We start from the raw sequence: 183,103 nt of genomic DNA, 5'->3' as shown, positions 1-183,103 counted from the left end.
GATCCGTATGCTGCCCCAACCCCGCGCCAATATGCCGGGGCGCCGGCAAGCGCTCGGAAAACTTCAGCGGACACGCCATCTGCGCCTGGCTCGTGCCATCGCCCCGAGGCACTTGCGTCACCACTTCCCGCGCCTGCAATTGCGGATGCCCCACCGCCTCGTCCAGGCTCAACACCGGTTCGACACAGGCATCCACTCCGGCGAACAGCTCGCACAACTGCGCAAAGTCATGTTTTTCGAATTCGGTCTTTAACGCATCCTTGAGTGCCCGCTGCGTTGCCGGATTAGGCGATAGCCCTTGCGCCGCCAAATCCGGTCGGCCCAACGTTTCGCACAACGGCTGCATAAACCCCGGCTCCAGACTTCCGACCGCAAACCAGCGCCCGTCCCGCGAGCGATAGTGATCGTAAAAGCTGCCGCCATTGAGCATCTGGTTTTCCCAACCCGGCGTTTCACCACAAGCCAGGTAGCCGGCGCCGGCCATGGCATTCAGGCTGAACGCGCAATCGGTCATGCTCACATCCAGATGCGTGCCCTGCCCGGTCTGTTGACGGGCAATCACCGCCGCCAGCAAACCAATCACCCCGTGCAGCGAACCACCGGCAACGTCCGCCACCTGCATGCCCAGCGGCAACGGTCCACTGTCAGCGCGGCCCGTGTAACTCGCCAGCCCGGACAGGGCCAGATAGTTGATGTCGTGGCCGGCGCGATCCCTGTATGGCCCGGTCTGGCCATAACCGGTGATCGAGACGTAAATCAGCTTCGGATTGATCGCCTTCAACGCCTCATAACCCAGGCCCAACCGTTCCATCACGCCGGGGCGAAACTGCTCCAGGACGATGTCGTGATCTGCCACCAGTTGCTTGACGATGTCCAGCGCAGCCGGTTGTTTGAGATCCAGCGCCAGGCTGCGCTTGTTGCGATTCAGATAAGCATGACTGGCGGACACGCCGCCATCGTGAGGTGGCAGCACACGAAGCAGATCGGGGCGGGTCGGCGATTCGATGCGCAGCACCTCGGCCCCCATGTCCGCGAGCAACAGTGAGGCGAACGGCCCCGGTAACAGGGTCGAGAAATCCAGGATTTTCAGCGAGGCAAGAGGTCCGGGCATGGGGCGATCTCCTTAAGCGATGGATTCAAGACTAGGCAGAGCCGGCCCGCCCGGCAATCACCGAAAGCGTCAGTCACCGTGACGGTAATGCTCAAATCCCGAGCAACAAAAAACCCGCCGAAGCGGGTTTTTCGTTTTGCAGCGCCGTTTATCTAACGTTGCTAGGGGTTGGGCCTTCAGCCACGCCCAGGTCATCTTCATGACGCTGCTCGACGATGCTGCGACCGCCCGAAGCCAGTTCGGCGTCCAGAGTGTCGGTGTCCAGTTCCTTGACCCACTTGGCCACAACGATGGTGGCCACGGCGTTACCGACCAGGTTGGTCAGCGCACGGGCTTCGGACATGAAGCGGTCGATGCCGAGAATCAGCGCCAGACCGGCAACCGGCAAGTGGCCAACAGCCGACAAAGTGGCGGCCAAAACGATGAAGCCCGAACCGGTCACACCGGCGGCGCCTTTGGAAGACAGCAGCAACACCACCAGCAGGGTGATCTGATGGGAGATGTCCATGTGAGTGTCGGTTGCCTGAGCAATGAACACGGCCGCCATGGTCAGGTAGATCGCCGTACCGTCGAGGTTGAACGAGTAACCGGTCGGGATTACCAGACCCACGACCGACTTCTTCGCGCCCAGACGCTCCATCTTGATCAGCATGCGCGGCAGTACCGACTCCGACGAGGACGTACCCAGTACGATCAGCAGCTCTTCACGGATGTAGCGAATCATCTTCAGAACGCTGAAGCCGTGAGCACGAGCAATACCGCCCAGCACGATCAGGACAAACAGCAGGCAGGTGATGTAGAAGCAGGCCATCAACTGACCCAACTGCACCAGCGAGCCGACACCGTAAGCACCGATGGTGAACGCCATCGCACCGAAGGCACCGATCGGCGCGAGCTTCATGATCATGTTGATGATGTTAAACATCACGTGGGCGAAGCGATCGATGAAGTCCAGGATCGGCTTGCCGTAGGAACCCAGGCGATGCAGGGCGAAACCGAAGATCACCGAGAACATCAGCACTTGCAGGATGTCACCGGTGGCGAACGCGCCGACGATGGTGGTCGGAATCACGTTGAGCAGGAAGCCGACAACGCTCTGGTCAGCACCGGCTGCGACGTAGTTGGCCACCTTGGAGGCGTCCAGCGTGCTCACGTCGATGTGCATGCCGTTGCCCGGTTGCACGATGTTGACCACGATCAGGCCGACCAGCAAGGCAATGGTCGAAACGATTTCGAAGTACAGGAGTGCGTAACCGCCGGTCCTGCCGACCGACTTCATGCTTTGCATGCCAGCGATGCCGCTGACGACGGTGCAGAAAATGATCGGGGCGATGATCATCTTGATCAGCTTGATGAATCCGTCACCCAACGGCTTTACGGCTACACCGAACTGCGGGTAATAGTGGCCGAGCGCAATACCGATGATGATTGCGACGATCACCTGGAAATACAGGGATTTGTACAGTGGCTGACGAGTCGTCATTGCAGAGTTCCTCAAGCGTTTCGCGGTTCAACATCCATCTGTTGCTCACGAAACCTGAATTGCGAACCCTCCTGCACTGGAGGGATTTGTTGTGTCGAGCTGCACCAAGGCAGGCATCTTCCACCCCTATCGCAAACGTCATGCCACTTTAAGTTTTTTCCCTGCAAGCCTTTTGACATCAGGGGTTGCGGGGTTTTTCTTCATGCTCGGTGGCCAGCCGCACTTGGCGGATTTCCGCCAACTCGGCCGACCTCGTGCTGCTATTTGGCGGAAATCCGCCTTGTTGGCGGTTGCCGGTCGCGGCTACCATCCGCCGCCAGAGGAAGGATTGATGCTTATGCGCGAACGCACCATCGCCAGTCACTTCGCCCGTGCAGCCCTCGGCGGCGCGCGACGCTTGGGTTACGACCCGTCGGCCCTGCTGCAACAATTGGGCATCAGCGATGAACTGCTCGAAGAGCCTCGCGCCCGGATCACGCCTGAGCAGTTCACCCAACTGATCCAGGGCTTATGGCAGGCGCTGGACGACGAGTACCTGGGATTCGGCAACGCGGCGAGCAAACCCGGCAGCTTCGCCATGATGTGCCACGCCATCATTCACTGCCGCAGCCTGGAAAAGGCACTCAACCGCGGCTTGTTGTTTTACAGCCTATTCCCCGAAGCCCCACGCCTGAGCCTCAGCCGCGAAGACGAATGGGTGCGTTTGAGCCTGGACGATTCACGGTTATGGGATCCGGATCACTTCCTCACCGAAAGCCTGCTGGTGATCTGGCACCGCCTCGGCAGTTGGTTGATCGGCCAGCGCATCCGCCTGGAACAAGCGACCTTCAGCTACTCGCGCCCCGATCACGGCGCGGAATACGACCTGCTGTTCCCCTGCCCGCTCGAATTTTCCACGTCACAAAGCAGCCTGTTGTTCCACAGCCGCTACCTGAACATGCCGCTGCTGCAAGACGACCGCACCCTCAAACACTTCCTCGAACGCTCCCCCGCCGACCTGCTCTCACGTCCCGACGACGGCGACAGCCTTAGCAGCCGCCTGCGCCGCCTGCTCAGCCGCGACAGTGACCGCTGGCCGGACCTGGAAGCCGTCGCCGCGCATCTACACATCAGCCCGCAAACTCTGCGTCGGCACCTGCGCGAAGAAGGCACCAGTTTCCAGGAGTTGAAAGATCAATTGCGGCGGGATATCGCCATCTACCACCTGGGACGGGCAGATCTGTCGTTGCAACAGATTGCCGAACAGCTGGGGTTCTCGGAACCGTCGGCGTTTCATCGGGCGTTTAAGAAATGGACGGGGGTGACACCAGGGGCCTATCGGGCTCAAGAGCTCTAGGAGCCTACAAAAACTCAATCTCAAGGCATTCATCGCTCCTACAAGGGCCAAGCGAAACCGGAGGGAATTGATTTTCATCAAGCCGCTGGAAAATAAATCCGAAACACAGCCCCGCCCATCAGCGAATCCCCCAACGCCAACCGCGCCCCATAACTCTCAATAATGTCCTTGACCACCGCCAACCCGATCCCCTGCCCGGGATGCTGACGATCCAGCCTTTCCCCCCGCTCAAGAATCCGTACCCGCTGATCCAGCGGCACACCCGGCCCGTCATCCTCAATACACAACTCAATCCCCCCCAGACTTTCACGCACACTCACCCGCACTTCCCCCAGGCACAGCCGATAAGCGTTCTCCAGCAAGTTGCCCATCATCTCCAACAAGGCACCTTGCTCAATCGGCACGTAACACGGCTGCGGCAAATCAAAAGCCACCCGCACGCCCTTGTCGCGATAAACCTTGTCCAGCGTGTCGCACAGACTTTGAAGCACCGGCTGCAAGCGAACCTGATGCCGCACCAGCCCACTCTTGCGCAAACTGGCACGCTGCAATTGATAGCCAATCTGCTGACTCATCCGTTCAATCTGCGTCTGCAGCACCCAGGCCTGATCGAGATCCTCTGGCCGCTGCGCCATGTCTTCGCTGACCCCTTGCAACACTGCCAGCGGCGTTTTCAGACTGTGTGCCAGATCGTCCAGAGAATCGCGATATCGAGTGCGTTGCTGGCGTTCGCTTTGCAGCAAACGGTTGAGCGAGCCGGTCAGGCGCAGCAGTTCACGCGGGTGCTGTTCACTGAGGCTTTCGCGGGAGCCACTTTCGATTTCGTCCAGCTCCTGGCTGAGCCGGCGCAAGGCTTTCAGGCCCCAGGTCAAACCGAACCACAGCAGCGCCAACAGCACGAGCAACGCCGCGCCGAAGCCCAGATAGAGGTTCTCGCGCAGTCCATCAAGGGTGACTTCATACTCGCGCACCGGTTGCAGCGCGACGACGCTGAACGCCGCGCTCTTGCCGCCGAGCAGTTTGATTTCAACGTCGTAGACGAAAAACTCTTGCCCGTTGGCTTCGCGAATACGCGCGAATTCATTGCCACGCCCGTCGTAACGCGGCGTGTAATTGATCTTCTCTTCCTGCGTTGCTTTCGAGCGCCAGACCAGCCGCCCGTCACGGTCGTAGATGTAACCGAGCAGGCGAAAGTCAGTGAGGTTGAAACGCTCGTCCGGTAACTGCGTGGGCATTACCAGGCGATTGTTTTCGATGCGCGCGGCAGAAATCAGCGTGGTGGCGTCCGAGGCCAGGCGCTGCTCGATCGACTCCTGCAATGCCAGGCTGAACGCGCCCTGCATCGCCGGCAACAGCGCGAGCATGAACAGCACCGCCAACGTGGTGGCGGCGAGCATCAAGCGAACGCGCAGGGAACGGATCAAGTGCAGCGCTCATTGAACAGATAACCGAGGCCGCGCACGGTGTCGATCGGCTTGAACCCGGCCGGACCTTCGAGCTTGCGACGCAGGCGGCCGACCAGCACTTCGATCACGTTCGGATCGCGCTCGTCGTCGTCCGGGTACAGCTGTTCCATCAAGCGATCCTTGGGTACCACTTGCTGGTGATGACGCATCAGGTATTCGAGGATGCGGTATTCGTAGGCGGTCAACGCCAACGGCAGTTCATCAAGGGACGCCTGTTTACGATTCAGATCCAGCAACAGCGGACCGGCAACAATCGTCGATTGAGTGAAACCGCTGGAGCGGCGCAGCAAGGCATTGAGTCGCGCCTCCAGCTCTTCGAACTGGAACGGTTTGACCACGTAATCGTCGGCACCGGCGGCCAGGCCTTCGACCTTGTCCTGCCAGTTGCCGCGCGCGGTGAGGATCAGGATCGGGAACGTCTTGCCGCTGGAGCGCAACTGGCGGATCAGGTCGAGCCCGCCCATACCCGGCAAGCCGAGGTCGACAACCGCCAGGTCAAAGTTGAACTGCGCGGTCTGGTACAACGCCTCTTCGGCGTTGGCCACGGACTCGACCACATGGCCGCTTTCCGTAAGGCGGGTTTTCAGGTGATGGCGCAACAGCGCTTCATCTTCGACGACCAACAGTTTCATGAGGCTCTCCCGGGCAAAACAAATTCTCCTGACACGCATTTGTAGGAGCGAGCCTGCTCGCGAAGGCGGCGGCACAGTCAACAGTGATGTTGTCTGGGGCATCGCTTCGCGAGCAGGCTCGCGCCTACAGGGTCTTCACTCAACTGGCTTAGAAAGCATAGTTGGCCGACACGTACGTCTGGGCGCTGCTGGTCAAATCCAGCGAGCCCTGTTTGCTGCCTCCGCTTTCGCTCATTTCAGTGCTCGCGTTGCTGCGAAGGTAACGGTAACCGAGTTCCACCGACGCGTTTTGCGCCACTTGCTGCAACACGCCGAACTGACCACCGACGGCATAACCGATGTCGCTGTCGCGGCTGAAGCCTGGCGAGTCCTGAGTCAGTTTGGTCAGACCGGCCGTGGCGCCGCCGAACAACTTTGTACTGCCACCCACCGGGTAAAACAGATCGTAGCTGCCCAGCAGGTTTTCCTGGCGCAGTTTAATGCCATTGTGCGAGCCGGACACATTGTCATACGTGGCGTAGTAGCGGCCCTGGCTGTTTTGCTGACCGAGGCGCACGCCCCAAGTGTTGTCCTTGCCGATCACACCGTCGGCGTCCGGGTGGCCGAGGTTGTCGTTCAGCGCGTTGGATTTTTTCACCTTGTCGCTGGTCTGGCCAAAAGTCAGGCTGGCGAAGTTGCTGGTGGTGTCGGCGTGGGCCGCGATGCTTGCGCTCATCATGGTGAAAGCCAGCAGCAGTTTGTTCAATCGGGTCATGGGTTGTTCCTCTTGCTCAGTGCTGTTTGGGTATGGCGCAAGATTACGGAGCCGCCCCTGTACCGCCCCTGAACACTCTCTGAACCTGAGCTGAATCAAATCGGCTAGGCTGTTTTGATCACTCACTGTCAGGAGACCCCACCATGCGCATGTTCCTCGCCCTCGCCCTGCTCGCCGTGAGCAGCCTCAGCCAGGCTGCCATCCAGACCCAGGAAATCCCTTACGAAAGCGCCGACGGCAGCAAGCTGATCGGCTATTACGCCTTTGACGACGCGATCAAAGGCCCGCGCCCGGGAATTGTCGTGGTGCATGAGTGGTGGGGACTGAACGACTACGCCAAACGCCGCGCGCGGGATCTCGCCGGGCTCGGCTACAGCGCACTGGCCATCGACATGTACGGCGAAGGCAAGAACACCGAGCACCCGAAAGATGCGATGGCGTTCATGCAGGCCGCCACGAAGGATGCAGACGCGGCGAGTAAACGCTTTCAGGCCGGGCTCGACCTGCTGAAGAAACAGCCGCAGACCGATCCGCAAAAAATCGCGGCCATCGGTTACTGCTTCGGCGGTGCCGTGGTGCTGAACGCTGCACGTCAGGGCGTGCCACTGGCCGGCGTGGTGAGTTTCCATGGCGCGCTGGCGACCCAGACACCGGCCACGCCGGGTAGCGTTAAAGCGAAAATCCTCGTCGAGCATGGGGCGCTGGACAGCATGGTCACGGCCGACAATGTCACGGCGTTCAAGTCCGAAATGGACAAGGCCGGCGCCGACTATAAGTTCGTCAGCCTCGACGGCGCCAAGCACGGCTTCAGCAATCCGGATGCCGATCGCCTGAGCCATGGCGAGCACGGTGGGCCGGACATCGGCTACAACAAGGCAGCGGATGAAAAGTCCTGGGCGGACATGCAGGCATTCCTGAAAAAAATCTTCAGCTAAGCGAATTGCCCCGTGTAGGCGCTGCCGCAGGCTGCGGCGGCGCTGTACGGGGTTGCTTCGCCTCTGGGCCAACCGGCAAAATGCTCGCCATGAATTCAAGCCCCACCCTGCCCGCCTGTTGTTCCCCGCTCGATGCCCATTGGCCGCTGCCGACGGTGTTGCCGAACACGGTTTTTCTGGGCACTCATTTTGATCCCTCGCAATTGCTGGGCGATGATTTCCAGCGCAGCGCCGTCGAGGTGCCGCCGAGCATTCAACGCTCGGTGGCCAAACGACAGGCCGAGTTTCTCGCCGGGCGGATTTGCGCCCGGGCGGCGCTACAGCAACTGGACGGTCATGGCCTGATTCCGGCCATCGGCGAAGATCGCGCACCGGTGTGGCCGGCGCATATTTGCGGCTCGATCACCCACAGCACCGGCCGAGCGGCGGCCATCGTCGCCCATAAACAGCATTGGCGCGGCCTCGGCATGGATCTCGAAAACCTGCTCAACGCCGAACGTGCCGAACGCCTGGCCGGGGAAATCCTCATTCCGGCGGAAATGCAGCGCATGGCAGCGGGCTCCCGGGATTTGTTGGCGCTGTGCGTGACGTTGACCTTTTCGGTAAAAGAAAGCCTGTTCAAGGCGCTGTACCCGATCGTGCAGAAACGCTTCTACTTCGAACATGCCGAAGTGTTGCAGTGGACTGAACAAGGTGAGGTGCGTTTGCGCTTGCTGACGGATTTGTCGACCGAGTGGTGCCACGGCACCGAACTGCAGGCTCAGTTCGGCGTGAAGGATGCGCAGTTGTTGAGTCTGGTCAGCATTCCAGCCTGAAAGATCTATCTCCCGTCAGGGCCCCATCGCTGGCAAGCCAGCTCCCACAGTGATCCGTGGCGCACATAAAACCTGGGCTGTACACAAACCCTGTGGGAGCTGGCTTGCCAGCGATGAGGCCGGTAAAGCCGAGACACATCTCACCTGCGTTCCTGATGCCTCGGCCAGCTCAGACTAAAACACGCCCCGCCCAGGCTCTTGCTCTTGCCGATGATTGCCCGACCGTCATGCCAGTGGATGATCCGCCGCACAATCGACAACCCCAATCCATGCCCACCCGACGCCCGGGTGCGGCTGTCATCGAGGCGCAAAAACGGTGTGAAGATTTTCTCCCACGCGGTTTCCGGCACGCCCGGCCCGTCGTCCTCGACATCGACCCGGCAACGTAATTGCCCGACCTGGTAGCTCACCGTTACCTTCGAACGCGCATGGCGCATGGCGTTGCCCACCAGGTTCTGCAAGGCCCGATGCAGGTAACGCGGCTCGGCCTCGACCCAGGCATCATCACAATCAGCCGCTGACAGGCACAAACCACGCTGCACCGTGACTTCGGCGCGCAGTGGCGCCAACTCAGCGATCACCTGATTGACCAAGGCATCGAGGTCGATGCGCTGGAACGTCAACGCCGGTGAACCCTGCTCCAGTCGCGCGTACGTGAGCATTTCGTCGACCAGTTTGTCGAGATCCTCGATGTCGTGATCCATGCCCTCGCGGTACTTCTCCAAAGCTTGCGGGGTGGTGGCTGAGCCGATCATTTCCAGACCGAAACGCAGGCGCGCCACTGGTGTGCGCAGCTCGTGGGACACGGCGCGTACGAGTTCACGCTGAATCGCCAGCAATTGTTGCAAATGCTCGGCCATGCCGTTGAACGCCGCCGCCAGCCGCCCCACCGAGTCGGCGCCGCGCGCCGGCACGCGGGTTTCCAGGCTGCCCTTGGCGATGCGCGTGGCGGCGGCTTCGAGCCCGCGCAAACGCCGCTCCAGCTGCCGCACCAGCAAATAAACGATCAGGCCGATCAGGCTCAGGCCCAACGCTGCAATCAGCACCAGCCACTGCGGCGGATACGGGTTCATCTGGTACAGCGGCCCGATTTCCAGTACCCACGGCGTGCCGACCATGCCGGCGAACACGCGGATCGAATCGCCGCCCTTGCCCAGCGCCATCACCGTGTCGCCCTCGGCCACGCGCCGGCTCTGGTCTTCGTCCATGTCGGCGTCTTCGACCTTGATCAGACGCAAGTCGAAGCCAAAACCCTTTTCTTCCTTTATCTGCGCAAGACGTTTGGGTTGATCGATAACCGGCACCCGTACCAACTCGTCGGCAAGCAAATAGATAGTCGCACGGGCCAGTTGCTCGCTGATCTGCTGAACCTCCCCCGTCAGGACGAGTTGTTCCTTGTCGCTGACCAGTCGATAGACCTTGGCCGCGTGCGGGCCGGTCTGTTCGACCAATGCCTGCCCGCGCAGTACGCGGGTGCGCTGGCCGAGGTCAAGGCCGGTGTCGGTGAATGTCTTGAGCGCCAGCGGAATCCCCAGCAATCGCTCCCACACCAGCAGCGCACGACGCCGTTCGGTGGCGTTCATCGGCTGCAAGTTGTCGGCCATCAGCGAAAACGTGCCGTGGGCCAGCCGCTCGCGGTATTGCTCGCCGCGCACCTGGTTGAGCAGGTTCAGCGCCAGCACGCCGAGCACCGCGACCAGAATCAGCGCGGCGCACATGCCGCCGTAGATGCGCAGGAAGATTGAATTCACAGGGTCAGGTCTGCGCAGGCTTCAGGGACGAACAGATAGCCTTTGCTGCGGATGGTCTTGATCAGTCGCGGATGATCCGGGTCGTCGCCGATCTTCGGGCGGATGCGCGAGATGCGCACGTCGATGGAGCGATCCTGACCGTCGTAGCCGATGCCGCGCAGTGCGGTGAAGATTTCTTCGCGGGACAGGATGCGCCCGGCATTGGCTACCAGCAGCCACAGCAGATCGAATTCGGCGCTGGTCAGCTCGATACCGTTATCGTTCAGCCATGCCTCGCGCAAGGCATTGTCGACCACCAGCGGGCCGAATTGCAGTCGGCGGCATTTTTCCGCGATCGGCTCCGGCGTATCGCTGCGGCGCAGCAAGGCCTGGATGCGCGCCAGCAACAGCCGTGGGCGCACCGGTTTGCACACGTAATCGTCAGCGCCCAGATCCAGGCCCTGAATCTGGTCGGCGTCGTCGGTGCGTGCCGTGAGCATCAGGATCGGCCCGTCATAGTGATCGCGCACTTTGCGGCAGATGCTCAAGCCGTCTTCGCCGGGAAGCATCAGGTCGAGAATCACCAGATCCGGCTGCTCCTTGATGATCCGTGCCGCCGCCAGCGCGCCGTTGCCTTCGATGTTTACGTTCAGTCCATTGGCTTGCAGATAATCGCGAGTCAGCTCGGCCAGACGCTGGTCGTCCTCGACAATCAATACCTGCCAGGCTTCTTGCTCCACGGTGAACCTCTGTCTTGTCATTGTTATTAATGTGGGATCGCCCATCACGCCACGTGCGCATGGGCCGATTGTATAAACGGCGCACAGCCAGAAAACAAGTCGGCAAATGCGTTCGGACGTGGCGGTTTTCTGTGGTAGGGTTCGCGCCCTTAAAATTCCCGACGGCTGTTTTCAGCCCTCGAAAACCAGTGAAAAATCACGCGATCCAGCAGGGTCGCGGCCTACACGGCCGTTCCACCTTTCACGCACAATTTACGCACAGGTTTATCCACAAGCAGTACGTTGCAACACGCTACAAAACGCACTATCTTGTAGCCCGGCAACAAAAAGAACCCTACATGTAGGGTTTCTTGTTAAAAGCCCACCATATTTCCGACCTGAAACTCAAGTGCTTTATTGCCTGTTTGCGGTTGAACCAGCGTTGTTTTTCAAAGCCCAAACCGCACTGGCGGATGGCACCGTTTTTTCTGGCCCGAGCGGTCGTAACGGTACGGGTGTTGCAGTCATTTCTGTCACCCGAAAGGAATGCGGCTGCGAACTCAGGTTCGCGGCCAAAAACTTCGGCATGGATGCGGCGTCATTAGCCTTTTTCCTACTGTTCGAAGTGGTTATGCCGACATCTTGTCGGTTGTAGTGCTTCAGAACAGAACGGCGGGCACCCTCGTGGTGCCAAACAAACATAGAGAATGCGGAGACAATCCCCCATGCAAACCGACACAACTCGCGAGAACCCGCAGGGTACCTTGCCGCAGGCCGCCGATTCGACTTCGGATCTGTCCGCCACCGCGCCGGGTCAACTGCGCGTGATCAAGCGTAATGGCACTGTCGTTCCTTACACCGATGACAAGATCACCGTCGCTATCACCAAAGCGTTCCTCGCAGTTGAGGGCGGCAATGCTGCCGCTTCGTCGCGAATCCACGACACCGTTGCCCGCCTGACCGAACAAGTCACCGCAACCTTCAAGCGTCGCATGCCTTCGGGCGGCACCATCCACATCGAAGAGATCCAGGATCAGGTCGAACTGGCCCTGATGCGTGCCGGCGAGCAGAAAGTGGCGCGCGACTATGTGATCTACCGTGACGCCCGTTCCAAGGAGCGCGCCGTTCGCAGCACCGACGAGCCAGTGCAAGCGCACCCGTCGATCCGCATCACCCGCGCCGACGGCAGCCTCGCGCCGCTCGACATGGGCCGCCTGAACACCATCGTCACCGAGGCCTGCGAAGGTCTGGAAGAAGTCGATGGCGACCTGATCCAGCGCGAAACCCTGAAAAACCTGTACGACGGCGTGGCCCTGACCGACGTCAACACCGCCCTGGTGATGACCGCCCGTACTCTGGTTGAACGCGAGCCGAACTACTCGTTCGTGACCGCCCGCCTGCTGATGGACACCTTGCGTGCCGAAGGCCTGGGCTTCCTGGGCGTGGCCGACAGCGCCACTCACCACGAAATGGTCGACCTGTACGCCAAGGCACTGCCGGCCTACATCGCCAAAGGTATCGAGTTCGAGCTGCTGAACCCTGTGCTGGCCACCTTCGACCTGGAAAAACTGGGCAAGGCGATCAACCACGAGCGCGATCAGCAATTCACCTACCTGGGCCTGCAAACCCTGTACGACCGTTACTTCATCCACAAGGATGGCGTGCGTTTCGAACTGCCGCAGATCTTCTTCATGCGCGTGGCCATGGGCCTGGCGATCGAAGAGAAGCAGAAAGAAGACCGTGCGATCGAGTTCTACAACCTGCTGTCGTCCTTCGACTACATGTCGTCGACGCCGACCCTGTTCAACGCCGGTACTCTGCGTCCTCAGCTGTCCAGCTGCTACCTGACCACCGTGCCGGATGACCTGTCGGGCATTTACCACGCGATCCACGACAACGCCATGTTGTCGAAATTCGCCGGTGGCCTGGGCAACGACTGGACGCCGGTGCGTGCGCTGGGTTCGTACATCAAGGGCACCAACGGCAAGTCCCAGGGCGTCGTGCCGTTCCTGAAAGTGGTGAACGACACCGCCGTCGCCGTCAACCAGGGTGGCAAGCGCAAAGGCGCGGTCTGCGCTTACCTGGAAACCTGGCACATGGACATCGAGGAGTTCATCGAGCTGCGCAAGAACACCGGTGATGACCGTCGTCGTACCCACGACATGAACACCGCCAACTGGATCCCTGACCTGTTCATGAAGCGCGTCTTCGATGACGGCAAATGGACCCTGTTCTCGCCGTCCGAAGTTCCGGATCTGCACGACCTGACCGGCAAGGCCTTCGAAGAGCGCTACGAGTACTACGAAGCCCTGACCGAGTATCCGGGCAAGGTCAAGCTGTTCAAGACCATCCAGGCCAAAGACCTGTGGCGCAAAATGCTGTCGATGCTCTTCGAAACCGGCCACCCGTGGCTGACCTTCAAAGACCCGTGCAACCTGCGCAGCCCGCAGCAGCACGTCGGCGTGGTTCACAGTTCGAACCTGTGCACCGAGATCACCTTGAACACCAACAAGGACGAAATCGCTGTCTGCAACCTGGGCTCGATCAACCTGCCGAACCACATCGTCAACGGCAAGCTCGACACCGCCAAGCTGGAACGCACCGTCAACACCGCCGTACGCATGCTCGATAACGTTATCGACATCAACTACTACTCGGTGCCACAGGCGCAGAATTCCAACTTCAAGCACCGTCCGGTCGGTCTGGGCATCATGGGCTTCCAGGATGCGCTGTACCTGCAGCACATTCCTTACGGTTCGGATGCTGCGGTCGAGTTCGCCGACAAGTCGATGGAAGCGGTCAGCTACTACGCCATCCAGGCGTCCTGCGACCTGGCCGACGAGCGCGGCGCCTACGAGACATTCCAGGGTTCGCTGTGGTCCAAAGGCATCCTGCCGCTGGATTCGCAACAGATCCTGATCGAAGCTCGTGGCCAGAAGTACATCGATGTCGACCTGAACGAAACCCTCGACTGGGCACCGGTTCGCGCCCGTGTACAGAAAGGCATTCGTAACTCCAACATCATGGCCATCGCACCGACCGCGACCATCGCCAACATTACCGGCGTGTCGCAGTCGATCGAACCGACCTACCAGAACCTGTATGTGAAGTCGAACCTGTCGGGCGAATTCACCGTGATCAACCCGTACCTGGTTCGCGACCTCAAGGCTCGCGGTCTGTGGGACTCGGTCATGATCAACGACCTGAAGTACTACGACGGTTCGGTTCAGCAGATCGAGCGCATCCCGCAAGAACTCAAAGAGCTCTACGCGACCGCGTTCGAAGTGGACACCAAGTGGATCGTTGACGCCGCCAGCCGTCGTCAGAAGTGGATCGACCAGGCTCAGTCGCTGAACCTGTACATCGCCGGCGCCTCGGGCAAGAAACTCGACGTGACCTACCGCATGGCCTGGTACCGTGGCCTGAAAACCACCTACTACCTCCGTGCACTGGCCGCGACCAGCACCGAGAAGTCGACCATCAGCACCGGCAAGCTGAACGCTGTTTCCAGCGGCGGCAACCATGGCGACGATTCGGTACTGGCTGCTCCGGCAGGTCCGGCACCTGTGCCAAAAGCCTGTGCAATCGACGAGCCGGATTGCGAAGCTTGCCAATAAGCTGAGCGCATTCAGGCGCTGCAAAACGCCTGAATGAACCCCCCCCGACAGACCTCTGGTGTGTCGGGGGTTTTCTTTTGGGTGAAGGAAAGTGCCGGCTCGTTACTGCGAAGGAACGCAGAGCATCCCGGGCGGCATTCCCACGCAGAGCGTGGGAATGATCTTTGCGCAACAGTCAGGTCGCCTTCAAGCCGCGGCACCCGAAGCAACGGATATACACCCAAAAAACCAAAAAAAACCCCTCAAAAAGAGGGGTTCCGATTCAAACCAAACCCGACATCAAGTCATCTGGATAATGGTCTGCATAATCGTGCTCTGCGTCGAAATGGTCTTGGCGTTCGCCTGATAGTTGCTCTGCGCCTTGATCAAATCCACCAGCTCATTCGTCAGGTTAACGTTCGACTCCTCCAGCGAGTTCGACACGATCGAACCCAGCGTACCGGTCTTCGGCGCATCAACACCGGCCACACCCGACGAGAACGTCTCCTTCCAGCCAGTACCGCCGATAGGCTGCAACCCTTGCTCGTTGGCAAAACTGGCCACCGCAACCTGACCGATCGCTTTGGTCTGCTGGTTACTGAAGTTGGCCGTCATGACACCGCTGGCATCAATGGTCAGGCTCGAAATCTGGCCAGTCGCGTAACCGTCCTGGTATTGCGCAGTCCGCGCGGTCGGCGAGGCGTACGAAGTGGTCAGCGACATGTTGAAAGCGATGCCATTACCGTTCGCCACGGAACCGTTCGGTGCCCAGGTGACCGGCGTGGTGTTTGCATCGGTGACTGCTCCGGGAACCCAGCCAGTCATGGTCAGGGTGTTACCGGTCTGCGTCCAGCCAGCACCCGCCGTCAGCGTGTTGATGGTGCCGTCAGAGTTGAAGGAAATGTCGGCCGTCAGCGGCGTCAAGGTGTTATTGGCCGGATCGGACGGCGTACGGCCATCCATGTAGGTGTAGACACGCCAGTCATTGGTACCCGTTTTCACGTAGTACTGATCCATGGTGTGCTCGTTGCCCTGGCTATCGTAGACCTTGGTGGAGATGGTCTTGTTGTAGCTGTTTGTGTCGGTCGGGGTGAACGGCGTCACGGTCGGCACGGTTTCCGACGAGTTCAAGTTCATCGTCTGGTCGACTTTCGACGTTGGGTTCGGCTTCAGCGCCGAAGTGTCGATCTTAAGGTCGGTCAAGACGCCGTTGATGATCTTGCCGTTGGCATCGACACCGAAACCTTGCAGGCGGTTGCCGTTGTTGTCGACGACGTAGTTTTCAGCGTCAGTCTTAAACGCACCGGCACGGGTGTAGCTCAAGGAACCGTTGTCGCTGAGGATGAAGAAACCGTTGCCCTGGATACCCATGTCGAGCACATTGCCGGTGTTGTTCACGTCGCCCTGGGAAAACTGCTGGGACACGTTGGCCAGGCGCACGCCGTTACCGACAGTCTTGCTGCCGGTACCCAGGCGGGTGGCCGAGTACACGTCTTCGAATTCCGCACGGGACGATTTGAAGCCGGTGGTCGCCACGTTGGCGATGTTGTTGCCGGTCACGTCCAATTGCTTGTTGGCAGCATAGAGACCGCTAAGGCCGATATTGAAAGACATATTCCACTCCTTTGTGCCGGTTAGTCGGCTCTATATACCAATGGTTTGAACTTCGGACAGGGCAACGCTGCCCAGGCCTGCCAGGTTCAACATCAATTCACCGCCAGTCTGGCTGATGGTGACGCTGTTGACGGTCGCCGGCAGGTAGGTGACAAGCGAAGTCGCCTGGCCGTCGTAAGTTGCGTTGGCGGCAAAGTTGTAAGTGCCATTCGCCACGGTTTCGCCTGCGTCGTTCTTGCCGTCCCAGATGAAATCGGCTTGACCGGCGTTTTGCGTGCCCATGTCGATGGTGCGCACGGCTTTGCCTTCCGAATCGGTGATCTTGAGCGTGACCGCCGCCGATGACGGCACCACGACCAGACCGTTGAAACTTTTGCTGCTGTCGACCACGGCCTTGTTGGTCTGCGCGATGACCGAACGGCCCACCAGCGACGAGGCTTGCAGCGCTTGCGACGAGTTGTAGTTGCCGGCGATGCCAGTAACGGTGTCGTTCAGCGTGGTGATGCCTTCCAGGCTGCTGAACTGCGCCAACTGGGCGACGAACTCGCTGTTGTCCTGCGGATCGAGCGGGTTCTGGTTCTTCAGCTGGGTGACCAGCAATTGCAGAAACGCATCTTTGCCCAAGGCCTGATTGCCCGTGGCGCTGCCGGCGGCCGATGCCAGTCCGTCCTTGGTGGTGTTGGTCTTGACGGATGAATTGGCCAAGATGTCGTTCATGCTCAAACCGCTGGTGGAATCGGTAACGCTCATGGCAGTCGCCCCTTATTACTGACCGAGGGTCAGCACCTTCTGCATCATGGTCTTGGCGGTGTTCATCATTTCGGCGTTGGTCTGGAACGAACGGCTCGCGGAGATCATGTCGGCCATCTCTTCCACCACGTTGACGTTCGGGTAGTAGACGTAACCCTTGGCGTCGGCTGCCGGATGGTTCGGTTCATAGCGCGCTTCGAGGTTGCTTTGGTCTTCGACCACGCCCATGACTTGCACGCCTTGACCGGCGGCGTCCTGGCTCTGGAACAGCGAGTCGCTGCCGCCGCTCTGGCCGCCCTGGAACATGGTGGCGAATACCGGATGGCGCGCGCGGTAAGTCTGGTCGATGCTCGACGAAACGGTTTCGGCGTTAGCGATGTTCGAAGCCACGGTGTTCAGGCGCGTGGTTTGTGCACTCATGCCGCTACCGGCAATGTTGAAAACACTGGACAGGGACATGGATTACTCTCCGCGCAGGGCTGACACCAGCCCTTTGAATTTGCTGTTGAGCAGGGTGAAGCTGGCCTGGAAGCCGACCGCGTTTTCCGCGTAGCTCGACTGTTCCAGTTGGGCGTCCACGGTGTTCTGGTCGATCGAAGGCTGCATCGGCGTGCGATACATCAGCGACTCGTCGCCATTGCCCAGCCCTTCAGCTTCGATGTGACGGCTGTTGGTCATGTTCAGGGCAAAGTGGCCGCCGGTTTTGGTTTTCTCGGTCTGTGCTTCAAGCACTTTGGAGAACTCAAGATCCCGCGCCTTATAGTTCGGGGTATCGGCGTTGGCGATGTTGTTGGCCAGCACTTCGGCGCGCTGGGCGCGGAAGCCCAATGCCTTTTCGTGAATGCCGAGCGCTTTATCGAAGCTGATGCTCATGTCGGGAACCTTCAGGTGACCGGATTTTTCGTAACTGAGCTTTAGCAAGCCCCGTGCCAATTCGAAAAAGCCCGGAAACCGGGGCTTTGCGGCCGACGGCAACGCGGCAATGCCAGAAAAGCGGCAACCGGTTTCCGCCAGATGCCGCTTTTCTGCCGCTTCACCCTCCTCCCGTGGACACCTCATGGATCAACAATCAGGCATAAAAAAACGGGAGGCCCTGAGGACTCCCGTTTTTTTTTGTACTGCGATCAAACCATTACTTTGCCTGGTAAATGATTCCCGGGCTGCACTGCACCATCTGGTAATGATCCGGCAAACCGTTCAACGCTTCCGAGGCGCCAAGGAACAGATAGCCCCCCGGCTTCAACGTGCTATGGATGCGCAGCAGGATGTCTTTCTTCACTTCGGCAGAAAAGTAGATCAACACGTTGCGGCAAAACACGATGTCGAACTTGCCCAGGCTCGCGTAACTGTCGAGCAGGTTGAACGAGCGGAACTCCACGCGGCTCTTGATCGGCGCCTTGACTGCCCAGCGTCCCGGCCCTTTCGGGTCGAAATAACGTTGCAGGCGATCGGGCGACAAACCGCGGCCGATCGCCAGGCTGTCGTACTCGCCGGTTTTGCAGTTATTGAGCATCAGGCCGGACAGATCGGTGGCAACGATCTGCGCCCCCATTTTCAACTGGCCGAGATTGCTACGTTCGAACTCGTCGATCGACATCGACAGCGAGTACGGTTCCTGCCCCGACGAACAGGCCGCCGACCAGATCCGCAGACGCTGGTTGGGGCTGGCCTTGATCGCTTCGGGCAACACTTTGTTCTTGAGTACCTCGAACGGATAGGTATCACGAAACCACAGGGTTTCGTTGGTCGTCATGGCATCGACCACCTGTTCACGCAAACCACTGCGCGGCTGGGTCTGGATGCGCTGCACCAGCTCACCCAACGACTTGATACCCTGCTGCTCCATCAACTTGTTGAGGCGGCTCGAGACCAGGTACTGCTTGTTTTCACCCAGCAAGATGCCACAGGCTTTTTCCAGGAAGACCCGGAACTGTTCAAAATCCAAATTACCCGTAGACAATGCTGCCGCCTCTTAAATCGTGTTGATCACCAGGGACAAAACGCCCCTAGCTGATATCTGCTGCTTTGATCCGGTCGACTACCCGGGATGCCAGGTCATCAGGACGGAATTTGGCCAGGAAGTCATCGGCGCCGACTTTCTTGACCATCGCCTGGTTGAAAACACCGGACAACGAAGTATGCAGGATGATATGAAGCTTTTGCATGCGCGGGTCGTTGCGGATCGCCGCCGTCAGGGTGTACCCGTCCATTTCCGGCATCTCGATGTCGGAAATCATCATCAGGAACTCTTCTTCCGGCTTTTTGCCTTCGTCGACCAGTTTGCGCAGGTATTCCAGCGCTTGCCGACCGTCGTTCAATGCCACCACTTCGACGCCAACGGTTTGTAGACAACGCGTGACCTGCTTACGTGCCACGGACGAGTCATCGACCGTCAGTACGCGCAACGACAGCGCCTTGGTCTGCGTCTCGACGTCGACCACGCCCACCGAAATCGCTTCCGGTGTCGGCGCGACTTCCGCCAGCACTTTCTCGACGTCGATGATTTCGACTAACTGATTGTCCACCCGGGTCACAGCGGTCAAGTAATGATCGCGCCCCGTGCCCTTGGGCGGTGGATGAATCTCTTCCCAGTTCATGTTGACGATACGTTCCACCGAGCGCACCAGGAAACCCTGGGTCTTGGTGTTGTATTCCGTGATGATCACGAACGGGTTTTTCTTCTCTTTCAAAGCGCCGGAGCCGGTCGCCATTGCCAGATCAAGGATCGGAATGGTCGCCCCCCGGATATTTGCCACCCCGCACACGACAGGACTGGACTTGGGCATCACCGTCAAGGAAGGGCACTGCAGCACCTCCCGCACCTTGAACACGTTGATCCCGTAGAGCTGCTGGCCGTCGAGACGGAACAACAACAGCTCCAGGCGATTCTGCCCCACCAGTTGCGTGCGCTGGTTCACCGAATCCATTACACCAGCCATGCCAAGACTCCTACATCAACGCCAAGTGTGTTGCGACGCACATTCTGAAAAAAACGGCACGGCGCTTGCTATTTAACCCGTATGAACGCTCAAACGACATTTTCCCGACGCCTGACACCCCGTTTCCGCAGATGGTTTTGCGCGGTGCTCGCCGTTTGCCTTTTTAACGCTGGCAGCCCTGCCCTTGCCGACGCGGTTACCTTGCCTGACATGCTTATCGGCGTGACTCAGGGCTTTCTTGAATTCACCGTAGAAGACTATCTCGCCACCAGTCAAACCGAAGGTCGCTACGAAATCGAGGTCAACCAGCTCGATCCACGCATGCACATGCCCATGTGCGACAAGGAATTGACAGCTTCTTTGGAGAGCCCGGCACGCCCATTAGGCCGTGTGACCGTCAAGGTTCGCTGTGAAGGCGCTTCCCCATGGACAGTGTTCGTACCCGCTCAAGTCCGCCTGTTTCGCGAGATTGTGACGACCACTCGTCCATTGAAACGCGCCAGCATTATCGAGCCTCAGGACGTGACTCTTCGCGAGCGTGATGTCAGCTCGGTCAATCAAGGCTTTTTGACGTCGGTGGATGAAGCGATCGGGCAAAAATTGACCCGACCAACGGTCGCCGATCAAGTCATCACGCTGGTGCATCTCGAACAGGCCGAAGTCGTGCGCAAAGGCGACCAGGTCGTCATCACAGCCCGCAGCGGCTCAATGGCCGTGCGCATGCCCGGCGAGGCGCTGTCCAACGGTGGTTTGAAAGAACAGATTCGTGTGAAGAACCTCAACTCCCGACGGGTCATCAAGGCGCAAGTCATCGCGCCGGGCCAGGTGGAAGTGGCTATGTAGAAAACTGGCGCCGACCACGGCTGTTCCCTAAACTGTGCCCCAATCAGGGCAAGCGCTGACGCGCGCAGGTTCTTTGAAAAAAGCGCCTAAAGTTTTATTGGGTATGGCCGAAAACATGGCAAGCGTCCAAATACTCAGAGGTTTTCATCATGGTCATCGATTTCAACCGTTTGAACAGTTCCTCGACACTTACGGGCACAACGCGTACCAGCGCCGCCAAGGAAACCGCCGAAACCGGCACCTCCGCGCCGCTGACTACCCCGGCCGAACAGGCCAGTAACGTAAAGAGCGGGGAATCGGTACACCTCAGCAATGAGGCTCAACAGTTGCAGAAGGTCACTGACAAGCTGCGCGATCAACCTGTCGTCAACAACGCCCGTGTGGCCGAGTTGAAAGCAGCGATTGCCGATGGCAGCTATAAAGTCGACAGCAACCGTGTAGCCAGCAAACTGCTCAACTTCGAAGCCCAGCGCTAAGGCTTTCGCCGGCGCAGGCTTTTGGACGCTTAAAACCCAAGGCCAGCCATGCACGACACTAATTTATTGCAACTGATCACCGACGACTTTGCTCCAGCTCAACAATTGCTGGAGTTATTGCAAACCGAGTCCCTCGCCTTGCACGGCCGCGACATGCCGTTGCTGGAAGAAATTCTGGCGCGCAAGCAGGCGCTGATCATTCTGCTTGAACAGCATGGCCGCAAACGCAGCGAAATCCTCGCCAGCCTCAACCTGCCGACCAATCGTCAGGGCCTTGAGCAACTGGCTAGCGCATCGTGCATCGGCGAGCAACTGCTCGCCGAGAGTGACGTGCTCAACCATCTCATTGCCCAATGCCAGGCGGCCAACGTCGGCAACGGTCAATCGATTCTTGTGCAGCAAGCCGCCACAGCCAATCAGCTGAAGATCCTGACCGGCGGCGAACCACCGCAGCTTTACGACGCCAGCGGCACCTTTTCCAAACTGGCGAAACCGCGCGCGCTCAGCCAGGCATGAGCCGTTCGACGTTTAAATCCTATGAACACGGGAAACATGCTGGCAAAATACTGGCCAGCCGTAGTCAAATTTTGTCTGGAGATTGATAAAACGTGTCCAATGCCCTCAGCGCGGAAGATGCTCCGCAGCCACCAAAGGTGCTTACCACGCCCCTGGAGATCTCCAGCAACCTGCGCCAGCTACAAGACAGCCATGATCCGCTGATCATCACGTTTCACGAGCGCAGCCAACGCTTTCAGAGCTACCTGATCAAGGTCGACCGGGAAACCAACTCGATTGCCCTGGACGAAATGATCCCCCGCGATGGCGAGCGTTTTTTGAGCGCTGGCGAGCCGTTCAAGGTTGAAGGTTTCCACGATGGCGTACGCATCGCCTGGGAAAGCAACGGCACGCTCAATATCGAAGAATCCGATGGCGACCGCTTCTACACCGGTGAGCTGCCGAGCGAAGTGGTCTATCACCAGCGCCGCAACGCTTTTCGCGCCGCACTGAAACTGGCCGACCTGGTCAGCGTCGAACTGGGTGGCGAGAAGCTCAAGGCACCGATTGCCGGCAAGCTGCTGGATATTTCCGCCACCGGCTGCAAATTGCGCTTCGAAGGCGACATCACTGAGCGCCTGCAACTGGGCCAGGTCTACGATCGCATGATCGCCGCCCCACTATTCGGCAATCAGTCGGCTTCGGTCGAACTGCGCTACCTGCACTTCGAAGAAAAACTCAACATCACCTTCGCCGGCCTGCGCTTTCACAACATCAGTGGCCAGGCGGCGCGCAATGTCGAGCGCTTCGTTTATCAGCTGCAACGCGAAGCACGGCGCTTCGACAAAGACGATCTCTGATCGATTTGTCCTGACGGCGATGCAAAAAAGGGCAGTCCCTTGCGGTGACTGCCCTTTTTTCATGCCTGCTTTTTAAGGCTTGAGCTCGTCGTTGTCCGGCTCGGAAGTTTCTGCAGCGGCTGGGGTCGCGGCTTCGGCGCTGGTAGACAGTTCGGATTCCGGTTCGGGTTCCGGGTCTGTCTCCGGCACCGGGTTTTGCATTTGCTCCTGCACCACCTGCTCGTCGACCCGAGGGTCAAGCGCCGCCACCAGCGGCGAACTGGCCGCCGGCATTGCGATGTGATGCAGTGGCGCATCGTCGACCTGGTGCAGATTGGTCACGGCTTTCGGACGGATCCGCCACACCAGCACCAACGCAAAAAAACTGAAAAACGCATACAGACTCTGGCTGCCGAACAATTTCATCAGCACACCCGCCGCCAGCGGCCCGATGCTCGCGCCCACGCCATAGGTCACCAGCAGCATCGCCGTCAGCGACACCCGTCGATCTCCCTCGACGTGGTCGTTGGAAAACGCCACCGCCAGCGGATACAGGCAGAACTGCACCAGCGAACAGAAGAAACCGGCGATAAACAATACTTCCAGCGGCACACTCGGCATGATCGCCAGCGGCAACGCCGCAACAGCGAGAAACCCCGCGAAGCAGCGGATCAGCAGCGCCCGGTCATAGCGGTCGGACAGCCAGCCCAATGGCCATTGCACCAGCAGTCCGGCAAAAATGCAGCTACCCATGAACAGACCGACCTGTTCGGTGGACAGCCCTTGCTGCGAGGCATACAGCGGCGCCAGACCGTAAAACGAGCCAATGATCAGCCCTGCGCCGAGCACCGTACTCAACGACTGCGGCACTCGCTTGATAAAGAAGCGCGGTTCCATTGGCGCGGGATGCAAGGGCGCCGGGTGAATCCGTCGAGTCAGCGTCACCGGCACCAGGCACAGGGCGAAACACAGGGCGACCAACATCAGCAATTCCGGGCCAAGACTGGGGTGCATGACCAGAATCAACTGACCGAGCACCAGCCCCAGATAGGAGGCGATCATGTAGCCGCTGAACACGATCCCGCGTTGTTTGGCCTCGGCCTGTTCGTTCAGCCAGCTCTCGATGACCATGTATTGGCACATCATGCCCAGACCGACAATCGTCCTTAGCACCAGCCACGCCGGCAGCCAGTCCACCAGACCATGGCCGAGCACCGCCGCACCGACGATCCCCGCACATGCGGAATACGCGCGGATATGCCCGACCCGGGCAATCAGGCGATGGCCGATCTTGCCGCCCAGTACCAGACCGAAATAGTTGGCCGCCATCAACGCACCGACCCACAGTCCGTCGACGTTATCCGCCGCCAGACGCAAGGCCAGGTAGGTGCTTAACAGGCCCGAGCCGATCAACATCATCAGCGAGGAAAAATACAGCGCTCGAAAGGGTTTCCAGATTTGGCGCATCGGCGTTCCGAGCGGCTCCTTGCAGTAAGTACCGGACTATCAAAACGATAGCCCGGCGGCGGCGATACGTCAGGCCTGGGCTGCTAGAACTCGGCGTTCCCAGGGCGTGATCTCATTAAAGAAACTGGTCAATTCCAGGGTCTTCGAAGCGATGTAACCTTCGATGAACTCGTCGCTGAACAGTTCCTTCGCCAATTGGCTGCGTTTCAGACGTTCGAGCGCGGCATGCAAGGTACATGGCAGCGAAAGATTATCCGGCACGTCGAACTCACCCTGAATGGCGGCGCTCGGTTCCAGTTCGTGCTCGATGCCATACAAACCGGCCGCCAGGCTGGCGGCAATCGCCAGATACGGATTGGCGTCAGCGCCCGGCAAACGGTTCTCGACCCGACGAGCGACCGGCGAACTGGCCGGAATGCGCAGGCCGGCGGAGCGATTGTCGTGGGACCAGCAAGCGTTGTTCGGCGACGCAAACGGATGGCACAGACGTTGATAGGAGTTCACGTTCGGCGCAAACAGCGCGGTGAAATCGGCCATGCCTGCCTGCTGTCCGCCGATGAAGTGGCGGAACATTGCGGTCGGCTCGCCGCGCTCATCGCTAAACACGTTCTGGCCGCTGTCGATGTCGACGATGCTCTGGTGAATATGCATCGAACTGCCCGGCGTGTGCGCCAGCGGTTTGGCCATGCAGACCACGGTCAAACCGTGCTTGAGCGCGACTTCCTTGAGCAGGTGCTTGAACAGGAACGTCTGGTCGGCCAGCAACAGCGGATCACCGTGCAGCAGGTTGATCTCGAACTGGCTGACGCCCATTTCGTGCATAAAGGTATCGCGTGGCAACCCCAGCGCAGCCATGCATTTATAGACTTCGCTGAAGAACGGGCGCAGGCCGTTGTTGGAGCTGACGCTGAACGCCGAGGCGCCGTCTTCGCGGCGACCGTCCAGGCCCACCGGCGGCTGGAAGGGTTGAGTCGGATCGGTGTTCGGGGCAAACACGAAGAATTCGAGTTCAGTCGCCACCACTGGCGCCAGGCCGCGCGCAGCGTAACGGGCGATCACAGCCTTGAGCTGGCCGCGCGTCGACAGATTGGAGCTTTCGCCGGTCAATTCGTCCGCATCGCAAATGGCGAGGGCCCGTGGCTCATCGCTCCAGGGCAATGCATGGATCTGCGCAGGATCGGCCACCAGTGCCAGATCGCCGTCCTCGCTGCCGTAAAATCTGGCTGGCGGATAACCGCCCATGATGCATTGCAGCAGCACTCCCCGAGCCAACTGCAAACGCCGGCCTTCGAGGAAGCCCTCGGCGGTCATTACCTTGCCCCGTGGCACGCCGTTCAAATCCGGCGTAACACATTCAATCTCATCAATGCCCGTCAATCGCTGTGCGAGTGAACGCTGGCCATCGGTTGTCATGACGCAATCCTTGTTATTGTGCGAGCCGCGAACGGCGACCCGGACAAAATAGGCTTCGGCTGTTCGGAATATCAAGCAGCGTCACCGAAAAACCGTGGAGCTGCCGAAGGGGTCGGGTTCTGTCAGGGGAGGTAGAGGTTGAACAGGCCGCCGCCCAGCGGCCCGCCGTTGCGGATTTCCGTGCGCCCTTCCACGCCGTTGCGCTGATGCAGCGCCGCGATGCGCCCGGCGAAATACAGGCCCAGGCCGGTGCTGCCGCTGCTGTGGTTGATGCCTTGCACGTAGTCGGCCTGACGTTCGAGCATCTGCGCCGGGTAGCCGTCGCCGTCGTCATTGATGGTCAGCACCAATTGCCCGGCCTCGTCGCTGACGCTGATCAGCACCGAACTTCGCGCATGACGGATCGCGTTGTTGATGCAGTTGCCGAGCACCGAGGCGATCAATTCACGATCAAAGAACCCTAACGGACTCAACGGATCGACTTCATAGGTCGCGATGATGCCACGGCTGGCGAACACTTCCTGATGCGTAGCCAGTTGCGCTTCGATGAAGTCGTCGAGTTCGTGATAGGCCGGCTGCAAGGGCAACTGATTGACGCCCAGTTTGTACAGCCCGAGCAACTGCACGAGCATGCCGTTGAGGTGAGCGAATTCGAAATCGATCACGCCCTGCTCCGGGCTCTCGCGCTGTTCCTGCGGCAAACGAGCGAGCCACTGGCTCTGGGCCTGCATCAGCATCGCCAGGGAGTTCTTCATGTCGTGGACGGTGGAGGCAATCACCGTGGAAAAATCCAGTGCCTGGTTGTCGTCACTCATTCGCCAAACGCCTTGCTTTTCAGCTTTTGATAGCGCGAATAACGCGCGTCAGTGTCGGGCATCAGGCCGACCATTTTCAGGCACGCCCGACATTCTTCCAGCACCGCCGACGGCGCGCTGGTGTCCGTGCCGTGCAGCAGCGCCTGGGCCATGTTCAACGCGATGCTGATGTTTTTCGGTTGCAGCTTCAGCGCTTTGCGGAACACTTCGCGAGCCTCCAGCAGGTTGCCGGTCTTGTACACCCGCACACCCTGGCGGTTGAGGTCGGCAGCGGCGTTGCTCGAATTGAGGATGTTGGGGTCATCGGTAAGCTTGGCGATGTCTTTCATCACCGTCGGATCGTCGCCGTAGATTTCCGCGCAGCTCTTGAGCATCGACGTGCCCGCCTCGGCCTGGCCGAGCATCTGCAACTGCTTGGCGACCAGCAGCGCGGCTTCCGGACTCATGAATTGCTCCATGCCGTCCAGACGCATCATCGCTTGCTCGGTGAGTTTCTCGGCGGTTTCGGCGTCGTTGAGCAACAGGCTGGTGGCTTTCATCAGGCGCGCACGAATTTGCAGGCCCGGGTCGCTCGGGTTTTCCTTGGCCACGGCGCTGAGGGTCGTGTTGATCTCCAGACGCGTGCGCGTATCGAGGCCGCGATCGCTGCCCTTGCTGATCAGCGCGTGCGCTAGGCCGAGGTTGCTTTCCGGATCCTTGAAACGCGACTGCGCGCCCTGGCTCACGGCTTGGCGATAGGCGCGCGAGGCGGTGTCGAAATCTTCGTTGACCATCGCCAGTTTGCCCAGCAACGCCTGCCGGCGAACCGCCAGCGGCGACAGACGAATCGCTTCTTCGAGCACCTGTTGCGCGCCTTTATTGTCCCCCTCCGAAACCAGTACATCGGCCATGCCGTCGTACAGCGCCGGCATCATCGGGAACACCTTCAAGGCTTTCTCGTAAACGCCTTTGGCCTGGCTGACCTGGCCGCGCTTGAACAACAACTTGCCCAACCCGGCGAATGCCCAAGGCAACGGCCGGTCGGCGATGATGCTGTCGTAAAGGCGTTCCAGCGCTTCGTTCTGATTCAGGTCGCGCAACGCATCGGCGCGGTAACGCAGGCACAGCGGCGAATAGCGGATGTCTTGCTTGCACAGGGCGATGCAGGCATTGAGCACCTCGACCGGCTTGCCACGATCGAGGGCTTGCAGAATCGGCTTGAGCAGGGTTTTGCGCTGCTCCAGACGCTCCAGCCGTTGAGCCAGGCCAGAACGGTTGAACGGCTTGGTCAGGTAGGCATCCGGCTCGTGCTCCAGGGCACTGAGCACCATGGCCTGACTGGTTTCGGCGGTGACCATCACGAAGACGGCTTCGTGGCTGATCAGTTTTTCGAGCATCAGGTCTTCCAGCACCTGCTGACCGTTTTTCTTGCCGTCGCCGAGGTGGAAATCCTGAAGGATGAAATCATAGGACTTCTGCGAACACATTTTCAGCGCCTGCTCGCCGCTGTCGGCCGTGTCCACGTCCTTGACGCCCAACTCGCGCAGCATCGAACGGACGGAACTGCGGAAATCCGAGAAATCATCGACGATCAGAAAACGCTTTTGGTGATACGACAGCATCGAGGATTTCCAGGCAATTGAAGAAGACAAACCGAGGGCGCGCAGATGGTAGCTGCGGGCCATGTGCTATCAAGCAAAATCGTGTACACCCGGGTGAGTCCAGGGTGACCGTACGGTTTATCGGCCGACCTTGGGGTTCTCTTGAAGCGAGGTTGCGGGAAATACACGATCGGACTTTTCGCTTACTGCATTCACTGAAATAAACGTGATTTGTCACGGGCGTTTAAAGACACGACGAGAGTGCCCACCTGACGAACGACCTTGCAGCGGCTGAAACGCGGTTCTCGCCGCTTCAAGGCTACACTCAATGGATCAAGCACCGGATCCACCGCATTTACGCGTGCAAACCGAAAACGCCCGCAAAGAAATTGGTGCACTTGATCCCCCCGCAAGGTCGAAACAAAACAACTTCTGCCGCACCCGACCACACTGCGGAAGGAAAAAAGTCATAAACCGGATTATCCTGCGCAGCTGACCGCGCGTTTTCTGATCCCCAGCGACCTGGCATGTCGCTACCAAAGGCCGAATTCATGACCTCCAAATCCTCGGAACCCAACGCGCCTCAGCGCAAGCATCTGAGCCCTAGCCATCTGGATTTTCCAGTGGTGGGCATCGGCGCGTCCGCGGGAGGTTTGCAGGCGATCAAGCAGTTTTTCGAGCACATGCCGCAGGACACCGGCATGGCCTTTGTGATCATTCTGCACTTGTCGCCGGATCATCAAAGCATTGCCGACAAGATCATCCAGGAATCGACGCGGATGCCGGTGATGCAGGTCACCGAGCCAGTGCCGATTGAAAAAAACCGCGTGTATGTCATCTCGCCTGCGCAGCGCCTGTCGATGAATGACGGTTATCTGAACGTCAGCGACGCCGGTGCGCCACTGGCGCGGCACACCGCCATTGATCTGTTTTTCCGCGACCTCGCCGATGTGCATCGCGAACGTGCTTTTTGCGTAGTGTTATCCGGCAGTGGTTCCGACGGTGCCGTCGGGCTGTCGCGAATCAAGGAACAGGGTGGCGTGACGTTCGCGCAAGTACCGGAAGACGCCGAATTCGACAGCATGCCCCGTGCTGCCATCGAAACGCGCAATGTCGATCTGGTGCTGCCGGTCGCGGAAATTCCGCAAAAGCTGCTGGAACTGTGGCGCAACTCGAAAAAGATCATCCTGCCCAGCGCCAACGACCCGGACCTGAAGACCCACACGCCTTCGACCGCCCATGAAGCCGCCGTCGCCGAACAGCGCTTGCATGACATCCTCATCCACCTGCGCACCAGCACCGGTCACGATTTCAAGCATTACAAACGCGCCACGGTGTTGCGCCGGATCGAACGACGTATGCAGGTCACGGCACAGCCTGACTTGGCGGCTTATTACGATTATTTGCAGAACACCCCGGATGAAGCCAAATCCCTGCTCGGCGACATGCTGATCGGCGTGACCAACTTCTTCCGTGACCGTGACGCGTTTGAAGCCCTGGAACGCGATGTACTGCCGCAACTGGTGCAGGCTGTGTCGACTTCCCGTGACAAGGAAGAACTGCGCGTCTGGTCTGCCGGTTGCTCCACCGGCGAAGAGGCCTATAGCCTGGCGATGCTGGTGGACGATCAATTGCAGCTGGAAAGCAGCAAGGCAACGTTGCAAGTGTTCGCCACTGACATAGACGAGCGCGCGATCACCATCGGCCGCGCAGGGACCTACCCGCAAGCGATCGTCACCGACGTACCGCCCGCCCGGTTGCGCCACTATTTCATGAAGGACAACGACCATTACCGGATCCGCAAGGAAATCCGTGAAAAAGTGCTGTTCGCCAAGCACAGCCTGTTGTCCGACCCGCCGTTCTCGCAGATCGATCTGATCGTCTGCCGCAACTTGCTGATCTATCTGGATCGCGAGGTGCAGCGCGAAATCCTGCAAATGTTCCATTTCGCTTTGCGACCGGGCGGCTTCCTGTTCCTCGGCTCGTCAGAAAGCGCCGATGCCTGCCAGGAACTCTTCGCGCCAGTCGACAAGCGCAACCGGATCTTCCGCGCCAAGACCGGCACGCCTAACAGCCGCCGCACCCCGACCATGCCTCGTGGTGGCTATGTGCGCAGCAACATCCTGCCGCCGGAAATGAAGATCCGTAAGCCGCTCAAGCTGTCCTTCGCCGATATTCACCGCAACGCCATCGAGCGTTCGGCGCCGCCAAGCATGATCGTCGATGCCAATGCCGACATTTTGCACATGAGCGAAAGCGCCGGTCGCTTTCTGCGCCATGTCGGCGGAGAGCTGTCACGCAATCTGTTGACGCTGATCCTGCCGGAGCTGCGGCTGGAGATCCGTACCACGCTGTTCCAGGTGCAACAAAGCGGATTGACCGTGCAGTCGCGCGAAGTGCCGATCAAGCGCGGTGACCGCCATTACCGAGTCGACTTGATCGCGCAGCCTTACAAAGACGATGAATCCGACAGCGATTACGTGTTGGTGATTTTCGAAGAAGCGGAGATCGACCCGGCCGAAGCCGCCCAGACCACCGTGCTGCAAACCGAAAATCAGGTGCTGTCCAACCTCGAACGCGAATTGCAACGCACCAAATTGCATTTGCAGGACATCATCGAACAGTCGGAAGTCTCCAGCGAAGAGCTGAAAGCCTCCAACGAAGAAATGCAGGCGATCAACGAAGAACTGCGCTCGGCCACCGAAGAGCTGGAAACCAGCAAGGAAGAGTTGCAGTCGATCAACGAAGAGCTGTTGACGGTCAATTACGAGCTGAAAACCAAGGTTGAAGAAACCGACAAGATCAACGATTACCTGACCAACCTGATCGCCTCCACCGACATCGCCACGGTGTTTGTCGACCGCAGCTTGCGCATCCGCTGGTTTACCCCGCGCGCCACGGAAATTTTCAGCATGTTGCCAGTGGACACCGGGCGCTCGCTGCTCGACATCACCCATCGCCTGAATTACGCCGGCATGCCGGAAGATGCGGCGCAGGTGTTCGAATCGCTGAACATGATCGAACGGGAAGTCAGCAGCAGTGATGGCCGCTGGTACATCGCCCGCCTGCTGCCGTATCGCTCCAGCGAAGACCACATCGACGGCACCGTGTTGACATTCATCGACATCACCAAGCGCCGCGCCGCCGAAGAAGAGTTGCGTCTGGGCGAGGAACGTATGCGCCTGGTGGCGGAAAGCACCCGCGACTACGCGATCATCATCCTCGATGAAGAAGGCCTGATCACCAGTTGGAACAAAGGTGCCGAACTGATCTTCGGCTACACCAAGACTGAGGCCGAAGGCAGCTATTACGACTTCATTTTCTCTCCGGAAGACCGCGCCATCGGCGCCCCGGAGACCGAACTGACCACCGCCCGAACCAACGGTCGCGCCGAAGACGAGCGCTGGCATCTGCGTAAGGACGGCAGCCGCTTCTTCTGCAGTGGCGAAGTGACCTTGCTCTGCGGCGATCATTTGCAGGGCTACGTGAAAATTGCCCGCGACTTGACCGGACACAAGCGCCAGCACGAAGAACAGAGCCAGGAACTGGAGCAGACGCGCAACACCATTTCCTTGAAGGACGAGTTCTTCGCGATCATGTCCCACGAACTCAAGCATCCGCTGAATCTGATCCAGCTCAACGCCGAACTGCTACGCCGCTTGCCAGTGACACGCACCTCCGGCCCGGCGACCAAAGCCGTGGGCACCATCTGCGATGCGGTCAACAGCCAGGCTCGGATCATCGATGACCTTCTCGACGTTGCACGGGTGCGCACCGGCAAACTCAAGCTGCAACCGACCCGGGTGGATTTCTCCAGCGTGCTGCGCGACATCCATAACGTGGTGCTCAACGAGCAGCATCAGACTCAAGTCGACCTGCAACTGCCGGACGAGCCGCTTATCGTCCATGCCGACCCGACCCGCGTCGAACAAATCATTTGGAATCTGGTCAACAACGCATTGAAATTCACCCCGCCTACCGGGCGTATTCAGCTAATCGCCGGCCACAATGGCGTCACCGCTCAACTGGATGTGAAGGATAACGGTGCCGGCATCGCCTCGGAAAATCTCGAACACGTCTTCGACCTGTTCGGTCAGGCTGAGAAACAGCACACCAGCAATCAGCGCCAAGGCCTGGGCATCGGCCTGTCGCTGGTGCGGCAACTGGCCGAAGCCCAGCACGGTAGCGTACGCGTGACCTCTCCGGGCCTGGGCGCCGGTTGCACCTTCACGGTGTGCCTGCCACTGGCCACCGTTGAGAACGACGCTGTACCCGAACCGCAGGCGGAGATGGAGTCAGGCAAACTCAACGGCCTGCAAATCCTGCTGGTGGACGACTCACCGGAAGTGCTGGAAACCTTGAAAATGCTGCTGGAAATGGAAGATGCCGAGGTCATGGCGTTCGACCATCCAGTGGCAGCACTGAAAGCGGCGGAACACAAGCGCTTCGACCTGATCATCTCTGACCTGGGCATGCCGGTCATGACCGGCCACGAGCTGATGAGCGCACTGCGTCAATTACCATTGGTGAAAAACGTCCCGGCCATCGCCCTCACCGGTTACGGCACCAACAGCGACGTTCATAAATCCCACACGGCAGGGTTCGATCAGCACATCGGTAAGCCGGTGTCTTATGACGACCTGATTGAAACCATCGAAACGTTGCGGCGTTCGCAGTTGCTGTAACGACCACGCATTCGTGCGTTGAAACGCAAAAAAGCCGCGCCGCAATAAACATTGCGGCGCGGCTTTTTGTTTACTTTCGCGCTACACCTTGAAGCGACGTACCACAGCAATCAGTTTGTCATTGGACGCCGCCAGTGCAGCGGTGCTCTGTTCACTTTCAGCGCCCCCGGCCACCAATTCTTCGACGATATGCCGAACCGCGACCATATTGCGGTTGATCTCCTCGCTGACCGCGCTTTGCTCCTGCGCCGCAGTCGCGATCTGAGTGCTCAAGTCGTTGATGCGAACGACCGAGTCAGCCATCACGTCCAGTCCTTCGTTGACCTTGAACGTTTTGGTGACCGTCGCCTGGCAGCTTTGCTTGGTTTTTTCCATGGCCACCACGGCAGCGCCCACGCCTTGCTGCAACCGGGCGAGCATCTCGTTGATCTCGGAGGTGCTTGCCTGGGTGCGCCCGGCAAGCGCCCGAACTTCATCGGCCACCACCGCAAAACCTCGGCCCTGCTCACCGGCACGCGCGGCTTCGATAGCGGCGTTGAGCGCCAGCAAGTTAGTCTGGCCCGCGATCTCGCCAATAACGCCGAGCACCTTATTGATACGTCCGGCATCCTCTTCCATGGAGCGCACCGAATTAGTGGCCAGCTCCACTTCGTTGATCAGTTCGCGAACGCTGCTGGATGCGTCTTCCACCACAACTTTGGAGTGGCGAGCGTTTTCATCAGCGGTCTGAGTCATGCTCGCCGTTTGAGCGGCGCTTCGTGCAACCTCGTCTGCCGTGGAGCTCATTTCGGTGATGGCGGTGACAGCCTGATCGGTCTCACTGGCATGGCGAACCAGAATCCCGTTAGTGCTGCGCGATTGCCCACGCAGTTGCTCGATACCTTGAGCGATCACTGAGGACGCCTCAGACACTTCGCCCACCATCTTCTGCAAATAAATGATGAAGCGGTTCACAGAGTCGCCCACCGCGCCCACTTCGTCGTCAGCGACAATCACAATGCGTCGGGTCAGATCTGCGTCACCGGCCGAGAGCTTATCGATATTGGCTTTGAGCACAGTGAGGCGCTTCATCAATCGGCTCAGGGCAAACACGGTGAGCAACAGCAGAACGATCACCAGGGGAATTTGAATCGCGGCGAGCGTCGTCAACACTTTGTTGCTTTGTGCGGTCAACAGACTGGTCTGCTGGGCGACAGCGAGCGTCCAGGGAGTGCCCTCGATCGCTTGCAAAAACAGGTGGTACTGTTCGCCGCTGCTGTCTTCATAAGTGCCGGGCGCCAGATCGCCCGCCGTACGCTTTTCCAGCGCCTGCTGCACGGCAGCGGCAAACGGGTATTGGGCCGCCAGGTCTTTCACATTCTTCAGGATATTGTTGCCGGATATCTCCGGCTGGTTACTGAGCACCTTGCCGTCGCTCTCGACAATCATAAGCAGCGCCCGGATTTCCCGTTCTTTCTGCGCAACCAGATCGTTGAAGAAGCCCAAAGTTACGTCGATGGTCGAAACACCAAAGGCCGCTCCATCCTTGCTGATGGCCATCGCGCAGTTAGTGCGCGGCTCAGGGCTGGCGTCATCGCGATAGGCGTTAGCCCAATTGCATTGACCCGCCGGCGCCTTCAAGCCACCGAGGAACCAGGGCTGTTCGAAATAATTCAGCGACTCCGCTGAGTTCCAATGGGTATTGACGATCAGCTTGCCGCTGCTGTCGCGGTGATAAAACGTACTGTACTTCGCCCGTCCGGCTTCACGTTTTTCGGGCAAAGGCCAGATTCCGCCGCCGAACACTTTAGCCTCGCCGTATTGGTTGACCAGTGCTGGCAACAGTCGGTCAATGCTGGCGTTATCCAATTGCGGCACCGTCTCGGTGATCACCCTCTGCTGAGCCTGCACACGGGCCAACTCAGTCTTTATCACATCGCCAATCTCCGAGGCCTGAGCGATCAGGTGGCGTTGATCGGCGGACGTCAGACTCGGCGTGATCCACAGATGAATGCCTACCGCAGTCAATGCGCCAATCAGCAAAACAAACAAGACGAGCGTGGCGGTGTAACGTGCCTGGATAGTTTTCAACATTGCCGTTTCCGGTGAATTAGCGGGTCTTCTGTTATCGGCCTGGCAGGCAATTGCTGAATGGATGTTGGGCCGCTTTACAGGCGGCGCCGATGAAAGGTCGGAAGGCGAACGGGGAAAGTTGATCGTCGAGCTTCGTCGCGAAAATATTTGAAAAAAAGCCCCGCCAGAGCATCGCCTGGCAGGGCCTTTTTTGCCTGTTGATGACATCTTGCTGGCTGATCAGAACGATCTGTCAGGAAATGTCATGAGGCATGAATCATGTGGTGTCCCAGGCGGGGTTCGAACCTGCAACCTTCCCCTTAGGAGGGGGATGCTCTATCCAATTGAGCTACTGAGACACGGAGTTGTTACGGCCTGCGCTGCGCGACAGACGGCGTGCATGTTAACGGCCATGCCCTGATTTGTCATGTCGTCCTTAGGGCTTTTTAAGTGTAGGCAAGCTGCTCGCGGTTGTGCGGGAGGCCTTACCGTGCATTTTGCATCCTCGCAAAACGCCATCATTGCAAATTGCACTGAGAGCCGTCTGAAAAACCCTTTTAAATGCTTGTTTTTAAAGGACTTAACAGCAGTTAGACTGTTGGCACGACGGCTGCTTCTCTGTTCCGAAAAGAACATTTGGAGAACCGTCCCATGAACAGCGCTCTCTTGCTTGCGAATGCCATCGCTCTAGCGGCTGTGCTGGGCTTTCATTTTGCGCCTGAGCACACCGATGCGGTGGCGCAGCGCACGCCCCACTACTTGCGGATGCAGAAAGCGCCGCAGTGGGCTGTTTCAGACGATCAACGCGATGTGATTGTCCAGGACGTCAGTCAGTCGACATTGACGTCGCCGAGCGAATCGTCCGAACGTCTGGTTTTTTGAATCACCATCAGGAGTCATCCATGTCCAAATCAGCCGCAGGTTTGCTGATCCTTGCCGTACTGAGCGGCATTTTGCATTTGTCGTTGTTCGAGGAAGCGCAAATCACCTTGCCGCTGATTGCCTCTGGCGTCTTCGGAGCGCTGTTCGTTCTGGCCCTGATTGCCGGGCGCAAGATCAAGTTCGATCCGGTTCTACGTTGACTTTCATCCAGTCAAGCAAATGGGCGACCGTATCCGCTAGATTGCCCGAGTTGTCGAGCTGCATGATCGAAGCATCGCTCGACTCAAACAGCGTATTTCGCGCAAGCCGTGCATCGATGTCCGCCACAGCCTCGCGCCCGCGCTTCAGCAGGCGCTGACGCAGCACTTTATCGTCGACTGTCAGCATGATCGGCAGAAGCGTTGGATACCGCGCCAGCGCCTGCGGCAGGTAGGCCCGCGAGCCATTGACGAGTACGTGGCGGCCTTCTTTGAGCCATTGATCCATTTGAACTGGAATGCCATAGCTGAGCCCATTGGCCTGCCAGCACAATGCGAACTCGCCCGCCAAGCGCAACCGCTCGAACTGAGCCATCGACACGCCATGGGCATCTTCACCGACCGATTCCGCTGAACGAGTGATCACCCTTCGTGCGACTTCGCAATTGAGGCTTAGCAATGGTTTTCGAGCGGCATCAATCAGGCTGTCCTTACCCGACCCGGATGGCCCCATCAGATAAATCAGCCTGCCGCCCATCCTGAAAACCCCCCGGAAGCTTGTTTGCCCTAGTAAATCGGCCATTTGCCACTATCCTGTACAAGGTAAGGGTAAAAGGACTTGAGCCGCAAAGAATGCGCGTCTCAGCGCCTGTGGGCACCCTCGGCATGAAACAAAATGCACTCAGGCAACGGCGCCGAGTCAATATTTTCAAACCAGCGCACATTTCTGACCATGGGTACTGGCATTTCGCCTTTACCCGGATCAATATTTGTCACAGAATTGACGCCAATGATCTGGCTTACTTGAGGCATGATGCGGGCCTCTTAACAATTCAGGTTGAACCATTTGGCGCGGATGCTTGTCCTATCACACATCCTGCGGCAAATCCCGAGAACCGCTCCCCTGAACTAACCGGTTAACTATATGCGCCCATTGAAACAGGCAATTTATTCCAGCCGTACGGCTGACAAGTTCGTCGTACGCCTGCCAGACGGAATGCGGGAACGCATCGCCGAGGTGGCTCGCAATCATCATCGCAGCATGAACTCCGAAATCATTGCGCGCCTTGAACAAAGCCTTATTCAGGAAGGTGCGTTGGGCGAAGAGCTGAGCATGCGCCTGGACAGCCCGGAGCTGTCGCTGCACGAACGCGAGCTGTTGCAGCGCTTCCGTCAGCTTTCTCACCGTCAGCAAAATGCACTGGTCTCCCTGATCGCGCATGATGCAGAAATGGCCGCCGACGCGTCCTGATCACACCGAACACCTCAAGCCAGCATGATTGCTGGCTTTTTTTTGCCTGTGATTTGGCTTTCGCCAGACAAAAAAAGCCCGCCATTTCGGCGGGCTGTTTTGGATGGCCTGTCAGAGCAGGAAGATGGTCGCCAACCCCAGAAAGATAAAGAAACCACCGCTGTCGGTCATCGCGGTAATCATCACGCTGGCACCCATCGCCGGGTCGCGCCCCATCTTTGCCAGGGTCATCGGAATCAGGACGCCCATCAATGCGGCGAGCAGCAGATTGAGCGTCATTGCCGTTGTCATTACCACACCCAGCGACCAACTGCCGTACAGCAGATACGCGACTACGCCGATGACCCCACCCCACACCAGACCGTTGATCAAACCAACCGCCAGTTCTTTACGCATCAAGCGCGACGTATTGCCGGTGCTGACTTGGTCGAGCGCCATGGCCCGCACGATCATGGTGATCGTCTGGTTGCCGGAGTTGCCGCCGATGCCCGCCACGATCGGCATCAAAGCCGCCAACGCCACCAGTTTCTCGATGGAGCCTTCAAACAGACCGATCACCCGGGAAGCGACGAACGCAGTGATCAGGTTCACCGCCAGCCAGGCCCAACGGTTACGCAGGGATTTCCAGACCGAGGCAAAGATGTCTTCCTCTTCACGCAGACCGGCCATGTTGAGAACTTCGTTTTCGCTCTCTTCACGAATCAGGTCGACCATTTCATCGATGGTCAGACGGCCGATCAGCTTGCCGTTCTTGTCGACCACCGGGGCGGAGATCAAGTCGTAACGCTCGAAGGCCTGAGCGGCGTCGTAAGCGTCTTCATCCGGATGGAAACTCACCGGGTCGCTGGCCATGACCTCGGCGACCTGTTTATCCGGATCATTGACCAGCAAACGCTTGATCGGCAACACGCCCTTGAGCACGCCGTCGTAATCGACCACAAACAGTTTGTCGGTATGGCTCGGCAGCTCTTTGAGACGGCGCAGGTAACGCAGAACCACTTCCAGGCTGACATCCTCACGGATCGTCACCATCTCGAAGTCCATCAGCGCACCGACTTGCTCGTCCTCATAGGACAAAGCCGAACGCACGCGCTCACGCTGCTGGTTATCGAGGGTCTCCATCAGCTCATGGACGACGTCTCGCGGCAGCTCTGAAGCCAGGTCAGCAAGTTCGTCGGCGTCCATGTCCTTGGCCGCAGCCAGGAGCTCGTGATCGTCCATGTCGGCGATCAGCGTTTCACGAACCGAATCGGATACTTCAAGCAGAATGTCGCCGTCGCGATCAGCCTTGACCAGTTGCCACAGCGTCAGACGGTCGTCCAGCGGCAGGGCTTCAAGAATGTAGGCGACGTCGGCGGAGTGCAGATCATCGAGCTTGCGCTGCAACTCGACGAGGTTTTGCCGGTGAACCAGGTTCTCGACCCGGTCATGATGCGGGCCTTCCTGGCGATGAGTCAGGTCTTCAACGACCTTTTGGCGCTGCAGCAGCTCAACGACCTGAGCCAGGCGATCCTGCAGGCTTTCCTGTGTTTTCTTTACTTCAACTTCGGACATAGGCGAACTCCACTCCCAGCAGCGGGGCACGCCGGAAGGATCAATCAGTCAATTCATGATTGGTGAAACGGGGTACTGAGTAACTACTGGGTAAGTCCATGGAGATATTCCACAAGCCCCGGCGGGGCTGACGGGCGCAATGATACACCGCCTGACGGTTTTAAACGTTAAAAAATCATGGCTGAAACAAGCGCTTGCGAGACAAACCTGAGCAGCGCACTGATCCATGAAATTGCGACGACTCATCCTGAAAAGAAAACACACCGGCGACTGAAAATATAGCGACTACCCTTGAGCGTGGATCGTCATGGAGGACGTCATATGTCAGCAAGATTCGCTCGACTTCTACTGCCCACCCTGCTCTGCCTGCCGCTAGTCGCACTCGCTACTACGGTTCATCGCTGCGAGGCACCCGACGGCAACGTTACGTTCACGACGATGAGCTGTGCGAGCGATGAGCAATTGTCCCGCCAGGAAATTCATCCCTACCTGCCCGGATCGATCATAGCGATTATTCCACCCGCCAATGTGACAGACACAACTCGCATCAAACCTACCAGGCGCGATCCTGCCGTCGTGGGTCAGTCGGAAGACAAGTGCGGCAACCTGATCAGTGCGAGACAGCGTCGAGAAGCAATCCTCAACCAGCGAATCATCGCCGGCATGAGCCAGCAAGACGTCGAAAGCGCGCTGGGCAAACCCAACAAGGTGAATATTCGCAATTCGGTCACGACCTATCGCTACGACCTCAAGCGAGGACGAAGTGCACAAGTGGATTTCGACGAGAAGGGATGCGTTGCAGGAAAAGCCAAATCCCGGACAGCAAAAAGCCCGCGTTGAACGCGGGCTTTTTGGTATATGGTGCACTCGACAGGATTCGAACCTGTGACCGCTCGGTTCGTAGCCGAGTACTCTATCCAGCTGAGCTACGAGTGCATTTTGTGTTTTTAGACCAGACCACAACTGGCTGACGCCAAGTTGCTTATATTGCTATAAACAACTCTTAAATGGTGCACTCGACAGGATTCGAACCTGTGACCGCTCGGTTCGTAGCCGAGTACTCTATCCAGCTGAGCTACGAGTGCATTTGTTGCCGCGCATTATAGGCCGTCGAATCTTTTTGTAAAGCGCTTTTTTCTAGTAATTTCAACAACTTACCGAAGAAGCCAGATTACAACGTACCACGCAAATAATGGCGGAGAACGGGGGATTCGAACCCCCGACACCCTTTTGAGGTGTACTCCCTTAGCAGGGGAGCGCCTTCGGCCACTCGGCCAGCTCTCCGCAACACGGGGCGTATATTAACCAGCTTCTTCCCCGTTTGCAAACATAAAAAACGATAAAAATTAATGGCTTGGTTCTTCGTCCTTCTCTTTCTTTATACGCAGGTAAATTTCCTCACGGTGCACGGCCACCTCTTTCGGGGCATTGACGCCGATACGCACTTGATTTCCTTTAACGCCGAGCACAGTTACCGTGATTTCGCCATCGCCGATAATCAGGCTTTCTGCACACCGACGGGTCAGAATCAGCATACCTTTCTCCTCACGCATTTCAGTTCGGGAACAACAGTCTGCAAAAAAAAGGCATCCAACCTACAACCGTAAAGGTCGCAGCCCTGTATGCCTGAGTATTGTCCAGCGCGAGCAAAAGAACAGATCCCGGGCTCGCGCCGTTCAAAAAATAAAGGGCGCGGTCAGACCGCGCCCCCTAGAGCCAAACGCATCACTCGCCTTGGCGAGCCGCAGCGTCCAGTTCAAACGCCGTATGCAGGGCACGCACGGCCAGTTCCAGGTACTTCTCTTCGATCACCACGGAAACCTTGATTTCCGACGTCGAGATCATCTGGATGTTGATGCTTTCTTTCGCCAGGGATTCGAACATGCGACTGGCAACGCCCGCGTGGGAGCGCATGCCGACGCCGACGATCGACACCTTGGCAATCTTGGTGTCGCCGACGACTTCACGGGCACCGATCTCGCGAGCGGTGTTTTCCAGCACGGTCTGTGCGGCCTGGTAGTCGTTGCGGTGCACGGTGAAGGTGAAGTCGGTGGTGTTATCGTGCGCGACGTTCTGCACGATCATGTCGACTTCGATGTTCGCGGCACTGATCGGGCCGAGAATCTTGAACGCCACGCCCGGGGTGTCTGGCACGCCACGGATGGTCAGCTTGGCTTCATCGCGATTGAAAGCGATGCCGGAAATGATCGGCTGTTCCATGGTTTCCTCTTCATCAATAGTAATGAGGGTGCCCGGACCCTCCTTGAAGCTGTGCAGTACGCGCAGCGGAACGTTGTACTTGCCGGCGAATTCCACCGCACGGATCTGCAACACCTTGGAACCGAGGCTGGCCATTTCCAGCATCTCTTCGAAGGTGATCTTGTCCAGCCGCTGGGCCACGGACACCACACGCGGATCAGTGGTGTAAACGCCGTCGACGTCGGTGTAGATCTGGCATTCGTCAGCCTTCAAAGCTGCCGCCAGCGCTACGCCGGTGGTGTCGGAACCGCCACGACCGAGCGTGGTGATGTTGCCGTGCTCGTCGACGCCCTGGAAACCGGCGACAACCACCACGCGACCCGCCTTCAGATCACCGCGAATCTTCTGATCGTCGATCTGCAAGATACGCGCTTTATTGTGCGCGCTGTCCGTGAGAATCCGCACCTGATTGCCGGTGTAGGAAACCGCCGGCACACCGCGTTTGATCAACGCCATCGCCAGCAGGGCAATCGTCACCTGCTCACCGGTGGAAACGATCACGTCAAGTTCACGCGGAACCGGTTGCTCGTCGCCACTGATTTGCTTGGCCAGATCGATCAGACGGTTGGTTTCGCCGCTCATTGCAGACAGCACAACCACCAGGTCATCGCCAGCTTCGCGGAATTTCTTAACCTTGTCGGCGACCTGCTCGATTCTCTCGACAGTACCGACCGAGGTGCCTCCAAATTTCTGTACGATCAAAGCCATTTCAAAGCCGCCTCTGCCCATGAAGGGCGCCCAAATAATCACTCAAACAGTCGCCGGGCCCGCCACTGGACTGCGAACCCGGCGACTGCCTTATAGACCCTGCTCTACAAATGGCACGGTCAGCGCCAGTGCGTTGTCCAGAGCGCCAGCGTCGATACCGCCGCCTTGCGCCATGTCCGGACGACCACCGCCCTTCCCGCCCACTGCCGCAGCGGCTTGCTTCATCAAATCACCGGCTTTGAGTTGGCCAGTCAGGTCTTTGGTCACGCCTGCAACCAGGACGACCTTTTCCTCATGGACACTGCCGAGCAGGATCACTGCGCGGCCGAGTTTGTTTTTCAGCTGATCGACCAGCGCCAGCAGCGCCTTGCCGTCCTGACCATCCAGACGTGCGGCCAGAACCTTCACGCCTTTGACGTCCAGCGCCGAAGACGACAGATCGTCGCCGGCGGCGCTGGCAGCCTTGGCCTGCAACTGCTCGAGTTGCTTCTCCAGCAGACGGTTGCGCTCCAGCACAGCCGACAGCTTGTCGATCAGGTTGTCACGGCTGCCCTTGACCAGGCTGGCCGCTTCCTTGAGTTGTTCTTCCGCCGCATTCAAGTAGGCCAGCGCCGCAGCGCCGGTGACCGCTTCGATACGACGCACACCCGATGCCACACCGCCTTCGCTGATGATTTTCAGCAGGCCGATGTCGCCGGTACGGTTGGCGTGGATGCCGCCACACAGTTCCACCGAGAAGTCGCCCATGCTCAGCACGCGCACGTTGTCGCCGTACTTCTCGCCGAACAGCGCCATCGCGCCTTTCTGCTTGGCGGTCTCGATGTCGGTTTCTTCAGTTTCAACGGCGGAGTTCTTGCGGATCTCGGCGTTGACGATGTCTTCCAGCGCTTTCAGTTGCTCAGGCTTGATCGCCTCGAAGTGGCTGAAGTCAAAACGCAGGCGCTGGCTGTCCACCAACGAGCCTTTCTGCTGAACGTGATCGCCCAGCACTTTGCGCAATGCGGCGTGCAGCAAGTGAGTGGCCGAGTGGTTCAGCGCAGTGGCATGACGCACATCGGCTTCGACGTGGGTTTCCACCGGCGCGCCAATGGTCAGGCTGCCCGACGCCAGCACACCGTGGTGCAGGAATGCGCCGCCGGTCTTCGTGGTGTCGCGCACATCAAAGCGGCTGTCGCCGGCCTGGATGAAGCCGCAGTCGCCGATCTGTCCACCGGATTCGGCGTAGAACGGCGTGCTGCTCAGGACAACCACACCTTCCTGGCCTTCGCTCAGGATGTCTACGGATTGACCATCCTTATACAGCGCGACGACTTTCGCCGAACCGCTGGTGGCCTTGTAACCGGTGAACTCGGTGTCGACATCAACCTTGACCAGGCTGTTGTAGTCCATGCCGAACGAACTGGCGGAACGCGCACGGACGCGCTGGGCTTCCATTTCGCGTTCGAAGCCGGCTTCGTCGATGGTCAGGCTGCGCTCGCGGGCGATGTCCGCGGTCAGGTCCATCGGGAAACCGTAGGTGTCATAGAGCTTGAAGACGACGTCGCCGGGGACAATTTCGCCTTTGAGGTCGGCCAGATCCTGTTCGAGGATTTTCAGGCCCTGCTCCAGGGTTTTGGCGAACTGCTCTTCTTCAGCTTTCAGCACGCGCTCGATGTGCGCCTGCTGGGATTTCAGTTCCGGGAAAGCTTCGCCCATTTCGGCCACGAGCGCGGCAACGATCTGATAGAAGAAGCTGCCTTTGGCGCCGAGTTTGTTGCCGTGACGGCAAGCGCGACGAATGATCCGGCGCAGCACGTAGCCACGGCCTTCGTTCGAAGGCAGCACGCCGTCGGCAATCAGGAAGCCGCACGAACGGATGTGGTCGGCGACGACTTTCAGCGATGCCTGAGCGTCGTTGCTGCAACCGATCGCTTTGGCCGATGCGTCCAGCAGGCTTTGGAACAAGTCGATTTCATAGTTCGAGTGAACGTGCTGCAGCACGGCACTGATCCGCTCCAAGCCCATGCCAGTATCGACCGACGGCGCTGGCAGCGGGTGCAACACGCCATCGGCGGTGCGGTTGAACTGCATGAACACGTTGTTCCAGATTTCGATGTAACGGTCGCCGTCTTCTTCCGGCGAGCCCGGTGGGCCGCCCCAGATATCGGCGCCGTGGTCGAAGAAAATCTCGGTGCACGGACCGCACGGGCCGGTATCGCCCATGGTCCAGAAGTTGTCGGAGGCGTAAGGTGCGCCTTTGTTGTCGCCGATGCGCACCATGCGCTCCGCCGGCACGCCGACTTCCTTGGTCCAGATGTCGTAGGCCTCGTCATCGCTGGCGTAGACCGTGACCCACAGCTTTTCCTTTGGCAGGTTCAGCCACTTTTCGGAGGTCAGGAAATTCCACGCGTAGGTGATGGCGTCGCGCTTGAAGTAATCGCCAAAGCTGAAGTTACCCAGCATTTCGAAGAAGGTGTGGTGACGAGCGGTATAACCGACGTTTTCCAAGTCGTTGTGCTTGCCGCCGGCACGCACGCATTTCTGGCTGCTGACGGCCCGGGTGTACGCACGTTTTTCCTGGCCCAGGAAACAGTCCTTGAACTGGTTCATCCCCGCGTTAGTGAACAGCAGGGTCGGGTCGTTGCCCGGAATCAAAGAGCTGGAGGCTACTCGGGTGTGGCCTTGCTCTTCGAAGAAGCGAAGGAAGGCTTCACGGATTTCTGCGCTTTTCATTAGGTTCTTCCACGGAGGCTGCGGCCAAAGGCCTGTGCGAAACGTCAACAGACGAAGCAACGGCAAAGGGCCGCATTATATCGGCCCTGCGCGTGGGGTACAGCGTGTTTATACGATAGAAGCTGTCAATTGGACGGCTAACCCTGTCAGTGGCGTGAAAACTCGACGAATGCCGCGATCACTTGCTCGATTTGTGAGCGATTGACGTCCATGTGCGTGACCATGCGCAAACGGCCGGCAGCACTCAACTTGATCCCGCGTTCGGCAGCAAAGGCCTTGATGGCTTCGGCCTGATCGCCCATCTGCACGTACACCATGTTGGTTTGCACTGGCTCCACCGTGAAACCGGCGTCACGCAGGCCATCCGCCAAGCACTGCGCGTTGGCATGATCATCAGCCAGTCGCTCGACGTTGTGATTCAGCGCATACAGCCCCGCCGCCGCCAGCAACCCCGCCTGACGCATGCCGCCACCGACCATTTTGCGTAAACGCCGCGCCTTGCCGATCAACTCCAGCGAACCGCACAGCACCGAACCGACCGGCGCCCCCAGGCCTTTGGACAGGCACACCGACACCGAATCGAAATGCTGAGTGATTTCCCGTGCATCAACTCCCAGCTTGACTGCCGCGTTGTACAGGCGCGCGCCGTCCAGGTGCAGTTGCAAGCCATGCTCGCGGGTAAACGTGCGCGCTCGCGCCAGATATTCCAGTGGCAGCACCTTGCCCTGCATGGTGTTTTCCAGCGCCAGCAACCGGGTGCGGGCGAAGTGAAAGTCATCGGGCTTGATCGCGGCGGCCACTTGATCGAGATCCAGCGAACCGTCGGCCTGCACGTCCAATGGTTGCGGCTGGATCGAACCGAGCACCGCCGCGCCCCCGCCTTCGTATTTGTAGGTGTGGGCCTGCTGACCGACGACGTATTCGTCACCCCGCTCACAGTGGGCCATCAAGCCGAGCAGGTTGCTCATGGTGCCCGTCGGCACGAACAGCGCGGCCGCGAAGCCCAGGCGCCGGGCCAGTTCTGCTTCGAGCTGATTGACCGTCGGATCCTCGCCATACACGTCGTCTCCAGTCGCCGCGCGAGTCATCACGTCGAGCATGGCGGGGGACGGTTGGGTAACGGTGTCGCTGCGAAGATCGATAACGCTCATGAACCTGGCCTCAAGTCAGCAGGGGAAATCCCTTTACGAAGTGGGATTACTGCGGTCAAGACGCCGATTAATCAACCCTTGCGCAAGGAAAAGTCTTTTCGAACCGTCGAAAAATCCGATGGCAATCATCTGAAAGGCGCAATGCACGACGTAACAATCTGTGTTAAAAACGCTGCGCCGCCCGATAAAGGGCGGCGAAAACGTTCTCAGGGCGGGGTGCAACTCCCCACCGGCGGTAATTGCGCGCAACGCGCATAGCCCGCGAGCGCTTGGCGACGGACACGGCTTCGGCGGTGGATGGCGGCAAGGTCAGCAGACCCGGTGTGATCCCGGGGCCGACGGTCATAGTCCGGATGAAGAGAGAACGGGATTGACGCCAAAGGATCGTTCGCGGCATGCGTGCCGACGTTCGTCCCCTTGAATCCCCTTCGATTCATAACGCCCTGTTTTTCACACAAACAGGAGTCAGAACATGCAACCCACCGCAATCGACAGCAAAAACAAACACCCCCATGGCGAGCGCGTCGCGTTCATCCAGGCCTGCTGGCACAAGGAAATCGTCGATCAGAGCCGAATCGGTTTTGTCGCCGAAATGATTGCCCAGGGTTATCAGGAATCCGATATCGACTTCTTCGAAGTCGGCGGTGCCTTTGAAATGCCCCTGCACGCCAAGCTGCTGGCAAAGACCGGTCGTTATGCCGGCATCGTCGCGGCAGCCCTCGTAGTGGACGGCGGCATCTATCGTCACGAGTTCGTCGCCCAGTCGGTGGTGAGCGGCCTGATGCAGGTTCAACTGGAAACCGAAGTGCCGGTGTTCTCGGTGTCCCTGACCCCGCATCACTTCCATTCCGGTGAAGAACATCAGAAATTCTTCTTCGAGCACTTTGTGCACAAGGGTCAGGAAGCGGCAAAAACCTGCGCAGACACCCTGAAGAAAATCCGCGCGCTGCGCCGTACCGAGCCGCGTGCTGTAGCGGTCTGATACCTGATTGATTGTTGATTGATCGTTCCCACGCTCCGCGTGGGGGCGATCATCACAGGGGATCGGTCAGGCGAGGTTTTCGTCGGTAGCGGGCACGATCAGGATGCCCGCCCGCAAGCCGTTCTTGACCTTGGGATTGGGGAAGATGATTCGCGCGCCCTGCTCTTCAATGATCCAGCGGGTATTGGCCAGGTCTTCGGCCAGTACATAACCCATCTCCAACTCCGAAAAGTTCTCGATGTCCTGCGGCAGGTTCAGGCGGAAAGCATCGCTGTGCTTGATGATCTCCCGCGCCACGCTGAACAGTTGCAAGCCGTCCAATCCGTCATCCGCCAGCTCCGGCTCGTTGCCTTCGATGATTTGCTGCAAGCGGGTTTCCAGCAGCGACACGTTGACGCCGTCGTTGTGGCCGAACGGTCGTGCCTTGCCCAGTTCCAGCGTGAAAGACTCCGCGCCGAGCTTGTCGTAGGTGTAGGAGCTGAAGACGATGGACGGTTTGTTCTGCAGCAGCACCGCTTCCATACCCGCCCCGCGCAAACGCGCCAGTTGCTGACGGGAATGCTGGCGACCTTCCTTCCACGGGTACAGGGCAAACTGCTCGATCTTCGAACCACGGATCGCCGTATGCAAGTCGTAGTGCAGGCGCTGGCGATCCGGCAGGCTGAAGAAGCTCGCCGCCAAACGTTCCAGCTCACAGGCGCGCAGCGCTTCGCTGCCACTGCTTTGTTCATGCCGGCCGTTGAACAGCCGATTGACGTCCTGCTCGACAAAGCGCTCGCCCTTGCGAATCGCTTCGGGATTGCCGAACAAAAACAGAATGCGTGCTCGCGGCTTCAAATCACCACGGGCAATGTCGTGCAGCAACCGGTCGAGCAACTCGATCGGCGCTGTTTCGTTGCCATGGATTCCCGCCGAGAGCAGCAGATCCAGGCCATTGTCGCGCGCTTCGGGCGGCCGGACTTCCAGCGCACCTTCGCTCAACCAGCGCATGCGCACGCCTTCGACAGTCAGTTGAGTCTTCTCCGCCGGTTCGCGACCAGCGAGGGTCAGTTCAAGCAGTTTGCCGAGGGCGAGCATAGAGCCGTTTCCTTAGTGGTCGTGGTTGCAGTCCGGGCCGTGGACGTGTTCTTCGTCGCCGCCCACGTCGGCCGGTTCCATTTCCAGTTGCAGACTTACCAGATTAGTCGCCAATGGGCGCAACAGCAGGTTGGCGTATTCGGCATCGCCTTCCTCGACGTCAACGCCGATCAACAGTTGGCCACGGCCGTCCTGCTGGATCCACAGCTCCTTGCCCTGCCACATGACCGCGACGCGGGTGCAGGACGTTTGCAGTTGCGTGCCGTCGGTGTCTTCAAGGATCAGCTGCAGGGAATCACTCATGTTTTTTACGCTCTTTTGGGGAGATAAGACCGCACGCCGGTTTCAGGCGGCGCGCCGGCCATCAATTGATCTGGAATGGATAAACCGCGCCCAGTTTAAGGATTTGCGTCAGTTCATCCAGTGCCGTCCGGCATTCAAGCAGCAACTGCGGATCCGCCAGATCGGTTTCGGTCATGCGGTCGCGGTAGTGCTTTTCAACCCATGCGGTCAACGAACCGTACAACGGTGCGGTCATGATAACGCCTGGATTGACGGCCGCCAGTTCGGTTTCGTTGAGTGCGACGCGAAGTCTCAGGCAAGCAGGACCACCGCCGTTCTGCATGCTTTGCTTGAGATCGAAGACTTTCACTTCGCGGATCAGCCCGCCGGAGCTGGTCAAACCCTGCAGGTAGTTCCAGACGCGCTCGTTGCCACGACATTCTTCCGGCACGATCAAGAGCATTGAGCCGTCAGGACGCGACAGAAGCTGGCTATTGAACAGGTAGGAACGAACCGCGTCGTCCACGGTGACCGCAGAACGCGGAACACACACAGACTGAAATTTCCCACCGACCTTGGCGAGTTTGCCTTGCAGTTCGGCCAGCATCCGCTCGGTGTCGAGGAATGCGTCCTCGTGGTAGAACAACACCTCACCGTTGCCCACGGCAATCACGTCGTTATGGAAAACGCCCTGATCGATGACCGCCGGATTCTGCTGGCCATAGACCACGCCGTCGTCGCGCAAGCCGTGCAGACGGGCAACAGCCTGAGATGCTTCGAGCGTCTGGCGCGCCGGGTATTTTTGCGGCGACGGGTAACGCATATCGAAAGCACTGCGCCCGAACACGAAAAACTCGACACCCGCTTCGCCGTACTCACGGCAGAAACGCGTGTGGTTGGCCGCCCCCTCGTCACCGAATTGCGCCACCGCCGGCAACGCGGCGTGATGGGCGAAATGCTGCTGATCGGCAAACATCGCCCCCAATACGCGGCTGGTGGTCGGGTGCTCGATGCTGCGGTGATATTTGCAGTTGAGGTTGGCGGCGGTGAAATGCACACGACCATCGGCCGTGTCGGCGCTCGGGCTGACGGTGGCAGCGTTGGCCACCCACATGCTCGACGCCGAGCAACTGGCGACCAGCAATGGCATGGCTTCTTTGGCGGCGCGTTCGATGACCTGAGCGTCGGTGCCGCTGAAACCCAAACGGCGCAACGCGGCCACGTCCGGCCGCTCCTGCGGTGCCAGCACACCTTGTTGAAAGCCCATGTCCATCAGCGCTTTCATTTTCGACAAGCCTTGCAGCGCCGCTTCCTTCGGGTTCGAAGACTGCTGGCTGTTGCTTTGCGAGGCGACGTTGCCGTACGACAGACCGCCGTAGTTATGGGTCGGCCCCACTAGACCGTCAAAATTGACTTCATAGGATTTCATCGGTGAGGCTCCACGAGAATCTGTTGTTTTAGGCTTCAGTAACTGGATTTGAGACCGAGGCGCGGCCATCGCTGGCAAGCCAGCTCACACAGGTTTAGCGGTGGACGCGATCCCTGTGGGAGCTGGCTTGCCAGCGATTGGGCATCACGCCATTTTCACGCCTGGCGTCAGGGCGGCCGGCATCACCAGGGTCGGTGTTTCCAGCGAGGCCACCGGGTACGCGCAGTAATCCGCTGCGTAATAGGCACTGGCGCGATGGTTGCCCGAGGCGCCAACGCCACCGAATGGCGCGCTGCTCGCAGCACCCGTCAATTGTTTGTTCCAGTTAACGATGCCTGCACGGCTTTCCAGCCAGAACTGCTGATAACGCGCTTCGGAATCCGACAACAAACCAGCCGCCAGGCCGAAAGAAGTGTCGTTGGCTTCAGCGATGGCCGCTTCGAAATCGGCGTAGCGAATCACTTGCAGCAAAGGCCCGAAGAACTCTTCGTCCGGACGCTCGGCAACCGCCGTCACATCAATGATGCCCGGGGTCAGCAGCGCGGCCTGAGCTTGTGGCTGAGTCATTTGCAGCAAGGCCATCGCGCCATTGGCGAGTAGATGCGCCTGGGCGTCCATCAACGCTTTTGCAGCGCCGAGGGAAATCACCGAGCCCATGAACGGTGCCGGCTGCTGATCGAACGCACCAACCTCGATGGTCGAGCTGACCGCGACCAGACGTTTCAACAGGCTGTCGCCCCAGGCGCCTTGCGGCACCAGCAAACGACGGGCGCAGGTGCAACGCTGACCGGCGGAAATGAACGCCGACTGAATGATCGTGTAGACCGCCGCGTCCAGATCGGCGACCTGATCGACCACGAGCGGATTGTTGCCGCCCATCTCCAGCGCCAGAATCTTGTCCGGGTGTCCGGCAAATTGCTGGTGCAGATGATTGCCGGTGCGGCTCGAGCCGGTGAAGAACAGACCGTCGATACCCGGATTCGCCGCCAGCGCGATTCCCGTTTCGCGAGCGCCTTGTAGCAGGTTCAATACACCGGCCGGCAAACCGGCCTCGATCCAGCACTTGACCGTCAGTTCGGCGACTTTCGGGGTCAGCTCGCTCGGCTTGAACAGCACGGTGTTACCGGCCAGCAGGGCTGGAACGATATGGCCGTTCGGCAAATGACCGGGGAAATTGTAAGGGCCAAACACCGCGACAACACCGTGAGGTTTGTGGCGCAGCACGGCGGTGGCGTCGCCCAGCGGGCCGCTCTTCTCGCCGGTACGCTCGCGGTAGCTCTGCACCGAAATGGCGATCTTGTTGACCATGCTGGTGACTTCGGTCGCCGATTCCCACAACGGCTTGCCGGTTTCCTCGCCAATGGCGCGAGCGAGTTCGTCGGCATGGCTCTTCAGCGCAGCGGCGAACGCTTCCAGCACGCTGACGCGATCTTCCAGCGAACGCCGGGCCCAGGCCGGAAACGCCTGACGCGCAGCCTGCACCGCCGATTCGACCTGAGCAGCCGTTGCGCCCTGCCCCGTCCACAGCACTTGCTGGGTCACCGGGTTCAGCGATTGAAAGGCTTCACCCTGACCGGCCAGCCACTCACCTGCGATGTATAGCGAATTCATTGTTTCGACTCCCGGGCAGCGGACAACGCCACGGCGCGCACTTGATCGCCGGCGTTGAGTTGAAGACGTTTGGCGGTCAGCGGATCGACCACCAGGGTGCCAGCGGCGAGGCGGGCCGGCGCGGCGGTGATGCGGCAGTCTTCGCATTTGCGGTTATGAATGATGAACGGCGTGGCGTCATCGCCCGGCGTGCCGATGGCCAGCACCAGCGCTTCGCTGTCACGCACGGCGCGGATCTTGGTGGTCTCGCATTCGATGGCGGGACCGGCGTCGAAGATGTCGACGTAACCCTGATAGCTGAAACCTTCGCTTTTGAGCATCGACAGCGCCGGCTCGGTGTCCGGGTGGACCTGACCGATCACCTGACGCGCGCCTTCGGACAGGAAGCAGGTGTACAGCGGAAACTTCGGCATCAGTTCGGCAATGAATGCCTTGTTGCCGACACCGGTCAGGTAATCGGCCTGGCTGAATTCCATCTTGAAGAAGTGCCGGCCCAGGCTTTCCCAGAAAGGCGAGCGGCCAGCGTCATCAGACACACCGCGCATCTCGGCAATGATCTTGTTACCGAACAGTTTCGGAAACTCAGCGATGAACAGCATGCGCGCCTTGGACAACATCCGGCCGTTAAGGCCATTGCGATAATCGGCATGCAGGAACAACGAGCACAGCTCGGAATTGCCGGTCAGGTCGTTGGCCAGAAACAGCGTCGGAATCTCGCGATAGATGTTCAGCTCTTGCGAGGCGCTGACGGTCAGGCCGACGCGGAAGTTGTACCAGGGTTCACGCAGGCCGACTGCGCCGGCGATGGCGGAAATGCCCACCACACGGCCGTCGTCATCTTCGAGGACGAACAGGTAATCCGCGTCGCCACGGCCGGCTTCGCCGCGAAAGGTCTTCTCGGCCCAGCCGACCCGATGCGTCAGGCGCTCTTCATTGGCCGGCAATGTGGTCAGGCCGGTGCCGGTACTGCGGGCCAGGTCGATCAGAGCGGATAAGTCGCTGCTGCGTACGGGACGAACGATCATGCTATCTCCTCAAACGGGCCGCTTGCGCCACCCGTGAAACTTCGCTGCTTACTGAGCAATGCGGCTGAGCGGTCAGACCGCTACCAGACGCACGCTGGCACCTTCACCGACGCCCAGGGCTTCGGCGGCTTCCAGATCCAGGGTCACCGGTTTGCCGGGCGCGTAATCGAGTTCGAGCAACACCGCGCGGTAATCCTGCAACTGGGCGTTGGCCACCAGATACTGACGCCCGACACCTTTGACCGGCTCGCCGATCTTCACCGGCACCACACGGCTCTGGGCAATCGAACGGATCCCCGAGACACGGGCATGCAAGGTCGGGCCGCCGTCGAAAATATCGATGTAGTGATCGGTCTCGAAGCCTTCGCGCATCAGGATGTCGAAGGTGATCTGTGCGCGAGGATGCACCTGACCCATCGCCTCCTGCGCGGTATCCGGCAGTAGCGGCACATAAATCGGGTAATGCGGCATCAGTTCGGCGAGGAACGTGCGGCTCTTCAAACCGCACAGACGCTCGGCTTCAGCGTAGTTGAGGTCGAAGAAGTTGCGGCCGATGGCATCCCAGAATGGTGAGTCGCCATTTTCGTCGCTGTAGCCGACGATCTCGGTCACCACCGAATCGGCGAAGCGCTCGGGATGGCTGGCGACGAACAGCAGACGGCCACGGGAATTGAGCTCGGCCCACGGCGACCCCACCAACTCTCGCTGCACGTAGAAACTGGTCAGCAAACTGTTGCCGGTCAGGTCGTGGCATTGCGAAAGCACGTGGATCTTGTTGTGGATCTTCAGCTCACGAGAAGCGTGCACGAAGGTTTCGTTGCGAAAGCTGTAGAACGGCTCGGAATAACCCGCCGAGGCGACGATGGCCGAGCAGCCGACCAATTTGCCGGTGGTGGAATCCTCGAGAACGAAGAAGTAGCTCTCCTCACCGTTGAAGCTCACTTCGGCAGAGAACGACGCTTCGCTCGCGGCGATCTTGTCGCTCAGACGTTCCACGTCATCCGGCAAGGAAGTGACACCAATCGGGCTGTCCGCAGCCAGACGCTGTACCTCGCCCAGATCAGCCATTTGCGCGGGGCGCATCACCAGCATGGTGTCACTCCTTAATCTCAGAACTTACAGAAAAAAACACCGGACATTGCAGGAGTGAGCCTGCTCGCGAAAGCGGTCTATCCGCCAGTCTTGTCGGCGACTGACGCTGCCTCTTCGCGAGCAGGCTCGCTGCTACAGTTGATTTGTCTGGCATCAAAATTGGGTTCGACGCCTGGAACACCAGGCGCCGAAGGGTCTATCAGGCTTGCGTCAACTTGGCGACGGCGCGCTCGAAACGATCCAGGCCGGCATCGATATCGGCATCTTCCACCACCAGACTCGGGGCGAAACGGATCACGTCCGGCCCGGCCTGCAGAATCATCAGGTTTTCACGCTCGGCGGCATTGAACACGTCCTTGGCCTTGCCTTTCCAGGCATCGCTCAGCACGCAACCGATCAACAGACCAAGGCCGCGCACTTCGGTGAACAGGCCGTATTTCTCGCCTATCTGTTCCAGGCGCGCCTTGAACTTGTCGTGCTTGGCATTGACGCCGGCCAGCACTTCAGGAGTGTTGATCACATCGATGACCGCTTCAGCCACTGCGCACGCCAGCGGGTTACCGCCGTAAGTGGTGCCGTGGGTGCCGACGACCAAATGTTTGGCCAGCGCTTCAGTGGTCAGCATCGCCGCGATCGGGAAACCGCCGCCCAGGCTCTTGGCGCTGGTCAGGATGTCCGGGGTCACGCCGTAATGCTGATAAGCGAACAGCTTGCCGCTGCGGCCCATGCCGGTCTGCACTTCGTCGAACACCAGCAGCGCGTTGTTCGCGTCACACAGGTCGCGGGCACCTTGCAGGTAAGCCAGCTCGGCCGGCAACACGCCGCCCTCGCCTTGAATCGGTTCCAGCACCACGGCGCAGGTCTTGTCGGTCACGACGGCTTTCAGCGCCGCGAGATCGTTGTATGGCACGTGGGTGATGCCGGTGATTTTCGGGCCGAAACCGTCGGAATATTTCGACTGGCCACCGACATTAACGGTGAACAACGTGCGGCCGTGGAAGCTGTTGAGCGCGGCGATGATTTCGTACTTCTCGCTGCCGTAACGGTCGAACGCAACGCGACGGGCCAGCTTGAAGGCGGCCTCGTTGGCTTCAGCGCCGGAGTTGCAGAAGAACACGCGCTCGGCGAACGTGGCATCGATCAGCTTGTGCGCCAGACGAAGGGCCGGTTCGTTGGTGAAAACGTTGGAGACATGCCACAGCTTATTGGCCTGCTCGGTCAGCGCACCGACCAGCGCCGGATGCGCGTGGCCCAATACGTTGACGGCAATGCCGCCGGCAAAGTCGATCAGCTCGCGGCCGGCCTGATCCCAGACACGGGAACCGGCGCCACGCACTGGAATGAAAGCGGCAGGCGCGTAGTTGGGAACCATAACCTGGTCGAAATCGGCGCGTTGTACCGCAGCGTGCTCAACGGACATCGGAGTCTCCTGAAGACGAACACTCGCCGGAAACTGGCGAGCGATGGGGGGGATTGTAAGGACAGTTTTCAGCCCGGCCTTGTCGCCAAGCGACAACTTCTTATAGCGCAAACCCCGGATTTGCACGGGTTTACGGCAATGCGACAAATACCGTCGCAAAGGCGCAGTTTAAACCGGTACGGCGAATTTGCGGCGGCGCGCAGCATATCAATTCCCGAGTCCCTAGCTGTCATACATATGTACCGCACAGGGACGATCGGTTTCTGTTTTGCTTGGCGTTTCCCGACGCGAAAGGATTCGCCCGATGCCCGCTTCACCCCACTCACCGCCCATCCGCGCGATGGAGGCGACCGAAACCACTGCTTTTCATGCACCGTCTCACTATGAGCATCTGAGTAATGCCATGCCGCAATGGCTGGGCGACGCCTCGCTTTCACGTCGCGTTGCACTGAAAAACATTCGCACGCTGCCGTCAGATACGCTGAAAAACGCTCGCGCGGCGCATCACATCGAGCTCAAAAGCCTGATTGCCAAACACATGGCCGCGCAGAACGAGGTCGATAGACGCCTCGCGCACCTGCAGGACGCTGAAGCCTTTGCCGCGCCCCTGCTCAAGCAAGCCATTGAGCAGCGCTTCGGTCTGGATCTGGACGTGCGGGCCACGTACCTGCGCCTCTATATTCCGGTAAAGCCCACCCTGCTTCCGTTCCCGACCGGTTCGCGAACCTGGACGGTGTCGCTGCTCGCCGCTGCACTGCATAACTTCGAACGAGACGAGGTCGAAGATGGCGCCTACGAGACCGACTCGACGTTCATCAGCCAGCCTTCGCTGTCAGGGCAGTTCGAGCCCTTGCCGCTTGTCGCCGCGAGCATGACCATCAAGGGATTTGCATCGCTATGCCGTGAACTGGATATCGGCGCCCGCTACAAAACTTATCTCGAAGCCAATCTCGGCATCGCCAATCCGGTTACCGCCGCCGCACTGCGCCCCAAGGTGCTGGCCAGTCAGCAGACTGCGCTGCGCGCCGCCCTGCAATTGGGACGAATGAATGGCGACCTGAGCGAAGATTTTTTGCGGATGATCAACGGCACACTCGATGGCATCCAGGGTATTCGTGCCGATGGCCAGCACGTGCTGTGTCATGACCTCGCGATGATGTCCACGACCCTGACCGGCATCATCATCTTTGCAGCCGATCCGATGCGCGCGAATGCGCCGGTCAGGGTCGTCGCTTACGTGCCTGACGATCCCGAGCATCCGATCAAGGAATACGCATCGGCCATCGACATGCTCAAGGAACTGACGCGTCAATTGCGTTCAAGCGATTACCAGCGTTTCTTCAGCCGTTTCGTGGCGCATGAACAACGAGGGCAGTTCTTTTCCGGCCTCAATCGTCGACTCGGCGTCATCACCTGGCACCAGACCGAGGCACCAAGCCAACTGCCGGCGTGGCGAGACACGCCGATCAACAGCCCCAACCTGCAATTCTCGGTCGCCCCGATTACCGCTGATCTTTGGCAACACCTCTACATTGAAAAATTGAACAAGATTTTGAATGACGGCCAAGCCATCGCCGTCGCAACGGCAATCGTCGACCGCAACGCGCGCTGGGCTGCCTGGGATTCATTCGTCCACACGGTCACATCGATTTTCGAAACGGCGCTGTTCGTTGTGGCGCCGTTCGTGCCCGGGCTCGGCGAGCTGATGATGGCCTACATGGCGTGGCAACTGCTGGACGCGACCTTCGAAGGCATCATCGACTGGGCTCAGGGACGGGCACTTGAGGCGTTCGGACATTTCATGGACGCACTCGAGTCGCTGATCCAGGCGGGTATTTTCGCTGCCGGCAGCAGCATCGGTGCCGGTGAATTCCGTCAGCTCCTGCCTGCTGAAGTGGTGGCCTTCATTGATCGGCTCACGGTGATCAAGACGCCCGGCGGAGAGACTCGGTACTGGGAACCGAACCTGACACCGTATCAGCGCAAAATCCCGTTGCCGAAACATTCGCGACCCGATCCCACCGGCCTGCATGTCCACGACGGCACGCCTGTCTTGCCGCTAGAAGGTGCGCATTATGCCGTGGACAAGGATCCACGAACCGGGCGTCATCGCATTCAGCATCCCACCCGCGCCGATGCCTACCAGCCGCTACTCTATACCAACGACCAGGGCGCTTGGCATACGGAACTGGAGCGCCCGCTGACATGGGATCGCGCCACCGTGCTCATGCGTCTCGGGCCTTCGTTCGAACCGCTGGGTCTGGCGCGACGTGCAGACTTGCTCGAAGTCAGCGGTTGTCCGGAAGACGCATTGCGCAAAATGCACGTGGATGAAGAACCCCTTCCGCCGCTGCTCGCCGACAGCGCCAAGCGCTTCATCATCGACCAGGATTTACAGACGTTTATCGAGCAGATCAGCAGTGACCGGCCTGATCAATTTCTCAGGGCCGACCCGATGACCCAACTGCAATTGTTAGCCAGAGAAAACCGTCTGCCCGAAAGCACGAGGTGGAACTGGGTGAACGATCAGGGAGACATTGCCTGGACGTCTTCGCCACAGACGAACCTGCCGCTGCGCCAGCTTGAGCAAGCAACGCTGAAGGACGGCGATGTACTCAAGACCCTGCTGATCAACCTCAGCGAACCGCAAATCAAGACCCTGCTCGGTGAGCCGCCCGATGGCGCGATCATCAACTTGAATGTGCGGGCCGGCAACTTGCGCAAGATCACCGCACAGGCCGCTCGCAAACATCGCGCGACGCTGTTTGAAGAGCGCTACAAAAACGCCGACACAAGCGACGAGCCGCTGATCAACCGGCTGATCGAACTCGAGCCGAACTTGCCGACGAGCATGGCAGGCGCCGTGGTCGACAATGCAACCGGCAACGAACTGCTGCAACTGGACAAAGGCGTCATGCCCGAGCGAATCAAAACGCTCACCGCGATAGGCCGCCAAGAGGTGCGCCTGACCCGCGCGTATGAAGGACTGGAGCTCGCCTCCGTCAGTAATCCGGACACCGACCGACTGGCGCTGCACAGCCTGGCAAGGCTGGACGGTTGGTCCGATCAGGTTCGCCTCGACATTCGCGAAGCCTCGTATGCACAGCCGCCGCTGGACAGCACCGGTCAGGCGGACGCGCCTGTACACAAAACCCTCGTGCGCGTGACTGACAACACTTTTCAAGCCTATGACGAACAGGGGCAGGCGCTCAGCGGCACAACGGATTTTTATTCCAGCGTGTTGCAAGCCCTGCCCGACACCGAGCGGGATGCGCTGAACATTCACATCGGGGAAGGTGAAACGCTCAGGCAAGCCGTGCGCAAAAGGCCTCTGGCGCGCGATGAATTCAGAACCGTACTGACCGGAGCGCCCCAGACAGAACCCTCGATTGAAACGACGCGGTTGCTTGGCACGTCGGGATATACCCGCCGAGTCGGCGAAGTCGCTATGACGCTAAATGAGCGCATATCGGAGGTTTACCCCAATCTGGGAGCAGACGAACTTCAACGGATGGCCGAAGAATTACGTGCCCATCCACAAGGCGCACGGATGGAACTGGCGCGCCGAGCCATTGAAATCGCGCAGCTGCGAACCGACTTGCGCGCCTGGGTGAACGAGACGCCGCGCTTTCACCCGGTCACCGGCCAACGGCTGACCCCCGACCAATTCAGTGCTGCGCGACAGAACCGGCGGATGTTCAAAAAAGCGCTCAAACGCTGCTGGTTCAGGGACGAAGGCAGCGACGCCGGCCTCAGTTTCATTATTTCCGAACCGATACTCGGTGACCTGCCCGTGCTCGCTGCCGATTTCAGCCATGTAAAAACATTGTCCTTGGAGGGCAACAGTGGCAGCGGTGCCATCGACCCGTTTCTGGAGCGGTTCACCGACCTGCGTCGACTGGATCTGCGTGACTTCCCCCTTGACGCGCTTCCGCCAGTGATCGCCCGCCAGACCATGCTGGAAGCGCTGATTCTCAGTGATTGCGGCATTCGACTGTCGATAGAAACACGAGAAGCGCTGGGCTCCCTGACGCGCCTCAAGACCCTGGATCTCTACAACAATCCGTTGGGTTTCAACCTCGACTTCCAGCGCATGCCTGATTTGGAGTACGCCGACCTGGGCAGCACCGGCATCACGGAGCCTCCCCAGGGATGGCTGACGCGCGAGCACCTGAACACGATCATCATGAGCAACAACCAGATCACCGATCTGCCCGCCCATGTGTTTCAGCTATCTGAAGTCATGCAGGACGCCATTGATGTCGCGGGCAATCCTTTGTCGGACTTATGCCTGGAGCGGATAAAAACCCTGTTCGCCAACAGCGGACGAGACTTCGGCGTCCTGGCGCCCGCCGACGACATTCGACGAGTGCGCTTGCTGTATCCGACGAACGATATCGAAGAGGCCAGCAACTTTGTCTATCGACTGGCGGGAACACTGGAACAGGGTCGAATGGAGATCACGCGTCTTGAGGCCGAGTACGCCCAGCTGTCCAATGACTTGTCAGTCTGGACGGCAGCCGTACCGCAGGTGCACCCGTTGACCGGCGCTGCGCTGGATCCTGCGGAAGCTTTTATCCAGCAGGACTTGCGCGATGACTTCAAGGCTCAGCTCGAGGCGTGCTGGAGAAGGGAAACGGAGCTGGACGATTTCAACGAAAATTTCGAACCCATGCATGAGTTTTATTTCGCCGCATCAATGTTTGGCGAACTGCCGACGATCACCGCCGACTTCAGTCATGTGTCCGTCCTTTACCTGGAAAGCCGACATGGCCTGACGACTCTTGGCAATTTTCTGCACGCCTTTCCCAAACTTCAGGGACTGACCATCAGACGCTACGCGCTGGGCGGAATCCCCGCCGAGGTGTTCAACATGGGTGAACTCAAGTCGCTGGCGTTGCCAGAGAACCATATCCAGCTTGATGACGCATCCGCTACAGCGCTGGCAGGCATGGATCACCTGGACATACTCGACCTCACCGACAATCCGTTGGGAAGGTCACCCGATGTCAGTCAAATGCATGCACTGTCGACGTTATCCCTGAGCCACACCCACATCAGCGAAGTCCCGAATGGCCTGTTCACTCTGACCCAGATCGATGACGCCAACCTGAGCCATAACAGCATCACCGAGCTGCCCCCCGACTACTTCGAATTGCCGCCTTCGATTACTGAAAGCTACAACTTCCAAAACAATCCGCTTTCCGAGGCAAGCTTGCAGCTGCTCATCAGTTACTTCCAGCGTACCGGCGCCGACTTTGGCGTTGACGCTGTCAGCCAGAGAGCGGAACTGGAGCCCGGCGAGTCAACCGATTCGGCGCATGAGGACTGAGGCTTAGCCGCGTTCGGACGGCACTGACGACAACTCGAACGGACTGCTGCTGCGCCGCTGGTTGCGATCTTCGCGCGGCGTGGCACCGAAGAAGTTGCGATAGGCGCTGGAGAAATGCGGCCCCGACGAGAAACCGCAGGACAGGCCGATCTGGATGATCGACTTGCTGGTCTGCATCAACATCTGCCGGGCCTTGTTCAAGCGCAGCTCCAGGTAGTACTGGCTCGGCACGCGGTTGAGGTATTGCTTGAAGATGCGCTCCAGCTGGCGACGGGACACGCACACGTGCTGGGCGATTTCGTCGGTGGTCAGCGGCTCTTCGATGTTGGCTTCCATCAGCAACACCGCCTGGGTGAGCTTCGGATGGCTGGAGCCCAAACGGTTCTGCAACGGAATGCGCTGACGCTCGCCACCCTCGCGGATGCGCTCGACCACCAGCTCTTCGGAGACCGCACCGGCCAGTTCCGCGCCGTGATCGCGCGCCAGCACCGCCAGCAACAAGTCGAGCACCGACATCCCGCCGCACGCGGTCAGGCGATCACGATCCCAATCGAACAGATGACTGGTGGCGATGACTTTCGGGAAACGCTCGGCGAAATCGTCCTGCCAGCGCCAGTGCACGGCGGCGCGGTAACCGTCGAGCAACCCGAGCTGCGCCAGCGGATACACGCCGGCGGACAAACCGCCAATGACGCAGCCGGCGCGCACCAGCTGCTTCAACGCGCTGCTGAGCGGTGGCGCCAAAGCGGTTGGTGGCTCGTCGGCGAGCAGGAACAGTTTCTGGAAGTTTTCCAGCTTGCCGGCCCACGGCTCGCCGGGCAGTTGCCAGGCGCCTTCGGTTGGCGGTTCGGCTTGCAGGAACGACAGTTCGTAAACCACGTCCGGATGCACACGCTGAGCAACACGCAAGGCTTCCTCCGCCAGCGCCAGCGTCAAGGCTTTAGTGCTGGGCCAAATCAGGAAACCAATTCGATGGGCAGTCATGGGCGGGCAATCCGAAACGAAAAACAGTGATGAAGACGTGGGCCAATGCTAGCCCGTAAACACACACAAAACCTCAAAACCAACAAACATCCCATGTAGGGGCTGGCTTGCCAGCGATGGCGGTGTGTCTATGCCATGGATGCAATCTGACCAGACGCCATCGCTGGCAAGCCAGCTCCCACAAGGATTTAGGCCAGCCTCTAGGTCGCGAAGCATGCCCTAATCTGGTGCATAACGGCAGCGTTTACTTGAGGCTGCCCGAGAGGAATTGTTGCAAACGCTCCGATTGCGGATTAACCAGCACTTCGCGCGGGTCGCCGCTCTCTTCGACAATACCTTTGTGCAGGAACACCAACTGGTTCGACACTTCACGGGCGAAGCCCATTTCGTGGGTTACCACAACCATGGTGCGGCCTTCCTGCGCCAGCGCCTGCATGACTTTCAGCACGTCGCCGACCAGTTCCGGGTCGAGGGCCGAGGTTGGTTCGTCAAACAGCATGACTTCCGGTTCCATCGCCAGCGCCCGGGCAATGGCCACACGCTGCTGCTCGCCACCGGACATGTGCCCCGGATAAGCATCCTTGCGATGCGCCACACCCACCTTGTTCAGGTAATGCTCGGCTTTCTCGCGGGCTTCAGGCTTGGACATGCCCAGCACATGAACCGGCGCTTCCATGATGTTTTCAATCGCGGTCATGTGCGACCACAGGTTGAAATGCTGGAACACCATCGACAGGCGTGAACGCATGCGCTGCAGCTGTTTCGGATCAGCAGCTTTCAGCGCGCCGTCCTTGTTGGCCACCAGTTTCAGCTCTTCGTTGTTCAGCAGAATCTTGCCCGCGTGCGGCTGCTCCAGCAGGTTGATGCAGCGCAGAAAGGTACTTTTGCCGGAGCCACTGGAGCCGATGATGCTGATCACATCGCCGGCTGCCGCTTTCAGGGACACGCCCTTGAGCACTTCGTGACTGCCATAGCGTTTATGCAGGTCTTGGACTTCAAGTTTGTACATGCGGTCGGTTCTCACAAAAACAGTCAGTCAGTCGTTGAGCAAGCGCCCGTGACGCAGCGCTTCGCGCCCCGCCACCTTGGCCAGCCAGAAACCGGGTTGGGCATAGCGCAGCCGTTCAATGGCAAACAGCACCCCGGATGTACCAGCACATACCGTGCTGACCCGATCGGACACAGGATCAATCACTTCGAAAATCTCGTCGCCCGCCTCGACCCATTCGCCGGGCTTGCGCAGGAAACTCACCACACCCGGGTGCGGCGCCAACAACAACTCAGTGCCTTCGAACGGCATGCCTTCGCACGGTTCGTGCGCCGGGTTCGGCCACTCGCCGGTGATCAGGCCTTGCTCGGCGAGGAACGCGAGAATGCCTTCAGCGTAAGCCTCGGCTTCAACGCGACCGGTGTCAGCCTGACCGCCCAGCTCGATGGTGGTCGCCAGACACGCCAGTGGAATCTGCGCGTCCGGAAACAGCCGTGACAGTCGCAGCCACGGCAGCGAGCACGCTTCGTCAAACGAACTGCCGCCGGAATCTTCCGCCAGCAGACCGACACGCACGTTCAAATGCGCCGCCAGCGAACGCCACTGCGGCCAGTGTTGCGGCAGGGCATACATGTGCAGCGCGGCTTCGGCGTCGCAGTGCAGATCGAGCACCACATCGGCAGTGCAGGCATGGCTAAGCAAGACGCGCTGCATGCCCTGCAACTGGCTGCTCGCTTCTGGCAAAGCTGCGAGATGATCAGCCATCGCCTGACGAATCAGGCGAATGTTGGCGTGGGGATCGTCGCCCAGACTGTCGGCCAGCGCAGCCGCGACCGGCGCGCTCAGCTCGACGAAATCGCGGTTGAAATTCTTGCCGCTGCCGGCCTCGAAACGACCTTGGTGATTGCCTTGCAGCAGCTGACCCAGACCCAGCGGATTGGCCACCGGCACCAGTTCAATCACACCATTGAGCAGGCCTTTGGCTTCGAGCTCGCCGAGGCGTTTCTTCAGTTCCCAAGCGGTGCGCATGCCCGGCAACTCGTCGGCGTGCAGGCTGGACTGGATGTAGGCTTTGCGCTCGCCGCTGCCGAAGCGGAACACTGAAATACGGCGTTCGCTGCCCAGATGACTCCACGGCAATACGTGATCGATGCGTTCCATATCAATGCTTCCGTGGGGCCAGGTAGCCCAGCCAGCGACGCTCGGCCAGTTTGAACAGGCGCACCAGAATGAAGGTCAGGCACAGGTAAAACACGCCGGCGGTGATGTACGCCTCGAACGGCAGATAGTACTGCGCATTGACGGTACGGGCGGCGCCGGTGATGTCGATCAGGGTCACGATGGATGCCAGACTGGTGGTCTGCAGCATCATGATCACTTCGTTGCTGTACTGCGGCAGTGCCCGGCGCAGGGCTGAGGGCAGCAGGATGCGTTTGTACATCTTGAAGCGCGACATGCCCACGGCCTTGGCGGCTTCGATCTCGCCGTTCGGCGTGGCCCGCAGGCTACCGGCAATGATCTCGGCGGTGTAGGCGCTGGTGTTGATCGCAAAGGCAAAACACGCACAGAACGTCGCGCTCGACAGCCATGGCCAGAAAACACTCTCGCGCACGGCTTCGAACTGGGCCAGACCGTAGTAGATCAAAAACAGCTGCACCAGCATCGGTGTGCCGCGAATCACGTAGGTGTAGAGCCAGGCTGAGCCATTGACAACCTTGTTCTTCGAGACGCGCATCAGCCCCAAAGGCAACGCCAGCATCAGACCGAAAAACAGCGACAGCGCGAGCAGTTTGAGCGTGGTCAGCAAGCCGCCGTAGTACAGCGGCAAAGCCTCATAAATGACGTTGTAGTCGAAGATCATAGATCAGCCGCCCTTACGCCTACCGAGTAGCGCTTCTCAAGGTGACGCAATGCCAGCAACGAGACACTGGTAATCACCAGGTACATCGCCGCCACAGCGAGGAAAAAGGTGAAAGGTTCGCGGGTGGCGTCGGCCGCCTGCTTGGCCTTGAACATCATGTCTTGCAGACCGACCACGGAAATCAGCGCGGTGGCCTTGGTCAGTACGAGCCAGTTGTTGGTAAAACCGGGAATCGCCAGGCGAATCATCTGCGGCACCATCACCCGGAAGAACACCTGAAAACTGCTCATGCCATACGCCATGCCCGCTTCGGCCTGACCTTTAGGGATCGCCATAAACGCGCCACGAAAGGTTTCGGACAGGTACGCACCGAAGATGAAACCCAGGGTGCCGATACCGGCGGCCAGCGGATTCAGGTCGATGTAGTCGTCATAACCGAGCATCGGCGCAACGCGATTGAGCAAGTCCTGACCGCCGTAGAAGATCAGCAGAATCAGCACCAGGTCGGGAATGCCACGGATCACCGTGGAATACAGGTCGCCCAGCCAGGCGAGCCAGCGCACCGGCGACAGACGCAGCGCGACACCGATCAGCCCGAGAACGATGGCCAGGGCCATGGACGACAAGGCGAGCTGAAGCGTCAGCCATGCGCCATCGAGGATGACAGCCCCGTAGCCTTTCAACATGATTCAGGTCCTCGAATGTTGGGATGAAAAAATGGCGCAAACCGCAGAGATCCTGTTGCTTGCGCCATTTTGGACGTGTCGTTGCGACGTGTTTACTTGCCGTAAATGTCGAAGTCGAAGTACTTGTCCTGGATTTGCTTGTACTTGCCGTTCTCGCGAATGGCCGCGATGGCGGTGTTGATCTTGTCTTTCAGTGCGTCGCCCTTGCGGGTGGCGATGCCGACGCCGTCGCCGAAGTATTTGACGTCGGTGAATGCTGGACCGACGAACGCGAAGCCTTTGCCGGCGTCGGTTTTCAGGAAGCCGTCATTCAACAGGGTAGCGTCTGCCACGGTACCGTCGAGACGACCGGCAGCCACGTCGAGGTAGATTTCGTTCTGCGAGCCGTATGGTTTGACTTCGGCACCCAGCGGCGCGAGGACTTCGCGGGCGAAACGCTCGTGGATCGAGCCACGCTGCACGCCGATGTTCTTGCCCTTCAACTCGGTCAGGCCTTCGCTGACCTGGGTGCCTTCCTTCATGACCAGGCGAGCCGGGGTGTTGTAGTACTTATTGGTGAAGTCCACGGACTTCTTGCGGTCTTCAGTAATCGACATGGACGACAGGATCGCGTCGATCTTACGCACTTTCAGCGCCGGGATCAGGCCGTCGAACTCTTGCTCGACCCACACGCACTTGACTTTCATTTCTTCGCAGAGGGCATTGCCGATGTCGTAATCGAAACCAACGATGCTGCCGTCCGGCGCTTTGGAAGCGAACGGAGGGTAGGCCGCTTCGATACCAATTTTTACAGGCTTCTCATCGGCGAAGGTCGGCAGGGACAGCACGGACAGTGCCAGGGCGCCAAGCAGCACAAGTTTCTTCATCTTGGGACTCCATCGGTAAAAGGGCAAAAACGGCAGAGTGAGCGAGAGCCCAATATGCGAATGGGTGGTACTGGAAATCGTTGCTGCGTCGCCAGGAAATTTCCCGTTGAAACCGGTGTGAATTTCAACATCAGCCACGACGAGCGAGTGATCGGCATTCTAACGACAGGCCCGAGGCCGATATTTCTTCAATGCGACAACTAATTACAGATGCACCGAGAAACCCGCCCGAGCACATTGACAGCCCTGCAAAATCATGCAAGAGCAAAAGACAGTAAACCGATCAATGTTGCAAATTGCGGGCCTATTATTGGCAAAGCCTTCTAATCCGGCAAGCGCGGGGTTATGTCTTATTTTTTAGCGCAAGGTTTGCAGACCTGAAATGGGGCGTTACGTTTCCCTTCGCCCCGTTGCGGGGCGGCGAGGTTACACATTGTGTTGTTTGAAGATCGGGCGGTAACAGTGGGAATGGACTGTCGGATGAAGTCGATAAATATTGGCTGAATTGCTGTGCCACCTGACAGATCGCCATCGCTGGCAAGCCAGCTCCCACAGTGTTCGGCGGTGAGTCGAGATTTCTCGGGTTCGACACAAAATCGCTGTAGGAGTGAGCCTGCTCGCGATGCGCAAGCGAATCCAACATTTGATTTGGGTGATACACCGCTATCGCGAGCAGGTTCACTCCTACCAATGCCGGCGCCGAATCCAGATTTCAGACCCCGACACAAATCAGTGTGGGAGCTGGCTTGCCAGCGATGGGGCCAGCCCAAGCACCGCAAAACCCTCAGGCACAAAAAAGCCCCGCCCGGCATTACCGGACGAGGCTTCTGATTCACTCAACCCCGCCGCTTACGCGACGTTCATGGTCTTGTGGGTGTCAATCAAATGCTGCACCACACCCGGATCAGCCAAGGTTGAGATATCCCCCAACCCGTCATATTCAGCCGTGGCAATTTTGCGCAGGATCCGTCGCATAATCTTGCCCGACCGCGTCTTCGGCAGCCCCGGCGCCCACTGGATCACGTCCGGCGAAGCAATCGGCCCGATCTCCTTGCGCACCCAGTTCTTCAGCTCAAGACGCAATTGCTCGCTCGGCTCCTCGCCATTTTTCAACGTGACGTAGACATAAATGCCCTGCCCCTTGATGTCGTGCGGCACACCGACCACCGCCGCCTCGGCGACTTTCGGGTGGGCCACCATCGCGCTTTCGATTTCGGCCGTGCCCATGCGGTGGCCGGACACATTGAGCACGTCATCAACGCGACCGGTGATCCAGTAGTAACCATCGGCATCACGACGGGCGCCGTCACCGGTGAAGTACATGCCACGGAAGGTTTTGAAATAGGTGTCGACGAAACGGTCGTGATCGCCATACAGCGTGCGGGCCTGACCTGGCCACGAATCGAGGATCACCAGATTGCCCTCGGCCTCGCCCTCGATGATGTTGCCGAGGTTGTCGACCAGCGCCGGTACCACACCAAAGAACGGACGCGCCGCCGAACCCGGCTTGAGGGCATGAGCACCCGGCAATGGGCTCATCATGTTGCCGCCGGTTTCGGTCTGCCACCAGGTATCGACGATCGGGCAACGGGACTTGCCGACATTCTTGTAGTACCAGTCCCAGGCTTCCGGGTTGATCGGCTCGCCGACCGAACCGAGCAGGCGCAGACTGCTGCCATCGGCGCCTTCAACTGCTGCGTTGCCCGACGCCATCATCGCGCGGATTGCGGTCGGCGCGGTGTAGAGGATGTTGACCTTGTGCTTGTCGACGATCTTCGCCACCCGCGTGATATCAGGGTAGTTCGGCACGCCCTCGAACAGCAGAGTGGTCGCGCCGTTGGCCAGCGGGCCGTAGACGATGTACGAGTGACCAGTGACCCAGCCGACGTCGGCGGTGCACCAGTAGATTTCGCCCGGACGGTAGTCGAACACGCGCTCGTGGGTCATCGCCGCGTACAACAGATAACCGCCGGTGGTGTGCTGCACGCCCTTCGGCTTGCCGGTCGAACCGGAGGTGTACAGGATGAACAGCGCTTCTTCGGCGCCCATCTCTTTCGGCGCGCAAACGGTGCCGGCCACTTTCATCAGGTCTTCGTACCAGATGTCGCGATGCTGGTTCCACTTGATGCCGCCACCGGTGCGCTTGCACACGATGACTTTCTGGATGCTGCTGGTTTCCGGGTTGGTCAGCGCGTCGTCGACGTTGGCCTTGAGCGGGATTTTCTTGCCGGCGCGGATGCCTTCGTCGGCCGTAATCACCACTTTGGAGCGGCAATCGATGATGCGACCGGCCAGGGCTTCCGGCGAGAAACCGCCGAACACCACCGAGTGAATCGCGCCGATCCGGGTGCAGGCCAGCATGGCGACCACGGCTTCGGGGATCATCGGCATATAGATAGTCACCACGTCGCCACGGTGAACGTCCTGGCCGCGCAAGGCGTTGGCGAACTTGCAGACTTCTTCATGCAATTCGCGGTAAGTGATGTTGCGGCTCTCGGAAGGGTCGTCACCTTCCCAGATGATTGCGATCTGATCGCCACGCTCGGCCAGATGACGGTCGAGGCAGTTGTAGGAAACGTTCAGCGTGCCATCGGCGAACCATTTGATGTCGACATGATGATCGTCGAAGGAAGTCTGCTTCACCGTGGTGGCGGGCTTGATCCAGTCGAGACGCTTGGCCTGCTCGCGCCAGAAGCCGTCAGGGTTGACGACCGACTGCTGGTACATGGCTTTGTAGGTCGCCTCGTCAGTCAGCGTATTGGCCAGAACCTCGGGACGAACGGGATACAGAGAAGCCGCACTCATCTTTCTTACCTCGGTGAAATAGTTGTTTTTGTATGACCCCGTTGTAGCCGGGCCGGGCCCATAGAACCATTCGACGATGGTAGTAACAACCCCTGCGCGCGCCCCCGCAGCCCGGGTCTGCCGCAGCTCCTACACGGGATTGTTACCGAATATGCCAAAAGTGTTTATCAAAACTCTGGCTGTTTACCCTCGCCTCACCTCCCTAAAATCTGCCTCGCCGACAAGGCAAGCCGATTAACAACGTTACAGCCCCCACGAAGGCCGTTAATCAAATTCCCAAGCGTTGAAGTTCCACACGCAACCCCAAAAAGGTTGCGTGACCCCACTCGACCTTAAAAAGGTGACTTTGAAATGAAAGCTTTATTAGTTCTGGCCCTCAGCAGCTTGTGCGCAACCGCCATGGCAGACGAGGCGCAGACTGATGTCGCGCAGCAACAACCCGTTGTAGAGGAATACACTTACTCCACCCACCTGGACGTTGCCAAAGTGGTTTCCATGAGCGAAATTCCGAATGTTTGCGAAGTTGTTCCCGCGAAAATGGAATATGACGACTCCAAAGGTCAGCGGCATATTCTGCGGTACAGCGTGATGGGCAACGGCTGCACCAACTGATGATTCCAGACTGCACCGAATTGGACCTTTCAGCGCGTCATTGAAGGTCGATTCCAGCCCGACTTCGGTCGGGCTAAGTTGTGTTTGAAGCCGGCAAAAATGCTTGCAAAACACTAGATGTAGTGAAAAACCGGTTTTTTTGTTCGTTTTTTGAGCAAAATCACATTGGCGAGATTTTTACGAAAAAAAATCTTTCACCGGCAAAGCCCTGTAAACCCTCACTCTCGTCGAAAAACCACCCGCCTCGACCGCTCCATGCGCGGATTCGCCTCAGCACAGCCGTGTTTTTTTCCCTATAATGCCGCCCCATACGGGTCAGCAATATTCCCTTACAGGGATCAAAAGCCATTCTGAAGCCCCGCAACAGCGTTCAACGCTGATTGCGCCCATCAGAGGCTCTCGGAACCCGTCAAAATTTCTGTTTATTTGCCTGCGTGCATCGCTGCAAAAAACGACATCCAACGCGGTCTGTACGACCGTGTGAAAAACCAATCCACCAGGTTTCACACGGGCACAGGCCCTCACGCAGGAGACGACACGTCATGCTGAGCTGGGACGAATTCGACAAAGAAGACAGTGAAGCAGCAGCACCGAAAGGCGCCAACGCCGGCCACGCTGCTGAAGCCAACATGGATCGCCTCGACAACGCCGGCGGCATCGCCGCGCTCGAAGCCCGCGCCGTGACCGCCGACGACTCGGCTGCCGTAGCCCGCGCCAAGGCTGCACTGAATTCCCTCGACGTCGCCGAAGGCCTCGCCGAACTCGAAGGCGCCTCCGCCCGTGTCGCCGTTGACGAAAAGCGCATGATCAACTGCCGCGCCGACCTCAACCAACTCGTGCCATTCAAGTACGACTGGGCCTGGCAGAAATACCTCGACGGCTGCGCAAACCACTGGATGCCGCAAGAAGTCAACATGACCGCCGACATCGCCCTGTGGCGTAACCCGGAAGGCCTGACCGACGACGAGCGCCGCATCGTCATGCGCAACCTCGGCTTCTTCTCCACCGCCGACTCCCTGGTTGCCAACAACCTGGTGCTGGCCGTGTACCGCCTGATCACCAACCCGGAATGCCGCCAGTACATCCTGCGCCAGGCGTTCGAAGAGGCGATCCACACCCACGCCTACCAGTACTGCATCGAATCCCTGGCCATGGATGAAGGCGAAATCTTCAACATGTACCACGAGATCCCATCGGTCGCGAAAAAAGCCGCCTGGGGCCTCAAATACACCCGCTCGATCTCCGATCCGAAATTCGAAACCGGCACCCCGGACACCGACAAAGAGCTGCTGCGCAACCTGATCGCCTACTACTGCGTTCTGGAAGGCATCTTCTTCTACTGCGGCTTCACCCAAATCCTCTCCATGGGCCGCCGCAACAAAATGACCGGCGTCGCCGAGCAGTTCCAATACATCCTGCGCGACGAATCCATGCACCTGAACTTCGGCATCGACGTGATCAACCAGATCAAAATCGAAAACCCGCACCTGTGGGATGCCGAGATGAAGGAAGAAGCGACCCAGATGATCCTGCAAGGCACTCAACTGGAAATCGAATACGCACGGGATACCATGCCTCGCGGCGTATTGGGCATGAACGCGGCGATGATGGAGGACTACCTGAAGTTCATCGCTAACCGTCGTTTGTCGCAGATCGGTTTGAAGGAAGAGTACCCAGGGACGACTAACCCGTTCCCTTGGATGAGCGAGATTATGGACTTGAAGAAAGAGAAGAATTTCTTTGAGACGCGGGTTATTGAGTATCAGACTGGTGGTGCTCTGAGCTGGGACTAATGGTCTCGCTTGGCACGATTTGACGATTGCTGCCTGAGTCGGTGAATCGAGAAAGCAAAAAAGCCCCGATATGATCGGGGCTTTTTTTATGGGCGAGCGGTAATCTTTTTTACGCCTACGTCACAGCGTTCAATCTCCTACAGCACTTACAGTCGCTTCCCATTGAAGCCTGCTACGAGCACTACTAAGCTCCATCACAGGTGCCTAAGAAACGCCCAACGTAGAAAGCTTGGTCAGTGACACAGACGTGTAATTCGTCGGTGGCAACTGCTCTGCTCGTTGGGATTTATTAAGTCCACTCTACGTTGGGGTCAGGCCTCCCAAAATCTAAAACGTAGAGGTCATAGATATGTCTGATCCGCTCCCGGTAATAGTGTTCTCTCGCCACAATCTTTCTCTACATGCCCTTTTACTCGAAAACCAGCCATGGTTCTCCGCCCGCGATGTCGGCCGCTTGATGGGTTTCCATCTGAATGAGCGGGTGGTCAACAAGCTAGATAGCGATCAACGCCGCGTCTTGTGGATTGAGTACTTTCGAGAACCAGAACAGCAGTTGATGCTCAGTGAATCTGGGGTGTACGCGCTGTTGGTCTATCACTATGTTCCGGGGAATCGGTTGTTGCGTGAGTGGCTGACTAATGAGGTAGTGCCGACCTTGCGCGACGCATCAGATTCGGGAGATTCAAATCGGCCAATGCTGAGCTTGTTGGATTGGCCAGAGATGTCGTTGAGTCTGCTGCATTGGCAGGATGAGGGCTGGATTCGGCTGCGGGATATGCCTTATCTGTTGCGGGATCAGACTCAGCGAAGAATCACTATAATTCGACCTTGGTGGCGACGAGTTGCTCAGGCGTTCCAATCTTCGAAGCGCTCAATGAGTTAGGTGACGTGTTTATAGGAGCACTTGCGAGTCCCATACCGACTCTTCGTAAGGAGTTCATGGCAACCAATCAATATCGACCGAGGGTTTGCCCCCTCGGCGTACATATGTGTACGAAAAAGAAAACCCGTGATGGGCATACTCAACCTTCAATTGCTTCCAAGCGAAGCTTCAATCTCTGATTCACCAATGCGCCATGCACTCCAGAGTGAATTTCCCGGTGACAACTTGGACATACAGCTGCCACAAACCGTGGGTGGTCTAAACCGCCATCGGAGAGCCTATTCACATGATGCGGCTCTAAATAGGGTGTGCCATCTTTTTTCAAGAACGGAGCTGGCATCTCACAGCTTTCACATATTCCCTGAGCACGCATCAATACGTAGTACGAGACCTTCCGACTACGCTCATAAATTTTACGCGGGGCGGATTGCACGATTCCATCACTGGCAAGCTTACATGCAGCCAACGCTACCAGCCGCGCAGCAGCCAGAGACTCAGGAAGGTCAGCCTTATCCTCGTCCTCTTTACCAACCTCAATCGTTCCGCCAGAAATACCAACAGGGACTAGTCGAAAAACAATAGCCGCACGATCCTGGCCAGTTACATCCGGTTGAGTCCGCGTGAACATATCAGCACAAGAAAACTCACCCACATAAGCGCAGCCTTTTCCTTTGCCGAGTGACTTAAACAAATGCAGTGCTCGGCCATTCACGGCATGCTCAGCAATAGCGCGGTTGCCACGAGTCAAAGTCATCGTACCTCGCTGCCCTTCGCCCGTGTAAAGGTAGGCGCCGCCGTCCCAACGATCTGCATAACCGTATTGTTCACCGCTATCGCCAGTGAACAAAAAAATCACTGGATAGATAGCTGATGCTGCAATGCCGCTCTGCCGACTACCGCCGAACGGACCATTGATTTCAGTTTTTCGATCGTAAATAGCCTCCGGCGTGAACTGCAACACTAGCTCACCCTCTCCGCGCGGCAACTCCACAACAGTGAAACCTCGCTTCTTAAGGTAACTGTTGGCAGGATGCCCGCCCGAAAACTCGCCTACGGAAATACCAGTCGCCAGAGAGATGATTTTCTTTACTGGATACAGCTCACCTCCAGCGTTAATTGCATAACGATGAGCTTGGTTGTTTTCCCAGTCCCGCCACTCAGGCCTACTCCGAAATTTATGATCAAACTCCAGCATCGCGCTGCCTATTCGTTCCTTCGAGACCGCCTTGATCACCACGAGTACCGCCTTTTGTAGTTAATGGCTGTAGGAAAATTCCTATAGTCTCCAAACTCCAAAAGGGTTTCAATACATGACAGAGCAAAGAGCCACTATTTATAGGTGTTAAAGCGACGTGCTCCCCTAACTCGTTAACACTCCATCTTCTCCTCAAGGATCCGAGCCCCACCATGAAATTCGATCTCGCTTACTGCCTCAGCCTCGATGACAAGTTGTCGATTTATGACGTTCGCGATCTGAATTTTGATGAGACGGTGGCTTTCGATTCCGCCAAGGAACATTTCCAGTGCCCGAACGATGCCTGCCGTTCTGCATTTGATGCCGCGAACGAGTTGGGTACGTTCAACGCGAAAAATGTGAATTACGTGCGCACGCCGCATTTCAAGAATTTGCCGAGCACTCAGCATGTAGCGGGTTGTCCGTATGTGAGTTTGCGAGCTCTGGCGTCGGGCGTTGAGGCGGAAGATGATGGGCGCGAGGAGCATTTTCCTTCGGAGTTGTTGCTGACGCGGCGTGAGTATGTGCGCAAGCCTGCGGTTCCGGCGGGGGCGGCGGATGTGCTGCGCGATGGCGCGGGGCCGGTTAAAGCGGTAACCGCGAAAGCATCATCGCCCCACGAATCGGCGCCCGACAAGACCAGTGTTTTCGCCCATCCCGTGGAGTGTTTTGTTTCGAACTTCGAAGACAAAGAGCTGCTCAAGCGTGTGCCGTTGAAGATCGGCGAGCACACGGCGCCTTACGGGTCGTTCTTCAAGAAGATTGAATATTTGACGGACAACAAAGGGCTGATTTACTGGGGCAAGATCAAGGAGATCAAGGATTACACTCAGAGCTTTCGCATCGATTTCGAGCAAAAGGTCTGGTTCAAGCAGACGGATGAGGCGAAGAAGAAGCCTTACTCGGTGAACGTGTACTTGAGCAAGAAACTGATCGACAACTACCGCAAGCGCAAGGCTTTTCTGGAAGAGATCAAACATGCGATCGACAGTGAGAAAGAGTTGTTCTGCTTCTTCTACGGAGTGACGCCGGAGTTGAAGCAGGTGCCGAGCAAGAAGAACCCCGAGCAAACGTTCGGGGTGTTCAGTGCCAACATCGAGAGTCTGGATCACTTTATTGTGCGGGAAGCACCGGGGTTGGCGTAAAGCGCTTAGTACCTTTCTGCCTGCTGCTTGAACGCGCGGATTTCCAGGTCGGCTTGCTTGCGGCGCGCCAGCGTATTTTGCATACCCGTGTCATCGTGACCACTGTATTGGCGCAGCCAGTGCGCAACCCTTTCTTCATTCGGGTAGAAATGATCTTTTTGCTCTTTCGAACCTTTCACCATGTTATTCGCGCTCAAACATCACGCTGCCGTCGACCCATTGCATGAAGGCGTGTTTGATCGCATCTGCCCTAAGATTCGTGCTTTTTCCAGTCACTTTCACTGATCGACAGACACCCTCCTTTTTCAATGATCGTGTTATCGAGATGCCCGCATCTTAAACACAAGGTTTGCCGTTTCATCCAGTCGCCCGCACGCAGGGAATCGCGCTCGCGGCGCGACTGGCTGTCATCTGAAGGAAAGATTCTTCAAGGCGCGTAAGACCTTTCTGCAAACGCCCGATAGCCGCCAATCTTTTGCTGCGACGTCTGAGTGTGCGCCTCTAAGCTCGCATATCTTCAGCCTTGTGGTTTCAGTTGCAGTCCGGCGCTATCCCAACCTGTGCCGGATAGCCGTCTGTCTGGTTCGGCCGGGCAAACCCGAAAAAATCAAAAATTGCATTTGCTCCAAATCAAAAACAACTGTACAAAAACACAGTACATTTTCAATCAGCACTCTTGAGCCCGGAGCACACCATGGCCTCTCTTGCGATGAACCTCATCCTCGAACGTATTGCCCTCTTCCAGTTCACCCCGACCCACTGCGCCCAGGCGCGGATCATGTTGGGCTGGAGCATTGAACAACTGTCGCGTGAAGCCGGCGTTTCGGTGGAAGACATCCAGCGATTTGAAGCGCAACGCGAGGTGGCGGATGCGACGCGTCTGGCGCTGGCGTATCGGTTTGAGGCGCAGGGATTGGTTTTCTTCCCGGGGTTTGCGCCGGGGCGTAGTGCGAGTGGAAAGGATACGGGGCAGGCGTTGGTGGGGCACAGCGACTATGCAATGGCCGAATGAGGAATCAAAACCTGATTGAAATCAACGTAAGCCCAAGGAAGCGTTTATCAGGATTTAGAGTTTGCGAATGTTCACGATATGCAAACCAAATCCGGGCTCGTGATCAAACTGGCTTCATCGATAGAAACCAGAAAAATCAGTGAAGCGGAAGCAGCACAAAGCCTCGAAGTCTCTCTTGAAACTGGACGATATTCTTCGAGGAAGATTTTGTGACGTGCCGGCCTCATCGTTGATGAGAAAGAAACTCTGAATCAATCTGTTCGCCTCAACAGTGAACAGATTCAGAGCTTTCAGGCTTCTTGGGCAACCACCTCCCCCTCTGCTTCCAACCCCAGCCACCAAGCCTCGCCGCGCTGCGGTTGCGCCAGATGAAACGCCTCGCCCATTTGCGGCGTGGTGATCGCAACATTGCGCTCCCAGGCCAGGGCGAGGATGCGGTCGAAGGGTTCATGCCAGGCGTGCATGGCCAGGTCGAAAGTGCCGTTGTGGATCGGGAGCAGCCAGCGGCCCTTGAGGTCGAGGTGGGCTTGCAGGGTTTCTTCGGGTTGCATGTGCACGTGGGGCCATTCGACGTTATAGGCGCCGGTTTCCATCAGGGTCAGGTCGAATGGGCCGTATTGTTCGCCGATGCGCTTGAAGCCGTCGAAGTAACCGGTGTCACCGCTGAAGAAGATTCGCGTGTCGCCATTGATCATCACCCACGATGCCCAGAGGGTGCTGTTACCGTCAAACAGGCCTCGGCCGGAAAAGTGTTGTGACGGTGTAGCGATAAAGCGGATACCTTCAACTTCAGTACCTTGCCACCAGTCGAACTGGCGAACTTTGACAGCATCGATGCCCCACTTGATCAGCGTGTCGCCGACGCCCAGCGGGGTCAGGAAGTAGTTCGTTTTATCGGCCAGTTTAAGCACAGCCCCGTAATCGAGGTGATCGTAGTGGTTGTGCGACAAGATCACCGCTTCGATCGGCGGTAATTCGTCGATACTGATTGGCGGCTGGTGGAATCGTTTCGGACCGGCCCATTGCACTGGCGAGGCGCGTTCGGCAAAGACCGGGTCGGTGATCCAGAATTTGTCCTGCATCTTCAATAGCAGGGTCGAATGGCCGAGGCGATAAACACTGTGGTTAGGCGCAGCCATCAGGTCAGCCAACGTCAGCTTTTGTACTGGAATCGCTGCGGTCGGCCGGGTGCTTTGCGGTTTGTGGAAGATCATGTTCCACATGATGCGCAAGGTCTTGCGAAAACCTTCACGCTTCACGGGTGCATGGTTGCGAAACAGCCCCTGAGCCTGGCGGGATGCTTCAGGCGTAGTGTTGTTGTCCGCAGAAGAAATTGAATTGGCCATAACTGAGAAACTCCAGAAAACCGCGCAATTCACGGCTTCCATGGTTGGACGATAAAGGGCCAAGGCACGCACGCATCAGCCGGACATTCTGCTTTTAAGCTTCCCCGGTTAAGGAAAGATTACACTCGACGGTGTAGTTTCGTAGGTTGCATCAAAGCCGATGACAAGTAAACTGCCAAGTGTAATTCCTATCCTCTTCTGCCGAAGTTCATTTATGACAGCTCCACAGCGCCTCACCGACCGCAAACGCGAAGCCATTATTCAGGCGGCGATTGCCGAATTCCGGGTCAACGGGTTCGAGGTCACCAGCATGGACAAGATCGCGGCCAAGGCCTGCGTGTCGAAGCGCACTGTGTACAACCACTTTCCGAGCAAGGAAGAATTGTTCGCCGAAATTCTTAATCAGCTATGGACGCGAATCACTGCCGAGCAAGCGGCGCCCTATGAGCCAGAACAACCGCTGCGCGAACAACTGCGACGAATCCTGCTGGCGAAGCTGCAAATGATGTCCGACGACAACTTTCTGGTGCTGGCAAGAGTGGCGATTGCCGCCACAATCCATTCCCCGGAACGTGCTCAAAATATGGTCGAGCGCATGAGCGAGCGCGAAGAAGGCCTGACCGTCTGGATTCGCGCGGCACAAGCGGACAAGCGCCTCAAAGCCGTGGATCCGGCGTTCGCCGCACATCAGTTGCAAGGCTTGCTCAAGTCGTTCGGGTTCTGGCCACAGATCTCCATGGGCCAGGCGCCGCTTGATGCTGACAGGCAAATCTCGGTCGCAGAGTCCGCCATGGACATGTTTTTGACGTGCTATCAGCTCTAATCCGCCAGCTCTGGCGTGCCAGCCCACGGTAAATGGCTCAGAAGGACACTGATCATTCCCGCTGGAATAAATGACAATGTCCGCCAATGACCGACGACCGGTCAGTCTGATTAGAACACTGCAAAGTGTTTCAGAATGAATCTGGCGCAAAAACCTTATGGATAACCAACGGGGCAAAGGCTTGTCATTCGCCCGGCGCATTTACTTGCCCCGGACCATTGGGCTGGCTATCGGCTTCTTCAGCGTTGCCGCCGCGCTGGACCCGTTAAATCCGCCGCCGTGGATCTGGGTGTTGCTGCTGTTCAACGGGTTTCTCTGGCCGCACCTGGCGTTTCAATGGTCGATTCGTTCGGCATTTCCCTATCGCGCCGAGCGTCGTAACTTGCTGTACGACTCGGTGTTAGGCGGTTTCTGGGCGGCATGTTTTCAGTTCAATCCGCTAACCACCGTGACCATTTTGTCGATGATGACCATGAACAATGTCTCGGCCGGTGGTCAACGGTTGTTCTTGTTCGGTGCCCTCGCGCAATTGATCGGCATACTGCTGGGCTGGTCGATATTCGGCGTGCATTTCACCGCCACCACCTCGCAACTGCAGATTTGGGCCTGCTTGCCCATGCTCACGCTGTATCCACTGGCACTGGGTCTGGTGTGTTATCGGCTGGCGATCAAACTCGCCGAACACAAACGCGCGCTCAGCGCCTTGAGTCGCACCGACAGCCTGACCGGGCTGCTCAACCACGGCGCCTGGAAAGATCTGCTGCATCTGAAATTCAAGCAATGCCGCGAACACAACATCCAGTCCACGCTGGCCCTGATTGACATCGACCACTTCAAAATCATCAATGACAGTTACGGGCACATTGTCGGTGACACGGTGCTGCGCGAAATGAGCCACGAGCTCAAACACCTGCTTGATGACGGCGAACTCGCCGGACGTTATGGCGGTGACGAATTCTGCGTGGTGCTACAAAATCTGCCATTGCACGAAGCCGAGGCGCGAATGGAACAACTGCGCCAAACGTTGCTTCAATATCGCCACCCTGCAATACCGAACCTGCGGGTCAGCTTGAGCATCGGCATTGCGCGCTATCAAATTTCTTATACCGACGCGCTGGCTTGGCTGGACGACGCCGACAAGGCGCTCTACACCGCCAAACACACGGGGCGCAACACTGTCAGCGTCGCGGTGACTCGTCCAATGCTGAAAAATGCCAACCCGTCCAACGCCTGAAAACTTATACAACACAATGAAAAAATCGATTTCTTGTACAAGTTTGTAGAGTTTTGTATAAGTAGCGTACTGCCAGCAACCGGACTGATGGCTTTGAGCATGTCTATGCCGAACGCCATCCGTGCATTCGGTCGGCCGGCGCGGGAATAGGGACAGACATCCTCGGTTTTCCCTATTTTCCAGAGACTTCATGCATGTTTTTCAACCGTCACAAATCCGCCCTCGCCGATCTCCAGCAGTCCCTTTTTCAACAAACCGGCCTGCTGGATGCCATTGACCGCTCCATGGCCGTGATCGAATTTGATCTCGAAGGCGTGGTGTTACGTGCCAATGACAACTTCCTGAAGACCTTGGGTCACTCGCCGGAACAGGTGATCGGCCAGCCCCATCGCCGTTTTTGCACGCCGGAGTTTGCTCGCAGCACTCAGTACACCGACTTGTGGTCACGCTTGAAAAGCGGCCAGTTCCAGTCCGGTACTTTCGAACGCGTCGACAGCGAAGGCCGGCCGATCTGGCTTCAGGCCAGTTACAACCCGATCAAGGATGCATCGGGACGCGTGGTGAAAGTGGTCAAGTACGCCATGGACGTCACGGTGAAGATGCAGCAGGAAAGCGAGGCCAACGCCAAGTTGCACGCGATCGATCGGGCGATGGCGGTGATTGAATTCGATCTCGACGGCAAAGTTCTTACAGCAAACCAGAATTTCCTGACGCGGATGGGTTACACGCTGGCCGAACTTAAAGGTAAACATCACCGTTTGTTCTGCACCGGCGAACTGGTCAACAGCGCCGCTTACCAGGACTTCTGGCGCCGACTCAATCAGGGCGAGTTTTTTCACGGTCAGTTCGAGCGTGTCGACAAACACGGCCGCACGGTGTGGCTCGAAGCCAACTACAACCCGGTGTATGACGCCGCCGGGCGCTTGTGCAAAGTGGTGAAATTCGCCTCGGACGTCACCGCCCGAGTCGAGCAACATGAGCAAGATGCCCGAAGCGCCAGTGCGGCCTATCACATCTCGGTGGAAACCCGGAAAGTCGCCGAACACGGCACGCAGGTGATCCAGCAAGCCGCCCGCGAGATGCGCGAAATTGCCCACGACATCGCCGACTCGTCCAACCTGATCGCGCAACTGGGCGAGCGCTCCGAGCAAATCACTGCCATCGTCAATACCATCCGTGCGATTGCCGATCAGACCAATCTGCTCGCGCTCAACGCCGCCATTGAAGCCGCCCGCGCCGGTGAACAAGGACGCGGTTTTGCCGTGGTGGCTGACGAAGTGCGGCAACTGGCGGCGCGCACCAGCGGCTCGACTGCGGAGATTTCCAACATGATCGGGCTGATCCAGAGCGAAACCCGCCAGGCGATCAAGAGCATGGACGGCACTCGTGGCCGTGCGGCCGAAGGTGTTCAACTGGCGGATCAAGCGGGAACGGTTATTTTGCAGATTCGCGACGGCGCCAGTGAGGCGGTACAAGCGGTGAGCATGTTCGCCAATGAGCGAGCGCCGGGCTGAGGTTTGATGTCACTTGGGAACCGAGTTGTTGCCTTCGCGGGCAAGCAAACTGCGAATCGCCACAATTTCCGGCACTTCGCGCTTGTGCATATACGCCCGCAGCGGTTCGGTGATGTTGATCCGGTCGTCGATGTTTTGATCCAGCAGCAACTGGATCAGCTCGCGTTTGAGCGTCATCGTGTGTTCCGTCGCCGGTGCCCAGACGAATTCGCTGGCAGGGATGATGCCGTCATCCGCAACGTCCATGCCGAAAGAGTCTTCGCTGAAACGCACGATGAATTGGCCGGTCTTGCGGTTGAGGCCGACGAAGCCTTTGAGTGCGTCGGCCGCCTGGCAAATGAGTTCGGATGTGATGCGCATGGTAACCCTCACGAAAGTAATCGATGGTCTACACGCGAAGGCCGGTGAATGGCACGCCCTCTGCCGGAGCGGTTGCCGTGGCGCAGCGGACTGCAAACGAGAGCACAAACGCGTGGGAAATTTCGCTTTCAATACGTTTATGTCGGTCTCGCGATAGCACGCAATCGCTGCAGTTGTTAAAAGGGATGTCTTTGAAAATGTCAGCGAAAGGATCTCGATCATGCCCGCCACCTTCACCCGCAGTGTTCTGTTGCTCAGCATGGCGCTCGGCCTCGGCCAGGCACATGCCGCCAGCGCGATCAGCCCCGACAACTTGTCTGCGGCCAATGGCATCCCGCACCCGGCGGTGATCGCCCACCGTGGTGCTTCCTTTGACGCGCCCGAATCCACGGCCGCGTCTTACAAACTGGCCCGTGATCTGGGCGCCGATTACCTGGAAATGGATCTGCAACGCAGCAAGGACGGCGTACTGTTCGCCCTGCATGACGACACCCTGCTGCGCACCACTGATGTGGCGAGCAAATTCCCCGAGCGTAAAGACAGTCCGGCCAATGAGTTCACCATGGCCGAACTGAAAACGCTGGACGCCGGGAGCTGGTTCAATGCCGCGTATCCCGAGCGTGCGCGGCCATCCTATGTCGGGCTGAAAATCCTGACCCTGACCGAGATCATGGACATCGCTCAGGCAAATCCCCTGCACAAGCCCGGTCTGTACATCGAAACCAAAGAGCCGAAACAGTTTCCCGGGATCGAACGAGACCTCAAGGAGAAACTCCAGGATCACGGCTGGCTGAGCCCGGCGGGTCCAAAGCTGGCAAAAAGTGAACTCGCTGTCGGTCAGGGCAAAGGCCGGGTGATCCTGCAAACCTTTGAGAAGAGCAGCCTCGAGTTGCTGCAAAAAGAAATGCCGCAGGTGCCGAAAATTCTTCTGCTGTGGGTTGGCGAGGGCAGCATCGAGCCAAAATCGAAGGTGAAATTCGCCGACTCTGGCGAGAAGGACAAAGCCACCTTCTATGCGAAGCAAGAACCGAAATCCAAAGCTGAATTCCAGCAATGGGTCGAATACGCCAAAGCCCAAGGCGCCATCGGCACCGGCCCTTCGGCGGCGCTGACCCACGGCGGCGACCAGAGTTACTCGGATCTGGTGCAGCCGTGGATGAACCAGTTCACCCACGATCAGGGTTTGCTGGTGCACGTCTACACCATCGATGAGCCAGTGGATTATCAAAAGGTCATGGACGCCGGTGTCGACGGGATTTTCACCAACCGCGCCAGCGAGTTGTTGAAATTCTTTAAACGTCCGGCGGCGGCGAGTGTGGATCAGGTGTTGCGCAATAACGGGTTCTGAATGCTTGTGTAGGAGCAGCCTTCGGCAACGCCTACACATAAATCGATCACACCCAGTCACAGGGTACGCAGCGTTTTGCGAGGCAGGGATTTTTAAGGGTGAATTAAGTTGCGCTGGTTAATCTGGCCCCACTTAAACGAAACAAACCAAGGAAAGCCACCCATGAAAACATTGACTGCCCTGTTCACCGCCGCTGCTCTTACCCTCACCGCCGGTCTGGCCCAGGCTGACGTGCGGGTCGACCAGATTCCTCAATTGGTCAAGGAAGGCAAGATCAAGCCACTGGAAGAAATGAACCAGGCTGCCCTGAAGTTGCACCCGGGCGCGACCATCACTGACACTGACCTGGACAACCATTTCGACGGCTACGAATACGAAGTTGAATTGCGCGCCGCCGACGGCAAAGAGTTCGACGTGGACTTCGACGCCGCCACCGGCAAAGTGTTGAGCAACAAGCAAGACACCTGACACCGACCTTTTAAAAGCCGTACGATCTTCGGATCGTGCGGCTTTTTTGCGTTTTGGCGTGGGGAAATCGTTTCAGTCCCGCATGCAGACGCGCCAAATCCGCGTCGGCCCGCTAGTATTGCCGGGGTTCAATCAACGAGTGCAGAGAAACCAGCGATGGGCGCAGATCAAGCAGTAGTAGCAGATATCGCCACCATCGGTCGCATCAGTGCCGTTCCGGCCATGCTTCAGGTGGTTCAGGAATTGACCGGTTTGCGCTTCGCCGCCGTGGCACGGGTCACCGAAGACTCCTGGACAGCCTGCGCGGTGCTTGACCGACTGAATATCGGTCTGCAGGTCGGCGGCGAACTGGAGGTCTCCAGCACGCTGTGTCATGAAGTTCGCGCCCATCATGTCTCGGTGCTGATCGACAAGGCCAGTGACGACCCGCTCTATCGCGATCACCACACACCGCGCCTTTACCAGTTCGAAAGCTATATTTCGGTGCCAGTGTTCCGCACCGACGGGCGTTTTTTCGGCACGATTTGCGCGCTCGATCCGACACCCGCCGAACTCAAGTCCAGCAGCATCCGGGTCACGCTGGAATCTTTTGCACGACTGCTTGCCCTGCAGATCGAAGCAGAAGAAAACCAGCAGCGTGCCGAATCCGAGTTGCAGGCCGAACTGGATACCAGTGTGCTGCGCGAACAGTTCATCGCCGTCCTCGGGCATGATTTGCGCAACCCGTTGTTCGCCATCAGCGCCGGCGCCGAAATGCTGTTGCGCAAAAACCCCGAACCGCCCATTGCGGCGCGTCTTACGCAGATTCTCGGCAGCGCCCGCCGCGCGACCCGACTGGTGGACGACGTGCTGGATTTCGCTCGCGGCCGTCAGGGCAAGGGCATTCCGCTGCGTCTGCAAACCTGCACCGATGTGCGCTCCGTGCTCGAACAGGTGGTGGGCGAAATCCAGAGTGTGCATCCCGGCGTGATTATCGACACGCGCCTGGATGATTTGCCTGAACTGCATTGCGACCGTGAGCGACTGGGGCAATTGTTGTCCAACCTGCTGGCCAACGCCGTGGCTCATGGAGAGCCGGGCGGCACGGTCGAAGTGCGCGCCACCATCGACCACGAGCAATTCGTGCTGACCGTCAAGAACGAGGGACAGATCGCCGACAGCGCCCTGCCCTTTCTGTTTCAGCCGTACTCGCGACCGGCACAGGGCGAAACACCCAGGGCCGGCCTAGGACTGGGGTTGTACATTGCCAGCCAGATCGCCAAATCCCACGGCGGCACGCTCGAAGCCACCTCGGATGCGCAGAACGGCACAGTCTTCATCTTCCACCTGCCGATTGCCTGAGCACCTACAGAGGTCTGTGTACGCACTCGGTATCCGAATCGGTACACCGTCCGCGCGTCAGGCGCCCAAGCGCGCAGTGACTTCGTTCAACGCACCCGACAGGCCATGCAGATTCTGGCTGGCGGTTTCGGTTCGTTGCACGTTGTCGAGGTTGGTGCTCGCAATCGCGGTGATCTCGGTGAGGTTGCGCGAGATGTCTTCGGCCACAGACGTTTGTTCTTCAGCGGCGGTGGCGATCTGACGATTCATGTCGCGAATCGCTTCGACTGCATGGGTAATACGTTCGAGCATGGCGCCCGCCTGAGTCACTTGCTTGACGCTTTCATCGCTACGCGATTGACCGCTTTCGATGGCCTGCGCCGCGTCTATCGCACCGGTCTGCACGGTCTGGATGATCTGATTGATTTCGATAATCGAGGCCGCCGTGCGCTGCGCCAGGCTGCGCACTTCATCGGCGACCACGGCAAAACCGCGGCCGGCCTCACCGGCACGCGCCGCTTCGATGGCAGCGTTGAGCGCGAGCAAGTTAGTCTGTTCGGCGATGCCGCGAATCACTTCGAGCACTTTGCCGATGCGGCCACTGTCAGCTTCGAGACGACGAATCACGCTGGCGGTATTGGCGATTTCGCCGCGCATTTGGGTGATGGTGTGGATAGTGCCCTGCATGACTTTTTCGCCTTGCTGAGCGGACTGATCGGCATCGTCGGCCGCCCGCGCGGCATCAGCGGCATGGCGCGCGACTTCCTGGGCAGTAGCGGACATTTCGTTCATTGCGGTAGCCACCTGATCGGTGCGGCTGAATTGCTCGGTGGTGCCACCGGCCATCAGGCTGGCAATCGATTGCAATTCGCCGCTGGCGCTATCAAGGTCTGAGGCGCTGCGCTGCAAGCGGTTAAACGTTTCAGAGAGAAAATCGCGCAGGGTATTGGCCGCGGCGGCCAGATTGCCCAGCTCGTCACGACGATGGCTGACCACGCGATCGGCGAAGCGGCCACGGCTCAGTTGCGTGACGTAGTCGATCAGCTTGTGGATCGGGTCGACCAGATTGCGGTTGACCAGCCACAGGCTCAGCAGACCGATCAGCAGGCCCGACGCGAGCATGACCAGCAACCCCAGCAACACCGTGCGGTCGGCGTCGGCACTGATGACGGCCGATTGTTCGGTGCCTAGCTTGCGCAGTTCGACGACCAGTTCGCTCATTTGGTCGCTGGCGGCACGATCCATGCCCTTGACCGCCGCGTCGCCGGCCGCCGCATCACCACCGGCCGCCACAAAGGCGTCGCGCCCTTTCTGGTAAGCGGCACCGAGCAAACGGTGTTCTTCGCGCAAGCGTTCGATGCGTGTCTTGAGCCCCGCGTCGATGCCTTTCTGGCTCGCCAGTTCGCTCAAAATTCCCTGCACATCGCGCTGACGATCTTCGAACAGGCCCCAGTATTTGGCCAGGTCGGACGGTAGCTTGCCACGCAGCAGGACGTTCTTCCATTCCTGAACCTGCACTTTGAATTGCAGGTTCGCTTCATCGATCAATTGCGACGTGTGCAGAGGGCCGGCGATCAATTGACTGTAGTTTTGCACGCCGTTGGAGAGGAAGTGAAAACAGGCCAGCGCGATCAACAGCATCGCCAGCAGGCTACCGCTGAGCAGGGCCAGTATTTGGGCTCTCAAGGATTTTTGCAGAGACATCGCAAGGTACTCGTAACAGGGATGAGACACGCCGTACTGGGGCGTGAAATAGGCCGGACTTCCCTGTCGACGAACCGCGGCCATCGGCCAACGGCGCGCAACGTAACTTAAGGGTGATCGGCCTTACGGAGCGGTTCTTGAAGATAATCCGACCACCGGTAAGTTATTGATTTGAGGTCATTTTGCCGTCACAAAAAGTTCATTCTTCTTTTTACAAGGCGAACGCGGCTGCCGAGGTGGATTCGGCGTTGCTGGAGGTGGTCAATGACGTGGTGTTTAACCTCAGCAGCAGGGCGTCTGCGGACGTGTCGATACTGTGGGTGTGCGTGCGCCGCGAACTGATTGTGGGCTCGGCACCATGGTCGGCTGGAAGCGCGTGCCCGGTGTAGCTCCTACAACGGAATCATCAGGGGCTGGAGCGGATGACGTCGGTCAGCCAGTCCATGAACGCCCGCACCCGTAGCGGCAGGTGGCGCTGCCGGGCGTACAACAAGGAAACCTCCAGGGCCGGCGCGTTGAATTGCGGCAAGACCTTCACAAGGTCGCCGCGATCCAGATGCACTTGCATCCCCCGGCGTGGCGCCTGGATCAGGCCGAATCCGCCCAGGCACGCCGCTTCGTAGGCGTCGGTATTGTTCACCGTTACGCTGCCGGCCATCGGCACCCGATGTACTCGTCCGTCGTGCTCATAGACAAAACCTTCCGAACGCGCGCCCAGCACACCGACGTAATGCACGAGCCGATGCTGCGTCAGGTCTTCGAGGCTGTGTGGCACGCCATAGCGTTCGAGATACGCCGGGCTCGCGCAGTTGACCATCACGAAGTCGCACAGATGCCGCGCCACCACCGTCTGATCCGGCTGCGCGCCGACCCGCAACACGCAATCGAAACCCTCGCCGAGCAAATCAACACGGCGATCCGTACTGCTGATTTCCAATTCAAGGTTTGGATGCCGAGCCATGAACGTCGGCAGACGCGGCATCACCACTTGCCGCGCCAGGATGTTGGGCAAGTCGATGCGGATGCGCCCGGTCAACGAGGCTTCGTCCTGATGAAACAAACCCTCGATCTCGTCCATGTGCGACAGCAAATTCTTGCTGCGCTCGTACAGCACCAGACCGTCCTGAGTCGCCTGAACCTTGCGCGTGGTGCGCTGCAACAGGCGCGTGCCAAGCAGCGCTTCGAGTGCCTGCACATGCTCGGACACAGTGGAACGCGGCAAGCCGAGGTCTTCCCCGGCGAGGGTGAAACTCGACAATTCGCTGACCCTCACGAACGTGCGCAGCAGTTCCAGTTTGTTCATGGCTGACCTTCTGATTGTTCGGACTGACCGACAAGTGATTCCGATCCAGGCCTGTTTATCACCCTGTAGCGGATAAATAGACTTTGCTCCATCGACATTCATCGCTCAAGAGGGAACACCATGAACCGCAAAATCGCACTGATCACCGGCGCCAGCCGTGGCCTCGGCAAAAACGCTGCCCTGCACCTCGCGGCACAAGGCGTGGACATCGTCGGCACCTACAACAGTCGCGCTGATGAAGCGCAGGCGCTGGTCAGCGAACTTGAAAAACTCGGCGCCCGGGCCGTGATGCTGCAATTGGATGTGGGCCGCAGCGAAACCTTCGATGATTTCGGCAGGCAGGTCGAACACGCGTTGCAGACGTCTTTTGGCCAGTCGCGTTTTGATTTCTTGATCAACAATGCCGGAGTCGGACTGCATGTGCCGTTCGCCGAAACCACGGTGGAGCAATTCGACATGCTGGTGAACGTGCATTTCAAAGGGCCGTTTTTCCTCACTCAACAACTGTTGCCGCTGCTCAATGACGGTGGGCGCATCGTCAACGTCTCCAGCGGCCTCGCCCGTTTCAGTCTGCCGGGCGCGAGCGCCTATGCGGCGATGAAAGGCGCGATGGAAGTGCTGACGCGTTATCAGGCCAAGGAGTTGGGTGCGCGGCAGATCACCGTGAATATTCTTGCGCCGGGGGCGATCGAAACGGATTTTGGTGGCGGCAGCGTGCGGGACAATGCGGCGGTGAATGCGATGGTTGCCGACAACACGGCGCTGGGACGTGCCGGGCAGCCGGATGATATTGGCGGGGCGCTGGCATTGCTGCTGAGCCCCGGGGCGAACTGGATTAACGGTCAGCGCATTGAGGCTTCGGGCGGGATGTTCCTCTAAAGCAACAGGTCAAAAGATCGCAGCCTGCGGCAGCGCCTACAGGGGGGATGTGGGGGCTGCGGTGATGCGCTCGCGAATGACGTCGTAGCCCCAGTGATACGCGTAGGTGTACGGCAGGAAAAACAGCAAGATGCCGATATCCAGCAAAAACGCCTGCCACAGACTGATCGACAACCACCACGCCACCAACGGCACGCCGAGAACGATCAGTCCGCCTTCGAACAGCAGCGCATGCACACCACGAATCCAGGCGTTACGCTCGATGTTCCAGTGTTTGAGTAATCGGTCGAACGCGCTGTTGAACACCACGTTCCAGGCCAGCGCCAACACAGCAATGGCGACGGTCGCCACGCCCATGTCGAGAAGCGGCTTGTCCATGATCCACGCCAGCAGCGGCGTACAGATAACCACGGCCAACAGTTCGAAACCGATGGCCTGGAGAACACGTTCAGTGATGGTCTTGTGAGCGGTCATGGCCGATCTCCTGAGTAACGATGGTTGCCATCATCCGGCCTCGCACCGATACTTCAAAACCAATAACCATCGATCAGGGCGATAGTTCATGGCCTCTCACGAAGTGTTGCTGGCGTTTGTTCAGGCGGCGACTCAAGGCTCATTTTCGGCGGCGGCGCGCAAGCTAGGGCGCAGTCAGTCGACCATCAGCGCGGCGGTGGCGAGCCTTGAGATCGATCTGGATCTGATCCTGTTCGACCGCAGCAGCCGCAAACCGAGCCTCACCCCGGCCGGTCACGTCATGCTGCAACGGGCCGAGGCGATCCTCGCGGCGACCAGTCGTCTGGACATGACCGCCCGGCAACTGGCCCAAGGTGTCGAACCGAAGCTGACCGTGGCGATTTCCGACACGTATCAGTCCGACCGTTTCGAAGCGGCGCTGGTGGGTTTCGAGCAGCGTTACCCGGATCTCGAACTTGAATGCCTGATCGCCGAATGCGATGACCTGGTGTCCCTGGTACAACGCGGTCGGGCCCATCTGGCGTTCGCTGAACTGCGAAGCAGCTACCCGCCGGATCTCGCCACGTCGACCGTCGACGAACGCACCGAGATCGCGCTGTTTGTGTCCAAAGATCATCCACTGACGACCTTGCGATTCATCGATCAACAGGTGCTGGAGCAACATCGGGAGTTGCGTCTGGCGACTATCGTCAATCCTTATGACAGTCGGGCCAAGGGTCGCGTGTGGTCGGCGCCGAGTTATCTGATGCTGTTGGAAATGGCCGAAAAGGGATTCGGCTGGGCGCCTTTGCCGCGTTGGCTGGTGGGACGTTTCGGCACCGGTACACTGGTCGAAATCAAAGTCCGTGGCTGGCCAAAACCGGTGTTCGTCGATGCATTGTGGTCACGGCTGTATCCGCCGGGGCCGGCGGGAAGTTGGCTACTCAGCAAAATGCTTGAATGAAAAACCCTGTAGGTGCTGCCGAAGGCTGCGCCTACAGTTGTTGCAATCGCGCTTCAATAAAGCGCCGCTCCGGCGTTTGTCGGGTCAATGACAATGCCCGTTCATATGCCGCGCGCGCCTCTTCTACTCGGCCCAACTGCCGACAGAATTCCGCCCGCGCCGAGTGCGCCAGGTGATAGTCCTGCAATTCGCCGCGATCCAGAATCGCATCAACCAGTGTCAGCCCCGCCGACACACCATCGCGCTTGGAAACCGCCACTGCGCGATTCAACTCGATGACTGGCGACGGCATTGCCCGCTGCAAAACGTCGTACAGACCGACGATCTGCTGCCAATCCGTGTCCGCCGCAGTCACCGCCTCGGCATGCACGGCGGCGATGGCCGCTTGCAGGCAATACGGCCCGAAGCGTCGAGTCGTCAGCGCCCGTTCCACCAGCGCACAACCTTCAGCAATCAATTCGGCGTCCCACAGTGAGCGATCCTGGTCATCCAGCAAAATCAGTTCACCCTCTTCAGAGGTGCGCGCCGGACGCCGCGATTCATGCAGCAACATCAGCGCGAGCAACCCCATGACCTCCGGCTCCGGCAGCAACTCCATTAACAACCGTCCAAGGCGGATCGCTTCATGCGTCAGGTCATCGCGGGTCAATTCAGGGCCCACGGACGCCGAATAGCCTTCGTTGAATACCAGATAGATCACGCGCAAGACGCTGTCGAGACGCTCGGGCAATTCGCTCAGGCCCGGCACTTGATAAGGGATTTTCGCGTCGCGGATTTTCGCCTTGGCGCGCACGATGCGCTGGGCAATGGCGGCCGGTGCCGACAGGAACGCCCGGGCGATTTCTTCCGTGGTCAGGTCGCAGACTTCGCGCAGGGTCAGCGGCACTTGCGCATCCGCCGCCAGCGCCGGATGACAACAGGTGAAGATCAGCCGCAAGCGATCGTCTTCCACATCCTCAACACTCCAGTCGGCCTGCTCCAGTTCATCCAGTTGTGCCAATAACAGCGGACGCGACGCCTTGAACCTTGCACGACGGCGCAACACATCAATGGCTTTGAAACGCCCGGTGGAGACGAGCCAGGCGCGAGGGTTATCCGGCACGCCGTCGCGCTGCCAGCGTTCGACCGCGACGAAGAACGCCTCGTGCAAGGCTTCTTCGGCGAGGTCGAAATCGCCGAGCAGGCGAATCAACGTCGCCAGAATCCGTCGCGAGTCTTTGCGATAGACCTGCTCGACCCGCGCCTGAACCGCCGTCATTCAGGGATTCAACTGGCGTACGGGACGCACTTCGACACAGCCCACCCGGGCCGCCGGAATGTCGCCGGCCACCTGAATGGCCTCGTTCAGATCCCGCGCCTCGATCAGGTAGAAACCGGCCAGTTGCTCTTTGGTTTCGGCGAACGGCCCATCGGTGATCGACAGCTTGCCGCCGCGCATGCGCACCGTCGTCGCCGTCTGCACCGACTCCAGCGCCTCGGCGGCAACCATGCGGCCGCTGCCTTGCACCGACTCGGCGTAGGCCATGCACTCGGCGTCTTCAGGGCTTTCCGGCAGCGAATGCAACAGGTGCTCATCGCTGTAGACCAGGCATAAATACTTCATGGCTTTCTCCTGAATCGAACGGATCAACTATGGACGAGGATCAGGGCTGCACGTCGAACAAAGTCGCGCCGCTCATCGGGTCGAACGGTGCCGACCAGTGCTCGTGCACGATTCGCCACGCCCCGCCGACTTGCCGGTAGCACGCGGTGGCGCGCATCCAGCAGCTCTGGGTTTCGCCCTTCTCATTGGTGCCGCCGCAGTTGGCGACCCAGTGAGCGAAAGCGATGTTGTCGCTGACTTCGATAGTGATGTCCTGGAATTCGAAAACATGCGGGCCGGGGCACATTTCCATGCACGCCAGCCAATGCTCGCGGTAAGCAGGTTTGCCCTTGAATTGCAGGGCTTTGATGGCATCGAACGAGAGGATGTCATCGGCGTACAGCGCCATGACTTTGTCCACGTCTTTGGCCATGACAGCCTGACGGTAGGTGTCGATCAACGTCTGGATTTGCGCTTGTGCGTTCATGGGTGTTCTCCGCTGTTTTTGTTTGAAGACACTTTTAGTCGTTCCAGGCGTGTGCGGATCGACAGACGAAATAAAAGATTTTCGCCATGGGCGGAATCGCTAGAATCGCTGGCTCATTGGTGATGCGAAAAGGATAGCCCCGTGACAACCCGACTTGTGCCCTACGACAGCCTGAATGCCCTGCAACAGCGACAGGTCGAGGCGATTGAGATCCATGCCGAACAGATCAGATTCTCGGGTGACATTCACGGTGCGTTGCACACCTTGTTGTCGAAACCCGGCCCGGGCGTGAAGGGTTTTGCGCTGCTGGCGGACGACGTGCCGGTAGCGTTCCTGCTGCTCAAACGCCCGCCAGTGCTGCCGGCCTGGGCTAATGAACACAGCGCGACGCTGCATGCGTTGCAGGTTGACCGGCGGGCGCAAGGCAGGGGTTATGGCAAGGCGTGCCTGCAGGGTTTGCCGCAAGTTGCGCTTGCGGCGTGGCCGGGGATCAAGGGGCTGGAATTATCGGTGGACGCCGACAATGAAGCCGCCATCGCGTTGTACGTCAAACACGGTTATGTCGACAGCGGCGAGGCATACAAAGGCCGGATCGGCTACGAACGCCGGATGTCCCTGACCTTCTGACAGCCGCCCCCGTTTAATAGCGTTCCCACGCTCTGCGTGGGAACACAGCACGGGACGCTCCGCGTTTCCAGCCTCGTGACGCGGAGCACAGCAGGCATTCCCACTCGGAGCACGGCAACGATCATTCACTCAGGGTCAGGATCATCTCGTGCCACGCCATGCCGCCGTGATCGGACTCGGACGGTTTGATGTAGGCGAATCCGAATCCGGCATATAACGGAATGTGCTGCTCCTTGCACATCAGGTGAATCGTCGCTTTGTTCAATCCGCGCATTCGCTCAATGAATTCGCCCAGCAAGCGCTTCGCCAGGCCTTGGCCCTGAAAATCCGGGTGTACGACCACCGACATGATCACCACGTTAGGCCCGGCCGGATCGTGGCCGATCAGTTCCTTGAAGGCTTCATCGGACATTTGCACGTCGAACGCCGCGCCGGAATTGATGAACCCGGCGACCACGCCGTCCACTTCGGCCACGATGAAACCGTCCGGCCAGGTGGCAATGCGCGTGGCGATTTTTTCGCGGGTGGCGGCTTCGTCGCCTTCATAGGCAACGGTTTCGATGGCGTAGCAACGATCCAGGTCGTTGGCGGTGACGGGACGGATGACGGTGGTCATGGCAGCTCGAAATCAGCAGGAGAAAGGCTGCCAATCATAAAGGAGAATCGGCACACCGCCTCGCCAATGCTCATTCAGGTTTGAGCGGCAGCCAGATCTCCAGCTTGCCGGTGTTGAGCTTCGGGTTGAAATCTTCGCTGTAACGCTCGAATTCCGGCGCATCCGCCGCTTCGCGCCCGGACTGAGGCAGCCAGGTTTTCCAGATGTGCTGAAAGGTTGCGGGCAACAAATCCAGCGAGCCCTTGTGCTCGAAGACCGCGTATTGCTGCGGCTGAATCTCGACCCAACGGTATTTTTCCGGCAGGTCATCGAGTTTGCTGATGGCCACGCCGGCGATGTATTCGAAGCCGCCCTTCCCGTCTGCATTGCAGCAGACACCGTAGGTCACTTCGTCTTTTTGGCCGGGAATCTTGCCCAGGTGCGGGATGAATTGTTCCCACAATTCGGGAATGCCGTCGGTGGTGTCCTGAGTAAATCGTCCACCAAGCCCTGCAATTAGCAGAAAATGCCCATGTTCGAAGCGAGGTTCAGTCACTTCGACGCGTGTTTGCTCATCCATGACTCGACTCCTGAAACGAAAAATGTGGGTTCGGCTGGGAGTATAGAAGCCAAACCCGATTCGTCTTGTTACAACGTGTGCAACGGCTCGACGGCACCCGAACCGACAAACTCGTTATAGCCTGAAAGGATCACGTAGACGGCGAAATAGCAGAAAATCGCCGCAGATGCCATGTAGGAGTAACGCAGCAGTTTGTCGCCGAGCAGCTTGCCGCCGTGACTCGCGGCGAAGCACAGGCCGGCCGACCAGAGCAATCCGGCGCACAGGAAACCACCGAGGAACAATGCCGAACTGGCCGGGCCACCGCCGCCTGAACGGGCAATCAGGGTGCCGCCCACCGCCGCGAACCACAAAATCGCGCTCGGCGATGACATGGCGAGGAAGATGCCACGGAAAAACTCTTTGCGATGGGAGTTGTTGCCCACTTCAGCAGACTCCGCCAGCAGCGCTTCGTGATGGATCGCCGAGTAAATCATCTTCGCCGCAAAATAGATCAGCAGCGCCGAACCGCCGATCCACAGCACCCAGCGCACGGTTTCGTATTGCAGCAGCACGGTCATCCCGGCCAGCGCCAGCACCGCGTAGATCAAGTCGCCAACGCAGGTGCCGAGCCCCAGGGCGAAGCCCTGAAAGTAACCGCGCTGCATCGCCAGGGTGATCATCGCAATGTTGGCGACGCCGATATCCAGGCACAACGAAAGGCTCAGCAAAAAGCCGCTGGTGAACTCCATTAAGCGTTTTCCTTGGGAAAAAATTGTTTACTCGGGCGCTGGACAGTATGCCATTACTGCCCTTATCTTCCGCCACAGGTCACCGCAGTGACCAGCGTCGCTCGGACGGTTCCGGGCGCTTACGTTATCCGAGGCAACAATGGCCGAACAAGGTTCGCCGCGCCGCTTTGCGCGCATTGATCGACTCCCCCCTTACGTTTTCAACATCACCGCCGAGCTGAAGATGGCCGCGCGACGTCGTGGCGAAGACATCATCGACTTGAGCATGGGCAACCCCGACGGGGCCACGCCGCCGCACATTGTCGAAAAACTCGTGCAAGTCGCCCAGCGTGACGACACCCACGGTTATTCCACGTCCAAAGGCATTCCGCGCCTGCGCCGGGCGATTTCCAATTGGTACAAGCAACGCTACGAGGTCGACATCGACCCGGAAAGCGAAGCCATCGTCACCATCGGTTCCAAGGAAGGTCTGGCGCATCTGATGCTGGCGACCCTGGATCAGGGCGACACGGTGCTGGTGCCGAATCCGAGCTATCCGATTCACATCTACGGCGCGGTGATTGCCGGCGCACAGGTGCGTTCGGTGCCGCTGATTCCCGGTGTGGATTTCTTTGATGAACTGGAGCGAGCGATTCGCGGCTCGATCCCGAAACCGAAAATGATGATTCTCGGTTTCCCGTCGAACCCGACCGCGCAGTGCGTGGAACTGGATTTCTTCGAGCGGGTGATCGCCCTCGCCAAGCAGTACGACGTGCTGGTCGTGCACGATCTGGCTTACGCCGACATCGTTTATGACGGCTGGAAAGCCCCGTCGATCATGCAGGTGCCGGGCGCCAAGGACATAGCGGTGGAATTTTTCACCTTGTCCAAGAGCTACAACATGGCGGGCTGGCGCATCGGGTTCATGGTCGGCAACCCGGAACTGGTCAACGCCCTGGCGCGGATCAAGAGTTACCACGACTACGGCACCTTCACCCCGCTGCAAGTGGCGGCGATTGCTGCGTTGGAAGGCGATCAGCAATGCGTGCGCGACATCGCCGAGCAATACCGGCAACGGCGCAATGTGCTGGTCAAAGGCTTGCATGAACTGGGCTGGATGGTCGAAAACCCGAAGGCGTCGATGTACGTCTGGGCGAAAATTCCCGAGGCTTACGCGCATCTGGGGTCGCTGGAATTCGCCAAGAAACTGCTGGCCGAGGCCAAGGTCTGCGTTTCGCCGGGCGTCGGGTTTGGTGAGTATGGAGACGATCACGTGCGCTTCGCCCTGATCGAAAACCAGGATCGCATTCGCCAGGCCGTACGCGGGATTCGCGGGATGTTCCGGGCCGATGGCCTGGTCGCAAAATCCACTACCTGACACCTATCCCCTGTGGGAGCGGGCTTGCTCGCGAATACGTCGTGTCAGTCGACACCGTTGCTGACTGAACCACCGCTTTCGCGAGCAAGCCCGCTCCCACATGGGGCTCCCGGTAATATTCGAAGGCACAAAAAAACCGCATCGCTGCGGTTTTTTTGTGGCCGCCAATCGCTTAGACGAACAGCGACAGCAACAGGATGAAGCCCAGGCCAACCACAGACAGGATGGTTTCCATCGCCGTCCAGGTCTTGAACGTCTCGGCCACGGTCATGTTGAAATACTGCTTCACCAGCCAGAAACCGGCGTCGTTAACGTGAGACAGGATCAACGAACCTGCGCCAGTGGCCAGCACCAGCAGCTCACGGTTGACGCCCGGAATCATCCCGACCACCGGCACTACGATGCCCGCGCCCGTGATGGTTGCCACGGTGGCCGAACCGGTTGCGATACGGATCACCGCCGCCACCAGCCATGCCAGCAGGATCGGCGAGATCTGCGCGCTGACCGCCATGTGGCCGATCACATCGCCCACACCGCTGGTCACCAGCATCTGCTTGAAGCCACCGCCAGCGCCGATGATCAGGATGATCGCGGCGGTCGGGGCCAGACTCGCGTCAAGCCATTTCAGCATCTGACTTGAACCGATGCCTTGCTTGTGGCCGAAGGTGTACAGCGACAGCAGCAATGCCAGCAACAGGGCGGAGATCGGGTGGCCGATCATGTCCATCCAGGTGCGGAAGAAGTTACCGTCCGGCAGCGCCACGTCAGCAAAGGTTTTCAACAGCATCAGGAACACCGGCAACAGCACGGTGATCAGGGTGATGCTGAAGCTCGGCAGATTAGCCGAATCGTTTTCACGGGCCAGTTGATCGACCAGTTCCTGATTCGGATGACCCGGGATGTGCTTGGCGATGAACGTACCGAAGATGGGACCGGCAATGATTGCAGTCGGTAGCGCAACGATCAGACCGTAAAGAATGGTCTTGCCGATGTCGGCACCGAACACGCCGATGGCCAGCAACGGGCCGGGATGCGGCGGCACCAGGCCATGCACGGCGGACAGGCCGGCGAGCAGCGGGATACCGATCTTGATGATCGACACACCGGTACGACGGGCAACAATGAACACCAGCGGAATCAGCAGCACGAAGCCGATTTCAAAGAACAACGGAATGCCCACCAGGAACGCGGCGAACATCATTGCCCACTGGACTTTGTCCTTGCCGAATGCGCGAATCAGGGTCTGGGCGATCTGATCCGCCCCGCCGGATTCGGCCATCATTTTGCCGAGCATGGTGCCCAGCGCGAGGATGATGCCGACGAAACCGAGCACGCCACCAAAGCCGTCCTGGAACGCTTTGATGATCGTGTTGATCGGCATGCCGGAGGTCAGGCCGAGGAACGCCGCGGCGATAGTCAGGGCAATGAACGGGTGAATCTTGAACTTGGTGATGAGGACGATAAGCCCGATCACCGTGACCACTGCATCAAGCAGCAGAAACGAGTCGTGGGACATGCCAAGCATGGGGGGTGTCTCCTGGTTGTTGTTGTTATTGAAGCGGGTTAATCAGAAGTCGCGAGGACAGCGCTGTCTGTTTCGACACACTCATCACGCCTGTTCCAGGCCATTGGCCTGCCACCAGACGTGGGCTTGCAGGGCAAGTTCTTCAACGCTGTGCACTGAGGCATTGAGCGGCAAGGTCAACGGCTCGCCCTTCGGTGACTCGAGGGTCGCGAACTGGCTTTCGATCAACGTGGCCGGCATGAAATGGCCCGGGCGGTGGGACACACGCTCGGCGGCTACTTCTGGCGTCAGTTCCAGGAACACAAAACCCAGGCCCGGCAAGGCGCTGCGCAGACGTTCGCGATAACTGTGTTTGAGAGCCGAACAGGTCAGCACCGGACGCTGGCCCGTGGCGTCGACGCGACGCAGCTCATCGCACAGGCTGTCGAGCCAGCCGGCACGGTCGTCGTCGTTCAGGGGAATCCCCGCGCTCATCTTTTCGATGTTGGCGGCTGGATGGAAAGTATCGCCTTCAATGGCAGTGGCGCCGCTTAAATGGCACAGGGCCTGGCTGACGCACGTTTTGCCGCAACCGGCAACGCCCATGATGACCAGGGCGGTGATGGAGTGATTCATGTAACACCTCAGCGCGCAGACAGCGCTACCTTTGCTAGCTATGACTCTAGTGCACAGGCAGAAGTTGCCGACGCCTTCTTGTGATTTTTTTGGGTTGCAGCAGGTTTGCGCCCAATGCCAAAAAGCGATTATCAGGCAGGACTTCGCTTACGCATTTGCAGCTGCATCAGGACAGCGCTACCTTAGTGCCTTGATTTTTGTTTGGCAAGCCGCCCGATGACCTCCCCTAAAAACGATAAAAACACTCGCACCACCGGCCGTCCCACCCTCAACGAAGTCGCGCGACTGGCCGGTGTCAGCCCGATCACCGCTTCGCGCGCCCTGCGCGGGGTCAGTACGGTCGCCACCGAACTGGTGGAAAAAGTCCGCAAAGCCGCTCTCGAACTCAACTACGTGGTCAATCCTGCGGCCCGTGCCCTGGCCTCGGCGCAGAGCCATTCGGTGGTGGTGCTCGTGCCGTCGCTGTCGAACCTGCTGTTCATTGACACCCTTGAAGCCATTCATCGCGTCTTGACGCCAAAAGGCTTCGAAGTGCTGATCGGCAATTTTCACTACTCCCGCGATGAAGAAGAAAAGCTGCTGCGCAACTACATGGCGTATCAACCGCGCGGCTTGCTGCTGACCGGGTTTGATCGCACCGAAAGCTCGCGACGGATGATCGAAGCCAGCCAGATTCCCTGCGTGTACATGATGGAGCTGGACAGCGCCGCCGGCCTCAATTGCGTCGGGTTCTCCCAGCTCAGTGCCGGCGAAACCGCTGCCGAACATTTATTGTCCCGTGGTCGCAAGCGCCTGGCTTACATCGGTGCGCAGCTCGACCAACGCACCTTGTTGCGCGGTGAAGGGTTCCGCAAAGCCTTGCAGAAGGCCGGACGCTACGATCCCGATCTCGAAGTGCTGACGCCACGCGCTTCTTCGGTGGGCCTGGGCGGCGAGTTGTTTTTGCAACTGCTGGCCGCACATCCGGACGTCGACGCAATCTTCTTCGGCAACGACGACCTGGCGCAGGGTGCGCTGCTCGAAGCCCTGCGTCACGGCATCAAGATTCCCGAACAGGTGGCGATCCTCGGCTTCAACGACCTGCCGATGTCGGAACACATGGTGCCGCGCCTGAGCAGCATCAACACCCCGCGCGAAGCCATTGGCCGCCGGGCTGCAGAGCAAATGCTGACGCTCATGGCCGGCAACACCGTGGCGCGCCCGGTGGAAGACATGGGCTTCGAACTGAAAATCCGCGAAAGCACGTAACGCCCGCTACCGATCGTTCCCATGCCGCGTGGGAACGAGCATCCCACGTAACAGGCATAATTCGTTAATTTGTAAGGGGTTGTTGCGATAATCTAGCGTTTTTTGCGTCTTCGTCGCCGATATTCACAATCCATGGATTCCGATAGCAAGCTAAGCTTCTCCATCAATAAAAAATGGATCAGCCTATGTCTGCTCAACCTTACGCCGCTGCGCAACGCGACGGCATCGACCCGATACGCGCCGCCCAGATTTCCGCCCGCATCGACCGACTCCCCGCTGTCGCGACAATTTGGCGTCTGGTCGCGCTGCTGTCTATCGGTGGTTTCTTCGAACTCTATGATTTGTTCCAGACCGCCTACATCAGCCCTGGACTGATCCGCGCCGGGATCTTTTTCACCGGTGATCAGGGCGTGTTCGGTTTCTCCGATCAGGCCGCGTTTGCCTCGGCGACGTTTCTCGGCCTGTTCCTCGGTGCCAGCCTGCTCAGCCCGTTGGCGGATCGCTTCGGACGCCGGGCGATCTTCACCTTCGCGCTGGTCTGGTACACGGTCGCCACGGTGCTGATGGGCATTCAAAGCGATGCGCTGGGTATCATCTGCATGCGTTTTCTGGTGGGCATCGGCCTCGGTATCGAGTTGGTGACCATCGACGCCTATCTCTCGGAACTGGTACCCAAGCGCATGCGCAGCTCGGCGTTTGCGTTCGCTTTTTTCGTGCAGTTCCTGTCGGTGCCAGCGGTGGCGCTGATGTCGTGGTGGCTGGTGCCGCAAGATCCGTTCGGCGTCGCCGGCTGGCGCTTTGTGGTGCTGGCCAGCGCGGTGTTTGCGCTGTTCATCTGGTGGCTGCGCAAACGGCTGCCGGAATCGCCGCGATGGCTGGCCCAGCAAGGTCGCTTCGATGAGGCGAGCCGGATTCTCGATGGCATCGAGGCGCGCTGCGAGAAAGACCACGGCCAACCCCTGGATGCGCCGGAACCGGTGGCCGTGGACGTTGAGGGCAAGGGCCGCTTCGCCGATATCTGGCAGCCGCCCTATCGCCGTCGCGCGTTGATGCTCATCGTTTTCCACGTCTTTCAGGCGATCGGCTTCTTTGGCTTCGGCAACTGGTTGCCGGCGCTGCTTTCAGGCCAGGGTGTCAGCGTTACTCACAGCCTGATGTACGCGTTCATCATCACCCTCGCCTACCCGTTGGGGCCACTGCTGTTCGTGAAATTCGCCAACCGCTTCGAGAACAAATGGCAGATCGTCGGCTCGGCGCTGGGCGCCGTGACCTTCGGCACATTGTTCGCGTTGCAGACAAGCGCGTTCGGCCTGATCTTTTGCGGCGTGATGATCACGTTCTGCAATGCGTGGCTGAGCTTCAGTTATCACTCGTACCAAAGTGAATTGTTCCCCACCAACATCCGCGCTCGAGCGGTGGGCTTCTGTTATTCGTTCAGTCGTTTGTCGACGGTGTTCAGTAGCCTGCTGATCGGTCTGTTCCTCGAACACCTCGGCACGCCGGGCGTGTTGGCGTTCATCGCCAGCAGCATGTTAATCGTGATGATCACCATCGGCTGGTTCGGCCCGCGCACGCGGAATCTGGCATTGGAGAACATTGCCCATCGTTGAACGGCGACGGTCATCCCCTGCCGCTCGTCGGCAAGGGATGGCCGCCCCACGGGCAACACTCGGATGCAACTCATTGATTTAAAAACATTTTACAGAGAGGCACGGTAATTGCTGTTATTGCACGGTCAGCCATTACCTACAGGTTCAATCATCATGTTGGTCAGCACAAAACAGCTGCAGATGATTCCATTGTCCAAGCGTGTCACCGAAGACCCGACAGCGACCGCCGCCGCCGGCCTGCAAGGTGGCCTGCACGGCGCCATGCTGCAAAGCCTGCAAAACGGTGTACAGACCCAGACCGCCGAAACCACCGCCAGGGTTCAACAATCGGCCACCGGCATCGCCACCCAGCAAGTCAACGAAGCCAAGCGCATCAGTGACAACGTTGATGAAGCGTTTGCCAAGACGCGGGTGGGCCTGCAGACCGCCGACGCCGCTGGCACCACCGGAACCTCGGCCACCGAGGCGTTCAAGGAATACATGAGCAAGACGCCGGAACAGCGTCTTCGCGACTCGATTCTGGACGAGATGGGTATTACCCAAGAAGAAATCGACGCCATGCCGCCGGAAAAACAACTGGCCATCGGCGAAGAAATCGCCCAGCGCATGCAGGACAAGATGCAATTGGCGCAGGCGGATAAGGAAGAATCCGGCAACAGCGTCAACAAGGACAACGAAGCCCTGGCGGACAAATTTCTCGCTTCACTGTAATTACCTGGCCGTATGAAACCTGCAGGAGCCGGGCTTGCCCCCGATAGCGATGGCTCAGTCGACTCGATGTTGAATGGGTTGGCGATTTCGCGAGCAGGCTCGCTCCTACAGGGATCCGCAATGGTTCACCGCATCCCCCTGTAGGAGTGATCAGTTCAGTTGCAACGTTTCGTTGAACTGGCTGATCGCATCCACCACATGCCGCGAGCCCTGCTGGATTTCCAGAATCACCTCCCCCGCTTCATTTGCCAGTTCCACACCCAATCCCGTTCGGCTCAGGCTTGATTGCATGCTCGACACCGCGCTCAAGGACAAGTCATGGTTCTTGCGCACCACGTCGACGATCTCCAGCGTCGCCTGACTGGTGCGTGCCGCGAGGCTGCGCACTTCGTCGGCGACCACGGCGAAACCACGTCCGTGCTCGCCCGCCCTCGCCGCTTCGATGGCGGCGTTGAGTGCCAGCAAATTGGTCTGGTCGGCAATACCGCGAATGGTCTGGACGATGGTGCCGATGATGTCCGACTGTTTGCTGACCGCATCGATGCTCACCGCCGCTTCGTTGAGGTCGCGAGAAATTTCCTGAATGATCTGCACCGTTTGCTGAACAACCTGTGAGCCTTTTTGCGCACAGGCGTCGTTTTGTACCGAGGTGCTGTGGGCCGATTCCGCAGCGGTCTGCAACGTGGTCATTTGATGGGTGATGTTGCTGGCGAATTTCACCACTTTGTACAGACGGCCCTTGGCGTCGAACAACGGGTTGTAGGACGCTTCGAGGTACACCGTCTCTCCGGCCTTGTTGCGCCGTTCGAAACGATGGGAGTGATACTCGCCGCGATTAAGCGACGCCCAGAACGCGCGGTATTGCGCTGACTCGGCTTCGGCCCGGTGGAGAAACAGGCTGTGGTGCTGGCCGACAATTTCACTGTGCGAATACTGCATGGTGCGCAGGAAGTTGTCGTTGGCCTTGATCACATTGCCTTCAGGGGTGAATTCGATCATCGCCATGGAACGACCAATGGCGGCGAGCATGCTTTCCTCTTCGTGCTCCTTGTTGATGCGCGCAGTAATGTCCGAGGCGACCTTGATCACACTTTTGACTTGGCGATCCGGGCCGAGCACCGGCATGTAACTGGCTTCGAGCCAGATTTCCTTGCCGCTTTTGTCCAGGCGCAGAAAAGTGCCGCTGACCGGTTCGCCGCGACTCAGATCGCGCCACAATCTGGCGTATTCCTCGCTGCGGTAAAACGCTTCTTCACAAAACATCCGGTGGTGTTTGCCCCGTACATCCCCGGCGCTGTAACCCATGGTCTTGCAGAAATTTTCGTTGGCATCCAACACGATGCCATCCGGGGAGAACTCGATCATTGCCATTGAGCGGCTGATCGCCGCGAGTCTGGCATTGGCTTCGTTCAAGTCAGCGTTGCAACGTTGAACTTCCAGCCGGTCAGCCTTGCTGTGCAGGTTGAACATGGTTGTATCACCTTTAGCGCGATCTTTTGATTGAGGAAAGTTTCGGTTCTTTCAAGATCCACCACAACGTTCCATGGAACAGGCACACGCATTCCTCCACGGGAGGAAGTTGTCAGGTGATAAATGATGTTTAATCCAGGCGTCGCGATCGCGCCGCCCTAATCAAGACATCCCTATCTTGATAGCCCGTGGACGGGCCAGCCCATGACGAATAACTTCCCTATTAAGACAGCTCCTTGTCGGTACAGTGTCTTGGTGCCTTTAGTTGCGCACTCTGGCAGCGTTAGTTCTGTTGGCTAACCGATACGGTCGACTTGGTTAGTTACGTCTGAGCATAGACAGCACAACCCGGCGCGCAAGGCCTAGTCGGCCAGTAATGAGCATTTTTGGCAGAAGAATCGTTTCAGCGGAACAAAAAAGCCGCGTAGGAGCTGCCGAAGGCTGTGATCTTTTGATTTTGAAGATCAAAAGATCACAGCCTTCGGCAGCTCCTACAGGGGTGTGAATTCGGGTTCCTGATAGACCGGGATCAGTGACCGAACACGTCGAGTTTTTTGGCTTTTTTCTCCGCGCGTTTTTCAATCGCAGTCTTGGCGGGTTTCTTCTTCGCGGCTTTCTTTGAATCCATACCTTTTGACATGATCGCGACTCCACTCAGGGGGATGTCAGATCAGGTATACACCTATCCGCGCGCGTGAGTTCTTTTATAATCGCCAACCTTGCCCAACCATAGCCATGCCCATGTCCGATACCCGATTCAATCAACTCGACGCCTTGTCCTGGCCGTTGATGAACAAGTTCTACCGGGCCCATCAGTCATCGATGAAAGCGGTGCGCGAGGCGCAATTGTGGGTGGCCCGCCGCGAGGGGATCGTCGCGGCATTATGCCTGCGGCCGGTGGCGGGCGGGCATTGGCTGACCGGGCTGTTTGTCGACCCGGCCTGTCGCAACAAAGGCATTGCTGCGCAACTGATCGCGGCGGCGGTCAAGGATGTGCAAGCGCCGGTGTGGTTGTATTGCCATCCCGATCTGCGCAGTTTTTACGAGCGCCAGGGTTTTACCGCCGACCCCGACATGCCCTACGCAATGGCCGAGCGCCTGAGCCGCTACGCACGCAGCAAACCCATGATCGCAATGGGGCGGGAGCGAACCGTCCCCTGTGGGAGCGGGCTTGCCCGGGAAGAGGCTGGTACAGCCAAAATTGATGTCGACTGATCTGACGCGTTCGCGGGCAAGCCCTGCTCCTACAGGGTTCTGCAGGAAATGGAAAAAATCGGTTAATCATCCGCTGCCGGATCAAGATCCGGAAACATCACCTCGGTAAACCCGAACTTGCTGAAATCGCTGATGCGCGAAGGGTACAGCCGCCCGATCAAGTGATCGCACTCATGCTGCACCACCCGGGCATGAAAGCCTGAAGCGACCCGCACGATCGGCTGGCCCTTGGGGTCGAAACCTTCGTAGCGAATCTGCTGATAACGCTCCACCGCACCGCGCAATCCTGGCACCGACAGGCAACCTTCGAAGCCCTCTTCCATCAGCGGATTCAGTGGCGTGATCAACGGATTGATCAGGATCGTCTGTGGCACCGCTTCGGCGTCCGGATAACGTTCGCTGTGCTCGAAACCGAAGATCACCAGTTGCAGGTCGACGCCGATCTGCGGCGCCGCGAGCCCAACCCCGCCGACACTTTCCATGGTCTGGAACATGTCGTCGATCAGTTGCCACAGTTCAGGGCTGTCGAACATTTCCGGTGGTACGGGCGGAGCGATGCGCAGCAAGCGCTCATCGCCCATTTTCAGGATTTCACGGATCATGGTCGGGCTTCGTCAGTATCCGGTGCCAGCGAGTGATCGCGTCCAAGGCCGGAAACGTGTTGTTTGGGATGCTCGCCGAGTTCACCGGGGACTTTCTCGCCCGAATCCTTGCCCTCGTTGGACATGTGCTCGATCACCGCATTCATCTCAGCCCCGAGTAGCAGCACGGCGGCGGAAATGTAGAAATACAGCAACAGCACGATGATTGCCCCGATGCTGCCATACATCGCGTTGTAGTTGGCAAACGTCTTCACGTAAAACGCAAATCCCAACGAAGCGATGATCCACACCATCACCGCCAACACTGAACCCGGCGTGATGAAGCGAAACTCCTGTTTGACATCGGGCATCACGTAGTAGATCAGTGCGACCGCGATCATCATCAAAATCACGATGGCCGGCCAGCGCGCAATCGTCCACACGGTGACAATGAAGTTTTCCAGCCCCACCTGCGCGGCGATCCAGCCCATGACCTGCGGCCCGAGCACCATCAGTGCGGCGGCGATCAGCAACATGCCGGCAATGCCGACGGTGTACACGATCGACAGCGGAAAACGCTTCCACAGCGGGCGGCCTTCAACCACGTCATACGCGGCGTTCATCGCGCTCATCATCAACCGTACACCGGCGGAAGCCGTGTACAGAGCGATAACAATACCGACCGAGAGCAAGCCACCCTTCGATTGCTGCAACTGGTCGATCACCGGATTGACCTGCTCCAGTGCCTGAGGCGGCAAGACCAGCTCCGATTGCAGGCGCAACCAGGAAAAAAAATCAGGCAAGTGCAGGAAACCGATCAGGGCGATCAGGAACAGAATGAAGGGGAACAGCGAGAACAGCATCTGGTAGGCCAGTGCCGAGGCGTAGGTCGACATCTCGTCGTCAACGAATTCGGTGACCGTGCGCACCATTACCCGGTGCAGGGGCAGACCTTTCATGTTCGGGAAAATCATTCGCGTCTCCTTTCGCCGCAGAACAGGTTCGAAGTCGTGGCGACTCAGGGGCCGTTTTCTCTCATCAAAGTAGCCCAACCTGGCGACTTTGAAACACTTTCATCAATGAATGCCAGTCAATGACACAAAAACGGCCATCCTTGGATGGCCGCTGCAGTCATTCGTTCAAGGCTGGATCAAGCCTTGTCGACGCCTTTTTTCACTGCGTCCTTGGCTTTACCCACCGCTTGCTGGGCTTCACCTTTTTTCTCTTGCACCACGCCTTCAGCGCGCATTTTATCGTTGTCGACAGCCTTGCCCACGCCTTGCTTGACGTTGCCGGCAGCTTCGTTGGCCATGCCTTTCACTTTATCGCTGGTGCTACCCATGGTGTTTCTCCTGGATCGTTTAGCGGACAGGAAAGTCTGTACGAAACGGTTGACTGGCCGCCTGCAACGCAAGTTTCATTTATTTCGCCGCTCATTTCGTCGCTGCGCGCAGGTTGCGCTTTATGTTTGCAGGCTTAGCCTTGAGAATGCGCAACCTATTGGCGCGAGGCGCCGAAGACCCGATCCCCGCAGGAATGTTATGAAACTCGATAAAAAGCTCGCCATCGCCCGCAGAAACCAGGAACTGGGCGGCGCCGTGCTCGGCGTCAACAACTGCCACTTCGCCGAGCTGAACCGCAACCGCAACATTTGGTGGTTCGACCTTCCGGTAACGCGGCTGGCGGTGGGCCAATACGAGTGGATTCACCTGTTGATGCACACGCCGGCCACGGATGAACTGATCCACCTGAAAGTGCCGACCGTGTTTCTGCGCGAGAAGCTCGAAGGGCTAGTGATTCGCAATGAAGGCAAGCGCAAGGCGGCGTTGAGCCTGGAATTGAGCGCGGACAAGGATTCGTACCTGCAGGACATGCGTCCGGCGGGCACCAACGTGAATTTCGCGCCGTTTCGTCAATAAAGCAAAAGATCGTCCGAACGCAGGCTCGGGCCACGTTCGGACGATCTTCTGACCTTCTTGTTATGCGGCGCTCTTCGCCTTGATCTTTTTCAATTCTTCATCGCGCAATTCTCGTCGCAGAATCTTGCCAACGTTGGTCGTCGGCAACGCATCGCGGAATTCCACCGAACGCGGCACCTTGTAGCCAGTGACGTTGGCGCGCATGTGCTCCATCACGGTTTCCTTGGTCAGCGTGACGCCCGGTTTGGCGACGATGAAAATCTTGATCGCCTCCCCCGACTTCTCGTCCGGCACACCAATCGCCGCGCACTGCAACACGCCCGGCAGGGTTGCCAGCACGTCTTCCAGTTCGTTCGGGTAGACGTTGAAACCGGAGACCAGAATCATGTCTTTCTTGCGGTCGACGATGCGCATGAAGCCATCCGGCTGGATCAGCGCGATGTCACCGGTCTTGAGCCAGCCTTCGCTGTCGAGCATTTCGTCGGTGGCTTCCTGACGCTGCCAGTAGCCCTTCATGACTTGCGGCCCCTTCACGCACAATTCGCCGATCTCGCCCAACGGCTGTTCAACGCCGGCATCGTCGATGATTTTGCACAGGGTCGACGGCACCGGGATGCCGATGGTGCCGATCTGGATGTGCTGGATCGGATTGACCGTGGCCACCGGACTGGTTTCGGTCATGCCGTAACCTTCGCAGATGGCGCAACCAGTGACCGCTTTCCAGCGTTCGGCCGCTGCCAGTTGCAGGGCCATGCCGCCGGACAGGGTGACTTTCAATGCAGAGAAGTCCAGTTTGCGGAAGGCTTCGTTGTTGCACAGCGCCACGAACAGCGTGTTCAAGCCAACGAACCCGCTGAACTTCCACTTCGACAGTTCCTTGACCATCGCCGGCAGATCACGCGGGTTGCTGATCAGGACGTTGTGGTTGCCGATCAGCATCATCGCCATGCAATGAAAGGTGAACGCATAGATGTGGTAGAGCGGCAGCGGCGTGATGAGGATTTCGCAACCTTCATTGAGGTTGGAACCCATCAGCGCCTTGCACTGCAACATGTTGGCGACGAGGTTGCGGTGGGTCAGCATCGCGCCTTTGGCAACGCCTGTGGTGCCGCCGGTGTATTGCAGCACCGCGACATCACCGCTGTGCGGATTGGCTTCGGCGACAGGCTGGCCCTGGCCTTTATTCAGCACGTCGTTGAACTTGACGGCTTTGGGCAGGTGATAAGCCGGCACCATTTTTTTCACGTATTTGATGACGCTGTTGATCAGCAGGCGCTTGATCGGCGGCAGCAGGTCGGCAACTTCGGTGACGATGATGTGCTTGACGCCGGTTTTCGGCACCACGGCTTCAGCCAAGTGCGCCATGTTCGCCAGGCACACCAGCGCTTTCGCACCGGAGTCGTTGAATTGATGTTCCATTTCCCGCGCGGTGTACAGCGGGTTAGTGTTGACCACGATCAGGCCGGCGCGGATCGCACCGAACACGGCAACCGGGTACTGCAACACGTTGGGCAACTGCACGGCGATTCGATCACCGGGCTGCAAATCGGTATGCTGCTGCAGATATGCGGCAAAGGCACCCGACAACTCGTACAGTTCACCGTACGTGATTGTCTTGCCCAGGTTGCTGAACGCCGGTTTATCGGCGAAGCGTTGGCAGGATTGCTTCAACACAGCCTGAATATTCGGATACTCGTCTGGATTGATGTCGGCAGCAATTCCAGCAGGGTACTTATCCTTCCAAAAGTCTTCGTTCATGGAAGCCCACTCCTCAGCAACGCGAATTCAGCACCGCATTTGATGCGATTATTATTGGTGTTTGTTTTAGGGTGAATCTGGCTTCGATTCAAGGCCGAGAAGTCCCAAAGCGCGCCGAGAGTAGCAGCTTTGGAATGGGTCGACCAGAGCCAAAAACGATCCAATCGGTCATTTTGGTGACTCAAGACTTTCTAGCAGTCATTTTAGAGCAAAGATCCTAGATGTCGCTGAAAGGCCTGAAATATCGGGGTGAAAACAAAAGACCGCAGCCTCCGGCAGCGCCTACAGGGGTCATGTGTTCCCTTGTAGAAGCTGCCGAAGGCTGCGGTCTCTTCGCTTTCAACGGTCAGGCGGTGTCGCGCAACTCACGCCGTAGAATTTTCCCTACAGGGGTCATCGGCAACGACTCACGCAAGACAATGTGCTTCGGCACTTTGTAGGCCGTGAAGTTTTCTTTGCAGTAGGCCTTGAGCTCTTCCAGGCTGACACCGGTTTCCCGGGCGACCACAAACAGCTTCACCGCCTCCCCCGAACGTTCGTCCGGCACGCCGATCACTGCGCAGTTGGCAACTTTCGGGTGAGCCATCACCACGTCTTCGATCTCGTTCGGGTACACGTTGAAACCGGAGACGATGATCATGTCTTTCTTGCGATCGACAATGCGCACGAAACCGTCGGGGTCAATCACTGCGATGTCGCCGGACTTGAACCAGCCTTCGGCATCCAGCACTTCGGCGGTGGCTTCGGGTTTCTGCCAGTAACCCTTCATGATCTGCGGGCCCTTGATGCACAACTCGCCCCGCTCGCCCATCGGCAGCTCGGAGCCATCGTCGTTGATGACTTTCAGCAGCGTGCCAGGCACCGGCAGGCCGACCGTGCCGAGTCGTGACAGCTCACCGTAGGGATTGGTGCAGGCCACCGGCGAGGTCTCGGTCAGGCCGTAACCTTCAGTGATGCGACAACCGGTGAGCTGCTCCCAGCGTTCGGCGGTGGCTTTGACCAGCGCGGTGCCGCCGGAGTTGGTGAGTTTCAGCGTGGAGAAATCCAGGGTCTTGAAGTCCGGATGCTCCATCAGCGCGACAAACAGCGTATTCAGCCCCAGCAACGCCGAGAACCGCCAGTTTTTCAGCTCCTTGATGAAGGCTCCGATGTCCCGGGGATTGCTGATCAGTACGTTGTGGTTGCCGGAAACCATCATGCACATGCAGTTCGCCGTGAACGCATAGATGTGGTACAGCGGCAGCGGCGCGATCATCACTTCCTGGCCTTCACGAATCAGCGGCTGGCCGTCGCTGCTGGTCTGCGCCATGCAGGCGCGTACTTGCTGCATATTGGCGACCAGATTGCCGTGGGTCAGCATCGCGCCCTTGGCCAGCCCGGTAGTGCCGCCGGTGTATTGCAGGACAGCGATGTCATCGAGGCCGACCTTCAACGGCTTGATGCCAAGCCCCCGGCCCATGCGCAAAGCGCTCTTGAAACAAATCGCCTGGGGCAGCGAATACGCCGGCACCAGTTTCTTGACCTTGCTGACCACGGTGTTGACCAGCCAGCCCTTGGCGGCGGGCATCAAGTCGCCCATCTTCGCTTCGATCAGATATTGGATATCAGTGTCCGCAAGCACTTCCTGAACCTTCTGCCCGAACAGGTTCAAGTACACCAATGCACGGGCACCGGAATCCTTGAACTGATGGCGCATCTCGCGCGCGGTGTACAGCGGATTGGTGTTGACCACGATCAGCCCGGCGCGCAAGGCACCGAATACGGCAATCGGGTAATGCAGCACGTTGGGCAACTGCACCGCGATGCGATCCCCGGGCACCAGGTCGGTGTGGGCTTGCAGATAACCGGCGAACGCAGCGCTCTGGCGTTCAAGTTCAGCGTAGGTCAGGGTCACGCCCATGTTGCTGAAGGCCGGGCGATCGGCGAATTTCTTGCAGGAACGCTCGAACACCTCGATCACCGACTTGAATTCAGCCATGTCGATGTCCAGGGGTACGCCCGCAGGGCGTTTGTCATTCCAGAAATCAGGTTGCATTGTTCTTGTCCTCTTTACCTGAGCCGATCCGGGCCGCTTTCTGTCATTTCTGTTTTATCCCTAAAAGCAGAAAGCGGAGCTTCACGGACACTAGCAGCTATGGCCAAACAGGCAAATATGGGCAATGGCGTCATTGATCGTGTGAATCTTCCTGCCGTGGTGTGGCCTGATCGGACGTTCGTCCGTGGATGCGCTATACATGCAGCGTCTACCTGCAAAGGAACCGTCATGGTCCACGATACTTTCTGGCTGGCGGCGAGTGATCGCAGCCGCCTCTTCGTCAATCAGTGGCTGCCGACAGCGCCGTTGAAAGCGGTGATCCTGCTGGCCCATGGCATGGCAGAGCACAGCGCGCGCTATGGCCGGCTGGCCGAGAAACTTTGCGAAAAGTCCTACGGCATTTATGCCCCTGACTTGCGTGGCCATGGCAAAACCGGCGAAAACGCTACGCTTGGGCATTTCGCCGATAACGACGGTTGGTGCAAGGTGGTGGGCGATCTGGCCACCCTCAATCAGCACATCGGTCAACAGCATCCCGGCGTGCCGATCATTCTTCTCGGCCACAGCATGGGCAGCTACCTTGCTCAGGCCTATCTGCTGCACCACAGCGCGAGTCTTCACGGGGCGATTCTCAGTGGCTCCAACTTTCAGCCCGTCGCGCTGTATGGCGCGGCGCGGCAGATTGCCCGACTGGAGAAATTGCGTCAGGGCGGCAAGGGGCGCAGTGCATTGATCGAGTGGCTGTCGTTCGGCTCGTTCAATAACAAATTCAAACCGGTGCGTACGCCGTTCGACTGGCTCAGCCGCGACCCGGCCGAGGTCGACAAATACGCCGCCGACCCGCTGTGCGGCTTCCGTTGCACCAATCAACTGTGGATCGACCTGCTCGGCGGGTTGCAGCAAATCAGCAAAGCGTCCAATCTCGCGCAGATCGATCCGGGCCTGCCGCTGCTGGTGATTGGCGGCGAATGTGATCCGGTCAGCGATGGCAAGCGTCTGACTGATCTGGCCAACGCTTTGCGCGCCGCCGGTAGCCAGAACCTGCATTTGAAGATCTACCCGCAGGCCCGGCACGAATTATTCAACGAGACCAACCGCGACGAAGTGATCGCCGACGTGCTGGCCTGGATCGACCAGGCCTTGAGCCGCCCACGGCCGCACCGCAGCGAATGATTATTTTTGTGGATTCATTCAGGAACCCAGACCGATGACTCAGGTTACCAACACCCCTTACGAAGCCCTCGAAGTCGGCCAGACCGCCAGCTACAGCAAGACCGTCGAAGAGCGTGACATTCAACTGTTTGCCGCCATGTCCGGCGACCACAACCCGGTGCACCTTGACGCCGAATTCGCCGCTGCCAGCATGTTCAAGGAACGCATTGCCCACGGTATGTTCAGTGGCGCGCTGATCAGCGCGGCCGTTGCGTGCGAACTGCCTGGGCCGGGGACCATTTATATCGGTCAGCAGATGAGCTTTCAGAAGCCGGTGAAAATCGGCGACACACTGACCGTGCGCCTGGAAATTCTCGAGAAGCTGCCGAAGTTTCGCGTGCGCATTGCGACTCGCGTGTTCAACCAGCGTGACGAGTTGGTGGTGGATGGCGAGGCCGAGATTCTGGCGCCGCGCAAGCAGCAGACCGTGACATTGCCGGTGTTGCCGGCGATCAGCATCGGCTGACATTCGCAACGGCAGTTCCCACACGGTTTACACCTGTTGGAGCTGCCGCAGGCTGCAATCTTTTGATCTCAGTCCCCCTTCCCCACCTGCACACTCGCCGTCATCCCCGAGCTCAAATTGATCCCCTCCGGCAAGTGATCAAAACGGATTTTCACCGGAATCCGCTGCGCCAGTCGTACCCAGTTGAACGTCGGTTCAACCTCGGCCAACAACTGCCCATCCGGCGTAGTGTTACGGTCGGTGATGCCACGACTGATGCTTTCGACATGTCCTTCCAACGGTTCACCCGCACTCATCAGCCAGACTTTCACCGGATCGCCGACGCGTATGCTCGGCAACTTGGTTTCCTCGAAATACGCCTGCACGTAGAACGTTGAATCATCGATCAACGCCATCACCGACTCCCCGGCGTTCACGTAATTGCCTTCAGCCAGACGCAGATTGGTGATGTGGCCGCTACGCGGCGCATGTACCTGGCTACGATCCAGGTTGATCTGTGCAACTTTCGCCTCCGCCTGCGCCTCGCGCAGTTCGCCACGGGCAATGCCGGCGTTGATCTGTGCGTTTTCGCGCAACTCGGCGCTGATTGCCTGCGGCCCAAGGGCGGCGCGGCGGCTGGCTTCGCGTTCACGCAACGTGAGCTGCTGCTGACGGGTCTGCACCACCGCTTGCGCCTTATCCAGGGCGGCTTCGAAACGGTCGCGATCGATACTCATCAACAAATCGCCGGCCTTCACCTGCTGGTTATCAGCAGCGTTCAAATGCTGCACCCAACCTGCCACGTCCGGGGCGATGACGACCACATCGGCGCGGATCCGCGCATCGCGCGTCCAGGGCGTGAGCATGTAGTACTGCCACAGCTTGAGGCCGGCAAAAATCGCCACCGCCACCAGGCACAGGGTTACCGCGACACGTACGGAAGTACGCATGAATTCACTCCTTATAAAGGCCCGAGTACGAACGTGACCACAGTCAGGACACATACGTACAAGGCGCAATCGAACAATGCTTCGTGCCAGATCCAGCGACTGACCGGAGTCAGGCGCAACAGCAGGCGCAGCCCACCGGTGATCAGCAACGCCAGCAACACATAAATCAGAAACGGACTGAGCAGCACGCCACCCAGCGACCATTCACGCAAACCCATGGCTGTGCTCCTGTTGACGACACCAGGCGCGCCAGCTGTTCTGCAATTGCAACACCGCGCCCTGGGCCAGTTTCAACGCGTCGCTGGGCGGCAACGCAGATAGTCTTTCGAGCAACTCTTCGCTGGGCTCGGCCAGCGCATCAGCGCGTTCGCCTGCCGGTCCCTGAGCCAATACTTGTTCAAGCGCTTCGAAATAACGTCGTTCCGGGATCTGCGCCACCGCCAGACTCATGCGCAGATGCAGTAACTCGTCGCCGATGTCGAGGCTGAGCAATCCGTCGTCCCAGCGACTGCGCGCCGGTTCCGGCAGCTCCGGAGAGTGCCGCGCCAATTGCAGCAGACGATCGGCCATGCGTCCGCCGAACCAGCTCTCGGCACCGCTGAGGTTGCGTCGGGTCAGGCGCACCAGATCTTCAAGCGTCGCGGCCAGCAAGCGGCGGCCGTGCCATGCGGGGTTGCGCAGGATCAGCAGATGGAACGCCAGCACTGCCGCGCCGACGCCGATGATCATGGCTTGGGCGCTGTTGAAGAAGTTGGCGACGTCGAACGTCATGGCGTTCTGTGGAGAAATCAGCACGATGAAATGCAGACAGAATGAAGTCGCGGTGGCGCCGATCTGTGGCCGGGCCATGCCCAGCGCACCGAAGAACAACGGCACGCCCATGCCCATGCCCAGCAGCGCGAAACTGCTCCATTGCGGCAGCAGAATCTGCCCGACCAAAAACGCCGACGGTATTGCCAGAAAAATTCCGCGCAAGAAACTCATGCCAATCTGCGCGCCGTTTTCACGGCTGGCAAACAGGCTGCAGACCACGCAGGTCAGCAACAATGCGCCGGACGCTGCCGGCCACGCGGTCGCCAGCCAGAAACTCGCCACCACCAGAAAGGCCAGGGCACTGCGCGCACCAAACACCAGGGCCAATGACAAGTCGCGATGTGGCGTGAGTGCGCGCGGCGGGTCCACCGTCGTCCTGCCCTCGCGCACCGCTTGCAGCGCCAGACCGGCGGCCATGGCGGTGTCGAGCAAGAGACTGAAACGCGCCAGGCAATAACTTTGCGCCGAACTGAGGTGCGGGTCGTGAGTTGCGTCGAGCAATCTCGGCCGCAATGCTTGCAGCGTTGGCGAGTCAGCGCTGTCGAGGGCTTGTTGCACCTCGTCCATCCACGGCTGGAGTTGTTCGGCTTCCGTCGGCGTGAGTTGCTTCCACTGCCGGCGCGCCGACCGGGCGATACGCAGCAACATCAAGAGTTTCTGGCTCAAGCCGCCGATGGCTCTGGCGCGCTGACGACCGAGACCACCCTCGAACCAGGCGTGCTCACGCTGGGCATCCACCGCGACAATCTTGCCGAGAATTTCCAGCAAGCCTTTGCGCGCCTTGCCATCACCGGCGAGCGTTGCCCGCGCCGCGTTGATGCCGCTTTGCCAGGCAGCCAGGGCCTGATCCGCCAATTGCCGCTCAACCCGCATCGGCCAGAGCAACGCACTGCTCGCGGTGGCGCAAAGAATGCCGAGGCAAATCTCCGTACAGCGCGCCACGGCCTGATCAAATACGTTGAGCGGATGACTGATCGCCGGCAATGCGATGATCGCCACGGTGTAACCGGCCAGCACGAAGGAATACGACCAGGCGCTGCGCAACAACGTCGAACTCGCCGTGCAGAGACCGAGCCACAGCGCCAGTGCCAACAGAAACAACCATGGCGTTTGCGCAAACAAACCCATGAACACCACGGACATGATCGTCCCGACCAAGGTGCCGAGCAGGCGCGCCAATCCTTTCTGCACCACCATACCCGACAACGGCTGAGCAACGATAAAAGCCGTCATCAACGCCCAGGCCGGTTGTTCCAGGCCCCAACGCATCGCCAGCCACAACGCGAGCCCGCCGCCGAGCACAGTCTTGATTGCAAACTGCACAGCGCGAAGGTCGGGGGCAAATAAGGCCTGAAAAGTGATCGGCACGAAGAGGACTCTGTGGATGATGATTTAACGATAGTCGGGTGACTGTAAGTCACTTGAAAACTAATTATTAGCTAGCTATCCAACTATCGTCCAGCACTAAATCCCGGGCACAAAAAAACGCCAGACAGGCTGGCGTTTTTGACAGGCTTTAGACGCTTAAGAGCGTGCGCGAGCCTGGTTACGCAGGGATTTCACCTGATCGTGATTGCGTTGTACGCCGTGGTATTGGCGTTCAACCAGATCACGAATACCCACCAGGTTGTGCTTGTTGATTTTCTCGATGGCTTCTCTGTAAGCCTTCAGCGCATGGTCTTCGCCACGCTCGGCTTCATTCAGCACGGCCTCTTCGTCTTTGCCGGTGAACATGGCTTTGACATCGACCCAGCGGCGGTGCAAATCAGCGCTGACGCTGGTAGAAGTTTCCGGATCGCCGCCCAGTTTACGCACTTCTGCCTGCAACTCGGCTGCCGCGGTCGCGCAATCGGCGGAGCGCGTGACGAACAGTTGCTTCAGTTCAGGGTGCTTGATGTCTTCGGCGCAAGTCTTGAACCCTTCCTGACCGTCCTTGCTGGTTTCAATCAGGTCGTTGAGTACAGAAATGGCTTCTTTATTCATATCAGTCATTTTTCAGTTCCTTGCGATCAGTGGAAGATACAAGGAATATTGCAGCGTGCATGCCAGCTTTTCAGAGTAAAAATAAACTATATAAATCAATAAGATAACGATTAACCGTAAATCTGTATGCCTGTTATTTGCATGATCTGTCATTTGGCCTCCATGCAGAATGCCTGTATTTTTCGAACTGTTCTGAAACCAGATGACCGATTGATGAATCCTGAAAAGCTCGAACTGTTGATTACCCGCGAAATGCCATTCGGCAAATACAAAGGCCGGATCATCGCCGACTTGCCGGGGCCGTACCTGAACTGGTTCGCCCGGGAAGGTTTTCCCCACGGTGAACTCGGCGGCCTATTGGCTTTGATGCAGGAAATCGACCACAACGGACTGTCGGATTTGCTTGAACCGCTGCGTGCCAAACACGGCAAACCCGCCCCGCGCCATTGACGGCCCCCCCCTGACTGAGCCTCTTATGCCCGATAACACTCGCCGTGCCCGTGATGAAGCTTTCTGGCAAACCTTTGCTGACCGCTACGACAGCCTGCCAGGCCCGATTAACCTGGAAAACGGTTACTTCGGGCGTATGTCGCGCACCGTGATCGAGGAATATCAACGCAACATCGAGCTGATCAACAGCAGCAACTCGCTGTACGCGCGTCAGCGCTTTGAAACCACCGATATCCTCGATATTCGCGCGCAACTGGCCGAATTGATCGGCGCGCGCTCCCACAGCGTCGCTTTCACAAGCAACGCCACCGATGGCCTGCAATCGCTGATCCGAAACTACAACCGCCTGCAACCCGGCGATCAGGTGCTGGTGTGCGACCTCGATTACGGCACCGTCAAAGGTGCCATGCAGTGGCTCGGCCGCAATCGCGGTGTTGAAGTGATCGAGATCGAACACGCACACCCGGCCAGTTTTGAAAGCCTGGTAGAGGCCTATGAAGAGGCGTTCATTCGCCATCCGAAGATCAAGCTGATGGTGCTGACTCACGTCACTCACCGCACTGGCCTGGTCATGCCGGTGAAGGCGATCGCCGCGCTGGCCAAGGAGCATGGCGTCGACGTGATTCTCGACGGTGCCCACGCCCTGGGCCAGATCGAATTCGATCTGGAAGACCTGGGCATCGCTTTCGCCGGCTACAACCTGCACAAATGGATCGGGGGGCCACTGACCCTCGGCTTTCTCTATATTGCGCCGCAACGCTTGGCCGACATTGATCCGGACATGGGTGAAACTCACTTCCCGATCAGCGATATCCGTTCGCGCACGGCTCACAGCACGCCGAACATTCCCGCGCTGATGACGCTGCCGCTGGTGTTCGAGGAACACCGTTCGCTCGGTGGTGCGGCAGCCAAGGGCGCGCGGGTCAGTTATTTGCGCAATTTGTGGGTGAGTGCCGTGCGCGACCTGCCGGGCATTGAAGTCATGACCCCGGATGATCCGCGCCTTTACTGCGGCATCACGTCGATGCGCTTTACCCATCACGACCAGCCGGCCATGGTCGAACGCCTACTGAATGACTACAACCTGTTCACCGTGGCGCGCGACGGCTCGGCGTGCGGGTCGTGTATCCGCATTACCGCAGGGCTGACCACAACGGCGGCAGACATGAACTTGTTGATCCGCGCCATTGACGAGTTGCGCCACCCCGCCTAAACCGTGTACTTGTCAAAGTCCTCGGGCTTGATCTGCGTCGACACCGCAAAGGTGTCGATGCCGATGGTGAGATGGCCGAAGTAGCCGTCTTCATGGGAAGCGCGCCCGACCGGCCAGACCGTCAGGGTCGATGCTTCACCGTTCATCCCGGAGTAGATAGCGTCCTCGGCATTGTTCAGCGCGACAGCAGAGCGCCCGCGATAGCCCTTGGCATTGAGCACGGCGCGGGACGTGACTTCGGGAAAGTACATCTGTCCGACCCAGGCAACCTGACGCTCATCCAGGCAATCGCCGCCCCCGACGATCCGCACTGCCACATGAATATGCAGCGTGCGACCGGCATAGAAACCTGGATAGATCGTGGTGAAACGTACCGTACCCTTTTTGTCGGTCAGTTGGCTGCCGCGCAGGTAGGTGTCGTCGTCGGTGCGCGGGATCGAGCCGATTGCCTCGACGTCGACTTCTTTATCGGGATCGATCCGGCTCCAGCCCGAATAAGCACCACGGGCGTTGCAGTGCCAGATGTCCACCAGGGCGCCCGTCACCGGATTGCCGGTCATGGCGTCGACAATGCTCAGGCGCAACAGCAAGGGCAAGCCTTCGGCGCCCTCGCTGATGTTGCGACGCAGCAATTTGGGATTTCGAAAATACGGCCCGGCGACTTGCTCGGGGGCCAATTGGTAAACATCGGTGCATGCAGCATTCGAGGCCTGATCCATGACGCGTTCTCTCTTCCATAAGATGAACGCAGATTAGCGCCCCGAAAAAATCGCCGGGTGGTAACTATGTATCGCGGCGTAACAGATCAGGTGCAGGAGCTGCCGCAGGCTGCGATCTTTTAATCTGGTCGTTTCAATACTCTGTGGGGGAACGCGGAGCGTCCCGGGCTGCATTCCCACGCGTGGCTTGGGAATGATCAACGAACAGGATCAAAAGGTTGCGGCCTGCGTCAGCTTCTGGATGGGGGGAATACGTTCGTGAGGCGAATCAGTTTATTTCGGGCATAAAAAAACGGTGCGCCGACCAAGCGCACCGTAAAACCGTAGAACACACAACGACGTGTCGGGTAACAATCAGTCCAGCAGCGCCAGAGCCTCGGCGGTGCATTCCTGAATGCGGGCCCAGTCGCCGTGCTTGATCCATTCCGGATCAAGCATCCAGCTACCGCCCACGCACATGACGTTTTTCAGCGCCATGTAGTTTTTGATATTGGCCGGGCTCACGCCGCCGGTCGGGCAGAACTTCACTTCGCCGAACGGGCCGCCCAATGCCTTGATTGCCGCCACGCCGCCACTGACTTCAGCGGGGAACAGTTTGAAGCGGCGATAACCCAGACCGTAGCCTTCCATGATGCCGGAGGCATTGCTGATACCCGGCAACAGCGGAATCGGGCTGGCGACACTGGCTTCGAGCAGATCGCGGGTGATGCCCGGCGTAACGATGAATTGCGAGCCGGCCGCTTCAGCCGCCGCGAGCATGTTGCGATCGAGCACGGTGCCGGCACCGGTCACCAGTTCCGGACGCTGTTCGCGCAGGATCTGAATCGCCTTGAGGCCGAACTGCGAACGCAACGTCACTTCCAGCGCGGTCAGGCCACCGGCGGCCAGAGCATCGGCCAATGGCAGCACGTCCTGTTCGCGCGCGATGGTGATCACCGGCAGGATCCGCGCCTTGGCGCAGAGGCTGTCGATCAACGCAACTTTGTCCGCCATGGAAACGGTCGGGGATGGGGTTGTCATAGCGGCTGTTCCTTGGCTCATGGGCACCAGTAAATCTCTAACGTAGGTTGCAGAAATGCACGAACCGGCATGACAGCGACATCGTCACCGGCCAGCGCGGCATTCAGGGTGGTCAGTTTCGACTGACCGGAAATCGACAGAATCTTGTGCCGGGCCGAAGCCAGCAACGCGCGGCTCATGGTCAGGCGTTGACGCGGCACACTCGGCGCCATCATCGGCCAGCAACGACGTGTGCCGTCGGCTCGCAGCGCCTCGGAAAGGTTAGGGCTGTCGGGAAACAATGACGCGGTGTGGCCGTCATCGCCCATGCCCAGCACCAGCACATCAATCGTCGGCAACTCACCGAGCAGACGATCCGCCTGCTCCGCCGCTTGCTCCAGATTGGCTGCCGCGCTGTAAAGACTCAAAAACTGCGCCTTGGCCGCCGGGCCCTTGAGCAGATATTGCTTGAGCAGACCGGCGTTGCTGTCGGCGTGCTCCACCGGCACCCAGCGCTCGTCCGCCAGGGTCACGATGACCTTCGACCAGTCCAGCGCCTGCTTGGCCAGGTGCTGGAAGAACGCTACCGGGCTGCGACCGCCGGAGACCACCAGCACAGCCTTGCCGCGCGCGGAGATCGCGTCGCTCAACTGCTTCGCCACCGCCAGCGCCTGACCTTCGGCCAGCAGCACCGGGCTCTTGAATTCGTGGGCGCGGACGCCCGTCGGCAGTTTCACATCAGATATCGCCATACCACGACCTCCCATCCCGCGTGATCAGTGCAATGGAGCTCATCGGCCCCCATGACCCGGCCGCGTACGGCTTGGGCGCATCACCGGATTTTTTCCAACCGGCAATCAACTGGTCACACCACTTCCACGCGGCTTCGATTTCATCTTTACGGACAAACAGGTTCTGATTGCCGTTCATCACTTCCAGCAACAACCGTTCGTAGGCGTCGGGGATCCGCGCGCTGCGCCAGGTATCGGAAAAATTCAGCTGCAACGGGCCGCTACGCAGCTGCATGCCTTTGTCCAGGCCTTGTTCCTTGGTCATCACGCGCAAGGAAATGCCTTCATCCGGTTGCAGGCGAATGATCAGTTTGTTGCTGATCTGCAAGCGCTGCTCAGGGGCGAAGATATAGTGCGACGGCTCCTTGAAGTGAATGACAATCTGCGACAGTTTTTGCGGCATACGCTTGCCGGTTCGCAGGTAAAACGGCACGCCGGCCCAACGCCAGTTGCGGATGTCGGCACGCAGGGCGACGAAGGTTTCGGTGTCGCTCTGGGTGTTGGAATTCGGCTCTTCAAGGTAACCCGGCACCGGCTTGCCTTCGCTGTAGCCGGCGATGTATTGGCCACGCACCACTTGGGTGGTCAGGCCTTCCGGGCTGATTGGCGCCAGGGCCTTGAGCACTTTGACTTTCTCGTCGCGGATGCTGTCGGCGGACAGGTCGGCCGGTGGGTCCATGGCGATGAGGCAGAGCAACTGCAACAGGTGATTCTGGATCATGTCGCGCAGTTGGCCGGCCTTGTCGAAATAGCCCCAACGGCCTTCGATGCCGACCTTCTCGGCCACGGTGATTTCCACGTGGGAGATGTAATTCTGGTTCCACTGGGTTTCGAACAGGCTGTTGGCGAAACGCAAGGCGATCAGGTTCTGGACGGTTTCTTTGCCCAGATAGTGGTCGATGCGATAAGTGCGGTTCTCCGGGAAGAACTGCGCCACGGCGTCGTTCACTTTGCGCGACGATTCGAGGTCCGAGCCGATCGGTTTTTCCAGTACCACGCGGGTGTTTTCCGCCAGACCGACTTTGGCCAGGTTTTCACAAATCGCGCCGTACACCGCCGCCGGGGTGGCGAAGTAGGCAATCATGCAATGTTCGCTGCCGGCGGTTTCGGCCAGGGCGACGTAATCTTCGGATTTGAGGAAGTCGACGTGCAGATAGCTCAGGCGCGCCAGAAATCGCTCGAGTACGGCGGCATCGAGATCTTTTTCACCAACGTAACGCCGCAGTTCGGCGGTGATGAACGCCAGGTGCTCTTGTTCGCTGCCGGCCTCACGGGCCAGGGCGATGACGCGCGTGTCCTCGTGCAGAAGGCCGGCGCCGTCGAGTTGATAAAGGGCAGGAAACAGCTTGCGCAGGGCGAGATCGCCAAGAGCGCCGAACAAGGCAAAGGTGCACGGTTCAACCGTAATCGAAGGCATGATGTTTGTTCTTTTATCAAGTTAAGCTACAAATACCTTTTTTCAAGGCATCACTCAAGGGAAAATGTAGTAATAACCACAACATTTTCCCGAAATGCAGATTCCGTGTGGTGGTCGGCCGGAGCCATCAGTAGGATAGGCCACCGTCACGGGTCTCATCAAAGGCCCAATTTGCATAGCCGCGCGCTTATCGGCGCAGGTGAAACCAGGAAACCCATATGGATCGCGTGCGCAATTTACTGGAACAGATCCAGAGTCGCCTTGAAGACCTGAACAAGGCTGAACGCAAAGTCGCCGAGGTGATCCTGCTCAATCCACAGCAGGCCACCCGCTTCAGTATCGCCGCCCTCGCCCAGGCCGCTTCGGTCAGCGAGCCGACGGTCAACCGCTTCTGCCGTTCGTTCGGCGTCAGCGGCTACCCCGAACTCAAACTGCAACTGGCCCAAAGTCTGGCCAGCGGCGCGGCCTACGTCAGCCGGGCGGTAGAAGCGGACGACAATCCCGAGGCTTACACCCAGAAGATTTTCGGCAGCGCCATTGCCTCGTTGGACAGCGCTTGCCAGGCACTTGATCCGAATTTGATCAGCCGAGCCGTTGACCTGTTGATTCAGGCGCGGCAGATCCACTTTTTCGGCCTCGGCGCTTCGGCTCCGGTGGCGCTGGATGCGCAGCACAAGTTCTTCCGTTTCAACCTCGCCGTCACCGCTCACGCCGACGTATTGATGCAGCGAATGATTGCCTCGGTGGCGCATACCGGTGAGTTGTTCGTGATCATTTCCTACACCGGGCGCACCCGCGAACTGGTGGAAGTGGCGCGCATTGCCCGGGAGAACGGTGCTTCGGTGCTGGGCCTGACCGCCGAAAACTCGCCGCTGGCCAAGGCCAGTACATTGAGCCTGAATATTCCGTTGCCGGAAGACACCGACATCTATATGCCGATGACTTCGCGGATCATTCAGTTGACCGTGCTGGATGTGCTGGCGACGGGGATGACCTTGCGTCGCGGGGTGGATTTCCAGCCGCATCTGCGCAAGATCAAAGAGAGCCTGAATGCCAGCCGGTATCCGGTGGGAGACGAGTTCAACTGATCCGGAATTTCCGCTACCTGAACCAACCTCATCGCTGGCAAGCCATCTCCCACAGTGTCCGCGTCGAACATGGAATTTGCGAACGCGAATGAAACCTGTGGGAGCTGGCTTGCCAGCGATGGGGCCAGTCGCAACACCGCATATTTAAGCCGCAGATCGTGCCTGCAAACTGATGTGCGCCTTTTCCCCCGGCGCCAGATGCAGACTGTCCGTCCCCCCCGCCGCCGCTTCCACGCAGACGAATTCCGAAATTTCATCCCAGCTCACACCGAGCAGCGGCCGCGCGCCCGGATGCCAGACTACCGTGTCTGCCGTCTCGCCCGTGTCGATGCACAATTCCCGCTGCCAGGCGTGATCCTTGAGCTGTAATTCGCCGTCATGCTGAAACACTCGCTGACAGGCGCCCTCTACCCGCAATTCGCCTTCCTGCTGACACGCCTGACGACTCAACTGGTCATAACCCTGTGCGCCCTCCAGCCCAGACAGCGCTATCTCACTCACATCGCCAATACGCCAGTAAGCGTGCAACGCCTGGCTCAACTGGCACGGCATGTCGTCCTGATGCTCGGTGCTCAGGCGCAATTCCATGCGTTCGCCCAGGTGCGCATGCAAGTCCACCTGCCAGTCGCACAACTGCAACTGCCAGTGCAAACGCACGCCGTCTTCGGCACTGCTGCTGTCGAGCAGTTTCCAGTCGAGCAACCGCGCCCAGCCATGGGACGGCCACGCGTTTTCGCTCGGATGCCGCCCATACCACGGCCAGTACACCGGCACGCCGCCGCGAATGGCACCAACATGCGGCCACTTCGCCGCGCACCACAACCACGGCTTTTGCTCGCGCGGCTGGAAGTGCAGCAATTGCGCCCCCTGGCGACTGAACACCGCCTGACACAGCGGATGATCGATCACCAACACGTCGCGCATCTGATAGCGATCCCAGGCGAACACCGGTCGTTCACGCAAGGATTTGAAGAAGCGTTGCAGCGGATGCTCATGCATGTGTCGCAATCCTGAAAACATCTGTTCCTGGGCAGCGCCTTCCCCAAAAAAAAGCGGACAGCCTTGGCTGTCCGCAAATATGCGCACATAGAGAGGAGCTTATCGCAACAGCGTTAGAACACCGACTGAATTTTCAGACCGGCCACCAGCGCGTTGTCCACCTCGTCAACACCGCCCGGGTGGGTGATGTATTGCAGGTTCGGACGCACGGTGAGCCAGTTGGTCACGTGGAACCCGTAGTTCAACTCGTAGTTGTATTCGGTGTCACGCAGCGGCGAGAACAGCGGATCGGCGTAGTCGGCCACACCGTTGGCGGCGTTGGTCAGCTCGGCGTTTTTCTTCACGTCATCGTTGACGTGGATCCGCGAGAAACCGATGCCGACGTCGTCTTTCGGACGCGCATCGAACGGGCCTTTATAGACGAACATCAGCGACTGGTAGTTGTCGACGACGTTGGTGTCCTTGTCGTGGAACGTCGCGTTGGCGGCGATGTTCAGGCCACGGCTCTTGTCACCGTTGTGGTCGGTCAGCTGTTGCTGCGCGACGAACCAGTAACCGCTCTTGCTGCTGTGGCTGCGATAGGCGTTGCCGCTGGTCGCTGCATCGGCGCCGTTGTCGTCCTCGCGAACGTCATCAGCCTTGGCGGTGCTTTTGTAGTAACCGACACGGTACTCGCCCGGCAGGTTGTTCGGGTTAGGCAACCAGACCAGTTCGACCGGGATCACCGTACCTTTGGTGCCGCTGCCGCTGAGCTTGAAGCCGTTGCCGTGTTCGAGCTGCGACGGGTTCTGGTTGTAGGCGCCGATCTGCGCATACCACTCGTCGTTGAAGTTGTACTTCAGGCGAATGGCCGCCTGGCTGACCGGCCAGTTGTACCAGATGTTGGTGGCCCAGTTACCCACTTGGGATCCGCAGAACGCCAGGTTCTGGAACTCGCACGGGAAGGTGTTGAAGTCTTCGCCTTCACCGAAGTAACCGGCCTTGACGTCGAGCTTGTTGTCGAAGAACTGGTGCTTGATCCACAACTGGGTCAAACGAACCATGTGGCCACGGCCGTAGACTTCTTGAGACGAGCTCAAGGTGCCGGCACGCGGATCGCCCACGCGGTCGTTGGAGATGTTTTGACCGTTACGGTTGGTCAACTGGATCTTCGCCTGGGTGTTGTCCCAGCCGAGCAGCTTTTGCAGGTCCAGTGCCGCGCCCAGACCGAACTGATCGCTGTAGCGTGCCGTCTTGTCGTTGTTGTAACCACCGTGCAGGTTGCCGCCCACTTCACCGACGTAGTCCATTTTGATGTCGATGCCTTGCTCGATCAGCTTGGTCCGTTCGCCACCCCAGTCACCCGTCATCCACTGCGAGTCGGCACTGAACGCATCATCGGCCATCGCATTGCCCGCCATGACCAGCGCAGCCGCAACTGTCACCTGGCAGATCAACCGGGCATTGATGTGTTTCTTTTTCATCCCTACATCCTCGTTTTATTGTTATTAACTGTTTTTATCTAACGCGGTTTACATCAGTTGCGACGAATGACAGGCCATTCGTTGCGGATCCCCACTGTGGCCGGGCATTTGTGGGAGCTGGCTTGCCAGCTCCCACCTGACCGCATTCCCACATTTGTGTCTCAGCGCCCTTTGAACTGCGCCACATTCGGCGCTCGGGTTTCTGCCTGTTCATGACTGGCAACACCCAGGCGTTCACCGGTCTTGGCATCGAACAGCAGCACTTTGGCCGGATCGAATTGCAGGGTCAGGGTTTCGCCCACCTGCGGTGCTACGTCCGGTGCCAGACGGCAGCAGACTTTGGTGTCGTTGAGGTTGACGAAGATCAGCGTGTCGGGACCGGTCGGTTCGGTGACCTGTACTTCGGCGCGAATGCTGGGCTGGCTTTCGCCGTTGGCCAGCAGGATTTGCTCCGGGCGCAGGCCGAGGATGACTTCGCGATCCTCAAGACCGGCGTCCTGCATGGCCAGCGGCAACTCGCAACGGGCCTGGCCGCTGTCTAGCAAGGCAACCAGTCGGCCGTCCTTGCGTTGCAGGCGCAGCGGGATGAAGTTCATCGGCGGCGAACCGATGAAGCTCGCCACGAACAGGTTGGCCGGATCGTTGTAGATCTCTTTCGGCGTACCGAATTGCTGAATGATGCCGTCCTTCATCACCGCCACTTTGTCGCCCAGGGTCATCGCTTCGATCTGGTCGTGAGTCACGTAGACCGTGGTGGTTTTCAGGCGCTGGTGCATCAGTTTCATTTCGGTACGCATCTCGACGCGCAGCTTGGCATCGAGGTTGGACAGCGGTTCGTCGAACAGATAAATCTTCGGCCGACGCGCCAGGGCACGGCCCATCGCCACGCGCTGTTGCTGACCACCGGAGAGCTGTCCCGGCTTGCGATTGAGCAGGTGTTCGATCTGCAAAAGCTTGGCGACGCGGGTGACTTCTTCGTCGATATCGGCCTGTTTCATCTTGCGGATTTTCAAGCCGAATTCGATGTTCTCGCGCACGCTCATGGTCGGGTACAGCGCGTAGGACTGGAACACCATGGCGATGTCACGATCCTTCGGGCTCATGCCGCTGACGTCCTGGTCACCGATCATGATCGCGCCGCCGGTGATGGTCTCCAGGCCGGCGATGCAGTTCATCAGGGTCGATTTGCCGCAACCCGAAGGGCCGACGAGGATCAGGAATTCGCCTTCCTTGATCGACAGTTCGATGTTCTTCAGGGTGTCCGGCAGGCCGGCGCCGTAAGTCTTGTTTACATTGCGAAGTTCAAGCGTTGCCATGATTACCCCTTGACCGCGCCGGCCGTCAGGCCGCGCACGAAATACTTGCCTGCGATCACATAGACCAGCAGGGTCGGCAGCCCGGCGATCATCGCCGCCGCCATATCAACGTTATATTCCTTGGCCCCGGTACTGGTGTTGACCAGGTTGTTCAGCGCCACCGTGATCGGTTGCGAATCACCGCTGGAGAACACCACGCCGAACAGGAAGTCGTTCCAGATCTGGGTGAATTGCCAGATCAGGCACACCATGATGATCGGGGTCGACATTGGCAGAATGATCCGCCGGAAAATCGTGAAGAAACCCGCGCCGTCCAGCCGTGCCGCTTTCACCAGTGCATCGGGAATGCTCACGTAATAGTTGCGGAAGAACAGTGTGGTGAACGCCAGGCCGTAGACGACGTGGATGAACACCAGACCTGTGGTGGTGCTGGCCAGGCCCATTTTGCCGAGGGTGAACGAGGCTGGCAGCAGCACGGTCTGGAACGGCAGGAAGCAGCCGAACAGCAACAGACCGAAGAACAACTGCGAACCGCGAAAGCGCCACATCGACAGCACGTAGCCGTTCAACGCGCCGATGGCGGTGGAGATCAGCACCGCCGGAACGGTGATCTTGATCGAGTTCCAGAAGTAACCGTCAACCGTGGCCCAGGCCTTGATCCAGCCAATGCCGCTGACCACGGTCGGCCAGCTCAGCAGGTTGCCGGTGCTGATGTCTTCCGGGGTCTTGAAGCTGGTCAACAACATGACCACCAACGGCACCAGATAAAGCAGAACCGCGAGGATCAGCACTGCGTAGATCGCGATGCGACTCAGGCTGATGGGCGATTTGGCAGCGAGACTAGTCATGACGCTTGGTCCTCAGCTCGGAGTACAGGTAAGGCACGATGATCGCGAGGATCGCACCGAGCATCAGAATCGCACTGGCCGAGCCCATGCCCATCTGGCCGCGACTGAAGGTGAAGGAGTACATGAACATCGCCGGCAGGTCGGAGGAATAACCCGGACCACCCGCTGTCATTGCCGCCACCAGGTCGAAACTCTTGATCGCGATGTGCGCCAGGATCATCACAGCACTGAAAAATACCGGACGCAGACTTGGCAGCACGACTTTCCAGTAAATGCGCGGCATGCTTGCGCCATCGATCTGGGCGGCACGGATGATCGACTGATCGACGCCACGCAGGCCGGCGAGGAACATCGCCATGATAAAACCCGAGGCTTGCCAGACAGCCGCGATCACCAGGCAATAGACCACGCGATCCGGGTCGATCAGCCAGTCCAGACGGAAGCCTTCCCAGCCCCAGTCACGCAGCAGTTTGTCCAGGCCCATGCCGGGGTTGAGCAGCCATTTCCAGGCCGTACCGGTGACGATCATCGAGAGCGCCATCGGGTAGAGGTAAATGGTGCGGATGAACCCTTCACGTCGGATGCGCTGATCGAGAAAAACCGCCAGCAACACGCCGATCACCAGCGTGATGCCGATGAACATGCCGCCGAAGACCGCGAGATTTTTGCTCGCCACCCACCAGCGGTCGTTGTTGAACAGGCGCTCGTATTGCGCCAGACCGGCCCACTTGTAAGTCGGCAGGAAGGTGGACGTAGTGAACGACAGAACGAACGTCCACAGGATGTAGCCATAGAAGCCCACCAGAACGATGAACATGCTTGGCGCCAGCACCAGTTTCGGTAGCCAGCGCTGCAGTGCATCGAACGGCGAGGCTTTGCTGAACACAGCAACAGAACTCATGGGGAAATCCATAAAAAAGAGGAGGAGCAGCTACAAGCTGCAAGCTGCAAGATCAACAGTGCACAGCTTTTAACTTGTAGCTCGCAGCTTGCCGCTTACGCCTACTTGGACGACTTGATCGCAGCGCCGAGTTTCTTGGCGGTGTCGGCCGGGTCGGCTTTCGGGTCGTTGATGTAGTTGGTCACGACGTCGAAGAACGCGCCCTGCACAGCCAACGTGGTCGCCATGTTGTGCGCCATGCTTGGTTGCAGGCCGCCGGACTTGGCGTCAGCCAGGAAGTCCTTGGCCGCCGTCTGGGCGCAGGAGTCGAAACCGAGCTTTTCCATGTTGTTCAACATGTCGTTGCGAACCGGAATCGAGCCTTTGTTGATGCTGAAAACTTTCTGGAAGTTTTCACCCAACACGACTTTGGCGATGTCTTTCTGACCGGCCGCAGTGCCCGCGTCTTTCTGCTTGAACACGGCCAGGGAGTCGATGTTGTAAGTGAACGCCTTGTCGGTGCCCGGGAACGCTACGCACTCGTAGTCCTTGCCGGCGACTTTCTTGGCGGCGGTCCATTCGGACTTGGCCCAGTCACCCATGATCTGCATGCCGGCCTTGCCGTTGATGACCTTGGCCGCTTCGAGGTTCCAGTCCTGGCCTTTGCCGTCGACGTCCATGTAGGTCGCGACTTTTTTCAGCTCGGTCAGGGCCTTGACCATGTCCGGGCCGGTCAGCGCGCCGTTGTCCAGATCAACCAGGGCTTTCTTGTAACCATCGACACCCATGACCGAGAGCACGACGGCTTCGAACACGGTGCTGTCCTGCCAAGGCTGGCCACCGTGGGCGAGCGGAATGAAGCCGGCAGCCTTGAGCTTGTCGCCTGCCGCGTAGAATTCTTCGAGGGTGGTCGGGTTCTTGGTGATGCCGGCTTTCTTGAAGACTTCCGGGTTGATCCACAGCCAGTTGACGCGGTGAATGTTCACCGGCACAGCCACGTAATCACCTTCGTACTTCACGGTGTCGGAGACTTTCTTGTCGAGCAGGCTGTCCCACTTCTCTTCTTTGGCGACGTCTTTCAGTACGTCGGTGTCGAGCAGGCCGGTTGAGGCCCATTCCTGGATGTCCGGCCCCTTGATCTGGGCCACGCCTGGCGGGTTGCCGGCAACGGCGCGGCTTTTCAGCACGGTCATGGCAGTCGAACCGCCACCGCCGGCTACGGCGCCGTCCTTCCAGGTGAAACCGTCTTTTTCAACTTGAGCCTTGAGCACATCGACAGCGGCTTTTTCGCCACCGGATGTCCACCAATGCACGACTTCTACCGAACCTTTGGAATCGGCAGCAGAAACGCTGAGCGGCAGAATGGCGAGCGGGAACAGGGAGGCGACAGAAATGACAGTAGCGAGGCGAGAAATCGCATTCATCTGAGATGTACCTTTCTTGTTGTTATGCATGCAAGTCTGAAGCTTGCGCTGCACAGGAGTTTAAACAGGGCATTTCCCTTCGCAGGTAACGAAGGGATGCGCAAATGTCACCGCATGGTTACACAGCAACGCTTTGGGATGACTGCGCCAGCGCAGTGGCCATGCTTGGCGCCAGTGGCAAACGCGGAATCAACACCGCTTGCCAGGCGTGATACAGATCCGGTTTTCCCGGCCAGATATCGGCGCTCGGGCGGTTTTGCGGATCGAGTTCGTGGTGCCAACTGCCGTCACAGCGGTCGATGAAATGTGTTTCGCAAAACTCCCAGAATCGTCGGTACCAGGTTTCGTATTGCTCGTCGCCGGTGCGTTTGAGCAGGGCGCTGGCGGCGGCGCTGGCTTCGGCGTGCGTCCAGTGCAGGCGATGGCGAACCACGGCTTTGTTATCCCAGTCGAGGGTGTAGACAATGCCTGGCGCGCCGTCGACGTCCCAGCCGTGGCGACAATTGTGTTCGAAGAGTTTTTGCGCATCGGTCGCCAGCCAGCCCGGCGTCAACATGCCGGCCTGCACGCGAGCCGCTTCGAGGTGCAGCAACAGCCGCGCCCATTCGAAACCGTGGCCCGGCGTGGTGCCGTAAGGACGAAAGCCGTCGGCGGGGTTGTCACGGTTGTAGTCGCGCAGCGGTTGCCAGTTGCGGTCGAAATGCTCGACCACCAGGTAGTCATTGGCGGCGGCATGACCGTGGATCACCCGTTCGACGATGCGCTGGGCTCGCACCAGCCAGCGCGGATCTTCAGTGACATCAGCCAGGGCGAGGAACGCTTCGGTGGCGTGCATGTTGCTGTTGGCGCCGCGATAGGCCTCTTCTTCGCGCCAGTCGCGACTGAAGAATTCGCGCATGGCGCCCTCTTCTTCGCTCCAGAAATACGTGTCGATGATGTCGACGGCGTCATCGAGCAGCGCCTGGGCGCCGGGCCGTTGCGCAACCACGGCGGAACTGGCGGCCAGCGCGACGAAGGCATGCAGGTAGGCATTTTTGCCGGTGTTGCCATCGCGGTGTTCAGCCGTGGCGAACCAGCCACCGTGCAACGCATCGCGCAGCGGCCCGCGCAGGGCTGCGATGCCGTGATCGACCAGTTCGGCGAACCCCGGCAAGCCCTGAATATGGGCCATGGCGAAGCTGTGGGTCATGCGCGCGGTGTTCATGGTTTCGGCTTGCGCATCGGCCGTCAGTTGGCCGCGTTCGTCGAGGTTGCCGAAACCTTCGGGAAGTCGTGAGGCCTTGGCGAAGTCGAGCAGACGCAGGCCTTCGGCGGCGAGCCAATGCTGGTGCGCCGGGGCGTTCAGCCAGGTGCTGAAGCCGGGGTTGAAGGTGTCCATGGATGACCCTTTTTTTTGTTATGACTGCGGGCAGTCTAAACAACGGGTCGGGTGTGGCTTGTAACGAAAGGGGCGGGTTTTGTCACCGTGTCGTGACAAAGCAGGCTGCGATCTTTTGATCTTCAATCCATGGAACGCGGTAACTGCAGGGTCACGCGCAATCCGCCGTCGCGCAAATTCTGCAGTGTGACTTCGCCGCCATGGCTGTGCGCAATATTGCGCGCAATCCCCAGCCCCAGCCCATACCCTTGTTTCTGCCCGGCCAGTCGAAAATGCGGCTCAAATACCTGCTCCAGCCGCTGCTCCGGCACGCCCGGCCCTTCGTCATCAACGTGCAGGACAAACGCACTCTCATCATCGTCAACATGCAAATGGGCGTTCTGACCATATTTCAAAGCGTTGTCGATCAGGTTGCCAATACACCGCTTCAGCGCCAACGGCTTGCCCGGATACGCCGCCAGTGCTCTGCCCTGCTGGGTCACGCGCCCATTACCGACCGGCGCCAGATACGGCTCCACCAGGCATTCGAGCACATGGTTGAGATCGACCGGCTCGATGTTTTCGTGGATGTCGGTGTCTTTCACGCATTGCAGCGCGCCCTTGACCAGCAGTTCCAGCTCATCCAGATCACGACCGAATTTGGTTTGCATCTGCTCGTCTTCGAGCAGCTCAACCCGCAGGCGCAAGCGAGTGATCGGCGTGCGCAAGTCATGGGAAATCGCGCTGAACAACTGGCTGCGCTCGGTCAGGTAACGGCTGATGCGTTCGCGCATGGCGTTGAACGCGCGGCCCACTTCGACCACTTCACTACCACCGCCCTCGGCCACCGGCTCGACGTCGGCACCCAACGACAGATCCCGGGCCGCCCGCGCCAGACGCTTGAGCGGGCGACTTTGCCAGTGCACCAGCAGGCCGATGAACAGCAACAGAAACCCGCTGGTGAGCACGATGAACCAGACTTGCTGCGCCGGCAGGCCTTGTTCTTCCAGACTGGTGTAAGGCTCGGGCAGCAGCGAGGCGATGTACAGCCATTCGCCCGGCGCCATTTGAATTTGGGTGACCAGCACCGGCGGATTCACCGGTTCGAGGGTCAGTGCGTAATGCGCCCAGGAACGCGGCAACTCATCGAGCTTAAGGCCAGCGTTGAAAATCCGCAGGTCTTCAGGGCTGACGAAGGTCACGGAAATATCGGTGTCGTGGCCAAGGGATTGACGCAACACCTCGTCCACCGCTTGCATCACCGCCGCTTTGCGTGGCGTGACGGGCAACACGTCCATGCCCAGGGGTCTGTCGTTGAGCGTCACGACGAAGCGCGTGCCGCCCATGCTGCGCAACTGGTCGAGCACCAGCGGCCGATAGGCCACCGGCAACGAGCGGAAATAGCTGACGCTGGCGGTCATCGAATGGGCGAGGCTGCGGGCGCTGGTAACCAGGCCTTCAAGTTGCGTGGCGCGCAGTTGCGAAACCCAGATCACGCTCGACAACGTCTGCGCGAACAACACCGCGAGCAAGGTCAGCAGCAGCATGCGCCCGAGCAGCGAGCGCGGCATCGGCACCTTGGCGGCGAGGTTGCGCAGAAACTCAGTGGCCATTGCCGGCAACCACATTGGCTGCCAATTGATAACCGCTGCCGCGCACCGTGCGGATCAGACGCGGTGGTTTTTCCGTGTCGCGCAGGCGTTGGCGCAAACGGCTGACGGCCATGTCGACGATCCGGTCGAGCGGCATCAGGTCGCGGCCACGGGTGGCGTTGCCGATGGTGTCGCGGTCGAGGATTTCCTGGGGATGATCGAGGAACAGTTTCAGCAACGCAAAGTCGGCGCCGGACAAAATCACTTCTTCGCCATCGGTGTGGAACAGACGATGGCTGACCATGTCCAGCCGCCAATCGTCGAACGTCAGCACATCACTGCTGCTGCGCTCCTGGGCGAATTGCGCACGCCGCAGCAATGCCTTGATGCGTGCCTGAAGTTCGCGGGGGCTGAAGGGTTTGCCGAGGTAATCGTCGGCGCCCAGTTCCAGACCGATGACCCGGTCGGCCTCGTCGGAACTGGCGGTGAGCATGATGATCGGCACCTGCGCCTGACGCGGATGCTGGCGCACCCAGCGGCACAGGCTGAAGCCGTCTTCGTCGGGAAGCATCACGTCGAGGATCACCAGATCGCTGGGCGCCTCGTTGAGTGCCTGACGAAACCCGGCACCATCGGCCGTGGCCCGTACCTGAAACCCGGCGCGGGTCAGGTAGGTTTCCAGCAACTCGCGTATCTCCTGGTCATCATCGACCAACAAAATCGACTTGTTGATTGAATTCACTTCGAAGGCGTCCTTGTTGTTGGAATTGGGGCGGATTATGCCTGATGAAGCTTGAAGATTTGTTGCCTGTTCTGGCCTCATCGCTGGCAAGCCAGCTCCCACAAGGTCATGTACACATCTAGAAAATGTCTTCAATCCTGTGGGAGCCTGGCTTGCCAGCGATGCAGGCGACTCGGTCTCATGCTTGGTCGAGGGCCACACCGGCGCCGACGAGCCCGGAATACGGGGCTGTCACCAACCACACCGGAATGCCCTTGAAGTAATCGCTCATGCAGCCCTTGTCGGCGAAGCAACGGGCGAAACCGCTTTGCAAAAAGAAATCGGCAAATCGCGGAATCACCCCGCCGACGATGTACACACCGCCGCGCGCGCCCGTGGTCAACACGTTGTTGCCCGCTACACGGCCAAGCCAGCAGCAGAACTGCTCAAGCACTTCCAGCGCGATCGGGTCGCCCGCAAGCCCTGCCGCCGTGATCGCTTCCGGGGTATCGAGTACCGGTTCATGCCCGTCCACCGCGCAGATCGCCCGGTAGACGCGCGGCAAACCCGCGCCGCTCAACGCAGTTTCAGCGCTGACATGACCGATCTCGCTGTGGATGTGTTGCCAGAGCTGGGTTTCACGCGGACTGCCCAGCGGCAGATCGACGTGACCGCCCTCGCCCGGCAACGCGGCGAAAAGGCCTTCGCCCAGACTGAGCAGAGTACCGACGCCAAGCCCTGTGCCCGGGCCGATGACGACGGCTGGGCGCAACGGTTCCGGCGCGCCTTGGCAGACCACGCGGAACTCATCGGGCTGCAATCGGGTCATGCCCAGCGCCATCGCCGAGAAGTCGTTAATCAGCAACAGTTGCTCGACCTGCAAGGTGTCGCAAAACGCCTTGATGCTCAGACGCCAGTGATTGTTGGTGAACTTGAATTCGTCACCGCTGACGGGGCCGGCCACCGACAGGCACACCGAACCGATCGAACCCAGCGCCAGACCGAGCCCGGCCATGTAGACGCTGATCGCCTCTTCCGGACTGGCATGGTCGGCGGTCGCCAACACCTCCACGGAGGTCAGTTGTTGATTTTTCCACAACGCAAACCGCGCGTTGGTGCCTCCGATGTCACCGACCAAAGCCAGTTTCAATTAAGCGTCTCCAGGGCAGAAGTGAACGCGCTGGCGCCCTGCTCCGCCGAGCTGAAGGCCATACGCATAAAGCCAAACAGTTCGCGACCACTGCCGATGTTATTGCCCAACAGGCCTTTGGCAGGTTCGCGCGCTGCGAATTCTTCGGCGTCCACCTTAAGCTCTAGAATGCCTTGGACGCCATCCACGCGGATGATATCGCCCTCTTGCACCCGCGCCAAAGCGCCGCCTACGTAGGCTTCGGGGCTGACGTGAATCGCCGCCGGAATTTTCCCCGACGCGCCGGACATACGACCGTCAGTCACCAAGGCGACTTTGAAACCGCGATCCTGCAGCACACCGAGGAACGGCGTCATCTTGTGCAGTTCCGGCATGCCGTTGGAACGCGGCCCCTGGAAGCGCATCACCGCGACAAAGTCTTTTTCCAGCAAGCCGGCCTTGAACGCGTCGGCCAGATCCTGTTGATCCTGGAACACCATCGCCGGTGCTTCGACAACCTGATTTTCCAGCGCCACGGCAGACACTTTCATCACACCGCGACCGAGATTGCCCTCCATGACCCGCAAGCCACCTTCTGGCGAGAACGCACGGGCCACCGGGCGCAGGATGGTTTCGTCGAGGCTATCGATCGGGCCTTCGCGCCACACCAGTTCGCCGTTTTCGAGGAACGGTTCCTTGGTGTACCGGCTCAAGCCATGGCCGAGCACGGTGTTGACGTCTTCGTGCAGCAGGCCGGCGCCGAGCAGTTCACGAATCAGGAACGACATGCCACCCGCCGCCTGGAAGTGATTGATGTCAGCTTTGCCGTTCGGGTAGACGTGGCTGAGCGTCGGGACGACTTCGGAGAGGTCGGCCATGTCTTGCCAGGTCAGTTGAATGCCTGCAGCCATGGCGATGGCCGGCATGTGCAAGGTGTGGTTGGTCGAGCCGCCCGTGGCGTGCAGGGCGACGATGGAGTTGACCAGCGATTTTTCGTCGACGATTTCGCCGATCGGCATGAAGTTGCCGTTCTGCTTGGTCAGGCGCGTGACTTGATGCGCGGCTTCGCGGGTCAGGGCATCGCGCAGCGGCGTGTTCGGGTTGACGAAAGAGGCGCCCGGCAAGTGCAGGCCCATGACTTCCATCAGCAGTTGATTGGTGTTGGCGGTGCCGTAAAAGGTGCAAGTGCCCGGGCTGTGGTAGGACTTCATCTCCGATTCCAGCAGCTCCTCGCGGGTGGCTTTGCCTTCGGCGTACTTCTGGCGGACGTCGGCTTTTTCCTTGTTGGAAATCCCCGAAACCATCGGCCCGCCCGGCACGAAGATGGTCGGCAGATGACCGAAACGCAGCGAACCCATCATCAGTCCCGGGACGATCTTGTCGCAGATACCGAGCATCAGCGCGCCGTCGAACATGTTGTGCGACAACGCCACTGCGGTGGACAGCGCGATCACTTCGCGGCTTGGCAGGCTCAGCTCCATGCCCGGCTCGCCCTGGGTCACGCCATCGCACATGGCCGGGGTGCCGCCAGCAAACTGGCCGACCGAGCCGATTTCACGCAGGGCATTCTTGATCTGTTGAGGAAAGACTTCGTACGGCTGATGCGCCGAGAGCATGTCGTTATAGGAGGACACAATGGCGATGTTCGCCGAGTTCATCATCCGCAGGCTGTGCTTGTCTTCGCTGCCGCACCCGGCCACGCCGTGGGCAAAGTTGGCGCATTGCAGCTTGCCGCGCATCGGGCCGTCAGTGGCGGCGCCGCGAATCAATGCAAGATAAGCCTCGCGTGTGGCGCGGCTGCGGGCGATAAGCCGTTCGGTGACCTCAAGGACGCGGGGATGCATGTGTAGAACTCCAGGCTAACGGATGTGGCGACCTGATTGTCTATGCTGATCAAAAGCCGCTGTCGATGGGATGACGGACGGTTTTTTTGATCATTCGGACCAGTTGATTCAGGTCACTCGTTGTAGATAAAACAAAATATTGCCATTAAAAAGGCTTGTTTTCTATTTTTATGCGAATAATCTTGTAATTCCAACAACAAAACGACGGCGGCGCTGTTCCATGACTCTTCGAATCGCAATCAATGGTTTTGGCCGCATCGGCCGTAATGTCCTTCGCGCACTGTATACCCAAGGCTATCGTCAGGACTTGCAGATCGTCGCCATCAACGATCTGGGCGACAGCTCGATCAACGCGCATTTGCTCAAGTACGACACCGTTCATGGCACTTTCGATGCCGACGTTCAGCATGATAACGAGAGCCTGACGGTCAACGGTGACCGTATCGCTGTCAGCGCCATTCGCAACCCGGCCGAACTGCCGTGGGCTGCGGAAAAAATCGACGTAGTGTTCGAATGCACCGGTCTGTTCACCGACCGCGCCAAAGCCGCCGCGCATATTACGGCCGGCGCTCGCAAAGTGATTATCTCGGCCCCGGCCAAAGGCGCCGATGCCACCGTGGTGTATGGCGTGAACCACGACATTTTGCGTCAATCGCACCAGATCATTTCCAACGCATCGTGCACCACCAATTGCCTGGCGCCGGTGGCGCAAGTGCTGCACCGCGAACTGGGCATCGAAAGCGGTCTGATGACCACGATTCATGCCTACACCAACGACCAGAACCTGACCGACGTCTACCACACCGACCCGTACCGCGCCCGTTCGGCCACGCAGAACATGATCCCGAGCAAAACCGGCGCCGCCGAAGCCGTTGGTCTGGTGTTGCCGGAACTGGCCGGCAAGCTGACCGGCATGGCCGTGCGTGTGCCGGTGATCAATGTGTCGCTGGTGGATTTGACTGTGCAGTTGAAACGCGAAGCGTCGGCCGATGAAGTCAACGCGCTGCTCAAAGCCGCGAGCCAACATTCGAAAATCCTCGGCTACAACACGCTGCCGCTGGTCTCCAGCGACTTCAATCACAACCCGCTGTCGTCGATCTTCGACGCCAACCACACCAAATCCAGCGGCAAATTGCTGAAGGTGCTGGCCTGGTATGACAACGAGTGGGGCTTCTCCAACCGCATGCTCGATAACTGCCTGGCGCTGTGCAACGCCGAGTAAGCAACGCTTACATGCAGGAGCTGCCGCAGGCTGCGATCTTTTGATCTTAAGATCGAGGATCGCAGCCTGCGGCAGTTCCTACAGGCGTTATGTGATTGCGCGCGACTATGGGAGCGAGCCTGCTCGCGAAGACGGCAGCACATTCCACATTAATGTGATTGACCCGCCGTTATCGTGAGCCTGCTCAGTCCTACAGGGAGCGGAATAAGTCTGTAAGATCCCCGTTTCGCTCCCTCTTTGCCGAGTCCATGCCGAAACCCGCCTCCTCCAGACTTGCCCGTGCGCTGTTCGGCCTTTTGGCCTACGTCAGCCTCGGCGTCGGCTTGATCGCCATCGTCATTCCTGGCCTGCCGACCACCGAGTTCATCCTCCTCGCCGCGTGGGCTGCGACGCGCAGTTCGCCGCGGCTGAGCGCCTGGCTGGAAAACCACCGCGTGTTAGGGCCAGTCCTCGTCAACTGGCACAACGGCAAGATCATCGCGCGACGGGCCAAGGTCAGCGCGACCGTGAGCATGTTGCTGTGCGCCGCGCTCATGTTGCTCACGCTTGATCACGGCTGGCCGATTTACCTCGCGCTTGGCGGCATGCTGATGGTCAATCTGTGGATCTGGTCACGCCCGGAGGCGTCGCAAAACCCTGCCTGACTACCGCGTTATTCCCCTGTTTTTATTCACCTTTCGGCAGTTTTCTCCGCGCAAACGTTTTGCAGTGACCGTTCGTCGGCATCGCCCTCATGCCGATGCTCCGTGCGCCGATGGCAATTCATGGCGCTGAATGGATTTGGCAAAGCGGGTCGTTCCTGGCCCACACCACCGGCAAATCCCTTCGCGAGATCACCTGCATGTTCGACTCCCTCTCCATCCGCCTGAAAATCGTCCTGCTGTCCGGTCTGTGCCTGATCGGCGTGGTTGCGCTGATTGTCGGCCTGAACATCTACCAGACCAATCAAAACGACGCCCTGGTCAGCGACTCCAGCAGCAAAATGCTCACCGCCAGCGTGCAAAACCTGTTGCAGGCCAAGGCGGCCGAGCAAGCGGTGCGCGTGCAGAAAACCTTCGGCGAGAGCCTCTTGGTGATTACTGCGCTGGCGGATCAGATCAAGGACATGCGCGTCATGGCCGCCAAACGCTCGCTAGAGTCGGGCGCTTTGCGTGAGGAGTTGAACCAGAGCCTGAAAACCGCGTTCGAGCGCAACAGCGGCGTGCTCGGTATCTGGCTCGCTTTCGAGCCCAACGGCCTCGACGGCAAGGACAGTGAGTTCGCCAACGACGCTGCGCGTCAGTCCAACGAAGCCGGGCGTTTTGCGAGCTACTGGAGCCGCGCCGCCGGTTCGTCGCTGAACACAATCATGGTCGAAGAGGACATGACCAAAACCACCCTGAGTGTCAGCGGCACGCCGTACAACAGTTGGTACACCTGCCCTCGCGACAACAAACGCACTTGCCTGCTCGACCCTTACGCCGACACCGTCGGCGGCAAGGAAATGCTCATGACCACGATTTCCGTGCCATTGCTGGTGGACGGCAAGGCCATCGGCGTGGTCGGCATCGACATCGCCCTCGACGCACTGCAAGCGGCGGCGGTGGGTTCCCAACGTGAACTGTTCAACAACGCCGGGCACATGCTGATCGTCTCCGCTAGCGGCGTACTCGGTGCCGACAGTGCCGACGCAACCAAGGTCGGCAAAAACATTGGCGACACCCTTGGCGCCGACGGCAAGGACATCCTGCAACTGCTCGGCAGTGGCACGCCGAAAATTCTTGAACAGGGCGACCTGATCCGCGCGGTGTACCCGGTCGACCCGATTGGCAACTCCCGGGCCTGGGGCGTGGTCATCGATCTGCCGAAACAAGTCCTGCTGGCCGACTCGGTCAAGCTGCAAGCGGTGCTCGACGATACGCAAGCAACCGGCACACTCACTGCGTTGCTGGTGGCCGTCGTCGCCGGGCTCGTCGGCCTGCTGCTGATCTGGCTCACCGCTTCGGGCGTTACCCGGCCGATCAACAGCGTTGCCGCCATGCTGAAAAATATCGCCAGCGGTGAAGGTGACCTCACCCAGCGTCTGGACTACAGCAAAAAGGATGAGCTGGGCGAACTGGTGAACTGGTTCAACCGCTTCCTCGACAAACTGCAACCGACCATCGCCCAGATCAAACAGAGCATCACCGAAGCGCGTGGCACGGCGGATCAGTCCAATGCGATCGCCCGTCAGACCAGCGAAGGCATGCAGGTGCAGTTCCGCGAAATCGACCAAGTCGCCACGGCCTCCAACGAAATGAGCGCTACCGCCCACGACGTCGCCGCCAGCGCCTCCAATGCGGCCAATGCGGCCAAGGGCGCCGATCAGTCGGCCAAAGACGGCATGTCGATCATCGAGCGCAGTACCCGCGACATCAATCAATTGGCCGATGAAGTCAGCAAAGCGGTGACCGAAGTCGAAGCGCTGGCGGTCAATAGCGAGCAGATCGGTTCGGTGCTGGAAGTGATCCGCAGCATCGCCGAACAGACCAACCTGCTGGCGCTCAACGCCGCCATTGAAGCAGCCCGCGCCGGTGAGAGCGGTCGCGGTTTCGCCGTGGTCGCCGACGAGGTACGCAACCTGGCCAAGCGCACGCAGGATTCGGTGGAGGAAATTCGGCTGGTCATCGAGCGCATCCAGAGCGGCACCCGAGGCGTGGTCGCGACCATGCATTCAAGCCAGACTCAGGCGCACAACAATGCCGGACAGATCCGCCATGCCGTGGACGCATTGAGCAAGATCAGCGATGCGGTGACCGTCATCAGCGACATGAACCTGCAGATCGCCAGCGCCGCCGAACAACAGAGCGCGGTGGCCGAAGAGGTCAACCGCAACGTCTCGGCGATCCGCACCGTCACCGAAACCCTGACCGAGCAAGCCACCGAATCGGCGGCGATCAGCAGCCAGCTCAATGCCCTGGCAAGCCAGCAGATGAAATTGATGGATCAGTTCCGCGTATAAGACGACACCGCAAATCCCTTGTAAGAGTGAGCCCGCTCGCGATGGCAATAGATCAGTCAAATTTATGTTGCCTGACACACCGCAATCGCGAGCAGGCTCACCCCTACAAGGGCAGATCAAAAGGTTGATCCCTGCGGCCCTCCGATGATCGTTCCCACGCTCCACATGGGAACGATCTCGTGACGGTTTTTTGATTTATGCTCGGCCTCTCGTCCCGGAGGGCCTTCGATGTCTGATCTGCTCACGTCCATGCAAGCCGCGCTCGGCTTGTCCCTTACGCCAATCCCGTTCACCGGCACGGGCGCCCTGCCCTCGGCCTTTGCCGTCACGGATCTGGCTTGCGCCAGCATGGCGGCTGCCGGTCAGGCTGTCGGCGAGCTGATCCATCAGCAGACTGGAAGCTTGCCCGCACTGGAAGTCGACCGCCGACTGGCCTCCTTCTGGTTCGCCACCTCGCTCCGTCCCATCGGCTGGAGCGTGCCGCCCTTGTGGGATCCGGTCGCCGGTGACTACGCGACGCAGGACGGCTGGATTCGCCTGCACACCAACGCCCCGCATCACCGCACCGCCGCCGAAAGCGTACTGGGGGCCTGCGCCGATCGCGCCGCAATGGCAGAGAAAGTCGCGCAATGGGCCAGCGCTGATTTGGAGCAAGCCGTGGTCGACGCCAAGGGTTGCGCCGCCCACATGCGCAGTTGGGCGCAATGGCAGCAGCATCCGCAGGGTATGGCAGTGAATGCCGAGCCGCTGGTTGATTTCAGTGCGGATCCGGTTGCCAACAACCGGTCGTGGCGCTGTTCGGCGGCACAACCGCTGGCTGGCATCAAAGTGCTCGACCTCACTCGCGTCCTCGCCGGCCCAACCGCCAGCCGTTTTCTCGCTGGCCTTGGGGCCGATGTGTTACGCATCGATCCGCCGACCTGGAACGAACCGGGCGTAGTGCCGGAAGTCACCCTCGGCAAACGCTGCGCGCGGCTCAATCTGCATGATTCGACCGATCGCGCGGTGCTCGAAAATTTGCTCCAGAATGCCGACATCCTACTCCACGGCTACCGCGCCGATGCCCTGGAAAACCTTGGTTTCGGCGCTGAGCGACGCCGGCAACTCGCGCCCGGATTGATTGATGTCTGCCTCAACGCCTACGGCTGGAGCGGCCCTTGGCAAAACCGTCGCGGCTTCGACAGCCTGGTGCAGATGAGCAGCGGCATCGCCGAGGCGGGCCAGCGCTGGAAACAGGCCGACAAGCCGACGCCGCTGCCGGTGCAGGCGCTGGATCATGCGACCGGGTATTTGATGGCGGCCAGTGCGATTCGGTTGTTGAGTCGGGGTGGCGGATCGGCGCGGCTATCATTGGCGCGCACGGCGAAGTTGCTGATTGAGCAAGGGCCGGGAACACGTGAAACATTGCGAGATGAGGATGAGCGCGATCAAAGCGCGTGGGTGGAACAGACGCCATGGGGGCCGGCGCACAGGTTGCATGTGCCGCTGAAAATTGTCGGGACGCCATTGAAATGGACATTGCCGGCGACGGAATTGGGTTCGCATCGCCCGATGTGGCAGTGACTGTCCTGGCCCTTTTGCTGGCAAGCCAGCTCCCACAGGATTCTAGGCTGGCATCCGATTTTGCGTCCCCTGAAGATCCACTGTGGGAGCTGGCTTGCCAGCGAAAGCGTCGGCTCAGGCGACATTGATGTTGGCGGGTTCCTCTGCAACAGAGAATCTCCTACAGCTTTCGCGGCGTACACAGCCCCCCGTAGGAGCCGGGCTGCCCGCGAAGAGGCCGGCACTGCCAATAAAGATCTTGATCAATGGCAATTTCATAGACTCAACACCCCGCTATACAACCCATACGCCGCCAGCCCCGCACCGACGATCACGCAGGCGAAAATGCCCTTCTCAATCGTGGTAAACAGCGGCTCGCCCTGCTCCCGCTTGGCCTTGGCAAACAGAAGCACCCCCGGTGCATAAAGCAGCGCCGACAGCAGCAAATATTTCATCCCGCCGGCATACAACAACCACACGGCGTAAACCAGGGCGATGACACCGATCAGCAGATCCTTGCGTCGCTCGGCCGCGAATCCTTCATAGGTCTCTCCCCGCCCGCTCAACAGCACCGCATACGCCGCCGACCACAAATACGGCACCAGAATCATTGACGAGGCGAGGTAGATCAGGCTGGTGTAGGTGCCGGCGGAAAACAACGTGATCAGCAGGAAAATCTGGATCATCACGTTGGTCAGCCACAATGCGTTGACTGGCACATGGTTGGCGTTTTCCTTTTTCAGGAACGCCGGCATGGTGTTGTCCCTGGCCGTGGCGAAGAGAATTTCAGCGCAGAGCAGCGCCCACGACAGCAGCGCCCCCAGCAAGGAAATCGCCAGACCAATGCTGATCAACAACGCGCCCCATGGCCCGACGATGTGTTCCAACACCGCCGCCAGCGACGGATTTTGCAAACCGGCCAGATGCGGTTGGGACATGATCCCCAGCGACAGCACATTCACCAGCACCAGCAGCGCCAGCACACCGACGAACCCGATCACCGTGGCGCGGCCGACATCGCTGCGTTTCTGCGCGCGTGCCGAATACACACTGGCGCCTTCGATGCCGATGAACACAAACACGGTGACCAGCATCATGTTGCGCACCTGATCCATCACCCCGCCAAAGCTCGGATTGCTGCGGCCCCAAATGTCCCGGGTAAAGATGTCAGCCTTGAACGCCACGGCCGCGATAACGATGAACATGATCAGCGGCACGATCTTGGCGACCGTGGTCACCTGATTGATGAATGTCGCCTCCTTGATCCCGCGCATTACCAGAAAATGCACGGCCCACAGCAGCACCGACGCGCAGCCGATGGCAATGGGCGTATTGCCTTGGCCGAACACCGGAAAGAAGTAGCCAAGCGTGCTGAACAGCAGCACAAAGTAACCGACGTTGCCCAGCCACGCGCTGATCCAGTAACCCCACGCCGACGAGAATCCCATGTAGTCGCCGAACCCGGCCTTGGCGTAGGCGTATACCCCCGAGTCGAGTTCCGGTTTGCGGTTGGCCAAGGTCTGGAACACGAACGCCAGGGTCAGCATGCCGATGGCGGTGATGCCCCAGCCGATCAGAATCGCTCCGGCATCGGCGCGGGCCGCCATGTTCTGCGGCAGAGAGAAAATCCCGCCGCCAATCATCGAGCCCACCACGAGGGCGATCAGCGCGCCAAGGCGCAGTTTTTCCGTCGGTTGCGACATTCCAGCGTCTCCAGATTCCTGCGCGGCATCGCCGAATACAAGCAACATTAACTAAACGGATAAAGAGTAAGTACGTTTATTGAATAACGCCAATTAACGCCCGCCTTATATATAACCGATCACTCTACGGCTTATGACGAAAATCGTTTCGTGTGCGCATATCGTAATAATTGAATACCACCCGAAACACATTTGAAAAATTTGCCAAATCAAAAATAGGAACTAGCTTCAAAGTGCCGGGCAATACGGGTTATTCCCGTTTATTTTCCCAACGGCTCTGTTACGGGCTTACAGGCCGGCTCCGCGTTGCCTTCGGTGGATTCAAAAGTCATTCATTCAACAATGGAATGTCACCATGCACTGATCTAAATCAGATGATTGAACGATCAACAGTTTTAACCTGTTGTCTCTCTTCTCCTGCAATGGAGTCATGCAATGTCTGAATCCCCCGGAAAACTTAAACTCGGTGCGCTGGTGGCGTTGGTAGTTGGCTCGATGATTGGTGGAGGGATCTTTTCCTTGCCGCAAAACATGGCGGCCAGTGCAGATGTCGGCGCGGTGCTGATCGGCTGGGCGATCACGGCCGTCGGCATGCTCACCCTCGCCTTCGTGTTCCAGACCCTCGCCAATCGCAAGCCGGATCTGGACGGCGGCGTGTACGTCTACGCGAAGGCCGGATTTGGCGACTACATGGGGTTTTCATCCGCGTGGGGCTACTGGATCAGTGCCTGGCTGGGCAACGTCGGCTACTTCGTTTTGCTGTTTAGCACCCTTGGCTATTTCTTCCCGATATTTGGTGAAGGCAATACCGTTGCCGCCGTGATCGGCGCGTCGCTGCTGTTGTGGGGCGTGCACTTTCTGGTGCTGCGCGGCATCAAGGAAGCCGCTTTCATCAACCTGGGGACTACGGTCGCCAAGGTCGTGCCGCTGATTCTGTTTGTGCTGATTGCGATCTTCGCTTTCAAGCTCGATATCTTCACCGCTGACATCTGGGGCCTGAAAAACCCCGATCTGGGCAGCGTGATGAACCAGGTGCGCAACATGATGCTGGTCACCGTCTGGGTGTTCATCGGCATCGAAGGCGCGAGCATCTTTTCGGCGCGGGCGGAGAAACGTTCAGACGTGGGCAAGGCCACCGTCATCGGCTTCATCACGGTGCTGTTGTTTCTGGTGCTGGTGAATGTGCTGTCGCTGGGGATCATGACGCAACCGGAACTGGCCAAACTGCAAAACCCGTCGATGGCCGCCGTGCTCAAACACGTGGTCGGCGAATGGGGCGCGATCTTGATCAGCGTCGGCCTGATCATCTCGCTGCTCGGGGCGCTGCTGTCGTGGGTGTTGCTGTGCGCCGAGATCATGTTCGCCGCCGCCAAGGATCACACCATGCCGGCGTTCCTGCGCAAGGAAAACGCCAACAATGTACCGGTCAATGCCCTGTGGCTGACCAATGCGATGGTGCAGCTGTTTCTGGTCATCACCCTGTTTTCCGCCAGCACTTACCTGTCGCTGATCTACCTCGCCACTTCGATGATTCTGGTGCCTTATCTGTGGTCGGCGGCCTATGCGCTGCTGCTCGCGGTGCGTGGCGAAACCTACGAAGGATTCGCGGCCGAGCGGCGCAAGGATCTGCTCATTGGCGCTGTCGCTTTCATCTATGCGGTCTGGCTGCTCTACGCCGGCGGCACCAAGTATTTGCTGCTCTCAGCCTTGCTCTATGCACCGGGCGCGATCCTGTTCGCCAAGGCCAAGCTTGAAGTCGACAAACCGGTTTTTACAAACCTTGAAAAGTTGATTTTCGCCGCAGTCGTCGTGGGCGCCATCGCCGCTGCCTACGGTCTCTACGACGGATTCCTGACGCTGTAGTTTTCAACGCAGAATCTGATCGTTTTACCTCTGGAGGATCACTGTAATGACCACGGAAAAAGTTAAGTACGGCGTCCATTCCGAAGCCGGCAAACTGCGCAAAGTCATGGTTTGCTCCCCAGGCCTGGCCCACCAGCGGCTGACCCCGAACAACTGCGATGAACTCCTGTTCGACGACGTGCTGTGGGTGGCTCAGGCCAAGCGCGACCATTTCGACTTTGTTACCAAGATGCGCGAGCGTGGCATCGATGTGCTGGAAATGCACAACCTGCTGACCGACATCGTCGCCATCCCCGAAGCGCTGGACTGGATTCTGGAGCGCAAGGTCACCGCCGACTCGGTCGGTCTGGGCCTGATACACGAAGTGAAGTCCTGGCTGAAAAGCCTTGAGCCGCGACACATCGCTGAATTCCTGATTGGCGGCGTCTCTGCTGATGATCTGCCTGACAGTTTCGGCGGCAAGACCATCCAGATGTTCCGCGATTTCCTTGGCCATTCGAGCTTCATTCTGCCGCCGCTGCCGAACACCCAGTTCACCCGCGACACCACCTGCTGGATCTACGGTGGTGTGACGCTGAACCCGATGTACTGGCCGGCGCGTCGACAGGAAACCCTGTTGACCACCGCCATCTACAAGTTCCACCCACAGTTCACCAACGCCGAGTTTGAAATCTGGTACGGCGACCCGGACAAGGATCACGGCAGCTCCACCCTTGAGGGCGGCGACGTGATGCCGATCGGCAACGGCGTGGTGTTGATCGGTATGGGCGAGCGCTCATCACGTCAGGCAATCGGCCAACTGGCGCTGAACCTGTTCAAGCACAAAGCCGTGGAAAAAGTCATCGTCGCTGGCCTGCCGAAGTCCCGCGCGGCGATGCACCTGGACACCGTGTTCAGCTTCTGCGACCGCGACCTGGTCACGATTTTCCCGGAAGTGGTCAGTCAGATCGTCGCCTTCACCCTGCGCCCTGATGAAAGCAAACAGGGTGGCATCGACATCCGCCGCGAAGAAGGCACCTTCCTCGACACCGTGGCCAAAGCCCTCAACCTGCCGAAGCTGCGCGTCGTTGAAACAGGCGGCAACAGCTTTGCCGCCGAACGCGAGCAATGGGACGACGGCAACAACGTGGTGGCGGTGGAACCGGGCGTGGTCATCGGTTACGACCGCAACACCTACACCAACACCCTGCTGCGCAAGGCCGGGATCGAGGTCATCACCATCAGCGCCGGCGAACTCGGCCGGGGCCGTGGCGGCGGCCACTGCATGACCTGCCCGATCATTCGCGACCCGATCGATTACTAATCTTTGCGCCCTGGCCAGCGCTTATCCAGCGCGGCCAGGGGGATAACCGATACCGAAGGAGACCCATCATGGCTTTTAACATTCACAACCGTAATTTGCTGAGCCTGGAACACCACACCCCTCGCGAACTGCGCTATCTGCTCGATCTTTCCCGCGACCTCAAACGCGCAAAATACACCGGCACCGAACAGCAACATTTGAAGGGCAACAACATCGCCCTGATCTTCGAAAAAACTTCGACCCGCACCCGTTGCGCCTTTGAAGTGGCGGCTTATGACCAGGGCGCCAACGTCACTTACATCGACCCGAACTCCTCGCAAATCGGCCACAAGGAAAGCATGAAAGACACAGCCCGAGTGCTGGGTCGCATGTACGACGCCATCGAGTACCGTGGCTTCAAACAGGAAATCGTCGAGGAGCTGGCGAAGTTCGCCGGGGTGCCGGTGTTCAACGGCCTGACCGATGAATATCACCCGACCCAGATGATCGCCGACGTGCTGACCATGCGTGAGCACGCCGACAAACCGATCCACGAGATCAGCTACGCGTACCTGGGCGATGCGCGCAACAACATGGGCAACTCGCTGCTGCTGATCGGCGCCAAACTGGGCATGGACGTGCGCATCTGTGCGCCGAAGGCGCTGTGGCCGCTGGATGACCTGGTCGCTCGCTGCAAACAATACGGCGAAGAAAGTGGCGCGCGCATCACCCTCACTGAAGACCCGAAAGAAGCGGTTAAAGGCGTGGACTTCATCCACACCGACGTCTGGGTATCGATGGGCGAGCCGGTGGAAGCCTGGGCCGAGCGTATTCAGCAACTGCTGCCGTATCAGGTCAACGCCGACCTGATGAAAGCCAGCGGCAACCCGCGCACCAAGTTCATGCATTGCCTGCCGGCGTTCCACAACAGCGACACCAAGATCGGCAAACAGATCGCCGAGCAGTATCCGCATCTGAAAAACGGCATCGAAGTCACCGACGACGTGTTCGAGTCGCCGGCCTGCATCGCTTTCGAGCAAGCGGAAAACCGCATGCACACCATCAAGGCGATCCTGGTTTCGACCTTGGCTGATTTGTAACTGATAAAGCTCCCCTGACACGACTCGGTTACTGTGGGAGCTGGCTTGCCAGCGATAGCAATGTGTCAGATACCAACAATGTTGACTGACCCACCGCCATCGCGGGCAAGCCCGGCTCCCACAATGACCGCATTCGTCCTGCGAGATATCACTGTTTTTAAAAGGACATGCACCATGCGTATCGTCGTAGCTCTGGGCGGTAACGCCCTGCTCCGCCGTGGCGAACCGATGACCGCTGACAATCAGCGCGCCAACATCCGCATCGCCACCGAGCAAATCGCCAAGATCCACCCCGGCAACCAACTGGTCATCGCCCACGGCAATGGCCCGCAAGTCGGTCTGTTGTCGCTGCAAGCGGCGGCCTACACCTCGGTCAGCCCTTATCCGCTGGACGTGCTCGGCGCTGAAACCGAAGGCATGATCGGCTACATCATCGAACAGGAGCTGGGCAACCTGCTCGACTTCGAAGTGCCGTTCGCCACGCTGCTCACCCAAGTTGAAGTCGACGCCAACGACCCGGCGTTCAAGAACCCGACCAAACCCATCGGCCCGGTCTATGACAAGGCCGAAGCGGAAAAACTCGCCGCCGAAAAAGGCTGGGCGATTGCCCCGGATGGTGACAAATACCGTCGCGTAGTCGCCAGTCCCCGGCCGAAACGCATCTTCGAAATCCGCCCGATCAAATGGCTGCTCGATAAGGGCAGCATCGTGATCTGCGCTGGCGGTGGCGGCATCCCGACAATGTACGAAGCCGACCGAAAGCTCAAAGGCGTGGAAGCGGTGATCGACAAGGACTTGTGCTCGGCGTTGCTGGCCGAACAGCTGGAAAGCGATTTGCTGGTGATTGCCACCGACGTCAACGCGGCGTTCATCGACTTCGGCAAACCGACCCAGAAAGCTATCGCCCAGGCTCACCCGGACGAACTTGAACGCCTCGGCTTTGCGGCGGGTTCCATGGGGCCGAAGGTGCAGGCGGCCTGCGAGTTCGCACGGCACACTGGCAAAGTCGCCGTGATCGGCTCACTCTCGGACATCGAAGCGATCGTCCAGGGCACCGCCGGTACTCGCGTCAGCACCGCCGAGCCGGGCATTACTTATCGGTAATCGGAAACTCCGGTGGCAGATCGACGGTCTGCCCTTTGCCCCTGTCTTGAAAGGAGAAACCCATGGCCCAGTTTGAACCCGGTCATCTGCACATCGAGCGACATGCGCTGACGCCGGATGATGTCAGTTACGACGTGAACCTCGATTACGAAGTGTTTACCGATCCCAAAGAAGGCAAAGGGATGCAGTTCACGATGCATGGCAGCATTCAGGGCAAAGAGATGAAGGAGGCTTTTTTCCTGCCCAAGGACATGGCCTACAACTTCGCCAGCAATGTGACAAAAATTGCCGAGAAATACGGGATACCCAAGACTCACAGCAGCATCGGTTCGGTGCATAAACATTACGACCTGATGTTTGAAGATGTGCGGCAACAATTGAATGTGAAATCCGGGGAGCCGGTCAAACCCGAGCATCTGGAATAACGGAACACCCCATATCCTTGTAGGAGTGAGCCTGCTCGCGATAGCGATTGTTCAGTCGACACCGTCATCACTGACATACCGCTATCGCGAGCAGGCCCACTCCTACAGGATCCTCGTCTGGCCTGGAAACCTGCGCCAGATTTCACCATTGCCCCCGCGCCAAGGCATACTTGCCACCCTCCGTAGCCCAGAACACCGAACCGCCCCATGCGCATTCACGTCAGTTTCATCGACCGAGTCGGCATCACCCAGGAAGTCCTGGCTCTGCTCGGTGGGCGCAACCTCAATCTTGATGCCGTGGAAATGGTGCCGCCGAACGTCTACATCGACGCCCCGACCCTGAGCCCGGATGTGCTCGAAGAGCTGCGCGATGCGCTTTTCAGTGTGCACGGCGTGCAAGCGGTGACGGTGGTCGACATCCTGCCGGGCCAGCGCCGGCACTTGCAGCTCGACGCGTTGCTCGCCGCCATGACCGACCCGGTGCTGGCCCTCGACAGCGCCGGTAAGGTGTTACTGGCCAACCCGGCGTTGATCGCGTTGTACGGACGCGAACCGGCGGGTGAAACCGTCGATCAACTGTTCGCCGATCCAGGCCTGCTCGACACTTTGCTCGAACACGGCTTCCGTCTGCCGCTGCGGGAAATCACCGTCAATGGCCAGACCTTGCTGCTGGACGCCACGCCGATCACCGACGCCGGCGCTCTGTTGACGCTGTATCAACCCAATCGTATCGGCGAACAGCTCTCGGCGCTGCACCACGATCACGCTGAAGGTTTCGATGCGTTGCTCGGCGAATCCCCGGCGATTCGCACGCTCAAGGCGCGCGCGCAACGTGTGGCGGCGCTTGATGCACCGCTGCTGATCCAGGGCGAAACCGGTACGGGTAAAGAACTGGTCGCCCGCGCCTGCCATGCGATCAGCGCGCGGCACAGTGCGCCGTTTCTCGCACTGAACTGCGCGGCGCTTCCGGAAAACCTCGCCGAGAGCGAACTGTTCGGCTACGCCCCCGGCGCCTTTACCGGCGCGCAACGGGGCGGTAAACCGGGGCTGATGGAGCTGGCAAACCAAGGCACGGTATTCCTCGACGAAATCGGCGAGATGTCACCGTACTTGCAGGCCAAGCTGTTGCGTTTTCTCAATGACGGCAGCTTCCGCCGCGTCGGCGGGGATCGTGAGGTGAAGGTCAACGTGCGGATCCTCAGCGCCACTCACCGCGACCTGGAAAACATGGTCAGCGAAGGCTTGTTTCGCGAAGATTTGTTCTACCGCCTCAATGTGCTCAACGTCGAAGTGCCGCCGCTGCGTGAACGCGGTCAGGACATTTTGCTGCTGGCGCGCTATTTCATGCAGCAGGCCTGCGCGCAAATTCAGCGTCCGGTCTGCCGCCTGGCACCGGGCACGTACCCGGCGCTGCTCGGCAATCGCTGGCCGGGCAACGTGCGGCAATTGCAGAACGTGATCTTCCGCGCCGCCGCGATTTGCGAAAGCTCGCTGGTGGACATCGGCGACCTCGATATCGCTGGCACTTCCGTCGCGCGGCAGAGCGACAACGACGTCGACAGCCTCGAACAAGCGGTCGAAGCTTTCGAGAGATCCCTGCTGGAAAAGCTCTACGTCAGCTATCCCTCGACCCGCCAGCTCGCCAACCGCCTGCAAACCTCACACACCGCCATCGCCCATCGCTTGCGCAAATACGGCATTCCCAACAAACCCTGACGCCCCACAAATCCCTGTCGGAGCTGGCTGGAGTCCTGACGTCACCGCAGCTCCCACAGGGTTTGGTACAGGTCCGGCATTTATTCAAGCAAACCAGCTCTTCCACAGGGTTTGGCAGGCTCGGTATTTGTGTTGAAAACGACCCTCACCTGTACTGAAAGCGCTACAGCGGAACGATATCGATACACACCCTCCCAGCCGCCGCCACGCAAGGCTTTGATCCCGTTCAGCTTTTATCTCGCCTCTGAGCTGTAGCGATTTCGCTACAGCGGCCATAAACCCTCTCGCTACGAAATACGCTAATCAATTGATTTATAACGATAAATTCAATGATGGCCGCGTTCTTGCTAAGTAACCGCTCATAAACCAGGGCTTTGCAGCCCCAGCTTTCCATCGCGTCCACCAGACACGTCTGGCCCCTTAGGAGTTTCCATGAGCGAGTTGCGTTTTACTGAAGATCACGAATGGCTGCGCACCGAAGCTGACGGCAGCGTTACAGTCGGCATCACCGCTTTCGCGCAGAACGCTTTGGGCGACGTGGTGTTCGTGCAACTGCCTGAATTGCAGGCTTACGACAAAGGCGCGGAAGCTGCGACCGTGGAATCGGTAAAAGCCGCCAGCGGCGTGTACATGCCTCTCGACGGTGAAGTGCTGCAAGTGAACCCGGCACTGGAAGACAGCCCGGAACTGGTCAACGAAGATCCATTGGGCGAAGGCTGGTTCTTCCGCTTCCAGCCAACTGACGCCACCGCCGTCGGCAAATTGCTCGACCAGGACGCTTACGACCGCCTGATCAAAGCCCAAGCCGAAGCCTGAGGAACACCGACATGACCACCACTCTCGGCACTGCCAACGAATTCATCGCCCGTCACATCGGCCCGCGCGCTGGTGACGAGCAAGCCATGCTCAACAGCCTCGGCTTCGACTCCCTCGAAGCCCTGAGCGCCAGCGTCATCCCGGAAAGCATCAAGGGCACCAGCGTGCTTGGCCTGGAAGACGGCTTGAGCGAAGCCGATGCACTGGCATTGATCAAAGCCATCGCCAGCAAGAACCAACTGTTCAAGACCTACATCGGCCAGGGCTACTACGGCACCCATACGCCGTCGCCGATCCTGCGCAACTTGCTGGAAAACCCGGCCTGGTACACCGCTTACACGCCGTACCAGCCGGAGATTTCCCAGGGCCGTCTCGAAGCGCTGCTGAACTTCCAGACCCTGATCAGCGACCTCACCGGCCTGCCGATCGCCAACGCCTCCCTGCTCGACGAAGCAACCGCCGCTGCCGAAGCCATGACCTTCTGCAAACGCCTGAGCAAGAACAAGGGCAGCCACGCCTTCTTCGCTTCGATCCATAGCCACCCGCAAACCCTCGACGTGCTGCGCACCCGTGCCGAGCCGCTGGGCATCGACGTCGTAGTGGGCGATGAGCGCGAACTGACCGACGTGACGCCGTTCTTTGGCGCGCTGCTGCAATACCCGGCCAGCAACGGTGATGTTTTCGATTATCGCGAACTGACCGAACGCTTCCACGCCGCCAACGCGCTGGTCGCCGTGGCCGCTGACTTGCTGGCCTTGACCTTGCTGACGCCGCCGGGCGAGTTCGGTGCCGACGTGGCCATCGGCAGCGCGCAACGCTTTGGCGTGCCGCTGGGCTTCGGTGGCCCGCATGCGGCTTACTTCTCCACCAAAGATGCGTTCAAGCGCGACATGCCGGGCCGTCTGGTCGGCGTCTCCGTTGACCGTTTCGGCAAACCGGCGCTGCGTCTGGCGATGCAAACCCGCGAGCAACATATCCGCCGCGAGAAAGCCACGTCGAACATCTGCACCGCACAAGTGCTGCTGGCTAACATTGCCAGCATGTACGCCGTCTACCACGGCCCGAAAGGCCTGACCCAGATCGCCAACCGCGTGCACCACCTGACCGCGATTCTCGCCAAGGGCCTGACCGCACTGGGCCTGAACGTTGAACAAGAAAACTTCTTCGACACCCTGACCCTGGCAACCGGCGCACACACCGCCGCGCTGCATGACAAGGCTCGCGCCCAGCAGATCAACCTGCGTGTGGTCGACGGCGAGCGCCTGGGTTTGTCGGTGGACGAAACCACGTCGCAAGCCGACATCGAAACCCTGTGGGCCGTGTTCGCCGACGGCAAAACCCTGCCGGACTTCACAGCCCTCGCAGCCACAGTGCAGAGCACCATCCCGACTGCGCTGGTACGTCAGTCGCCGATCCTCAGCCACCCGGTATTCAACCGTTATCACTCGGAAACCGAGCTGATGCGCTACCTGCGCAAACTGGCGGACAAGGATCTGGCGCTGGATCGCACCATGATCCCGCTGGGCTCGTGCACCATGAAACTCAACGCCGCCAGCGAAATGATCCCGGTGACCTGGGCCGAATTCGGTGCCCTGCACCCGTTCGCCCCAGCCGAGCAAAGCGCCGGTTATCAGCAACTGACCGACGAGCTGGAAGCGATGCTCTGCGCCGCCACCGGCTACGACTCGATCTCGCTGCAACCGAACGCCGGCTCGCAGGGTGAATACGCGGGCCTGTTGGCGATTCGCGCCTATCACCAGAGCCGTGGCGAAGACCGTCGCGACATCTGCCTGATCCCGTCGTCCGCCCACGGTACCAACCCGGCGACCGCCAACATGGCCGGCATGCGTGTGGTCGTGACCGCGTGCGATGCCCGTGGCAACGTTGACATCGAAGACTTGCGTGCCAAGGCCATCGAGCACCGCGAACACCTCGCCGCGCTGATGATCACTTACCCGTCGACCCACGGCGTATTCGAAGAAGGCATTCGCGAAATCTGCGACATCATTCATGACAACGGCGGTCAGGTGTACATCGACGGCGCCAACATGAACGCGATGGTCGGCCTCTGCGCACCGGGCAAGTTCGGCGGCGACGTGTCCCACCTGAACCTGCACAAAACCTTCTGCATCCCGCACGGCGGTGGCGGCCCGGGCGTCGGCCCGATTGGCGTGAAATCGCACCTGACCCCGTTCCTGCCGGGCCACGCCCAGATGGAACGCAAGGAAGGCGCGGTGTGCGCGGCACCGTTCGGCAGTGCAAGCATTCTGCCGATCACCTGGATGTACATTCGTATGATGGGCGGCGCCGGTCTGAAACGCGCTTCGCAACTGGCGATCCTCAACGCCAACTACATCTCCCGTCGCCTCGAAGAGCACTACCCGGTGCTGTACACCGGCAGCAACGGCCTGGTGGCGCACGAATGCATCCTCGACCTGCGTCCGCTGAAAGACAGCAGCGGCATCAGCGTCGATGACGTTGCCAAGCGCCTGATCGACTTCGGCTTCCACGCCCCAACCATGTCGTTCCCGGTCGCCGGCACGCTGATGATCGAGCCGACCGAAAGTGAATCCAAGGAAGAACTGGATCGCTTCTGCGACGCCATGATCCGCATCCGCGAGGAAATCCGCGCAGTGGAAAACGGCACGCTGGACAAGGACGACAACCCGCTCAAGAACGCGCCGCACACCGCTGCGGAACTGGTCGGCGAGTGGACTCACCCGTACAGCCGCGAGCAAGCCGTTTACCCGGTGGCCTCGTTGATCGAAGGCAAATACTGGCCGCCGGTCGGTCGCGTCGACAACGTGTTCGGCGACCGCAACCTGGTCTGCGCTTGCCCGTCGATCGAAAGCTATGCTTAAAGGAAGCAGCTGCGAGCTTTGAGCTACAAGCTGCAAGTAAGGGCTGATCTGCTTTTTACTGGCGGCTTGTATCTTTCTGCATGCACTGCGGCGTGAACACGAGCTGCAAGGAAAAGCCGATCCGTCTTTAACTTGCAGCTTGCCGCTTGAAGCTCACCTCTGCTCCGCAGGAGCCCTCATGTCGTTAAGCGTATTCGACCTGTTCAAGATTGGCATCGGCCCCTCCAGCTCTCACACCGTCGGCCCGATGCGCGCGGCTGCGCGCTTCGCTGAAGGCTTGCGCCGGGAAAACCTGCTGGGCGCGACCGCCAGTGTCCGGGTCGAGCTGTACGGCTCGCTCGGCGCCACCGGCAAGGGGCACGGCAGCGACAAGGCCGTGCTGCTTGGCCTTGAAGGCGAACACCCGGACACCGTCGACACCGAAACCGTCGCCGCCCGCCTGCAAGCCATTCGTGGCAGCGGGCGTTTGAACCTGCTCGGCGAACACAGCATCGCGTTCAACGAAAAAGAACATCTGGCGATGATCCGTAAACCGCTGGCCTATCACCCCAACGGCATGATCTTTCGCGCGTTTGACGCAGCGGGGATTCAGATCCGCAGCCGCGAATACTATTCGGTCGGCGGCGGTTTCGTCGTCGATGAAGACGCGGCCGGCGCCGACCGTATCGTCGAAGACGCCACGCCGCTGACGTTCCCGTTCAAAAGCGCCAAGGACTTATTGAGCCATTGCAGCACGTACGGCCTGTCGATCAGCCAGGTCATGCTGACCAACGAAAGCGCCTGGCGTCCGGAAGCGGAAACCCGTGCCGGCCTGCTGAAAATCTGGCAAGTGATGCAGGACTGTGTCGCAGCCGGGTGTCGCAACGAAGGCATTTTGCCGGGCGGCTTGAAGGTCAAACGGCGGGCGGCAGCGTTGCATCGGCAACTGTGCAAAAACCCGGAATCAGCGCTGCGTGACCCGCTGTCGGTACTCGACTGGGTCAATCTCTATGCACTGGCGGTCAACGAAGAAAACGCCAACGGCGGGCGCGTGGTGACAGCCCCCACCAACGGCGCGGCCGGAATCATTCCGGCGGTGTTGCATTACTACATGCGCTTCATTCCCGGCGCGAACGATGACGGCGTCGTGCGCTTTCTGTTGACGGCAGCGGCCATCGGCATTCTGTACAAGGAAAACGCCTCGATCTCCGGCGCCGAAGTCGGTTGCCAGGGCGAGGTTGGCGTTGCCTGCTCGATGGCGGCCGGCGCCTTGTGCGAAGTGCTCGGCGGCAGCGTGCAGCAGGTGGAAAACGCTGCGGAGATCGGCATGGAACACAACCTCGGCCTGACCTGCGACCCGATTGGCGGGCTGGTGCAAGTGCCGTGCATCGAGCGCAACGCCATGGGCTCGGTGAAAGCGATCAACGCGGTACGCATGGCCATGCGCGGTGACGGGCAACACTTCGTCTCCCTCGACAAAGTCATCCGCACCATGCGCCAGACCGGCGCCGACATGAAAAGCAAATACAAAGAGACCGCTCGCGGCGGTCTGGCGGTCAACATTATTGAATGCTGATCACGCTTATAGCCCCCTTTCCTCCGGGAGAGGGCTGGAATGAGGGGCTTTTGATCCTTATTCCTTAACCATTTTCAAAGGAGCTCCGCATGTCCACCGAACAACTTTCGAAAACCCCGCTGCACGCTCTGCACATCGAACTTGGCGCGCGCATGGTGCCGTTCGCCGGCTACGACATGCCCGTGCAATACCCGCTCGGCGTGATGAAAGAACACCAGCACACCCGCGAGCAGGCCGGGTTGTTCGATGTTTCGCATATGGGCCAGATCCGCCTCACCGGCGCCAATGCCGCCAAGGCTCTTGAAACCCTGGTGCCGGTGGACATCATCGACCTGCCGGTGGGCATGCAGCGCTACGCGATGTTCACCAACGACAAGGGCGGCATCCTTGATGACCTGATGGTTGCCAATCTGGGTAACGACGAACTGTTCCTGGTGGTCAACGCCGCGTGCAAGGATCAGGATCTGGCGCACCTGCAAAAACACATCGGTGATCAGTGCAGCATTGAGGAGCTGTTCCAAGAACGTGCCCTGCTCGCCCTGCAAGGCCCGGCTGCCGTCACTGCGCTGGCACGCCTGGCGCCGGAAGTCGCGCAGATGACGTTCATGCAGTTCAACCGTGTGACGCTGTTGGGCGTGGACTGCTTTGTCAGCCGTTCGGGCTACACCGGTGAAGACGGTTTCGAAATCTCCGTGCCCGCCGCCGACGCAGAAAAAATCGCCCGCGCCCTGCTGGCCGAACCGGAAGTCCAGGCCATCGGCCTTGGTGCGCGAGATTCGCTGCGTCTGGAGGCCGGCCTGTGCCTGTACGGCCACGACATGAACACCGAAACCACGCCAATCGAAGCCAGCCTGCTGTGGGCAATCTCCAAGCCACGCCGTGCCGATGGCGCGCGGGCCGGTGGCTTCCCCGGCGCCGAGCAGGTCTTCGCACAACAACAGGGCGGCGTGCAGCGCAAACGCGTCGGTCTGCTGCCACAAGAACGCACGCCCGTGCGTGAAGGCGCCGAGATCGTCAACGAAGCCGGCGAGATGATCGGCAGCGTCTGCAGCGGCGGTTTCGGCCCGACGCTGGGTGGCCCGCTGGCGATGGGTTACCTGGACACCGCTTACGTCGCACTTGATACGCCGGTATGGGCCATCGTTCGTGGGAAAAAGGTGCAAATGCTTGTAAGCAAAATGCCATTTGTTCCGCAACGCTACTATCGCGGTTGATTGACTGTTTCTATAAGTAACGCGATTGCGTTAAACGTGCACTAATGTGTAACGCAATCGCCATAAAACAGTGCACTACTGGTCATTCGATTCGAATATGAACTTGCCTTATAACGTTCGAAAACAATGGAACAAGGCAATCGCATAAGCCCCCACTAATGAACTGACATATAGCCACAATGCCCCGAGAAACCGGGGGCTTCGCGGGGCTTGTTTTTTCTCCCGTAGTTGGCGTAGAGTTTGTCTACTGTGTTTGCATGGGTCAGCTTTGAATCGTGACCTGGGCAGTAGCCTACAAAGTTAGCTACATCCCGTTCGACGTCTTCTTACTCTCCTGCAACCAGCCCCAGTACTCTTTCACGAGAAGGAGACTGTCATTAATTATTGCGTCAAAGGAAATAAGAAATGTCCACACGTCAGAGCGGCACCGTCAAGTGGTTTAACGACGAGAAAGGTTTTGGTTTTATCACTCCAGAAAGCGGTCCGGATCTGTTCGTGCATTTCCGCGCCATTCAGGGCAACGGCTTCAAGAGCCTGAAAGAAGGCCAGAAAGTGACCTTCGTTGCTGTGCAAGGCCAAAAAGGCATGCAGGCTGACGAAGTACAAGCCGAAGCCTGATCCGCAGTTACAAAAAAGCCCCTGATATTGATATCAGGGGCTTTTTTGTGGGCGCAAATCCGTAAGATGGCGCTTTATTTAGCATCCAGAGGCTGCCATGTCGAAAAACCTGCTCACCCCTCAGGGCGACTTCCCGGCCGTTGGGCTGGGTCGTCGTCTGGCGGCGATGTTCTATGATTTTCTGCTATGCACTGCCCTGCTGATTGTCACGGGCGGCATCTACAAAATGATCCAGGCTGCAATCATCGGTGAGGAGCGCCTGCGCGTGATGACTGACGCCGGGAAACTGGATGGTGACCCGCTCTACTCCACCGTTTTGTTATTGGTGCTGTTTGGCTTCTTCGCCAAATTCTGGACACACGGCGGGCAGACGTTGGGCATGCAAGTCTGGGGTGTTCGCGTGCAGAACGCAGATGGCACGGCGATCAGCCTGTGGCAGGCGTTGCTGCGGTTTATGGTGTCGATTGCATCATGGCTGTGCGTGGGGCTCGGGTTCTTCTGGTCATTGTTCGACAAGCAGAAACGTACGTGGCATGACATGTATTCCGGCACCCGCCTGGTGCGCATTCCAAAGAAAACAAAATAATCCCCATACAGCAAATACCAATGTAGGAGTGAGCCTGCTCGCGATAGCGGTTTATCAGTCGACATTAACTGACACACCGCTATCGCGAGCAGGCTCACTCCTACACGTCTCAGGCGTTACCGGCCAGCTTCATCCGTGCCGCCTGCGTGAAGTCCAGCATGCGCTTGAGCGGGCGAATCGCCTGTGGGATCAACGCCGGGTCAACAAAGATCTCGTTCGTCCCCTCCTTCAAGCTCTTCAGCGTGCGCTCAAGGGTGTTCATGGCCATCCACGGGCAATGTGCGCAACTGCGGCATGCCGCGCCGTTACCGGCCGTGGGCGCCTCGATGAAGACCTTGTCCGGGCACAGCTGCTGCATCTTGTAGAAGATGCCGCGATCAGTGGCTACGATCAGCGTCTTGTTCGGCAAGGTTTGCGCTGCTGCAATCAGCTGACTGGTGGAGCCCACGGCGTCCGCCAACTCGATCACCGACGTCGGCGATTCCGGATGCACCAGAATCGCGGCATCCGGGTACAGCGCCTTCATGTCTTCGAGCTGCTTGGATTTGAACTCTTCGTGAACGATGCAGGCACCGTCCCACAGCAGCATATCGGCGCCGGTCTTGCGCTGGATGTAGGTGCCAAGGTGCTTGTCCGGGCCCCAGATGATGGTTTCGCCGTTATCCATCAGGCTTTCGACGATTTCCAGCGCACAGCTTGAAGTGACCACCCAATCCGCCCGGGCTTTCACCGCTGCCGAGGTGTTGGCATACACCACCACGGTGCGTTCCGGATGCTGATCGCAGAAAGCCGAAAACTCGTCTACCGGGCATCCCAGATCCAGCGAGCAGGTCGCTTCCAGGGTCGGCATCAGTACACGTTTTTCCGGGTTGAGAATTTTCGCAGTCTCGCCCATGAACTTCACACCGGCGACGACGACAGTCTTGGCCGGATGGGCATTGCCGAAGCGAGCCATTTCCAGGGAATCGGAAACACAACCGCCGGTTTCTTCGGCCAGGGCCTGGATCACCGGATCGCAATAAAAGTGGGCAACCAGCACCGCGTCCTGAGCTTTGAGCTCGGCGGCGATGGCGGCACGGTAAAAAGCCTCTTGCTCGGTCGTCAGCGGTTTGGGCTGCTTGGCATCGAGGTGGGCTTGAACCAGAAGGCGTTCGGAAATTTGCGTCATGTTCGCAAGACCTGCAGGCGCATTCGCGCGAAAGTCGAGTATACACCCGGCTCCGGACCGCTAAGGGTACCGCCGGGAGGATGAGTTTTATCAGGCACGGACAGCGTTGAGGCTGCGCAAGGCTACAGAATATCCGGTGGATGCAAAAGATGATTCTGACCTGCATCACCGAGGCGTTGCCGCACAACGGCACGAGGCCAAATCGCAGGCAAAAAAAAACCCGGAAATCCTCACTTTCGTGGGCCTTCCGGATTTTCTAAACCGCCAAAATATGGTGGGTCGTGTGGGATTCGAACCTACGACCAATTGGTTAAAAGCCAACTGCTCTACCAACTGAGCTAACGACCCGCTTCGTGGTGGCGCGTATAATACTGATTTTTAACGACTATTCAACCCTTTATTTGAAAATAATCAAAAATAAGGTGTCGGGTCGCTAACGCCGGCCGCTGCGAAGCCTTCTGCACGCAGGCGGCAGCTGTCGCATTTACCGCATGCACGGCCTTCATCGTCAGCCTGATAGCAGGAAACCGTCAGCCCATAATCGACGCCCAGCTTCACGCCCGCCTCGACGATTTGCGCCTTGCTCAGGTTCTGCAACGGCGCCTGAATACGGAAACCGTTGCCTTCCACGCCAGCCTTGGTCGCCAGGTTGGCCATGCGTTCGAACGATTCGATGAACTCGGGACGGCAATCGGGGTAACCCGAATAATCCACTGCGTTGACGCCGATGAAGATGTCACGCGCGCCCAGCACTTCCGCCCAACCCAACGCCAGCGACAGGAATACGGTATTGCGCGCCGGCACGTAAGTCACCGGAATGCCTTCGCCCAGTTCTTCCGGGATGTCGATGCGGGTGTCGGTCAGGGCCGACCCGCCCATGCCGTTCAGGTTCAGACCGATCACCTTGTGCTCGATCACGCCCAGGTCACGGGCGACGCGGGCGGCGGCGTGCAGTTCGGCATGGGAGCGCTGCCCGTAGTCGAAGCTCATCGTATAGCAGCTGTAGCCTTCGGCACGGGCCATGGCCACGACCGTTGCCGAGTCCAGACCTCCGGACAACAAAATGACCGCGCGTTTTTCGGTAGTGTTCAGTGGTTCAGTCATCTCAGCGCCCCGGCTCGTCATTCCAAAGATATTTGTGCAGCTGCAATTGCAGGCGTACAGGCAAGTTATCCGCCACGACCCAGTCCGCCAGATCCCGCGCATTGAGATCGTGATGGCTCGGCGAAAACAGCACTTCGCCGGCGCGGCGGTCAAGACCGTACTGGATCAGCTTGGACACCGCCCAGTCATAGTCTTCCCGCGAGCAGATGACAAACTTCACCTGATCGTTGGGCGTCAGCAGTTCGATATTTTCGTAACGGTTACGATGCGCTTCTTTCGAGCCCGGGGTTTTAAGGTCGACGACGCGACTGACCCGTGGATCGACAGCCGAAACGTCCAAAGCACCGCTGGTTTCCAGCGAGACCTCGTAACCGGCGTCACACAACTGCTTGAGCAGGGGAATGGCGTTCGGTTGCGCCAACGGCTCACCGCCGGTGACGCAGACATAACGCGGGCGAAACCCGGCCACTTGTTCGAGGATGTCGTCGAGGGTGCGGATCGTGCCGCCGCTGAAGGCGTAGGCGCTGTCGCAATACTGGCAACGCAACGGACAACCGGTCAGGCGCACAAAAACCGTGGGCAGCCCGGCAGTCCGTGTTTCCCCCTGCAACGAGTAGAAAACTTCGGTGATTCTCAATGTGTCTTGCATAGTCGCCACGGGCGTAACAGCTAAACAGGCTGTCCGCCTCCGTCAGGCACTTCAAGCAATCCCGCCAACGCGTGGACCCCAGGAAGCGTGTTCAGAAAAAGGGCGTGAATTCTAACGAAAAAACCCGCATCAAGTGCGGGTTTCTTCAAAACGATTCAAACAGCTTTACATGCGTTGCAGATCGCGTTGGGCCAACTGAGCAGCGGACGTGCCCGGATATTGGGCAACCACCTGTTGCAGAATGCCTTTGACCTTATCGGTATGACCGAGGCGGCGCTCTACATCAGCGAGCTTGTACAACGAGTCAGGCACTTTGGCGTGCTTAGGGTACAGCTGCGAAACCTTGGCAAACGCTTGACCCGCACCTTGCAGATCGCCTTTGGCCAGATTGACTTCGCCCAACCAGTACTGGGCATTGCCCGCGTATTGGCTGTTTGGATACTTGCGCAGGAAGGCGGCAAATGCCTGGCTGGCCTTGTCGAAATCCTTGGCTTTGATCAGGTCGAAAGCGGCATCGTAATACAGCTTTTCCTTGGCCGGATCAGCCGGTTCGCTACTCGCGGCAGGTGCCTGGGCGGCAGCAGCCCCAGCTCCTGCAGCAGCAGCTGCGGGGGCATTGAGATCGCCACCGGTTGAAGAATTCTCGGGAGTCGCGGCAGGTGCAACGCCGGATCCGATGCGCCGATCAAGATCCTGGTATCGCTCCAGAGACTCTTGTTTCATGCGCGAAACCTGATTTTGCAGTTCTTCGATCACGCCTTGCTGGCGCGAAATCTGATCCTGCATTTGTTGCAGTTGATTGAACAGCATGCCCTGCGCAGAGGCAGGGGCCGAAACCCCTCCCCCGGCATAGGCGCCGTTCGTACCGTAACCCGCAGGCGGACTACTGCTCCCGCTATTGTTATAACCGGAGTTGTCATCCACTACAGGAACCGCAGCCCACGCCGCAAGCGGCGCGAGGCTGAGAGCCAGAACAGTTACAGCACGACGGCACGTTCGCATATCGAATTACTTACGCAGTTCGACGCGACGGTTTTGAGCCCAGGACTGCTCGTCGTTGCCGGTAGCAACTGGACGCTCTTCGCCGTAGGAAACCAGTTCCAGCTGAGCTGGGGAAACACCTTGCAGTACCAGGTAGCGCTGAACGGCTTTCGCACGACGCTCGCCCAGTGCCATGTTGTACTCACGAGTACCACGTTCGTCGGTGTTGCCTTCCAGAACAACGCGAGCGCCGTTTGCTTTCAGGTCTTTGGCGTGAACGTCCAGAGCGCGCATGGCTTCTGGCTTCAGGTCCGAGCTGTCGTATTCGAAGTAGAAGGTGGTGATTGCGCGCAGAGCAGCTTCTTCGCTCAGGGAACCGTCAACGGCACCAGTGTTTGCGCCGTAACCAGCGTTTGGATCAACAGCGCCTTCACCGGCGTTGTCGCCGCCTTTGGACGAGCAACCTACAGCTACAGCCATGGCCAGAGCCAGCGCAGCAAATTTACCAAACTTCAGCATTTCCATCGTGAAACTCCTAATGAACCCCAGTGTGTTAAGTAAAACGTGTAGCGCCGCGTCAGTTCAGGTAAGGGGACCAGGACGGTTCTCTGACTTCGCCTTGTGCGGTAGGAAGCGGGAGCCTAACGCGCCCATTAATGGACACGAGCATCAAGACTCCCCGGCCCTGCTGGCGGGTGGCGTAGATTACCATGGTGCCGTTGGGCGCAACAGTAGGCGACTCGTCCAGAGTGCTATCAGTGAGGATCTTTACACTACCTCGCTGCAAATCCTGGGCTGCCACCTTGAAATTGGTGAAGCCATCCTGACGATGGATCATCACCAAGGTCTTTTCATCAGCCGAAAGTTTCGGGTTGGCGTTGTAGTTGCCAACGAACGTTACACGCTCGGCACCACCGCCGCTGGCGCTGGTTTTGTAGATCTGCGGCTTGCCACCACGGTCGGAGGTGAAGTAGATGGTCGAGCCATCCTTGCCCCAGAACGGTTCGGTGTTGATACCTGGACCAGAAGTTACGCGGCTGATCTGACGCGAACCCAGGTTCATCACGTAGATATCCGGGTTGCCATCCTTCGACAGCACGAACGCCAGGCGATTGCCATCCGGCGACCAGGCTGGTGCACCATTCAGGCCTTCGAAGTTGGTGATCTGTTCGCGACGACCCGTGTCGATGTTCTGCATGAAGATGCGCGGACGCTTCTGCTCGAACGATACATAAGCGATACGCTTGCCATCCGGAGCGAAACGCGGCGACAGAATTGGCTCGCGCGATTGCAGCAGGGTTACGGCGCGCGCACCGTCATAGTCCGAACGCTGCAGGGTGTAGCGCGTGTTTTTCTCGGAAAAACGCTCGGCCGTCACGTACAGCAGACGGGTCGAAAACGCACCTTTGATGCCGGTGAGTTTTTCAAACGACTGGTCGGAGATGTAGTGCGCCATGTCGCGCAGCTGATCAACGCTGCCCGACACCGAACCGCTCATCACGTTCTGTTCGGTGGCGACGTTGAACAGTGCGTATTGCACCTGCAGCTTGCCGCCGGCCGGCGTGATGCTGCCGACCATCATGTATTGAGCACCCACCGCCTTCCAGTCACGGAAGATGATTTCGCTCGGCTGGCTTGGCTGGCTGATCATGTTTTGCTTTGGAATCGGCGAGTAATAGCCCGAGTTGCGCAAATCGTTACCAATGATTTCAGCCATGTCGTCCGGCAGTACCGAACCGCCCTGCAAGCCGAACGGTACAACGGCGATCGGGGTAGCCCGATCGCTGCCGCTAGTGACCAGAATGTTCTTTTCATCTGCCGCCGCGATCCCTGCCATGCAGCAGATCACAACCAGCATTCCTCGAAGAAGGTTTCTCACAAGGCTAAATCCTCAGGTGTGAATGTCATCTTGAATGAACGATACGGAGCGAAATCGCTCGGCTTCATTCCCTGCATTTCTGTCAAACGTCCAATATTCTTGACTGCTGCCACTGCCGAAGCATCGAACGGACCGTCACCACTGGACTTGGACACGCTGACCGTAGTCACCGTACCGTCCGGCAACATGCCGATCTGCAGCACAACCGTCATGCCTTTGCGCGCCGAAGGTGGGCGTGCCCAGCCTTCCGCTGCCCGCGAACGAATCAGGTCATCGAAACTGCCCGCGACTTCGTCACCCTGCTCATCGGCCAAGGCCTGCTGACGCTCCGGCGTGTCGGAAAGCAAGTCTGCCAAGGCCTGAGCCTTTTTGTCTTCGGCGGATTTACGTGCCGCATCCTGCGATTTCTTCTTCGCAGCATCGGCAGCAGCTTTCTTCTTCGCTTCTTCGGCGACTTTCTTCTTCGCCTCTTCAGCTTCAGTTTTCTTCTTGGCGTCTTCGGCGGCTTTCTTTTTCGCGTCTTCGACGATTTTCTTCTTGGCTTCTTCAGCGGCGGCTTTCTTGGCCTCTTCTTCAGCTGCCTTTTTTGCTTCTTCTTCGGATTTCTTTTTGGCTATATCAGCCAATTGTTTCTCTTCTGCCTTCTTGGCTTCGGCGGTTTTCTTCGCGTCGTCGGCCTTCTTGGCTTCATCAGCCTTTTTCGCCTCGTCCGCTTTCTTCGCCTCATCGGCCTTCTTTGCATCCTCGGCCTTTTGAGCCGCTTCTTCTTTCTTTTGTTCCGCAGCCTTGATCGCTTCCTGCTCGACCTTTTTCTGCTCCATCTGCTCGACTTCAGTCTGACGCGCGGCGGATTTCTTCGCCTCACCCGCAATCTTCTGATTGGTCTGGGTGGTTGCCTGACTTTTCGATTTCAGTTGGTACAAGGTCGCCTGGACGATCGGCTTGGCCGGCGGCAGTTCCGGTGTGAAGGCAAAACTGACGAACAGCATGCCGAACACCAGCACGTGCAGGACAATTGCCAGAACACTAGGCCAGAAGTAGCTTTCCGAGGCGGACGGCTCTCGCTGTTGCTGCATCAGGGGGCCTCGGTAATCAAGCCAACATTACCGACCCCGGCTTTCTGCAAACCGCCCATGGCGCCCATGACGGAACCATAGTCGACGGTCTTGTCACCGCGGATGAAGACCTGGGTACGCTTGCCGCCTTCAGTACCGGCGCGAATGATCTTGGTCACCGCATCGGTCATCTGTGGCAGGGTCATTGCCCGATCCTGCTGTTTCTCGGTATCGACTTCGCTGCCAAGGTTCCAGTAATAGGTCTTGTCAGCCTTGATCGAAATGGTCAGAACCTGAGTGTTGTTGTCCTGCGGCAAGGCTTCGCTGGAAACCTTGGGCAGATCAACTTTCACGCCCTGATTGAGCATCGGCGCGGTCACCATGAAGATGACCAGCAGCACCAGCATCACGTCGATGTAGGGCACCACGTTCATCTCGGCGACCGGCTTGCGCTTTTTGCGCGCTCGAGCGATTAAAGCCATTGGGATATACCTGCTTATTCTTCGCTGGTGTGCACTTTGCGGTGCAGGATCGCCTGGAATTCATCGGCGAAGGTGTAGTAACGGCCCAGCAAGGTTTCGCTGCGGGCAGCGAATCGGTTGTAAGCGATGACCGCCGGAATCGCGGCGAACAGACCGATCGCGGTAGCGATCAGGGCTTCGGCAATGCCCGGAGCGACGGTGGCCAGGGTTGCCTGCTGGGCACTGGCCAGACCGCGGAAGGAGTTCATGATGCCCCAGACCGTACCGAACAGACCGATGTACGGGCTGACGGAACCGACCGTGGCGAGGAATGGCAGGCTTTGCTCGAGCTTCTCTTCCTCACGGGAAATGGCCACGCGCATGGCTCGGGCCACACCTTCCATCACCGCTTCAGGATCGACGCCCGGTTGCTGACGCAGACGGGAGAATTCCTTGAAGCCGGCACGGAAGATCTGCTCCACGCCCGAATCCGGATCCGGATTGCTGCCTGCCTGACGGTACAGCTTGGACAGATCGATACCCGACCAGAAGCGCTCCTCGAAGCTCTCCAGGGCACGTCGACCGGCGCGCAGCAGATTGCTGCGCTGAAAGATCATGATCCATGAAGTGACCGATGCGGCCACCAGGGTCAACATTACCAACTGCACCACGATGCTGGCATTGCTGACTAGGCTCCACATGGAGGAATGGTCGACGACGTTAGCTTCCACGCTTTATCTCCTGCTTTGAGTGTGTACCCGGGCTGCCCGCGTCGGCGAAGGCCGCACGCAGGGCGTCTGGAATGGCCCGGGGTTTCAAGCTGTTGGTGCGCACACAGGCCACCAGAAACTGCCCTTCGCAGAGCAGCACATTATCCGTTGCCCGCCTGACCTGCTGTTTGAAACGCAGGCTGGCACGGTTCAATTCGATGACATCAGCACTTACCAGAAGCTCGTCGTCCAGTCGCGCCGGCGCGTGGTAGCGCGCTTCGCTGGAATGCACGACAAACAACAGATCCTCCCCGGCCAGTTCCGATTGGGCAAAGCCCAGATGTCGGAGCCGCTCGGTTCGAGCCCGTTCCATAAACTTGAGGTAATTAACGTAATACACGATGCCGCCCGCGTCGGTGTCCTCGTAATAAACGCGACAACGATGTGCGAACGGCTCAAGCCCGTTTTGCGCGCGCATACTCTAGTGCTTACTCCTCAGGTTGCCAATCCGGCCAGGCAACTGTTTTTTCATTGGGTGAAGGCTTTACAGGAAAAGTACCGACGTCGGACAGCACATTCCCAGAATAAATCGGCACATCATGTGTATTAATCGTCGACGGCGTCGAGAAACTCGTCTGCCACGGGCATTTCGCCCATTCGTGTCGGAATATTTAAACCAAAGTGCAGGTACGCATGACGTGTCACAACGCGGCCACGGGGCGTGCGCATGATGTAACCCTGCTGAATCAGGTACGGCTCAAGCACATCTTCAATGGTATGGCGCTCTTCGCTGATCGCCGCCGCCAGACTGTCGATGCCGACCGGACCGCCATCGAACTTCTCGATCATGGTCAACAACAGGCGCCGATCCTGATGATCGAAGCCATGCTCATCGACATCCAGCAGGTTCAACGCCAGATCGGCGACGGGTTTGGTGATGTGACCCTTGGCGCGAACTTCGGCAAAATCCCGTACTCGGCGCAGCAAACGGTTGGCGATACGCGGAGTGCCTCGGGCACGGCGGGCGATTTCGAACGCCCCTTCCGGATCCAGCGGCAGACCGAGAATACTCGCCGAACGACTGACAATCGTCGCCAGATCCGCCGTGCTGTAGAACTCCAGACGCTGGACGATGCCGAAACGGTCGCGCAGGGGATTGGTCAGCATGCCCGCGCGCGTGGTGGCGCCTACCAACGTGAACGGAGGCAGATCAAGCTTGATCGAGCGCGCCGCCGGCCCTTCGCCGATCATGATATCGAGCTGAAAATCTTCCATCGCCGGGTACAGCACTTCTTCGACGATCGGCGACAACCGATGGATTTCGTCGATGAACAACACGTCATGCGGTTCTAGATTGGTCAGCAGCGCCGCCAGATCGCCGGGACGTTCAAGCACCGGGCCAGAGGTACTCTTGATCGAAACGCCCATTTCCTGGGCGATGATGTTGGCCAGCGTGGTTTTACCCAAGCCAGGCGGGCCGAAAATCAAGGTGTGGTCGAGTGATTCATTACGCCCGCGAGCTGCCTGGATGAACAATTCCATCTGCTCGCGCACGGTCGGCTGACCAATGTATTCGGCCAGGCTGACAGGACGAATCGCCCGATCCTGGACTTCTTCGCGCTCACGGGGACTGTGCGTGGCGGCGATCAGACGATCAGCTTCAATCACTTAAATCATTCCCTTCAGCGCGCGGCGGATCATGTCTTCACTGCTCAAATCTTTATCCTTGATGGCGGAAATCGCCTTGCTCGCTTCCTGCGGCTTGTAGCCCAGGGAAATCAACGCGCTGACCGCATCGGTTTCCGCCGTGTTGACCGGCGCCGGGCCGTCCGGCTGGTTTGGCACCAGCGCAAACATCGCCGGCACGGTTTCCCAGGCCTTGAAGCGATCTTTCAGCTCGACCAGCAAACGCTCGGCGGTCTTCTTGCCCACGCCTGGCACTTTGGTCAGGGCCGACGTGTCCTGAGATTGCACGCAACGAACCAGCTCGTCGACTTCCAGGCTCGACATCAGCGCCAGCGCCAGTTTTGGCCCGACGCCATTGAGACGAATCAGCTCGCGGAAGAAGTCTCGCTCCCGCTTGCCGGCGAAGCCATAGAGTAACTGCGCATCTTCACGTACGACCAAATGGGTGTGCAGCGTCAGCGGTTCACCGACCGACGGCAAGCGGTAAAGCGTGGTCATGGGCACTTCCAGCTCATACCCGAGGCCGTTTACATCCAGAATCAGGTGCGGCGGCTGTTTCTCAGCCAGGGTGCCGCGCAAGCGTCCAATCACGTTGAGATCCTTGAGCGTTGGCCAGCCCGGGGCTGGCGACGGTTGGAATGGGAATTTCGGGCCGACAGTTCAGGCGCAAAACCCGCATCGCGCACATTTGACTGCAGATGCTATCAGAGACGCAGGCGCCCGCCACGACTGCGTGCGGTTCCCAGACCATGAGGAAGCAGGCTGGAACGGGTATGTGCATGACAAATGGCGATGGCCAAGGCGTCGGACGCATCGATTTGCGGCTTGCTGGTCAGTTTGAGCATGTGCATGACCATCATCTGCACCTGTTCTTTGTTGGCCGCGCCGGTGCCGACCACGGCCTGTTTCACCTGGGTCGCGGTGTATTCGGCGATTTCCAGGCTTTCTTCGGCGCCAGCGACAATCGCAGCACCCCGCGCCTGCCCCAGCTTCAGCGCCGAATCGGCGTTTTTCGCCATGAACACTTTTTCGATGCCCATCGTGATAGGGCCATAGGTCTGAATGATTTCCCGCACGCCGCGATAAACGATTTGCAGACGCTCATGCAATTCGCCGCTACCGGTACGGATACAGCCCGAAGCCACGTAGACACAACCACGCCCGGTATCGCGAACAATGCCATAACCGGTGATGCGCGAACCGGGGTCGATACCAAGAATTAGAGTCATAACGCCTGCAAATCAGGTAAGAGCAAAAAATCGATACAACAAAAAACAAATGTGGGAGCTGGCTTGCCAGCGATGACGGTGTGTCAGGCGCCATCATCGTTTGATGCGCCGACGCCATCGCTGGCAAGCCAGCTCCCACACTGGAGACTAGCCCCTTTCAACCCAGCTGGGCGGCCACGTCTTCGGGGATGTCCGCGTTGGAATAGACGTTCTGCACGTCGTCCAGATCTTCAAGCATGTCGATCAGCTTGAGCACTTTCTCCGCGCCTTCCAGATCCAGTTCGGCACTGGTGGTCGGTTGCATGACGATTTCCGCGTCGTCACCCTTGAACCCGGCAGCTTCCAGCGCGGTACGCACGGCGTAGAAACTGGAGAACGAGGTGAACACGTCGATCGAGCCGTCTTCGTGAACGACCACGTCATCGGCATCGGCTTCCAGCGCCGCTTCGGTCAGCGCATCTTCATCGACGCCCGGTGCGAAGCTGATCTGACCCTTGCGCTCGAACAGATACGCGACTGAACCGTCGGTGCCCAAATTGCCACCGCACTTGCTGAACGCATGGCGCACGGCCGCCGCGGTGCGGTTGCGGTTGTCGGTCATGCACTCGACCATCACCGCCACGCCGCCCGGGCCGTAGCCTTCATAGGTCAGCTCTTCAACGTTGTCGGCTTCGGTGGCACCGGCGCCGCGAGCGACCGCGCGATCAATGATGTCGCGACTCATGTTCGCACCCAGCGCCTTGTCCAGGGCCAGACGCAAACGCGGGTTGGAACCCGGATCGCCGCCGCCGGCACGGGCCGCAACGGTCAGTTCACGGATCCACTTGGTGAAGATCTTGCCTCTCTTGGCATCCTGACGTTCTTTGCGGTGCTTGATGTTCGCCCACTTGGAATGACCTGCCATAACTCGCTCCGTATTCTCTTGAAACATTGCCCGCCCTGCTTTTGCAGCGGCCGGCAAACAAAAAAATCGCGACCTGCTTTCTACCTTTCAGATAGAAAAAAGGCGCATCCGAAGATGCGCCTTCAGGCCCGTCTTACTCAGCCTTTGGCGTTTCGCGCAAACGAATGTGCAGCTCGCGCAAGGCCTTGGCGTCCACGACACCCGGCGCCTGCGTCATCACGTCGGCAGCACTCTGGGTTTTCGGGAAGGCGATTACTTCACGGATCGACTGGGCGCCAGTCATGAGCATCACCAGACGGTCAAGACCGAACGCCAGACCACCGTGCGGCGGTGCGCCGTACTTCAGGGCGTCGAGCAGGAAGCCGAATTTCTCTTCCTGTTCCGCTTCGTTGATGCCCAGCAGACGGAAGACCGCTTGCTGCATTTCCTTGCGGTGGATACGGATCGAACCGCCACCCAGCTCAGTGCCGTTGAGCACCATGTCGTAGGCACGGGACAGAGCGCCGGCCGGGTTGGCTTCCAGCTCTTCTGGCGAGCACTTCGGCGCGGTGAACGGGTGGTGCAGCGCAGAGAAGCTGCCGTCGTCATTTTCTTCGAACATCGGGAAGTCAACGACCCACATTGGCGCCCACTTGCAGGTCAGCAGGTTCAGGTCATGACCCAGCTTGATGCGCAGCGCGCCCAGGGCTTCGCTGACGATCTTGGCCTTGTCGGCGCCGAAGAACACGATGTCGCCATCCACTGCGCCAACGCGATCAAGGATGGCATTGAGGTTGTCCAGCGGGATGTTCTTGACGATCGGCGACTGCAGACCTTCAACACCGGCAGCGCGCTCGTTGACCTTGATGTACGCCAGGCCCTTGGCACCGTAGATGCCGACGAACTTGGTGTAGTCGTCGATCTGCTTGCGCGGCATGCTCGCCCCGCCTGGAACGCGCAGTGCGGCGATACGGCATTTCGGGTCGTTGGCCGGGCCGCTGAATACCTTGAAGTCGACTTCCTTGAGCTGGTCGGCAACATCAACCAGTTCCAGCGGAATACGCAGATCCGGCTTGTCGGAACCGTAGCGGCGCATGGCTTCTTCAAAAGTCATGTGCGGGAATTCGCCGAATTCCAGATCCAGCACTTCCTTGAACAGGTTGCGGATCATTTGCTCGGTCAGGCCCATGATCTCTTTTTCATCGAGGAAACTGGTCTCGATGTCGATCTGGGTGAATTCCGGCTGACGGTCGGCCCGCAGGTCTTCGTCACGGAAGCACTTTGCGATTTGGTAGTAACGGTCGAAACCGGCCACCATCAGCAGTTGTTTGAACAGTTGTGGCGACTGCGGCAAGGCAAAGAACGAGCCTGCGTGAGTGCGGCTAGGCACCAGATAGTCACGCGCACCTTCAGGGGTGGCACGGGTCAGGATTGGCGTTTCGACGTCGAGGAAGCCGTTCTCGTCGAGGAAGCGACGGATGCTGGTGGTCATGCGCGAACGCAGACGCAGCTTTTCGGCCATTTCCGGACGACGCAGATCCAGGAAGCGGTAGCGCAGACGGGTTTCTTCGCCGACGTCGGAGAACTCGTTCAGCGGGAACGGCGGGGTTTCCGACTCGTTCAACACTTCCAGTTCGTAGCCCAGCACTTCGATCATGCCCGACGCCATATTGGCGTTGGTGGCACCGGCCGGACGCAGGCGAACCTTGCCAGTGATTTTCACGACGTATTCGCTACGCACGCGATCGGCGGCTGCAAAGCTTTCGGCGCGATCCGGATCGAACACGACCTGAGCCAGACCATCACGATCACGGATATCGAGGAAAATCACCCCGCCGTGGTCGCGGCGACGGTGAACCCATCCGCAAAGGGTAATTTCCTGGCCTTCCAGGCTTTCGTTCAACTGGCCGCAATAATGGCTGCGCATCATGGTCGTGTATTCACTTCTCGTAATTCGAAAATTCGGTGGAGATCCCGTCGCATTCAAGCAGATATGCGGCAACCGGAAACTCGCGCGTGTCGTGCGACTTGGGCCTGAACCCTAGTCAGATTTGTCGCCACCGGCCAGATTCTTCTTCGCGCCGGTCTTGAAATCGGTTTCGTACCAGCCGCTGCCGCTGAGGCGGAAGCCAGGCATGGACAACATCTTTTTCAGCGCCGGCGCCTGACAGGCCGGGCAATCGACCAGCGGTGCATCGCTGATCCTTTGAATGGCTTCCAGTTGATGACTGCAGGAAGCACATTGGTAATCGTACATCGGCATGGGGCGATCTCGGCGTTCGGATTGCTACCGCGTGCAGGGCTGTGCGGCGAAAGAGCGGGATTATATCCATTAAATGCGGCCTGTGCAGCCGGAAGACAGCACAGGCCGCATCCTTACTCACCGAGGAGCGGCACCGTCGTCGGCGATTTCCTGAGGCCGTGCGTCACGCAGACCACACGCACCAGCCCGCTGAAATTCTTAACCCCGCCGTGGCGCAAGTGCACTTCGCGATCCACGTGGGACAAAAGCGTCCCGATGGAACAACAATTGTCCTCGGCGATGTTGCCGAGAATGTCCCAGTAAACCTGCTCCAGCCGCATGCACGTTGCAAAACCGTTCAACCGGATCGACCGCGACAGCGGCCGAATCAAGGCCATGTCGAACCGGCCAAGAACCGGATCGACGGTTTTGTCCTGATGCGAGCCGACAATCCTGTCGTTTCGCCTGTCTTCACCCACCATATCGTTGACACTCCTTTGTCATCTCTGCTCGTTATGAAGGCCACATCCTGTGTCCCCATAAAAGCGCAGGCGCAAAGTTATATCCAGACGACTTATTGACCGTCGGCGTAGGATAAGCCAACGATGCAGGTAAGAGTCCGCGCAACGCAGTCAGGCTGCGAGGTGCGGACTCTGGAGAAAACAAACGCACGAATGCAGCCCGGACTGGGCTTCAAGCTTCCAGCAAGGCCCGCAGCATCCAGGCCGTTTTCTCGTGTACCTGCATGCGCTGGGTCAGCAAGTCTGCGGTGGGTTCGTCGCTGACTTTATCCAACAGAGGAAAGATCCCGCGCGCGGTTCGGGTGACGGCTTCCTGGCCGGCGACCAGTTGGCGGATCATGTCCTCGGCACTCGGCACGCCCTCCTCTTCTTTTATAGAGGAAAGCCGCGCGTAGGTTGCATAGGCGCCCGGCGCCGGGAATCCCAGAGCGCGAATACGCTCGGCAATCGAGTCCACGGCCAGGGCCAGTTCGTTGTATTGCTCTTCAAACATCAGGTGCAACGTACGGAACATCGGCCCCGTCACGTTCCAGTGGAAGTTGTGGGTTTTCAGATACAGCACGTAGGTGTCCGATAGCAGACGCGACAAACCGTCGACGATGGACTTGCGATCTTCTTCACTGATACCGATATCGATTGCCATGTGTCCCCCTAAAGGCGATTGGATTCATCCAACAGGTGCAGACCCACTCTAGCAAGGCTGCCGGGATGCCGCAGCCCCGGATAGGAACAAGAACTGCGACAAATCGACCGATACGGCGCCGTTGGCCGTCCTGATTTGAGTACCCGCAGGCTTTGCTGTTAAATAGGCAGTGTGTCGCTATGCCCCATTTTTCGGGCGTTGCGCATAGGCTGATGTCTGTGTACGTGTCCAACGCCTCTTTTTATTTCGAAGCGAACCGTGCGCCTTCAGCTCTTCCTTGTGAGCCGTCATAACGTGAGCCAATCAAAATGTTGAAAATCGTCCACCTGCTAATGGGCGCAGCAGCTTTGCTGCTGTCCTTCATACCTAGCCTGCAATCCGAAGCCGTTCCTTACCTGCAACAACCCGATGCTCTGTACCTGGCCTTTTTCGGCCTGCTGAACCTGCTGATCGCTCCGGTCATTCCGTACTGGAACAAAGGCACCCGTCAGCATCTGCAAAATCTGGTGAGCGCCCTGCTGGTGCTGACCGTCGTCCTGCAAACCTTGACCCTGATCGCACCGATGCCGGAAATTGCCGGCCAGCCAGCGGTGCTGTTCAGCCTGGCAATCGCTCTGGTTGCCGTCGCCCTTCATCTGGCCATCTGCTTCTATAAGTCGTCACCCGCTGCCGCCGCCACCAACTACGACATGACCAATCGCGATACTGGCACGGTGAAGTGGTTTAACACCTCCAAAGGCTTCGGTTTTATCTCCCGGGATTCCGGCGATGATATCTTCGTGCACTTTCGCGCCATTCGTGGCGAAGGCCATCGCGTTCTGGTCGAAGGCCAGCGCGTCGAGTTCTCGGTGATGAACCGTGACAAAGGCCTGCAAGCCGAGGACGTCATCGCCGCTTTGCCGCGTCGCTGATCCAAAGCAAAAAAACCGCGACCAGCCTGGCTGGTCGCGGTTTTTTTATGTCCGTCGTTACAGAGCAGCATGGGCCATCAATAGTGTGGCGGCGGCGCTTCCTCTTCGAACGACTCGAACTGGCCGACCATTTCTTCCTGGCGCTTTAGCAGCGCGGCCATCTGCAACTGTAACCGCTCGACGACCCGTTGCTGCGCGACCAGCACGTCGTTCAACGCCTGAATGGTGTCATCCTGAAATGCCAGTCGGCTTTCCAGATCGGTGACGCGATCTTCCAGATTCATGACTTAGTCCTCCAGAAAAGTGAAGTGATCAATCATCACCGGGCGCAGGCGCTCACGAATCGCCGTCACCTGTTCCGCCGTGTAAGGGCGCGCCGGGTGCTTACCCCAGACTGGCGCGGGCCATGCGGCGTCATCGCGCTTACGAACGATGACATGCATGTGTAACTGACTGACAACGTTGCCCAACGTGGCGACGTTCATTTTGTCCGCCTCGAACAAATCCTTGAGCAACTCGGCCAGCGCCGTGGTTTCGTTCCACAGTTGCTGCTGATCGGTGACATCCAACTGAAACAACTCGCTGATAGCCTCACGACGAGGTACCAGGATGAACCACGGGTAGTTGGCGTCGTTGGACAGCAACAACCGACTGAGCGGGAAGTCACCGATCGTCAATGTGTCCTTTTCAAGCTGTGGATCTAAAGCAAACACGGCGCGTACCCCCGGCAGATCTTTAACATTCAGCTTAGCGGCCTCCCTTGAGGCAGGCGCGCCAAGCGACAGGACGGCAGCATACCTGCGATTGCAGCAGCGTTCACATCGAACAGCGCACCGCACCCTGCCCGCGCACCGTTATGTGACATTTTTGAAAAAAACGCACCGTCGCGACACCCGACGCTCACGGGAACGCGTGCAAAGTGACCAAAAAGCCCTTTTCCGCCCGAGGTTTGCGCGTAAGCGAGCGCTACGGATTCAGCAAATCCGGATTTTTTTTTGCACCAAAACCGCCCAGTGCGTCTACGCTCACTGCGTCAGCATCCGCCGAATACTCACTCTTGGGGTGAACCGGTAACGTTTTGTGTTGTCGCGCGGAGTAACCCAGTGGGGCAACACCATAGGAAGAAAGGCGTCAACCCCGGTGTGGGGAGTGCCTGAGCCCCAACGTTTATAAGCTTTTTACGGAAGAACTCAGGCCTTCGACAAAATTTTCACAAACGCTTTACGATTTGAGCACGCTTGTTGCATTGATACCCATATGGGCTGTAAGCGCACCACTGGATGTGGATGCCTTAAGCCCCATAATAACAGTGGCAGGATTGCCCGACGGAGATTCAAGTGTTTTGCCAGGGACTCTTTTTTACTGATGCATAAAGCCTGGAAAACAGCGTTGAAGTTGTCAAACCGGCTGCATCGGAACTGTGAGTTTGCGACATTCACCGAGCCATTTGCGACAGGGTCGTAAAGAAGCTGAAAGGTTGTATGTGCAAGTATCGCCAACATGGTCAGCGTGATATAAGTTTGCGCCGACACAAAAAGAAAGAGCCGCCCAGATAAAAAAACAGGTGGGACGGCAGTACTCTTCTAAAAACCAAAGGAGCAAATCACGATGCGCGTGATGAAGTGGAGCATGATCGCCCTGGCTGTTGCAGCAGGCACCTCGCAGTTCGCAATCGCGTCCTCTCAGGACGACGCTAAAGGTTTCGTGGAAGATCAGAGTCTGACTCTGAAAACCCGTCTGCAATACATGAACCGCGACTTCCGTAACGGCGCCGGCAACATTGAACGCGATGACGGCAGTTTCAAAAGCGGCTATCGCCAGGATACCGGCATCAGCCAACTGCTGACTTACGAGTCGGGCTTCACTCAAGGCACTATCGGTGTCGGCCTCGATGCCATGGTAATGGGCAGTGCCAAACTCGATGGCGGCGAAGGTCGTTCCGGCAACGGCTTGTTCGCACGCAACGGCGATAATGAGCCAGAAGACGCTCAGGGCAAAAGCGGCGCAGCCATCAAGTTCCGTCTTTCCGACACCACTCTGAAATACGGTCGTCAATTCGTTGCCAGCCCTGTATTCGCTACCGATGACAGCCGTCTGCTGCCAGAAGTCGCTGAAGGCACCGTGATCACCAGCAAGGAAATCAAAGGCCTGGAACTGAGCGCCGGTCGCTTCACCGCGCTGAGCTCGCAAACCGGCATGGGCAAGGACAGCATCAACGGCAAGTCGACGCCAGGCCTGACCAGCGCCAACATCGCTGGCGCGACCTATCAGTTCACTGACAACTTCGTTGCCGGTGTCGCTGCGTCCGACGTTGATGACTACTTCAAGAAGCAGTACATCAATGCCAACTACACCTTCCCGATCAATGACGATCAGTCGCTGAACATCGACTTCAACGGCTATCGCACCAAGGATCAGGGCCAGGCGCTTTACGGCAACCTTGACAACAAACTGTGGAGCCTTGCAGCCGCTTACAGCATTGGCGCTCACAAATTCACGATCGCCCACCAGCGTTCGACCGGCGACACCAACTACCTGTACGGCGTGGACGGCAACGGCACGATTTTCGTAGCCAACTCCATCCAGATCTCCGACTTCATCGGTCAAGACGAACGCTCGTGGCAGGCTCGCTACGACCTGAACATGAAAAACTATGGCGTTCCTGGCCTGAGCTTCATGACGCGTTACGTGTACGGTGACAACATCACCACCTCCGCCGATACCGAAGGCAAGGAGCACGAGTTCAACTTCGAAACCAAGTACGTTCTGCAAGAAGGTCCAGCCAAGGATCTGTCTTTCCGTCTGCGTAGCGCGATCTATCGTGCGAACAATGCTTACAACGCCGACTACACTGCAGACAACAACGACGTACGTATCATCGTTGAGTATCCGCTGAGCATCCTGTAATCCAGGATGTAAAACGGTCGAAGTCTGGAGCATTGCTCTAATAAAAAACCGCTCACCTGATTCAGGTGAGCGGTTTTTTTATGGACATGTTTTGATCTTCAACATTCCAATGAAAACGAACAACATTAGTTGACTATCTATTAGCTAGCAAACATTTCCAGAGGCCGTAAAAAACCCAAGAGTGCGAACAGCTCTTGGGTTAATACATCAACTTATCTGACTTCGAAGCCAGCAATCACAGCGAAGTTACTGCGCCGCCGGCTCCTGAACTACACGAATAACCCGTTGCGGAAACGGAATATCAATGCCGGCTGCTTTTAAACGATCACGGGATTGCTCGTTAAACATGAACATCAAGTCCCAGTAGTCAGCAGTTTTGACCCATACACGCAGGGAAACGGTGATCGAACTGTCGCCCAGCGTAGAAATGACCGCTTGTGGCGCCGGATCCTGCAGAACACGCTCATCCTTGGCCAGATCCAGCAGCACCTCACGGGCCTTTTGCAGATCGGCTTCGTAATCCACACCGACATCAAACACTACCTTGCGGGTTGGCTGACGGTTGGTGTTGGTGATGATGCCGTTCGACAGATTGCCGTTAGGCACGATGATGGTCTTGTTGTCGCCGGTACGCAGCACGGTGTGGAAAATCTGGATGCTGTCGACAGTACCCGATACACCTTGCGCTTCGATCCAGTCACCGATGCGGAACGGACGGAACAGCAAAATCAGCACACCACCGGCGAAGTTCGCCAGACTGCCTTGCAATGCCAGACCGATCGCCAGACCGGCCGCACCGATTGCCGCAACAAACGAAGTCGTTTCGACGCCGATCATCGATGCCACGCTGACGATCAGCAGCACCTTGAGAATGATGTTCGCCAGGCTGCTGATGAAACCTTGCAGCGCCAGGTCGGCATTGCGCAGCGCCAGCAGGCCACCAAGCTTTTGCGTGACCTTGTTGATCAACCACCAGCCGATGGCGAGAGTGATGACGGCCAGCAACACGCGGCTGCCGTATTCCATGATCATCGGGATCCACGCCTGGGACGCCTTGACCAGGTGATCCACTTCAGCATTCAAGTCCATTGTTCATCTCCTGATGTCCGGCGAACCGGGCCTGTAAAAAATTCAGCGGCAAAAATTCGCCCGGTAAACAAAATCGAAGGGTGGAAGCGAGCCTGCTCGCGAAGGCGGTATGTCATTGAACAGTGATGCCATTGACACGCCTTCTTCGCGAGCAGGCTCGCCCCCACAGGGTTCCCGCAGGGAATCTCAGTCGCGGAAGTTGTTGAACTGCAATGGCATGCCGAATTCCTTGGCACGCAGGGCCGCAATGGCTTCTTGCAGGTCGTCACGCTTCTTGCCGGTCACCCGCACCTGCTCGCCCTGAATGGCGGCCTGCACCTTGAGCTTGGCATCCTTGATGTGAGCGACGATTTTCTTCGCCAGCTCCTTGTCGATGCCTTCCTTGAGGATGGCGTCCTGCTTCATCAGCTTGCCTGAGGCGTAGGCGTCTTTGACTTCCAGGCATTGCACATCAATCTTGCGCTTGACCAGGGCCAGCTTGAGGATCTCGATCATCGCTTCCAGCTGGAATCCAGCTTCAGCGGTCAGACTTACGGTCAGGTCTTTTTCCTTGAACTCGAAGCTGCCCTTGCCTTTCAGGTCATAGCGACGATCGAGTTCCTTCACGGCGTTCTCGACCGCGTTGGTGAGTTCGTGTTTGTCCAGTTCGGATACCACGTCGAACGACGGCATGTCATGTCTCCAATAAAAAGGCGCGCTCATTGAGGAAGGCGCGCGCTTGGCTTGCGGTTAAAATCGGGCTCATTATAACGGGTCTTTTCCTGACGACACGGCGAGCCTTGCATGGCTGCATCCTATCGAGAGAAAAACTGATGTCCACCCCTTGGCATATTCTCGGCGCCGGCAGCCTCGGCACGTTGTGGGCCACCCGGCTGGCCCGCGCCGGATTACCGGTGCGGCTGATCCTGCGTGACACTGAGCGCTTGCACAGCTACCAAGCCGCTGGCGGTTTGACCCTGGTGGAACACGGCGTGGCCAGCACCTACGCTGTGGCAGCGCAAACGCCGGAAAGTTGCGAGCCGATCCAGCGCCTGCTGGTCGCCTGCAAAGCCTACGACGCCGAAAACGCGGTCGCCCGTCTCGCCCCGCGCCTGACGCCGGATGCCGAATTGATCCTTCTACAAAACGGCCTCGGCAGTCAGGACGCCGTCGCCGCCCGAGTGCCACAGGCCCGTTGCATCAGCGCTTCGAGCACTGAAGGCGCATTCCGTGATGGCGACTGGCGCGTGGTGTTCGCCGGCCATGGCTACACGTGGCTGGGCGATGTGGGTCACCCGGTTGCGCCGATCTGGCTGGACGATCTTGACGCCGCGAAAATCCCCTACGAATGGAGCACCGACATCCTCACGCGGCTATGGCGCAAACTCGCACTCAACTGCGCGATCAATCCGCTAACGGTGCTGCACGACTGCCGCAACGGCGGCTTGCAGCAACACCATTGCGAAGTCGCGACCCTGTGCGGTGAACTCACGCAACTGCTTGAGCGTTGCGGGCAACCAGCGGCAGCGCAAAACCTGCATCAGGAAGTCGAGCGGGTAATCCAGGCCACCGCCGCCAACTACTCATCTATGTACCAGGACGTGAACAACGGTCGTCGCACGGAAATCAGCTACCTGCTGGGCCACGCCTGCACAGTCGCTGCGCGGCATCAATTGATCCTGCCGCATCTCCATCAATTGCAGCAGCGCCTGATCGCCCGCCTGCACAGCCTTGGATTGCCCAGCGACTGAGCAGCGGCTACGCTGGCGACTTGTTCCTTTGCTGCGATAAACCTGATGCCATTGCGCCAGCGCCTCGAAAACCTGCCAGTCGGTCAGAAATTGCTGGCCGCCCTGCTGGTGTTGTTGACCACCGTATTGCTGGTGGCCAACCTGACCTTTATCAGCGCCGCCTATTACATTTCCCAGGAAAGCATGGCTCCCCAGGCCTTGCAGACCATCGGCCGGCTGGTGTCCAACCCAAGCCTGGTCACCGAAGCCTTGCAGTCGCCACAAAGCGCCGAACGCCTGCTTAAGGAACTCAACAGTTATTCCCCGCTGCGTGCCGCCGCGCTTTATGACGGCAAGGGCGAACGGCTCGCCCAGTTGCAGCACGGCGACAAACTGAAGCTGCCGGAGCATTACCGTCATATCGAAGCCTGGCAATTGACTGAATTTCGCAGTAACCAGTTGATCACCCTGCCCCGCCCCGGCAGCCCCGCCGGGCATCTGCTATTGGTCGCCAGCAGCGAATTGCCGATGGCGTTCTACACCGGCACGCTCACCGCCAGTCTGGGCATCCTGATTTTCAGTGTGCTGCTATGGCTGGTGATTGCCCGGCAGATCAAACGCCTGATCACCCGGCCGATCCATCAACTCGAAGAACTGTCGCGTCAGGTCACCCGCGAAGAGAACTACGCCTTGCGCGCCTCTCGCGGCAACCACGACGAAATCGGCAGCCTCGCCGAAGCGTTCAATACCATGCTGTCGCGTATCGAAGCCCGAGAGCAGCAGCTCAAACGCGCTCGTGACGATTCGCAGTCGGCTTACGATCAGGCGCAAGGGCTCGCGGAAGAAACCCGCCACACCAACCGGAAACTGGAACTTGAAGTTCAGGTGCGCAGCAAGATCGAGAAGAAGCTCACCGGCTTTCAGAACTACCTCAACAGCATCATCGACTCGATGCCGTCGGCGCTGATCGCTCTCGACGAGCAACTCTACGTCACCCAATGGAACCAGGAGGCCAGCGCGCTTTCCGGCACGCGCCTGGATGAAGCGCTGAACCAGCCGATCTTCCTCGCCTTCGAACCGTTGAAGCCGTTCCTGCCGCAGATCAAGAACACCGTCGAGCAGCACACCGTCGCTAAAGTAGAGCGCGTGACGTGGTTCAAGGACGAAGAGCCCAGGCACTACGCCCTGACGTTTTACCCGCTGACGGGCGGCGCCGGGCGTGGCGTGGTGATCCGCATCGATGACATCACCCAGCGCCTGTCGCTGGAGGAAATGATGGTGCAGTCGGAAAAAATGCTCTCGGTCGGCGGCCTCGCGGCGGGCATGGCGCACGAGATCAACAACCCGTTGGGGGCAATCCTGCACAACGTGCAGAACATCCGCCGCCGCTTGTCACCCGACTTGCCGAAAAACCTCGAACAGGCCGAGCAACTGGGTATCGGGCTGGACACCGTCAATCGATACCTGACCTCACGAGAAGTGCCGCAACTGCTCGACGGCATTCAGCAGGCCGGTGCGCGGGCGGCGAAAATCGTCACCCATATGCTCAGTTTCAGCCGCCGCAGCACCCGGCAAATGGCGCCGTGCGACCTGCCGGCGCTGATCGATCAAGCCGTGGAGATCGCAAGCAACGACTTTGACCTGACCATCGGTTTCGACTTCAAGGGGCAGGCCATCATTCGCCAGTTCGACCCGGCGCTCGGTCCGGTACCGGGCACTGCCAACGAACTCGAACAAGTGCTGCTCAACCTGTTGAAAAACGCCGCGCAGGCGATTCATCAGCGTGAGGACGACCGTGAACCGGGGCGCATCATTCTCCGTACCCGGCTCAACCCGCCATGGGCCGAAATTCAGGTGGAGGACAACGGCATCGGCATGAGCGAGAGCGTGCGCAAGCGCACTTTCGAGCCGTTCTTCACCACCAAGGAAATCGGCCAGGGCACCGGGCTCGGGTTATCGGTGTCGTATTTCATCATCACCAACAACCACAAAGGGCAAATGGAGGTGCAGTCGGCGCCGGGGCAAGGCACGTGCTTCACCCTGCGCCTGCCACTGACGGCCGCGCCATCCGTTGCTTTTGAAACCAATCAACTGCCGAGGTAACCCATGGGCTTTCGCCTGTCGAAGATTTACACCCGCACCGGTGACAAGGGCGAAACCGGCCTGGGCGATGGCCGCCGCGTGCCCAAGGATCACCCGCGCATCGAGGCCATCGGCGAGGTCGATACGCTGAACAGTCAGGTCGGTGTATTGCTGGCCGGGTTGATGGCCGAGCAAGAAATCTTTCCGGGATTGAATGAGCTGATTGAAGTGTTGGCGCCCTGTCAGCACCGGCTGTTCGATCTGGGCGGTGAATTGGCAATGCCGGAATATCGGGCGCTGAACGACGCTGAAATCGAACGACTCGAAGCGGCGATTGATGTGTGGAACGAAGAGTTGGGGCCGCTGGAGAATTTCATCTTGCCGGGCGGCTCGATGTTGATTGCCCAGGCTCATGTTTGCCGCAGTCTGGCGCGCAGCGCGGAGCGGCGCTGCCAGCATTTGAATGCGCTTGAGCCACTGGCCGGAGTTGGCCTGGCGTACATCAATCGGTTGTCGGATTTGCTGTTTGTGGCGGCGCGGTTGATTGCGCGGCGGCAAGGGATTGCGGAGATTTTGTGGCAGCCCGCAGCGAAACCGTAGATGTGTATTGATTGATCTGCCGCCATCGCTGGCAAGCCAGCTCCCACCGCTTTAAGGGTGTACATGTCATCTTCGAACGACGAAAACCCTGTGGGAGCTGGCTTGCCAGCGATAGGGCCGGCAGCATCTATGCAAATCAAGCCTCAGGCCAGAACGCCCGAATCCCCGCCACACCCTGAGCCCCGGCCGCCCAGGCCTTTTCCCGCTCCGCGGGGCCAACACCGCCCAGCAGAAACACCGGTTTGCTGAACCCTTCAATCAACGTCGAAGCCTGTTCCCAACCCAACGGCACCGCATCCGGATGCGTCAGCGTCGTCTGCACCGGCGACAGCGTCACAAAATCCACGCCCATCTGCTCAGCCAGCGCCAGCTCTTCGGCGTTATGGCAGGACGCAGCCAGCCAGCGCTCGGCCGGTAATGGACGACCCTTGGCCGCGTATTTGCGCAGCTGCGCGGACGTGATGTGCCAACCGGCGGACGGGAAATCCCCCAGCCATTCGAACGGTCCCTTGAGCATCAACTGCGCCTTGCCGGCGCACAACCCGGCCGCATCCACCGCGAGGTCACGGTATTTGGGGTCATAGCCGTTGGGCGCACGCAGCTGGATCAGTCGGGTGCCATTGGCGATCGACTTCTGGATACCGCGCAGCAAGGCCGGGGTTTCCAGGTCTTCCGGAGTAATCAGGTACTCGGCGGGCAAACGCGCCGCCGCCACAATCGGCTGATTGGCCGCCGGAAACTCATAGCTCGCCAGATCCCGCTCGCTCACCCAGGCCAAAGGCTGACCTTCGGCGCCGTGAGGTTCGCCGGTGAAGCTCGAAACCTCCCAAACGTCGAGCAACACCTGCTTGTCCGGGTAATCGTGGTGAACCTTGATCAGCGGTCGCGCAGCACCGACGACGATGCCCAGTTCTTCGTGCAGCTCACGGGCGAGCGCGGTTTGCACCGACTCGTCGGCCTCGACCTTGCCACCGGGAAATTCCCACAAGCCGCCCTGATGCTGACTGTCGGCACGGCGAGCGATCAGGATCTTGCCGCTGGGATCACGGATGACGGCAGCGGCGACGTGTACGCGTTTCACTTTTGCAACTCCTCCAGTCCAGCCTTCTGCCAGGCCTTGAAGGCCGGCCATTGGTAGACGGTTTCAACATAAGCTTCATCGGCGGGCGGCAGCGATACCTGATAGGTACGCAAACGCACGGCAATCGGTGCGAAAAAAGCATCCGCCAAGGACACGCTGCCAAACAGGTAGGGCCCTTGCTCTTTTGCCGCGGCACGACATTCGGCCCACAGCGCGAGCATGCGCTCGATGTCGACTTTCACTTCCGGCGGCACCGGGTTGAGCGGCGCGTTGCGGCCCAGGTCGAACGGCATGTGGTTGCGCATGGCGAAGAAACCGGCGTGCATTTGCGCACACGCGGAACGTGCCTGGGCGCGGGCCGCCGGGTCTTTGGGCCACAGCGCGGCTGAAGGGAATTGTTCGGCGAGGTATTCGGCAATGGCCAGGGAATCAGCGATAGTGCCGTGCTCAGTCTTCAACAACGGCACTTTGCCGGTCGCCGAATGCTTGAGCATTCGCTCGCGGGTATCAGGCTTGCCGAGTTTGATCAGTT

Annotated in this window: 164 protein-coding genes, 5 tRNA genes, 7 pseudogenes and 1 riboswitch (1 of these 177 running past the window's edge); of the genes and pseudogenes, 64 read left to right on the top strand and 112 right to left on the bottom strand. The window is 58.9% G+C overall.

What is annotated here, in order from left to right:
- Together GIW69_RS02715 and GIW69_RS02710 are read right to left on the bottom strand one after the other, a co-directional pair.
- Nucleotides 1-1,111, bottom strand: a 1,111-nt coding sequence (locus tag GIW69_RS02715) for a CaiB/BaiF CoA transferase family protein (protein WP_236480593.1), incomplete at its 3' end; no start/stop codon positions are given.
- A gap of 148 nt (nt 1,112-1,259) precedes the next feature.
- On the bottom strand, nt 1,260-2,594 hold the full coding sequence (locus GIW69_RS02710; protein ID WP_236480592.1) for a dicarboxylate/amino acid:cation symporter: 1,335 nt from the start codon (nt 2,592-2,594) through the stop codon (nt 1,260-1,262).
- Nucleotides 2,595-2,931: 337 nt separating this feature from the next.
- Between GIW69_RS02710 and GIW69_RS02705 the strand changes: the two genes are divergently transcribed.
- Nucleotides 2,932-3,930 (top strand): AraC family transcriptional regulator, encoded by a 999-nt coding sequence (locus GIW69_RS02705; RefSeq protein WP_236480591.1) that lies wholly within the window; start codon nt 2,932-2,934, stop codon nt 3,928-3,930.
- Nucleotides 3,931-4,007: 77 nt separating this feature from the next.
- Here GIW69_RS02705 and GIW69_RS02700 read toward each other — a convergent pair whose 3' ends face one another.
- From GIW69_RS02700 to GIW69_RS02690, 3 genes are all read right to left on the bottom strand, one after another.
- A complete protein-coding gene (locus GIW69_RS02700) occupies nt 4,008-5,354 on the bottom strand; it encodes an ATP-binding protein (protein WP_236480590.1) in 1,347 nt (448 codons plus the stop codon).
- Nucleotides 5,351-6,028 (bottom strand): response regulator transcription factor, encoded by a 678-nt coding sequence (locus GIW69_RS02695; protein WP_236480589.1) that lies wholly within the window; start codon nt 6,026-6,028, stop codon nt 5,351-5,353. The genes GIW69_RS02700 and GIW69_RS02695 overlap by 4 nt, the downstream gene beginning before the upstream one ends.
- Before the next feature lie 148 nt (nt 6,029-6,176).
- On the bottom strand, nt 6,177-6,782 hold the full coding sequence (locus tag GIW69_RS02690) for a porin family protein (RefSeq protein ID WP_236480588.1): 606 nt from the start codon (nt 6,780-6,782) through the stop codon (nt 6,177-6,179).
- Nucleotides 6,783-6,925: 143 nt separating this feature from the next.
- Here GIW69_RS02690 and GIW69_RS02685 point away from each other — a divergent pair, with 143 nt between their 5' ends.
- Together GIW69_RS02685 and GIW69_RS02680 are read left to right on the top strand one after the other, a co-directional pair.
- Nucleotides 6,926-7,717 carry a dienelactone hydrolase family protein gene (locus GIW69_RS02685; RefSeq protein ID WP_236480587.1) on the top strand — a complete coding sequence of 264 codons (792 nt, stop codon included), beginning with the start codon at nt 6,926-6,928 and terminating at the stop codon, nt 7,715-7,717.
- Nucleotides 7,718-7,806: 89 nt separating this feature from the next.
- The gene (locus GIW69_RS02680; RefSeq protein WP_236480586.1) at nt 7,807-8,532 is read left to right on the top strand and encodes a 4'-phosphopantetheinyl transferase superfamily protein; all 726 of its coding nucleotides are present in this window, start codon (nt 7,807-7,809) and stop codon (nt 8,530-8,532) included.
- 140 nt (nt 8,533-8,672) lie between these two features.
- Here GIW69_RS02680 and GIW69_RS02675 read toward each other — a convergent pair whose 3' ends face one another.
- Complete coding sequence (locus tag GIW69_RS02675) at nt 8,673-10,283, bottom strand: ATP-binding protein (RefSeq protein ID WP_236480585.1); 1,611 nt, start codon at nt 10,281-10,283, stop codon at nt 8,673-8,675.
- Nucleotides 10,280-11,002 carry a response regulator gene (locus GIW69_RS02670; RefSeq protein ID WP_236480584.1) on the bottom strand — a complete coding sequence of 241 codons (723 nt, stop codon included), beginning with the start codon at nt 11,000-11,002 and terminating at the stop codon, nt 10,280-10,282. The genes GIW69_RS02675 and GIW69_RS02670 overlap by 4 nt, the downstream gene beginning before the upstream one ends.
- Before the next feature lie 704 nt (nt 11,003-11,706).
- On the opposite strand from GIW69_RS02670, the gene GIW69_RS02665 reads away from it, so the two are divergent.
- Complete coding sequence (locus GIW69_RS02665) at nt 11,707-14,598, top strand: ribonucleoside-diphosphate reductase subunit alpha (RefSeq protein WP_236480583.1); 2,892 nt, start codon at nt 11,707-11,709, stop codon at nt 14,596-14,598.
- A gap of 279 nt (nt 14,599-14,877) precedes the next feature.
- Here the strand turns inward: GIW69_RS02665 and flgE are convergent, their stop codons facing one another.
- The 6 genes from flgE to GIW69_RS02635 form a co-directional block, all read right to left on the bottom strand.
- Nucleotides 14,878-16,191, bottom strand: a complete 1,314-nt coding sequence (gene flgE / locus GIW69_RS02660; RefSeq protein WP_236480582.1) for a flagellar hook protein FlgE — start codon at nt 16,189-16,191, stop codon at nt 14,878-14,880.
- Between the two features lie 30 nt (nt 16,192-16,221).
- A complete protein-coding gene (gene flgD, locus GIW69_RS02655) occupies nt 16,222-16,941 on the bottom strand; it encodes a flagellar hook assembly protein FlgD (protein WP_236480581.1) in 720 nt (239 codons plus the stop codon).
- A 15-nt stretch (nt 16,942-16,956) separates the two neighbouring features.
- A complete protein-coding gene (gene flgC / locus GIW69_RS02650; RefSeq protein WP_236480580.1) occupies nt 16,957-17,400 on the bottom strand; it encodes a flagellar basal body rod protein FlgC in 444 nt (147 codons plus the stop codon).
- Between the two features lie 3 nt (nt 17,401-17,403).
- On the bottom strand, nt 17,404-17,814 hold the full coding sequence (flgB, locus tag GIW69_RS02645) for a flagellar basal body rod protein FlgB (RefSeq protein ID WP_236480579.1): 411 nt from the start codon (nt 17,812-17,814) through the stop codon (nt 17,404-17,406).
- A 259-nt stretch (nt 17,815-18,073) separates the two neighbouring features.
- The gene (cheR, locus tag GIW69_RS02640; protein ID WP_236480578.1) at nt 18,074-18,901 is read right to left on the bottom strand and encodes a protein-glutamate O-methyltransferase CheR; all 828 of its coding nucleotides are present in this window, start codon (nt 18,899-18,901) and stop codon (nt 18,074-18,076) included.
- Nucleotides 18,902-18,947: 46 nt separating this feature from the next.
- The gene (locus GIW69_RS02635) at nt 18,948-19,880 is read right to left on the bottom strand and encodes a chemotaxis protein CheV (RefSeq protein ID WP_236480577.1); all 933 of its coding nucleotides are present in this window, start codon (nt 19,878-19,880) and stop codon (nt 18,948-18,950) included.
- Nucleotides 19,881-19,961: 81 nt separating this feature from the next.
- Here GIW69_RS02635 and flgA point away from each other — a divergent pair, with 81 nt between their 5' ends.
- The 4 genes from flgA (at nt 19,962) to GIW69_RS02615 (ending at nt 22,554) form a co-directional block, all read left to right on the top strand.
- Nucleotides 19,962-20,723 carry a flagellar basal body P-ring formation chaperone FlgA gene (gene flgA / locus GIW69_RS02630; RefSeq protein ID WP_236480576.1) on the top strand — a complete coding sequence of 254 codons (762 nt, stop codon included), beginning with the start codon at nt 19,962-19,964 and terminating at the stop codon, nt 20,721-20,723.
- A gap of 149 nt (nt 20,724-20,872) precedes the next feature.
- Complete coding sequence (gene flgM / locus GIW69_RS02625) at nt 20,873-21,199, top strand: flagellar biosynthesis anti-sigma factor FlgM (protein WP_236480575.1); 327 nt, start codon at nt 20,873-20,875, stop codon at nt 21,197-21,199.
- Nucleotides 21,200-21,247: 48 nt separating this feature from the next.
- Nucleotides 21,248-21,715, top strand: coding sequence for a flagellar protein FlgN (locus GIW69_RS02620; protein WP_236480574.1), 468 nt, complete (start codon nt 21,248-21,250; stop codon nt 21,713-21,715).
- Between the two features lie 92 nt (nt 21,716-21,807).
- Nucleotides 21,808-22,554: a flagellar regulator YcgR PilZN domain-containing protein gene (locus GIW69_RS02615; protein WP_236480573.1), complete on the top strand. Its 747-nt coding sequence runs from the start codon at nt 21,808-21,810 to the stop codon at nt 22,552-22,554.
- A gap of 72 nt (nt 22,555-22,626) precedes the next feature.
- Here the strand turns inward: GIW69_RS02615 and GIW69_RS02610 are convergent, their stop codons facing one another.
- The 4 genes from GIW69_RS02610 to GIW69_RS02595 all read right to left on the bottom strand — a co-directional run bounded on the left by GIW69_RS02610 (nt 22,627) and on the right by GIW69_RS02595 (nt 27,829).
- A complete protein-coding gene (locus tag GIW69_RS02610) occupies nt 22,627-24,000 on the bottom strand; it encodes an MFS transporter (protein WP_236480572.1) in 1,374 nt (457 codons plus the stop codon).
- Between the two features lie 69 nt (nt 24,001-24,069).
- A complete protein-coding gene (locus tag GIW69_RS02605; RefSeq protein WP_236480600.1) occupies nt 24,070-25,311 on the bottom strand; it encodes a glutamine synthetase family protein in 1,242 nt (413 codons plus the stop codon).
- Between the two features lie 224 nt (nt 25,312-25,535).
- The gene (locus GIW69_RS02600) at nt 25,536-26,228 is read right to left on the bottom strand and encodes a sensor histidine kinase (RefSeq protein ID WP_236480571.1); all 693 of its coding nucleotides are present in this window, start codon (nt 26,226-26,228) and stop codon (nt 25,536-25,538) included.
- Nucleotides 26,225-27,829, bottom strand: coding sequence for a tetratricopeptide repeat-containing response regulator (locus tag GIW69_RS02595; protein WP_236480599.1), 1,605 nt, complete (start codon nt 27,827-27,829; stop codon nt 26,225-26,227). Before GIW69_RS02595 ends, GIW69_RS02600 begins: the two co-directional genes overlap by 4 nt.
- Nucleotides 27,830-28,359: 530 nt before the next feature.
- On the opposite strand from GIW69_RS02595, the gene GIW69_RS02590 reads away from it, so the two are divergent.
- Nucleotides 28,360-32,493 (top strand): CheR family methyltransferase, encoded by a 4,134-nt coding sequence (locus GIW69_RS02590; protein ID WP_236480570.1) that lies wholly within the window; start codon nt 28,360-28,362, stop codon nt 32,491-32,493.
- 81 nt (nt 32,494-32,574) lie between these two features.
- Here the strand turns inward: GIW69_RS02590 and GIW69_RS02585 are convergent, their stop codons facing one another.
- From GIW69_RS02585 to GIW69_RS02580, 3 genes and pseudogenes are all read right to left on the bottom strand, one after another.
- Complete coding sequence (locus tag GIW69_RS02585; protein ID WP_496570890.1) at nt 32,575-33,921, bottom strand: methyl-accepting chemotaxis protein; 1,347 nt, start codon at nt 33,919-33,921, stop codon at nt 32,575-32,577.
- 63 nt (nt 33,922-33,984) lie between these two features.
- Nucleotides 33,985-34,566: pseudogene (locus GIW69_RS26325) on the bottom strand (PDC sensor domain-containing protein); the annotation flags it as partial.
- A gap of 261 nt (nt 34,567-34,827) precedes the next feature.
- Nucleotides 34,828-34,904, bottom strand: a tRNA-Arg gene (locus tag GIW69_RS02580).
- A gap of 292 nt (nt 34,905-35,196) precedes the next feature.
- Here GIW69_RS02580 and GIW69_RS02575 point away from each other — a divergent pair.
- Both GIW69_RS02575 and GIW69_RS02570 read left to right on the top strand, forming a co-directional pair.
- On the top strand, nt 35,197-35,427 hold the full coding sequence (locus tag GIW69_RS02575) for a hypothetical protein (RefSeq protein WP_236480568.1): 231 nt from the start codon (nt 35,197-35,199) through the stop codon (nt 35,425-35,427).
- A gap of 20 nt (nt 35,428-35,447) precedes the next feature.
- Nucleotides 35,448-35,627, top strand: a complete 180-nt coding sequence (locus GIW69_RS02570; protein WP_236480567.1) for a PA3371 family protein — start codon at nt 35,448-35,450, stop codon at nt 35,625-35,627.
- Here GIW69_RS02570 and phnN read toward each other — a convergent pair.
- On the bottom strand, nt 35,602-36,162 hold the full coding sequence (phnN, locus tag GIW69_RS02565; RefSeq protein ID WP_236480566.1) for a phosphonate metabolism protein/1,5-bisphosphokinase (PRPP-forming) PhnN: 561 nt from the start codon (nt 36,160-36,162) through the stop codon (nt 35,602-35,604). The two genes, GIW69_RS02570 and phnN, sit on opposite strands and share 26 nt — an antisense overlap.
- A gap of 104 nt (nt 36,163-36,266) precedes the next feature.
- Nucleotides 36,267-36,437: a hypothetical protein gene (locus GIW69_RS02560; RefSeq protein ID WP_236480565.1), complete on the bottom strand. Its 171-nt coding sequence runs from the start codon at nt 36,435-36,437 to the stop codon at nt 36,267-36,269.
- Between the two features lie 112 nt (nt 36,438-36,549).
- Between GIW69_RS02560 and GIW69_RS02555 the strand changes: the two genes are divergently transcribed.
- On the top strand, nt 36,550-36,876 hold the full coding sequence (locus GIW69_RS02555) for an Arc family DNA-binding protein (RefSeq protein WP_003178899.1): 327 nt from the start codon (nt 36,550-36,552) through the stop codon (nt 36,874-36,876).
- A 111-nt stretch (nt 36,877-36,987) separates the two neighbouring features.
- Here GIW69_RS02555 and mgtE read toward each other — a convergent pair whose 3' ends face one another.
- A complete protein-coding gene (gene mgtE / locus GIW69_RS02550) occupies nt 36,988-38,430 on the bottom strand; it encodes a magnesium transporter (RefSeq protein ID WP_236480564.1) in 1,443 nt (480 codons plus the stop codon).
- 321 nt (nt 38,431-38,751) lie between these two features.
- Between mgtE and GIW69_RS02545 the strand changes: the two genes are divergently transcribed.
- On the top strand, nt 38,752-39,270 hold the full coding sequence (locus GIW69_RS02545) for a cell envelope protein SmpA (protein WP_236480563.1): 519 nt from the start codon (nt 38,752-38,754) through the stop codon (nt 39,268-39,270).
- Between the two features lie 19 nt (nt 39,271-39,289).
- Here the strand turns inward: GIW69_RS02545 and GIW69_RS02540 are convergent.
- The 7 genes from GIW69_RS02540 to ltaE form a co-directional block, all read right to left on the bottom strand.
- Nucleotides 39,290-39,366 (bottom strand) — tRNA-Arg (locus tag GIW69_RS02540).
- A 72-nt stretch (nt 39,367-39,438) separates the two neighbouring features.
- Nucleotides 39,439-39,515, bottom strand: a tRNA-Arg gene (locus tag GIW69_RS02535).
- 108 nt (nt 39,516-39,623) lie between these two features.
- A tRNA-Ser gene (locus GIW69_RS02530) sits at nt 39,624-39,714 on the bottom strand.
- 62 nt (nt 39,715-39,776) lie between these two features.
- On the bottom strand, nt 39,777-39,965 hold the full coding sequence (csrA, locus tag GIW69_RS02525; protein WP_002554426.1) for a carbon storage regulator CsrA: 189 nt from the start codon (nt 39,963-39,965) through the stop codon (nt 39,777-39,779).
- 190 nt (nt 39,966-40,155) lie between these two features.
- Nucleotides 40,156-41,397, bottom strand: a complete 1,242-nt coding sequence (locus GIW69_RS02520) for an aspartate kinase (protein ID WP_236480562.1) — start codon at nt 41,395-41,397, stop codon at nt 40,156-40,158.
- Nucleotides 41,398-41,487: 90 nt separating this feature from the next.
- Nucleotides 41,488-44,109, bottom strand: a complete 2,622-nt coding sequence (gene alaS / locus GIW69_RS02515; protein WP_236480561.1) for an alanine--tRNA ligase — start codon at nt 44,107-44,109, stop codon at nt 41,488-41,490.
- Nucleotides 44,110-44,255: 146 nt separating this feature from the next.
- Nucleotides 44,256-45,260 (bottom strand): low-specificity L-threonine aldolase, encoded by a 1,005-nt coding sequence (gene ltaE, locus GIW69_RS02510; protein ID WP_236480560.1) that lies wholly within the window; start codon nt 45,258-45,260, stop codon nt 44,256-44,258.
- Nucleotides 45,261-45,458: 198 nt separating this feature from the next.
- Nucleotides 45,459-45,630, top strand: a riboswitch (FMN riboswitch).
- A gap of 102 nt (nt 45,631-45,732) precedes the next feature.
- Between ltaE and GIW69_RS02505 the strand changes: the two genes are divergently transcribed.
- On the top strand, nt 45,733-46,242 hold the full coding sequence (locus tag GIW69_RS02505) for a 6,7-dimethyl-8-ribityllumazine synthase (RefSeq protein WP_236480559.1): 510 nt from the start codon (nt 45,733-45,735) through the stop codon (nt 46,240-46,242).
- 66 nt (nt 46,243-46,308) lie between these two features.
- On the opposite strand, the gene astE is transcribed toward GIW69_RS02505, so the two are convergent.
- The 7 genes from astE to GIW69_RS02470 form a co-directional block, all read right to left on the bottom strand.
- Nucleotides 46,309-47,319, bottom strand: coding sequence for a succinylglutamate desuccinylase (astE, locus tag GIW69_RS02500; protein ID WP_236480558.1), 1,011 nt, complete (start codon nt 47,317-47,319; stop codon nt 46,309-46,311).
- 12 nt (nt 47,320-47,331) lie between these two features.
- The gene (locus tag GIW69_RS02495) at nt 47,332-47,622 is read right to left on the bottom strand and encodes an urease accessory protein UreE (RefSeq protein WP_236480557.1); all 291 of its coding nucleotides are present in this window, start codon (nt 47,620-47,622) and stop codon (nt 47,332-47,334) included.
- A 61-nt stretch (nt 47,623-47,683) separates the two neighbouring features.
- Entirely contained in the window at nt 47,684-49,030 is a 1,347-nt protein-coding gene (gene astB, locus GIW69_RS02490; RefSeq protein WP_236480556.1) for an N-succinylarginine dihydrolase, read from the bottom strand.
- 144 nt (nt 49,031-49,174) lie between these two features.
- The gene (gene astD / locus GIW69_RS02485; protein WP_236480555.1) at nt 49,175-50,641 is read right to left on the bottom strand and encodes a succinylglutamate-semialdehyde dehydrogenase; all 1,467 of its coding nucleotides are present in this window, start codon (nt 50,639-50,641) and stop codon (nt 49,175-49,177) included.
- Complete coding sequence (gene astA / locus GIW69_RS02480; protein WP_236480554.1) at nt 50,638-51,666, bottom strand: arginine N-succinyltransferase; 1,029 nt, start codon at nt 51,664-51,666, stop codon at nt 50,638-50,640. Before astA ends, astD begins: the two co-directional genes overlap by 4 nt.
- 72 nt (nt 51,667-51,738) lie before the next feature.
- Nucleotides 51,739-52,758 (bottom strand): arginine/ornithine succinyltransferase subunit alpha, encoded by a 1,020-nt coding sequence (aruF, locus tag GIW69_RS02475; RefSeq protein ID WP_236480553.1) that lies wholly within the window; start codon nt 52,756-52,758, stop codon nt 51,739-51,741.
- Nucleotides 52,759-52,957: 199 nt separating this feature from the next.
- A complete protein-coding gene (locus GIW69_RS02470) occupies nt 52,958-54,178 on the bottom strand; it encodes an aspartate aminotransferase family protein (protein ID WP_236480552.1) in 1,221 nt (406 codons plus the stop codon).
- A gap of 304 nt (nt 54,179-54,482) precedes the next feature.
- Here GIW69_RS02470 and GIW69_RS02465 point away from each other — a divergent pair, with 304 nt between their 5' ends.
- Nucleotides 54,483-59,510, top strand: coding sequence for a dermonecrotic toxin domain-containing protein (locus GIW69_RS02465; protein WP_236480551.1), 5,028 nt, complete (start codon nt 54,483-54,485; stop codon nt 59,508-59,510).
- A gap of 3 nt (nt 59,511-59,513) precedes the next feature.
- On the opposite strand, the gene argR is transcribed toward GIW69_RS02465, so the two are convergent.
- From argR to acs, 7 genes are all read right to left on the bottom strand, one after another.
- The gene (gene argR, locus GIW69_RS02460; RefSeq protein WP_236480550.1) at nt 59,514-60,494 is read right to left on the bottom strand and encodes a transcriptional regulator ArgR; all 981 of its coding nucleotides are present in this window, start codon (nt 60,492-60,494) and stop codon (nt 59,514-59,516) included.
- A gap of 244 nt (nt 60,495-60,738) precedes the next feature.
- Complete coding sequence (locus tag GIW69_RS02455) at nt 60,739-61,503, bottom strand: ATP-binding cassette domain-containing protein (RefSeq protein WP_236480549.1); 765 nt, start codon at nt 61,501-61,503, stop codon at nt 60,739-60,741.
- 27 nt (nt 61,504-61,530) lie between these two features.
- Nucleotides 61,531-62,643: a M14 family metallopeptidase gene (locus tag GIW69_RS02450; protein WP_236480548.1), complete on the bottom strand. Its 1,113-nt coding sequence runs from the start codon at nt 62,641-62,643 to the stop codon at nt 61,531-61,533.
- Between the two features lies 1 nt (nt 62,644).
- The gene (locus GIW69_RS02445) at nt 62,645-63,343 is read right to left on the bottom strand and encodes an ABC transporter permease (RefSeq protein WP_236480547.1); all 699 of its coding nucleotides are present in this window, start codon (nt 63,341-63,343) and stop codon (nt 62,645-62,647) included.
- On the bottom strand, nt 63,340-64,029 hold the full coding sequence (locus GIW69_RS02440; protein ID WP_016773583.1) for an ABC transporter permease: 690 nt from the start codon (nt 64,027-64,029) through the stop codon (nt 63,340-63,342). The genes GIW69_RS02445 and GIW69_RS02440 overlap by 4 nt, the downstream gene beginning before the upstream one ends.
- A 92-nt stretch (nt 64,030-64,121) precedes the next feature.
- On the bottom strand, nt 64,122-64,895 hold the full coding sequence (locus tag GIW69_RS02435; protein ID WP_236480546.1) for an ABC transporter substrate-binding protein: 774 nt from the start codon (nt 64,893-64,895) through the stop codon (nt 64,122-64,124).
- Nucleotides 64,896-65,744: 849 nt separating this feature from the next.
- Nucleotides 65,745-67,700, bottom strand: a complete 1,956-nt coding sequence (acs, locus tag GIW69_RS02430) for an acetate--CoA ligase (RefSeq protein ID WP_236480545.1) — start codon at nt 67,698-67,700, stop codon at nt 65,745-65,747.
- A 351-nt stretch (nt 67,701-68,051) separates the two neighbouring features.
- Between acs and GIW69_RS02425 the strand changes: the two genes are divergently transcribed.
- From GIW69_RS02425 to GIW69_RS02415, 3 genes are all read left to right on the top strand, one after another.
- Nucleotides 68,052-68,312 carry a DUF2790 domain-containing protein gene (locus GIW69_RS02425; protein ID WP_236480544.1) on the top strand — a complete coding sequence of 87 codons (261 nt, stop codon included), beginning with the start codon at nt 68,052-68,054 and terminating at the stop codon, nt 68,310-68,312.
- 542 nt (nt 68,313-68,854) lie between these two features.
- The gene (locus GIW69_RS02420; RefSeq protein WP_236480543.1) at nt 68,855-70,105 is read left to right on the top strand and encodes a ribonucleotide-diphosphate reductase subunit beta; all 1,251 of its coding nucleotides are present in this window, start codon (nt 68,855-68,857) and stop codon (nt 70,103-70,105) included.
- Nucleotides 70,106-70,454: 349 nt separating this feature from the next.
- Nucleotides 70,455-70,988, top strand: coding sequence for a BRO-N domain-containing protein (locus GIW69_RS02415; RefSeq protein ID WP_236480542.1), 534 nt, complete (start codon nt 70,455-70,457; stop codon nt 70,986-70,988).
- A 139-nt stretch (nt 70,989-71,127) separates the two neighbouring features.
- On the opposite strand, the gene GIW69_RS02410 is transcribed toward GIW69_RS02415, so the two are convergent.
- The gene (locus GIW69_RS02410; RefSeq protein ID WP_236480541.1) at nt 71,128-72,225 is read right to left on the bottom strand and encodes an HNH endonuclease signature motif containing protein; all 1,098 of its coding nucleotides are present in this window, start codon (nt 72,223-72,225) and stop codon (nt 71,128-71,130) included.
- A gap of 170 nt (nt 72,226-72,395) precedes the next feature.
- Here GIW69_RS02410 and GIW69_RS02405 point away from each other — a divergent pair, with 170 nt between their 5' ends.
- Entirely contained in the window at nt 72,396-73,367 is a 972-nt protein-coding gene (locus tag GIW69_RS02405; RefSeq protein ID WP_236480540.1) for a hypothetical protein, read from the top strand.
- A 5-nt stretch (nt 73,368-73,372) separates the two neighbouring features.
- Here GIW69_RS02405 and GIW69_RS02400 read toward each other — a convergent pair whose 3' ends face one another.
- On the bottom strand, nt 73,373-73,549 hold the full coding sequence (locus tag GIW69_RS02400) for a hypothetical protein (protein ID WP_236480539.1): 177 nt from the start codon (nt 73,547-73,549) through the stop codon (nt 73,373-73,375).
- A gap of 512 nt (nt 73,550-74,061) precedes the next feature.
- Here GIW69_RS02400 and GIW69_RS02395 point away from each other — a divergent pair.
- Complete coding sequence (locus GIW69_RS02395) at nt 74,062-74,379, top strand: DUF3071 domain-containing protein (RefSeq protein ID WP_236480538.1); 318 nt, start codon at nt 74,062-74,064, stop codon at nt 74,377-74,379.
- A gap of 290 nt (nt 74,380-74,669) precedes the next feature.
- Here GIW69_RS02395 and GIW69_RS02390 read toward each other — a convergent pair whose 3' ends face one another.
- Entirely contained in the window at nt 74,670-75,725 is a 1,056-nt protein-coding gene (locus tag GIW69_RS02390; protein ID WP_236480537.1) for an MBL fold metallo-hydrolase, read from the bottom strand.
- 214 nt (nt 75,726-75,939) lie between these two features.
- Here GIW69_RS02390 and GIW69_RS02385 point away from each other — a divergent pair, with 214 nt between their 5' ends.
- The 4 genes and pseudogenes from GIW69_RS02385 to GIW69_RS26315 all read left to right on the top strand — a co-directional run bounded on the left by GIW69_RS02385 (nt 75,940) and on the right by GIW69_RS26315 (nt 79,296).
- Nucleotides 75,940-76,548 (top strand): TetR/AcrR family transcriptional regulator, encoded by a 609-nt coding sequence (locus GIW69_RS02385; protein ID WP_236480536.1) that lies wholly within the window; start codon nt 75,940-75,942, stop codon nt 76,546-76,548.
- Nucleotides 76,549-76,705: 157 nt separating this feature from the next.
- Nucleotides 76,706-77,782 carry a diguanylate cyclase gene (locus tag GIW69_RS02380; RefSeq protein WP_236480535.1) on the top strand — a complete coding sequence of 359 codons (1,077 nt, stop codon included), beginning with the start codon at nt 76,706-76,708 and terminating at the stop codon, nt 77,780-77,782.
- 194 nt (nt 77,783-77,976) lie between these two features.
- Nucleotides 77,977-78,750: pseudogene (locus GIW69_RS26320) on the top strand (PAS domain-containing protein); the annotation flags it as partial.
- 51 nt (nt 78,751-78,801) lie between these two features.
- Nucleotides 78,802-79,296: a methyl-accepting chemotaxis protein gene (locus GIW69_RS26315; RefSeq protein WP_496570889.1), complete on the top strand. Its 495-nt coding sequence runs from the start codon at nt 78,802-78,804 to the stop codon at nt 79,294-79,296.
- Nucleotides 79,297-79,305: 9 nt separating this feature from the next.
- Here the strand turns inward: GIW69_RS26315 and GIW69_RS02370 are convergent, their stop codons facing one another.
- On the bottom strand, nt 79,306-79,656 hold the full coding sequence (locus GIW69_RS02370) for a DUF2025 family protein (protein ID WP_236480533.1): 351 nt from the start codon (nt 79,654-79,656) through the stop codon (nt 79,306-79,308).
- 220 nt (nt 79,657-79,876) lie between these two features.
- Between GIW69_RS02370 and GIW69_RS02365 the strand changes: the two genes are divergently transcribed.
- The 3 genes from GIW69_RS02365 to GIW69_RS02355 all read left to right on the top strand — a co-directional run bounded on the left by GIW69_RS02365 (nt 79,877) and on the right by GIW69_RS02355 (nt 82,813).
- Nucleotides 79,877-81,004 (top strand): glycerophosphodiester phosphodiesterase, encoded by a 1,128-nt coding sequence (locus tag GIW69_RS02365; RefSeq protein WP_236480532.1) that lies wholly within the window; start codon nt 79,877-79,879, stop codon nt 81,002-81,004.
- Nucleotides 81,005-81,166: 162 nt separating this feature from the next.
- The gene (locus GIW69_RS02360) at nt 81,167-81,472 is read left to right on the top strand and encodes a PepSY domain-containing protein (protein WP_236480531.1); all 306 of its coding nucleotides are present in this window, start codon (nt 81,167-81,169) and stop codon (nt 81,470-81,472) included.
- 156 nt (nt 81,473-81,628) lie between these two features.
- The gene (locus tag GIW69_RS02355; RefSeq protein WP_236480530.1) at nt 81,629-82,813 is read left to right on the top strand and encodes a GAF domain-containing sensor histidine kinase; all 1,185 of its coding nucleotides are present in this window, start codon (nt 81,629-81,631) and stop codon (nt 82,811-82,813) included.
- 57 nt (nt 82,814-82,870) lie between these two features.
- Here the strand turns inward: GIW69_RS02355 and GIW69_RS26310 are convergent, their stop codons facing one another.
- The gene (locus GIW69_RS26310) at nt 82,871-83,575 is read right to left on the bottom strand and encodes a methyl-accepting chemotaxis protein (RefSeq protein ID WP_496570888.1); all 705 of its coding nucleotides are present in this window, start codon (nt 83,573-83,575) and stop codon (nt 82,871-82,873) included.
- A gap of 228 nt (nt 83,576-83,803) precedes the next feature.
- A pseudogene (locus tag GIW69_RS26305) lies at nt 83,804-83,914 on the bottom strand (hypothetical protein); the annotation flags it as partial.
- A gap of 818 nt (nt 83,915-84,732) precedes the next feature.
- Here GIW69_RS26305 and GIW69_RS02345 point away from each other — a divergent pair.
- Nucleotides 84,733-84,849 (top strand): annotated as a pseudogene (locus GIW69_RS02345) (magnesium transporter CorA); the annotation flags it as partial.
- 53 nt (nt 84,850-84,902) lie between these two features.
- On the opposite strand, the gene GIW69_RS02340 reads toward GIW69_RS02345, so the two are convergent.
- The gene (locus GIW69_RS02340) at nt 84,903-85,799 is read right to left on the bottom strand and encodes a LysR family transcriptional regulator (protein WP_236480528.1); all 897 of its coding nucleotides are present in this window, start codon (nt 85,797-85,799) and stop codon (nt 84,903-84,905) included.
- A 120-nt stretch (nt 85,800-85,919) separates the two neighbouring features.
- Here GIW69_RS02340 and GIW69_RS02335 point away from each other — a divergent pair, with 120 nt between their 5' ends.
- Complete coding sequence (locus GIW69_RS02335; protein ID WP_236480527.1) at nt 85,920-86,678, top strand: SDR family oxidoreductase; 759 nt, start codon at nt 85,920-85,922, stop codon at nt 86,676-86,678.
- 36 nt (nt 86,679-86,714) lie between these two features.
- Here GIW69_RS02335 and GIW69_RS02330 read toward each other — a convergent pair whose 3' ends face one another.
- Nucleotides 86,715-87,152, bottom strand: a complete 438-nt coding sequence (locus tag GIW69_RS02330; protein WP_236480526.1) for a multidrug/biocide efflux PACE transporter — start codon at nt 87,150-87,152, stop codon at nt 86,715-86,717.
- Between the two features lie 88 nt (nt 87,153-87,240).
- Between GIW69_RS02330 and GIW69_RS02325 the strand changes: the two genes are divergently transcribed.
- Complete coding sequence (locus GIW69_RS02325; protein ID WP_236480525.1) at nt 87,241-88,095, top strand: LysR family transcriptional regulator; 855 nt, start codon at nt 87,241-87,243, stop codon at nt 88,093-88,095.
- Between the two features lie 31 nt (nt 88,096-88,126).
- Here the strand turns inward: GIW69_RS02325 and GIW69_RS02320 are convergent, their stop codons facing one another.
- From GIW69_RS02320 to GIW69_RS02310, 3 genes are read right to left on the bottom strand one after another with little or no spacing between them, the layout of a single operon-like run.
- Nucleotides 88,127-89,353 carry an RNA polymerase sigma factor gene (locus GIW69_RS02320; protein WP_236480524.1) on the bottom strand — a complete coding sequence of 409 codons (1,227 nt, stop codon included), beginning with the start codon at nt 89,351-89,353 and terminating at the stop codon, nt 88,127-88,129.
- Nucleotides 89,354-89,698 carry a YciI family protein gene (locus tag GIW69_RS02315; protein ID WP_236480523.1) on the bottom strand — a complete coding sequence of 115 codons (345 nt, stop codon included), beginning with the start codon at nt 89,696-89,698 and terminating at the stop codon, nt 89,354-89,356.
- A gap of 40 nt (nt 89,699-89,738) precedes the next feature.
- On the bottom strand, nt 89,739-90,164 hold the full coding sequence (locus tag GIW69_RS02310; protein WP_236480522.1) for a nuclear transport factor 2 family protein: 426 nt from the start codon (nt 90,162-90,164) through the stop codon (nt 89,739-89,741).
- A 141-nt stretch (nt 90,165-90,305) separates the two neighbouring features.
- On the opposite strand from GIW69_RS02310, the gene GIW69_RS02305 reads away from it, so the two are divergent.
- Entirely contained in the window at nt 90,306-90,791 is a 486-nt protein-coding gene (locus tag GIW69_RS02305) for a GNAT family N-acetyltransferase (protein WP_236480521.1), read from the top strand.
- A 121-nt stretch (nt 90,792-90,912) separates the two neighbouring features.
- Here the strand turns inward: GIW69_RS02305 and GIW69_RS02300 are convergent, their stop codons facing one another.
- The 3 genes from GIW69_RS02300 to GIW69_RS02290 form a co-directional block, all read right to left on the bottom strand.
- A complete protein-coding gene (locus GIW69_RS02300) occupies nt 90,913-91,407 on the bottom strand; it encodes a GNAT family N-acetyltransferase (RefSeq protein WP_236480520.1) in 495 nt (164 codons plus the stop codon).
- A 70-nt stretch (nt 91,408-91,477) separates the two neighbouring features.
- Nucleotides 91,478-91,966 (bottom strand): GyrI-like domain-containing protein, encoded by a 489-nt coding sequence (locus tag GIW69_RS02295; protein WP_236480519.1) that lies wholly within the window; start codon nt 91,964-91,966, stop codon nt 91,478-91,480.
- 68 nt (nt 91,967-92,034) lie between these two features.
- Entirely contained in the window at nt 92,035-92,697 is a 663-nt protein-coding gene (locus GIW69_RS02290; RefSeq protein ID WP_236480518.1) for a LysE family translocator, read from the bottom strand.
- A 139-nt stretch (nt 92,698-92,836) separates the two neighbouring features.
- Here GIW69_RS02290 and alaC point away from each other — a divergent pair, with 139 nt between their 5' ends.
- Nucleotides 92,837-94,054: an alanine transaminase gene (gene alaC / locus GIW69_RS02285; protein WP_236480517.1), complete on the top strand. Its 1,218-nt coding sequence runs from the start codon at nt 92,837-92,839 to the stop codon at nt 94,052-94,054.
- A gap of 172 nt (nt 94,055-94,226) precedes the next feature.
- On the opposite strand, the gene GIW69_RS02280 is transcribed toward alaC, so the two are convergent.
- Both GIW69_RS02280 and GIW69_RS02275 read right to left on the bottom strand, forming a co-directional pair.
- Complete coding sequence (locus tag GIW69_RS02280) at nt 94,227-95,579, bottom strand: GntP family permease (RefSeq protein WP_236480516.1); 1,353 nt, start codon at nt 95,577-95,579, stop codon at nt 94,227-94,229.
- Nucleotides 95,580-95,663: 84 nt separating this feature from the next.
- The gene (locus tag GIW69_RS02275; RefSeq protein WP_236480515.1) at nt 95,664-96,194 is read right to left on the bottom strand and encodes a gluconokinase; all 531 of its coding nucleotides are present in this window, start codon (nt 96,192-96,194) and stop codon (nt 95,664-95,666) included.
- Between the two features lie 216 nt (nt 96,195-96,410).
- Here GIW69_RS02275 and gntR point away from each other — a divergent pair, with 216 nt between their 5' ends.
- The 3 genes from gntR to GIW69_RS02260 all read left to right on the top strand — a co-directional run bounded on the left by gntR (nt 96,411) and on the right by GIW69_RS02260 (nt 99,763).
- Nucleotides 96,411-97,442 (top strand): HTH-type transcriptional regulator GntR, encoded by a 1,032-nt coding sequence (gene gntR / locus GIW69_RS02270; RefSeq protein WP_236480514.1) that lies wholly within the window; start codon nt 96,411-96,413, stop codon nt 97,440-97,442.
- Nucleotides 97,443-97,627: 185 nt separating this feature from the next.
- Nucleotides 97,628-99,052: an MFS transporter gene (locus tag GIW69_RS02265; protein ID WP_236480513.1), complete on the top strand. Its 1,425-nt coding sequence runs from the start codon at nt 97,628-97,630 to the stop codon at nt 99,050-99,052.
- A 153-nt stretch (nt 99,053-99,205) separates the two neighbouring features.
- On the top strand, nt 99,206-99,763 hold the full coding sequence (locus tag GIW69_RS02260) for a hypothetical protein (protein ID WP_236480512.1): 558 nt from the start codon (nt 99,206-99,208) through the stop codon (nt 99,761-99,763).
- Nucleotides 99,764-99,913: 150 nt separating this feature from the next.
- Here the strand turns inward: GIW69_RS02260 and GIW69_RS02255 are convergent.
- Both GIW69_RS02255 and GIW69_RS02250 read right to left on the bottom strand, forming a co-directional pair.
- Nucleotides 99,914-100,345: pseudogene (locus GIW69_RS02255) on the bottom strand (methyl-accepting chemotaxis protein); the annotation flags it as partial.
- Between the two features lie 117 nt (nt 100,346-100,462).
- Nucleotides 100,463-101,233 (bottom strand): annotated as a pseudogene (locus GIW69_RS02250) (PAS domain-containing protein); the annotation flags it as partial.
- Nucleotides 101,234-101,974: 741 nt separating this feature from the next.
- On the opposite strand from GIW69_RS02250, the gene GIW69_RS02245 reads away from it, so the two are divergent.
- Nucleotides 101,975-102,448: a GNAT family N-acetyltransferase gene (locus GIW69_RS02245; protein WP_236480511.1), complete on the top strand. Its 474-nt coding sequence runs from the start codon at nt 101,975-101,977 to the stop codon at nt 102,446-102,448.
- Between the two features lie 62 nt (nt 102,449-102,510).
- Here GIW69_RS02245 and def read toward each other — a convergent pair whose 3' ends face one another.
- The 3 genes from def to GIW69_RS02230 all read right to left on the bottom strand — a co-directional run bounded on the left by def (nt 102,511) and on the right by GIW69_RS02230 (nt 104,371).
- The gene (gene def / locus GIW69_RS02240; RefSeq protein WP_236480510.1) at nt 102,511-103,050 is read right to left on the bottom strand and encodes a peptide deformylase; all 540 of its coding nucleotides are present in this window, start codon (nt 103,048-103,050) and stop codon (nt 102,511-102,513) included.
- The gene (locus tag GIW69_RS02235) at nt 103,047-104,003 is read right to left on the bottom strand and encodes a YihY/virulence factor BrkB family protein (protein ID WP_236480509.1); all 957 of its coding nucleotides are present in this window, start codon (nt 104,001-104,003) and stop codon (nt 103,047-103,049) included. Before GIW69_RS02235 ends, def begins: the two co-directional genes overlap by 4 nt.
- Nucleotides 104,004-104,179: 176 nt before the next feature.
- A complete protein-coding gene (locus tag GIW69_RS02230) occupies nt 104,180-104,371 on the bottom strand; it encodes a CsbD family protein (protein ID WP_236480508.1) in 192 nt (63 codons plus the stop codon).
- 199 nt (nt 104,372-104,570) lie between these two features.
- Between GIW69_RS02230 and GIW69_RS02225 the strand changes: the two genes are divergently transcribed.
- Entirely contained in the window at nt 104,571-104,948 is a 378-nt protein-coding gene (locus GIW69_RS02225; RefSeq protein WP_236480507.1) for a hypothetical protein, read from the top strand.
- Nucleotides 104,949-105,008: 60 nt separating this feature from the next.
- Here GIW69_RS02225 and fadD1 read toward each other — a convergent pair whose 3' ends face one another.
- Together fadD1 and fadD2 are read right to left on the bottom strand one after the other, a co-directional pair.
- Nucleotides 105,009-106,706, bottom strand: a complete 1,698-nt coding sequence (gene fadD1, locus GIW69_RS02220; RefSeq protein WP_236480506.1) for a long-chain-fatty-acid--CoA ligase FadD1 — start codon at nt 106,704-106,706, stop codon at nt 105,009-105,011.
- 346 nt (nt 106,707-107,052) lie between these two features.
- The gene (fadD2, locus tag GIW69_RS02215; RefSeq protein WP_236480505.1) at nt 107,053-108,741 is read right to left on the bottom strand and encodes a long-chain-fatty-acid--CoA ligase FadD2; all 1,689 of its coding nucleotides are present in this window, start codon (nt 108,739-108,741) and stop codon (nt 107,053-107,055) included.
- Nucleotides 108,742-108,969: 228 nt separating this feature from the next.
- On the opposite strand from fadD2, the gene GIW69_RS02210 reads away from it, so the two are divergent.
- The gene (locus GIW69_RS02210) at nt 108,970-109,914 is read left to right on the top strand and encodes an alpha/beta hydrolase (RefSeq protein WP_236480504.1); all 945 of its coding nucleotides are present in this window, start codon (nt 108,970-108,972) and stop codon (nt 109,912-109,914) included.
- A 34-nt stretch (nt 109,915-109,948) separates the two neighbouring features.
- Nucleotides 109,949-110,419: a MaoC family dehydratase gene (locus GIW69_RS02205; protein WP_236480503.1), complete on the top strand. Its 471-nt coding sequence runs from the start codon at nt 109,949-109,951 to the stop codon at nt 110,417-110,419.
- Between the two features lie 68 nt (nt 110,420-110,487).
- Here the strand turns inward: GIW69_RS02205 and GIW69_RS02200 are convergent, their stop codons facing one another.
- The 4 genes from GIW69_RS02200 to GIW69_RS02185 form a co-directional block, all read right to left on the bottom strand.
- Nucleotides 110,488-111,348, bottom strand: coding sequence for an HlyD family secretion protein (locus tag GIW69_RS02200; RefSeq protein WP_236480502.1), 861 nt, complete (start codon nt 111,346-111,348; stop codon nt 110,488-110,490).
- Nucleotides 111,349-111,359: 11 nt separating this feature from the next.
- The gene (locus tag GIW69_RS02195) at nt 111,360-111,566 is read right to left on the bottom strand and encodes a DUF1656 domain-containing protein (RefSeq protein ID WP_236480501.1); all 207 of its coding nucleotides are present in this window, start codon (nt 111,564-111,566) and stop codon (nt 111,360-111,362) included.
- Nucleotides 111,553-113,529 carry an FUSC family protein gene (locus tag GIW69_RS02190; RefSeq protein WP_236480500.1) on the bottom strand — a complete coding sequence of 659 codons (1,977 nt, stop codon included), beginning with the start codon at nt 113,527-113,529 and terminating at the stop codon, nt 111,553-111,555. Before GIW69_RS02190 ends, GIW69_RS02195 begins: the two co-directional genes overlap by 14 nt.
- Before the next feature lie 156 nt (nt 113,530-113,685).
- Complete coding sequence (locus tag GIW69_RS02185; RefSeq protein ID WP_236480499.1) at nt 113,686-114,153, bottom strand: ferritin-like domain-containing protein; 468 nt, start codon at nt 114,151-114,153, stop codon at nt 113,686-113,688.
- A 204-nt stretch (nt 114,154-114,357) separates the two neighbouring features.
- Between GIW69_RS02185 and GIW69_RS02180 the strand changes: the two genes are divergently transcribed.
- The gene (locus GIW69_RS02180; RefSeq protein ID WP_003227425.1) at nt 114,358-114,594 is read left to right on the top strand and encodes a DUF3820 family protein; all 237 of its coding nucleotides are present in this window, start codon (nt 114,358-114,360) and stop codon (nt 114,592-114,594) included.
- A gap of 25 nt (nt 114,595-114,619) precedes the next feature.
- Nucleotides 114,620-115,807, top strand: a complete 1,188-nt coding sequence (locus GIW69_RS02175) for an aminotransferase class V-fold PLP-dependent enzyme (protein ID WP_236480498.1) — start codon at nt 114,620-114,622, stop codon at nt 115,805-115,807.
- Here GIW69_RS02175 and GIW69_RS02170 read toward each other — a convergent pair.
- The 4 genes from GIW69_RS02170 to zwf all read right to left on the bottom strand — a co-directional run bounded on the left by GIW69_RS02170 (nt 115,804) and on the right by zwf (nt 119,733).
- Nucleotides 115,804-116,526, bottom strand: a complete 723-nt coding sequence (locus GIW69_RS02170; RefSeq protein WP_236480497.1) for a dioxygenase family protein — start codon at nt 116,524-116,526, stop codon at nt 115,804-115,806. The genes GIW69_RS02175 and GIW69_RS02170 overlap by 4 nt on opposite strands.
- Before the next feature lie 354 nt (nt 116,527-116,880).
- A complete protein-coding gene (locus tag GIW69_RS02165) occupies nt 116,881-117,546 on the bottom strand; it encodes a bifunctional 4-hydroxy-2-oxoglutarate aldolase/2-dehydro-3-deoxy-phosphogluconate aldolase (protein ID WP_236480496.1) in 666 nt (221 codons plus the stop codon).
- A gap of 17 nt (nt 117,547-117,563) precedes the next feature.
- The gene (gene pgl / locus GIW69_RS02160) at nt 117,564-118,277 is read right to left on the bottom strand and encodes a 6-phosphogluconolactonase (RefSeq protein ID WP_236480495.1); all 714 of its coding nucleotides are present in this window, start codon (nt 118,275-118,277) and stop codon (nt 117,564-117,566) included.
- A complete protein-coding gene (zwf, locus tag GIW69_RS02155) occupies nt 118,264-119,733 on the bottom strand; it encodes a glucose-6-phosphate dehydrogenase (protein WP_236480494.1) in 1,470 nt (489 codons plus the stop codon). Before zwf ends, pgl begins: the two co-directional genes overlap by 14 nt.
- A gap of 227 nt (nt 119,734-119,960) precedes the next feature.
- Between zwf and GIW69_RS02150 the strand changes: the two genes are divergently transcribed.
- Nucleotides 119,961-120,821, top strand: coding sequence for a MurR/RpiR family transcriptional regulator (locus tag GIW69_RS02150; protein WP_171057240.1), 861 nt, complete (start codon nt 119,961-119,963; stop codon nt 120,819-120,821).
- A gap of 144 nt (nt 120,822-120,965) precedes the next feature.
- Here the strand turns inward: GIW69_RS02150 and GIW69_RS02145 are convergent, their stop codons facing one another.
- The 11 genes from GIW69_RS02145 to edd all read right to left on the bottom strand — a co-directional run bounded on the left by GIW69_RS02145 (nt 120,966) and on the right by edd (nt 134,394).
- Nucleotides 120,966-121,820: a D-hexose-6-phosphate mutarotase gene (locus tag GIW69_RS02145; RefSeq protein WP_236480493.1), complete on the bottom strand. Its 855-nt coding sequence runs from the start codon at nt 121,818-121,820 to the stop codon at nt 120,966-120,968.
- Nucleotides 121,821-121,933: 113 nt separating this feature from the next.
- Nucleotides 121,934-123,283 (bottom strand): carbohydrate porin, encoded by a 1,350-nt coding sequence (locus tag GIW69_RS02140; protein ID WP_236480492.1) that lies wholly within the window; start codon nt 123,281-123,283, stop codon nt 121,934-121,936.
- 161 nt (nt 123,284-123,444) lie between these two features.
- Nucleotides 123,445-124,599 carry a sn-glycerol-3-phosphate ABC transporter ATP-binding protein UgpC gene (locus tag GIW69_RS02135; protein WP_236480491.1) on the bottom strand — a complete coding sequence of 385 codons (1,155 nt, stop codon included), beginning with the start codon at nt 124,597-124,599 and terminating at the stop codon, nt 123,445-123,447.
- A gap of 2 nt (nt 124,600-124,601) precedes the next feature.
- Nucleotides 124,602-125,447 (bottom strand): carbohydrate ABC transporter permease, encoded by an 846-nt coding sequence (locus GIW69_RS02130; RefSeq protein ID WP_236480490.1) that lies wholly within the window; start codon nt 125,445-125,447, stop codon nt 124,602-124,604.
- The gene (locus tag GIW69_RS02125; protein ID WP_236480489.1) at nt 125,440-126,348 is read right to left on the bottom strand and encodes a carbohydrate ABC transporter permease; all 909 of its coding nucleotides are present in this window, start codon (nt 126,346-126,348) and stop codon (nt 125,440-125,442) included. The genes GIW69_RS02130 and GIW69_RS02125 overlap by 8 nt, the downstream gene beginning before the upstream one ends.
- 101 nt (nt 126,349-126,449) lie before the next feature.
- Nucleotides 126,450-127,751: an ABC transporter substrate-binding protein gene (locus GIW69_RS02120; RefSeq protein ID WP_236480488.1), complete on the bottom strand. Its 1,302-nt coding sequence runs from the start codon at nt 127,749-127,751 to the stop codon at nt 126,450-126,452.
- 118 nt (nt 127,752-127,869) lie between these two features.
- Nucleotides 127,870-129,129: a D-mannose isomerase gene (locus GIW69_RS02115; protein ID WP_236480487.1), complete on the bottom strand. Its 1,260-nt coding sequence runs from the start codon at nt 129,127-129,129 to the stop codon at nt 127,870-127,872.
- Between the two features lie 122 nt (nt 129,130-129,251).
- Nucleotides 129,252-130,721, bottom strand: a complete 1,470-nt coding sequence (locus GIW69_RS02110; protein ID WP_496570885.1) for an ATP-binding protein — start codon at nt 130,719-130,721, stop codon at nt 129,252-129,254.
- Nucleotides 130,711-131,442: a response regulator transcription factor gene (locus GIW69_RS02105; protein WP_236480486.1), complete on the bottom strand. Its 732-nt coding sequence runs from the start codon at nt 131,440-131,442 to the stop codon at nt 130,711-130,713. The genes GIW69_RS02110 and GIW69_RS02105 overlap by 11 nt, the downstream gene beginning before the upstream one ends.
- Nucleotides 131,443-131,620: 178 nt before the next feature.
- Nucleotides 131,621-132,571 carry a glucokinase gene (locus GIW69_RS02100; RefSeq protein WP_236480485.1) on the bottom strand — a complete coding sequence of 317 codons (951 nt, stop codon included), beginning with the start codon at nt 132,569-132,571 and terminating at the stop codon, nt 131,621-131,623.
- Nucleotides 132,568-134,394, bottom strand: a complete 1,827-nt coding sequence (gene edd / locus GIW69_RS02095; protein WP_236480484.1) for a phosphogluconate dehydratase — start codon at nt 134,392-134,394, stop codon at nt 132,568-132,570. Before edd ends, GIW69_RS02100 begins: the two co-directional genes overlap by 4 nt.
- 220 nt (nt 134,395-134,614) lie before the next feature.
- Here edd and gap point away from each other — a divergent pair, with 220 nt between their 5' ends.
- From gap to GIW69_RS02075, 5 genes and pseudogenes are all read left to right on the top strand, one after another.
- Nucleotides 134,615-135,616: a type I glyceraldehyde-3-phosphate dehydrogenase gene (gene gap / locus GIW69_RS02090; RefSeq protein ID WP_236480483.1), complete on the top strand. Its 1,002-nt coding sequence runs from the start codon at nt 134,615-134,617 to the stop codon at nt 135,614-135,616.
- A 248-nt stretch (nt 135,617-135,864) separates the two neighbouring features.
- Entirely contained in the window at nt 135,865-136,260 is a 396-nt protein-coding gene (locus GIW69_RS02085; RefSeq protein WP_236480482.1) for a YbaN family protein, read from the top strand.
- Nucleotides 136,261-136,349: 89 nt separating this feature from the next.
- Nucleotides 136,350-137,738 (top strand): annotated as a pseudogene (locus tag GIW69_RS26300) (methyl-accepting chemotaxis protein); the annotation flags it as partial.
- A gap of 102 nt (nt 137,739-137,840) precedes the next feature.
- Nucleotides 137,841-138,596, top strand: coding sequence for a methyl-accepting chemotaxis protein (locus GIW69_RS26295; protein WP_496570887.1), 756 nt, complete (start codon nt 137,841-137,843; stop codon nt 138,594-138,596).
- 228 nt (nt 138,597-138,824) lie between these two features.
- Nucleotides 138,825-140,159, top strand: coding sequence for a CoA transferase (locus GIW69_RS02075; protein ID WP_236480481.1), 1,335 nt, complete (start codon nt 138,825-138,827; stop codon nt 140,157-140,159).
- Nucleotides 140,160-140,413: 254 nt separating this feature from the next.
- On the opposite strand, the gene arcD (GIW69_RS02070) is transcribed toward GIW69_RS02075, so the two are convergent.
- The gene (arcD, locus tag GIW69_RS02070; protein WP_236480480.1) at nt 140,414-141,841 is read right to left on the bottom strand and encodes an arginine-ornithine antiporter; all 1,428 of its coding nucleotides are present in this window, start codon (nt 141,839-141,841) and stop codon (nt 140,414-140,416) included.
- Between the two features lie 435 nt (nt 141,842-142,276).
- Between arcD (GIW69_RS02070) and arcD (GIW69_RS02065) the strand changes: the two genes are divergently transcribed.
- The 12 genes from arcD (GIW69_RS02065) to GIW69_RS02010 all read left to right on the top strand — a co-directional run bounded on the left by arcD (GIW69_RS02065) (nt 142,277) and on the right by GIW69_RS02010 (nt 156,981).
- Nucleotides 142,277-143,704, top strand: coding sequence for an arginine-ornithine antiporter (gene arcD, locus GIW69_RS02065; RefSeq protein ID WP_236480479.1), 1,428 nt, complete (start codon nt 142,277-142,279; stop codon nt 143,702-143,704).
- A 46-nt stretch (nt 143,705-143,750) separates the two neighbouring features.
- Nucleotides 143,751-145,007, top strand: a complete 1,257-nt coding sequence (arcA, locus tag GIW69_RS02060; protein ID WP_236480478.1) for an arginine deiminase — start codon at nt 143,751-143,753, stop codon at nt 145,005-145,007.
- A gap of 68 nt (nt 145,008-145,075) precedes the next feature.
- A complete protein-coding gene (locus GIW69_RS02055; RefSeq protein WP_236480477.1) occupies nt 145,076-146,086 on the top strand; it encodes an ornithine carbamoyltransferase in 1,011 nt (336 codons plus the stop codon).
- Nucleotides 146,087-146,260: 174 nt separating this feature from the next.
- A complete protein-coding gene (gene arcC / locus GIW69_RS02050) occupies nt 146,261-147,190 on the top strand; it encodes a carbamate kinase (protein ID WP_236480476.1) in 930 nt (309 codons plus the stop codon).
- A gap of 62 nt (nt 147,191-147,252) precedes the next feature.
- Nucleotides 147,253-147,615 (top strand): DUF5064 family protein, encoded by a 363-nt coding sequence (locus GIW69_RS02045; protein WP_236480475.1) that lies wholly within the window; start codon nt 147,253-147,255, stop codon nt 147,613-147,615.
- A 207-nt stretch (nt 147,616-147,822) separates the two neighbouring features.
- Nucleotides 147,823-149,331 carry a transcriptional regulator GcsR gene (gene gcsR / locus GIW69_RS02040; RefSeq protein WP_236480474.1) on the top strand — a complete coding sequence of 503 codons (1,509 nt, stop codon included), beginning with the start codon at nt 147,823-147,825 and terminating at the stop codon, nt 149,329-149,331.
- Between the two features lie 432 nt (nt 149,332-149,763).
- The gene (gcvH, locus tag GIW69_RS02035; protein ID WP_236480473.1) at nt 149,764-150,147 is read left to right on the top strand and encodes a glycine cleavage system protein GcvH; all 384 of its coding nucleotides are present in this window, start codon (nt 149,764-149,766) and stop codon (nt 150,145-150,147) included.
- Nucleotides 150,148-150,158: 11 nt separating this feature from the next.
- Nucleotides 150,159-153,008, top strand: a complete 2,850-nt coding sequence (gcvP, locus tag GIW69_RS02030; RefSeq protein WP_236480472.1) for an aminomethyl-transferring glycine dehydrogenase — start codon at nt 150,159-150,161, stop codon at nt 153,006-153,008.
- Between the two features lie 178 nt (nt 153,009-153,186).
- A complete protein-coding gene (locus GIW69_RS02025) occupies nt 153,187-154,563 on the top strand; it encodes an L-serine ammonia-lyase (protein WP_236480471.1) in 1,377 nt (458 codons plus the stop codon).
- An 89-nt stretch (nt 154,564-154,652) separates the two neighbouring features.
- Complete coding sequence (gene gcvT / locus GIW69_RS02020) at nt 154,653-155,777, top strand: glycine cleavage system aminomethyltransferase GcvT (RefSeq protein WP_236480470.1); 1,125 nt, start codon at nt 154,653-154,655, stop codon at nt 155,775-155,777.
- Nucleotides 155,778-156,182: 405 nt separating this feature from the next.
- Nucleotides 156,183-156,395 carry a cold-shock protein gene (locus GIW69_RS02015; protein WP_003227496.1) on the top strand — a complete coding sequence of 71 codons (213 nt, stop codon included), beginning with the start codon at nt 156,183-156,185 and terminating at the stop codon, nt 156,393-156,395.
- Nucleotides 156,396-156,492: 97 nt separating this feature from the next.
- Complete coding sequence (locus GIW69_RS02010; RefSeq protein WP_236480469.1) at nt 156,493-156,981, top strand: RDD family protein; 489 nt, start codon at nt 156,493-156,495, stop codon at nt 156,979-156,981.
- Nucleotides 156,982-157,090: 109 nt separating this feature from the next.
- On the opposite strand, the gene nadA is transcribed toward GIW69_RS02010, so the two are convergent.
- From nadA to GIW69_RS01915, 19 genes are all read right to left on the bottom strand, one after another.
- Nucleotides 157,091-158,149, bottom strand: a complete 1,059-nt coding sequence (gene nadA / locus GIW69_RS02005; protein WP_236480468.1) for a quinolinate synthase NadA — start codon at nt 158,147-158,149, stop codon at nt 157,091-157,093.
- A 272-nt stretch (nt 158,150-158,421) separates the two neighbouring features.
- Nucleotides 158,422-158,497 (bottom strand) — tRNA-Lys (locus tag GIW69_RS02000).
- Between the two features lie 63 nt (nt 158,498-158,560).
- The gene (gene queC, locus GIW69_RS01995; RefSeq protein ID WP_236480467.1) at nt 158,561-159,253 is read right to left on the bottom strand and encodes a 7-cyano-7-deazaguanine synthase QueC; all 693 of its coding nucleotides are present in this window, start codon (nt 159,251-159,253) and stop codon (nt 158,561-158,563) included.
- A 1-nt stretch (nt 159,254) separates the two neighbouring features.
- Entirely contained in the window at nt 159,255-159,902 is a 648-nt protein-coding gene (gene queE, locus GIW69_RS01990; protein WP_103303960.1) for a 7-carboxy-7-deazaguanine synthase QueE, read from the bottom strand.
- A 165-nt stretch (nt 159,903-160,067) separates the two neighbouring features.
- Nucleotides 160,068-160,904, bottom strand: coding sequence for a tol-pal system protein YbgF (ybgF, locus tag GIW69_RS01985; RefSeq protein WP_236480466.1), 837 nt, complete (start codon nt 160,902-160,904; stop codon nt 160,068-160,070).
- A 6-nt stretch (nt 160,905-160,910) separates the two neighbouring features.
- Nucleotides 160,911-161,408, bottom strand: coding sequence for a peptidoglycan-associated lipoprotein Pal (pal, locus tag GIW69_RS01980; RefSeq protein ID WP_003178634.1), 498 nt, complete (start codon nt 161,406-161,408; stop codon nt 160,911-160,913).
- Nucleotides 161,409-161,460: 52 nt separating this feature from the next.
- Entirely contained in the window at nt 161,461-162,741 is a 1,281-nt protein-coding gene (gene tolB / locus GIW69_RS01975; RefSeq protein ID WP_236480595.1) for a Tol-Pal system beta propeller repeat protein TolB, read from the bottom strand.
- A 17-nt stretch (nt 162,742-162,758) separates the two neighbouring features.
- Complete coding sequence (gene tolA / locus GIW69_RS01970; protein ID WP_236480465.1) at nt 162,759-163,838, bottom strand: cell envelope integrity protein TolA; 1,080 nt, start codon at nt 163,836-163,838, stop codon at nt 162,759-162,761.
- Nucleotides 163,838-164,290, bottom strand: a complete 453-nt coding sequence (gene tolR / locus GIW69_RS01965; RefSeq protein WP_161806672.1) for a protein TolR — start codon at nt 164,288-164,290, stop codon at nt 163,838-163,840. The genes tolA and tolR overlap by 1 nt, the downstream gene beginning before the upstream one ends.
- Nucleotides 164,291-164,313: 23 nt before the next feature.
- Complete coding sequence (gene tolQ / locus GIW69_RS01960) at nt 164,314-165,009, bottom strand: protein TolQ (protein WP_008080223.1); 696 nt, start codon at nt 165,007-165,009, stop codon at nt 164,314-164,316.
- Entirely contained in the window at nt 164,999-165,466 is a 468-nt protein-coding gene (gene ybgC / locus GIW69_RS01955) for a tol-pal system-associated acyl-CoA thioesterase (RefSeq protein ID WP_236480464.1), read from the bottom strand. Before ybgC ends, tolQ begins: the two co-directional genes overlap by 11 nt.
- Nucleotides 165,467-165,594: 128 nt before the next feature.
- A complete protein-coding gene (ruvB, locus tag GIW69_RS01950; RefSeq protein WP_236480463.1) occupies nt 165,595-166,656 on the bottom strand; it encodes a Holliday junction branch migration DNA helicase RuvB in 1,062 nt (353 codons plus the stop codon).
- Nucleotides 166,657-167,265 carry a Holliday junction branch migration protein RuvA gene (gene ruvA, locus GIW69_RS01945; RefSeq protein ID WP_236480462.1) on the bottom strand — a complete coding sequence of 203 codons (609 nt, stop codon included), beginning with the start codon at nt 167,263-167,265 and terminating at the stop codon, nt 166,657-166,659. It lies immediately after the preceding gene.
- A gap of 113 nt (nt 167,266-167,378) precedes the next feature.
- On the bottom strand, nt 167,379-167,903 hold the full coding sequence (gene ruvC / locus GIW69_RS01940; protein ID WP_236480461.1) for a crossover junction endodeoxyribonuclease RuvC: 525 nt from the start codon (nt 167,901-167,903) through the stop codon (nt 167,379-167,381).
- A gap of 157 nt (nt 167,904-168,060) precedes the next feature.
- Entirely contained in the window at nt 168,061-168,807 is a 747-nt protein-coding gene (locus GIW69_RS01935) for a YebC/PmpR family DNA-binding transcriptional regulator (RefSeq protein WP_236480460.1), read from the bottom strand.
- Nucleotides 168,808-168,940: 133 nt separating this feature from the next.
- On the bottom strand, nt 168,941-170,716 hold the full coding sequence (gene aspS / locus GIW69_RS01930; RefSeq protein ID WP_236480459.1) for an aspartate--tRNA ligase: 1,776 nt from the start codon (nt 170,714-170,716) through the stop codon (nt 168,941-168,943).
- Nucleotides 170,717-170,827: 111 nt separating this feature from the next.
- On the bottom strand, nt 170,828-171,049 hold the full coding sequence (locus GIW69_RS01925) for an FmdB family zinc ribbon protein (RefSeq protein WP_236480458.1): 222 nt from the start codon (nt 171,047-171,049) through the stop codon (nt 170,828-170,830).
- Nucleotides 171,050-171,162: 113 nt separating this feature from the next.
- Nucleotides 171,163-171,510, bottom strand: a complete 348-nt coding sequence (locus GIW69_RS01920) for a ribbon-helix-helix domain-containing protein (protein WP_236480457.1) — start codon at nt 171,508-171,510, stop codon at nt 171,163-171,165.
- 211 nt (nt 171,511-171,721) lie between these two features.
- Nucleotides 171,722-172,192 (bottom strand): Dps family protein, encoded by a 471-nt coding sequence (locus GIW69_RS01915; RefSeq protein WP_236480456.1) that lies wholly within the window; start codon nt 172,190-172,192, stop codon nt 171,722-171,724.
- 308 nt (nt 172,193-172,500) lie between these two features.
- On the opposite strand from GIW69_RS01915, the gene GIW69_RS26290 reads away from it, so the two are divergent.
- Nucleotides 172,501-173,103: a cold-shock protein gene (locus tag GIW69_RS26290; RefSeq protein WP_496570884.1), complete on the top strand. Its 603-nt coding sequence runs from the start codon at nt 172,501-172,503 to the stop codon at nt 173,101-173,103.
- 77 nt (nt 173,104-173,180) lie between these two features.
- Here GIW69_RS26290 and GIW69_RS01905 read toward each other — a convergent pair whose 3' ends face one another.
- Together GIW69_RS01905 and GIW69_RS01900 are read right to left on the bottom strand one after the other, a co-directional pair.
- Nucleotides 173,181-173,387, bottom strand: coding sequence for a SlyX family protein (locus tag GIW69_RS01905; RefSeq protein ID WP_046062631.1), 207 nt, complete (start codon nt 173,385-173,387; stop codon nt 173,181-173,183).
- 3 nt (nt 173,388-173,390) lie between these two features.
- Nucleotides 173,391-173,816, bottom strand: a complete 426-nt coding sequence (locus GIW69_RS01900; protein WP_236480455.1) for an HIT domain-containing protein — start codon at nt 173,814-173,816, stop codon at nt 173,391-173,393.
- An 895-nt stretch (nt 173,817-174,711) separates the two neighbouring features.
- Between GIW69_RS01900 and GIW69_RS01895 the strand changes: the two genes are divergently transcribed.
- Nucleotides 174,712-176,010 carry an OprD family porin gene (locus GIW69_RS01895; RefSeq protein ID WP_236480454.1) on the top strand — a complete coding sequence of 433 codons (1,299 nt, stop codon included), beginning with the start codon at nt 174,712-174,714 and terminating at the stop codon, nt 176,008-176,010.
- A gap of 246 nt (nt 176,011-176,256) precedes the next feature.
- On the opposite strand, the gene GIW69_RS01890 is transcribed toward GIW69_RS01895, so the two are convergent.
- Both GIW69_RS01890 and GIW69_RS01885 read right to left on the bottom strand, forming a co-directional pair.
- Entirely contained in the window at nt 176,257-177,099 is an 843-nt protein-coding gene (locus GIW69_RS01890; protein ID WP_236480453.1) for a mechanosensitive ion channel family protein, read from the bottom strand.
- Between the two features lie 186 nt (nt 177,100-177,285).
- The gene (locus GIW69_RS01885; protein WP_236480452.1) at nt 177,286-177,771 is read right to left on the bottom strand and encodes a YajQ family cyclic di-GMP-binding protein; all 486 of its coding nucleotides are present in this window, start codon (nt 177,769-177,771) and stop codon (nt 177,286-177,288) included.
- Nucleotides 177,772-177,911: 140 nt separating this feature from the next.
- On the opposite strand from GIW69_RS01885, the gene GIW69_RS01880 reads away from it, so the two are divergent.
- From GIW69_RS01880 to GIW69_RS01870, 3 genes are read left to right on the top strand one after another with little or no spacing between them, the layout of a single operon-like run.
- A complete protein-coding gene (locus tag GIW69_RS01880; protein WP_236480451.1) occupies nt 177,912-178,829 on the top strand; it encodes a putative 2-dehydropantoate 2-reductase in 918 nt (305 codons plus the stop codon).
- A 45-nt stretch (nt 178,830-178,874) separates the two neighbouring features.
- Nucleotides 178,875-180,911: a HAMP domain-containing sensor histidine kinase gene (locus tag GIW69_RS01875; protein WP_236480450.1), complete on the top strand. Its 2,037-nt coding sequence runs from the start codon at nt 178,875-178,877 to the stop codon at nt 180,909-180,911.
- A 3-nt stretch (nt 180,912-180,914) separates the two neighbouring features.
- The gene (locus GIW69_RS01870; protein ID WP_236480449.1) at nt 180,915-181,490 is read left to right on the top strand and encodes a cob(I)yrinic acid a,c-diamide adenosyltransferase; all 576 of its coding nucleotides are present in this window, start codon (nt 180,915-180,917) and stop codon (nt 181,488-181,490) included.
- A gap of 136 nt (nt 181,491-181,626) precedes the next feature.
- Here GIW69_RS01870 and GIW69_RS01865 read toward each other — a convergent pair whose 3' ends face one another.
- Nucleotides 181,627-182,571, bottom strand: coding sequence for a Nudix family hydrolase (locus GIW69_RS01865; protein WP_236480448.1), 945 nt, complete (start codon nt 182,569-182,571; stop codon nt 181,627-181,629).
- Nucleotides 182,568-183,103: the 3' portion of a glutathione S-transferase family protein gene (locus GIW69_RS01860; protein WP_236480447.1), read on the bottom strand. 97 nt of this gene lie beyond the right edge of the window; only the last 536 of its 633 coding nucleotides appear in the window; the start codon falls outside the window, past its right edge; it ends in the stop codon at nt 182,568-182,570. The genes GIW69_RS01865 and GIW69_RS01860 overlap by 4 nt, the downstream gene beginning before the upstream one ends.

It is taken from the genome of Pseudomonas syringae (genome assembly GCF_021605415.1).
GTDB classification, from domain to species: Bacteria; Pseudomonadota; Gammaproteobacteria; order Pseudomonadales; family Pseudomonadaceae; genus Aquipseudomonas; species Aquipseudomonas syringae_S.
Note: the sequence above shows the minus strand (reverse complement) of the source record. Positions and strands in the feature narration are given on the sequence as shown.

Coding starts and splice junctions, on each gene's coding strand:
- GIW69_RS02710 (WP_236480592.1), bottom strand. CDS start 2,594: ATGACGACTCGTCAGCCACTGTACAAATCCCTGTATTTCCAGGTGATC.
- GIW69_RS02705 (WP_236480591.1), top strand. CDS start 2,932: ATGCGCGAACGCACCATCGCCAGTCACTTCGCCCGTGCAGCCCTCGGC.
- GIW69_RS02695 (WP_236480589.1), bottom strand. CDS start 6,028: ATGAAACTGTTGGTCGTCGAAGATGAAGCGCTGTTGCGCCATCACCTG.
- GIW69_RS02690 (WP_236480588.1), bottom strand. CDS start 6,782: ATGACCCGATTGAACAAACTGCTGCTGGCTTTCACCATGATGAGCGCA.
- GIW69_RS02685 (WP_236480587.1), top strand. CDS start 6,926: ATGCGCATGTTCCTCGCCCTCGCCCTGCTCGCCGTGAGCAGCCTCAGC.
- GIW69_RS02680 (WP_236480586.1), top strand. CDS start 7,807: ATGAATTCAAGCCCCACCCTGCCCGCCTGTTGTTCCCCGCTCGATGCC.
- GIW69_RS02665 (WP_236480583.1), top strand. CDS start 11,707: ATGCAAACCGACACAACTCGCGAGAACCCGCAGGGTACCTTGCCGCAG.
- flgE (WP_236480582.1), bottom strand. CDS start 16,191: ATGTCTTTCAATATCGGCCTTAGCGGTCTCTATGCTGCCAACAAGCAA.
- flgD (WP_236480581.1), bottom strand. CDS start 16,941: ATGAGCGTTACCGATTCCACCAGCGGTTTGAGCATGAACGACATCTTG.
- flgC (WP_236480580.1), bottom strand. CDS start 17,400: ATGTCCCTGTCCAGTGTTTTCAACATTGCCGGTAGCGGCATGAGTGCA.
- flgB (WP_236480579.1), bottom strand. CDS start 17,814: ATGAGCATCAGCTTCGATAAAGCGCTCGGCATTCACGAAAAGGCATTG.
- GIW69_RS02635 (WP_236480577.1), bottom strand. CDS start 19,880: ATGGCTGGTGTAATGGATTCGGTGAACCAGCGCACGCAACTGGTGGGG.
- flgA (WP_236480576.1), top strand. CDS start 19,962: ATGAACGCTCAAACGACATTTTCCCGACGCCTGACACCCCGTTTCCGC.
- flgM (WP_236480575.1), top strand. CDS start 20,873: ATGGTCATCGATTTCAACCGTTTGAACAGTTCCTCGACACTTACGGGC.
- GIW69_RS02620 (WP_236480574.1), top strand. CDS start 21,248: ATGCACGACACTAATTTATTGCAACTGATCACCGACGACTTTGCTCCA.
- GIW69_RS02610 (WP_236480572.1), bottom strand. CDS start 24,000: ATGCGCCAAATCTGGAAACCCTTTCGAGCGCTGTATTTTTCCTCGCTG.
- GIW69_RS02605 (WP_236480600.1), bottom strand. CDS start 25,311: ATGACCGCCGAGGGCTTCCTCGAAGGCCGGCGTTTGCAGTTGGCTCGG.
- GIW69_RS02600 (WP_236480571.1), bottom strand. CDS start 26,228: ATGAGTGACGACAACCAGGCACTGGATTTTTCCACGGTGATTGCCTCC.
- GIW69_RS02595 (WP_236480599.1), bottom strand. CDS start 27,829: ATGCTGTCGTATCACCAAAAGCGTTTTCTGATCGTCGATGATTTCTCG.
- GIW69_RS02590 (WP_236480570.1), top strand. CDS start 28,360: ATGACCTCCAAATCCTCGGAACCCAACGCGCCTCAGCGCAAGCATCTG.
- GIW69_RS02585 (WP_496570890.1), bottom strand. CDS start 33,921: ATGATTGTCGAGAGCGACGGCAAGGTGCTCAGTAACCAGCCGGAGATA.
- GIW69_RS02575 (WP_236480568.1), top strand. CDS start 35,197: ATGAACAGCGCTCTCTTGCTTGCGAATGCCATCGCTCTAGCGGCTGTG.
- GIW69_RS02570 (WP_236480567.1), top strand. CDS start 35,448: ATGTCCAAATCAGCCGCAGGTTTGCTGATCCTTGCCGTACTGAGCGGC.
- phnN (WP_236480566.1), bottom strand. CDS start 36,162: ATGGGCGGCAGGCTGATTTATCTGATGGGGCCATCCGGGTCGGGTAAG.
- GIW69_RS02560 (WP_236480565.1), bottom strand. CDS start 36,437: ATGCCTCAAGTAAGCCAGATCATTGGCGTCAATTCTGTGACAAATATT.
- GIW69_RS02555 (WP_003178899.1), top strand. CDS start 36,550: ATGCGCCCATTGAAACAGGCAATTTATTCCAGCCGTACGGCTGACAAG.
- mgtE (WP_236480564.1), bottom strand. CDS start 38,430: ATGTCCGAAGTTGAAGTAAAGAAAACACAGGAAAGCCTGCAGGATCGC.
- GIW69_RS02545 (WP_236480563.1), top strand. CDS start 38,752: ATGTCAGCAAGATTCGCTCGACTTCTACTGCCCACCCTGCTCTGCCTG.
- csrA (WP_002554426.1), bottom strand. CDS start 39,965: ATGCTGATTCTGACCCGTCGGTGTGCAGAAAGCCTGATTATCGGCGAT.
- GIW69_RS02520 (WP_236480562.1), bottom strand. CDS start 41,397: ATGGCTTTGATCGTACAGAAATTTGGAGGCACCTCGGTCGGTACTGTC.
- alaS (WP_236480561.1), bottom strand. CDS start 44,109: ATGAAAAGCGCAGAAATCCGTGAAGCCTTCCTTCGCTTCTTCGAAGAG.
- ltaE (WP_236480560.1), bottom strand. CDS start 45,260: ATGAGCGTTATCGATCTTCGCAGCGACACCGTTACCCAACCGTCCCCC.
- GIW69_RS02505 (WP_236480559.1), top strand. CDS start 45,733: ATGCAACCCACCGCAATCGACAGCAAAAACAAACACCCCCATGGCGAG.
- astE (WP_236480558.1), bottom strand. CDS start 47,319: ATGCTCGCCCTCGGCAAACTGCTTGAACTGACCCTCGCTGGTCGCGAA.
- GIW69_RS02495 (WP_236480557.1), bottom strand. CDS start 47,622: ATGAGTGATTCCCTGCAGCTGATCCTTGAAGACACCGACGGCACGCAA.
- astB (WP_236480556.1), bottom strand. CDS start 49,030: ATGAAATCCTATGAAGTCAATTTTGACGGTCTAGTGGGGCCGACCCAT.
- astD (WP_236480555.1), bottom strand. CDS start 50,641: ATGAATTCGCTATACATCGCAGGTGAGTGGCTGGCCGGTCAGGGTGAA.
- astA (WP_236480554.1), bottom strand. CDS start 51,666: ATGATCGTTCGTCCCGTACGCAGCAGCGACTTATCCGCTCTGATCGAC.
- aruF (WP_236480553.1), bottom strand. CDS start 52,758: ATGCTGGTGATGCGCCCCGCGCAAATGGCTGATCTGGGCGAGGTACAG.
- GIW69_RS02470 (WP_236480552.1), bottom strand. CDS start 54,178: ATGTCCGTTGAGCACGCTGCGGTACAACGCGCCGATTTCGACCAGGTT.
- GIW69_RS02465 (WP_236480551.1), top strand. CDS start 54,483: ATGCCCGCTTCACCCCACTCACCGCCCATCCGCGCGATGGAGGCGACC.
- argR (WP_236480550.1), bottom strand. CDS start 60,494: ATGACTGCCCATCGAATTGGTTTCCTGATTTGGCCCAGCACTAAAGCC.
- GIW69_RS02455 (WP_236480549.1), bottom strand. CDS start 61,503: ATGTACAAACTTGAAGTCCAAGACCTGCATAAACGCTATGGCAGTCAC.
- GIW69_RS02450 (WP_236480548.1), bottom strand. CDS start 62,643: ATGGAACGCATCGATCACGTATTGCCGTGGAGTCATCTGGGCAGCGAA.
- GIW69_RS02445 (WP_236480547.1), bottom strand. CDS start 63,343: ATGATCTTCGACTACAACGTCATTTATGAGGCTTTGCCGCTGTACTAC.
- GIW69_RS02440 (WP_016773583.1), bottom strand. CDS start 64,029: ATGTTGAAAGGCTACGGGGCTGTCATCCTCGATGGCGCATGGCTGACG.
- GIW69_RS02435 (WP_236480546.1), bottom strand. CDS start 64,895: ATGAAGAAACTTGTGCTGCTTGGCGCCCTGGCACTGTCCGTGCTGTCC.
- acs (WP_236480545.1), bottom strand. CDS start 67,700: ATGAGTGCGGCTTCTCTGTATCCCGTTCGTCCCGAGGTTCTGGCCAAT.
- GIW69_RS02425 (WP_236480544.1), top strand. CDS start 68,052: ATGAAAGCTTTATTAGTTCTGGCCCTCAGCAGCTTGTGCGCAACCGCC.
- GIW69_RS02420 (WP_236480543.1), top strand. CDS start 68,855: ATGCTGAGCTGGGACGAATTCGACAAAGAAGACAGTGAAGCAGCAGCA.
- GIW69_RS02415 (WP_236480542.1), top strand. CDS start 70,455: ATGTCTGATCCGCTCCCGGTAATAGTGTTCTCTCGCCACAATCTTTCT.
- GIW69_RS02405 (WP_236480540.1), top strand. CDS start 72,396: ATGAAATTCGATCTCGCTTACTGCCTCAGCCTCGATGACAAGTTGTCG.
- GIW69_RS02400 (WP_236480539.1), bottom strand. CDS start 73,549: ATGGTGAAAGGTTCGAAAGAGCAAAAAGATCATTTCTACCCGAATGAA.
- GIW69_RS02395 (WP_236480538.1), top strand. CDS start 74,062: ATGGCCTCTCTTGCGATGAACCTCATCCTCGAACGTATTGCCCTCTTC.
- GIW69_RS02390 (WP_236480537.1), bottom strand. CDS start 75,725: ATGGCCAATTCAATTTCTTCTGCGGACAACAACACTACGCCTGAAGCA.
- GIW69_RS02385 (WP_236480536.1), top strand. CDS start 75,940: ATGACAGCTCCACAGCGCCTCACCGACCGCAAACGCGAAGCCATTATT.
- GIW69_RS02380 (WP_236480535.1), top strand. CDS start 76,706: ATGGATAACCAACGGGGCAAAGGCTTGTCATTCGCCCGGCGCATTTAC.
- GIW69_RS02370 (WP_236480533.1), bottom strand. CDS start 79,656: ATGCGCATCACATCCGAACTCATTTGCCAGGCGGCCGACGCACTCAAA.
- GIW69_RS02365 (WP_236480532.1), top strand. CDS start 79,877: ATGCCCGCCACCTTCACCCGCAGTGTTCTGTTGCTCAGCATGGCGCTC.
- GIW69_RS02360 (WP_236480531.1), top strand. CDS start 81,167: ATGAAAACATTGACTGCCCTGTTCACCGCCGCTGCTCTTACCCTCACC.
- GIW69_RS02355 (WP_236480530.1), top strand. CDS start 81,629: ATGGGCGCAGATCAAGCAGTAGTAGCAGATATCGCCACCATCGGTCGC.
- GIW69_RS26310 (WP_496570888.1), bottom strand. CDS start 83,575: ATGTCCGCTACTGCCCAGGAAGTCGCGCGCCATGCCGCTGATGCCGCG.
- GIW69_RS02340 (WP_236480528.1), bottom strand. CDS start 85,799: ATGAACAAACTGGAACTGCTGCGCACGTTCGTGAGGGTCAGCGAATTG.
- GIW69_RS02335 (WP_236480527.1), top strand. CDS start 85,920: ATGAACCGCAAAATCGCACTGATCACCGGCGCCAGCCGTGGCCTCGGC.
- GIW69_RS02330 (WP_236480526.1), bottom strand. CDS start 87,152: ATGACCGCTCACAAGACCATCACTGAACGTGTTCTCCAGGCCATCGGT.
- GIW69_RS02325 (WP_236480525.1), top strand. CDS start 87,241: ATGGCCTCTCACGAAGTGTTGCTGGCGTTTGTTCAGGCGGCGACTCAA.
- GIW69_RS02320 (WP_236480524.1), bottom strand. CDS start 89,353: ATGACGGCGGTTCAGGCGCGGGTCGAGCAGGTCTATCGCAAAGACTCG.
- GIW69_RS02315 (WP_236480523.1), bottom strand. CDS start 89,698: ATGAAGTATTTATGCCTGGTCTACAGCGATGAGCACCTGTTGCATTCG.
- GIW69_RS02310 (WP_236480522.1), bottom strand. CDS start 90,164: ATGAACGCACAAGCGCAAATCCAGACGTTGATCGACACCTACCGTCAG.
- GIW69_RS02300 (WP_236480520.1), bottom strand. CDS start 91,407: ATGACCACCGTCATCCGTCCCGTCACCGCCAACGACCTGGATCGTTGC.
- GIW69_RS02295 (WP_236480519.1), bottom strand. CDS start 91,966: ATGGATGAGCAAACACGCGTCGAAGTGACTGAACCTCGCTTCGAACAT.
- GIW69_RS02290 (WP_236480518.1), bottom strand. CDS start 92,697: ATGGAGTTCACCAGCGGCTTTTTGCTGAGCCTTTCGTTGTGCCTGGAT.
- alaC (WP_236480517.1), top strand. CDS start 92,837: ATGGCCGAACAAGGTTCGCCGCGCCGCTTTGCGCGCATTGATCGACTC.
- GIW69_RS02280 (WP_236480516.1), bottom strand. CDS start 95,579: ATGCTTGGCATGTCCCACGACTCGTTTCTGCTGCTTGATGCAGTGGTC.
- GIW69_RS02275 (WP_236480515.1), bottom strand. CDS start 96,194: ATGAATCACTCCATCACCGCCCTGGTCATCATGGGCGTTGCCGGTTGC.
- gntR (WP_236480514.1), top strand. CDS start 96,411: ATGACCTCCCCTAAAAACGATAAAAACACTCGCACCACCGGCCGTCCC.
- GIW69_RS02265 (WP_236480513.1), top strand. CDS start 97,628: ATGTCTGCTCAACCTTACGCCGCTGCGCAACGCGACGGCATCGACCCG.
- GIW69_RS02260 (WP_236480512.1), top strand. CDS start 99,206: ATGTTGGTCAGCACAAAACAGCTGCAGATGATTCCATTGTCCAAGCGT.
- GIW69_RS02245 (WP_236480511.1), top strand. CDS start 101,975: ATGTCCGATACCCGATTCAATCAACTCGACGCCTTGTCCTGGCCGTTG.
- def (WP_236480510.1), bottom strand. CDS start 103,050: ATGATCCGTGAAATCCTGAAAATGGGCGATGAGCGCTTGCTGCGCATC.
- GIW69_RS02235 (WP_236480509.1), bottom strand. CDS start 104,003: ATGATTTTCCCGAACATGAAAGGTCTGCCCCTGCACCGGGTAATGGTG.
- GIW69_RS02230 (WP_236480508.1), bottom strand. CDS start 104,371: ATGGGTAGCACCAGCGATAAAGTGAAAGGCATGGCCAACGAAGCTGCC.
- GIW69_RS02225 (WP_236480507.1), top strand. CDS start 104,571: ATGAAACTCGATAAAAAGCTCGCCATCGCCCGCAGAAACCAGGAACTG.
- fadD1 (WP_236480506.1), bottom strand. CDS start 106,706: ATGAACGAAGACTTTTGGAAGGATAAGTACCCTGCTGGAATTGCTGCC.
- fadD2 (WP_236480505.1), bottom strand. CDS start 108,741: ATGCAACCTGATTTCTGGAATGACAAACGCCCTGCGGGCGTACCCCTG.
- GIW69_RS02210 (WP_236480504.1), top strand. CDS start 108,970: ATGGTCCACGATACTTTCTGGCTGGCGGCGAGTGATCGCAGCCGCCTC.
- GIW69_RS02205 (WP_236480503.1), top strand. CDS start 109,949: ATGACTCAGGTTACCAACACCCCTTACGAAGCCCTCGAAGTCGGCCAG.
- GIW69_RS02200 (WP_236480502.1), bottom strand. CDS start 111,348: ATGCGTACTTCCGTACGTGTCGCGGTAACCCTGTGCCTGGTGGCGGTG.
- GIW69_RS02195 (WP_236480501.1), bottom strand. CDS start 111,566: ATGGGTTTGCGTGAATGGTCGCTGGGTGGCGTGCTGCTCAGTCCGTTT.
- GIW69_RS02185 (WP_236480499.1), bottom strand. CDS start 114,153: ATGACTGATATGAATAAAGAAGCCATTTCTGTACTCAACGACCTGATT.
- GIW69_RS02180 (WP_003227425.1), top strand. CDS start 114,358: ATGAATCCTGAAAAGCTCGAACTGTTGATTACCCGCGAAATGCCATTC.
- GIW69_RS02175 (WP_236480498.1), top strand. CDS start 114,620: ATGCCCGATAACACTCGCCGTGCCCGTGATGAAGCTTTCTGGCAAACC.
- GIW69_RS02170 (WP_236480497.1), bottom strand. CDS start 116,526: ATGGATCAGGCCTCGAATGCTGCATGCACCGATGTTTACCAATTGGCC.
- GIW69_RS02165 (WP_236480496.1), bottom strand. CDS start 117,546: ATGACAACCCCATCCCCGACCGTTTCCATGGCGGACAAAGTTGCGTTG.
- pgl (WP_236480495.1), bottom strand. CDS start 118,277: ATGGCGATATCTGATGTGAAACTGCCGACGGGCGTCCGCGCCCACGAA.
- zwf (WP_236480494.1), bottom strand. CDS start 119,733: ATGCCTTCGATTACGGTTGAACCGTGCACCTTTGCCTTGTTCGGCGCT.
- GIW69_RS02145 (WP_236480493.1), bottom strand. CDS start 121,820: ATGCATGAGCATCCGCTGCAACGCTTCTTCAAATCCTTGCGTGAACGA.
- GIW69_RS02140 (WP_236480492.1), bottom strand. CDS start 123,283: ATGAAAAAGAAACACATCAATGCCCGGTTGATCTGCCAGGTGACAGTT.
- GIW69_RS02135 (WP_236480491.1), bottom strand. CDS start 124,599: ATGGCAACGCTTGAACTTCGCAATGTAAACAAGACTTACGGCGCCGGC.
- GIW69_RS02130 (WP_236480490.1), bottom strand. CDS start 125,447: ATGACTAGTCTCGCTGCCAAATCGCCCATCAGCCTGAGTCGCATCGCG.
- GIW69_RS02125 (WP_236480489.1), bottom strand. CDS start 126,348: ATGAGTTCTGTTGCTGTGTTCAGCAAAGCCTCGCCGTTCGATGCACTG.
- GIW69_RS02120 (WP_236480488.1), bottom strand. CDS start 127,751: ATGAATGCGATTTCTCGCCTCGCTACTGTCATTTCTGTCGCCTCCCTG.
- GIW69_RS02115 (WP_236480487.1), bottom strand. CDS start 129,129: ATGGACACCTTCAACCCCGGCTTCAGCACCTGGCTGAACGCCCCGGCG.
- GIW69_RS02110 (WP_496570885.1), bottom strand. CDS start 130,721: ATGGCCACTGAGTTTCTGCGCAACCTCGCCGCCAAGGTGCCGATGCCG.
- edd (WP_236480484.1), bottom strand. CDS start 134,394: ATGCATCCCCGCGTCCTTGAGGTCACCGAACGGCTTATCGCCCGCAGC.
- gap (WP_236480483.1), top strand. CDS start 134,615: ATGACTCTTCGAATCGCAATCAATGGTTTTGGCCGCATCGGCCGTAAT.
- GIW69_RS02085 (WP_236480482.1), top strand. CDS start 135,865: ATGCCGAAACCCGCCTCCTCCAGACTTGCCCGTGCGCTGTTCGGCCTT.
- GIW69_RS26295 (WP_496570887.1), top strand. CDS start 137,841: ATGCAGGTGCAGTTCCGCGAAATCGACCAAGTCGCCACGGCCTCCAAC.
- GIW69_RS02075 (WP_236480481.1), top strand. CDS start 138,825: ATGTCTGATCTGCTCACGTCCATGCAAGCCGCGCTCGGCTTGTCCCTT.
- arcD (WP_236480480.1), bottom strand. CDS start 141,841: ATGTCGCAACCGACGGAAAAACTGCGCCTTGGCGCGCTGATCGCCCTC.
- arcD (WP_236480479.1), top strand. CDS start 142,277: ATGTCTGAATCCCCCGGAAAACTTAAACTCGGTGCGCTGGTGGCGTTG.
- arcA (WP_236480478.1), top strand. CDS start 143,751: ATGACCACGGAAAAAGTTAAGTACGGCGTCCATTCCGAAGCCGGCAAA.
- GIW69_RS02055 (WP_236480477.1), top strand. CDS start 145,076: ATGGCTTTTAACATTCACAACCGTAATTTGCTGAGCCTGGAACACCAC.
- arcC (WP_236480476.1), top strand. CDS start 146,261: ATGCGTATCGTCGTAGCTCTGGGCGGTAACGCCCTGCTCCGCCGTGGC.
- GIW69_RS02045 (WP_236480475.1), top strand. CDS start 147,253: ATGGCCCAGTTTGAACCCGGTCATCTGCACATCGAGCGACATGCGCTG.
- gcsR (WP_236480474.1), top strand. CDS start 147,823: ATGCGCATTCACGTCAGTTTCATCGACCGAGTCGGCATCACCCAGGAA.
- gcvH (WP_236480473.1), top strand. CDS start 149,764: ATGAGCGAGTTGCGTTTTACTGAAGATCACGAATGGCTGCGCACCGAA.
- gcvP (WP_236480472.1), top strand. CDS start 150,159: ATGACCACCACTCTCGGCACTGCCAACGAATTCATCGCCCGTCACATC.
- GIW69_RS02025 (WP_236480471.1), top strand. CDS start 153,187: ATGTCGTTAAGCGTATTCGACCTGTTCAAGATTGGCATCGGCCCCTCC.
- gcvT (WP_236480470.1), top strand. CDS start 154,653: ATGTCCACCGAACAACTTTCGAAAACCCCGCTGCACGCTCTGCACATC.
- GIW69_RS02015 (WP_003227496.1), top strand. CDS start 156,183: ATGTCCACACGTCAGAGCGGCACCGTCAAGTGGTTTAACGACGAGAAA.
- GIW69_RS02010 (WP_236480469.1), top strand. CDS start 156,493: ATGTCGAAAAACCTGCTCACCCCTCAGGGCGACTTCCCGGCCGTTGGG.
- nadA (WP_236480468.1), bottom strand. CDS start 158,149: ATGACGCAAATTTCCGAACGCCTTCTGGTTCAAGCCCACCTCGATGCC.
- queC (WP_236480467.1), bottom strand. CDS start 159,253: ATGACTGAACCACTGAACACTACCGAAAAACGCGCGGTCATTTTGTTG.
- queE (WP_103303960.1), bottom strand. CDS start 159,902: ATGCAAGACACATTGAGAATCACCGAAGTTTTCTACTCGTTGCAGGGG.
- ybgF (WP_236480466.1), bottom strand. CDS start 160,904: ATGCGAACGTGCCGTCGTGCTGTAACTGTTCTGGCTCTCAGCCTCGCG.
- pal (WP_003178634.1), bottom strand. CDS start 161,408: ATGGAAATGCTGAAGTTTGGTAAATTTGCTGCGCTGGCTCTGGCCATG.
- tolB (WP_236480595.1), bottom strand. CDS start 162,741: ATGCTGGTTGTGATCTGCTGCATGGCAGGGATCGCGGCGGCAGATGAA.
- tolA (WP_236480465.1), bottom strand. CDS start 163,838: ATGCAGCAACAGCGAGAGCCGTCCGCCTCGGAAAGCTACTTCTGGCCT.
- ybgC (WP_236480464.1), bottom strand. CDS start 165,466: ATGCGCGCGCAAAACGGGCTTGAGCCGTTCGCACATCGTTGTCGCGTT.
- ruvC (WP_236480461.1), bottom strand. CDS start 167,903: ATGACTCTAATTCTTGGTATCGACCCCGGTTCGCGCATCACCGGTTAT.
- GIW69_RS01935 (WP_236480460.1), bottom strand. CDS start 168,807: ATGGCAGGTCATTCCAAGTGGGCGAACATCAAGCACCGCAAAGAACGT.
- aspS (WP_236480459.1), bottom strand. CDS start 170,716: ATGATGCGCAGCCATTATTGCGGCCAGTTGAACGAAAGCCTGGAAGGC.
- GIW69_RS01925 (WP_236480458.1), bottom strand. CDS start 171,049: ATGCCGATGTACGATTACCAATGTGCTTCCTGCAGTCATCAACTGGAA.
- GIW69_RS01920 (WP_236480457.1), bottom strand. CDS start 171,510: ATGGTGGGTGAAGACAGGCGAAACGACAGGATTGTCGGCTCGCATCAG.
- GIW69_RS01915 (WP_236480456.1), bottom strand. CDS start 172,192: ATGGCAATCGATATCGGTATCAGTGAAGAAGATCGCAAGTCCATCGTC.
- GIW69_RS26290 (WP_496570884.1), top strand. CDS start 172,501: ATGTTGAAAATCGTCCACCTGCTAATGGGCGCAGCAGCTTTGCTGCTG.
- GIW69_RS01905 (WP_046062631.1), bottom strand. CDS start 173,387: ATGAATCTGGAAGATCGCGTCACCGATCTGGAAAGCCGACTGGCATTT.
- GIW69_RS01895 (WP_236480454.1), top strand. CDS start 174,712: ATGCGCGTGATGAAGTGGAGCATGATCGCCCTGGCTGTTGCAGCAGGC.
- GIW69_RS01890 (WP_236480453.1), bottom strand. CDS start 177,099: ATGGACTTGAATGCTGAAGTGGATCACCTGGTCAAGGCGTCCCAGGCG.
- GIW69_RS01885 (WP_236480452.1), bottom strand. CDS start 177,771: ATGCCGTCGTTCGACGTGGTATCCGAACTGGACAAACACGAACTCACC.
- GIW69_RS01880 (WP_236480451.1), top strand. CDS start 177,912: ATGTCCACCCCTTGGCATATTCTCGGCGCCGGCAGCCTCGGCACGTTG.
- GIW69_RS01875 (WP_236480450.1), top strand. CDS start 178,875: ATGCCATTGCGCCAGCGCCTCGAAAACCTGCCAGTCGGTCAGAAATTG.
- GIW69_RS01870 (WP_236480449.1), top strand. CDS start 180,915: ATGGGCTTTCGCCTGTCGAAGATTTACACCCGCACCGGTGACAAGGGC.